Source organism: Pseudoalteromonas sp. T1lg48, from assembly GCF_002964785.1.
GTDB lineage: Bacteria > Pseudomonadota > Gammaproteobacteria > Enterobacterales > Alteromonadaceae > Pseudoalteromonas.
The window spans coordinates 211,961-433,750 of record NZ_PQCC01000022.1; the positions used below are offsets into that span (position 1 = coordinate 211,961).

General features: G+C 51.1%; 199 protein-coding genes, 9 tRNA genes and 8 pseudogenes (1 of these 216 running past the window's edge). 50 read left to right on the forward strand and 166 right to left on the reverse strand.

Annotated elements, in window-relative coordinates; genetic code table 11:
- Positions 1 to 597 carry the end of an EAL and HDOD domain-containing protein gene (locus tag C2M29_RS14625; RefSeq protein ID WP_105190489.1) on the forward strand. The gene continues 624 nt to the left of window position 1, outside the view, so only the last 597 of its 1,221 coding nucleotides appear in the window; its start codon lies beyond the left edge, outside the window; it ends in the stop codon at positions 595 to 597.
- 48 nt (positions 598 to 645) lie between these two features.
- Here C2M29_RS14625 and C2M29_RS14630 read toward each other — a convergent pair whose 3' ends face one another.
- The 10 genes from C2M29_RS14630 to ccmA are packed head-to-tail and all read right to left on the reverse strand — an operon-like array spanning position 646 to position 8,330.
- Positions 646 to 1,383 (reverse strand): MlaA family lipoprotein, encoded by a 738-nt coding sequence (locus C2M29_RS14630; protein ID WP_105190490.1) that lies wholly within the window; start codon positions 1,381 to 1,383, stop codon positions 646 to 648.
- 8 nt (positions 1,384 to 1,391) lie between these two features.
- Positions 1,392 to 2,630 (reverse strand): c-type cytochrome biogenesis protein CcmI, encoded by a 1,239-nt coding sequence (gene ccmI / locus C2M29_RS14635; protein WP_105190491.1) that lies wholly within the window; start codon positions 2,628 to 2,630, stop codon positions 1,392 to 1,394.
- Complete coding sequence (locus C2M29_RS14640) at positions 2,630 to 3,091, reverse strand: cytochrome c-type biogenesis protein (RefSeq protein WP_105190492.1); 462 nt, start codon at positions 3,089 to 3,091, stop codon at positions 2,630 to 2,632. The genes ccmI and C2M29_RS14640 overlap by 1 nt, the downstream gene beginning before the upstream one ends.
- 1 nt (position 3,092) lies before the next feature.
- Entirely contained in the window at positions 3,093 to 3,656 is a 564-nt protein-coding gene (locus C2M29_RS14645; RefSeq protein ID WP_105190493.1) for a redoxin family protein, read from the reverse strand.
- Positions 3,653 to 5,593 carry a heme lyase CcmF/NrfE family subunit gene (locus C2M29_RS14650; RefSeq protein WP_105190494.1) on the reverse strand — a complete coding sequence of 647 codons (1,941 nt, stop codon included), beginning with the start codon at positions 5,591 to 5,593 and terminating at the stop codon, positions 3,653 to 3,655. The genes C2M29_RS14645 and C2M29_RS14650 overlap by 4 nt, the downstream gene beginning before the upstream one ends.
- 3 nt (positions 5,594 to 5,596) lie before the next feature.
- Positions 5,597 to 6,073 carry a cytochrome c maturation protein CcmE gene (ccmE, locus tag C2M29_RS14655; RefSeq protein WP_105190495.1) on the reverse strand — a complete coding sequence of 159 codons (477 nt, stop codon included), beginning with the start codon at positions 6,071 to 6,073 and terminating at the stop codon, positions 5,597 to 5,599.
- Positions 6,070 to 6,285, reverse strand: a complete 216-nt coding sequence (gene ccmD, locus C2M29_RS14660) for a heme exporter protein CcmD (protein ID WP_105190496.1) — start codon at positions 6,283 to 6,285, stop codon at positions 6,070 to 6,072. Before ccmD ends, ccmE begins: the two co-directional genes overlap by 4 nt.
- 1 nt (position 6,286) lies before the next feature.
- On the reverse strand, positions 6,287 to 7,024 hold the full coding sequence (locus C2M29_RS14665) for a heme ABC transporter permease (protein ID WP_105190497.1): 738 nt from the start codon (positions 7,022 to 7,024) through the stop codon (positions 6,287 to 6,289).
- Positions 7,024 to 7,710 carry a heme exporter protein CcmB gene (ccmB, locus tag C2M29_RS14670; RefSeq protein ID WP_105190681.1) on the reverse strand — a complete coding sequence of 229 codons (687 nt, stop codon included), beginning with the start codon at positions 7,708 to 7,710 and terminating at the stop codon, positions 7,024 to 7,026. Before ccmB ends, C2M29_RS14665 begins: the two co-directional genes overlap by 1 nt.
- Positions 7,710 to 8,330 (reverse strand): cytochrome c biogenesis heme-transporting ATPase CcmA, encoded by a 621-nt coding sequence (ccmA, locus tag C2M29_RS14675; protein ID WP_105190498.1) that lies wholly within the window; start codon positions 8,328 to 8,330, stop codon positions 7,710 to 7,712. The genes ccmB and ccmA overlap by 1 nt, the downstream gene beginning before the upstream one ends.
- A 102-nt stretch (positions 8,331 to 8,432) precedes the next feature.
- Here ccmA and fliK point away from each other — a divergent pair, with 102 nt between their 5' ends.
- Both fliK and C2M29_RS14685 read left to right on the forward strand, forming a co-directional pair.
- Positions 8,433 to 10,781, forward strand: a complete 2,349-nt coding sequence (fliK, locus tag C2M29_RS14680; protein ID WP_105190499.1) for a flagellar hook-length control protein FliK — start codon at positions 8,433 to 8,435, stop codon at positions 10,779 to 10,781.
- Between the two features lie 2 nt (positions 10,782 to 10,783).
- Entirely contained in the window at positions 10,784 to 11,089 is a 306-nt protein-coding gene (locus C2M29_RS14685; protein WP_105190500.1) for an EscU/YscU/HrcU family type III secretion system export apparatus switch protein, read from the forward strand.
- On the opposite strand, the gene C2M29_RS14690 is transcribed toward C2M29_RS14685, so the two are convergent.
- The 32 genes from C2M29_RS14690 to C2M29_RS14840 all read right to left on the reverse strand — a co-directional run bounded on the left by C2M29_RS14690 (position 11,086) and on the right by C2M29_RS14840 (position 41,287).
- The gene (locus C2M29_RS14690; protein ID WP_105190501.1) at positions 11,086 to 11,502 is read right to left on the reverse strand and encodes a DUF2802 domain-containing protein; all 417 of its coding nucleotides are present in this window, start codon (positions 11,500 to 11,502) and stop codon (positions 11,086 to 11,088) included. The genes C2M29_RS14685 and C2M29_RS14690 overlap by 4 nt on opposite strands.
- 3 nt (positions 11,503 to 11,505) lie before the next feature.
- On the reverse strand, positions 11,506 to 12,000 hold the full coding sequence (locus C2M29_RS14695; protein WP_105190502.1) for a chemotaxis protein CheW: 495 nt from the start codon (positions 11,998 to 12,000) through the stop codon (positions 11,506 to 11,508).
- A 63-nt stretch (positions 12,001 to 12,063) separates the two neighbouring features.
- Complete coding sequence (locus C2M29_RS14700) at positions 12,064 to 12,978, reverse strand: chemotaxis protein CheW (RefSeq protein WP_233998444.1); 915 nt, start codon at positions 12,976 to 12,978, stop codon at positions 12,064 to 12,066.
- Entirely contained in the window at positions 12,978 to 13,781 is an 804-nt protein-coding gene (locus C2M29_RS14705; protein WP_105190503.1) for a ParA family protein, read from the reverse strand. Before C2M29_RS14705 ends, C2M29_RS14700 begins: the two co-directional genes overlap by 1 nt.
- Entirely contained in the window at positions 13,778 to 14,794 is a 1,017-nt protein-coding gene (locus C2M29_RS14710) for an OmpA family protein (protein ID WP_105190504.1), read from the reverse strand. The genes C2M29_RS14705 and C2M29_RS14710 overlap by 4 nt, the downstream gene beginning before the upstream one ends.
- A gap of 4 nt (positions 14,795 to 14,798) precedes the next feature.
- Complete coding sequence (locus tag C2M29_RS14715; RefSeq protein WP_105190505.1) at positions 14,799 to 15,563, reverse strand: flagellar motor protein; 765 nt, start codon at positions 15,561 to 15,563, stop codon at positions 14,799 to 14,801.
- Positions 15,556 to 16,719, reverse strand: a complete 1,164-nt coding sequence (locus C2M29_RS14720) for a protein-glutamate methylesterase/protein-glutamine glutaminase (protein WP_105190506.1) — start codon at positions 16,717 to 16,719, stop codon at positions 15,556 to 15,558. The genes C2M29_RS14715 and C2M29_RS14720 overlap by 8 nt, the downstream gene beginning before the upstream one ends.
- Positions 16,720 to 16,730: 11 nt before the next feature.
- Positions 16,731 to 17,330 (reverse strand): chemotaxis protein CheA, encoded by a 600-nt coding sequence (locus C2M29_RS16895; RefSeq protein ID WP_442792574.1) that lies wholly within the window; start codon positions 17,328 to 17,330, stop codon positions 16,731 to 16,733.
- Between the two features lie 20 nt (positions 17,331 to 17,350).
- Entirely contained in the window at positions 17,351 to 19,000 is a 1,650-nt protein-coding gene (locus tag C2M29_RS14725; RefSeq protein ID WP_442792568.1) for a chemotaxis protein CheA, read from the reverse strand.
- A gap of 15 nt (positions 19,001 to 19,015) precedes the next feature.
- Positions 19,016 to 19,765 (reverse strand): protein phosphatase CheZ, encoded by a 750-nt coding sequence (locus tag C2M29_RS14730; RefSeq protein WP_105190507.1) that lies wholly within the window; start codon positions 19,763 to 19,765, stop codon positions 19,016 to 19,018.
- Between the two features lie 17 nt (positions 19,766 to 19,782).
- Positions 19,783 to 20,166: a chemotaxis response regulator CheY gene (gene cheY / locus C2M29_RS14735; RefSeq protein WP_105190508.1), complete on the reverse strand. Its 384-nt coding sequence runs from the start codon at positions 20,164 to 20,166 to the stop codon at positions 19,783 to 19,785.
- A gap of 39 nt (positions 20,167 to 20,205) precedes the next feature.
- Positions 20,206 to 20,934, reverse strand: a complete 729-nt coding sequence (locus C2M29_RS14740) for an RNA polymerase sigma factor FliA (protein ID WP_105190509.1) — start codon at positions 20,932 to 20,934, stop codon at positions 20,206 to 20,208.
- A 15-nt stretch (positions 20,935 to 20,949) separates the two neighbouring features.
- On the reverse strand, positions 20,950 to 21,810 hold the full coding sequence (locus tag C2M29_RS14745) for a MinD/ParA family protein (RefSeq protein ID WP_105190510.1): 861 nt from the start codon (positions 21,808 to 21,810) through the stop codon (positions 20,950 to 20,952).
- Positions 21,803 to 23,368 (reverse strand): flagellar biosynthesis protein FlhF, encoded by a 1,566-nt coding sequence (flhF, locus tag C2M29_RS14750; protein WP_105190511.1) that lies wholly within the window; start codon positions 23,366 to 23,368, stop codon positions 21,803 to 21,805. Before flhF ends, C2M29_RS14745 begins: the two co-directional genes overlap by 8 nt.
- Before the next feature lie 35 nt (positions 23,369 to 23,403).
- Entirely contained in the window at positions 23,404 to 25,509 is a 2,106-nt protein-coding gene (gene flhA, locus C2M29_RS14755; protein ID WP_105190512.1) for a flagellar biosynthesis protein FlhA, read from the reverse strand.
- Between the two features lie 80 nt (positions 25,510 to 25,589).
- The gene (flhB, locus tag C2M29_RS14760; RefSeq protein ID WP_105190513.1) at positions 25,590 to 26,720 is read right to left on the reverse strand and encodes a flagellar biosynthesis protein FlhB; all 1,131 of its coding nucleotides are present in this window, start codon (positions 26,718 to 26,720) and stop codon (positions 25,590 to 25,592) included.
- A gap of 8 nt (positions 26,721 to 26,728) precedes the next feature.
- Entirely contained in the window at positions 26,729 to 27,508 is a 780-nt protein-coding gene (gene fliR, locus C2M29_RS14765; protein WP_105190514.1) for a flagellar biosynthetic protein FliR, read from the reverse strand.
- A 2-nt stretch (positions 27,509 to 27,510) separates the two neighbouring features.
- Positions 27,511 to 27,780, reverse strand: coding sequence for a flagellar biosynthesis protein FliQ (gene fliQ, locus C2M29_RS14770; protein ID WP_105190515.1), 270 nt, complete (start codon positions 27,778 to 27,780; stop codon positions 27,511 to 27,513).
- A 2-nt stretch (positions 27,781 to 27,782) separates the two neighbouring features.
- Entirely contained in the window at positions 27,783 to 28,526 is a 744-nt protein-coding gene (gene fliP, locus C2M29_RS14775) for a flagellar type III secretion system pore protein FliP (RefSeq protein WP_105190683.1), read from the reverse strand.
- A gap of 4 nt (positions 28,527 to 28,530) precedes the next feature.
- Entirely contained in the window at positions 28,531 to 28,932 is a 402-nt protein-coding gene (fliO, locus tag C2M29_RS14780) for a flagellar biosynthetic protein FliO (RefSeq protein ID WP_105190516.1), read from the reverse strand.
- Positions 28,929 to 29,330, reverse strand: coding sequence for a flagellar motor switch protein FliN (gene fliN, locus C2M29_RS14785; RefSeq protein ID WP_105190517.1), 402 nt, complete (start codon positions 29,328 to 29,330; stop codon positions 28,929 to 28,931). Before fliN ends, fliO begins: the two co-directional genes overlap by 4 nt.
- A 42-nt stretch (positions 29,331 to 29,372) precedes the next feature.
- On the reverse strand, positions 29,373 to 30,467 hold the full coding sequence (fliM, locus tag C2M29_RS14790) for a flagellar motor switch protein FliM (RefSeq protein WP_105190518.1): 1,095 nt from the start codon (positions 30,465 to 30,467) through the stop codon (positions 29,373 to 29,375).
- Between the two features lie 11 nt (positions 30,468 to 30,478).
- A complete protein-coding gene (fliL, locus tag C2M29_RS14795; RefSeq protein ID WP_105190519.1) occupies positions 30,479 to 31,009 on the reverse strand; it encodes a flagellar basal body-associated protein FliL in 531 nt (176 codons plus the stop codon).
- Positions 31,010 to 31,055: 46 nt separating this feature from the next.
- Positions 31,056 to 32,768 carry a flagellar hook-length control protein FliK gene (locus tag C2M29_RS14800; protein WP_233998445.1) on the reverse strand — a complete coding sequence of 571 codons (1,713 nt, stop codon included), beginning with the start codon at positions 32,766 to 32,768 and terminating at the stop codon, positions 31,056 to 31,058.
- 119 nt (positions 32,769 to 32,887) lie between these two features.
- Entirely contained in the window at positions 32,888 to 33,340 is a 453-nt protein-coding gene (gene fliJ, locus C2M29_RS14805; RefSeq protein ID WP_105190520.1) for a flagellar export protein FliJ, read from the reverse strand.
- Complete coding sequence (gene fliI, locus C2M29_RS14810; RefSeq protein ID WP_105190521.1) at positions 33,333 to 34,670, reverse strand: flagellar protein export ATPase FliI; 1,338 nt, start codon at positions 34,668 to 34,670, stop codon at positions 33,333 to 33,335. The genes fliJ and fliI overlap by 8 nt, the downstream gene beginning before the upstream one ends.
- Before the next feature lie 3 nt (positions 34,671 to 34,673).
- Positions 34,674 to 35,516, reverse strand: a complete 843-nt coding sequence (gene fliH / locus C2M29_RS14815; RefSeq protein WP_105190522.1) for a flagellar assembly protein FliH — start codon at positions 35,514 to 35,516, stop codon at positions 34,674 to 34,676.
- Between the two features lie 3 nt (positions 35,517 to 35,519).
- Positions 35,520 to 36,557 carry a flagellar motor switch protein FliG gene (gene fliG / locus C2M29_RS14820; RefSeq protein ID WP_105190523.1) on the reverse strand — a complete coding sequence of 346 codons (1,038 nt, stop codon included), beginning with the start codon at positions 36,555 to 36,557 and terminating at the stop codon, positions 35,520 to 35,522.
- Positions 36,550 to 38,271 carry a flagellar basal-body MS-ring/collar protein FliF gene (fliF, locus tag C2M29_RS14825; RefSeq protein ID WP_105190524.1) on the reverse strand — a complete coding sequence of 574 codons (1,722 nt, stop codon included), beginning with the start codon at positions 38,269 to 38,271 and terminating at the stop codon, positions 36,550 to 36,552. The genes fliG and fliF overlap by 8 nt, the downstream gene beginning before the upstream one ends.
- Positions 38,272 to 38,290: 19 nt before the next feature.
- Complete coding sequence (gene fliE, locus C2M29_RS14830; protein ID WP_105190685.1) at positions 38,291 to 38,620, reverse strand: flagellar hook-basal body complex protein FliE; 330 nt, start codon at positions 38,618 to 38,620, stop codon at positions 38,291 to 38,293.
- A gap of 179 nt (positions 38,621 to 38,799) precedes the next feature.
- The gene (locus tag C2M29_RS14835; RefSeq protein WP_105190525.1) at positions 38,800 to 40,179 is read right to left on the reverse strand and encodes a sigma-54-dependent transcriptional regulator; all 1,380 of its coding nucleotides are present in this window, start codon (positions 40,177 to 40,179) and stop codon (positions 38,800 to 38,802) included.
- On the reverse strand, positions 40,172 to 41,287 hold the full coding sequence (locus tag C2M29_RS14840; protein WP_105190526.1) for a sensor histidine kinase: 1,116 nt from the start codon (positions 41,285 to 41,287) through the stop codon (positions 40,172 to 40,174). Before C2M29_RS14840 ends, C2M29_RS14835 begins: the two co-directional genes overlap by 8 nt.
- Positions 41,288 to 41,498: 211 nt before the next feature.
- On the opposite strand from C2M29_RS14840, the gene C2M29_RS14845 reads away from it, so the two are divergent.
- Complete coding sequence (locus C2M29_RS14845; RefSeq protein WP_105190527.1) at positions 41,499 to 42,077, forward strand: DNA-3-methyladenine glycosylase I; 579 nt, start codon at positions 41,499 to 41,501, stop codon at positions 42,075 to 42,077.
- Between the two features lie 85 nt (positions 42,078 to 42,162).
- On the opposite strand, the gene C2M29_RS14850 is transcribed toward C2M29_RS14845, so the two are convergent.
- The 5 genes from C2M29_RS14850 to C2M29_RS14870 all read right to left on the reverse strand — a co-directional run bounded on the left by C2M29_RS14850 (position 42,163) and on the right by C2M29_RS14870 (position 46,840).
- Entirely contained in the window at positions 42,163 to 42,717 is a 555-nt protein-coding gene (locus C2M29_RS14850) for a hypothetical protein (RefSeq protein ID WP_105190528.1), read from the reverse strand.
- 356 nt (positions 42,718 to 43,073) lie between these two features.
- Positions 43,074 to 43,607, reverse strand: coding sequence for a hypothetical protein (locus C2M29_RS14855; RefSeq protein WP_105190529.1), 534 nt, complete (start codon positions 43,605 to 43,607; stop codon positions 43,074 to 43,076).
- Between the two features lie 127 nt (positions 43,608 to 43,734).
- Entirely contained in the window at positions 43,735 to 44,373 is a 639-nt protein-coding gene (locus tag C2M29_RS14860) for a glutathione S-transferase family protein (RefSeq protein ID WP_105190530.1), read from the reverse strand.
- A 117-nt stretch (positions 44,374 to 44,490) separates the two neighbouring features.
- Positions 44,491 to 44,820 (reverse strand): hypothetical protein, encoded by a 330-nt coding sequence (locus C2M29_RS14865; protein ID WP_105190531.1) that lies wholly within the window; start codon positions 44,818 to 44,820, stop codon positions 44,491 to 44,493.
- Between the two features lie 589 nt (positions 44,821 to 45,409).
- Positions 45,410 to 46,840 (reverse strand): sigma-54 interaction domain-containing protein, encoded by a 1,431-nt coding sequence (locus C2M29_RS14870; protein WP_105190532.1) that lies wholly within the window; start codon positions 46,838 to 46,840, stop codon positions 45,410 to 45,412.
- 344 nt (positions 46,841 to 47,184) lie between these two features.
- Between C2M29_RS14870 and fliS the strand changes: the two genes are divergently transcribed.
- Positions 47,185 to 47,583, forward strand: a complete 399-nt coding sequence (gene fliS, locus C2M29_RS14875) for a flagellar export chaperone FliS (protein ID WP_105190533.1) — start codon at positions 47,185 to 47,187, stop codon at positions 47,581 to 47,583.
- Complete coding sequence (locus C2M29_RS14880; protein WP_158684743.1) at positions 47,564 to 47,893, forward strand: hypothetical protein; 330 nt, start codon at positions 47,564 to 47,566, stop codon at positions 47,891 to 47,893. The genes fliS and C2M29_RS14880 overlap by 20 nt, the downstream gene beginning before the upstream one ends.
- Before the next feature lie 58 nt (positions 47,894 to 47,951).
- Here the strand turns inward: C2M29_RS14880 and fliD are convergent, their stop codons facing one another.
- The 19 genes and pseudogenes from fliD to C2M29_RS14965 form a co-directional block, all read right to left on the reverse strand.
- Entirely contained in the window at positions 47,952 to 49,367 is a 1,416-nt protein-coding gene (gene fliD, locus C2M29_RS14885) for a flagellar filament capping protein FliD (protein ID WP_105190535.1), read from the reverse strand.
- Positions 49,368 to 49,389: 22 nt separating this feature from the next.
- Entirely contained in the window at positions 49,390 to 49,761 is a 372-nt protein-coding gene (locus C2M29_RS14890; protein WP_105190536.1) for a flagellar protein FlaG, read from the reverse strand.
- A 113-nt stretch (positions 49,762 to 49,874) separates the two neighbouring features.
- Positions 49,875 to 50,105 (reverse strand): annotated as a pseudogene (locus C2M29_RS16900) (flagellin); the annotation flags it as partial.
- 809 nt (positions 50,106 to 50,914) lie between these two features.
- Positions 50,915 to 51,277, reverse strand: a pseudogene (locus C2M29_RS16905) (flagellin N-terminal helical domain-containing protein); the annotation flags it as partial.
- Between the two features lie 217 nt (positions 51,278 to 51,494).
- Positions 51,495 to 52,118, reverse strand: a complete 624-nt coding sequence (locus tag C2M29_RS16910) for a flagellin (RefSeq protein ID WP_442792575.1) — start codon at positions 52,116 to 52,118, stop codon at positions 51,495 to 51,497.
- Positions 52,119 to 52,505: 387 nt separating this feature from the next.
- Positions 52,506 to 52,916, reverse strand: a pseudogene (locus C2M29_RS16915) (flagellin N-terminal helical domain-containing protein); the annotation flags it as partial.
- Positions 52,917 to 53,197: 281 nt separating this feature from the next.
- Positions 53,198 to 54,418 (reverse strand): flagellar hook-associated protein FlgL, encoded by a 1,221-nt coding sequence (flgL, locus tag C2M29_RS14905; RefSeq protein ID WP_105190538.1) that lies wholly within the window; start codon positions 54,416 to 54,418, stop codon positions 53,198 to 53,200.
- Positions 54,419 to 54,423: 5 nt separating this feature from the next.
- Positions 54,424 to 56,421, reverse strand: coding sequence for a flagellar hook-associated protein FlgK (gene flgK / locus C2M29_RS14910; RefSeq protein ID WP_105190539.1), 1,998 nt, complete (start codon positions 56,419 to 56,421; stop codon positions 54,424 to 54,426).
- Positions 56,422 to 56,424: 3 nt separating this feature from the next.
- On the reverse strand, positions 56,425 to 57,414 hold the full coding sequence (flgJ, locus tag C2M29_RS14915; RefSeq protein ID WP_105190540.1) for a flagellar assembly peptidoglycan hydrolase FlgJ: 990 nt from the start codon (positions 57,412 to 57,414) through the stop codon (positions 56,425 to 56,427).
- A 125-nt stretch (positions 57,415 to 57,539) separates the two neighbouring features.
- Positions 57,540 to 58,634 (reverse strand): flagellar basal body P-ring protein FlgI, encoded by a 1,095-nt coding sequence (locus tag C2M29_RS14920; RefSeq protein WP_105190541.1) that lies wholly within the window; start codon positions 58,632 to 58,634, stop codon positions 57,540 to 57,542.
- An 11-nt stretch (positions 58,635 to 58,645) separates the two neighbouring features.
- Positions 58,646 to 59,338, reverse strand: coding sequence for a flagellar basal body L-ring protein FlgH (gene flgH, locus C2M29_RS14925; RefSeq protein ID WP_105190686.1), 693 nt, complete (start codon positions 59,336 to 59,338; stop codon positions 58,646 to 58,648).
- Positions 59,339 to 59,350: 12 nt separating this feature from the next.
- Positions 59,351 to 60,139: a flagellar basal-body rod protein FlgG gene (flgG, locus tag C2M29_RS14930; RefSeq protein ID WP_105190542.1), complete on the reverse strand. Its 789-nt coding sequence runs from the start codon at positions 60,137 to 60,139 to the stop codon at positions 59,351 to 59,353.
- Between the two features lie 21 nt (positions 60,140 to 60,160).
- Entirely contained in the window at positions 60,161 to 60,904 is a 744-nt protein-coding gene (locus C2M29_RS14935) for a flagellar basal body rod protein FlgF (protein ID WP_105190543.1), read from the reverse strand.
- Between the two features lie 119 nt (positions 60,905 to 61,023).
- On the reverse strand, positions 61,024 to 62,385 hold the full coding sequence (gene flgE / locus C2M29_RS14940) for a flagellar hook protein FlgE (RefSeq protein WP_105190544.1): 1,362 nt from the start codon (positions 62,383 to 62,385) through the stop codon (positions 61,024 to 61,026).
- A 38-nt stretch (positions 62,386 to 62,423) separates the two neighbouring features.
- The gene (locus tag C2M29_RS14945; protein WP_105190545.1) at positions 62,424 to 63,101 is read right to left on the reverse strand and encodes a flagellar hook assembly protein FlgD; all 678 of its coding nucleotides are present in this window, start codon (positions 63,099 to 63,101) and stop codon (positions 62,424 to 62,426) included.
- A gap of 14 nt (positions 63,102 to 63,115) precedes the next feature.
- Entirely contained in the window at positions 63,116 to 63,538 is a 423-nt protein-coding gene (flgC, locus tag C2M29_RS14950; protein ID WP_105190546.1) for a flagellar basal body rod protein FlgC, read from the reverse strand.
- 2 nt (positions 63,539 to 63,540) lie between these two features.
- Positions 63,541 to 63,951 carry a flagellar basal body rod protein FlgB gene (gene flgB, locus C2M29_RS14955; RefSeq protein WP_105190547.1) on the reverse strand — a complete coding sequence of 137 codons (411 nt, stop codon included), beginning with the start codon at positions 63,949 to 63,951 and terminating at the stop codon, positions 63,541 to 63,543.
- Positions 63,952 to 64,022: 71 nt separating this feature from the next.
- Positions 64,023 to 64,856 (reverse strand): CheR family methyltransferase, encoded by an 834-nt coding sequence (locus tag C2M29_RS14960; protein ID WP_105190548.1) that lies wholly within the window; start codon positions 64,854 to 64,856, stop codon positions 64,023 to 64,025.
- A gap of 47 nt (positions 64,857 to 64,903) precedes the next feature.
- Entirely contained in the window at positions 64,904 to 65,836 is a 933-nt protein-coding gene (locus C2M29_RS14965) for a chemotaxis protein (RefSeq protein ID WP_105190549.1), read from the reverse strand.
- 175 nt (positions 65,837 to 66,011) lie between these two features.
- Here C2M29_RS14965 and flgA point away from each other — a divergent pair, with 175 nt between their 5' ends.
- From flgA to flgN, 3 genes are all read left to right on the forward strand, one after another.
- Positions 66,012 to 66,728, forward strand: coding sequence for a flagellar basal body P-ring formation chaperone FlgA (flgA, locus tag C2M29_RS14970; RefSeq protein ID WP_105190550.1), 717 nt, complete (start codon positions 66,012 to 66,014; stop codon positions 66,726 to 66,728).
- A gap of 72 nt (positions 66,729 to 66,800) precedes the next feature.
- Complete coding sequence (flgM, locus tag C2M29_RS14975) at positions 66,801 to 67,121, forward strand: flagellar biosynthesis anti-sigma factor FlgM (protein WP_105190551.1); 321 nt, start codon at positions 66,801 to 66,803, stop codon at positions 67,119 to 67,121.
- Positions 67,114 to 67,539, forward strand: coding sequence for a flagellar export chaperone FlgN (flgN, locus tag C2M29_RS14980; protein ID WP_105190552.1), 426 nt, complete (start codon positions 67,114 to 67,116; stop codon positions 67,537 to 67,539). Before flgM ends, flgN begins: the two co-directional genes overlap by 8 nt.
- Positions 67,540 to 67,548: 9 nt before the next feature.
- Here the strand turns inward: flgN and C2M29_RS14985 are convergent, their stop codons facing one another.
- Complete coding sequence (locus tag C2M29_RS14985) at positions 67,549 to 68,007, reverse strand: LPP20 family lipoprotein (RefSeq protein WP_105190553.1); 459 nt, start codon at positions 68,005 to 68,007, stop codon at positions 67,549 to 67,551.
- Positions 68,008 to 68,139: 132 nt separating this feature from the next.
- Between C2M29_RS14985 and C2M29_RS14990 the strand changes: the two genes are divergently transcribed.
- Both C2M29_RS14990 and C2M29_RS14995 read left to right on the forward strand, forming a co-directional pair.
- Entirely contained in the window at positions 68,140 to 69,315 is a 1,176-nt protein-coding gene (locus tag C2M29_RS14990) for a flagellar assembly protein T N-terminal domain-containing protein (protein WP_158684744.1), read from the forward strand.
- A gap of 125 nt (positions 69,316 to 69,440) precedes the next feature.
- Positions 69,441 to 70,181, forward strand: a complete 741-nt coding sequence (locus C2M29_RS14995; RefSeq protein WP_105190555.1) for a glutathione peroxidase — start codon at positions 69,441 to 69,443, stop codon at positions 70,179 to 70,181.
- A gap of 2 nt (positions 70,182 to 70,183) precedes the next feature.
- Here C2M29_RS14995 and C2M29_RS15000 read toward each other — a convergent pair.
- The 8 genes from C2M29_RS15000 to rppH form a co-directional block, all read right to left on the reverse strand.
- Positions 70,184 to 70,258: transfer RNA gene (locus tag C2M29_RS15000), tRNA-Arg, on the reverse strand.
- A gap of 143 nt (positions 70,259 to 70,401) precedes the next feature.
- A complete protein-coding gene (locus tag C2M29_RS15005) occupies positions 70,402 to 71,058 on the reverse strand; it encodes a FlgO family outer membrane protein (protein ID WP_105190556.1) in 657 nt (218 codons plus the stop codon).
- Positions 71,059 to 71,074: 16 nt separating this feature from the next.
- On the reverse strand, positions 71,075 to 71,680 hold the full coding sequence (locus tag C2M29_RS15010; RefSeq protein WP_105190557.1) for a FlgO family outer membrane protein: 606 nt from the start codon (positions 71,678 to 71,680) through the stop codon (positions 71,075 to 71,077).
- A gap of 249 nt (positions 71,681 to 71,929) precedes the next feature.
- Positions 71,930 to 72,781, reverse strand: a complete 852-nt coding sequence (locus C2M29_RS15015; protein WP_105190558.1) for a thymidylate synthase — start codon at positions 72,779 to 72,781, stop codon at positions 71,930 to 71,932.
- 9 nt (positions 72,782 to 72,790) lie between these two features.
- Positions 72,791 to 73,600, reverse strand: a complete 810-nt coding sequence (gene lgt, locus C2M29_RS15020) for a prolipoprotein diacylglyceryl transferase (protein ID WP_105190559.1) — start codon at positions 73,598 to 73,600, stop codon at positions 72,791 to 72,793.
- 14 nt (positions 73,601 to 73,614) lie between these two features.
- The gene (locus C2M29_RS15025; protein WP_105190560.1) at positions 73,615 to 74,421 is read right to left on the reverse strand and encodes a sulfite exporter TauE/SafE family protein; all 807 of its coding nucleotides are present in this window, start codon (positions 74,419 to 74,421) and stop codon (positions 73,615 to 73,617) included.
- A gap of 57 nt (positions 74,422 to 74,478) precedes the next feature.
- Positions 74,479 to 76,767 carry a phosphoenolpyruvate--protein phosphotransferase gene (gene ptsP / locus C2M29_RS15030; RefSeq protein ID WP_105190561.1) on the reverse strand — a complete coding sequence of 763 codons (2,289 nt, stop codon included), beginning with the start codon at positions 76,765 to 76,767 and terminating at the stop codon, positions 74,479 to 74,481.
- 14 nt (positions 76,768 to 76,781) lie between these two features.
- Entirely contained in the window at positions 76,782 to 77,303 is a 522-nt protein-coding gene (gene rppH, locus C2M29_RS15035; protein ID WP_105190562.1) for an RNA pyrophosphohydrolase, read from the reverse strand.
- A gap of 411 nt (positions 77,304 to 77,714) precedes the next feature.
- Here rppH and mutH point away from each other — a divergent pair, with 411 nt between their 5' ends.
- Positions 77,715 to 78,383, forward strand: coding sequence for a DNA mismatch repair endonuclease MutH (gene mutH, locus C2M29_RS15040; RefSeq protein ID WP_105190563.1), 669 nt, complete (start codon positions 77,715 to 77,717; stop codon positions 78,381 to 78,383).
- A 65-nt stretch (positions 78,384 to 78,448) separates the two neighbouring features.
- Here mutH and eno read toward each other — a convergent pair whose 3' ends face one another.
- The 5 genes and pseudogenes from eno to rlmD all read right to left on the reverse strand — a co-directional run bounded on the left by eno (position 78,449) and on the right by rlmD (position 85,855).
- Entirely contained in the window at positions 78,449 to 79,741 is a 1,293-nt protein-coding gene (gene eno, locus C2M29_RS15045) for a phosphopyruvate hydratase (protein ID WP_105190564.1), read from the reverse strand.
- 121 nt (positions 79,742 to 79,862) lie between these two features.
- On the reverse strand, positions 79,863 to 81,497 hold the full coding sequence (locus tag C2M29_RS15050; RefSeq protein ID WP_105190565.1) for a CTP synthase: 1,635 nt from the start codon (positions 81,495 to 81,497) through the stop codon (positions 79,863 to 79,865).
- Between the two features lie 110 nt (positions 81,498 to 81,607).
- The gene (mazG, locus tag C2M29_RS15055; RefSeq protein ID WP_105190566.1) at positions 81,608 to 82,375 is read right to left on the reverse strand and encodes a nucleoside triphosphate pyrophosphohydrolase; all 768 of its coding nucleotides are present in this window, start codon (positions 82,373 to 82,375) and stop codon (positions 81,608 to 81,610) included.
- A pseudogene (gene relA / locus C2M29_RS15060) lies at positions 82,372 to 84,536 on the reverse strand (GTP diphosphokinase). The gene mazG and the pseudogene relA overlap by 4 nt, the downstream one beginning before the upstream one ends.
- Positions 84,537 to 84,544: 8 nt before the next feature.
- Positions 84,545 to 85,855, reverse strand: a complete 1,311-nt coding sequence (gene rlmD, locus C2M29_RS15065) for a 23S rRNA (uracil(1939)-C(5))-methyltransferase RlmD (RefSeq protein ID WP_105190567.1) — start codon at positions 85,853 to 85,855, stop codon at positions 84,545 to 84,547.
- Between the two features lie 80 nt (positions 85,856 to 85,935).
- Here rlmD and barA point away from each other — a divergent pair, with 80 nt between their 5' ends.
- Positions 85,936 to 88,695: a two-component sensor histidine kinase BarA gene (gene barA, locus C2M29_RS15070; RefSeq protein WP_105190568.1), complete on the forward strand. Its 2,760-nt coding sequence runs from the start codon at positions 85,936 to 85,938 to the stop codon at positions 88,693 to 88,695.
- 662 nt (positions 88,696 to 89,357) lie between these two features.
- Here barA and C2M29_RS15075 read toward each other — a convergent pair.
- The 11 genes from C2M29_RS15075 to rpoE all read right to left on the reverse strand — a co-directional run bounded on the left by C2M29_RS15075 (position 89,358) and on the right by rpoE (position 100,078).
- Positions 89,358 to 91,049, reverse strand: coding sequence for an MBL fold metallo-hydrolase (locus C2M29_RS15075; protein WP_105190569.1), 1,692 nt, complete (start codon positions 91,047 to 91,049; stop codon positions 89,358 to 89,360).
- Between the two features lie 602 nt (positions 91,050 to 91,651).
- The gene (gene pdxJ / locus C2M29_RS15080; RefSeq protein WP_105190570.1) at positions 91,652 to 92,383 is read right to left on the reverse strand and encodes a pyridoxine 5'-phosphate synthase; all 732 of its coding nucleotides are present in this window, start codon (positions 92,381 to 92,383) and stop codon (positions 91,652 to 91,654) included.
- 6 nt (positions 92,384 to 92,389) lie between these two features.
- Entirely contained in the window at positions 92,390 to 93,085 is a 696-nt protein-coding gene (gene recO / locus C2M29_RS15085; RefSeq protein WP_105190571.1) for a DNA repair protein RecO, read from the reverse strand.
- A 4-nt stretch (positions 93,086 to 93,089) separates the two neighbouring features.
- Positions 93,090 to 94,001, reverse strand: a complete 912-nt coding sequence (gene era / locus C2M29_RS15090; protein WP_105190572.1) for a GTPase Era — start codon at positions 93,999 to 94,001, stop codon at positions 93,090 to 93,092.
- Positions 93,991 to 94,668, reverse strand: a complete 678-nt coding sequence (rnc, locus tag C2M29_RS15095) for a ribonuclease III (RefSeq protein ID WP_105190573.1) — start codon at positions 94,666 to 94,668, stop codon at positions 93,991 to 93,993. Before rnc ends, era begins: the two co-directional genes overlap by 11 nt.
- Positions 94,669 to 94,670: 2 nt before the next feature.
- On the reverse strand, positions 94,671 to 95,606 hold the full coding sequence (lepB, locus tag C2M29_RS15100; RefSeq protein WP_105190574.1) for a signal peptidase I: 936 nt from the start codon (positions 95,604 to 95,606) through the stop codon (positions 94,671 to 94,673).
- A gap of 21 nt (positions 95,607 to 95,627) precedes the next feature.
- Positions 95,628 to 97,415 (reverse strand): translation elongation factor 4, encoded by a 1,788-nt coding sequence (gene lepA, locus C2M29_RS15105; RefSeq protein ID WP_105190575.1) that lies wholly within the window; start codon positions 97,413 to 97,415, stop codon positions 95,628 to 95,630.
- Between the two features lie 68 nt (positions 97,416 to 97,483).
- Positions 97,484 to 97,933: a SoxR reducing system RseC family protein gene (locus C2M29_RS15110; protein ID WP_105190576.1), complete on the reverse strand. Its 450-nt coding sequence runs from the start codon at positions 97,931 to 97,933 to the stop codon at positions 97,484 to 97,486.
- Between the two features lie 8 nt (positions 97,934 to 97,941).
- The gene (locus tag C2M29_RS15115) at positions 97,942 to 98,883 is read right to left on the reverse strand and encodes a MucB/RseB C-terminal domain-containing protein (protein ID WP_105190577.1); all 942 of its coding nucleotides are present in this window, start codon (positions 98,881 to 98,883) and stop codon (positions 97,942 to 97,944) included.
- A gap of 6 nt (positions 98,884 to 98,889) precedes the next feature.
- Positions 98,890 to 99,495 carry a sigma-E factor negative regulatory protein gene (locus C2M29_RS15120; RefSeq protein ID WP_105190578.1) on the reverse strand — a complete coding sequence of 202 codons (606 nt, stop codon included), beginning with the start codon at positions 99,493 to 99,495 and terminating at the stop codon, positions 98,890 to 98,892.
- A gap of 1 nt (position 99,496) precedes the next feature.
- A complete protein-coding gene (gene rpoE / locus C2M29_RS15125) occupies positions 99,497 to 100,078 on the reverse strand; it encodes an RNA polymerase sigma factor RpoE (RefSeq protein ID WP_105190579.1) in 582 nt (193 codons plus the stop codon).
- Positions 100,079 to 100,287: 209 nt separating this feature from the next.
- Between rpoE and nadB the strand changes: the two genes are divergently transcribed.
- Positions 100,288 to 101,895: an L-aspartate oxidase gene (gene nadB, locus C2M29_RS15130; protein ID WP_105190580.1), complete on the forward strand. Its 1,608-nt coding sequence runs from the start codon at positions 100,288 to 100,290 to the stop codon at positions 101,893 to 101,895.
- On the opposite strand, the gene C2M29_RS15135 is transcribed toward nadB, so the two are convergent.
- Positions 101,879 to 102,307 (reverse strand): protein YgfX, encoded by a 429-nt coding sequence (locus C2M29_RS15135; RefSeq protein ID WP_158684745.1) that lies wholly within the window; start codon positions 102,305 to 102,307, stop codon positions 101,879 to 101,881. The two genes, nadB and C2M29_RS15135, sit on opposite strands and share 17 nt — an antisense overlap.
- The gene (locus tag C2M29_RS15140; protein ID WP_105190582.1) at positions 102,288 to 102,539 is read right to left on the reverse strand and encodes an FAD assembly factor SdhE; all 252 of its coding nucleotides are present in this window, start codon (positions 102,537 to 102,539) and stop codon (positions 102,288 to 102,290) included. Before C2M29_RS15140 ends, C2M29_RS15135 begins: the two co-directional genes overlap by 20 nt.
- Positions 102,540 to 102,683: 144 nt before the next feature.
- Between C2M29_RS15140 and ygfZ the strand changes: the two genes are divergently transcribed.
- Positions 102,684 to 103,589 (forward strand): CAF17-like 4Fe-4S cluster assembly/insertion protein YgfZ, encoded by a 906-nt coding sequence (gene ygfZ, locus C2M29_RS15145; protein WP_105190583.1) that lies wholly within the window; start codon positions 102,684 to 102,686, stop codon positions 103,587 to 103,589.
- A gap of 13 nt (positions 103,590 to 103,602) precedes the next feature.
- The gene (locus tag C2M29_RS15150; protein WP_105190584.1) at positions 103,603 to 104,088 is read left to right on the forward strand and encodes an FKBP-type peptidyl-prolyl cis-trans isomerase; all 486 of its coding nucleotides are present in this window, start codon (positions 103,603 to 103,605) and stop codon (positions 104,086 to 104,088) included.
- A gap of 53 nt (positions 104,089 to 104,141) precedes the next feature.
- Here the strand turns inward: C2M29_RS15150 and C2M29_RS15155 are convergent, their stop codons facing one another.
- From C2M29_RS15155 to C2M29_RS15175, 5 genes are all read right to left on the reverse strand, one after another.
- On the reverse strand, positions 104,142 to 104,576 hold the full coding sequence (locus C2M29_RS15155; protein ID WP_105190585.1) for a hypothetical protein: 435 nt from the start codon (positions 104,574 to 104,576) through the stop codon (positions 104,142 to 104,144).
- A gap of 15 nt (positions 104,577 to 104,591) precedes the next feature.
- Positions 104,592 to 105,419: a DUF481 domain-containing protein gene (locus tag C2M29_RS15160; protein WP_105190586.1), complete on the reverse strand. Its 828-nt coding sequence runs from the start codon at positions 105,417 to 105,419 to the stop codon at positions 104,592 to 104,594.
- Between the two features lie 9 nt (positions 105,420 to 105,428).
- Positions 105,429 to 105,743: an HI1450 family dsDNA-mimic protein gene (locus C2M29_RS15165; protein WP_105190687.1), complete on the reverse strand. Its 315-nt coding sequence runs from the start codon at positions 105,741 to 105,743 to the stop codon at positions 105,429 to 105,431.
- 376 nt (positions 105,744 to 106,119) lie between these two features.
- The gene (locus C2M29_RS15170) at positions 106,120 to 109,248 is read right to left on the reverse strand and encodes an efflux RND transporter permease subunit (protein WP_105190587.1); all 3,129 of its coding nucleotides are present in this window, start codon (positions 109,246 to 109,248) and stop codon (positions 106,120 to 106,122) included.
- Between the two features lie 11 nt (positions 109,249 to 109,259).
- Complete coding sequence (locus C2M29_RS15175) at positions 109,260 to 110,447, reverse strand: efflux RND transporter periplasmic adaptor subunit (RefSeq protein WP_105190588.1); 1,188 nt, start codon at positions 110,445 to 110,447, stop codon at positions 109,260 to 109,262.
- A gap of 260 nt (positions 110,448 to 110,707) precedes the next feature.
- Here C2M29_RS15175 and C2M29_RS15180 point away from each other — a divergent pair, with 260 nt between their 5' ends.
- The 4 genes from C2M29_RS15180 (at position 110,708) to C2M29_RS15195 (ending at position 114,115) form a co-directional block, all read left to right on the forward strand.
- Positions 110,708 to 111,499 (forward strand): crotonase/enoyl-CoA hydratase family protein, encoded by a 792-nt coding sequence (locus tag C2M29_RS15180; protein WP_105190589.1) that lies wholly within the window; start codon positions 110,708 to 110,710, stop codon positions 111,497 to 111,499.
- Positions 111,471 to 111,860: a CidA/LrgA family protein gene (locus tag C2M29_RS15185; RefSeq protein ID WP_105190590.1), complete on the forward strand. Its 390-nt coding sequence runs from the start codon at positions 111,471 to 111,473 to the stop codon at positions 111,858 to 111,860. Before C2M29_RS15180 ends, C2M29_RS15185 begins: the two co-directional genes overlap by 29 nt.
- A complete protein-coding gene (locus tag C2M29_RS15190; protein ID WP_105190591.1) occupies positions 111,857 to 112,543 on the forward strand; it encodes an LrgB family protein in 687 nt (228 codons plus the stop codon). The genes C2M29_RS15185 and C2M29_RS15190 overlap by 4 nt, the downstream gene beginning before the upstream one ends.
- A gap of 219 nt (positions 112,544 to 112,762) precedes the next feature.
- Complete coding sequence (locus C2M29_RS15195; protein ID WP_105190592.1) at positions 112,763 to 114,115, forward strand: M28 family metallopeptidase; 1,353 nt, start codon at positions 112,763 to 112,765, stop codon at positions 114,113 to 114,115.
- A gap of 358 nt (positions 114,116 to 114,473) precedes the next feature.
- On the opposite strand, the gene C2M29_RS15200 is transcribed toward C2M29_RS15195, so the two are convergent.
- From C2M29_RS15200 to mutY, 6 genes and pseudogenes are all read right to left on the reverse strand, one after another.
- Positions 114,474 to 114,549: transfer RNA gene (locus C2M29_RS15200), tRNA-Phe, on the reverse strand.
- Positions 114,550 to 114,709: 160 nt separating this feature from the next.
- Positions 114,710 to 114,785 (reverse strand) — tRNA-Phe (locus tag C2M29_RS15205).
- Positions 114,786 to 114,793: 8 nt separating this feature from the next.
- A tRNA-Thr gene (locus C2M29_RS15210) sits at positions 114,794 to 114,869 on the reverse strand.
- 46 nt (positions 114,870 to 114,915) lie between these two features.
- A tRNA-Phe gene (locus C2M29_RS15215) sits at positions 114,916 to 114,991 on the reverse strand.
- Positions 114,992 to 115,108: 117 nt separating this feature from the next.
- Positions 115,109 to 115,381 carry an oxidative damage protection protein gene (locus tag C2M29_RS15220; protein WP_105190593.1) on the reverse strand — a complete coding sequence of 91 codons (273 nt, stop codon included), beginning with the start codon at positions 115,379 to 115,381 and terminating at the stop codon, positions 115,109 to 115,111.
- 42 nt (positions 115,382 to 115,423) lie between these two features.
- Positions 115,424 to 116,490 (reverse strand): annotated as a pseudogene (mutY, locus tag C2M29_RS15225) (A/G-specific adenine glycosylase).
- Between the two features lie 150 nt (positions 116,491 to 116,640).
- Here mutY and trmB point away from each other — a divergent pair.
- Together trmB and C2M29_RS15235 are read left to right on the forward strand one after the other, a co-directional pair.
- Complete coding sequence (gene trmB / locus C2M29_RS15230) at positions 116,641 to 117,366, forward strand: tRNA (guanosine(46)-N7)-methyltransferase TrmB (protein WP_105190594.1); 726 nt, start codon at positions 116,641 to 116,643, stop codon at positions 117,364 to 117,366.
- 1 nt (position 117,367) lies between these two features.
- Positions 117,368 to 118,414, forward strand: a complete 1,047-nt coding sequence (locus C2M29_RS15235; RefSeq protein ID WP_105190595.1) for a methyltransferase — start codon at positions 117,368 to 117,370, stop codon at positions 118,412 to 118,414.
- Here C2M29_RS15235 and C2M29_RS15240 read toward each other — a convergent pair.
- Positions 118,411 to 118,872: a DUF3293 domain-containing protein gene (locus tag C2M29_RS15240; protein ID WP_105190596.1), complete on the reverse strand. Its 462-nt coding sequence runs from the start codon at positions 118,870 to 118,872 to the stop codon at positions 118,411 to 118,413. The two genes, C2M29_RS15235 and C2M29_RS15240, sit on opposite strands and share 4 nt — an antisense overlap.
- Before the next feature lie 538 nt (positions 118,873 to 119,410).
- Between C2M29_RS15240 and arcA the strand changes: the two genes are divergently transcribed.
- A complete protein-coding gene (gene arcA, locus C2M29_RS15245) occupies positions 119,411 to 120,133 on the forward strand; it encodes a two-component system response regulator ArcA (RefSeq protein WP_105190597.1) in 723 nt (240 codons plus the stop codon).
- Between the two features lie 5 nt (positions 120,134 to 120,138).
- Here arcA and arcB read toward each other — a convergent pair whose 3' ends face one another.
- Together arcB and C2M29_RS15255 are read right to left on the reverse strand one after the other, a co-directional pair.
- Positions 120,139 to 122,475 (reverse strand): aerobic respiration two-component sensor histidine kinase ArcB, encoded by a 2,337-nt coding sequence (gene arcB, locus C2M29_RS15250; RefSeq protein WP_105190598.1) that lies wholly within the window; start codon positions 122,473 to 122,475, stop codon positions 120,139 to 120,141.
- 43 nt (positions 122,476 to 122,518) lie between these two features.
- Positions 122,519 to 124,312 (reverse strand): hypothetical protein, encoded by a 1,794-nt coding sequence (locus C2M29_RS15255; RefSeq protein ID WP_158684746.1) that lies wholly within the window; start codon positions 124,310 to 124,312, stop codon positions 122,519 to 122,521.
- 223 nt (positions 124,313 to 124,535) lie between these two features.
- Between C2M29_RS15255 and folE2 the strand changes: the two genes are divergently transcribed.
- The 4 genes from folE2 to C2M29_RS15275 all read left to right on the forward strand — a co-directional run bounded on the left by folE2 (position 124,536) and on the right by C2M29_RS15275 (position 127,884).
- Positions 124,536 to 125,459 (forward strand): GTP cyclohydrolase FolE2, encoded by a 924-nt coding sequence (gene folE2 / locus C2M29_RS15260; protein WP_105190600.1) that lies wholly within the window; start codon positions 124,536 to 124,538, stop codon positions 125,457 to 125,459.
- Positions 125,460 to 125,566: 107 nt separating this feature from the next.
- A complete protein-coding gene (locus tag C2M29_RS15265) occupies positions 125,567 to 126,172 on the forward strand; it encodes a DUF2726 domain-containing protein (protein ID WP_105190601.1) in 606 nt (201 codons plus the stop codon).
- A gap of 62 nt (positions 126,173 to 126,234) precedes the next feature.
- The gene (mtnN, locus tag C2M29_RS15270) at positions 126,235 to 126,942 is read left to right on the forward strand and encodes a 5'-methylthioadenosine/S-adenosylhomocysteine nucleosidase (RefSeq protein WP_105190602.1); all 708 of its coding nucleotides are present in this window, start codon (positions 126,235 to 126,237) and stop codon (positions 126,940 to 126,942) included.
- Positions 126,943 to 127,884: a cobalamin biosynthesis protein gene (locus tag C2M29_RS15275; RefSeq protein ID WP_105190603.1), complete on the forward strand. Its 942-nt coding sequence runs from the start codon at positions 126,943 to 126,945 to the stop codon at positions 127,882 to 127,884. It begins immediately after the preceding gene.
- 51 nt (positions 127,885 to 127,935) lie between these two features.
- On the opposite strand, the gene tyrS is transcribed toward C2M29_RS15275, so the two are convergent.
- A complete protein-coding gene (gene tyrS / locus C2M29_RS15280) occupies positions 127,936 to 129,138 on the reverse strand; it encodes a tyrosine--tRNA ligase (RefSeq protein ID WP_105190604.1) in 1,203 nt (400 codons plus the stop codon).
- 151 nt (positions 129,139 to 129,289) lie between these two features.
- On the opposite strand from tyrS, the gene C2M29_RS15285 reads away from it, so the two are divergent.
- Positions 129,290 to 130,609 carry a peptidoglycan DD-metalloendopeptidase family protein gene (locus C2M29_RS15285; protein WP_105190605.1) on the forward strand — a complete coding sequence of 440 codons (1,320 nt, stop codon included), beginning with the start codon at positions 129,290 to 129,292 and terminating at the stop codon, positions 130,607 to 130,609.
- A gap of 59 nt (positions 130,610 to 130,668) precedes the next feature.
- Here the strand turns inward: C2M29_RS15285 and C2M29_RS15290 are convergent, their stop codons facing one another.
- The 4 genes from C2M29_RS15290 to C2M29_RS15305 all read right to left on the reverse strand — a co-directional run bounded on the left by C2M29_RS15290 (position 130,669) and on the right by C2M29_RS15305 (position 134,218).
- Complete coding sequence (locus C2M29_RS15290; protein WP_105190606.1) at positions 130,669 to 130,848, reverse strand: hypothetical protein; 180 nt, start codon at positions 130,846 to 130,848, stop codon at positions 130,669 to 130,671.
- Between the two features lie 175 nt (positions 130,849 to 131,023).
- Positions 131,024 to 132,154: a sodium ion-translocating decarboxylase subunit beta gene (locus C2M29_RS15295; protein ID WP_105190607.1), complete on the reverse strand. Its 1,131-nt coding sequence runs from the start codon at positions 132,152 to 132,154 to the stop codon at positions 131,024 to 131,026.
- An 8-nt stretch (positions 132,155 to 132,162) separates the two neighbouring features.
- Positions 132,163 to 133,965 (reverse strand): sodium-extruding oxaloacetate decarboxylase subunit alpha, encoded by a 1,803-nt coding sequence (oadA, locus tag C2M29_RS15300; RefSeq protein ID WP_105190608.1) that lies wholly within the window; start codon positions 133,963 to 133,965, stop codon positions 132,163 to 132,165.
- A 16-nt stretch (positions 133,966 to 133,981) separates the two neighbouring features.
- Positions 133,982 to 134,218, reverse strand: a complete 237-nt coding sequence (locus C2M29_RS15305) for an OadG family transporter subunit (RefSeq protein ID WP_105190609.1) — start codon at positions 134,216 to 134,218, stop codon at positions 133,982 to 133,984.
- Positions 134,219 to 134,652: 434 nt separating this feature from the next.
- Here C2M29_RS15305 and C2M29_RS15310 point away from each other — a divergent pair, with 434 nt between their 5' ends.
- Entirely contained in the window at positions 134,653 to 137,616 is a 2,964-nt protein-coding gene (locus C2M29_RS15310) for a TonB-dependent receptor domain-containing protein (RefSeq protein WP_105190610.1), read from the forward strand.
- A gap of 45 nt (positions 137,617 to 137,661) precedes the next feature.
- On the opposite strand, the gene C2M29_RS15315 is transcribed toward C2M29_RS15310, so the two are convergent.
- Positions 137,662 to 138,609, reverse strand: a complete 948-nt coding sequence (locus C2M29_RS15315) for a hypothetical protein (protein WP_233998446.1) — start codon at positions 138,607 to 138,609, stop codon at positions 137,662 to 137,664.
- 385 nt (positions 138,610 to 138,994) lie between these two features.
- Here C2M29_RS15315 and C2M29_RS15320 point away from each other — a divergent pair, with 385 nt between their 5' ends.
- Positions 138,995 to 139,474 (forward strand): YcxB family protein, encoded by a 480-nt coding sequence (locus tag C2M29_RS15320; protein WP_105190612.1) that lies wholly within the window; start codon positions 138,995 to 138,997, stop codon positions 139,472 to 139,474.
- Positions 139,475 to 139,498: 24 nt separating this feature from the next.
- Here the strand turns inward: C2M29_RS15320 and csrA are convergent, their stop codons facing one another.
- The 6 genes from csrA to C2M29_RS15350 all read right to left on the reverse strand — a co-directional run bounded on the left by csrA (position 139,499) and on the right by C2M29_RS15350 (position 145,576).
- Positions 139,499 to 139,693: a carbon storage regulator CsrA gene (csrA, locus tag C2M29_RS15325; protein WP_105190613.1), complete on the reverse strand. Its 195-nt coding sequence runs from the start codon at positions 139,691 to 139,693 to the stop codon at positions 139,499 to 139,501.
- A gap of 92 nt (positions 139,694 to 139,785) precedes the next feature.
- On the reverse strand, positions 139,786 to 141,003 hold the full coding sequence (locus C2M29_RS15330; RefSeq protein ID WP_105190614.1) for an aspartate kinase: 1,218 nt from the start codon (positions 141,001 to 141,003) through the stop codon (positions 139,786 to 139,788).
- Between the two features lie 21 nt (positions 141,004 to 141,024).
- Positions 141,025 to 143,625, reverse strand: coding sequence for an alanine--tRNA ligase (gene alaS, locus C2M29_RS15335; RefSeq protein ID WP_105190615.1), 2,601 nt, complete (start codon positions 143,623 to 143,625; stop codon positions 141,025 to 141,027).
- 10 nt (positions 143,626 to 143,635) lie between these two features.
- Positions 143,636 to 144,100 (reverse strand): regulatory protein RecX, encoded by a 465-nt coding sequence (locus C2M29_RS15340; protein WP_105190616.1) that lies wholly within the window; start codon positions 144,098 to 144,100, stop codon positions 143,636 to 143,638.
- Complete coding sequence (locus C2M29_RS15345; protein WP_105190617.1) at positions 144,100 to 144,921, reverse strand: BPSS1780 family membrane protein; 822 nt, start codon at positions 144,919 to 144,921, stop codon at positions 144,100 to 144,102. The genes C2M29_RS15340 and C2M29_RS15345 overlap by 1 nt, the downstream gene beginning before the upstream one ends.
- A 34-nt stretch (positions 144,922 to 144,955) precedes the next feature.
- The gene (locus C2M29_RS15350; protein WP_105190618.1) at positions 144,956 to 145,576 is read right to left on the reverse strand and encodes a GTP cyclohydrolase II; all 621 of its coding nucleotides are present in this window, start codon (positions 145,574 to 145,576) and stop codon (positions 144,956 to 144,958) included.
- A 244-nt stretch (positions 145,577 to 145,820) separates the two neighbouring features.
- On the opposite strand from C2M29_RS15350, the gene C2M29_RS15355 reads away from it, so the two are divergent.
- Complete coding sequence (locus C2M29_RS15355) at positions 145,821 to 146,216, forward strand: rhodanese-like domain-containing protein (protein ID WP_105190619.1); 396 nt, start codon at positions 145,821 to 145,823, stop codon at positions 146,214 to 146,216.
- On the opposite strand, the gene C2M29_RS15360 is transcribed toward C2M29_RS15355, so the two are convergent.
- From C2M29_RS15360 to C2M29_RS15375, 4 genes and pseudogenes are all read right to left on the reverse strand, one after another.
- The gene (locus C2M29_RS15360) at positions 146,203 to 146,847 is read right to left on the reverse strand and encodes a 3'-5' exonuclease (protein WP_105190620.1); all 645 of its coding nucleotides are present in this window, start codon (positions 146,845 to 146,847) and stop codon (positions 146,203 to 146,205) included. The two genes, C2M29_RS15355 and C2M29_RS15360, sit on opposite strands and share 14 nt — an antisense overlap.
- A gap of 2 nt (positions 146,848 to 146,849) precedes the next feature.
- Positions 146,850 to 148,699 (reverse strand): annotated as a pseudogene (locus tag C2M29_RS15365) (DUF294 nucleotidyltransferase-like domain-containing protein).
- A 120-nt stretch (positions 148,700 to 148,819) separates the two neighbouring features.
- Positions 148,820 to 150,544, reverse strand: coding sequence for a sodium:solute symporter family protein (locus tag C2M29_RS15370; protein WP_105190621.1), 1,725 nt, complete (start codon positions 150,542 to 150,544; stop codon positions 148,820 to 148,822).
- 11 nt (positions 150,545 to 150,555) lie between these two features.
- Positions 150,556 to 150,819 (reverse strand): DUF4212 domain-containing protein, encoded by a 264-nt coding sequence (locus C2M29_RS15375; protein WP_105190622.1) that lies wholly within the window; start codon positions 150,817 to 150,819, stop codon positions 150,556 to 150,558.
- A gap of 331 nt (positions 150,820 to 151,150) precedes the next feature.
- Between C2M29_RS15375 and C2M29_RS15380 the strand changes: the two genes are divergently transcribed.
- Together C2M29_RS15380 and purU are read left to right on the forward strand one after the other, a co-directional pair.
- The gene (locus tag C2M29_RS15380; RefSeq protein WP_105190623.1) at positions 151,151 to 154,582 is read left to right on the forward strand and encodes a PAS domain-containing hybrid sensor histidine kinase/response regulator; all 3,432 of its coding nucleotides are present in this window, start codon (positions 151,151 to 151,153) and stop codon (positions 154,580 to 154,582) included.
- Between the two features lie 73 nt (positions 154,583 to 154,655).
- Complete coding sequence (gene purU, locus C2M29_RS15385; RefSeq protein WP_105190624.1) at positions 154,656 to 155,489, forward strand: formyltetrahydrofolate deformylase; 834 nt, start codon at positions 154,656 to 154,658, stop codon at positions 155,487 to 155,489.
- Positions 155,490 to 155,567: 78 nt separating this feature from the next.
- On the opposite strand, the gene C2M29_RS15390 is transcribed toward purU, so the two are convergent.
- Positions 155,568 to 156,218 (reverse strand): response regulator transcription factor, encoded by a 651-nt coding sequence (locus tag C2M29_RS15390; RefSeq protein ID WP_105190625.1) that lies wholly within the window; start codon positions 156,216 to 156,218, stop codon positions 155,568 to 155,570.
- 91 nt (positions 156,219 to 156,309) lie between these two features.
- The gene (acs, locus tag C2M29_RS15395; RefSeq protein WP_105190626.1) at positions 156,310 to 158,250 is read right to left on the reverse strand and encodes an acetate--CoA ligase; all 1,941 of its coding nucleotides are present in this window, start codon (positions 158,248 to 158,250) and stop codon (positions 156,310 to 156,312) included.
- A 284-nt stretch (positions 158,251 to 158,534) separates the two neighbouring features.
- On the opposite strand from acs, the gene C2M29_RS15400 reads away from it, so the two are divergent.
- Entirely contained in the window at positions 158,535 to 159,692 is a 1,158-nt protein-coding gene (locus tag C2M29_RS15400; protein WP_105190627.1) for a DcaP family trimeric outer membrane transporter, read from the forward strand.
- Positions 159,693 to 159,820: 128 nt separating this feature from the next.
- Here the strand turns inward: C2M29_RS15400 and recA are convergent, their stop codons facing one another.
- A complete protein-coding gene (gene recA / locus C2M29_RS15405; protein ID WP_105190628.1) occupies positions 159,821 to 160,870 on the reverse strand; it encodes a recombinase RecA in 1,050 nt (349 codons plus the stop codon).
- A 93-nt stretch (positions 160,871 to 160,963) separates the two neighbouring features.
- Entirely contained in the window at positions 160,964 to 161,470 is a 507-nt protein-coding gene (locus tag C2M29_RS15410; protein ID WP_105190629.1) for a CinA family protein, read from the reverse strand.
- A 24-nt stretch (positions 161,471 to 161,494) separates the two neighbouring features.
- On the opposite strand from C2M29_RS15410, the gene mutS reads away from it, so the two are divergent.
- Positions 161,495 to 164,083: a DNA mismatch repair protein MutS gene (gene mutS / locus C2M29_RS15415; RefSeq protein WP_105190630.1), complete on the forward strand. Its 2,589-nt coding sequence runs from the start codon at positions 161,495 to 161,497 to the stop codon at positions 164,081 to 164,083.
- Between the two features lie 40 nt (positions 164,084 to 164,123).
- Here mutS and rpoS read toward each other — a convergent pair.
- The 11 genes and pseudogenes from rpoS to C2M29_RS15470 all read right to left on the reverse strand — a co-directional run bounded on the left by rpoS (position 164,124) and on the right by C2M29_RS15470 (position 171,770).
- A pseudogene (gene rpoS / locus C2M29_RS15420) lies at positions 164,124 to 165,120 on the reverse strand (RNA polymerase sigma factor RpoS).
- Positions 165,121 to 165,183: 63 nt separating this feature from the next.
- A complete protein-coding gene (locus tag C2M29_RS15425) occupies positions 165,184 to 166,005 on the reverse strand; it encodes a peptidoglycan DD-metalloendopeptidase family protein (protein WP_105190631.1) in 822 nt (273 codons plus the stop codon).
- Between the two features lie 18 nt (positions 166,006 to 166,023).
- Positions 166,024 to 166,602 (reverse strand): YqaA family protein, encoded by a 579-nt coding sequence (locus tag C2M29_RS15430; RefSeq protein ID WP_105190632.1) that lies wholly within the window; start codon positions 166,600 to 166,602, stop codon positions 166,024 to 166,026.
- Between the two features lie 9 nt (positions 166,603 to 166,611).
- Entirely contained in the window at positions 166,612 to 167,250 is a 639-nt protein-coding gene (locus C2M29_RS15435) for a protein-L-isoaspartate(D-aspartate) O-methyltransferase (protein ID WP_105190633.1), read from the reverse strand.
- Entirely contained in the window at positions 167,240 to 167,998 is a 759-nt protein-coding gene (surE, locus tag C2M29_RS15440; protein WP_105190634.1) for a 5'/3'-nucleotidase SurE, read from the reverse strand. The genes C2M29_RS15435 and surE overlap by 11 nt, the downstream gene beginning before the upstream one ends.
- Complete coding sequence (gene truD / locus C2M29_RS15445) at positions 167,976 to 169,019, reverse strand: tRNA pseudouridine(13) synthase TruD (protein WP_105190688.1); 1,044 nt, start codon at positions 169,017 to 169,019, stop codon at positions 167,976 to 167,978. The genes surE and truD overlap by 23 nt, the downstream gene beginning before the upstream one ends.
- Before the next feature lie 56 nt (positions 169,020 to 169,075).
- Positions 169,076 to 169,555: a 2-C-methyl-D-erythritol 2,4-cyclodiphosphate synthase gene (gene ispF, locus C2M29_RS15450; protein ID WP_105190635.1), complete on the reverse strand. Its 480-nt coding sequence runs from the start codon at positions 169,553 to 169,555 to the stop codon at positions 169,076 to 169,078.
- A complete protein-coding gene (gene ispD, locus C2M29_RS15455) occupies positions 169,552 to 170,250 on the reverse strand; it encodes a 2-C-methyl-D-erythritol 4-phosphate cytidylyltransferase (protein ID WP_105190636.1) in 699 nt (232 codons plus the stop codon). The genes ispF and ispD overlap by 4 nt, the downstream gene beginning before the upstream one ends.
- Positions 170,251 to 170,264: 14 nt before the next feature.
- A complete protein-coding gene (ftsB, locus tag C2M29_RS15460) occupies positions 170,265 to 170,558 on the reverse strand; it encodes a cell division protein FtsB (RefSeq protein WP_105190637.1) in 294 nt (97 codons plus the stop codon).
- Positions 170,558 to 171,214, reverse strand: coding sequence for a hypothetical protein (locus C2M29_RS15465; protein ID WP_199774891.1), 657 nt, complete (start codon positions 171,212 to 171,214; stop codon positions 170,558 to 170,560). Before C2M29_RS15465 ends, ftsB begins: the two co-directional genes overlap by 1 nt.
- A gap of 79 nt (positions 171,215 to 171,293) precedes the next feature.
- Entirely contained in the window at positions 171,294 to 171,770 is a 477-nt protein-coding gene (locus C2M29_RS15470) for a DUF2947 family protein (protein WP_105190639.1), read from the reverse strand.
- Between the two features lie 141 nt (positions 171,771 to 171,911).
- Here C2M29_RS15470 and C2M29_RS15475 point away from each other — a divergent pair, with 141 nt between their 5' ends.
- Both C2M29_RS15475 and C2M29_RS15480 read left to right on the forward strand, forming a co-directional pair.
- Positions 171,912 to 172,757, forward strand: a complete 846-nt coding sequence (locus tag C2M29_RS15475) for an AAA family ATPase (RefSeq protein ID WP_105190640.1) — start codon at positions 171,912 to 171,914, stop codon at positions 172,755 to 172,757.
- Positions 172,757 to 173,956 carry a vWA domain-containing protein gene (locus C2M29_RS15480; protein WP_105190641.1) on the forward strand — a complete coding sequence of 400 codons (1,200 nt, stop codon included), beginning with the start codon at positions 172,757 to 172,759 and terminating at the stop codon, positions 173,954 to 173,956. Before C2M29_RS15475 ends, C2M29_RS15480 begins: the two co-directional genes overlap by 1 nt.
- A 27-nt stretch (positions 173,957 to 173,983) precedes the next feature.
- Here C2M29_RS15480 and C2M29_RS15485 read toward each other — a convergent pair whose 3' ends face one another.
- Complete coding sequence (locus C2M29_RS15485) at positions 173,984 to 175,177, reverse strand: NRAMP family divalent metal transporter (protein ID WP_105190689.1); 1,194 nt, start codon at positions 175,175 to 175,177, stop codon at positions 173,984 to 173,986.
- Between the two features lie 261 nt (positions 175,178 to 175,438).
- Between C2M29_RS15485 and C2M29_RS15490 the strand changes: the two genes are divergently transcribed.
- From C2M29_RS15490 to C2M29_RS15500, 3 genes are read left to right on the forward strand one after another with little or no spacing between them, the layout of a single operon-like run.
- The gene (locus C2M29_RS15490; RefSeq protein ID WP_105190642.1) at positions 175,439 to 176,665 is read left to right on the forward strand and encodes a hypothetical protein; all 1,227 of its coding nucleotides are present in this window, start codon (positions 175,439 to 175,441) and stop codon (positions 176,663 to 176,665) included.
- Position 176,666: 1 nt separating this feature from the next.
- Entirely contained in the window at positions 176,667 to 177,095 is a 429-nt protein-coding gene (locus C2M29_RS15495) for a hypothetical protein (RefSeq protein ID WP_105190643.1), read from the forward strand.
- Positions 177,085 to 178,638, forward strand: coding sequence for a sensor domain-containing diguanylate cyclase (locus C2M29_RS15500; RefSeq protein ID WP_105190644.1), 1,554 nt, complete (start codon positions 177,085 to 177,087; stop codon positions 178,636 to 178,638). The genes C2M29_RS15495 and C2M29_RS15500 overlap by 11 nt, the downstream gene beginning before the upstream one ends.
- A gap of 9 nt (positions 178,639 to 178,647) precedes the next feature.
- On the opposite strand, the gene C2M29_RS15505 is transcribed toward C2M29_RS15500, so the two are convergent.
- Positions 178,648 to 179,154 carry a DUF3087 domain-containing protein gene (locus C2M29_RS15505; RefSeq protein ID WP_105190645.1) on the reverse strand — a complete coding sequence of 169 codons (507 nt, stop codon included), beginning with the start codon at positions 179,152 to 179,154 and terminating at the stop codon, positions 178,648 to 178,650.
- An 83-nt stretch (positions 179,155 to 179,237) separates the two neighbouring features.
- On the reverse strand, positions 179,238 to 180,617 hold the full coding sequence (locus C2M29_RS15510; protein ID WP_105190646.1) for a Na+/H+ antiporter NhaC family protein: 1,380 nt from the start codon (positions 180,615 to 180,617) through the stop codon (positions 179,238 to 179,240).
- 130 nt (positions 180,618 to 180,747) lie between these two features.
- On the opposite strand from C2M29_RS15510, the gene C2M29_RS16855 reads away from it, so the two are divergent.
- Positions 180,748 to 181,317 (forward strand): diaminopimelate decarboxylase family protein, encoded by a 570-nt coding sequence (locus C2M29_RS16855; RefSeq protein WP_325050607.1) that lies wholly within the window; start codon positions 180,748 to 180,750, stop codon positions 181,315 to 181,317.
- Positions 181,200 to 181,970, forward strand: a complete 771-nt coding sequence (locus tag C2M29_RS16860) for a hypothetical protein (protein ID WP_325050609.1) — start codon at positions 181,200 to 181,202, stop codon at positions 181,968 to 181,970. The genes C2M29_RS16855 and C2M29_RS16860 overlap by 118 nt, the downstream gene beginning before the upstream one ends.
- Positions 181,971 to 182,192: 222 nt before the next feature.
- On the opposite strand, the gene pbp4b is transcribed toward C2M29_RS16860, so the two are convergent.
- On the reverse strand, positions 182,193 to 184,667 hold the full coding sequence (pbp4b, locus tag C2M29_RS15520; protein WP_105190647.1) for a penicillin binding protein PBP4B: 2,475 nt from the start codon (positions 184,665 to 184,667) through the stop codon (positions 182,193 to 182,195).
- 360 nt (positions 184,668 to 185,027) lie between these two features.
- On the opposite strand from pbp4b, the gene C2M29_RS15525 reads away from it, so the two are divergent.
- Positions 185,028 to 185,873: a MurR/RpiR family transcriptional regulator gene (locus tag C2M29_RS15525; RefSeq protein ID WP_105190648.1), complete on the forward strand. Its 846-nt coding sequence runs from the start codon at positions 185,028 to 185,030 to the stop codon at positions 185,871 to 185,873.
- 64 nt (positions 185,874 to 185,937) lie between these two features.
- Here C2M29_RS15525 and C2M29_RS15530 read toward each other — a convergent pair whose 3' ends face one another.
- From C2M29_RS15530 to xerD, 17 genes are all read right to left on the reverse strand, one after another.
- Positions 185,938 to 187,107 (reverse strand): exo-beta-N-acetylmuramidase NamZ family protein, encoded by a 1,170-nt coding sequence (locus tag C2M29_RS15530; RefSeq protein WP_105190649.1) that lies wholly within the window; start codon positions 187,105 to 187,107, stop codon positions 185,938 to 185,940.
- Positions 187,100 to 188,044 (reverse strand): N-acetylmuramic acid 6-phosphate etherase, encoded by a 945-nt coding sequence (gene murQ / locus C2M29_RS15535; RefSeq protein WP_105190650.1) that lies wholly within the window; start codon positions 188,042 to 188,044, stop codon positions 187,100 to 187,102. The genes C2M29_RS15530 and murQ overlap by 8 nt, the downstream gene beginning before the upstream one ends.
- 16 nt (positions 188,045 to 188,060) lie before the next feature.
- A complete protein-coding gene (locus C2M29_RS15540; RefSeq protein ID WP_105190651.1) occupies positions 188,061 to 188,918 on the reverse strand; it encodes a BadF/BadG/BcrA/BcrD ATPase family protein in 858 nt (285 codons plus the stop codon).
- The gene (locus C2M29_RS15545; RefSeq protein WP_105190690.1) at positions 188,911 to 190,581 is read right to left on the reverse strand and encodes a sodium:solute symporter; all 1,671 of its coding nucleotides are present in this window, start codon (positions 190,579 to 190,581) and stop codon (positions 188,911 to 188,913) included. Before C2M29_RS15545 ends, C2M29_RS15540 begins: the two co-directional genes overlap by 8 nt.
- A gap of 2 nt (positions 190,582 to 190,583) precedes the next feature.
- Positions 190,584 to 191,345: a L,D-transpeptidase family protein gene (locus C2M29_RS15550; protein ID WP_105190652.1), complete on the reverse strand. Its 762-nt coding sequence runs from the start codon at positions 191,343 to 191,345 to the stop codon at positions 190,584 to 190,586.
- Positions 191,342 to 192,757 (reverse strand): SH3 domain-containing protein, encoded by a 1,416-nt coding sequence (locus C2M29_RS15555; protein WP_105190653.1) that lies wholly within the window; start codon positions 192,755 to 192,757, stop codon positions 191,342 to 191,344. The genes C2M29_RS15550 and C2M29_RS15555 overlap by 4 nt, the downstream gene beginning before the upstream one ends.
- A gap of 850 nt (positions 192,758 to 193,607) precedes the next feature.
- Entirely contained in the window at positions 193,608 to 194,018 is a 411-nt protein-coding gene (locus C2M29_RS15560; protein WP_105190654.1) for a hypothetical protein, read from the reverse strand.
- Positions 194,019 to 194,680: 662 nt separating this feature from the next.
- Positions 194,681 to 194,757: transfer RNA gene (locus C2M29_RS15565), tRNA-Arg, on the reverse strand.
- A 43-nt stretch (positions 194,758 to 194,800) separates the two neighbouring features.
- Positions 194,801 to 194,877: transfer RNA gene (locus C2M29_RS15570), tRNA-Arg, on the reverse strand.
- Positions 194,878 to 194,924: 47 nt separating this feature from the next.
- A tRNA-Arg gene (locus C2M29_RS15575) sits at positions 194,925 to 195,001 on the reverse strand.
- A 37-nt stretch (positions 195,002 to 195,038) separates the two neighbouring features.
- Positions 195,039 to 195,131, reverse strand: a tRNA-Ser gene (locus tag C2M29_RS15580).
- Positions 195,132 to 195,307: 176 nt separating this feature from the next.
- Positions 195,308 to 195,496: a hypothetical protein gene (locus C2M29_RS15585; protein ID WP_105190655.1), complete on the reverse strand. Its 189-nt coding sequence runs from the start codon at positions 195,494 to 195,496 to the stop codon at positions 195,308 to 195,310.
- A gap of 357 nt (positions 195,497 to 195,853) precedes the next feature.
- Entirely contained in the window at positions 195,854 to 197,389 is a 1,536-nt protein-coding gene (gene lysS, locus C2M29_RS15590; RefSeq protein WP_105190656.1) for a lysine--tRNA ligase, read from the reverse strand.
- A 28-nt stretch (positions 197,390 to 197,417) separates the two neighbouring features.
- Positions 197,418 to 198,516, reverse strand: a protein-coding gene (gene prfB, locus C2M29_RS15595) for a peptide chain release factor 2 (RefSeq protein ID WP_105190657.1) whose coding sequence is annotated in 2 segments (ribosomal slippage) — positions 197,418 to 198,440 and positions 198,442 to 198,516 — 1,098 coding nt in all. Because the reading frame shifts where the segments join, the coding sequence is not laid out codon by codon here.
- Positions 198,517 to 198,663: 147 nt separating this feature from the next.
- Entirely contained in the window at positions 198,664 to 200,397 is a 1,734-nt protein-coding gene (gene recJ, locus C2M29_RS15600) for a single-stranded-DNA-specific exonuclease RecJ (RefSeq protein WP_233998448.1), read from the reverse strand.
- 89 nt (positions 200,398 to 200,486) lie between these two features.
- Positions 200,487 to 201,224, reverse strand: a complete 738-nt coding sequence (gene dsbC, locus C2M29_RS15605) for a bifunctional protein-disulfide isomerase/oxidoreductase DsbC (protein WP_105190658.1) — start codon at positions 201,222 to 201,224, stop codon at positions 200,487 to 200,489.
- 99 nt (positions 201,225 to 201,323) lie between these two features.
- On the reverse strand, positions 201,324 to 202,238 hold the full coding sequence (gene xerD, locus C2M29_RS15610) for a site-specific tyrosine recombinase XerD (protein ID WP_105190659.1): 915 nt from the start codon (positions 202,236 to 202,238) through the stop codon (positions 201,324 to 201,326).
- 91 nt (positions 202,239 to 202,329) lie between these two features.
- On the opposite strand from xerD, the gene fldB reads away from it, so the two are divergent.
- Positions 202,330 to 202,848, forward strand: a complete 519-nt coding sequence (gene fldB, locus C2M29_RS15615; RefSeq protein WP_105190660.1) for a flavodoxin FldB — start codon at positions 202,330 to 202,332, stop codon at positions 202,846 to 202,848.
- 5 nt (positions 202,849 to 202,853) lie between these two features.
- Here fldB and C2M29_RS15620 read toward each other — a convergent pair whose 3' ends face one another.
- Complete coding sequence (locus C2M29_RS15620) at positions 202,854 to 203,579, reverse strand: tRNA1(Val) (adenine(37)-N6)-methyltransferase (RefSeq protein WP_325050608.1); 726 nt, start codon at positions 203,577 to 203,579, stop codon at positions 202,854 to 202,856.
- A gap of 38 nt (positions 203,580 to 203,617) precedes the next feature.
- Here C2M29_RS15620 and srmB point away from each other — a divergent pair, with 38 nt between their 5' ends.
- On the forward strand, positions 203,618 to 204,850 hold the full coding sequence (gene srmB / locus C2M29_RS15625; RefSeq protein ID WP_105190661.1) for an ATP-dependent RNA helicase SrmB: 1,233 nt from the start codon (positions 203,618 to 203,620) through the stop codon (positions 204,848 to 204,850).
- 52 nt (positions 204,851 to 204,902) lie between these two features.
- Here the strand turns inward: srmB and C2M29_RS15630 are convergent, their stop codons facing one another.
- The gene (locus C2M29_RS15630) at positions 204,903 to 207,776 is read right to left on the reverse strand and encodes a M16 family metallopeptidase (RefSeq protein ID WP_105190662.1); all 2,874 of its coding nucleotides are present in this window, start codon (positions 207,774 to 207,776) and stop codon (positions 204,903 to 204,905) included.
- Positions 207,777 to 208,043: 267 nt separating this feature from the next.
- Here C2M29_RS15630 and C2M29_RS15635 point away from each other — a divergent pair, with 267 nt between their 5' ends.
- Together C2M29_RS15635 and C2M29_RS15640 are read left to right on the forward strand one after the other, a co-directional pair.
- Positions 208,044 to 209,000: a methylenetetrahydrofolate reductase gene (locus tag C2M29_RS15635; protein WP_105190663.1), complete on the forward strand. Its 957-nt coding sequence runs from the start codon at positions 208,044 to 208,046 to the stop codon at positions 208,998 to 209,000.
- 86 nt (positions 209,001 to 209,086) lie between these two features.
- Complete coding sequence (locus tag C2M29_RS15640) at positions 209,087 to 210,187, forward strand: S41 family peptidase (RefSeq protein WP_158684747.1); 1,101 nt, start codon at positions 209,087 to 209,089, stop codon at positions 210,185 to 210,187.
- A 73-nt stretch (positions 210,188 to 210,260) separates the two neighbouring features.
- On the opposite strand, the gene C2M29_RS15645 is transcribed toward C2M29_RS15640, so the two are convergent.
- From C2M29_RS15645 to purL, 4 genes and pseudogenes are all read right to left on the reverse strand, one after another.
- Positions 210,261 to 210,581, reverse strand: a complete 321-nt coding sequence (locus tag C2M29_RS15645; RefSeq protein WP_105190665.1) for a YdbL family protein — start codon at positions 210,579 to 210,581, stop codon at positions 210,261 to 210,263.
- A gap of 9 nt (positions 210,582 to 210,590) precedes the next feature.
- Complete coding sequence (locus C2M29_RS15650; RefSeq protein ID WP_442792569.1) at positions 210,591 to 210,776, reverse strand: YnbE family lipoprotein; 186 nt, start codon at positions 210,774 to 210,776, stop codon at positions 210,591 to 210,593.
- Positions 210,777 to 210,780: 4 nt separating this feature from the next.
- The gene (locus C2M29_RS15655) at positions 210,781 to 213,258 is read right to left on the reverse strand and encodes a YdbH domain-containing protein (protein WP_105190667.1); all 2,478 of its coding nucleotides are present in this window, start codon (positions 213,256 to 213,258) and stop codon (positions 210,781 to 210,783) included.
- 115 nt (positions 213,259 to 213,373) lie between these two features.
- Positions 213,374 to 217,257: pseudogene (gene purL / locus C2M29_RS15660) on the reverse strand (phosphoribosylformylglycinamidine synthase).
- 200 nt (positions 217,258 to 217,457) lie between these two features.
- On the opposite strand from purL, the gene mltF reads away from it, so the two are divergent.
- Positions 217,458 to 218,846 carry a membrane-bound lytic murein transglycosylase MltF gene (mltF, locus tag C2M29_RS15665; RefSeq protein WP_233998451.1) on the forward strand — a complete coding sequence of 463 codons (1,389 nt, stop codon included), beginning with the start codon at positions 217,458 to 217,460 and terminating at the stop codon, positions 218,844 to 218,846.
- A 60-nt stretch (positions 218,847 to 218,906) separates the two neighbouring features.
- Entirely contained in the window at positions 218,907 to 219,077 is a 171-nt protein-coding gene (locus C2M29_RS16645) for a hypothetical protein (protein ID WP_199774892.1), read from the forward strand.
- On the opposite strand, the gene tadA is transcribed toward C2M29_RS16645, so the two are convergent.
- Entirely contained in the window at positions 219,074 to 219,580 is a 507-nt protein-coding gene (tadA, locus tag C2M29_RS15670) for a tRNA adenosine(34) deaminase TadA (RefSeq protein ID WP_105190669.1), read from the reverse strand. The genes C2M29_RS16645 and tadA overlap by 4 nt on opposite strands.
- Before the next feature lie 142 nt (positions 219,581 to 219,722).
- Here tadA and C2M29_RS15675 point away from each other — a divergent pair, with 142 nt between their 5' ends.
- Positions 219,723 to 221,027 carry an inosine/guanosine kinase gene (locus C2M29_RS15675; protein WP_105190670.1) on the forward strand — a complete coding sequence of 435 codons (1,305 nt, stop codon included), beginning with the start codon at positions 219,723 to 219,725 and terminating at the stop codon, positions 221,025 to 221,027.
- Positions 221,028 to 221,790: the final 763 nt, after the last annotated feature.

A 221,790-nucleotide genomic window follows, 5' to 3' on the forward strand; every position in this document is an offset into this window, starting at 1 on the left:
CTGCTCTATGAAACCTCCACCACAGAGCTGGACCTAGCCAAGATCACCGCGGTGTTCGAGCGCGACGTTAACCTTTCCTACAAGCTGCTGCGCTATTCCAACTCGGCCATGTTTAAACGCCGCACGGAAATCGCCACCATCAAGCAGGCTTTAGTGGTGCTCGGTGCCAAGGAAATTAAAAAGTTCTTATCCCTGTTGTTTGCCGCCCAGTTATCGTCGGATAAACCCGCCGAGTTAATGCGCTTATCGTTAACCCGTGCCCGTTTTGCCGAGATATTGGCGGAGCAACACTCGGATCAGGTGGACTCGAGCCGCGCCTTCCTAACGGCTATGATGTCGCTGCTTGATGCCATTTTGGACCAAAGCATGGCTGAAGTGGTAGAGCGCTTACCCTTGGCCAACGATATCAAGGCGGCGCTGCGCGACGGCGAGGGCGAACTAGGTGATTACCTGGCTCTGGTTGAGCAATACGAACAAGCCCAGTGGCAACAGGCCAATGGCACCATAGATAAAATGAAGCTTGATGCCAAGCGGGTGCCCGATGCCTACCATGAGGCCATTCAATGGGCCCATGAACAAATGCAGGCGATTATGTAAGCCCGCATTGATAAATAAAAAAAGCCTGCTCAATGCAGGCTTTTTTTATTATAGATTTTCCAGAAAGTTATCATCATATTCTTCGGCTTCCGGCTCTTCTTCAAGCGGCGGGTTGCCATCGTACAGCTCATACAGCTGACGTTGATAATAGACGTCCTTAACAAAGGTATAAGGGTCCAGCGACTCATTCAACAGGCTTTCTTGAGGGATCAACGAAGCACGGGTTTCCACCACTTTCAACACAAATACCAGGATGGTTTCCGGCGTACTCAGGGCGATTTCCGGCAACACGAAGTTATCCACCACGTCACCGGTCAGATTACGGGCGGTGCTTGGACCCATGCCCGGCAACATTAAATAGGCGCCATCACCTAAGCCCCATACTCCCAGGGTCTGGCCAAAGTCTTCATCAACATACTCAAGGCCTAAGCTGGTTGCGACATCGAACAAGCCGCCGATACCCACCGTGGTATTGACCAAAAAGCGCGCCACGGCGATGCCGGTGCGATCCGCCTTGCCTTGCAATGCAGCATTAATGGCATCCGTAGGGGCGCTGATATTGTCGGTAAAATTCGCGATTGAACGACGCACCGGAGCCGGAGTCACCTCTACATAACCGACTGCCACGGGACGTAAAATATAGGCATCGAGGACGTCCATATTGAAGTCATAGATAGGACGGTTAACACTTTGCAACGGGTCGCGCGGGTCTTCTTTCTCCGGCGGCACCTGAGCACAGGCCGTTAGCAGCAGCGCCGATAAGGTAATTAAAGTCTTTTTAAGCATCGTCTATCCTACTGAATCAAGGTATCTATGGTCACGTTGACACTCGGTTGCTGCAGGCGGTTAAAGGGCTGTGATTTACCTTCTAATTCACCCAGCGCAACAGCCACGTCACCATCTTTTGAGATACGGGCAATCACTTGAATTTGTTCGAATTGCTGCAAACTCAATTGCGCCATCATGGCATCTGCCTCGCTTAAAGTCACACTCATGGGCAAGCTAAATTGCTCAAAGCGCTTCACCGCCAATGGCATGGCGGGTCCTTCGGCCGCCTTGGCAAACACAAATAAAACGGCATTATGAGGGATGCGATCGGCTATCTCCTCCGCCAGAGTCACTTGCACCTGTACCTGCTGAGTCGGCTCGCTGTTTTGCTCTTGCGCCAGGCGCGAGTCGATTTCGGCAATACGCTCGCTGACCATGGAATAGCGCGGGTCTTGTTCGGTCATGGTCGCTAAAATCAGCTCAAAGGCACTCTTGGCCTCTGTCCAATCCTTACGCTCGTAAGCGATTAATGCCAGCATAGAAATAGCATCAATATTTTGCGGCTGTACCTGCAGCACCTGCGACAGCAGCTTGGCCGCCTGGTTCATCGCCATCTCATCGCCTTTGATCAACAGCGACTGGGCATAACTGACCTTGGCACTGAGGTTTTCAGGGTCCATCGCCAACACCTTATCGAATGCCTGCATGGCCATTTCGTAATCGTTTAAGGTCATGGCCACACGCCCTAGCATCAGCCAGGCCACCGCATCATCACCGTCCTGAGCCAAACGGGTACGTAAGCCCAGCAGCAGTGCCTGACGCTCGTTGGCATCAAGGGGCTCGCCTTTGCCCATCACCGCACGCTCGCCCAGTTCCGGCAGCTCAACCATGGCCTGTTCCCACGCCTTAAGCTGGGCCTGATTACCGGTAAAATAATAGAACACCGCACTGAGCAGCACCAAAAACGCGGTGCCCGTCAGCGCCAGGATACGGTTGTTGCCGCGGCTTTGCAGTTGTTGCTCCGGCGCTAGGTCATTCAGCAGGCGTCTTTTAAGTTCCAGTAAGGACTCATCAAAGCTCGTTTGCGAAATACGTCCCAGCGCTAAGTCATCGGCCAGCTCCTGCTGACGTTGTTCGAAAATATCGATACGCTCGGCATTGACGCTTGGGTTTACATCGCTTTCAAAGCGACGGAAAAACGGCCAACAGACAAATACCAAGGCGGCAATCGTTAAGGCCGCAAAGGCCCCCCATAATGACAACATTACGCAGACTCCTTGCGCTTATAGCGCGTGATCAACTTTTGCAGTTGTTGCTCGTCGGCCTCAGACCAACGGGCTTTTTGCGCCGCCTTTTTCTGGCGCAGAATAATGAAGGCAAAGCCGCCAACCACGATCAGACCGGGCAGGATCCACAGCAAAATAGTAGCGGGGGTGACCGGTGGCTGATAATGCACAAAGTAACCATAACGATCGATCATGTAATCGATAACCTGGTCCTTGCTCTGCCCTTCTTTCACCAGTTGTTCGACCTTATCGCGCAGGTCTTTGGCAACCACCGCATCGGAGTCGGCGATATTCTGGTTTTGACACTTAGGGCAACGCAGCTCCTTGGTCAGTTCGGCAAACAGGGCCGCTTGCTCTTCGTTGGCAAAATCGTATTTTTCTTCCACCGCGCTGGCAGAAACCGCAAATACCAAGGCCAATAATACAAACACAAAACGCATGTTATTCTCCCAGCAAAGGCGCAAATTTGGCACGCCACACTCGCGCGTTAACATCACCGGTGTGATGCACCAGCACCTTGCCTTCGCCATTGACCAAGAAGGTCTCCGGCGCCCCGGAAACGCCCAGGTCCAAAATAAACTGGCGGTCTAAATCAAGCATATTGAATTGATAAGGGTCGCCGGCACGGGCCAACATATCGCGCACTTCCTGCTGCAACGCCGCTAAGTCAAAGCGGTCGCCGAAGTCCGGATCATAGCCCTGCTCATAGTACAAACCCACTATGGTCACGCCGCGCTCACGCAGCTCGGTTAAATAACCCAGTTCCGCCAGACAGGTTGGACACCAGGTGCCCCAGACGTTGATTAAATAGGTTTGTCCAGCCATATCGGCATTGGTCCAACGCTTTTGCGGCGTCATCAAATCAGGCAAGTCAAACGCCGGCAGCGCCTGATTCACACGGCCGCTTTGCAGCTCGCGCGGATCTGAGAACAAGCCTTTTAACAGAAAGACGCACAGCAGCAAAAACACCGCCAGTGGCGTCAATACCAACCACTTTTTATTCATGCCTGTGCCTCCTTGGGATTACGACGACGGTAACGGCGATCAAATAAGACGATAAAGCCGGCCAGGGCAATTAAAATACCGCCGAGCCACATCACCCGTACAAAAGGTTTATGATAAATACGCAATGACCAGGCACCGCCGGTGAGCTGCTCGCCCAGTGCCAGATAAAGATCTCGGCTCAGGCCGGCATCCACTGCGGCTTCGGTCATAAACTGCATGCCGATATCGTAGCGGCGCTTCTCCGCGTGCAGCACTGTTTCCTGTTCACCGTCTTTAAATACGGTGACCACCCCGGCATGGCCGGTGTAGTTTGGTCCGCGTATCACCTTGACGCCATCAAAGCGGAAATCATAGCCGCCCAAGGCCACCTGCTCGCCGGGCACAACGCGCACATCACGCTCCGTTGAATAGGCCGAGGTCAGGGCCACGGACATAATCACCAAGGCCAAACCGATATGACCCAGCAGCATCGCCCAATAGCTCAAGCCCAAACGCTTAATCGATTGTGCCTGAGCGGTTTTCTGCAGCAGATCTTGAGCGCTCATCACCACAATCCACAGCGCTAACGCGGTGGCCATAAAGGTAATGGCGCTGACCTTGGCGAAGCTGCTAAACAACCAGGCCGCGGTAAGTACCAAGGCAATGATCACGCCCAGACCGTATTTACCCGCCACCTGCTTCAGCTTGTTTTGCTTCCAGCGCAGCAGCGGCGCCGCACCCAGCAATAAGGCAAAGGGCACGATCAAATAGGTAAACATCTGATTGAAGAAGGGTTCGCCGATAGAAATCGAGCCCAGACCCAGCTCCTTGTGGATCATCGGCAATAGCGTACCCAGTAGAACGATCAGCGTTGCTACCACCAGGAGAATATTATTCAGCCACAGCGCTACCTCACGAGAAAACAGGCTATAGCGACCTTCACTCGATACATGGCCTGCGCGCAGGGCATAAAGCGTTAACCCGCCACCCACGACTATGGCCAGGAAGGCAAGGATAAACATGCCGCGATCCGGGTCCGAGGCAAAAGCGTGTACCGAAACAATAATGCCCGAGCGCACGATAAAGGTACCCAATAGACTCAATGAGAAAGCGGCAATGGCCAACAGCACGGTCCAGGATTTAAAGATCCCGCGTTTTTCCGTCACCGCTAGGGAGTGCAGCAGTGCCGTGGCTACCAGCCAAGGCATCAGGGAAGCGTTTTCCACCGGATCCCAGAACCACCAGCCACCCCAGCCAAGTTCCGCATAGGCCCACCAACTACCGATGGTGATACCCAGGGTTAAAAAGCCCCACGCCGCCATGGTCCAGGGGCGCGACCATTTGGCCCAAAGGTTATCCAACTGGCCGGTAAGCAGTGCGGCAATGGCAAAGGCAAAGGAAACAGACAAACCCACATAGCCCATATACAAAAGCGGCGGGTGAATGATCATGCCCGGGTCTTGCAGTAACGGGTTCAGGTCACGTCCTTCCACCGGATAATAAGGCAACAGGCGGTCAAACGGGCTCGACATCAACAGGGTGTAAAGCATAAAGCCCACGGCCAAAAAGCCCAGCACGCCAAGCACGCGGGCGCGCAATGGCCAAGGCAGTGATTTGGACATCAGCGCCACCGCCGCAGTCCAGCCGGCCTGCATCACCAGCCACAGAAGAATGGCTCCTTCGTGGCCGCCCCAGGTCGAGGTGATCTTGTAATACCAAGGTAAGGTACTACTTGAGTGGTGGGCCACATAGGCCACGGTGAAGTCGTCGGTCAGACTGGCGTAAATCAGCGCCGCAAATGAAAGCAGCACAAAGATAAACTGGCCCACCGCCAATGACGGCGCCGCGCGCATCAGGCGTAAATTGCCTGTGTGCGCGCCCCACATGGGAAAAATAAACAACAGCACACAGAGCACCATTGCCAGGGTTAATGAAAAATAACCGAGCTCTGGGATCATAACTTAGTAGCCGTTGTTGTTATAAGTTGGTTTCTGGTGCTTTATACCCTTCACCGCTTCGGCGACTTCTTCGGGCATATATTCTTCATCGTGCTTCGCCAGCACTTCGAATGCCTCGATCACATCGCTTTCAATCAGGGTGCCCTGTGCCACTATGCCCTGCCCCTCACGGAACAGATCAGGCAAAATGCCTTTATAGCGAATGGTTACCATGGGGCCACTATCGATCAGCTTAAACTCAACGAATAGCGAGTTTTCATCACGCTTGACCGAGCCCGGTACCACCATGCCGCCGATACGCAGCTTTTGTCCCACACTAGGCTTTTCAAGCTCAGGACCTTTACCGTTGATCAACTCGCTCGGGGTATAGAAGAGGTTAATGTTTTCTTGCAGTGCGTACAAAGTCAGGCCCACGGCGCTGGATAGGCCGAATAACAAAGCAATAATGGTTAATAGGCGTTTTTTACGTCTTGGGTTCATGACTGCGACTCCTGCTGCTTAGCCTGCTTGGCTTTTTCAATACGTTGCTCTCGGGCTGTTTGTGCCGATACCTGCTGTAATAATTTACGTTTCTCTTGAACCGAGCTTACCACCAGGGCGATAAGAATTAACGCACAGCTGCCGAACGATAACCATACATAAAAGGCGTAGCCGCCCATGGCGAAAAATTCTGAAAGACTGTCAAACTGCATCTTATTTGCCTCCCGCCAGGGCTTTCACCCAGGGGCGATGTTGTTCGCTTTTTAGGATTTCTGTTTTCAGGCGAATTAGCGTCACCGCACCTAGGAAGCCGGCAAAACCAAGGATATTAATCATCAAGGGCCAGAACATGCTAGGGTCAATGGCCGAGGTATCGAATTTGGTGATGGTGGCGCCCTGATGCAGGGTATTCCACCACTCTACCGAGAAATGAATAATCGGCAGATTAACCACGCCAACCAAAGCAAGAATAGACGCCGCCTTACCCCCGGCGCGCTTATCTTCAAAGGCATGATAAAGAGACATCACACCCAGGTATAAAAACAACAGAATCAACTCTGAGGTCAAACGGGCATCCCACACCCACCAGGCACCCCACATGGGTTTACCCCAGGCGGCACCGGTCAACAGCGCAATCACAGTCATGGCCGCGCCTACCGGCGCAATGGCAATCACCGCCAGCTGGGCATTGCGAATTTGCCACACCAGGGCCACCAAGGCAGCAATGGCCATGGACGAATACGCCCCCATGGACCAAATAGCCGACGGCACATGGATAAAGATGATGCGATAGCTGTCTTTTTGTTGGTAGTCAGCAGGCGCAAAGGCCAGCCCCCATACCCAACCCACCAGGATGCCAAGCACGGCAACCACGGCAAAATAGGGTAGCAGGGTGTTACACAACTGATAGGCTCTTTCGGCCTTAGCGTAGGGATGTAACCACTTCCACATTAGTTAATACTCACTTTCAATGCTGATGAAACGGCAATAGGCGCAAGCACGATAGCGACCGCTAAAAATGCGCCTAAAATCGCAAGCTGGCCGCCATAAGCCAGGGACATACTGGCGGTATCGATGGCGGAGGTCGCGAAAATTAATACGGGTATATAGAGCGGCAGGACCAAAAGACTTAATAGTACCCCACCCTTTTGCAGGCCCACGGTAAGCCCGGCACCAATGGCGCCAATCAAGCTCAGCAGCGGCGTGCCGATCAGCAGGGTCAGCATCATGGCGCTCAGAGCCTGCGATTGTAAATTCATCAAAAGCGCAAACAAGGGCGCTAAAATAACCATGGGTAACCCCGTGACCGTCCAGTGCGCCGCCACCTTAGCAGAGACGCTCAACGACAGCGGGAAAGGCGACAACATCAGTTGTTCCAAGGTGCCATCGAGGTAATCGTCGCGAAAGAGCTTGTCTAAACCCAACATGGTCGCCAGTAAGGCTGCCACCCAAATAATACCCGGGGCCATGCGCGCCAGTAGATTGGGTTCCGGACCGATGCCCAGCGGAAACAAGGTGATAACGATTAAAAAGAACAATAACGGATTGATAATGTCACTACGCTGGCGAAACGCCAGACGAACATCTTTTTTATACACACTGGCCCACACGTGCCAATAAGAATGATTCTGTGCTATCAAATGCGATACTCCAGCTGCAACTTGATAAGCTTATCAAAGTGCGTGGTGAGGTCCTGGTGGCTGGTTAGCAAAATTGCCCCGCCAGTGGCCAGATGCTCGGCAAAACGCTGCTGCAGCAGTTGCACACCTTTTTTGTCCACCGCGGTGAAGGGCTCATCCAACAACCACAGGGGGGCGCGATTTAACCATAAACGCGCCAGGGCCACACGGCGCTGCTGCCCGGCAGAAAGCTGACGCACCGGCACATCTTCAAGACCAACCAGACCCAGGTCGGCAAGCACCTCGTAGAGATCTAAGCCGCTTTCGAGACCATGGGTATTAAGCCAAAACTGACAATTTTCTAAAGCATTAAGCTGAGTGTTCACGCCGGTTTTATGACCGATAAACAGCACATTCTCGGCGTACTCGTCATAATTACGACCAATACACTGCTGGTTAAATTTTACTTGCCCCTGCATAGGCTCGGCGAAGCCCGCTAAAATACGTAATAGCGAGGTTTTTCCGGCCCCGTTAGGGCCTTCTAACTGCATGATCTCGCCCGACTTTAGGTTAAAACTCAGGTCTTCGAACAAACATCGCTCTTGCTTTATACAAGTGACTGCGTCAACGTGTAGCACAAACAGGCATTCTCAATGCTTAAAATTGGGCGATAGTCTACCATAATGCTAAGCTAATGCGAAAAATTGCAGGCAAAACTTTGATCTCGTGCAGGGGGAAATATGTCGGGTCCATTTGCCCCTTTAACTAACCAGGCTTCGGCGCTGGAAATAAATGTCTCGAGCTCGGCTAAACCGCAGCCGCCACTACCCCAAGAGCAGCCCTTGGCGGCCCGCAATATTCGCATTGAACACCAGCAAATAAGCATGGAAGTACGTGCTTCGGGGCGACTGCAGGGGCGACCGCAGGGGCAATGGCAAAGTGTTACGTTGACACTCAATCCCCCGGCAACCCAGCTGGCGGGCTTGCGCCTAGAAAGCGCCGAAATCCGCCTGGGTGTCAATGGACAGCTACAGCTACGCCCGAGCGAGATCAACCTTAATGTCGAAAAAGCCCAGTTGCTGTACCACCTGATTTCGGCCTTGGCGGCGCCGAAAAATTCAGGGAATACGGTGCAGACACTACAATTAGCCGCCTATCTGGATAATCAGGGTCGTATCCAACTACCGCAATTGGCGGCCAGCCTGCAAATTAATAACGCTGCCCTGGCCTTGCTCGGCGAGGGCACACAAGCACTGGCGGTGGAGCTTAGTCTGATGCAAGGGCAATCACGGATACAGGCACACCTATTGCTAAATAATCAAACCCGATTGCCCCTCCCCTTAGCCGATAATAAACTGATGCAATGGCTGGTCAACAGCGCGCCGAGACTGGAATTAACCCCGCATACAAGCGCGCCTGGCAGCCCGACGGCCCAGTCGCTGGCGCAGCTGTTACTGACGCTTGCCCATGGCCAGCAAACGGCTTTGACCCAAGTGGTGCTGCGCCAAGGCGAAGTCGCTTTACTGCTGGGACAACCCCAGCCGGTCGTCGCTAAACTGGATAATAGCGGCCAATTGCAACTGCAATTGCAGCCTCCCAGCCTGCGCCTACACACCCAGACCTCGGCGCTCGCTGGTGCTAAGACCCCAATGCCGGACTCGGGTGAGCTAAGGGTAAAAACCATGGCCACCACCGCCGGATCAAATTCCAAAGCAAATACACGCACGGCACAGCTCCTGCCGCAGGTGCTCAGTTGGCAGGGCGCTCTGTATAACAAGCTAATGGGCGCGGCAAAGCAGGCTAACGCCCTCGCACTGCCCCCGACATTGTTGCAAAGCCAGGCCAAAGCCCTGTTAACACCCGTACTGCAGGTTTCGCCAATGCGTCCTCAGGCCGAGCTGAGCCAGATGCAAATACAATCGCAAACATCAATGCCCAGTATACCCAGCCTAGTGCGCCAACATGCGCCTTTGCTGGCACTGATAGTGCAAATGCAAGGACTGGTTAAGGCCAGCATTGACACTCGCCAACCCAGCGCTGACCTATCGCCCGGCTCTCAGCCTCACTCGCAACCTGGTCCAATAGCGAATGGTGGCTACCCGGCAAACATTCAAACGAGCAAAGTGATAGGTGCAAGTGTGGCGCTTGCCCCCCTGCCGTTAACGCAGGCGCTTACCCACAAGCTGCAGCAGTTAGTTACGCCCGGCCAGCAAGTACGCCATCATCTGACGCGACTAGATTCCCATTTAATGCAGGCCCCCAAAGAGATACAACAGCTGGTCAATAAGGCCTTCGCCAGGATGATAGGCGCGGACACCCCAATTACACAAAGCGCGGCGCAAATTCGTGCCCAACTGCAACCCTGGACCCTGCCGCAACCGCAGTGGCAAAGCTCCCTTAGTGCCGAGCTTGATCGGCTTATTACCGCCTTAATTGCGGCCCCTGTGATTGGCGCTCAAGGCGCAACCACGCTGGCTCAGGTTCAGCCGCAGGTTAACAACGGCTTATTGCCCCTGTTACAACTGCTACTGGGTAACGGCGCTAGGGTTTCCGAGCAAGCTGGTCGTGCGGAAAACCTGTTACAGCAGCTGCAAACGCCTGCGGCACAGGCTCTGGTAGATGATCTGGTGCCCTTACAACAGCAAATGACGCCCCAGCTTAGTGCTCATCCCGGCGCCCAGGCTCAGGTCGCTCAGCAAGACAACAATGCCCTGGTACAGCTGCTATTACCAATGCGCTTGCCTGCAGATGTCGGACACAGCGAGCTGACCCTGGGCCGCTATCAGCAAAAGAATAAACAAGGCCAGACGCAAGAGGTGTGGTTTGTGCGCATGCAATTCGATTACGGCAAACTTGGGGAGTTAAGCGTACAGGCCCAACTAAACCAGCAAAAGCTCAACTGCGCCCTTAGGGCCAGCTCCCATGCCCTCAGTGAATTGGCACAACAACATAGTGAAGACTTACGGCGTAACCTGCAACAGCATGGCTTGTCCGTGCCCGCCATCGAGGTACAGCAAGTCAGCGAGCAGCAGGCGCGACAGTGGCAACAATTTTATCGTCGCCACAGCATAGTTAATCTCAAGGTGTAACGATGAATAATAACCAGCAACGCAGTGCCATAGGCCTGCTTTATCAAGAAGGCAGCGCGCCTCATGTCAGCGCCAAAGGTTTTGGCGAGTTGGCGCAGCAGATCATTGAGGCCGCGGAGCAACAGGGGATTTTAATTCATCAGGATAAAGAGCTGGCCAACGCTTTAGCGGCCTTGCAACAAGGGCAGGAGATCCCGCCTGAGCTCTATTATGTGATAGCCGAGCTTATCGCCTTTTCCTACGTATTACGGGGAAAATATCCGCCGGGGTGGCAAAACTTTAGCAATAAGCTCAATATCAAAGCCTAATTTTTTTGATGCAGAGAGAAAAGCAGTTCCGCTTCCGCCAGCGGTAGTTCACATTCGCGCATCACCTCCTCGAGGGGGGCGCCTAATTCGATCATTTTCACCGCCCGCGAATAAAGCTTTGCCTGGGGATCCGCTTCTTTAAAACTGTGTTGTTGCTGCGCCAGTTCCTCGGTGCGGCCTTGCAGATGCTGGACATGACTGGCAATGTTTTCGACCGCGGTGCGTACCTCGGCAATTTCGGCGCGCAGGATTTGGTTTTGTTCTTGCCCCTGCTGTGCTTGTGTCAATTGCGACAGCATACGCTGATGACTGGCATGCAGGCGAGCCAAACGCAGCCACAAGATCACCACAAAAACAGCCAGCAGCAACAGCACGCTGGCGCCTATCAGCATAGAGGTAGTTAGTTCATTCATTGCTTAAAGGTTACTCAGCTCGTCCCACTCGTCATCGTTGAGTAGTTTATTCAAATCAACCAAAATCAATAACTCGCCGTCGCGGTTAGAAACCCCTTGAATAAACTTGGCGCTTTCATCGGTGCCGACATTTGGTGCGCTATCGATGTCGGAGCTGCGTAGATACACTACTTCGGCGACCGAGTCGACCAGGATACCTATCACCTGTTTTTCCGCTTCGATAATCACGATCCGTGATTGGTCGGTCACCTCTGCATCGGCTAACCCGAAACGGGCGCGGGTATCGATCACGGTCACCACATTACCGCGCAGATTAATGATCCCAAGCACATAATTAGGCGCGCCAGGAACAGGAGCAATATCAGTATAACGCAGCACTTCTTGCACCTGCATTACGTTAATACCATAGGTTTCCTCCTGCAGACGGAAGGTCACCCACTGCAACACCTCATCACTACTGTCGACATCATGTGCTGAGACTTGTCTCTGTTCGCTCATACTTGGCTCCATTTAAAATTGGCCGCAATAACCGCGGCCAAACTGGCATGTTTATTTGATACTTTATTGCGCCTGACTATCCAGCCCCTGCTCAAGCAGCAACTGTAAGTTTTCGACGTCGATTAAAGCACACATTTTTTCTTTTATCACACCGGCCAGCCAGGGTCGTTTGCCATGACTTTGCCGCCATTTTACGTCTTCGCTTTTCAGCGTCACGTTGTTGATCAGGGTTTCAGCGCTCAGTCCCCACTGGGATTCTCCGAGCATAATCACGTACTTGTAGTTTAATGCCTGTTGTAATTGTTTGTCATACTTTTCTGGCATCACCCACAGGGCGGTATCGACTACATTAATTTTTTCATCGCGGTTAAGCATCACGCCGCTAAACCACCCGGGCTTACCGAATAACTGATTCAGCTCGGTGCGCTGATGAATGCCACCGAGGGATTTCAGCGGCACCGCCAGGGTTAAACCGGCCACCTCGAACAGCAAGGCCTGAAACTCGCCCTGCATATACTGCTCGCGCGCCGCCAGAGGCGCCCGCAACTGTGTTTGCTCTGTTTCGAGTGACTCGGCCTCGGCCGTGCATTGGGACGCAGCCGCTTCGACGACCTGGCTCTGTGCCGTAACCATGGGCCTTGTCACGGGTTCGGCCGATACCTCAGGCAAGAGAGCCGCTGGGTTGGCTAGCCCTGGCTCTGGGGCTGGCGTCAACTCTTGTGGCCGCGGTTGCACCCGAGGTCGCACCCGCGGTCGCACCCGCGATTGCACGTCAGGGCTAGGCTGTGACCTTAGCTCCACCTGTGCCAATAGCCGCTCTACCGCATTCATGGCCAACTCTTCTTGCGCCATTGGCGACAAAGGATTCTTAACCGACGCCAGGCTGGGTGAAGGCGTTGGCCTTGCTTGAGGCTGCGGCTCTTCTTGCAATAGGGCGTCGAGATATTGGCGCATGACCTTGTCGTTTACACCGCTCATTATTGCCCTTCCCGCTGTTGCAGATAGTCCAGCAGATGACGATAGGCCTGTACGCCTCTTGCCTTGCTGTAATGCGCGCTTGGCACCTGTTGCGCCAAGCTGGCATCGCGGAATTTAGTGTCTATGGGGATCACCCCGGGCCACACATTGTCTTTGTAGGTGGCCTGCAGCTGTTTGTAGGCCGCCAGGGATGCCTTGGTGCGCTTATCAAACATGGTCGCGACCACGGTATACTGGTAGGCCGTGCCGGGAGCTTCGCCACCCCCCCTAGGGGTCGCACTCATTTGCATCAGCTCCATGGTGCGCATCATGCGGTCCAGGCCTTTTAACGCCAAAAACTCGGTTTGCACCGGAATTAATACATGGTCGCTGGCGGCCAGGGCATTAACCATCAAGACCCCAAGCACCGGGGGACAATCTAAAATGGCGTAATCGTAGTCGTCACTGATCTTCGCCAGCACTTTTTTGAGAATAAGCCCCATGCCGCTTTGTGTGCCCATGCTTCTATCCAGGGTGGCAATGGCCATGGTCGCCGGTAAGATATCGATATTCTCCACGGACGACGGGCACAAGGCCTGCAGGATTTCTTCTCGTTGCATCTCCTTGCCACGGGAAAAGACATCATAGGCGCTGACTTCGATGCGCTCCGAATCGATACCGAAATAATAGGTCAAAGAGGCGTGCGGATCGGTGTCAATAAGCAGCACGCGCTTGCCCTGCTCCGCCAACAGCCCGGCCAGAGCCACCGAGGTGGTGGTTTTACCTACGCCGCCTTTTTGGTTTGCTACTGTCCAAACTTTCATTGCCCGTTATCCTCGTTACGCGTGGTAATGCGAATGCCGCCATGGGGAAGGCGAATGATCTTAATGGTCTTGTCCTGCCCCGGTCTATGTACTTCCTGCGGTTGCGGCTTCTCACTGGGCTCAACTGACGGTAAGCCATTTGGTAAGCCATCAGGTAAGCCATTTGGTGTATCTGTCGGCGCAATTTTCGGTGTCGGCAAGGCGTATTTTGAGATGGCGATCACCACCTTGCGATTTTGCGCCCGCCCTTGGGCACTGTTGTTATCGGCAAAGGGGCTGTATTGCCCATAGCCCTCAAGGGCCATGCGCTCGGGAATTATCTGCTCCTGCTGCAACTGCTTGACCACCGCCGCGGCACGGGCCGCCGAAAGCTGCCAGTTGGAACTGAATAACTCGTTATTGATAGCCAGATCGTCTGTATAACCGCGAATACGCAGGTAATTACGCTGTAACGCTAAGACCTTGGCTATACGGGCTATCACCGCCTCAGCTTGATGAGTGACGGTGGCGCTGGCGCTGGCAAAGACCATGGCGGAATTCATTTCTATGGTAAGCCAGTCGTTATCAAGCTGTAATTGCGCATCGCCCTGACGTATCTCTTCAAGCAAGGTGTTGGTGAGTTCATCGACAAGGCGCTCCAGCGGCTCACCAAGTTGCTGCTTGGGCAACTGAGTCACATCACCGTGCTCGGGTAAAAGGTGTTGGCTCGCCTGACGCTCCGCTTGCAGACTTTGACCGTACAAGAGCGCCTCATTGGCTGGCAGCGGTTGGGTCAGTAAGCCCTCGGCGGCAGCACCGGTTCCATCACTGGCGGGCGCATTGGTGGCCTTGGTGAAGATCTGCTCCAGGGATTGCGAAAACACCGCAAACTGCTCGTCTTTATGATTGATGGCTATGGCGTACAGCACCACAAACAGGGCAAACATAATGGTCATATAGTCGGCATACGATACCAACCATCTATGGGTATGTTGCGATGCTTTAGCTTGGGCTCGACGGTGGCGCAGACGCATAAGGCTAATATCCTGAACTTACATGACGCTCGGCGATATAGGCCTCTAGCTTTAACTCGATGTTGGCCGGCGTTTCCCCAGCCTGCATGGCCACGATGCCCTCGGCGATAAGTTCGTGATAGAGCATCTTTTCTTCAATCACCTGCTTAAGCTTGTTGGCAACCGGTAATAACAGCAGGTTGGCAAAACCCACGCCGTAAATGGTGGCCAAAAACGCGGTGGCCACACCGGCGCCAAGTAACTGTGGCTCGGTGATATAGGCCATGGCCTGGATCAAGCCCAGCACGGCGCCAAGAATCCCTATGGTCGGGGCATAGCCACCCATAGCCTCATACACTCTGGCGGCATCAAGCAGGCGCTCGCGCTCCAGGGTCAGCTCAATATCCAGGGTATCGCGCAAGCGCTGTTCCTGGGAGCCATCGATCAGCAGGCTTAAGCCCTTAGCGGCATAGGGGTCTTCGGTTGTCAGGGCATATTCTTCCAACGCCAAATAGCCTTTTTGCCTGGCGGTGCTGGTCCATTCCTTAACCTGCTCGATACCCGCTTCCACATCGTAGCGTGGCGGCGTAAACACCCATTTAAAGATTTCCAATGCCTTTTTAAATATGGGTAGCTGAGACTGCAGCATCACCGCACCCAGCGTGCCGCCGATGACAATGATCAACGCTGGCATATTGATAAGTGCACTGACCACACCGCCCTCCAGGCTGTAACCCAGAGTAATGGCGCCAAGAGCGACGATTAAACCAACTAGAGAAAGCTTATCCACGCCCCACCTCCTTGATGAGATGACTGGCAACGTCGTCAAGGGCCAACTGGTGATCATGCAAACCGGGACTGACTATGGCCTGCGGCATACCATACACCACACAGGATTGCTCGTCCTGAGCCCAAATCCTGGCACCGTATTGCTTTAACATGCGCGCCCCTTCGCGACCATCGGCGCCCATACCGGTCAGAACTATGGCCAACACATCGCCGCCAAACTGTTTGGCACTGCTGGCAAAGGTGACATCGACGCTGGGCTTATAGGTAATTCTGGGGTTGTCATCGGTAAACACCTTGAGCTTTGGCAAGGTGGCGCGGGGGTCAAACATCATTTGCTGGCCACCTGGAGCCAAATAGGCGGTACCGGGTTTTAAAATGTCGCCCTGCTCAGCCTCTTTCACTTCTATTTTACAGAGGTTGTTTAAACGCTGAGCAAAGGCTGGAGTAAAGGCCGACGGCATATGCTGCACCAATAAAATAGGCAGCGCAAAATCGCGGGGTAACTGGGTTAAAATGCTTTGCAGCGCAACCGGGCCACCGGTTGAGGTACCGATCACCACCAAGCGATAACTTTTGCCCGACGCCCGATAGCTAGCAGGGCGAGGACCTGGGCTTACTTCGCTATGTACCTTGGGCTGGCTTGTTAATACCGACGCCGGACGTGCACCACTTAAGGCCGTAGGCACCGGTGCGGGCGCAGGTGCGGACGCAGACGCAGACGCAGACGCAGGCATTGTAGGCCGGTGCCAACGCATTAAACGACGGCGCCCTAATTCTTTCACCTTACGCTGCAGCACGGCCACGGCTTCATCGTTATTACGAGCGATGTCTTCGAATTTCTTCGGTAAAAAGTCGAGCGCACCGGCATCGAGGGCATCCAAAGTCGCACTCGCCCCTTCTCGGGTCAGGGACGAGAACATCAGTATGGGTGTAGGCGTCTTGGCCATGATCTGCTTTACCGCAGAGATGCCATCCATTACCGGCATTTCCACGTCCATGGTGATCACATCCGGGCGCAGAGCCGCGGCCTTAGTCACCGCATCGGCGCCATTGACGGCGGTGTCTATGACTTCGATATCGCCATCGGCAGCTAGAATCTCGCTGACACGACGGCGAAAGAAACTCGAATCATCAACAATCAGAACTTTTACAGCCATGGGCCACTCACCTAGTTGACGCTGGACCGGCCAGCATAGTGTTTTAACATGCTCGGCACGTCGAGGATGAGGGCTATGCCGCCATCTGAGGTAATGGTCGCTCCGGCCATGCCCGGCGTGCCCTGCAATAAGGCATCAAGAGGTTTAATGACCACTTCTTCCTGTCCTATCAGGGAGTCGACCACAAAGCCCACCTGTTGGGTACCAATTTGCACTATCACCACATGGCCATGAGCCTTGCGCTTGGTGCTATCGGCTCCCTTAACCAGCCAGTGCTCCAAATAAAACAGGGGCAAGGCTTTATCGCGAACGATAATGGTCAACTGACCATCAACCACATTGGTCTTGGTTAAATCGAGGTGGAAAATTTCATTGACCGCCGCCAATGGCAGGGCAAAGGTTTGCTCACCCACCACCACCATCAGGGTCGGCAAAATTGCCAGGGTCAGGGGCACCTTGATGTCTAAGCGGGTACCCACACCCAATTGCGATTCGATATTGATGGTGCCGTTAAGCTGGCTTATCTTGGTTTTCACCACATCCATGCCAACACCGCGGCCGGAAATATCGGAGATTTGTTCCTTGGTGGAAAAGCCCGGCGCAAAAATCAGGTTATAGGCCTCGTTATCACTTAGCGAGCGGCCTGATCGGCATCCAAGACGCCCTTGCTGATAGCGATACTTTTCAACTTTTCGGCGTCCATTCCGGCGCCATCATCTTGAATACTTAAAAGAATATGATCCCCTTCCTGAGAGGCTGAAAGCTTCACCAAGCCGGTACGGGATTTACCCGCCTGCTCACGCACATCGGGCATTTCGATACCGTGGTCGACGGAGTTGCGTACCAAATGTACCAAAGGGTCGGCCAAGGCTTCGACCAGGTTTTTATCGAGATCCGTGTCTTCGCCTTCTAATACCAGGGAGATGTCTTTTTGTAGGCTGCGCGCCAGATCACGTACCACTCGCGGGAAACGGCCAAACACCTTTTTAATCGGCTGCATACGGGTGGCCATGACCGCCCCTTGCAAATCGGCGGTAACCACATCCAGGTTAGAAATGGCTTTACCCATGTCCTCGCTATTGCTGCTATTAGCCAGGGTCAACAGGCGGTTACGTACCAGCACCAGCTCACCGACCATGTTCATGATCTGATCCAAGCGCTTGGTATCGACGCGCACCGTAGTCTCGGCAGCGGGCGCCGCGGCTTTCGCAGCCGGCTTGCCATTTGCATTGCCAACAAGCTGCCCTACTGGCTGGCCAACTGGCTGACTAATGGACTGAGCCTGTGGTTGTTGTGCCGCGTTGGTGGTCGCGCTGCTATCGCTGGCCGGTTGGCTTGGCGTTACTGAATCTGAGGACGCGACCTGTCTTGTGGCGGCTGGCGGGCTTGGCATCGCTGTGGGGCCATTTCCCTTACCATGCAGCTCATCGAGTAAGGCATCGAATTCATCTTCACTGATTTCATCGTCGCCGTCGTCACCAGCGGCCAAAGTCTCACCTTGCGCGGTGTCCGCAGCAAAAGCAGAGACGGGTGCAGCCGCGGGTGCTGCCGCCGAAGGCGAACTAAGCACACCAAAACTGCCGGCGCCGTGCAATTCATCGAGCAAGGCGTCAAATTCATCGTCGGTGATATCTTCATCATCGTCTGCGTTAACGGCTTGGGTTTTGGCACTCTCTGACGTCTCGGCACCCGGGCCTTTACCGACCCCGTGCAGCTCATCGAGCAAGGCATCGAATTCGTCTTCACTGATTTCATCGATAGCCGCTGCGGGCTCATCAATAAAGGACATGGAGGGGTCCTGGTCATCCATGGTCATTGGCGCAGGCTTTGCCGTAGGCGTTGCCGCAGCCTCAACAACGGGTGCAGGTGCAGCAAGCGCTTCACCGGGTCCTTCTGGCTCGCTCAGCTGATGTAAAATAGCTAAAAGTTCGGGGTCGGCGGGCTCGGGTTGCGCACGCAGCTGTATCTGCGCAAACATCTCGTTAATGGTGTCCAATGCTTGCAAGATCACATCCATCAACTCGGCGGTGACACGGCGTTGTCCCTGGCGCAAGATATCGAATACGTTTTCGGCACCGTGACAGGCATCAACCAGCTCATTCATGGCCAGGAAACCGGCACCGCCTTTGACGGTGTGGAAACCACGGAAGATGGCGTTAAGTAGATCCTTATCTTCGGGATTATTTTCCAGCTCCACCAATTGCTCAGACAGCTGTTCTAATATTTCACCCGCTTCAACGAGAAAGTCCTGCAAAATATCTTCATCTACTTCAAAGCTCATGCAACCGCACTCCTGTTAGAATCCCAAACTCGACAATAAATCGTCGACCTCGTCCTGGCTCGACACCACGTCATCACGAGATTCTTTATCAATAATGGGCCCTTCAGGGCCAACACCGTTGACCTTAATGGTCACTTGTTCTTTTTCTAATAAATCGCCTTCCTCACCACCGAACACGGTAAGCAGGTGGATCAAGCTGTCTTCTACTTCGCGAACCAGCTCGATAACGCGGCGGATCACCTGACCGGTCAGGTCCTGATAGTCCTGCGCCAACAGCACATTGTTCAATAAACCGTGCAACTCCAAGGTGCTAGCCTGAGAGCGACCCATAAAGCCATCGAGCTGATGACACAGCTGTTTAAACTCGCCCAACTGCAAGTCTCGGCGCATCAGCTTATCCCAGGAGGGCTTGATCTGATGTAAGTCGGTGGACAAGCGCTCGGCAATAGGCAAGCTGGCTTCCACCGCATCCATGGTTTTATTTGCCGCCTGCTCGGTCATTTCCATCACGTAATTTAGACGCTGTTTGGCATCCGGGATGGCTTCATTGGTCAAGTCGGAAAGACGGGTATCAAGCTGAAAATTCTTCAGTGATTCATGCAATTGACGCGTGAGTTTGCCAACTTCGGCAAACAGCTCGGATTGCTCCTTAGAGGCCGCATCCAAGATCAATTGATCGGCTTTTTCCTGTTCGCCCTGTTCCAAAAACGCGACAAGCTGCTTGGCCTGCTCCAGGGTAATATGAGGTGCAGCGGGCGCTGACATAGACCTCTCCTTTTTCGTTAACCTAAGCGCTCAAACACTTTTTCCAGCTTGGTTTTTAAGGTCGCAGCGGTGAAAGGTTTAACTATGTAACCATTCACACCGGCCTGGGCGGCGGCAATAATTTGCTCTTTCTTGGCCTCGGCGGTCACCATTAATACGGGTAGGTGCTTGAGGCGCTCATCGGCACGAATAGCGCGCAACAGGTCAATACCTTGCATTCCCGGCATGTTCCAATCGGTAACCACAAAATCGAAGTCCTGATTTTGCAGCATAGGCAACGCCGTGCTGCCATCGTCTGCCTCTTGTACATTGGTGAAGCCTAAATCACGCAATAGATTTTTTATGATTCTTCTCATAGTGGAAAAGTCGTCAACCACGAGAATTTTCATGTTCTTATCCAAAGTATCCTCCAGTGAGGTATAAACCCGCTTTACTAACTACTAATTTATCCAGTCACTGATCTTGGCTCTAAGCTTGATCATCGCCTGGCTATGTATCTGGCTCACACGCGACTCGCTGACCTCGAGTATGTGCCCTATTTCTTTTAAATTCATTTCGTCGTTGTAATACAACGACAGTACCAAGGCGTCACGCTCGGGCAACGACTCGATCGCCGCCACCAGGGCGGCATTAAATCGTTCGTTATGCATGCTGGCAAAGGGACGACTAACCTGATCTTGCTCGTCAGCACAGTCGCCGCCGATAACGTCTTCATCAACGCCCAGGTCCTCGATGCCAATCACCTTTGCACAATTCACATCGTTTAAAATCGAATGATATTCCGCAAGAGAAATATCTAGCTTTTCAGCCACTTCCATATCTTTTGGCTCGCGCCCCAAGGCCCGTTCCAAGTCATGAATGGCTTGTGCTATGGCACGACTATGGCGGTGCAATGAGCGAGGAGCCCAGTCACCGCGGCGAATTTCATCCAACATGGCACCACGAATACGAATGCCGGCAAAGGTTTCAAAGCTGGCGCCCTTGCTGCCATCAAAGTTTTTCGAGGCTTCGATTAGTCCAATCATTCCCGATTGAATAAGGTCGTCCAATTGCACGCTGGCCGGTAAACGCGCCAAAAGATGACAGGCGATACGCTTAACTAATGCTGCATGGCGTTCCACCAGAGAACTTAACTGCTGTTGCTGTTGATACCCTGCGACTCTGTTCATAGCCGTGCTAAACCGTCAGCCGCCTACGAGCTTTTCAATAAAGAACTCTAGGTGTCCCGAAGGATGATTCGGCAACGGCCATTGCCAGGCCTTATTGGCCAGGTTCTTCAACGACACCGAGGCCGGTGAATTAGGGAATAAATCGACCACGGCTTTTTGACGGCGTGTGGCTTTACGCATATTTTCGTCATAGGGCACGGTGGCAACCAGTTCCAAGGAGACATCGAGGAAACGGTCGGTGACCTTGGAAAGCTTAGCGAACAGATCTTGGCCCTCGCGCAGGCTACGCACCATATTGGCAACGATTTTAAATTTGTAGACGCCATGCTCGCGACTGAGCACCTTGATCAGGGCATAGGCATCGGTAATGGAGGTGGGTTCATCACAAACCACCACCACCACATCCTGTGAGGCGCGCGAGAAGCTTAAAACCATGTCGGAAATACCCGCAGCGGTATCGACAATCAATACGTCATAGTCACTATCGAGTTCGCTAAAGGCACGAATAAGACCCGCATGCTCGGCGGGGCTCAGTTCAACCATGCTCTGGGCACCGGAAGAGGCGGGAGCGATATGAATACCGGCGGGACCTTCAACAAGAATATCGCGCAGCTGGCACTCTCCATTGAGTACGTGAGAAAGGTTCTTTTCTACCCGCAAACCCAGCATAACGTCGCAATTGGCGAGCCCCAGGTCGGCATCCAGTACCAAAACGCGTTTACCTTGTTGGCCCATAGCAATGGCCATATTCAGGGAAACATTGGTTTTACCCACACCGCCTTTGCCGCCGGTTACGGCGATAACTTTGACGCCTTGACTATTATTCTGATTCATTCTGCGAAGGCCGCTTGCCTGATCCAAGATCGTGTTATTCATACATTCCTACTGCTGGTGACGCTACCGTCTGACGCCCTGCTGGAGCCTGTGTTGCTTGCGCTTTTTGGCGTTTTATAAACAATTGCTCAGCCTTTCTCACCATTTTTTCCGAGTTTGCAACTCGGATATCTTCTGGCACGCGCTGACCGTTAGTAAGATACCCTATTGGCAGGCGATTTTGAATCGCTACACTAATAATCTCACCCAAACTTAGACTTTCATCAAGCTTAGTGAAAATACAGCCACTTAGGTCCACCTTTTGGAAGTGTTTTATGGCTTCTTGCAGCACTTCACGCTGGGCCGTGGCACTGAGCACCAGGTAGCTGCGGATCTCTACCGCGGCACTGCGCATCAGGGTATTTAACTGTTCGCTTAGACGCAGATCGCGCTGGCTCATACCGGCGGTGTCAATTAACACCAGGCGCTTATTGCGTAGCTGAAATAAGGTATCGGCCAATTCGCTGGCATCTTTAACTTGTTTTACCGGACAACCGATAATACGACCATAGGTCGCCAATTGCTCAAAGGCGCCAATACGGTAGGTATCTGTGGTGATCAGGGCCACCTGATCGGCGCCATATTTTTGCGCCCCCAGGGCAGCCAGTTTAGCCACCGTGGTGGTTTTACCGACGCCGGTCGGCCCCACCAAGGCATACACACCGCCATGGCGTAAAATTTCATTACCCGTGGTGTGCATATGCTTATGCGTCATTTCCAGCACGCCCTGCCAGGCTTGCTGACGGGAAACGTCATCGGGCACATAACGCACCAACTGCTCGGCCACCTTGGCATCAATGCCCATGCCTTGCAGACGCTCGATAAAACAGGCGCGGGTCGGGTCTCGACGGGCACGGTCTTGTGATAGCAAGCCCGATACCTGATGTTCCAGCAATTGGCGAATTGCATTCATTTCATCACGCATGGCGGTGATTTCATCCTGCTCGGCCTTGGTGCTCTGAGCAAACTCATCTAAGTCATCGCCGTCCAGATCATCACCTAGGTGTTGAGTGGGCATTCTTAGCTCGGGGCGCTGCGGTTGCACCCGCGGTTGCACCAGCGGTTGCATCCGCGATTGCATCCGCGATTCTGTCACTGCATAGTCATCGGCGTGTTGTGGAGCCGGCTGCTGCACAGGCTGTTGTAAATCGATTCCCGATTGCGAAAACATATCCGCCAGCGCGGCATTTTTCGGCTGGGGATTTTGACGCTCTAACAGGGCTTGCAAGGAGTCGGCCATCGGCGTGCGCTCGCGCTCTTGTTGAGCATCCACTCTGGCACCATGGTTATAAGGTTGCAGTACGCGCGGCTGTGTCGTTGCCTGGCGAGGTTGAGCATTGCTCGGTGCGATAGTACTCGGTGCGATAGTACTCGGTGCGATAGTACTCGGTGCGACAGCACTCGGCTGGGCAGAAGGACGCTCATGATCGATGGCGGCGACGATTTCGACCCCATCGGCGAGCTTTTTATTCGACATGATCACCGCGTCGGCACCAAGTTCGTCCTTTACTTCTTTCAATGCGCTGCGCATGTCTTTAGCAAAAAAGCGTTTAATTTTCATAAGTTCACCCTTTAAGCAACGGCCTGGCCATTGGTTTATTGCTGTCCTACGGAGCTAACGATCTTAATTTGACGCTCATCGGGGACTTCCTGGTAAGACATCACCCTAAGGCCGGGAATGGTGTATTTAACAAAACGTGATAACACCGTTCGCAGCATCCCTGAGGTCAATAAGATGGAAGGTTCACCGGCCATTTCCTGGTTCTGGTGAGCTTCACTGAGCGACGCTTGTAGTCGCTCGGCAAGGCCTGGTTCGATACCGGCACCTTCATCTCCTGCGTTCTGAAGTGACTGATGCAACATCTGTTCCAACTCAGGTGCCAATGTTATGACAGGAATTTCCGGGCTCGCGCCCACAGCGTCTTGTACTATTAATCGGCGTAGAGAAATACGCACCGCTGCGGTTAATACATCCGGGTCCTGGCTGCGTGGGCCGTACTCTACCAGGGTCTGTACTATGGTGCGCATATCGCGAATAGCGACCCCTTCGTTAAGCAGGTTTTGTAGCACCTTCACCACTGTGGTCAGCGGCAAGACCTCGGGCACTAACCCCTCAACCAGGCGCGGATGACTCTTACCCAGCATATCGAGCAGGCTCTGCACTTCTTCATGGCCGAGCAGCAAGGCGGCATTATTAGTTAATAGCTGGCTGATATGGGTGGCGACCACGGTGGCGGCATCGACGACCGTATAACCCAGGGATTGGGCTTCGTCTTTTTGTTCCGGCTTAATCCACACAGCATCCAGGCCAAAGGCCGGATCCTTGGTGGCTATGCCATTGACCGGGCCAAAAACCTGACCTGGGTTAATGGCCAGCTCAGAGCCATTACTCAGTTCACCGTCACCGCTGGATACGCCCATCAGGGTAATGCGATAGGCATTGGGGTCGAGCTCCAGGTTATCGCGGATATGCACCGGCGGCACCAAAAAGCCAAATTCTTGCGACAGCTTTTTACGCACCCCTTTAATGCGGCTCAACAGCTCACCACCTTGGGCCTGATCCACAAGGGGGATCAAGCGATAGCCCACTTCCAGGCCCACCACATCCACCTGCTGTACGTCATCCCAGCCCAACTCCTTGGGCTCGTCACGCGCCGCCACTTGGGTGCCCGCCCCCTGCGCCGCCAGCTGTTGCTCTTGCAACTCGGCCTCGCGCGCCTGTTTTTGTGATAAATACGCAATAAAACCTAGCAAGGCACCCAGACCTAAAAAGGCCAAATGGGGCATGCCCGGGACCAGACCCATGGTGACCAAGATACCGCAGGCGATCCACAGCGCCTTGTCGTTGCCCAACTGGCTTTTAACCTGCTCGCCCATGTTGTGCGACTCGTTTTGTCGGGTCACTACGATGGCGGTGCCGATTGACAGTAATAGCGAAGGCAATTGCGCTACCAGGCCATCCCCTATGGTAAGCAGGGTATAGACTTCCATGGCCTGACCAAAGCTGAGGTCATGCTGGATCATGCCGACAAACAAGCCGCCGACTATGTTGATGATCAAAATAACAATACCGGCGATGGCATCGCCTTTTACGAACTTACTGGCACCGTCCATGGAGCCGTAGAAATCCGCCTCGCGGGTCACCTCTTCACGGCGCTCACGGGCTTGCTCGGCGCTGATAAAGCCGGCATTTAAGTCCGCGTCTATGGCCATTTGCTTACCCGGCATGGCGTCCAGGGTAAAGCGCGCCGACACCTCAGAGATGCGCCCGGCCCCCTTGGTGATCACCACGAAGTTGATAATGATAAGAATTAAGAAGACCACCAGGCCGACCGCATAGTTACCACCGATCACCACAGAGCCAAAGGCTTCAATTACCTTACCGGCGGCGTCGCCGCCTTGGTGACCTTCGAGCAGCACCACTCGGGTACTGGCGACATTCAGGGCCAGGCGCATGATGGTGGCGACCAAAAGCACCGCCGGGAACATACCAAAGTCCAAGGGTTTTAAGGTGTAGACGGTCACCAGCAGCACAACCAGGGCCAAAGCGATATTAAAGGAGAAAAGAATATCGAGCAGAAACGGCGGCATGGGTAAGACCACCATGGCCAATGCGGCCAGCACTAATAAAGGCGTACCTACACCCTTGGCATATTCTTTTTTATCGCGATTAAGCTGGGTTAAAACGGCCTTGAAATCCATAAATGCGCACAGCAATAAATTGACACTGGGGGCATTAAAGCAAGGAGCAGGCCAGCTTTAAAAGTTACGCTTTAGCGGGCCTAATACTGATAGTCATCTGGGATGGGGAGGTGTTCACTCAGCTTGGTCGGTCTGCGGCCACGGCCCTTTTGGAAACGCTTCAACTGATAGACATAGGCCAGCACCTGGGCCACCGCGGTAAAGAGCTGCTCCGGCACCTGCTCGCCCACCTCTGTGGTGTGAAACAGCGCCCGGGTCAACACCGGCGACTCCACCAGGGGCACATCATTGCCCTGAGCGACCTTACGTATTTGCATCGCCAGTTCATCGCCGCCCTTGGCCACCATAATTGGCGCTCCGGCCTTGTCGGTATCGTATTTCAGCGCCACCGAATAGTGGGTCGGGTTGGTGACCACCACGTCGGCGTCGGGGACATCCTGCATCATGCGTCGCTGCGACATTTCCCTTTGGGTGCGGCGAATACGCGCCTTGATCTGCGGATCACCCTCGGAGTTTTTATACTCGTCCTTGACCTCTTGCAGGGTCATTTTCAGCTGTTTATGGTGATTGTAACTTTGATACGGCGCATCGATGGCCGACACCACCAGCATGGTGCAGCTCAAGGCCAGGAACATCCAGGCGATGATCTCCAGGGCATGGGCGATATTGCCCGGCGTCGATTCTATGCTGAGATGAAGAATTTCATAAAAGTAAATTTTAATTAAAAACACCGCGCAGGATGCCACCAGGGCAAACTTCAACAATGCCTTGACCAATTCCACCGCTGCCTGGGTCCCAAACATGCGTTTAAAGCCTTTTAGCGGTGACAGTTTATTGGCTTTAGGAGCCATGGCCTGCCAGGAAAAGTTAAACCCACCGAGCAGGGTATTGCCGATAAAGGCCGCCAACACTATCACCAGCACAAACATGGCCATGGGATAGAGCAAGGCATCGGCCACCGCGCCCCAGGCGGCAAACATTTTCGAGGTATCATAGGTTTCATTGCGACTGAGGCTAAGCATACGGCCCATCACCAGATGCAGACCGCGGCCAATATCCGGGCCATAAATCAGCAGCGACACCGCCGACATGATCAGCACAAAGGTGGTGCCCAGCTCTTTTGAGCGCGCGATTTGCCCCTTCTTTTTCGCCTCTTGGAGCTTTTTCGGCGTGGGTTCTTCGGTTCTTTCCTGCCCTGAATCTTCAGCCATTTATCCTCCTAAGGGGCACAACCGACCATGGAACACATCAGCTCCACCATGCGCAGCCATTGGGCCTCGAACTGAGCCATAAAATTCCCCAGGGTTGCCCAGATAATGACCAGGCCGGAGACCAGGGTAAAGGGAAAACCGATGGCAAAAATATTAAGCTGTGGCGCGGCACGGGTCATCACCCCAAATGACAGGTTGATCACCAGCATGGCAGTCAAGGGCGCCAGAGCCAGCACCAGGGCCGTGGTAAACATCCAGCCGCCCCAGGTGACAATATCCCAATAATGATCCACCGCCCACCAGGTACCGTCGATGGGCACGGCGATAAAACTGTGCACTATCATTTGGATCATCATCAAGTGGCCGTTAAAAACGAAAAACAGCAAGGTGCTGAGGATCAGGTAAAACTGACCCACAGCGGGGACGCTGAGGCCATTGGCCGGGTCGACCACGGAGGCAAAACCCAAACCGGTTTGCATCGCCAGAATTTGCCCCGCCAAAATAAAGGTATTGAGCAGCAGCTGAGAGGCAAAGCCCATGGCCACGCCAATGAGTATTTGCTGCAGCACCACCAGGATCATTTCCGCCGAGAAGAGGTTGGTAAATTGCGCCGGCGGCAACACGGGCACGGCGACAAAGGCAATCACCAGGGCCAGGCCCAGCTTAACCCGGGCGGGCACATTACGGGCGCCGATACCGGCCATTACCATCAGCATGGCGGCAATGCGTACTAAGGGAAGTAAGTAGTCACTTAGCCACTGCAGAATGACGGCAAAGGGGTATTCCATCGCTAACCCGCTATTTCTGGAATAGACAGTATCAGGCGATTAAAGAAATCCATAAGCTCTTGGGTGATCCAGTGGCCACCTATGATCAGGGCTCCCAGGGTCACCAACAAACGCGGCAAAAAGCTCAGGGTCTGTTCGTTAATCGAGGTTGCGGCCTGAAACACGGCAACGATTAAGCCGACAATCAAGCTGGGGACGATAATTGCCGACACCAGCTTGATCACCAGGAACAAGGCATCACTGAGGATATCGACAAAAACACCCGGTTCCATGCTTAGGTCCCCAGGCCGAAGCTGCGGGCCAAGGTGCCCATCACCAGCGACCAGCCGTCGACCAGCACAAAGAGCATAATCTTAAAGGGCAGCGACACTATCATGGGCGAGAGCATCATCATACCCATGGCCATCAGCACACTGGCCACCACCAAATCGACAATAAGAAACGGAATAAAGAACATAAAGCCGATAATAAAGGCGGTTTGCAGCTCACTGGTAACAAAGGCCGGGATCACCACAATAAAGGGCGTATCGGCCGGTGAGTCCAGCTGTTCATAACCGGCGATTTGGGCGAAGGTTTCCAGATCCTTAATGCGGGTTTGCGACAGCATAAAGGCCTTCATCGGCTGCTTTGCCGCTTCCAGCGCCTGCATCGAGGTCATCTTTTCATCCAGATATGGGGCTATGGCCTGATCATGCACCTGGTTATAAATGGGCGCCATAATAAAAATGCTTAAAAACAGCGACATGCCCAACAACACCTGGTTTGACGGCGTTTGCTGCAGGCCGATGGCCTGGCGCAGTATCGCCAGCACCACTATGATGCGGGTAAAGGAGGTCATCATGATCACCGCCGCCGGAATAAAACTCAGCGCCGTCATAATGGCCAGAATTTGCAGGGTCACCGAGTAATCTTGGGAGCCATCGGCATTGGTGGTGACGGTCACCGCCGGTAAACCTTGCTCGGCAAAGGCGGTCGGGCTAATGAGCAAGGCGCACAGCAGCAGGAGCCAGTATTTCATCATCTTAGGTCTTATTTTTAGTATTGAGTAAATGGCTAAGTTGCTTTGCCAGTGGCGTCATTTCCCGCTCCGGCAAAGGGTTTTCTAATTCATACAAATAGTTAATGGCCTGTGGCGTCACCCCAAGCAGGTGTTGTTTATTATCAATTTCCACCACCAGCAGCCGCTCCTTGGTGCCCAGCGCCAGGGTACGTACCACCTTAAAATCATCGCTGGTTGCCATATTGGGATTAAAGCGCTTCAGTAAAAACGCCAACACCAGTATGGTCACCACCACCAGCATCAGCGACAGCAGCATGGAGACGATATTGAGGTTTAACCCCGCTCCAGGCGTGGCCGCGGCGGTACTGGCCCACCCCCAGGTCGGCGCAGCACTTAGCAAAAAGGCAATCAGGGCACGCTTCATCGCAACTTCTTAATACGCTCGACCTGACTGATCACATCGGTAAGGCGAATACCAAACTTGTCGTTCACCACCACTACCTCACCATGGGCGATCAGGGTGCCGTTGACCAGCACATCCAAGGGTTCACCGGCGACGCGATCCAGCTCGACCACCGAGCCCTGGTTCAATTGCAGCAGGTTACGAATATTGATTTTCGAACGCCCCACTTCCATGGAAATGGTCACCGGAATATCTAAAATGGTGTCGAGCTTACGCTTGTCATCCGCCGACACGTCCTGATTGGTTGGCGTCAGCTCGTCAAGCTCGGCTGCGTGCGCCTCACCGGCCTCGCTTTCGCTCTGCTCTGCTTCGGCCAGGGCTGCCGCCCATTCGTCCATGGTATCTTGGTCATCACTCATTACATACAACCTCTGTTGCTAGGCACAGTTACTCTGTGCTTTTTACCAATCTAAATCTACCCCTTCACTGAGGTGAAGGTCATCTTCAAGCACCGCCAGTTCGGCGTCCGAATCCAGTTTTTTACCGCCTTTGGTAAATACATGGAGATCGGATTTAACCGACTCGGGGCGTTTAATTTTTTCACTGATCTGCAGCGCCACCATATCCCGCGAGCGTCCCATTTTCGCTCGGTAGGTGGGCAGGTCTTCGACGAACACGGTGACATGCTCGGGCATTTCCACCGGAATAATATCACCGGCCTGCAGGTCCATAATCTGCGCCAGCGACAGGTCAACTTCCAACAAGCGCGTTGACAACTCTACGTCCACATCCATGATTTCATCGCGGAGCGCCTTAGACCAGCGAAGATCTGTGTCTTCGGTATCCGATTGCACACCGGCATCGAGCAGCTCGCGAATGGGTTCCAACATCGAATAAGGCAGGGCAATATGGAAGTCACCACCGCCGCCGTCGAGCTCGATATGGAAGGAGCTGATCACCACCACCTCGGTCGGGCTTACGATATTGGCCATGGCCGGGTTCACCTCGGAGTCGAGGTATTCAAAGGACACATCCATGACCGGCGCCCAGGCTTCTTTGTAATCTTCAAAAATGATTTTCAGCAGCATCTGCACGATACGGCGCTCGGTAGGCGTAAATTCACGGCCTTCAATTTTCGCATGGTAGCGGCCGTCGCCACCAAAGAAGTTATCCACCAAGATAAACACCAAGCGTGCTTCCATGGTGATAAGGCCGGTGCCCTTGAGTGGACGAAAACGCACCATATTCAAACTGGTTGGCACAAACAGGGTGTGAATATACTCGCCAAACTTGATCATCTGCACGCCGTTGATGGACACCTCGGCAGTGCGGCGCATCATGTTGAACAGGCTGATGCGCATATGCCGGGCAAAGCGCTCGTTAACGATCTCAAGGGTGGGCATGCGACCACGAACAATGCGATCCTGGGACGAGAAGTCGTATTGTAAGGCAACATCGGCACCGCCGTCGCCACCCTCGGCTATCTCTTCTTCATCAACCTCGTCGACACCGTGTAAAAGCGCATCAATTTCGTCTTGAGATAATAAGTCGCTCACGCTGCACCTCGTTACTGCATCACAAAGCCGGTAAAGAGTACCCGCTCAACCACACTTGCGCCCGCAACCCCTTCAAGGGCTTGCTGTACATTTACCAGCGCCTCATCACGCAGCGATTCTTTGCCCGCCGCGGTGCTTAATTCATCGGCATTAGTGCCGGCAAAGACGCTCAGCAAGGTCCCCTCGATCAAAGGGATATGCTTTTTCGCCGTTTCTTCATTGTCATCGCCACGCACCAATAATTGCACCTTGATCTGCACGATGCGATCGCGCGCCGCTCCGGGGACATTAAATACGAAAGGTCTTGGCATGGCCACATACAAGGCACTGCCCAGCTGCGCGCTGGGCGAGCCCAGGGCCGACTCAGCGGCCCCCTTTGACGATAATTGGGTCGCAGCAGGCGTCGCTTCATTGGCAGCGGCGAAGAAAAAATAGCTACCACCGGCGGCCGCCAATAAGGCCAGGGCGACAATGATTATTATTAATTTTTTTGGTGAGCCGGCCTGTTCAATTTGTAGCTCGGCTTGCTTGTCATCGGCCATCGGGCGCCTCGAATAAAATCAGTTAGTTGTATAATAGCAATTGTTATTAGGCATAGAAATCAATTCCTTGCTCTGCCTGTGGGTTTTTCACCGCGCTGCTTGGCGACTCAAGTTCGCCGTTACTCTCGGTCTGATTATCAGCCTCTAAGCCCTGTTGAGACTGGTTGGCAAAGGCCTCCTGTTCATGGCCCTGACCTTGATTGTGCTGCTCCACCTGCGCCTCTCCCATGGCCAAGCCCTGCTGCGCTAGCAACTCCCGCAACCTTGGCATGCTCTGCTCTAACGCCTCTTTTGCCTGCTGGTTTTGCACCACAAAGTTAATATGCGCCTGCTCTCCCTCGCTGCGTACGCGAACCTGCATGCTACCTAACTCAGGTGGGTCAAGACGAATTTCCGCCTCTTGGTTACTGAGATTCAGCAGCATATTAACGCGCTGATGCAACTGCAGGGCGGCATCGCTCTTAGTGATATTCAGCGCCTGCAATAAGGCAGGGTCAAGTGGCTGTTTCAGAGCCGTACCTTGGGCAGCAGCCTGGGTCTGCACACTTGTGTGCAATGCAAGCTGTTGCCACTGGGCTAAATCCGCTTCAATGGCTGAGCTCACATCGCTCGCCGCCCCAGCTTGCAGTTGCGCCAGCAATGCCTGCGCCAACTGCGGAATTTTGCCACCTTCAGCGCCATCGACTCGTCCTCGCGGCACTGATTCAAGGCTTGGCTCAAGACTAATTTTGGCACCGACCGCCTTCTCTTCGCCTTGCGTAAGGGAGATTAAATCACCGGGTTTTAGTTCAACATCTTGAGCCGCACTTGCAGTCGCACTAACATGAGTGCTTGAAGCCAAGGCGAGACTTCTGCTATCCAGAGTGGTCGCGGTTTGCCAAGGCTTAATATTAAGCCCCTCGCTCTTGCCCGGCTCACGCGTCAGCTGTGCGCCAATGTCTATACTCTGACCTTGGGTGCCAGGCAAAGATCGCGCTTGCCCCTTATAGGCGTCCCCCTCAAGTTGCTGCGTTAACGCCGCCAATTGCTGAGGATCTAGGTTTTGCTCCTTGGCAAATTGCTGCAAGGTGGCATTAAGCTGCTCGCGCTGCTGCGGCGTCAATTGTGACAAGACCCGTTGTAATTCCGGCGCTAATGCTCTCATTTCCGCGCTCGCTCCAGCCATGGCCGGAGCGGTTTGCGCTGGTGTCTTTAATTCGGTACTTGCATTCAGCTGAGCAAAAAGCTGCTGATAAAAATCGCTCTGTGATGACGAGACTGAAGCCGATATGCTCTGCGATGAGCCTTGCGCTGCGCTTTGCTCGCCATCTTGACTTACTGTCTGCTGCGGCTGTGGCTGGGCATTATTTGGGTCGGCCGAGGACGACTGAGTCGGCTCGCTTGGCACATCCGCACCGGGCAAGGCCTGGGCTTTATCCCCCAAGAATGGCTGCCCCTCGTCACCAAGTGTTTCCTCGGTATCCATAGGGAGCACAGCGTACGCTGCTGCGTCCTTGTCTTCGGCCAAATCGATATTCGTTTTCTCATCGCTTGCCTGTGGCAACGTCCGTGGCAACGCCTCGGGCTGCGCCTTGGCGCCTACTTTATCCTTATCGGCCGCATTCTGCGCCTGCTGGTAGGCACTGGCAAAACTCGCCGCTTGCTCGTTTTCGGAGGCGAAGGCAAGGTCAGCTTTAATGCCGTTTTTATTGCCCACGGCCGCCGGCTCGCCTGGGCTAACTTGGGTGCCGAGCATGGCAACGGAGTCGATATATGTCATGAACAGACCCTCAAAAGGTGGCAAAGCACTGCCGCTTTAGCACCGGGAATAACAAACTTGGCCTCTTGATTGCAATTTATGCACCAGTTTTGGCCATGCCAGGTCCAGGGCGCCACAATTTACGAACCCGAGCTTTGCGCCAGGCGCCGGGAAAAAAATTGATTAGTGCTGAATTCATCCAGCATCTTTTGCTCTGCTTTGGCCATGACTGCTTGCTTTTGCAATTCTTTTTTAGCGATCAACTTGGCTACCGCCTCAGCGCGAATGCGTTGTTGCTGCCACTGTTGCTGGCGTTGCTGCACGACTTTATCGGCGGTTTCCACGGTTTGAGACTGCTGAGCAATGGCCTGCTCTATTTTTGCAATAAAATTTTGATAATGACTAAAGCCGGCACTGGATAAACCGGCCTGAGCCTTGTTCATCAACTGACTCATGTATTCGCCACGAAACTGGGTTAAGCCCTGCAATTTTTGCTGCTGTAATTGGTGATGCTGCTGGGCGGCAAGAAAGCCGGCACGCAAGCGCTCTTCTTTGTCGCTTTCAAGCTTATGCAACAGGGTTAGCTTAGCCACGGTTACCCCCTTGTCCGAATAACACCGCTAAAGAATGCAAACATTCGTCGTAAGGCACCACGTCCTTCATCCCCTGGCGTAAAAACTGATTGATCATCGGCATCATATCTATGGCCTGATCCAGCATGGGGTCGGTGCCCTTTTGATAGGCGCCCAGGGTGATCATGTCTTTGTTTTCCGAGTACATGGCCAACACCTGCTTCATTAACCGGGCCTGTTGCATATGCTGCTGGGACACCACCTGCGGCATCACTCGGCTAATGGATTTTTCCACATCGATGGCGGGGTAATGGCCACTGTCGGCCAATTCTCGCGATAACACGATATGACCATCGAGGATGGCCCGCGCCGCATCGGCAATGGGGTCTTGCATATCATCGCCCTCGGAGAGCACGGTGAAAAATGCGGTAATGGCGCCCTGGCCCTCGCCGCCGTTACCGGCGCGCTCGATCAGTGCCGGTAATTTGGCGAACACCGAAGGCGGATAGCCCTTGGTGGCCGGAGGCTCGCCCACCGCCAAAGCAATTTCCCGCTGCGCCATGGCATACCGGGTTACCGAGTCAAGTAACAGCAGTACATTCAAGCCCTGATCGCGAAAATACTCGGCAATGGTAACCGCGCTCTCGCAGCCCTTTAAACGCATTAACGGCGAGGCATCGGCGGGCGCCGCCACCACCACGGCACGCTTGCGCCCTTGCTCACCAAGGATCTCTTCAATAAATTCTTTCACTTCACGGCCACGCTCGCCGACCAGACCCACGACAATCACATCGGCGGCACTGCCTCGGGTCATCATTCCCAACAGCACGGATTTACCCACGCCACTGCCGGCAAACAGGCCCATACGCTGACCTTGGCCCACGGTGATCACCGAATTAATGGCACGCACACCCACATCCATGGCCTGGCTGATGGGGCGACGGGCTAAAGGGTTTATATTGTTTTGCGCAAAACGCGCATAGTGTTCGGTGCGCAAAGGCCCAAGACCATCCAGGGGACGACCTAAACCATCCACCACGCGGCCAAGTAAATTCATACCCACCGGCAAACCCGGCTTTTTCGCGACAGGGATCACCCGCGCCCCGGGTAGCACCCCGGAGATGCGGTCATTAGGCATCAAATACAAAATGTCGTCGTTAAAACCCACTACTTCAGCATCGACCATGCCCTGATTGGTTTCTACCTGGCACAAACTGCCAATGGCCGCATGCAGACCCTTGGCCTCCAAGGTTAAGCCCACCACCCGGGTAAGGCTGCCGGCCACCGCGACCGGCGCGGGTGCAATGGCGCTGCGCTTGCTTTTAAGGCGCTGAGCTAAGGATTGATTCATGCCTTAATCCCGCCCCTTCACCGGCACCCCAGCGTCTTGTAAAAAACCGCCGATCACCTGCTGCAATCGTTGCGCCAAACTCATATCAATGGACGAACGTTGCTGCTTAATATGACAGCCGCCGCGCTCCATGGTGGGCTCACTTAACAGTTGCCAGTGACGGTTACTCAGTTGCTGCTCATCAAAATGGCTGTGCACCTGAGCCAAGTCATCGGGATGAAGATAAATCTGACACTCGGCGTCATTGCTTGGCAGCGCCTCGGTGGCCGCCTTCAGGGCCGCGAGAATAATATCCGGGTTAGTGCGTATTTCGCTCAGGGTCACCGCCTTGGCCAGCTCGGTGGCTAAGAACAACAGTTCCTGTTCAACCTCCTGATCCAAGCGTTTGGCCGGTTCATCAAGCGCTGCCAGCAGTGACTTTAACTGGGTAATTTGGCCATCGATCAACGGCTTGGCATCGGCAATCCCCTGCTCCAGCCCTTGTTGCTGGCCTTCCTTAAAGCCCGCTTCCTTGCCCTCGCCCACGCCCTTTTCAAAACCATCGATATAGCCCTGCTCATGGCCTTGTTGCAGCCCTTCTTCATAGGCGTCCTGACGGATCTGCTCCAGTTCTTCCATGGTCAGCTTGGGCAGCTCCGGCTCCTCGGCAGTATGTACTTGCTCATCACCACTGCCCGCCTCGCTGGCATGATACAGCTGCTCTAAGGGAGTACCGAAGGCGGTCGAGCGCCCTTGCAGAGACTCGGCACTGGCGGTGACATCGGGAATGGGCCAATGTTGCAACAGCTCTTCGGCGGCTTCACTGGCCTCTAGCGGGCGCCCGGGATGCAATTTAGTGTCCTGCATGGCTTAGAGGAACTCCTCGCCGCCGCCGCCACCGAGCATCACTTCGCCGGAGTCGGCCAGGCGTCGCGCGGTAGAGAGAATTTCTTTTTGTGCCGCTTCCACTTCACTGATACGCACCGGCCCCATGGCTTCAAGGTCATCGCGCAGCATATCGGCAGCACGTTTAGACATATTGCTAAGGATCTTATCCTTAAGGCCATCGTCGGCGCCCTTAATGGCTTTCATCAGTACATCTTGCTGTACTTCACGCAAAATTGACTGAATACCTCTGTCATCAACATCCATTAGATTCTCAAACACAAACATAAGATCCTGAATCTGCTGAGACATTTCTTCGTCATGCTCGCGAATAGAGTCCATAAGCTGACCTTCGATATTGGTATCCAGGTAGTTCATGATATCCGCCGCCGCTTTTAGGCCGCCCATTTTCGCCGCCTGAGCACCGGCCTGACCGGCAAATTGTTTCTCCATGATCTCGTTAAGTTCTTGCAGCGCCGCCGGTTGCACTTCTTCGAGGTTGGCGATACGCATGGTCAGATCAAGACGCACTTTTTCCGGGAACTGAGCAAGAATTTCCGCACTTTGCTCCGGCTCCAAATAAGATAGGACTATGGTTTGGATCTGCGGGTGCTCGTTGCGAATAATGTTGGCCACCTGCTTGGAGTCCATCCACTTGAGTGAATCCAGACCCTTCGCGCCGGACCCCATGACTATCTGGTCGATCAGGCTGGCGGCCTTATCTTCGCCCAATGCCGCAGTCAGGGCCTTTTTGATAAAGTCCTCTGACTGGAATCCTATGGTACTAAACTGTTGAATTTGTTCGATAAACAAATTATGTACGGCACTGATTTTACCCTGACTTAAATCCGCCAGGGTGGCCATGGTCATGCCCACCTTTTGCACCTGCTTGGGCTCCAGGTGTTTCAAAATTTGCGCGGCGTCTTCTTCGGACAAACTCAGCAGTAAAATCGCCGCTTTTTCCACCCCTTCAAGCTTATCGACATTGAAGTTACTGGGGAGTTTTTGTTGTGCTTCAGTCATCTTCGTTTAACCACGCTTTTACTACTTGAGAGGACAATTCCGGCTCGTTGGCCACCAGGGCACGGACCGCCTTTAACAGATCTTCATCACCATGCAGGTCTGGCAGCTGCAAGGTGCCATCCGGTGAGAAACCCACCGACGCTGAGTCAAAATCATTGTTAAGCATTTCCAGGGTAGTGTCGCCAATATCGACACCCGAGGTCAGCGCCTCTTCATCATAGGCTTCCAGGGTGTCATCCGGGTAAATCAGGCGCTTCAACATGGGGCGCACCACGGCGACGATCAACACGATAATAACCAGGGCACCCAAGGCCAAACGTACTAGCTTCATAAACCAGTCTTGCTGCCACAAGGGTAGCTCGGCGGCAGCGCCCAGGTCTTCGCGTACAAAGGGCACGCTCACTACTTCCAGGGCATCGCCCCGTTGCAAATCAAAGCCCACACCACCTTGCAGCAAACGACGAATATTGTTGAGTTCCTGCTCGGTACGCGGCGCGGCGGTCGCTTGTCCTTCGGCATTGGCAGCTTGGGTGTAATCAACCGCTACTGAGACGCTGATACGACGGATCACCCCGCTTTGCTGGCGCTTATGGGAGATGGTGGTGTCCAGCTCATAGTTGCGGGTCGCCTCTTTGTGGCTGCGCGAAGGCGCACTGTTTTGCGTTGTGCTTTGCGCCTCGGTGGCATCTTCGGGGATAGCGGAATTAACCGGCGGCTGATTGCTCAGGGCGCCGGGAATACCCACGGCCAGGCCGCCGATATTATTCTCTTCCAAGGTGGTTTCGCTGCGCACCGCCGGCAAGTCCGGGTTGTAGCGTTTTTGCGTTTCTTCTACGGCACTGAAGTCCATCACCAGGTCAACCTGAGCTGTGTAATTGCCCAGACCCACCACGGGGATCATAATGCTGTCAATTTTTTCCAGGTATTCCTGTTCGCGCTGACGCTCAATTTCATACTCTTTACGTGAGCGCGCCGACAGGGAGTTTTGCGAGCCGGAATTAAGCAAACGGCCGTTTTGGTCGGTCACGGTCACGCGCTCAGGCGATAGGCCCTGCACCGCCGAGGCGACGATGTCGACCACGGAATCGATTTCTTCGCTGTTGAGGGTGCGGCCGCGTTGCAGTGTTAATACCACGGTAGCCGAAGGTTTTTTCTCCACCCGGGCAAAGACGTTTTCTTTGGGCACCGCCAGCAACACCTTGGCGCGGCTAACCTTGTTTAATTCTTCTATGGTGCGCGCCAATTGCTGCTCGCGAGAATGCTTCAGGCGCTCACGTTCAAGGCGCTGAGAAACACCAAAGCCCATGTCTTGCATCAAAATGTCGGTGCCGGAGCTGGGACCCTGAGTTAAGCCCTCACGGGTCATCGACAGCTTGATATCCTGATACGCATCTTCGGGCACCAGGATAACGTTGCCGTTGAGCTCATAGTCCACTTTTTGTGCGTCTAAAAAGTCCAGGGTTTGGATCAGCTCTTCCGTGGGCATTTTACCCAGGGGGCGCATTTCCGGCTGGCGGGCCCAGATAATGATAAAAATGGCAATGGCCAAGCAAATGGCAAGGGCAATGATCAAGGTGGCCTGGCGCAGCATATCCACGCCGCTTAAGGCATTCAGATAGCCCGACTTTTGTTCATGTTGCTCGCCGGAGCCGGTGTGCATATCGGCACCCGAGTCGGCCAGGGCGAGATCCGTTGATTGATTTGCTTGCGCCACGACTTTTCTCCGCTATCCGTTAAACAGGCATGTTCATAATGTCTTTATAAGCTTCCACCAGCTTATTGCGCACCTGCACCGTGGCTTCGAACGCCACCGAGGATTTTTGCGAGGCGATCATGGCTTCGGCAAGAGAGACACGGCGGTCGCCCATTTCCACGGCGGTGACCTTGGCTTTGGCATCCTGTTGCAGGCCATTGACATTGTCTATGGCATTACTTAGCAGCTCACCAAATTGCACCGACGCCGCGCTGCTTGGCTGAGGCATGGTTTTTAACGGGTTACGTGCCTGCGCTTCGAGCGCAAGGGACTGCATTTCCTGAAATAAAGAATTGGCTTGAACTTTCATCAAACTGGCACTGGTTAAATTAAACTTAAGCTCTATCAAGCATTAAGCGTGCCAACTAAATTAAGCTTTAATTACAGTAAGTTATGATTTTTATTTTTTGACACTGATGAGTATTTAAACAACGTTAATTTGACGTAAAAAAAGCCCAAGTAAAACTTGAGCCCAACTAAAAAGGAAGTCTAAGCTGGCAGTTGAATGCCTTGCTCGCGCATTTGCGCTATCTTGTAGCGCAAGGTGCGCGGGCTGATCCCTAGCGCTTCGGCAACATCCTTACGCTTACCGTTAAATCGTACCAGGGTATCGAGGATGATCTTATGCTCCTTGTTTTTAAGCTCGTCCTTAAAGGTCGGCTCTTCATCTTCTGCTTTGTTCCCCATCTCAACAGCGCCGCTTATTGGCTGGGAGGCAAGAGGCACGGGAGCACGAGGTGGACTTAACAGCTCTTCAATATAGATGGCATCGGCCTCGACCTGGGGGCCGGTTCGTAATATCAGTGCCCGCTGCATAACATTGTCCAATTCCCGTACATTGCCCGGCCAGGCATGACTTAACAGCTTGTGTTTGGCCGCCTCGCTCAGGGTCGCTGGCGCTTGTTTACCCGCTTCACAATGGCGCTGCAATAAATGATCGGCCAGGGGAATAATGTCTCCCGGGCGCTCGCACAGGGGCAACCATTGCAGGGGAAAAACATTTAAACGGTAATAAAGGTCTTCACGGAACACCCCGGCCTGCACCGCTTCTTTTAGGTCGCGGTTGGAGGTGGCCAGCACCCGCACATTCAGGGCAATGGTTTTACGGCTCCCAAGGCGCTCTACTTCGCGCTCCTGCAACACCCGTAGCAGCTTGGCTTGCAAGCCGAGATCCATCTCGGTGATTTCATCGAGTAGAATGGTGCCGTTTTGCGCCTGCTCAAATTTACCTGGGCAGGCATTGACCGCACCGGTAAAGGCGCCTTTTTCATAACCAAACAGGGTCGACTCAAGCATGTTTTCGGGAATGGCTGCGCAGTTGATGGCGATAAAAGCTTCATTGGCACGCCCGGACTGGTCGTGAATATAGCGCGCCAGCACTTCCTTACCGCTGCCGCTTGGACCCATGACCATCACGCTGGCATCACTGTCGGCGACTTTTTTCGCCAATTCCAGCAGCGCCAAACTTTTGGCGTCGGCCACCACGGGACCGCTGTCATTGCTCGCTTTAGCCGGCAAGTAACGGCTGACTAAATTGATCAGCACCTCGGGGGCAAAGGGTTTGGCCATATAATCTATGGCGCCCAGACGCATGGCCTCGACCGCATCGTCTATGGTGGCATAGGCGGTCATCATTAGTACTGGCAAATCCGGATAATTCAACTTAATGCTTTTAAGCAACTCAATGCCATTAATGCCCGGCATCTGTACATCGCTGACCACCATGGCCACCGCCTGCTCTTTTAGCATCATGATCGCTTGCTCACCGCTGTCGGCGGCAATGCAGGGAATGCCGGCAAGGGACAAGGTGTCGGTCAGCGCCTCTCTTAGGCCCGGATCGTCCTCCACCACTAGCACATAATTACTCATACTTGCCCTCCTGTAGGCGGGTCTTTAAAAGCGGCAGGCTGAGTACAAACTCGGCTCCGCCCTGTTCGCTGTTATTAACTGTCACTTGGCCCTTGTGAGCGTTGAGCACCGACGACACTACGGCTAAACCAAGGCCGGTACCCTGACGCTTGGTGGTGAAAAAGGGCTCGAAAATCTTCTGTTTCAGCTCGTCGCTAATGCCCGGACCATTGTCGGCGATCACTATATCTACCGTGTCGTCGGCATCCGGGCTGCGCCTTGCGCTCATGCTGATTTGCGCACCACTGGCTATTACCTGCACGCTGTTGTGAATGAGGTTATTGATGGCGCTGGCTAAGGCGGTGCGGTTGCCCATCACCTCGATATCCGGCTCAGGGAGTTGCACATGCAGCTGGGCCCCATGTTCAATCAGCATGGCCTCGGCGCCTTGTTTTACCTCGCTGAGCAACTGGCCCAGGGATGTGGGTTCAATCACCTGTTGCTCGCCGCTTTTAGCGAACAGCAGCATGTCGTTCACCTGACTTTCCAGGTCTTTAAGACGCGACATCAACTTGCCATGAAAATGGGTGCGGGAGTCACCGCTAAGGCGCTCGGAACCCAGATTGGCACCATAGAGCATGGCCGCCGATAAGGGCGTGCGCACCTGGTGGGCCAAGGTGGCCACCATTTTGCCCAGCGCACTGAGGCGCTGCATATGCGCCACCCGCGCCTGCAACTGGCGGGTTTCGGTTAAGTCCGTCATAAAAATAAGCTGCCCCGGCTCCGGGGTCAGGGCGCGAATTTCCAGCTTGATGCGGCGCCCATCTTTAAGCGACACCTCGTGACCGTCATCCTGTTGTGGGCGAAACGAGCGTTGAATCACGCTAAACCACCTTTCCCCTTCAAGGGGCTCACCGAGCATATCCATGGCGATGGTGTTGGCCTTGGCTATCATGCCCTGGGCATCGAGCACCACCACCCCGGCGGGCATGGTATCGACCAGGTGGCTAAGCCAACTGGCTTGCTGCCTAAGCTCGCTGAGCTCGCCGACATAGGCCTCGTGGGCCAAGGTTGGACTAAAATGTCCATGGGAAATAATCTGTGGGGTTATTACGCTTGCCAAAGCCATAGCTAGGTACTCTAAAACTCCGAATAACAGCTAAAAAGCACAAAGCATACCAACTTTTATTTTGTTATTTTTCATAGTGTTATATGAAAACACTCAAACCAAAAAAATGACACTGTATATAAAAACAGTTATCTGCTATGGTCGTTTTAATAGGGTTTGTACCCTTTGCTAATCAGCATTATGCTGCTACCAAGATGATAAGGAGAGCACTATGTGTACAAGATGCGGCTGGGTGGATCTAACTAAAGAAGACTATGTGGCCTACCATGACAATGAATGGGGCGTGCCCATTTATGATGACCAACAATTGTTTGAGTTTTTAACCCTGGAGTCGGCCCAGGCCGGGCTGAGCTGGTACACCATTTTAAAAAAGCGCGACAACTACCGCCGCGCCTTCGCCAATTTTGATGTGCACAAGGTGGCCGCCTTTAACGACCAGGACATCGCCCGCCTGCTAGAGGACGCGGGAATTGTCCGCAATAAGCTCAAAATAAACGCCACCATTAATAACGCTCAGCGCTTTATTGAAGTGCAAAAGGAGTTTGGCAGCTTTAGCGCCTATCAATGGCAATTTGTTGATCACAAACCAAGGGTTAACTCCATTCGTTCGCGCGAGGACTATGTCGCCACCAGCGAGCAGTCCGATGCCTTTGCCAAGGATTTAAAAAAGCGCGGCTTTAAGTTTTTAGGCTCAACGACCGTTTACGCCCATATGCAAGCCTGCGGCATGGTCAACGACCATCACGACGATTGTTTTAGAAAAGCAGAGGTTTTAGCTATGTATGATTAGCTAAGACGAGCTGTTGTGCCTTTTTATTTTACTTATCCGGCAAGAGCAGCCCTCTATCGCGCGCTAGGTATAGGCTGTATTTATATTACGAATGTAAATTCACATCTAATGTTGAGATTATTTCGTAATAGCCAAACAGAACAAGAATAAAAAAAGCGAACAAGATCAGGTCATGTTTGAAGTGATGGCGTAGATAGAACAAGCGCTCTTTATGGTGAAACACATCCATCAGTTCATCACCAAATCGAATCGACAGAAACGTCCCCACCCCGGATAACACAATAACCAACCAATATGGAAACGGTGTGATTAATATCATTTTCATGGTTTGCGTAACAAATGTTGTTTCATAATATTCAGGAAGGTAAAACAACAAAAACACATTAAGCAGAATGGCAATAATCCAAACGACGATTTCTGAGAGCACCATACGAACACCCAGCAATAACCGAATTGGGAAGTCCAATAAGAAACCGGCATCGGCCACGGGCGTGCAAAGCACAAAGAAACTCCAGGTTATTAGGGATGCCACCCCGCCCGTTATAAAGTCATACTGGTAAGTTAAATAGCCAAAGTAGGATAATAAAATTAACAGCAGCAATAGGAACTTTATCCATACCTGATGCCTGGGATGCTTCATCAACCACCTCTAATTAACTATTTAAATGCCTGAAGAAATACGCCTTGAGAATACGACGAACAACATCAACTTCTTAAGCCCGTTTCTCGTTACATCGAGCGAGCTATACCTGCACGGACTTTTTCGCAAGCGCATTTAATCAATAGTAGAAAAAGAGGAAGGTTTCCTCTTTTTCTACTGGCATGAATCTAAAAGAAAAAAACGATATCTGTTAGTTTCGAGTTAAGTGTTGATATGTAAGGCCACAGAATTAGATATTGATGTCATGCTAATCCGGCACAGATAGAAGTTTAAATTTCGGGCGGTTATCTTTGGACACAATAATTGCAGTATGTTTGGTCGACTTAAGTGCTTGGCTACGAGCGGCTAACTGAAACTCGTTTAGACAAAAATTTATACTCAGACATGATCCAGCACGAAACTAAATATTCACTAGGTACTTTATGGGCATAGTTTTTTATTGCTGCTTCTATGTCCTTTAGTATTTCGCAAAAACCAGACTTACTTTTTTGCTGAAAAATGAATACCTTATTATCTGCATCAGATTGTAAGAGCTTATTGAAATCGTAGACAAGTCCGCCTGACTTTGAGTCTGACATTTCTATTTCAGCTACTAGCGGAATACCTATAAGATTTTTGCCAGAAAACTCCCAAAGGGTAAAATCATAAAGCCACTCTCCACCAGAACCACCATCACCGCTAGATCTTGCCTTAAACTGTCTAGCGTCCGTAGATAAACGCTCACATTTATCAGCAAACTTGGACTTAATATCCTTATTCTTTTGGGCGCTATACCATATGTATTTTTGACCTGAAGCATTAGCGTTAGCTTTGTTTCCCTTGGCTATTACTTCTAGCTCATTTAGCCAACTTTCAACCTGACTTAGCATGTTAAGAACTCTTATATTTGCATGACGCATTATCAATAGACACATAAATGCTTAGCTAAAATTTGCGAAGAAGGAGAGCAAGCCAAGCTTAAAGAGCCCGAACTGTAATTGCCTTGTGTGAAGCAGCCTACTCATAGTCTTTAAGGCTTAACCCTTCTTTGTTACAAACTCGCACAACTGAGTCTCTCTGAGCTAGCTTTTTGAGATAAATAGATAAATTTTTAAATGACAATGGAGGCCTTTTAAATTCATCAGCCCAAACGGATAGCATAAATAAGAAAAAGTCACAGGCACTAAGAGAGTCTCCAATCAAATATTCTTTACCCTCAAGCTCGTTATCAAGTAATTCCAACATTTCTGTAATTCTCTCTTCTTGAGCCTGAACTATATCCTCAGTACCCTTTTCGTCTTTAGTGTGTTTTTGAGGATAGAAATAAATCATTAGTTCAGCTTGAACTGTATTCGTTAGATACATCATCCACTGAAAAAATAAAGCGCGATTTGGAGAGCCTGTTTCTGGTATTAAATTTGAAGATGGATGTGTTTCTGATAAATGAATGCAGATAGCTGGGCTTTCGAAAATAGGATACCCATTATCAATTAATGTCGGGATCCTGCCCACAGGATTTAAGGCTAAATAATCCTGAGACTTTTGAGCATTACTTTTCCTATCTACTTTAATTAATTCGAAATCCACTTTTAACTCTTCAAGGATAAAGTGGGGAGCCATACTTGCATTTAGTGGATAATAATATAGTTGGTACAACTGACACTCCTTTAAACAACGCTTAAAACGACCAAAAAACAAACTTAAAAAGCCTGGCAATACTTTGCGGTGAAGGAGTTTAAGTCAAACTTTTTAAGTCCTTCATTGATTTGCTTGTTATATTTCATTTGCTACCACTTTTACATGGTAAGGCTCTAATTCTTTGTTGATTTCTCTAAGCTTACCATCAAGTTCGGCATGCTTTTCACGAACCGCTTGCATACCACTATCGCTAGTTTTCAACACTTCAGCAATTTTTACTTGATGCTCCATTAACTCTAAGTAGTGTTTTCTGAAAGATAAAAGCCCATTCATTCGAGATAATTCATTGGCTTTTTTAGCTTCATTATTGGTACGCCAGGCGTAATAAGCTGATAAGAATGCAATAATAGCGGAGGCTATAGCTGTGCCATTGGGTAGTCCTAATTCAAATATCTGAGCGTCCATATCTCACCTAGAAATTTAACAAGTTAATAGAAGAAAATTGTTGTATTAGACTGCTTACAAGTTTCCCTACTCGATTTTGTATCTATTGGTAACAAATCACCCAACCTTTTGCCAGCAATGACTTTTTTCGCTAGCGCACCATCCATGCTAACAGCCAGAGCAACACTAACTTTGAAACTCGGTGTATCAGCCTAATCCCCTTACATTGCATCCGAAACAGGGGGCGAGAAGAGTAATCGCCTGCTAGGCTGAAAGCGGAAATAAGCGAATGAACAGTTTCACTCGCGCCGCTTGAAGGTGACGAGCTCTGTGAGGAGGGGGACTGCTGGCGAAAGCATGCTAGGGGCATGGACGCCTTGTGCATGCTGGTTACGTTCATTTCTCGTAACCTGGTGAGGAAATAATGCAATGTGGGGGCGCCTTGGGGTTCCAAGGGGTGGTTGGCGTAAACCACCCCTTGGTTGCCGTCGCCAACGCGACAAGATCTTAATGTGAAAACCACTGCCAAGTAAAAACAGCAACTTACATTTAAAACCACATTCATGCCAAAGGCGGAATCCAAAAAGTGCATCAGGCGGCGCGTCGCCTCCTAATCCCTATTAAGCTCATACTTCTTCATTTTCTCCACCAAGGTGGTACGGCGCACGCCAAGGATCTCGGCCGCTCGAGCCACCACATAGTCGTAGCGCTCCAGAGCCTGGGTGATAAGGCTGACCTCAAGCTCGCCCAAATAATCTTTGAGCTTAATACCGTCATCGGGCAACAGGCCCATATCGGCTTTGCCATTACCCTCGCCTGCTGTGTCTTCATCCTCCTCGATAAAGCCTTCGCCAAAGATGTCGTTTAACGCCTGGCGCTCTAACAATTCTTCCGGATACTCAGGCACAAAGGCTTCAACGTCTAAGTGCTGGTATTTGCTTGGCAGGTCCGGCACATCGACCACCTGATCCGGGAACATGATCACCATGCGCTCCACCAGGTTACCCAGTTCGCGAATATTGCCCGGCCAGGAGTGTGCCTGCAGGCTGGCGATGGCGCGATCGGTAAATTTCACCCCTTGGCCACCGTGCTGTTGCAAGCGCTTGGTAAGCTCTTTTAGCAACAGGCCTATATCTTCAGCGCGCTCGCGCAGCGCCGGATTTTCAATGGGGAAAACATTCAAGCGGTAGTAGAGATCTTCACGGAAGTCGCCGCTGCTGATCATCTCCTCGAGATTACGGTGGGTGGCGGCGATAACCCGCACATCCGCCTGAATGGCCTTGGTGCCGCCAACGCGCTCATAGCTGCGCTCTTGCAGCACCCGCAACAGCTTAACCTGCATTTGCAACGGCATATCGCCGATTTCATCGAGGAACAAGGTGCCGCCCTGAGCCAGTTCAAAGCGGCCCTTACGCGCCGAAATTGCGCCGGTAAAGGCCCCTTTTTCGTGGCCAAAAAGCTCACTTTCTAATAACTCGGCGGGAATAGCGCCACAGTTAACCGGCACAAACGGGCCGCTGCTGCGTCCGGAAAGCTGATGGACATTACGCGCCACCACTTCCTTACCGGTACCCGACTCACCGAGGATAAGCACGTTGGCATCGGTTTTCGCCACCTGGGAGATCAAAAAGCGGACATGATTCACCGCCTCGGTATCGCCCACCAGGCCATTAAAGGCTTTGGCATTGACATTGCTATTGCCGCAGGGTTTAAGACGCACATATTGCTGGCAGTCATGCAGCAGCTGAGTGGTGACATCCTGGGAAAAAGGTTCACAGATCAGGCCGATAACATTGGCTATTTTTAACAGCGGTTTTAGGGTCTGTCCCACCAACAAAAACGGCAGTTCTGGATGCGTTTGGATCAACTGCTCATGCTCGCCCTGGTTTAGGGCACCCAACACGATGATCGCTTCCTGGTGCTGGCCAACTTTGTCAGAGAGTTGCTCCAAGGTAATGATTTCATTACCTTCACCCACAAAGGTTAATGCGTAACTTAGGCCTTGGGCACGACTGCCGTTGTCATCAAGAATCAGGATCATCCTAGCGCCATTTAATTCAAAAGCTATGGGTACAGGCCACCGATTGTATTGCAGTTAAGTGAGGATTCAAGTGCAATCGGCACTTTTTTGACATGGATGCCAAATACTCGCCATTCCTTTGCGCGAAAGCAGTAATTAAGGATTAGTTTTTATAAATCATAAGCTAAGAGAGACGAATTTTCTGCGCCTGTTTTCGTAACCTTGTTAGAATGGGACGCACACAGAGCATGAGAAAATTGGCACCGAATTCGGCCTCTTTTTTATTTTAAAGGCTCGTAATCTTACGCTCCTGGCTTGCTTTTTGCTTAATGCTTTAGTCTAGCTTTGAGAATCCGGAGGAAAACATGGCTCATTCTTCAATTAACAAGTATCGCCAGGTCAAGGTCAGCAGTGTGCGTGAAATGCGCCCATACGATCAGGTCAACCTGGTGTTTACCAACATTATCGGCAAACTGGCCGCGGCCAATGGCGCCATCGCCCGCAACGATCTGGTGACCAAGGGTGAAAACCTGTCCCACTGCATCACCCTGTTAGGTGCCCTGCAAGACGCCCTGGATATGACCCAAGGCGAGATCTCAGATAATCTACACGCCCTGTATGACTTTTGTCAGCGCCGCTTGGTGGAAGCCAATATTAATAATGACGTTGAGATCATCAATGAAGTGTCGGGCCTGATCAAAACCATTAAAGAAGGCTGGGACACCATTCCAACCGAGGCTCGCGATGGCGCTGCCCACGCATAGCATGATGGCGAACCTTCCCACCTTTAGCGACGACACCCTCAACGCCCTGGTGCAAAACCTGGCGCAGGCAATTGCCGCGCCGCTCGAGGATGAGCAACGGCTGTTGCAGGCACAGCAGCAACTCGACGCCCATATTAAAGACTTGTATGAAGGCCCGGGACCCAAGCCCGGGTTTGAGGAAACCACGACCCTTAAACAGCTGATTGACGAGCTAACACAGGCCGCGGTGCAAAAACGCCAACAGGCCATGGACGAAATACGGCGGCAAAAAAGCAATAACAAGGCCATTGCCAAATATCGCTCGCTCTAACCGAGAGCAAGGGAAACACCCATAAAAAAAGGAGTGCTTACACTCCTTTTTTTATTCCTTAATCGGACTTTTTCACCACCCCGGGCAAGCTGTTCAATTGCTGCTGCAAGTAATTGCCGGTGCTGTTCATATTAGCCACCAGCAAGTCCATGGCATTGTACTGCCGGAATAAACGACTTTCTAACGAGGTCATCTTGTCCTGGAAGCGCTCGTACTCGTCGTCAAGCTTATCCAGTTGCGCTTCACGGCCATCGATACGCTGCTGCATAATGTCATCAAAATTACCCAGCACCTTGGTCAGGTCATTGGCAAAGCCGGACTCTCCATCGACACCAATAAAGAAATTCTGCACCCGCTGTGGGTCGGCCTCAAGCTGATCGTTAAGGGTGTCGCTGTCCAGCGTCAGCTTGCCGCTGCGTTCGGTGCGCACACCCAATTCGCCCAGCAAGATGGTTTCGCCATTGCCGGTGTCGTAGCCATTGCTAAACATGGAACGAATTTGATTCAGGGAACTGCGCAGTAAGGAATCGCCCACCAAGGGGCCACTGCCATTTTCGCCATCGGCCTTACCTAACTGATTGGCCAAATCGACCAGGGCGTTAAATTTCTCGATGAAGGTATTGAGGCCAACGCTCACATTACTGTTGTTCTCGCGCACCTTAAGCTGACTGATATCGTCATCGACGCCATGGGCTTTCTTTACCTCGATGTCGATACCGTCGATCACCCCATTAAACTCATTGGTACTGCTTGTGGCGACAATGGTACCGTCGATGGTGATCGACGCATCCTGCGCGGCAACCGTTTGCGTCAGGTTCTGTGCAAAGGTCGGTGAGCTTGCATCCGCATCATAGGCAAAACGCGATAAGCCATTGGCATCGAGGCCATTGCCATCGCCGCTGTCATCGACGGTCACGGTAATGGCGTTTTCCACACCGCTTTCCTTGCTCGACAGCACCAGGTGCTGACCACTGGCATCGGTGATGATGGTCGCGGTCACGGCGCCGTTGTCCTCGGCGTCGTTGATCTTGTCACGCAGTGCCTCAAGGTTGTCACCGGCGGCAACATCAACGGCAAAGGTATTGCCGCCCGAGGCAAAGGTCAGTGTCCCCTCGCCCACATCTTCATCGGCGGCCAAGGCGCCGGACATCAGCTTTTGTGACTGCGCCAGGGCGTTCACCTTAACCGAATAGCTGCCAAGGGCGGCGTCTTTATCCGAACTGACAGAAACAAAGTCGTCACCGCCGGAAATACGGCGCTGTTGATATTTATCGATATCGGCCAAGGACTCCATGGCCGTTGCCAGCTCCTCCATCGCCCCCTTGAGCGCGCCAATGGCGGAGATATCCGTGGTGAAGTTGGCCTGTTGTCTGGCCATGCGCTGCTCAAAGGGCACCTTTTCCGCATTAACTATGGCAGAAACTATGTCGTTAATCTGAACACCGGATCCTATACCGGTAAATGAAATCGCCATACTGGCCCCCTTTCGCTTGGCACTACACTTGTGAATCGATAAATATGCCTGGGGCTTGCGCCAGGCGACCTACCACATCCAATACTTCTTGTGACGGATACTGCTTCACCAGCTCACCGCTGTTCTTATCAATAACCTGGATCACGTCACGCCCCGACTCTTCATGAACATAAAATTCGAGGCTCTTATTCATTTCGCTGACAAATGTCTGCAATTGCTGCGCCACTTTTTCTAACTGCTGTGAGGTCAAAGCTTCGGTGGCCAATAAAGTTTCCGGCTCTTCACTCTGAGATTGTGGCTGCGTATTAACAATGGGCTCAGGTGAGGCATTAAGCTGTTTGATGGCCTGGGCGAGTGCAAAGTCCAGCTTGTTATCCATGTTGACCCTGTCCATACATCCTCCTAGCAGTTATTGTTCTTGGTAATGCTATGAAAGCTTAGTTAAAACGCAAAAAGGAAGGGCCAACCGACACCTTCCTTTGTGCTTAGCTGTTGCCGTTTGCGCCCTTAGCCAAGTAGGCTCAATGCAGCTTGTGGCAACTGGTTAGACTGAGCCAAGATAGACGTACCTGCTTGTTGCAAGATTTGGTTCTTGGTCAGAATCGCCGTTTCCGAAGCAAAGTCGGTGTCCTGAATACGGCTGCGTGATGCAGATACGTTTTCAGACACGTTCGATAGGTTCGAGATAGTGTGACCGAAACGGTTTTGCACCGCACCCAGGTCAGCACGCTGAGCATCGATTTGCCCAGGGCCGCATCGATGGTGTTCAGCGCAGATTGTGCACCTGTGCTGTCGGTACCTGAGATATCGATGTCTTCAACAGTTGTTAAAGTACTGCCCGATGCACCGAGGAACTCAAGCTCGTTTGCGGTGCCATCGTTAGAAATACCGATAGTATTCGGTGAAGACAGCTCAACGCGTGATGTTTTAGAGGTATCGGCCGTTGCAGCGGCAACACCGTCAAACGTTAGACCGCCAGCAGGCGTACCCACAGTTTCTGCAATGGCTTCGATACCGTCAACGTCGGTCGCTGAAAGCGTGATGCTCTGAGCGTCTGCATCGAATACGGCGTTATAACCGTCGGCGGTCATGTCTTCTGCTAGACGCGCCATGTCGCCACCGTAAGAACCCAGGTCGTATGAGTCTTCACCTATGTTGATAGTGGCATTGTCGGCACTGGTGATACCGGCGATAACTACGTCTAATTTAGCAGTCGCGGTTACACCCGCGGCAGCGTCGTTGATTGAGTCGGCAATACCGGTAGCACCGTCGTTAGCACCTATGGTTACAGTTTTACCATTTACGTTGATATCACCGGCAGTCACCGCACTGTTGGTAGCCAGGTCACCGGCAGCAGCGGTAATACCTAGTACGGTACCCGCGCCTTTGATTTCATTGGCACCGATGGCATCGGCCGACATGTTGCCTAATGATACGTTGATGGTTTCATTGGCGTTGGCACCTACCTGGAATTGCTTGGTACCGAAAGAGCCGTCAAGTAGGCTGGTGCCACCGAATTTAGTGGTTTCGGCGATACGCGTTAATTCTTGTTGTAGTGAGCTTACTTCTTTTTGTAGCGCTGCACGGTCGTCGGCACTGTTTGAACCGTTAGCAGATTGAAGCGCTAGGTCACGCATACGCTGTAGGATGTTAGCAGACTCCTGCATCGCACCTTCTGCGGTTTGTGCCATTGAGATACCGTCGTTGGCATTACGCTGAGCAACACCCAGACCATTGATTTGCGAGGTTAGACGGTTAGCGATTTGTAGACCCGCAGCATCGTCTTTGGCGCTGTTGATACGCAGACCAGAAGACAAACGTTGCATTGACGTTTGTAGATCTGAGCTAGACTTGCCTAGGTTACGCTGGGCGTTTAACGAGGTGGTATTGGTATTTACTGATAAAGCCATGTTCAAACTCCTGATTACTGTCGTAATTCTTTAAGTCGTATTCACCAAGAGCCATCAACATTATTCTTGTTCCAGCTCCGTTCTGATTAGGTTAACGGCCGGCCAAAAAATAACTTTAACAATTTTTTTGAAAAATAATTAAACCCATATTTTTCATATAGATAAACGTAAAAAACCGCGGATAACCGCGGTTTTAATACCAAAGGACGGGAAAAAATTAGCCGCCCAAGAGACTGATTGCCGCCTGCGGCAACTGGTTCGCCTGCGACAGAATCGAGGTACCGGCCTGTTGCAGGATCTGGTTTTTAGTCAGGTTCGCCGTCTCTACGGCAAAATCGGTATCCTGAATACGACTGCGTGAGGCGGACACGTTTTCCGATACATTGGCCAGGTTAGAGATGGTGTGACCAAAACGGTTTTGCACCGCACCCAGGCTAGCACGCTGCGAGTCGATTTGCGCCAGAGCCGCGTCAATGGTCTTGATCGCATCTTGGGCGCCTGCAGAGGTCGAGCCGCTGATATCTATGCTCTCTACCGAGGTCAGTGCCGAAGTACCGCCTGCGGCAATCACGCCAGAGCCAAACAATTCATTGGCCGTGTTACCTGAAATACCGATTTTATCCGCCGAGCCCAGCTCCAAAGTTGAAGCCACGGCCGCAGAGCCGTTAGATGGAGCCGTCACACCGCCTAAATTAAATGCCACACCAGCTTTGGTATCGGTCGAGCTAATACCGTTTACACCGGTCGCCTTAAGGGTAATTTCGCCATTACCGCCGTTACCGTCGGCATCGAAAATAGCATCATAGCCATCGGCCAGCATATCTTCCGCCAGACGCTCCATATCGCCGCCATAGGTGGCCAGATCATAGGTATCCGGACCAATAGTCAACACCGCAGTCGCACCGGAAATACCACTGATGGTGGTTTCCAATACGGCTTCCGCATTTACGCCAATGCCCGCCTGGTTAATGGTTTCGGCGATATCCGCCGCACCTTCACCACTGGCCACGGCAATGTCGGTGCCGTTAATATTCAAGGTGTCGGCCGTCACCGTCGCCAATAGGCTGGCAAGATCGCCCGCCGCAGTCTCGGTGCCTAAGACGGTACCGGCGCCGGTAATTTCATGGATGCCGATGGCATCGGCCGAGGTATTACCCAGGCTCACATTAATGGTTTCATTGGCGTTGGCGCCTACCTGAAACTGTTTAGTGCCAAACGAGCCGTCTAATAGACTGGTGGTACCGAACTTGGTGGTTTCGGCGATACGGGTTAATTCTTGTTGTAGTGCCGCAACTTCTTTTTGCAGGGCCTTGCGGTCATCAGCGCTGTTGGAACCGTTCGCCGACTGCAAAGACAGGTCTCGCATACGCTGCAAAATATTGGCCGATTCCTGCATCGCCCCTTCGGCGGTTTGGGCCATGGAAATACCATCGTTAGCGTTACGCTGGGCCACGGTCAAGCCGTTGATCTGCGATGTCAGACGGTTGGCGATTTGCAGACCGGCGGCATCGTCTTTGGCGCTGTTAATACGTAGGCCCGATGACAGGCGCTGCATTGAGGTTTCCAGCGCTTGACCAGATTTTGATAGGTTTCGCTGGCCGTTGAGCGACGCAACGTTCGTATTTACACTTAAAGCCATTTTACCATCTCCTAAGAGGTTTACCGTGGTTCTTACAAGTAAGGCGAACCACTTGGGATATTATTTCCTTAAACTTTATACACACACCGTGCCAAAATTTCTTTTTTATTAAAAATCAAATAGATATTATTAAAAATAAAAATCAAACAACCGATAACCAGCGCTTATTGTCAGCTTCTTGCCGCTCATTTTGCCGGGTGGCAAAAACCGGGTTGCCGAAAATAAAAAAGGGCCCTCTTGGCCCTCTTTATTTCTAGTTGGCGGCAAAGGCCGATAGGGTCTTAACCGATATAATCAAACAGTGACAGCTTAGCCAGACGGCCAAAGGTGGCCTGAGAGGCTTGCAAGGCGGTCTCATGTTGCGTCAATTCACTGATGGCTGCGGCCATATCCACTTCCACCAGGTTAGAGCGCGCCGCCTGGTTATTGATCTCGCGGGCGCTATTGCTGTCTTGTACTCGCTCCAGGGCATTCATACGAGCGCCCAGGGTCGCCTGGGTGTAAACCACTTTTTCCGACGCATTGCGCAAACCGACATTGGCATCGGCGAGATTATGGTGATATTGCTCATTGGTCAGCGAGCCATCTTCGAGGGTGTTGATCAGATCACCCAGGGTGTTTAAGACATTTTTCTTTTGTGGTGCCTCCAGGGTCACGCTGGCCGTGGTTTCGCCCTCATTGAGGCTGATGTTGAGACCGTTGAAGTCTATGATCTCACCGCTGTAATCGCCGCTTTGCAACACGGTGCCCGTGCTGTCGACTATTTCGTATTGCTCGATGGTGGTACCCGGCGCCGGCGGCAGCACATTGATGGTAAAGCTGTTGTTGGCCGCAGTAACGTCATCATAGTTGGCCTGATGGAAAGCATCGAAGGCCCCCTGATCGGCAATCACGGCAATACCTGTGCCTAAATCGGTATCGGCGATATTCAATCGTGCCGCGACCTTCTCAAAGGAGGTAAAGCCATTGTCGCTGGAATTGATTTTAACGTTATTGGCTATGGTAATTTGATGCTGGCCCTGATCGCCCTGATACACATATTCGCCACCGACACTGTCAAACTTGTACGCCTGACTGGCGTCCTGGTAGCCGGAAAACAGGAATTTGCCGTCTTCCGTTTGTGTATTCATCAGCTCGTATAAGGTTTTTTGCAGCTCTTTCAGCTCGCTGGCCAGGGCTTTTTTATCCTGCTCGTTTAGGGCACCGTTACCGGCACGCACCGCCAACTCCTCTGCGTATTGAATGGTGGTGTTGATGTTTTGCAGCACGCTTTCCTGGGTGTTTAAGCGACTGCTGAGCATATTGATGTTTTTCTGGTGCTGCTCATTAATTTGTATTTTATCGCCCAACAACATGGCCTGAGCATAATCACTGGGCGCCTGAGACGCACTGCTGTATTTCTCGCCGGTGGCCACCTGGTTTTGCGCCTGCAATACATCCGATTGCTTACGCAGTAACTGATTCAGGCTGTTTTGATAAAACATATTATTTGATAGACGCATAGCAGTTACCTCGCAGAGCTAAGCAGGGTGTCAAAAACGGTTTGGGCGGTTTGCAAAATGCGCGCCGAGGCCGAGTAACTTTGTTGGAAGCGCAATAAATTGGCGGCTTCTTCATCGAGGTTGACCCCGGACAGCGACTCGTACCAGGCATTAGATTGGGCTTCTAGAGCACTAAAGGCACCAAAGCTGGTTTGCGCCTGGGCGGTGACCATGCCGATGTCGCTCACCGTACCGGCATAGGCCTGGTTAAAGGTTTTGCCATTGCTGCCATCGTTTTGCGCATTCACGCTTTGTCGCACCAGATTCTGGTTTTGCAAATCCGCCAGGGCTTGGCCATTACGGTTATCATCAAAACCCTGGTCATTAAATTCGACGCTAAAGCTGTCTCCTACCTCAGGCGTGCCCTTAATATCAAAATCAAAGCCATAGGCATCAAAAGGCGCCCCGGCCTGAGCGAGAATACTGTCTTTAGGGTCGCTCAAGGTAAAGGTCACCGAATTGGCACTGTCGGACAGGGTATATTGATCCGGCTCTGCCACCTTGGTCAGGGTCAGCTCGCCATTGGCGAGACTCGGTGGCGGTCCGGATAGGAAGCCGGTACCAATACTGGTTACCGAGCCGGCGCTAATGCTGGCCTCGGAGTTATTATTAATATTCGTTTCGGTGCGTATGGGCGAGGCCAGAGCCAGGTCTTCTCCCTGGTCGGTGGCCAGGGTCAGCTGGCTGGCCGCGGCACTATTGAGCTTGATATCGACCTTATCGCCAATCGCGCCCAGGGTACTGACATTAATTTGCAGGCCGAAGGAATCATTGCCACCAAAGTCCACATCGCCATTGGCGGCTATGGTGGCCGCCGATGCGGTGCCTATGGCATTGCCGGAAGCGTCTATGGGTTGCACCAGAACATCGTTGGCACCGGGACCGGTAAACTCAAGGCGAAAATCACTGGCGGGAATATTGGTGCCCTGCCCCGGCGCCAAAGTGGCACTGAGTTCGGCGTTGCTGTTGCCATGGGCCAGACCGGCAACGCTTGGCAGGGTGAAGAGATCGCCCCCAAGCTCACCATTGCCCGCCATACCCAGGGCGTTTTGCTGGTTAAAGGCATCGGCAAAGGACAAGGCCATTTGCCCAAGCTGGGTTTGCGCCGGAATAAGGATCTCATCACGATAGGCCAGCACCCCGCCAATTTCACCCTTCAAGGTATTAGGGTCAATATCGATGGCGATGGCTTTGCCATCTTGCACGTCGAGCTTCAGCTCCATCTTGCTGGGATCCGGGTCTCCCTGCAAAGAGAACATATTAAAGGTGCCGTTTTCCATCACCAGGGACTCACCCGTGCTCATAAACACCAGCTTCTCGCCATGAGGGCCATCGGTGGTTTCGATATTCACCAAGGCCGAAAGCTCCTTGATCGCCAGATCCCGTTCATTATAAAGATTGCTGGCGCTGGCCTGAGTATCGCTGCCATGCACGGCGGTGATCTTGCTGTTAAGCTCACTGATTTTTTCAATCAAGCCATTGGCCTCTTCACTTAAGCCGTAAAGCTGCTCATTGACCGCCTGCTGTTGCTCGCTCAGCGCCCCCGACAGGGTATGGAGCTGATCGACAAAGCCCTGGGCATTACTGAAGAACAAGGACCGGGTGGTGCTATTCGCCGGCTGGTTCAACGCCTCTTGCAGGTTATTAAAAACATTATTAATTTGCGTCGATAAGCTGGTCGATTCCTCGGAGAACATGGTATCCACACGTCCCGCGTCGGCGGTAAAGCGCTCGAAAAAGGCGCGGTTTGAGGTATCGCGATTAAGCTGCTGCTGGGCAAATTCATTAAGCAGGCGATAGGTTTCACCGCGGCCAATTTGGTTGTCTATGGTGCCGCCGTGCTCGGTGCGCTCACGCACATAACCGGCGGTATTCACATTCGCTATATTCTTACTGGCGGTATTGAGCAGCTCGGTGCTGGCACGGATGCCAGAGCTGGCAATATTAAGTAAGTTAAAAGACATACCTTAGTCTCCAATGCCTGGTAGCGAGCCTACCAGGGCCTTTAATTCGGGTTGAGCAAGAACGCGCTTCACTTTAGTGGCATAGTTGGGATCGGTGGCATAACCGGCCGCACTGATGGCATCGATAAAGGCGGCGGGCTTATCGGCCACCGCCAGCGCCTGTTGATATCTGGGATTGCTTTGTAAAAACGAAACAAAGTCGTCAAAACTTTGTTGCAAGGAGCCATACATGCGAAACGGCTCATTGCGCTTCACCGCGACGCCTTGCTCGTACTCCACCGTGGTTTTAGAGATGCTGGCCCCTTGCCAGTCACGGTGGGCCTTGATGTTAAAGAGGTTATTGGAACTCTCGCCGTTAGCTGATTGAATGATGTGCTTACCCCAACCGGTTTCCAAAGCCGCCTGGGCCACCATTACCCCGGGATGTACGCCAATTTTTGCCGCCGCCTGGCGGGCAAATTGCCACACGCCCTCGATAAAGTCCTGTGCCCCCTGGAAGTTTGGCGTCTCTGTCGTAGCTTCGGCTGTGGTCTTGGTCTTTACCTCGGCCTCAACCTTGGGATTGGCGGGTTCTGCCTGCACCTGAGTGTCTGCGCCTTTAACCGAGCGAGCACTTGCCATCTGCGGCATACGCAGTATCTCGGCGGGAACATATTTGCCCTGCTCTGGCGACAGCTGCTGCACTATGATGTCCGCCAAGCCTAAGGAACCGTTTTTCGACAGCTCGCTGGATAACTGCTGGTCGTGCATGTCCTGAAAATATTTGACGCTGCTGGCATTAAAGGGACTGTTTTCATCCTCAAAGGCGGCATTGGCCTGACGCATGCTTTTTAACAGCATTTGCGTAAAGATTGACTCAAACTGTTGCGCCGCCTGCTTCAGTGCCGCGCGCTCACCCTCACTGCCTTTAGGCTGCTTGAGGGCATCCTGACGCAGCCTGTCCAGACTGGTTAGGTCAAATACACTTTGCTGTTGTAGTTGATTGGCATCCATTGTGCTGACGAGATTAAAACCATGTGAGCAATTAATGCTGCTGACTATGCAATTTGTATACCAACAGCCATTAAAAAGCCCGCAATAACGGCGGGCTTTTTAATCAGTAGATCAATTACCTGGAATTAAATCACCACCAACTGACCATTAATGGCGCCGGCTTCTTTAAGCGCCTCTAAAATCGCCATTAGATCGCCAGGAGCCGCGCCCACCTCATTTATGGCTCGCACCAGGTCATCCAGGCTCACGCCGGGGTCGAATACAAAGGCGCGCGAGTCGTCTTGCTGAACATCGATAATGCTTTGATTGGTAACCACGGTCTGACCGCCAGCCAGGGCATTGGGCTGCGACACCTGGGCATTCTCGGCGATGGTCACGGTAAGACCACCATGGGTAATGGCCGCCGGCTGCAACTTGACGTTTTTGCCTATCACTATGGTGCCGGTGCGCGAATTGACTATGATTTTCGCGGCATTGTCGGCGGGCTCAAACTCGAGGTTTTCCAAGGTGGATAAATAGGCAACCCGTTGCGCCATGTCCCGCGGCGCTAACACCCGCACCGAGGCGGCATCCATGGCCGTGGCGGTATCATCACCGAGCAAATTATTAATGGTATCGGACAGGCGTTTTGCGGTGGTGAAATCCGGGCGATTGAGGTTAAAGGTAATAAAGTCGCCTTGTGCAAAGGGGCTGGGTATGGCCCGCTCCACCGTGGCGCCATTGGCAATGCGTCCCACCGTTGGGGTATTGATCACTACCTGGCTGCCATCTAGGCCCTCGGCGCCGAGACCACCGACGACCAGGCTGCCCTGCGCCAGGGCATACACATTCCCGTCGATACCCTTTAAGAAGGTTTGCAACAGGGTACCGCCACGCAGGCTTTTAGCGCTGCCGATGGAAGACACGGTTACATCCATGGTTTGCCCCGGCTTCATAAAGGCCGGCATATCCGCATGCACGGCAACGGCGGCAACGTTTTTAATCTTGGGCTGCAAATTGGCCGGCAAAGTAATGCCGAAACTATTGAGCATGGCCTTAAAACTTTGCTGGGTATAGCGGTTCTTCTCACCGGTGCCGGGAAGACCCACCACCAGACCATAACCCACCAATTGGTTGCTTCGTACGCCCTCGACCATGGCCACATCCTTGATGCGCTCGGCCTGAGCCGGCAGGCTTGCCAAAGTTACGAGTGTGGCGATGATGACGCTAAACCATTGCATATTGATACTCCTTAAAACGGAAAGAACGAGCCCATAAAGAAGCGCGACAGCCAACCGGCACTTTGCGCTTCCTGCATGTCGCCCTTACCCGAATACTGAATGCGGGCATTGGCAATGCGGCTGCTTTCCACCGTATTTTGGGCGCTGACATCGGTCGGGCGCACTATGCCCTCTAGGCGAATAAACTCCTGACCGGTGTTTAAGGTGAGCCATTTTTCACCGCGGATCACCAGATTGCCGTTGGGCAACACCCGCATCACGTTAACCGAGATATTGCCGGCTAAGCTGTTCGATTGATTCGACTTGGCATCGCCGGTAAAGGCTGCGTTGGATTTTACTCCCAGCTCTATGCTGTCGCCGCCGATATTCACCGGGTTGCCACCAAGACCAATAACCGGGTCCAGACCCACTTCGGTTTCCTTATCGGTTTCGGTTTTCGCCGTTTTTGACGCCTGGGTCGACTCGCGCAGCACCACGGTAATGATGTCACCGGTACGCAATGCCTTTTGATCCGCATACAGATCATTGGCCAACACAGGGTTAAACAAGCCCCCATTATTGTTGATGTTTTGCGGCGCCTGCTGCGGATACATGGGGGCGTAATAGGGATCATCCGCTACCACGGTGGCATTTTGCGTCGTTTCGCAACCGCTTAATGCCAGGGTAGCCGACACACCGGCCGCCAACCATAAAGACCTAGTCATCATAATGCTGCCTTAGAGTTGCTGGTTAATGTAGCTCAACATCTGGTCCACGGACGAAATCACCTTGGAGTTCATCTCATACACGCGCTGGGTTTCAATCAGGTTCACCAGCTCCTCGGTGACATTCACGTTAGAGGTTTCCAGTGCCCCTTGAACTATGATGCCAAGGCCATCGACACCCGGGTTACCCTGCACCGGCGCGCCACTGACGGCGGTTTCGGTATAGAGGTTTTGACCCATGGGTTCCAAACCGGATGGGTTGATAAAGTCACTGATCACCAGCTGGCCGATCACCACGTTATCCGCCTGACCGGCAATGCGCACCGAGACCTCACCGTCTTGCGAGATGGTCAGTGATTGAGCATCGTCGGGCACATTCATTTCCGGTTGCACCGGGAAGCCGGCACCACTGGTGACGATACGGCCGTCTTCATCCGTGGTGAATTGGCCGTTACGGCTGTAGGCAATATTGCCATCGGGCAGTAATACCTCGAAAAAACCCTGGCCCTGGATCATCCAGTCCATGGAGTTTTCGGTGCTCAGCATATTACCCTGAGAAAAGTTCTTTTGGTTTGCTACCACCTTGGCACCGGCGCCAAGCATCAGGCCCGAAGGCATTTCCGTGTCCTGGGACGAACGCCCGCCCGGTTGATTAATATTCTGATAGAGCAGGTCTTCAAAAATGGCGCGGCTCTTTTTGTATCCCACCGTACTCGCGTTGGCGAGGTTGTTGGAAATCACCGAAATATCGGTTTGTTGGGCATCAAGCCCGGTTTTACTGATCCACAATGCTGGGTTCATATTATTAACTCCTCGCTAAGGCTAAACGATGCGCAGCAATGATTCGGCGCGCTGATCATTTTCTTCGGCGGTTTTCATTAGCTTGACTTGTAATTCGAATTGGCGTTGATGGCTGATCATGTCCACCATTTCATGGACCGGATTGACGTTGGATGTTTCCAACGCTCCGGGGATAATGGAAACCTCGGCGGAAACGTCAATGTTTTGACCTTCGCGGGCACGAAACAGGCCATCATTGCCTTTTTCGACCTGGCGACCGCTGGCCTGCACTATTTTCAGCCTGTCCACTTCCTCTAGAAAGTTGGCCGGCGCGCCCTGGGGGCGAACCTGTATGGTGCCATCCTTACTAAAGCTGACTTTTTCTATGGGTAGAGGCAGAATAATCGGGCCGCCCTCGCCCACCACCTGGCGACCTTCACGGTCCACCAGCAGGCCTTCTTGAGTAACGCTCAGCGAGCCGGCCTTGGTGTAGGCCTCATTACCGGCATCATCGAGTACAGTCAACCAGCCCTGCTCGCTCATGGCGATATCCAGATCGCGTCCGGTAGCGGAAATGCCGCCGGCACTGGTGTTGGTTCCTGCACGCTCCTGCAAGGCGAAGACCCGGGTCGGCAAACCTTCACCAAAGGCCTGCATTGACCGCGCTTGAGCAATATCGGCTTTAAACCCCGTGGTATTGGCATTGGCCAGGTTATTACTCTTAACCGCCATACCCAACAGGCTTTGTTTGGCGCCGGAAGTTGCTATATACAGCATTTTATCCATTGGCTTGCTCCCACAATTCTTAACTAGAGTAGGAAAAGCAAGATTAATACCAACAATGACGACAAAATAAGGACACAAAAAAGGCCACGTAAACGTGGCCTTAATAATCTCAACTATCCTTAACGGATCTGCAGGATATTCTGCTGCAATGTTGAGTTCACTTCCAGCGCCCGCGAGTTGGCCTGGAAGTTACGCTGTGCGGTGATCAGGTCCACCAACTCATTGGTCAGGTTAGTGTTTGACTGCTCGAGCGCCGAGGAGTTAATGGTGCCCAGTGTGCCCGTGCCCGGCTCACCGGCGATCGGCTCACCGGATTCAATACTTTCTTTCCAGCCGGTGTTGCCCACCTGCTGCAAACCCTGTGAGTTCGGGAAGCGCACCATGGCGACCTGACCCAGGAAAGTGGAGTCGCCATTACTGTACGACGCCACAACCTTGCCGTCGGTGCCAATATCGATGCCCGCAAGACGACCTACGGTTGAGCCATCTTGTTCCAGGGCTTTAACCTCAAAACGGCTGGCATACTGAGTCGGCACTTTGTTGGCGGTATTACCTTCATCGCGCCAGTTCAGCTCCACGCCCGAATCCGGGAAGGTGGCGCCATTATCTAACAGGGTCGACAAACCGGTGCCCGGTCCCGCCGGCAGTGTAACCTCATCAAAGGTGCTTGGAGTCACATTCGGGTTGCCATTGGTGGTCGCCGGCAGACCGCTGGAATCAAAGCCAAATTCAACCAAAGGCGTAAATGGCGAGGCTGGCTGCTCGGCCCCCGTGCCCGGGTCAATGACCTTGCCATCCATAGTGGCGTAGACTTCCCACTCGTTAGGCGCCGTGGCCGGATCTTTTTTCACGAAAAAATACTGCAGAATATGCGGCTCACCCAGTGAGTCATACACAGTTGTCGAAGTCGATGAGTTATAGGTGGCGCGATCGGTCGGCTCAAATACCAGGCCTGGGGCATCGGCGGTGGCATCCAGGTTAAAGGATGAATACACGTTTTGCGTGGCGCGCGGTGAACCGGATGCATCGGGGATCTGGATCGGGTTAGCGGTGCTTAGGCTAACCGATGAGGTATCGCCTGAACTGGGGTCAACCGGGAAGCTTTGCAAGAAGTTACCCTTGGCATCGACCATAAAGTTATCGTCGTTGAGCTTAAAGGCACCGGCACGGGTATAGGTCATGTCTTGCGACGCCAGGCTGTCGGTCATGGCAAAGTAGCCGTCACCGGTGATCGCCAAATCCAGGGCGTTATTGGTAAATTTAAGTGAGCCCTGGTGGAACTGCTGCGCCACCATGGTGGTTTGCACACCGTCACCGCTTTTGGTTTTACCGGCACTGAATACCGAAGCCGCATACACATCGGCAAATTCGGCACGAGACTCTTTAAAGCCCGTGGTATTGACGTTGGCAATGTTGTTCGCGGTAACGTCCAAGTCTTTCTGGGCTGCAGCAAGCCCGGTTAATGCGATATTGAAACTCATGTTCCACCTCTTCGATTAGTGCCAAACGGCGCAAGCTATTACACAGAAATTTCCGCTACCTCGGATAGTCGCACCGCGCCCTCTTTGGTATTGACGATAATTCCATTTGCGCCATTGATATTGACGCTCTCGATATTCTTAAAGGTTGCCAGGGGCAAGGCGTTAAATTCGCCATTGATGCTGCCCTCGGCGACAATTTGATACTCGCCCGGCGGGAACGGCTGACCATCGGCATCAAGGCCGTCCCACTCAAAGCGGATAGCACCGGCGCTTTGGGCACCGAGATCAACGGTATCTATGATTTGTCCGCTGCTATCTTTAATGGTCAGGGTCAGGTTATCCACCGTCTCCGGTGCCAATACCGTGCCCTTACTCACTTCACCGCTGTTAAGCTCTATGGTGTCCGACTCCAACAGTGCCTTCTTCCCTACCAAAGTGGACGCCTGCAAGGCGGAGTTAGAGGTCATGGATGCCGCCAAGGACGAAAAGTTTTCGTTAAGCTTGGAGATCCCTTCGGCCATGGTGAAGCTGGTCATCTGCGCAATCATCTGGTCGTTGTCCGCCGGTTTACTCGGGTCCTGATAAGACAATTGCTGAGTCAGCAAGCTGAAAAAATCTTCTTGCGTTAACTCATCATTTTTTTCCTCTGTCTTGGGCTGGTTGTCGTTCCAATATAACGAGCCTAATCCCGAGGTTGATTGCACATTATTGCTCATGCTCTATCCTCAATTTACCCGCGACCAAGCTGCAATGTTTTGGTGAGCATTTGCTTGGCTGAATCGGCGATTTGCACATTGGTCTGATAGGAGCGCGAGGCAGAAATCATATTGGCCATCTCTTCCACCACATTGACATTGGGTTTGTAGATATAGCCTTTATCATCCGCCATGGGGTGATTGGGGTTGTACTCGACTTGCAATGGCTTATCGCTTTGCACCACGCCCAAGACCTTCACGCCTACAGACTCACCATGCTCTTTGCCCAGGGCTTGCTGCAATTGCGCGGCAAACACGGGCTGGCGAGCACGGTAGGTTTGTTCCACAGAGGAGCTCACCGAGTTGGCATTTGCAAGGTTACTGGCGGTGGTGTTTAGGCGCACGTTCTGTGCACTCATCGCCGAGCCGGCAACATCAAAAACGTTAAATAAACTCATGGTTATGCTCCTTGACCGCCTAGCGCTTTCTTAAGACCTAAAATCTTGCCGGTCATAAAACTTAGGCTGGCCTGATACTCTATGGCATTCTGGGTATACAAATTCCGTTCCACCTGTACATCAACAGAGTTCCCATCACCTGTATCTGTTTGATTTGGAACGCGAAATTTAGTTACCCCCGAGTTCATTTTTGTGCCTGCATGCAGGTGATCCGGGTGGGTGGTGGTGAGCCGGTTGCCGCTTAGCTGCCCACTTTTTGCCGCTTTTAGGGCGGTGGCAAAATCGATATCTTTGGCCTTGTATCCCGGGGTGTCTGCATTGGCAATATTCGACGCCAGGAGCTCGGCGCGTTGCGAACGTATAAGCATCGCCTGGGGGTGTATCCCAAACGCTTTATCAAAGCTGATAGCCATAGCCTCTCCAAATTTTTGACTGTGGAAAGGGCTACAGCAATTCTTATACCATAGATTTTAACCGTATGTTTTTATGTGTTTTTTTGGTAGATGATACCGGGATTGCAACGCAGCATGGTGAAGTCGTTACTGAGCCCTGTCATGGACTCACTGGCGCCGAGCAGAAGGTAACCGCCAGGATTCAAGGCCTGGGCAAACTGAGCTATGATCTTTGCCTTCACCTCGGGAGCGAAGTAAATCAGCACATTACGGCAAAAGATAATGTCGAACTTGCCCAGTAAGGCATAGGAGTCGAGCAGATTGAGGTGGCGAAAACTGACCATACGCTTGATGTTGTCGTTGACCCGAGCCATGCCGTTCTCGCAGTCGGTAAAAAACTTACGGCGGCGCTCGGCACTGAGCCCACGGGCCAAGGCCAGGGCGTCATACTCGCCCTTTTTACACATCTCCAGCATGCTGTTGGAGATATCGGTGCCGACGATTTGCACATTGCCGCTCAGCGCCCCGGGGCGACTTTGTTGGTATTCGGCCAGGGTCATGGCAATAGAGTACGGCTCCTGACCGGAGGAGCTGGCCGCCGACCATATCTTTAACGGTCGCGCCAGGCCTTTAAACTCGGGTAACAGCCGGTTCTTCAGTAATTCGAACGGATATTGATCGCGAAACCACAAGGTTTCGTTGGTGGTCATGGCGTCCACCACGGCGGCACGAAGTTGCCGCTCATGCACACTTAAGGTTTTTTGCACCAGCTGCGACAGGGTGTCGACGCCAAAGCGCGTCATCAATGGAGCCAGCCGGCTTTTAACCAGATACTGTTTGCTGTCGCCGAGCACAATGCCACATTGTTGCTCTAAAAATGCACGAAACTGATTATATTCGTTAAGCGGTAAGTGCTTATTTTCCAATCTATGACTCACTTAGTGGTGATTAACCAGGATGGGCAACACCGACCTTAGTCGTTGTGCACCCATTTTTTTACCGCACTCGCCAATTCGTCAGGGTTAAATTTAGCGATAAAGTCATCGGCGCCAACCTTCTCAATCATGGCGCGATTGAACACACCACTGAGGGAGGTATGCAATATCACATGCATGGGCGCGAGTTTGGGGTCCGCTTTTACTTCGGCGGTCAGGGTATAGCCATCCATTTCCGGCATTTCCACATCGGAGATCAACAGCGCCACTCGTTCGGTAATGGTATTTTGGCAATCAAGCTCGGCGATTTCCTTTAAACGCACAAGCGCTTCTTTACCATTTTTAGCCAGCTCGGTTTGTACCCCGAGCGGCTCGAGCGCGCGCTTTACCTGGTTGCGCGCCACCGCAGAATCATCGGCGATAAAAACGATACGCTCGCCAATATCCCGCTGCATTTCACCGTCGTCGGCAATGCCCTGACTGACCTCTGTGTTGACGGGACTTATCTCGGCGAGGATCTTCTCTACATCGAGGATCTCAACGAGTTCCTTGTCTATCTCGGTGACGGCGGTCAAATAGGAATAACGGCCGGCTCCGGACGGCGGCGGCATGATGTTTTCCCAGTTCATGTTGACGATGCGCTCGACACCACCGACCAAAAAGCCCTGCACCGTGCGGTTGTACTCGGCGATAATGACAAAACAATCCTGGGTATCGGTGATCGCCGGGCCGCCCACGGCCATCGACAGGTCAATGACGGAAATGGTTTGCCCGCGAATATGGGCAACGCCACGAATATAGGGGTTACTCTTGGGCATTTTAGTCAGTGCTGGACACTGTAGTACTTCGCGTACCTTAAACACATTGATGCCGAAGCGCTGGCGTCCCTTGAGTTTAAATAACAAGAGTTCGAGGCGATTTTGACCCACCAGCTGGGTGCGTTGATTGACAGAATCTAAAATGCCAGCCATCGGGGCCCTCCTAGCATTGACTAAAAACTACAGATTTGCGCGAGTATGCGCCAGATAGGAACGCTTTTTGCTTCGAGCTAACCAAGTCAGCATAATTACGTTTGCGCGTCTGCTATTTGACGCTTCGTAGTTATACCCTGTTTTGTGCAATAAGCATAGTCGAAAGGCCCTCAGTATGTTCAAAAAAATAATATTTATTCATGGCTTCTGGCTGCTGAATGCTCTATTTCTAATTCCTTTTTCCGAGGCGCAAACAAACCAAAACAAGGACTACAGCCGCGAGCGTCTACAAGCCTTGGCTGAGCAACATATTATCGCCTTAGCCCAGATAAAACCGCAGCAGGAGCTCCAGGTACAGGCCATCGAACTGGATGCGCGCATCGCTTCGCGCTCCTGCGCCCAACCCCCGGAGCTGTCCACCGCCAGCGAGCCCCCCTTTAACCGTCAGGTGACGGTGCAACTTAAATGCCCAGAGCCGGCTCTGTGGACTCAATACGTGCATGTGCGTATCGATAAGCTCTCACCCATAGTGGTGGCCAACAGCCATATTGCCCGGGGCCAGATTATTGCCGCTACGGATGTCAGCACCGAGTTAAGACCACAACATTTTGTCCGTGCCCGCTACGTTGAAAGCCCGGATGTGGTTATTGGCAGTCGCAGCAAACGTACTATCCGCCAAGGCCTACCCATTAACCTCAATCAGTTGTGCATGGTATGTAAGGGAGATAGCGTGACCATAGTCGCCAAGGTCAACGGTTTGACCATAAAAACTTCGGGCGAGGCCTTAGAGGACGGAGGCCTGGGGGAGAATATCCGCGTTCGTAACCGCAAATCCGGGCGCTTGATCAGTGCCCAGGTCACCGCGGTTGAAACCGTTGCAGTGAATATATAAATTATATGCTAAAGTAATGGCGTAAATGGCCGATAAAATATCCAAAGGTCAGTTTAGCTCAGGTACGAAGACATGGTTAATCAAGTAAATAAGAGCCAGCAAGGCGCGGTCTATAATAACCCGCAACATAAAATCGAGCAGCAAAAATCGGCGCAATCTCAGGCCACTGGCGCTGCCACTAAGGCCGATGTCAAAGCCGCGAGCGATTCTGTGAGTCTCACTCCACAGGCACGACAAATGCGCTCATTACAAGAAAAGGCAGAACGTTCTTCGGGATTCGATGAACAAAAAGTTGCCGAACTGAAAAAAGCCATTGCCGCCGGCAAATACCAGATCGACAGCGAAAAGTTGGCGAAAAATATCGCTGCATTCGAGTTTGATGTGTATGGCTGATTCGGCGCTCACCCTGGCTCTGAAACAACAGCAAAACAGCCTCAACGAGCTGCTCGCCTTACTTAAGGACGAGCTTACCGCCATCGCTGGGCGCAGCGGCACCGAATTAAAAACCATTACCCCAGCCAAAGCTCAGGCTCTGACCCAGATTCAAAAACAAGATCAACATATTGCCCAGCTCCTGGCCCACCAAAGCGAGCGCGATGAGCAAGACCAGCAATTGATCGACAGCGCCCGGGAACTACTTACCCAGTGCCAACAGCAAAACCAGATCAATGCCCATGCCGCCCACCAGGCACAACTGAGCGTTAAACAGCTCAAGGATATACTGATCGGCGCGCCGAGCTCCATTACCTATGCCGCCGACGGCGCCATTGACCGCAGCGACAATAAACTGGTGCGTAACCTTAAAGCCTAACCAGCCGTCTTAGTAATAGCTGACCTTTTTTATCTTACGTGGCTTGGTCTCACTTATGTAAAGATCGTAAACACGCTTCATATCCAGTTCCAGCTCGGTGGCATAACTGTCACCAACCACATAGCTGCTCATTACCTTGGCACCACGGATCACCCCTTGCACTTTGGCCTCTAGCTGATCGTTACTGGCAACGGCTTGCGCCAGCTCGGTATGGGCACTGAGTTGCTGACCATATACCTGCTCTGCCAGTTCACGATAGGCCTCTATCTTAGATGCCTTCATTGCCATCAGGGATTTTTGCTCGGCTGTTTCGCCTGGTTGCGGCGCTATGGGCGCATACCCCACCGCCTTTAAAACAGGGTAGCTATCCGGTTGTTCAATGGCGTACTCAACGTGCTTATCATACATCGAGCTACAGCCTGCAGCGCCGATCACCAACCCTAGAATTATGCCCACTTGACGCAGCATCTCGCTCTCCACTTCCACTATTTAATGTGATTGCCATAGTATGCATAAAAAATGCCAAAAAAGAGTGGGCGAGATTAACCTGGTATGTTCTTTGCTGGTCTTGATGTAAGTGAGATCCTACGACTGATTTTTATGCGATACCCAGCTTTACTTTGCGCCCTGTTATTTTCTGCCTACAGCCACTATGTGGCGGCACAATGGCTACAAACCACAGGGGTCGCGCCCCTGGCCGGACAAAGCAGCGCCGATGCGCGCCAGCAGGCTATCAATGATGCCCTTACCCAGGCGTTGCAGTACTCCGGGTTATCGCTGTCGAGTGTGCAAACCCTGAGTCAGGGAGTCTTGACGCAAGATAGCATCAGGATACAGAGTCAAGGCCAGGTACAGCAAATTCATGTGCTTGAAGAGCAACAACAAGATGGCTTGCTGAGTGTGACCTTACAGCTTGATATACGGGCAGGTGCCGATGCTCAGCAGTGCCAGCAAAGCGGTTTACGGAATCATTTTGCCCTAACCCGCGCCGGATTTGCCAACCCGCAGCAAGCCCGCGATGGTCAAATATTTGACATTCCTCAAGCCTTTAGCAAGCAGCTCTTTGCGCTGATGAGCCAGGCCGAATTGAATGTGCGCCCGACTCCCTATTTTAAAGAAGCCCTTGATGTGGCGCCCTTCTTTTCACAGCAGTACGATTATGATGAGCAGCTTATCGATTATGTGGGTAATGCCAGCAATAGCCAGTTTGTGCTGCTCTCGCATATCACCGATGTGTCCTTAGGACAGCAGCTCAACAGCGACTATGCCTTTTGGGCCGACGACAGCTTTGCGCGCTTTTTTAACGTGGAATTTATACTGTTTGATGCCCTGAGCTTTGAAAAGATCTGGCAACAGGCTTATCACACTCAGGCGCCCTGGGATTTTGATAAAACCGCTTTGGTCGATGTGCATAGCGGCATCTTTTGGCAAAGTCAGTATGGCCGCAGCGTCAGTGCTCTTAGCCAGCAGGTAATGTATGACCTTAATCAGGCGCTGCAATGCCTGCCAAGCAAAGGCCAAATTAAGCATATCGAAGATCAACAGGTCATTATCAACCTTGGCAAAGACAATGGCTTGACCCTGGGACAAGAGCTCACCCTGGCTCATAACAACCAGGCAGTCACTTATGCGGGTAAGCGTTTGCCACGCCAGGTAACTACCTTGTACCGGGTCGAAATTACCCAGCTCTATCAGCACAGTGCCGTGGCCAGCAATGTTTCAAAAAGGCCACTGCAGAATATCCAGCTCAATGATCTGGTGCTGGTGAATCCTTAATGAAACATTCGGGCAAGCTGACCTAAACATCAAAAAAAGCGATTGCATTAATCAAATTAAACCATTTTAATGATTTAATTCATCTTGGCATACTGGGCTCATTGTTTAGATAAGGATTAAAACCAATGAGCCAATTTAAAAACAGCACAGGTCTACGCGTACCGGATGTCACCTTTGCCATTCGTGACAATGAACAGTGGCAAAAACGCACCAGTGCAGATATTTTTGCTGGTAAAACAGTGATCGTCTTTGCCCTGCCCGGTGCCTTTACACCCACCTGTTCATCCACTCACTTGCCCCGCTATAACGAACTTGCGTCGGTATTTAAACAAAACGGCGTTGATGACATAGTCTGTGTCTCGGTGAATGATACCTTTGTTATGAACGCCTGGGCGCAGCATCAGGAAGCGGGCAACATTACCCTGTTACCCGATGGCAATGGCGAATTTACCGACGGCATGGGCCTGTTGGTGGATAAAAACGAGCTGGGTTTCGGCAAGCGCAGCTGGCGTTATTCCATGCTGGTTAAGGACGGCGTGATTGAGAAAATGTTTATCGAGCCGGATGTGCCCGGTGACCCGTTTGAGGTGTCTGATGCCGATACCATGCTGGAGTACATCAATCCTCAGCAGGTGAAGCCTCAGCCGGTCAGCCTGTTTAGCAAACCCGGTTGCCCGTTTTGCACGAAAGCAAAAAACCTGCTGACCGAGAAAGGCCTGACGTTTGAAGAGATCATCCTGGGCAATAACGTCTCGCTCACCAGCTTAAAGGCCATCACAGGTCGTGAAACCGTGCCTCAGGTATTTATTGGTGGCGAACATATAGGCGGCAGTGACGATTTGGCCGCTTACTTCGCGGCCCAATAAGATGGCGGCCCCTGCAGGAATCGAACCTGCAACTACCCCTTAGGAGGGGGCTGTTATATCCATTTAACTAAGGGGCCAACCCAGGGTCTGCTGACCCTGGGCTTGATTATAAAGCTAGGTATTTGATAATCAAGCCCATTCATTGGGATTAAGCGGTTATTCCTCATCCCGGATGCTCACTAAAGAGGCGCTACCTGCACCCCTTATTGCACCCGTTAGGCTAGTTTTTTAATAATATCCCTGTCTCTTCTTCGACTTGTCGCGATTGCAGCGCCATTACTGTGCTGCCTGGCAGTAAGATTTGCCCACTGGCCACCAAGGTTCGACTTTGCACTGCGACGATGCGGGCGTTTACCAAAACCCCGTCACTGCTGTCGGTCAAGGTACCGGTCAGCAGGTACTGAGCCGCCGTGGCACTTTCCAGCTCCAGATAGTCGCGGCTTAAGGCAAAGTCACCCTCTGGCGTTACGCGAATATGCCTGGTCAGCTTAAAATCGATAACCGGCACCCGCAGTTGATGAAGCTCGTGCATTAAGGACTCGGCCACATGGTTGCCCAGTAAGCTGCCCTGATTTAAATCACTATCGACATAGGTAAAGGTGGTCACCGCCAGCGCCGTCGTTATCGGCGTCTGCTCCAGGTTGGCCGCCAGCTCCTGGGCCAGCTCCTGAATATAAGCGTTAATGGTTTTGCTTTGCGCGTTAAGCTGCGGCTGTGGGTAGTAGGTACGCTCACCTTGGAAAAAGGCATTGTCCACATGCAATCTCTGACTTGCCTCTGTACTCTTAAGAGCGGTTTCATCGGCGTTTGCTATGCCATGCTGTTGGGCACATCCGGCCAAAGCTGCGAAGGCTAACGTCAGTGCTAGCTTGTTCATTCCTTTCTCCTAGGGTCTAGTATTCGTTTCTATAGAGTTGGCCGTGACGCAACACAGTTTTTTGCTCGGACCACATCACGTTGGCGGGGATATAGTCTGTCGCCGCTGCCACCACCTGCTGAGTATCGAGTTTGATCAGCCGTGCATTCACCACATAGCTGTCTTCTTGGCGCAAGAGGGTGCCGGTTAGGTAGTAATCCAGGTTATGGCGCTGTGATAAACGCATAACATCACGGCTAAGCATCTTGTCCTGCTCCATCTGCATATAAATACCGTCGCTTTGCTTAAAGTCGACCACCTCAAAACCGGCCTGTGTCATTAAGGTGACCAAACCGTCTTGCAATTGCAGCCCAAGATCATGCAATTGAGGATGCCTCGGGTCATGCGCTAATTGCTTTATGGGTAAAAAGGTGCCCACGGCAATGCGCCCGGTTAAGACCAGCTCACCCTGTTGCTTTTCATTACCATGAATACGCGCCAGTAGTTGCTCGGCCAAGCGTTGCGTATGGCCATGTATCGCCTGTGCCGACAGTTGCCGCTCATGTATTTGCTCTGCACTGTACTGAGACTGTGCGCAGGCTGTTAGCGCTAACGTTGCAGATAGAATTAGGTATCGCATCATTCACCCATAGAATTACTCTCTATAAGCTGTTAAGCAAAATCAACGCCAAGATGTCTATTCAGCCGCTGAAAACGGCGGATGCTATGTGGGATGGGAGTTGATGTGAAAGCAGCCGCCCGTGCCACGGGGTCAATCTGACTTACATCCAGGGTCACTGTTTAAGGCGCCAATTTAGTGGCAAGGGGCTTCAGCCTTGCGGCGGAGGCTTGCCGCCCTCAGAGGGGGCGGCAAGAGGATGCGTTAGGTGAGTTACACGGCAAAGGGGTAACGGATAGCATCGTGATGTTGATAGCCAGAGATCTCAAAATCGTCGGTGCTCACCCAGGTTTCCAAATCTTCCAGGGATTTGATCTTCGGGTTAATGTGCAACTGTGGCGAAGGGAAAGGCTCACGCTTTAACTGCACGTCACGCATCAACTCAAGCTGATTTTCATAAATATGGGCATTAACGATTTTATGATACGCCATACCCGGCTTATGACCTGTGATCTGCGCCACCAAGGCTAACAGGGTAAAGACCTGGATTTGGTTAAAGTTTAAACCCAGCGGCACATCACAAGAGCGCTGGTAACTGGTCAAATGCAATGTATCGCCGAGCAAGGAGAAGGTATGGGTGTGCATACAAGGGCGCAAACAACCCAGCTCAAACTCGCCAGGATTATAAAAGGTGATGATTTCACCGCGGTCATCGACACCACGACTGAGGTTATCAACCACCTTTTTTAACTGATCCAAATGCGTGCCATCGGGCTTTTGCCAACTGCGCCCCTGCACGCCGTAAACGCGGCCCATATCATCCTCACCACGACGATTGGGGTTATTCAACCAGGCCTGGTTTTCATTGGCATTGGCATTCCAGGTGTTACAGCCGATATCGCGAAACTGGGCGGCGCTGTCATAACCACGTAAATACCCAAGCAGCTCGGCAATGGCCGCCTTAAAAAAGCTCTTACGGGTAGTGATCAACGGAAACTCATTAGCGGCAACATTGTATTGCAGATCCGCGTTAATCACGGTCAAGCAACGGATCCCGGTGCGCTCATTTTCCACCCAGGTGCCGGTGTCGACGATGCGACGACATAAGTCTAAATACTGTTTCATGCTTGCCTCTTATTTTTTCGCTGCCGGTGCGCCAGCGTTATCTGCTTTGCTGTGCGCCCAGAAGATAAACGCACCACCGAGGATAATCATAGGCAGGGATAAAATCTGCCCCATGGACATAATGCCGCCCAATAAACCTAAATGAGCATCCGGCTCGCGGAAGTATTCAATGGCAAAGCGGAACGTACCATAACCGAGTAAGAAGACTCCGGATACGCTGCCCGCCGGACGCGGCTTTTTAATAAACCACTGCAATATTAAGAACAGCACCAGGCCTTCAAAAAATGCTTCGTATAATTGTGACGGGTGACGAGGCTCTGGTCCGCCGGTCGGGAACACCATGGCCCAAGGCACATCCGAAGTACGCCCCCACAGCTCGCCATTAATAAAGTTGCCAATGCGCCCGGCCAACAGACCAAGGGGAACCAGAGGCGCAACAAAGTCACCCACGGCGAAAAACGATTTACCCCGTGATTTGGCAAACCAAAATATGGCGGCGATCACCCCAAGTGTACCGCCGTGGAAGGACATGCCGCCCTGATCTATACGGAATAAATAAAGTGGGTTTTCAAGGAAATAGGAAAATTGATAAAAGAATACATAACCCAAACGGCCCCCGAGGATCACCCCGAGCATACCGTAAAACAGCAGGTCGCTGACTTCTTCTTTGGTCCACCCCGATCCGGGTTTGGCGGCCTGGCGGTTTGCCAACCACATGGCTAATACGAAGCCAACTAAGTACATTAAGCCATACCAGCGTACGGCCAGCGGCCCTACTTCGAAAATCACCGGGTCAATTTGTGGAAATTCTAAAGCCATAATTTTATTTTTGCCTAGCTAAACACCATACGTAAGGCGATGATCACCAGCAGTAAGGCGAAGATTTTTTTAATATGTGAAACGGGTAAATAGTGCGTAGCGCGCGCACCATAGGGCGCCGTAAACCAAGAGGTCGCGACAATGCCGGCCAGCGCCGGAACATAAACAAAACCGACAAAGCCGTCGCTGATGTTCTGCACCTGCCACCCGGAGGCAATGTACCCCAAGCAGCCAAACAGCGCAATGGCAATACCGCTCACCGCGGCGCAGCCAATGGCTTTTTTCATATCCACGGAAAAGTAGTTCAGCAAGGGGACGATAAGGGCGCCGCCGCCGATACCGATAAGTCCGGACAAAGCGCCCAATAGAGACGTTGAACCGGCCACCACAGGGTTCGATGGCATGGGGCGAGTGCTGGTCGCCCTATGGCTGGAATAGATCATACGCATGGCGATAAAGATTACCGCAACGGCAAAAATGGTTTTCAGTCCCTGCTGGGGAATATAGCTGGCCATAAAGCCGCTGATCAAGGCGCCGGTAGACACACCAAACAGCACCGCAGGCGCCACTTCCCAGGGCACATTGCGGTTGCGATGATGAGCCAGGGCCGAGGACGTGGACGTAAATAAAATCGAGGCCAGTGAGGTGGCAATGGCTATTACTAATACATGTTCGACATCGGTGACATTAAAATGCACCAGCAGCGCACTGAGCGCGGGTACGATAAGCAGGCCACCACCTATGCCTAACAGACCGGCGAGAAAACCCACCACGCTTCCTAGCACCGTGCACAAGATAAAAAGCCAAATAAGATCTGCCATGTATTTTACTTATTCTGTTTTCTTATATCGCTAATATATCAGGTTATAAAGAGGATTTCATTGCTTGCCATCATCGTCTTTTTGTCGATACAGCAATTGCCCCAGGCCCTGTTCAAGCATGAAATCCCGCACTAAACGATGCACCTGTTTGGCATTGGCGGCGCTTAAACATTGTGCCAATAATTGCTTACAAGCCTTAAGGCCGACGCGGCGGATCACCCACTTCACCTTGTGCAGTGCGCTAAAGTTCATACTCAAACTGTCAAAGCCCATGGCTATCAATAAGATGGCTCCCTCTGGCTCACCGGCTAATTCACCGCACAGGCTAAAGGGAAAATTGGCCGCCTGGCATTGCTCGGCAATACTGTTGAGGGCGCGCAGCACCGCCGGATGGTAACAGTCGAACAAATTGGCAACCCGAGAGTTGGCTCTGTCCACCGCCAGCAGATACTGAGTGAGGTCATTGGAGCCGACCGAGCAAAAGTCCACCTTGGCGGCAAACTCATGCAGCAAATAGATACTCGATGGCACCTCGATCATGACCCCGACCAGAGGCTTGTCGATGTAACTGAATTCGTGGGGAAAGTCCTGCTGTAATTCGTAATAGGCACGCTCAAGCAGGGATAAGGATTCATCGACCTCCCCGACCTCACTGATCATGGGCAGCAATATACGGAGATTTCCAAGGCCGGAATTCGCCTTGATCATGGCCTTCAACTGATCAATAAACAGCTCAGGATGATCCAGGCTAACGCGAATGCCGCGCCATCCCAGGAAGGGGTTCTCTTCTTGAATATCAAAGTAATCGAGCGCCTTATCACCACCAATATCCAAGGTACGCATGGTTACCGGGGCGGGATGGTAGCTGCTCAGTACCTGACGGTACCATTGCTCCTGCTCATGCTGCGATGGAAAAGTGCCTTTTTGCATAAACCAGGATTCGGTGCGATACAGGCCCACGCCGTCGCAATAGCGGGCGCTGTCGAGCTCGGTTTGCAAATCAAGGCCGGCATTGAGCATCAGGTCAATGGCCTTGCCGTCCGGGGTGGTCGAAGGCAGATGGTACTCCGACTCAAACTGATCGTGTAACTTGGCGTCACGATGCTGGATCTGCGCGTATTCCTTTTTCAGCGCTTCGCTGGGGCTGAGATACACCCGCCCGGCATAGGCATCGATGATCAGCTCTTTGTTATCGAACTGCAACAGCGGAATATCGTTAATACCCCAAACGGTGGGGATATTCAGCGCCCGAGTCAAAATAGAAGCATGAGAGTTGGCGGCACCGTGCACACTCACCACCCCTTTCAGACGCTCTTTGGGCACCTGCGCCAGCATGGCCGGGGTCAGGGTGTGCGCCACTAAAATGGTATTCTGCGGATACGGCTTAGTCGCCTTTTCGGTATTAAGCAGGTGAAACAGCACCCGCAGACCTATATCTTTCACATCGACGGCACGCTCCTTGATATAAGGATCCTGCATGTCATTGAACTGCTGCACCAGGCGTTCAATCACCCGCTTTAAGGCACTTTTAGCACACCAGCCCTCGGCAATTTCCCGCTCCACATCGCGGCCAAGGCTGCGAGCATCGAGTAATTGCAAATACACTTCAAAAACCGCCACCGCCTCGCTTGGCAAGTGCCCTTGCATCGACACCGCTAAGGTACTGAACTCCTTGCGGGTAGCGGCTACCGCCTGTAAAAACAACTGCTTTTGTTTGAGCTTGTCTTGCTCCTTGCGCATCTCCACTGAAGAGAAGTCAACCTTGGGCAGCACCACATAGGCATCCCCCTGGGCGATACCACCGGAGCTGGAGATCCCCTTTAACATGGTGGAGCGATGGCTAAGATCGTCCTGCTGCAACAGGGTTTGTATTTGTGCATCGGCCAGTTGCGGTGCCAATTGCGCCGATAGGGTGATCAAAAACGATTCCTCGTCCTCGCTAAACACCCGGGCTGCAGCTTGCTGAACCACAATAACCCCAAGCACCCGCTTTTGATGCACCACGGGCACGGATAAAAAGGCGTTGTATTGATCTTCTTTGACAAGATCTGAGGTTATAAAGTGCGGATGGGATTTAGCATAGGCAAGGTTGATAGGCTCTTCACGCTGAGCCACCAAGCCCACCAGGCCCTCGGTAAAGCCGAGGCGAAATTGCCCCACGGCGGCGGGGTTGAGGCCATCTGTGGCCATCAACACAAAGTTATCCTGGCTGTAATCGGCAAAGTAGATCGAACAGCACTCGGTCTTCATCGCCTTTTTGACCTGGCTGACAAACACCATAAGCGCGCTTTCCAAGTTCGGCTGTTGAGCAACTTGCTCGACAATAGCGCGCATGATGGCAAGCATAATGAAAACTCTCCTTAACGGCGGTTACGCCACTGCCCCTGTGGCGATGACTCCTTGCGATTAAATGGCATCGCAATAGGGGCGAACTCTTTCATTACCCGGCGGTATACATCGCGCTTAAAGGCCACGACCTGGCGCACCGGATACCAGTAACTCACCCAACGCCAATCATCAAACTCCGGATGATGGGTTTTAAGTAAGTTTACGTCTTCATCTTTGCATTTTAGTTTAAGCAGGAACCATTTTTGCTTTTGGCCAATACAAACCGGGGTCGAATCACGGCGAATTAACCGTTTCGGTAACTTATAACGCAGCCAATGACGCGAGCTGGCGATAACCTCGACATCTTCTGGAAGCAGTCCCACTTCTTCATGCAGTTCGCGGTACATGGTTTGCTCTGGCGTTTCACCATCGTCCACTCCGCCCTGCGGAAATTGCCAAGAATGCTGGCCGTAACGGCGGGCCCAAAATACCTGGCCTTGGTTATTACAGATTACGATTCCGACATTGGCACGAAAACCTTCGGCATCAATCACCTTAGTGCCTCTTTTGTAAGTCGATTTTTATCGATTGTTCCACAATCGCCAATTGACAGCAAATAATATTCGCAACTAACACCAAGTTACTCACATGTTGTGCATAACTTTTAATAACTACGGATAAAAATAAAACAAATCCACAATAAGTAGGTTTAAAACCGCACTTCTCCACAGATTCTGTGGATAAATATGTTCATACATCTGTATTTTGTGGATTAAAACGTCACAACCTAGATCAAAATCGCTTAGCAAAAACAAAATAAGCAATGAAAATCAATAAGTTACAAAACAAAAAACCTTACCGAGGTGAGCAAAAAAACGCCTATTTATTTCTGCTCAAAATAACAACACTAGGATTTCACCGCGCCTTTGTTACAATCACGGCTCCCGAGCCCTTATCGAGCAGCTATGATTTCGCCACCTTGTAACCTTGCACAATTACGCCAACGCGTCGATGCCATTGCCGGCATGACCCTGGGCGCCCTCGCCCAGCAATATGGGTTTAAAACCCCCGAACATTTACAGCGGGAAAAGGGCTGGGTTGGGCAATTGTTGGAATATGTGCTTGGTGCCAGCGCGGGCTCTTTGCCAGAGCCGGACTTCCCGGCCCTTGGCGTGGAATTAAAAACCCTGCCCATCTCCTATCAGGGCACGCCACTGGAAACCACCTTCGTCAGTGTGGCTCCCCTTACCCAGGTAACCGGGCTGAGCTTTGAGCAAAGCACGGTATATAAAAAACTGCGCCATGTGTTATGGCTGCCGATTCTCGCCGAGCGCGATATTCCTGTGGTTGAGCGGGTCATCGGCAGTGGCTTCCTTTGGCAACCCAATGAGCAACAGTTTGCTCAGCTCAAGCGGGACTGGGAAGAGCTCACCGAGATGATTGCGCTGGGGCAAATCGAGCAGGTCAATGGCCATTTTGGCGAGGTATTACAACTGCGTCCCAAGGCTGCCAATAGCAAGGCGCTTACCGCGGCCATAGGTAAAAATGGCGAACGTATTCAAACCTTGCCTCGAGGCTTTTATTTAAAGACCCAGTTTACTCGGCAGATCCTGGCCAGCCAGTTTCAGCCGTAACGCTCAAAACATACAGGCAATAAAAAACCGCGGTAATACCGCGGTTTTTTTATATCAGCCTGAGCTTATTGGCCTTTGATTTCAGAACGGCCTTTATAAACCGCTTTGTCACCAAGTTGCTGCTCAATACGTAGTAGCTGGTTGTACTTAGCTACACGGTCTGAACGACATAGTGAACCAGTTTTGATCTGGCCCGCCGCTGTACCTACTGCAAGGTCGGCGATAGTCGCGTCTTCGGTTTCGCCACTACGGTGTGAAATAACCGCAGTAAAGCCGGCGTCTTTAGCCATCTTGATTGCATCAAGGGTCTCAGACAGTGAACCGATCTGGTTGAACTTGATAAGGATAGAGTTACCAATGTTCTCGTCGATACCACGCTTTAGGATCTTAGTGTTGGTTACGAATAGATCGTCGCCCACTAGCTGTACCTTGTCGCCAATCTTATCGGTTAGAATTTTCCAACCCGCCCAGTCGCTTTCGTCCAGGCCGTCTTCGATTGAAACGATAGGGTAACGCGCCGCTAGGTCTGCAAGGAAGTCGGCAAAACCAGCCGAGTCGAATACCTTGCCTTCGCCTTTCAGGTCGTATTTACCATCGTGATAGAACTCAGAAGAAGCACAGTCTAGCGCCAGGGTTACGTCTTTGTTTAGCTCGTAACCGGCAGCAGCAACCGCTTCGGCAATCACTTCCAGGGCTTCTTCGTTTGACTTAAGGTCAGGTGCGAAACCACCTTCGTCACCTACCGCAGTGTTTAGGCCGCGCGCGCTTAGTACTTTTTTCAGGCTGTGGAAGATTTCCGCACCCATGCGTAGCGCTTCGCTGAAACTAGGAGCGCCTACCGGCTGAACCATAAACTCTTGGATATCAACGTTGTTATCCGCGTGCTCACCACCATTGATGATGTTCATCATAGGCACAGGCATTGAATACTGGCCAGGTGTACCATTGATGTCGGCGATGTGTTCGAATAGCTCAACACCCTTGTCCTGAGCTGCCGCTTTAGCGTTTGCTAGCGATACCGCCAGGATGGCGTTTGCGCCTAGCTTTTCTTTGTTTTCGGTGCCATCAAGCTCAAGCATGATGTTATCGATTGCACGCTGATCAAGCGCATTTTGACCTTTAAGGGCGGTGGCGATTTCGTTATTTACATAACCTACGGCCTTCAATACACCCTTGCCCAGGTAACGACTCTTGTCGCCATCGCGTAGCTCAAGCGCTTCGCGTGTACCGGTTGAAGCACCAGAAGGTGCACAAGCACGACCCCAAGCACCGCTGGCTAGGTATACTTCGGCTTCAACAGTTGGGTTACCGCGTGAGTCCATAACTTCACGGCCAATCACTTTAACAATTTCTGACATCTCGATTGATTCCTCTTGTCCCAGGTTTAGTACTCCCTCCCCCGGGGCCGATTCTTGGCGCCTCTGGGCAAGGGGTATAAAAACGAAAAAGCCGTGCATGGGCACGGCTTAGTACGATCGATTACGAAGATTGCTTCTGGAAGCTGTGTGCAGCCGCCACGAAACCTTCAAATAGTGGGTGACCATCACGTGGCGTTGAGGTGAATTCCGGGTGGAATTGCGCCGCAATAAACCAAGGGTGATCTTTGTTTTCAATGATTTCCACCAGCTTCTTATCTTCGGAAAGACCGGTGAACTCAAGACCCGCTTGCTCAAGCTGCTCAACGTAATTGTTGTTCACTTCATAGCGGTGACGGTGACGCTCAACGATTTGATCATTGCCGTACACTTCACGTACCTTTGAACCTTCTTTCAGATGACACAACTGAGCGCCAAGACGCATGGTGCCGCCTAAATCAGACGCTTCGTCACGAACTTCAACGTTACCGTCTTTATCAAGCCATTCGGTGATAAGGCCCACTACAGGGTGCGGCGAGTTAGCATCGAACTCGGTTGAGTTCGCGCCTTCAAGACCGGCTACGTTACGCGCATATTCAATTAGCGCTACCTGCATACCTAAACAGATACCCAGGTAAGGCACCTTGTTTTCACGGGCATACTTGGCCGCCATGATCTTGCCTTCTACACCACGACCGCCGAAGCCGCCCGGTACCAAGATGGCATCAAGACCTTTAAGCAGGTCAACGCCCTTGCTTTCGATGTCTTGCGAGTCAACGTACTGAATGTTCACTGTCAGGCGGTTTTTCAAACCAGCATGCTTAAGGGCTTCGTTAACCGACTTATAGGCATCCGGTAGTTCGATGTATTTACCCACCATACCGATAGTCACTTCACCAGTAGGGTTCGACTCTTGGTAAAGTACTTGTTCCCACTCGGATAGATCCGCTTCCGGGCAATCCAGGTAGAAACGACGACAAATGATGTTGTCCAGATCCTGCGACTTAAGCAGCGCAGGGATCTTATAAATGCTGTCTACGTCTTGTAGCGAGATAACCGCTTTTTCTTCAACGTTAGTGAACAGGGCAATCTTGGCACGCTCATTACCCGGTAGTTTACAGGCTGAACGACATACCAGGATGTCTGGCTGAATACCGATAGAACGCAGCTCTTTTACAGAGTGCTGAGTCGGCTTGGTTTTTACTTCGCCCGCAGGGCCTAAGAAAGGCACCAGCGTTAGGTGCATAAACAAGGCGCGCTCACGGCCGATTTCCGTGCCTAACTGGCGAATGGCTTCTAAGAAAGGTTGTGACTCGATGTCACCTACTGTACCGCCGATCTCAACGATGGCAATATCATGACCTTCTGCACCTTCAACTACACGACGCTTAATGTCGTTAGTGATGTGCGGGATAACCTGAATGGTTGCACCCAGGTACTCACCGCGACGCTCGCGACGAAGTACGTCTTCGTATACGCGACCTTGGGTGAAGTTGTTGCGGCTGGTCATCTTGGTGCGAATGAAGCGCTCATAGTGACCAAGGTCAAGGTCCGTCTCTGCACCGTCTTCGGTAACGAACACTTCACCGTGTTGAATTGGGCTCATGGTGCCCGGATCAACGTTGATATAAGGATCCAGCTTTAAGATTGTGACTTTTAAGCCACGTGCTTCTAAGATCGCTGCCAATGATGCAGCAGCAATACCTTTACCCAACGAGGAAACCACCCCGCCTGTAACGAAGATAAATTTTGTACTCATGCGAACCCTAAGATATCAGGAAATGGATTAAATTATAGAATCAAGACGGGGCGATAGTATAGCAAAGCCCCCTCGGCCAATCCAGCTAAAATTAACCTCGGGGAGCGTCCTTATTCGCGCTCTTTTACTGTCTGCCAGGCCGCTTCCATCTGCGCTAAATCGGCGTTTTGCAGGTCTAGCCCTTGTGCTGCCAGCTGCTCCTCGACACCGTTAAAGCGACGGCTAAACTTGCGGTTGGCCCGGCGTAACAGTTGCTCCGGGTCATGCCCTAGGTGGCGGGCAACGTTTACCGTAGCAAACAGCAGGTCGCCAATTTCCTCGGCGCAGTGCTCACTATTTGGGTCATTGTCTATGGCTTCGCGCACCTCAAGCACTTCTTCGGCGACCTTGTCCAGAGCACCATCGACGCTCGGCCAGTCAAAGCCCACCGCGGCAACGCGCTTTTGAATCTTATTGGCGGCACTGAGCGCCGGCAGGTTAGCGGGAATATCATCGAGCAGATGATGCTGCCCTTGGGCCAGGCGGGCCCGATGCTTGCGCGTTTCCCAGTTGTCCTGGGCTTGGCCATCGGCAAAAATATGGGGGTGGCGCTGCTTGAGTTTGCCATTGAGCTCGGCAACCACGGCATTAAAGTCAAACAGTTGTTGCTCGCTGGCCAGCTGGCTGTAGAAGATAACCTGAAACAGCAGATCCCCAAGCTCCGCCTTAAGCTCATCAAAGGCACCGCGCTCTATGGTGTCGGCCACCTCATAGGCTTCTTCCAGGGTGTGCGGCACTATGGTTTCAAAGGTTTGTGCCAGATCCCACTCACAACCGGAATCGGGGCAGCGCAGCTTGGCCATGATGGCCTGCAGCTCGGCAATGGCGTTATGACTCATCCCCCCGCACCCACGCGACTGGCGTCATACACCCCCTCGATTTGCATCAGCTTGGTCAGTAAGCGGTTGGTACTGCTTAAATCCGACACCGCAATCTTCATATTGAAAATCGCCAGCTGTTTCTCGTCCACCGTGTTCACGTTCATGCTCAGCACATTGACCTTTTCATTGGCCAGCACCGAGCTGATATCGCGAATCAGCCCCTGGCGGTCAGTGGCTTCCACCTTAATAGACAGGGCAAAGTCGCTGCTGGTATTTTCCGACCAGCTCACCTCGACGATGCGCTCCGGATGGCGCGCCTGCAAGGTGGCAAACTGCTCACAGTCACTGCGGTGTACGGCAATGCCGCGGCCCTGGGTGATATAACCACAGATGGCATCGCCGGGCACCGGCTCACAACAGCCGGCCATATGACTCATCAGCGAACCAACGCCTTCCACCACTATGCCGTTTTTATCCGCCTTGGTGCTGCGACTATGCTGCTTAAACTTAATTTCGGCTCGGGCTCGCCCTTGTTCTGCACAAAATTCAACAGTTGGTTTAAACGCACATCGGCGGCGCCTATGGCCACCAGCAGGTCATCCAGATTAGTGAAGTTAAAGCGCTTAATGGCCGGGTCGAGATCCTTGTAGGTGAGATCCAGCTTCTGCAATTCGTTATCGAGAATGTCTTTACCGGCCTGCAGGTTTTTATCTCTATCGAGCTGTTTGAACCAGTGATGGATCTTCGCCCGTGCCCGTGATGAGCGAATATAGCCAAGCGATGGGTTTAACCAGTCGCGGCTCGGGTTCGGCTCTTTCTGGGTAAGAATTTCAACCTGATCGCCGGTTTGCAATTGATAGGTAAAGGGCACAATTTTGCCAAATACCTTGGCACCTATGCAGCGATGGCCAACGTTGGAATGAATATAGTAAGCAAAGTCCAGCGGCGTGGCGCCATAGGGCAAGTCGAAAATATCGCCACGCGGGGTAAAGACATAGACCCTGTCTTCCACCACCTGGTTTTTCAGTTCATCGGCCAGGTCTGTGCCGTCGACCACTTCTTCTTGCCATTGCAGAATTTTTTGCAGCCAACTGATTTTTTGCTCATAACCGCTGTCGCGACCGCCCAGCGCTCCTTCTTTATACATCCAGTGCGCGGCCACACCGAGCTCTGCATCCTCGTGCATCTGCGCGGTGCGAATTTGAATCTCCACGGTTTTGCCCTCGGGGCCAAAAACCACGGTGTGGATGGACTGATAGCCGTTAGGTTTTGGCGTGGCGACGTAATCGTCGAATTCTTTAGGCAGATGACGCCAGCTGGTATGCACTACGCCGAGGGCGCCATAACAATCCTGAATCTTATCTACCACGATACGCATGGCGCGAATATCGAAGAGTTGGTCGAACTCATAGTTCTTTTTGCTCATCTTTTTGTAGATGCTGTAGATATGCTTGGGGCGGCCATAAACCTCGCCCTTAATGCCCGCTTCATCAAGCTTGGTTTGCACCTGCTTGACCATATCACGCATATATTCTTCGCGGTCGAGCCGCTTTTCTTCTAAAAGTTTGGCGATACGCTTATAGGTTTGCGGATGCAAATAACGAAACGCGAGATCTTCAAGCTCCCATTTCAACTGGCCTATCCCCAAACGGTTGGCCAGCGGTGCAAAAATGTTACTGGTTTCCTTGGCGGCAATGACCCGCTCTTCTTCATCGGCATTTTTCACTTCGCGCAGATAACATACCTGCTGCGCCAGCTTGATCACCACGGCGCGCACGTCTTCGACCATGGCCAGTAACATGCGACGGATCTTATCCACCTGTACCTGCCCGTTGGACGCATGAGCCAAGGTGCTGATGGTGGCCATTTGCTCCACGCCCGTCAGCAACAGGCCGACATCCTTGTTGAAGTCCTCACTGACGTCACTAATGACGATTTTATCGGCAAGAAAATACGGCGTCAGGTAGGCGGTGGCCAAAGAGATCGCATCAAGATTCAGTTGCGCCAGAATTTCCACCATTTCCAGCGCCAAGCGGTCATTTTCGGCGCAGCGGAGCTCGCCGCAATAATCGGCGGCGGCTTTCACCAACTGATACTTTTCGTCACTTAACGCCAGCTGCTTTAAGGCGCTGTCGAAGTTCTCGATATGGGTGCGATGCGACTGTCTAGTTGCCACCATGGCGGACTCTACCCCCGTGTAAATAATGCCATTGTTTCGATATGACCGGTGTGCGGAAACATGTTCATAATCCCCAATTTGCTCAGCGTAAAACCGGCCGCCAGTATCGTTTTACTGTCTCTGGCCAGAGTAACGGGATCGCAAGACACGTACAAGACGCGTTTGAACTGTTTGAGCGGTAATTGCGCAAGTATGGCCTCGGCGCCCATGCGCGACGGATCAAGCAGCAACACATCAAGGTTTTTGTCAAACCAGCTCGCCCGCGCCAAGGGTTCGGTTAAATCGAAACAATGGAACTGGCAATTATCCAGGGCATTGGCCTGGGCATTAACTTGAGCATAGTCCACTGCCGAGGCCACGCCCTCAACACCGACCACTCTTTTTGCCTGCTTTGCTGCCAATAAGGAGAAGTTACCGACGCCGCAGAACAAATCCAACACCTGCTCATCGGCGCTTAACGCCAGCCACTGCATGGCCTGCGTCAACATCTGCTCGTTCACCTCGGCATTGACCTGAATAAAGTTATCCAAGCCGAACTGCAGGGACAGCGCGCCCTGGTCAATATGATAACTGGCCGCCGGTAAGCTTTGCTCGGCACTGTGCTGCCACACCAGGGTCCAGTCATGCTCGCGGGCCTGCTCTTCGACTCGTTGCTGTACCTTATCGGCAATGGCCTTGGTGTGACGTATAACTATGTAATGCTTTTCATCTGTGGCCACCAGTTGCAAATGGGACAAGGAGCGCAGCGCCGGATGCTGATTGATCTGGGTGCGAAAGAAGGCAAAAACCTCGGCAAAGCCCTGTTCCAACACCGGGCAGTGTTCAATATTAACTATCTGCTTAGAGCCTTGCTGGCGAAAGCCCACCTGCAGGCCACGACTCTTATCATGGAAAATGCTGATACGGGCGCTGCGACGATAATGCCAGGGCTGGCTTTCTATCGGCGCCTGCCAGGGTAAGTCTTTTTGGCCGGTAAATTTGGCGAACAGCGCGCCCACCGCCTGCTGCTTGGCGTCCAGTTGTGCCTGCAGTTCAAGATGCTGCAAGTTACAGCCGCCGCATTGCTGATAATGCTGGCACAGGGGCTTAACCCGTCCGGCACTGGCGTCGAGCACCTTGATGCATTGTGCCTCGGCATAACTTTTCTTATCCGCATTGATACGTGCAAGCACGCGCTCACCTGTTAAGGCACCGTTAACAAAAACGACCTTGCCGTTACTTTTTGCCACGCCGCGCCCATGGTGATCCATGCTTTGGATATTTAGTTCTTGCGTTTGATTTTTAACTTGTTTTTTACTTGGCTTAAAAAAGTTCGCCATGCCCCGCCCTAATTTACATTGCTAAAGATCGGTGTAAGCTATAACCTAAACTTAACACAGTCTCATTTATTTGTTTGCTTATGAACCGACTAGGCCTTCGGGATTCAGTCCTGATCCTGACCTTGGTGCCTACTGTGGTGATTGGTCTATTGCTCGGCGGTTATTTTACTATAAATCGCTACCTAGAGTTGGATGAATTTCTAATCGAGCAAGGCAGCACCATTATCGAGCCATTAAGTATTGCCATAGAGCAACCCTTAGTTAAAAACGACAAAGCCGCCTTAGAACGTATTGCTCGACACATTCACAATATGCACTCGCCGCTGATCAAGTCGGTGGCCATTTTTGATGCCAGCGATTCTTTGGTGGTGACCAGCAATCTGCATCGAAATTTTGAGCGTCTGACCAATATTCCTCCCGAGGTGCATCAAAGCCTGAACAAGGCCATTCGCGACGATCAGTATTTAATTTTCTATCGCGGCGTACTCGATCCCAATGCCCCAAGCCATCTGCCATTTCAAACCGCCGGCACTGTGATGGTGCAATTTAACCGCCAGGCCGCGGTGATTGAGCAACAAAAAGCAATTTTGATCAGCGCCGCGGTGATCCTGTTGGCCATCGGCTTTGCCGTGGCGATCTCCATACGCCTCAGCCGCATGATCACCCAGCCTCTGTCGCGCCTGGTGCGTGCCACCGGTGAGGTCGCCCGTGGCGAAGAACCACAAAATATCACCCAGACCATGCAGGGGGAGCTGGAGCAATTGCGTTTAGGCTTGGTAAGTATCACCGAATACATGGCCGATGAAAAAGACGAAATGCAGCGCCATATCGACCAGGCCACCGCTGATTACCAGGAAACCCTGGAACAGTATGAAACCCAAAATATTCAGCTGAATATCGCCAAGCGCGAGGCCCTGGCCGCCAACAAGGTGAAGTCGGACTTCCTGGCGAAGATGAGTCACGAGCTGCGCACCCCGCTTAACGGCGTCATCGGCTTTGCCCGCCAGCTTTATAAAACGCCGCTGAATAAGAGCCAAAAAGATTACCTCGATACCATAGAGGCCTCGGCCAACAGCCTGCTCAGCATCATCAGCGATATTCTCGATTTCTCCAAGCTCGAAGCCGGCGCCATGGAGCTGGAAAGCATTCAGTTCCAGTTACGCGATGCGGTAAACGAGGTGCTGACCCTGCTCGCCCCCGGCGCCCATGAGAAAAACCTGGAGCTGTCGATTCATGTTAACCCCAATGTACCGGAGCAACTGCTTGGCGATCCGACCCGTTTTCGCCAAATACTTACCAACTTAGTGAGTAACGCCATTAAGTTTACCGAGCAGGGTGAGATTAATATAGATATCAGCAGTCGCCTGCTGGCCGATGAGCGCACCTCCTTGTTGATCTCGGTAAAAGACACCGGCGTGGGCATTGCCATGGATAAACAAGACACCTTGTTTACTCCCTTTGGTCAGGCCGACTCCAGCATCACCCGTAAATTTGGCGGCACCGGTCTGGGGCTGATTATCACCAAGCATTTGGTGGAAGCCATGGGTGGACGCATCACTCTAAACAGCGCGCCGGGCAAAGGCACCTGCTTTACCTTTAATGCGGTGTTTAAACTGCCGGACCATCACTTCCAAAGCGAGCTGCCCTGTGCCTCGCTGGCCAATAAGCGGGTGCTGTATTTCGAGCAAAACGAGCACAGCTATATGGCCACCACCAGCATTTTGCATGCCTGGGGCGTGCATGTAAGCGGTTGTCGCAGCCTGGAAGAACTTGAGCAGGTGTTAAGCGGCTCCTTCACATTCGATATCTGCGTGCTCGGCGATGCCGGCGGCGTCGAGTCCATGGCGCTGATGAAACAGCTTATTACCCTGGTGCGCCCGCACAGCGACTATATCTATTTGCTGCTTAATACGGTGTCGCACAATATGCGCGAGGCCCTGGTTGGCAGCGGAGCCGACGGTTGCCTCAGCAAACCCATTAATCATCGCAAGTTCTGTGAAATGTTGGCGGCGCCCTATCGTCTCGACCACCCCACCATTCACACCCAGGACCGCAAGGCCAGCCGCCTGCCGTTAAAGGCCCTGGTGGTGGACGACAACGACGCCAACCTGAAACTGATCTGCGCCCTGCTTGAAGAGCAGGTCGAAGAGCTGGACACCGCCCATAACGGTGCCCAGGCGGTGGAAGTCTGTAAAAGCCATAAATACGATATGATCTTTATGGACATTCAGATGCCAATTATGGACGGTATTACCGCCTGTAAGCTGATTTGCGAGTCCTCCCTCAATGAGGATACGCCGATCATCGCCGTGACCGCCCATGCCCTAAGCGGCGAAAAGGAGCAGCTTAAGGACGTCGGCTTTGCCAGCTACCTCACCAAGCCTTTGGACGAAGACATGCTCTGCGAGGTGCTGATGGAGCACGGCGCCGACCATAAGCGTCTGCGTGAGCGCCACGGCAACAAGAGCGCCCTAAGCACACCGCCCTTTACCAGCAATGGCCTGAACTGGGAGCTCGCCCTGCAGCGCGCCGGCGGCAAGGAAGACCTGGCTCACGAAATGCTGAACATGCTGTTGCTGAGCATTCCCGAGACCGCCAGCCTGATAGAAGACGCCATCGCCGCCAAGGATCATCAGCGCCTGCTGTCTATTATTCACAAGTTCCACGGCGCCTGTTGTTATACCGGAGTGCCGAAGCTGAAGAAGCTCGCCGAGCTGATTGAAACGGCCATGAAGGAGCAGGCCAGCATCAATGATATCGAGCCCGAGTTGCTGGAGTTGCTCGATGAGCTTAGGAATTTGATGACGGATGCGGGGTTGGAGAAAAACAACTCGTTGTGACCGCTGGTGTGATTACCATCACACCCAAGGGGGCCAGCCCCCTTGGCACCCAGGTTTTGGATGAGTTTCCTGCTCGCAAATAACAAGGCCGGTGCTTTGCTTCTAGATTAGGAGGCAATTAAGTAACACCGCGCTACGTATTGAGATCTTGTCGGTTCGCCGACTTCGACTTAGAGGAAATGCTTGTCCATTTCCTCTAAGAACTCCTAGGACACCCCAGCATTTGCTTGATTCTTCGCCTGTCGGTGTTGCTAACGCACCCGGCGAAACTCGGCTATCCCTGCCTCGATTCGCCTAACTTGACCATCCCAGGTCAAGTTGTACTACCAACCCCACCATGCTCAGCGCAAATGCACGGGGCCTGACTGATACACCTGTGTTCGAATTACGGCTATCGCAATCTGTTAGATGGCTAGGAGCGATTTACAGACAATTGCATTAAGCACCTTTTCCTTAAAGCAGACGTTCATCAAGGCTAAACAGAGTCGTAACTTCAGGCCGATAGCTGTCATTAACCTTGATGTGGCTAATAACAGCTATTTGATCTTATGATTGACACCAGTACATTTTCAATGCCTGTAAAATGTAAGCTGTGCTAGTTGATTTAGGAGAATAAAACTACAACGTAATGCACCCACTCTTATATGTTTGTTTGAAATTTCTTAATCTATCAACGATGACTTAGAAATCAACGAAATCAAACTGTCAATTTTTTTGTGTAATATAGCAATTTCTTTTTTCATATCATATTCTTCAACTGAAAACTCTTTACCTGAATTGAGGTTGAACCAATCATGACTACCATCGAGTGTTACTACTTTAGCGATTTTTCTGTTGCAAGGATTCTCTTCGGCCGCTCTTTCTTTAATTGCTTCTTCAAGGTCATTTTTTGAGTCTGTAGTTCCATGGTTAATGAAAACTGTTGTTTGCTTTACAGTGTTATCCCCTTCTTTTAGTGAAAATAAAAAATCAATCAAACCGTCTTCATCTGCATGAGCTGAATAGTATGGAGATAAATCAATAACTTCACCGTTTATGCTCGAATCATTACCATCCAATATCATTCTGCCTCGACTACCAAAGCTTTGAAAACCCGTAATCACAACTGTGTTTTTAGGGTCATTACCAAATTCATCAAGGTAGCTTACAATCGGGCCTGCTTCGCACATACCTGCGCTCGCAATAATAATGCTACCTCGCTGACCTATTCCTTCAGTTTGTCCGTATGTGCTTGGTTTCTTAGTTTTCTTTTTACCTTGCTTGTTTGCATGCCTGACTCGATCAATCAAATTAATGTAGCCGAGGACCACGTCATTATCTTTGAATGTAAAATTATTTGTCTCAAAGATTTCCTTTAGGGCTTCAACATCTTGAGCACTCATTGCATTACTTTTATAGGGATATTTCTCCTTAGAATTAACTTTGAAAAGCTCTTCTAGGTAGGTACGGTTTGCTTTAACTGCCATTGGCGAATCAACGTAGATAGCGAACTTATTACTTACGTAACCTTCACGATCTTCTAGGTATTGAGGTATAACGCTTTTATCAATTAGAGACAACATCACTCGGTAGATGTCATAAATGATTTCTTGCGTTCTATGTATAGAAAAAGCGGGGATGAACAATTTGCCATCTTTGTTAATTACTTTATCTAATATCAGGTTTTCGAGGGCGTCTAACCTGCTGGCATCTGATTTGAACTTCTCCTCTCTCTTCCTGCCACCATAAGTAGATTCTATAACGATATAATCGGTGTCATTAAAAGGTAGTTGATTGGCTTTGAGTAAAGGAAGGTACTCACGCCCATCAAAATTACACCCCACATCACCGCTAAATAAGATCGTTTTACCTTTTCTATCAGGGTCCTCTTCGAAAGCCCAGTTGATGCAAATACTGCTCGCTCCAAGAATATGACTACCTCTAAGAAACGAAACCCGTAAGTCTGTCGTGAGTCCAAATAGCCTGCCCCAACCAGAGTTAGGTCTAATGTCTACATACTCAAAATCTACCAGCTTAACATCTGTTATATCGTAAAAGTTAGCAATTTTTGCACAGTCAATCATCGCTATTCGCGCGAGCTCTCCTGTAGCTTTGGTGCAGTAAACTTTTCCATTAAATCCGTCTTTGTATAGCTTAGGAATTAAACCGCAATGATCTAGGTGAGCATGAGTAAGCAATACAAAACGAATGTCTCTTGGATTAAAGGGAAAGTCCTGCTTGTTGATCCAGTCAGCTTCGGCTTGCCCAATATGTAGCCCACAGTCAACTAAAAATAGCGTGTCTTGTCGAAGGTGTTTCAATAAAGTACAAGAGCCACTAACTCCTTTTGTTGCGCCAATAAATTTAATTTCCATAAAGTTCCTTTTTATCTTTAAAAAAATGGGGTCAGGTTAAAATAAACGTAAAATCAGAGTCGATTTGAATATTTACAGATCGGATAATCTACAAGCTGAGATTAACACAATAAGCGAACGACATTGCTAAATGTTGATTTAAATCGAGCCATTAGAAATGACTGCTTTCAGATCTATCGCCTGCTTTTTCAAGGTCATAGAGGAACAAGGCATTACGCTGAGCGTCGGCAAATGCACTTATCAGCCCATCAGCAAACTCTGAAGTAACAGGTATCGCCTCCCCGTGCATTTGCGCCGAGCATGGCTAAGGGGGGTAGCACAACTTGACCTAGGATGGTCAAGTTAGGCGAATCGAAACAGGACGTTGAGTTTCGCCGGGTGCGTTAGCCACTTGGGCACGCGCAGGCAACAAGCAAATGCTGGGGCGCCTTGGGGTTCCAAGGGGCGGTTGGCGCAAACCGCCCTTTGGTTGTCGTCGCCAACGCGACAAAATCTATCAGCCCACAACAAGGTTGTCAGGCCGCTAGGTAACTGCTCCTGCGTTACCCTAGTACCGCCATCCATGTCAGCAAAACCTGACCTACAGGCAACCCCCTTCCCTCTTAGGCCCGCGCCTCTAACATCAGACGTTTCATATCACGTACGGCCTTTTCCATGCCATCGATGGCGGCACGGGCGATGATCGCATGGCCAATGTTAAGTTCGTAAATCTCTGGCATGGCTGCGATAGGCTTTACATTGTGATAGTGCAAGCCATGACCGGCGTTAACTACCAGGCCTTGAGCGTGGGCATATTGTACGCCAGCACGGATGCTCTCAAGCTCTGCCGCTTGCTCGGCGTCGTTTTCGGCATCGGCATAGGCGCCGGTGTGAATTTCAATATAAGGGGCGCCGGCTTTGACGCTGGCGTCGATTTGCGCTTCATCGGCATCGATAAAGAGACTCACCTTAATACCGGCATCGCTTAAACGTTTTACCGCATCGGCCACCTTGTCGTACTGCCCGACGACATCCAGGCCGCCTTCTGTGGTCAACTCTTCACGCTTTTCCGGCACCAGACACACAAAGGCCGGCTTTACCTCCAGGGCAATGGCCAGCATTTCTTCGGTCACCGCCATTTCCAGATTCATACGTGTTTGTATGGTATCTTTCATCACATAGACGTCACGGTCTTGAATATGACGTCTGTCTTCACGCAGGTGAATGGTGATACCGTCGGCGCCGGCATGCTCGGCAACCGCGGCGGCATGGGCCGGATCCGGATAAGTGGTGCCTCGGGCCTGACGTAAAGTGGCGATATGATCAACGTTAACGCCTAGTAGAATCTCTTTCATGCTGCCTTACCTTGATTTAAATAGTTCTCTGCTTTTTAGTGGTTTGTTGCCAAGCAAGGGTTTGAGTATATAACGACAAAAATGCTTCGCCGCCCTTTGTACTTGCGGCTCGGAAAAATCATAACGGGCAAACGCGAGAATATGCGTGCCGCTAAATCCATAACCCTGCACCGGTTGCGCCTGGCGCACCCAACCCTGCTCGGGATAGTAATCGTATTGTCCTTTGGCATCAATGGCATCGCCCTGATAGTCGCTGTCAAAGTTGACGCCATAGCCCAGGCTCTCCAACAGCTGCAACTCATAACAGCGTAAACTGGCACCCGGATCTTTAGCTCCTGCGAGCTCCTGCAAGTGCTGCGAATAGAGGGAGAATATCTGCTCCAGCGGCTCATTGATGGGGACGATGCGCGCCGCCAATTCATTCATATAAAAGCCACAATAGAGCTTATCGCCGCGCAGTGGCGGCAGCGCCGTATCGAGTTCAAAGTGTTGCAGGTATTTGAGCTCGCCATTGCCTTGATAGCGAATAAGGAGCGCTTGAAAGGGTTGTAACTGGGCTTTATGCTTAATGGCCTGCTTGCCGCTAAGGCGCGCTATCATGCGCATCAGGCCGCGATTTTCGACCACAAAATCGACCAGCCATTGCGAGTCGCTAATGGCCCGTCGATGCATTAAAAAGGCGCGCTCAAAGCCCGCGTTCATGGGCTTAGTCTTCGCCGTAACCCAGGCTACGCAGGGCACGTTCGTCGTCGGCCCAACCGGATTTAACCTTGACCCAAAGTTCAAGAAAAACCTTGTTGTCGAGCATCTCTTCGAGATCGCGACGGGCTTCACGGCCGATGGTTTTCAACTTTTCACCCTTGTTACCAATGACCATGCGCTTTTGCGTTTCGCGCTCAACCAGGATCAGGGCGTTAATCTGCCATACGCCATTGTCTTGCCATTTAAACTGCTCGATTTCTACGGTCACGGAATAAGGCAACTCGTCGCCCATAAAGCGCATTAGCTTTTCACGGACGATTTCCGCGGCCATAAAGCGCATAGAGCGATCGGTGACATAGTCTTCCGGGAAATAGAAGTCGCCTTCAGGCATGCGCTTGCGCACTTCTTTTTTGACTAAGTCCAGGTTGCGATTGTTCTTGGCGGAAACCGGAATAATGCCGGCAAAGTCGCCTTTTTCACTGAGCCAAAGCATATGCTTGGGGATCAGGTCCTTATCTTTCACCTGATCGGTTTTATTCATCACTAAGAGCACTGGGGTTTTACCGGCGCAGACCTTGTTCAACACCATTTCGTCATCGTTGGTCCAGTGGGTGCCTTCAACCACGAAAATGATCAGCTCGACATCACCGATAGAACTGGAAGCGGCGCGGTTCATTAAACGGTTAATGGCACGCTTTTCTTCCACATGCAGGCCCGGAGTGTCTACATACACGGTTTGGTAATTGTCTTCGGTATGAATACCCATAATGCGGTGACGCGTGGTTTGCGGCTTGCGCGAGGTGATGCTGACCTTTTGCTCGAGAATCTTATTAAGCAGGGTCGATTTACCTACGTTAGGGCGGCCCACAATGGCCACCATGCCACAATGTGGCGGTGTGTGCGTATCAGCTGTCATTCTTTAATATCTTTAAGGCTTTTTCTGCGGCTTTTTGCTCGGCCTTACGGCGCGAACTGCCCACAGAGATAATACTTTCCATTCCTTCAACGATACATTCTACCGTGAAGGTCTGGTTATGCGCCTGACCCTTGGTATCGATGACCGTATAACCCGGCAGGGGTAATTTACGGGCTTGCAAAAACTCCTGTAACAGGGTTTTTGGATCTTTTTGATTCATGCCCGGAGAGATAGAGTCTAGGCGCGAGGCGTACCATTGCAGTACCAACTCACTGCAGGTGTCGATATCCGAGTCGAGGAACACGGCGCCAATAATGGCTTCTACCGCATCGGCCAGGGTCGACTCACGGCGATAGCCGCCACTTTTAAGCTCACCCGGCCCCAGGCGCAGGTATTCGCCGAGGTTAAACTCAAGGCCAAATTCGGCCAGGGTCTGGCCGCGCACTAAGGTGGAGCGCATGCGGCTAAGGTCACCTTCGCGAGCCTTGGGAAACTTGTGATATAAGGCGTTGGCGATGACAAAGCTTAAAATCGAGTCACCAAGAAACTCCAGGCGCTCGTTATGCTGGCCCTTATGGCTACGATGGGTCAGGGCTTGCTCAAGCAAGCCCTGGTCAGTAAAGCTATATCCAATTTTATTATACAGTTCTGTTACGTTTTTCTTCATTGTTACTGAATATTACCTAGGCGTTCAAAACGAACACCGGTTGGAACCCAACTTGGTAAGACGTCGGCGGGTGTGTTTTCAAATTCAAAACTCATCCAAATAAATACCGCTTTACCTACCAGGTTAGGCTCTGGAACGAATCCCCAAGCACGACCATCTTCACTATTGTCGCGGTTGTCGCCCATCATAAAATAATGACCTTCTGGGACAGTCCATTCGTCAATCTTAGTGCCTTGTTGTTGATAGTACTTACTCTTAAACTCGGGCAGTCTTGGGTTTATTAAAATATCGTGCTTCAGGCCGTCGAGGTCTTCTTCAAGACGCACAAGTTGTTGGCCCGATTGCATAAACTCGTCTCTGTTAATTATTTCTAGTGCAATTTTATTGTATTCGCCACAAAGCAAGTCGCCCTGCTCGGTTTGCCCTTGTTCACAATGTGGTTTGATATACAACTGCTTATTGCGATAAACAATGGTATCGCCGGGAAGACCGATAACACGTTTAATAAAATCCAGCTCCGGCTTTGGCGGGAACTTAAATACGGCAATATCGCCACGCTCCGGTTTGCCCGTAGCCACCAGCTCCGAGCGCCATACCGGGTCCTTAATACCGTATGAGTATTTTTGTACCAGGATAAAATCACCCACCAACAAGGTAGGCATCATGGAGCCCGATGGGATCTGAAAGGGTTCGAACAGGAACGAACGAAACACGGTAATGATGGCTATCATAGGGAAAATCGACTTAGCATGCTCGGTGATTACCGGCACCGGGGCGATTTCCTCTTTCACTTCTTCGTCCAGTGGCTTACCCGTCGCCCCTTCGGCAAGAGCAATGCGCTCTTTACGTTTAGGCGCATAAACCAGATGGTCAACTAACCAGATCAGGCCCGAACCCAGGGTTAGCAGCACTAAAAATACGGAAAAATATCCAGCCATCAGCGGTGTCCTTTATTGTTATTATTTGCCGACTTTCAAAATCGCCAGGAAGGCATCTTGCGGTACTTCAACGTTACCCAGTTGCTTCATACGCTTCTTACCTTCTTTCTGCTTTTGCAGGAGCTTTTTCTTACGGCTTACGTCACCACCATAACACTTGGCGATTACGTTTTTACGAAGCTGTTTAACCGTTGAACGGGCGATAACATGGTTACCGATAGCCGCCTGAATAGCGATATCGAACATCTGTCGTGGAATAAGTTCACGCAGGGCTTCTGCCAATTCACGACCACGGCCTTGGGCGTTGTCGCGGTGACAAATAATGGCCAGGGCATCGACACGGTCGCCATTAATAAGAATATCCACACGTACCATATCGGCGGTACGGAATTCCTTAAAGTTGTAATCCAACGAGGCAAAACCACGGCTGGTTGACTTCAGCTTATCGAAGAAGTCCATCACCACTTCACCCATGGGCAGTTCGTAAGTCACCGCTACCTGCTTGCCGTGGTAGGTCATCTTGGTTTGCACGCCACGCTTTTCAATACACAGGGTAATTACGTTACCCAGGAACTCTTGCGGCACCAGAATATTGGCTTCAACGATAGGCTCACGAATTTCAATGATATCATTGACCGGTGGCAACTCTGACGGGTTATCGATTTGAATCGTGCCATCTTTGGTTACTACCTCATACACTACGGTCGGCGCCGTGGTGATCAGGTCGATATCGTATTCACGCTCCAAACGCTCCTGGATGATCTCCATGTGCAGCATTCCCAGGAAGCCACAACGGAAACCAAAGCCCAGGGCCGTTGAGTTTTCCGGCTCGAAGAATAGCGATGCATCGTTAAGGCTCAGCTTATCTAGGGCATCACGGAATGATTCATACTCGTCCGATGAAATCGGGAACATACCGGCATAAACCTGCGGCTTAACGCGCTGGAAGCCCGGTAGACGCTCTTCGGCTGAGTTGCGTGCTAAAGTAATGGTGTCACCTACAGGGGCACCATGGATCTCTTTAATACCGGCGATAATAAAGCCAACCTCACCGGTTTTTAGGGCACCCGTGTTGGTTTGTTTCGGGGTAAAGATACCCACCTTGTCGGCAATATGTACTTGCTCGTTCGACATGATCTTAATCTTGTCGCCGGACTTAAGCTCACCTTGCATAATGCGCACAAGCGATACAACGCCTTGATACGGGTCGAACCAAGAGTCAATAATCAACGCCTTGAGCGGGCCATCGCTATCACCTTGCGGTGGCGGAATATCACGAACGATACGCTCTAATACCTCGTCGATGCCCACACCGGTTTTGGCGCTACACTGCACTGCATCGGTGGCATCGATACCAACAATGTCTTCAATTTCTTCGGCCACGCGCAGTGGATCGGCCTGAGGCAGGTCAATCTTGTTTAAGATTGGCACCACTTCCAGATCCATTTCGATGGCGGTATAACAGTTAGCCAGGGTTTGTGCTTCTACACCCTGACCGGCATCAACAACCAGCAGCGCCCCTTCACAGGCCGCCAACGAACGAGATACTTCATAGGAGAAGTCCACGTGTCCCGGGGTGTCGATAAAGTTTAACTGGTAGGTTTCACCATCTTTGGCGGTATAGTTAAGAGTTACGCTCTGCGCCTTGATGGTAATACCGCGTTCACGCTCAAGCTCCATTGAGTCCAATACTTGCTGCTGCATTTCGCGGTCGGTCAACCCGCCACACACTTGGATCAAACGATCGGACAGGGTCGATTTACCATGGTCAATATGGGCGATAATCGAAAAGTTACGGATATGCTTCATAAATTGGATTCTGACTTCTTAAAACTGAGCTCGGGTAAACAAAGGCCCAATTTTACCTGTAATTGACGCTAATCACCATCTCTTTGCGAAACTGGTAAGCTCAAAGGGTAAATTTTTAACACTTTCACATCATGAACAACGCGCTTAAGCCTATGTTTTGCAAGCACAAAACCAAACGCTCCAGCGGTAAAGGCGGCGCCTATTTGCAGGCCTTCACCCACACCTAAAAATGTCTGTACCAGCACCGCAGTCACCAAGGCGAATAGCAGCGGCCAGATGTAAACCACAAATGAACTCATCACTATGTGCGAGTCATCGAGGGCCAGTTTCACCTTTTGACCCACGCTCACGGGCTCAGAAAATTGATAAGGAAAACGCTTTTTATCTGTGCCGAACAGCTTGGCGAACACTTGCGAGCCGCACTTGCCATTGCAACCGGCACAAGCCGGCTTGGGCTCGGCTTGTAAAAACGCGGTGTCGCCCTTGACGGCGACCACGGTAAGAACTTGTTCAATCATGGGCTTAGCTATAGGGGTCGCTGTACCGACTCGGCAATATTTTTTGCCGTAGAGACGGGAATATTACCGATCACCGAGACATCGAATGCGCCGGCGTTATGGATATAAATGGTGGTGGCTCCTGAGGTCAAAGAGCCACTCGGGCGCTGACCAGCCAGGGGCCGCTGGACAAACACCGAGACCTCAACCAGACCATCGGAATACAAATAATAATCCGCCAGCTCGTTGTTTAGATTGAGTTTATGGCGATCGGATTTAAGCAACTCGAAGCCCTGAGGTAACCAACCTATTTGCCAGCTGCCCTGATCGCTTGGTTCTTCATTACGCGGCAAAGGCGCTGGGAATTCACGGCGGCTGATCTCGAGTAGCTCTGGAGCGGGAGTTTCCGAGACATTGATATGACTTAATTGCAATTGCTCTAAAAATTCGCCCTGATTATTTACGTAGGCGGATTTAAGCAGTAATGAGGTTTCAGTATCCAGCCAAACCCAATAGCTGTACTTGTCCTGATCTTTGGCTTCGATGCGCAACAGCTGTGCCGGACGACCGGCAATGCGGCCCTTGTTGCCAAGCACAAAATTGTAGTTTTGCGCCAATTGTTCAACGTTGCCGAACAGCACTTCCGGGATAGGACCGCTGATCGCCGAGGTTTTTACCGAGTAGGGTTGAGCCTGGGGTTCGTAATAGGTAACACGATCGTCAACGCGCACCATTTCCAGGCCGGCGCCGTTGAGGAGCGTCAGTAATTCCAGCTCCTGACCCTCATGAATACCGTGACTCCAACGATAAGGCTCCATGGCGCGGTCTTTCACCACCACAAATGAGGCGACGAAGTTGCGCTGCTTGACCGCACTGGCCATATTGTCCAGCCACTGCTTGGCGGTCATCTCCGACATAGCCTGCGCCGGGAACAGCCACAGACTCAATAGCACAACATAAAGGTACTTCATTAACGATTATTGTTCCTGTTGTTTTTGCTCATCTTTGTTGGTTTCATTGCTCGCTAGATGCGCAGCTTCACGGGTTTGGCGCTGATGCTCCAACACCAGGGCGCCAATGCGCTGCTGTTGTAATTCGCGTAAGCCACGCTCGGCGTTTTCCAGTGCCGGCTCTGAAGAATAGCTCACCGGTGAGGCCGCACCAATAAATGGATTTGACTGCAATGGCGGTAGTTCATCGGTGCTATTACCCGTTGCCCCGTATTGCTGTACGCCAAGTACCGCAACCACGGCCACACTTGCGGCAATGGCCGTTTGCGTAATGCCACGCCACCAGGTACCGCGGATCACGTTATCCTGCTGTGGCATCTCATCGCCAGATATGGACTGCTGATCAAACTGCGCATGAACCGGTTCTTGTTCAAGTTGTTGGGCTACCTGCGCGGCTATATCTAACTGGATGCTAGGTGCTGTTTCGGAGCGCATCACATTGCCAATAAGGCTGTAACGAGCCAATGTATCGGTATCTACATCAGCAACGTCAAGCGTATCGACACTGGCTTCATTATCCACCAAGGCAGAAATAAAGGCTTTGTCCTGCTCACTACACTTTGCTTTAGTCATATTACGACTCACCTATTAACGGAGTTAACTTATTGTCTATCGCTTCACGGGCACGGAATATACGTGAACGCACCGTGCCAACTGGGCAGTCCATCACCGCGGCGATTTCCTCATAGCTCATCCCTTCTAGTTCTCGTAAAGTGATGGCTGTTTTTAAATCTTCAGGTAGCTTATCAATGGTGGCAAAAATGACGTTTCTTACCTCGTCACTTAACAGCAAGTTTTCAGGGCTGGCATTACTACGCAGTGAATTCGCGCCTTCGTAAAACTCAGCATCCTCAGCATCGACATCATTTGCCGGCGGCCTACGCCCTTGCGCAACCAGGTAATTCTTTGCACAGTTAACGGCAATACGATACAGCCATGTATAAAACGCGCTATCGCCTCTAAAATTAGGCAGCGCCCTATACGCCTTAATAAAGGCCTCTTGAGCTACATCTGCAATGTCACCTTGATTGGCAACATAACGCGATATCAATCCTGCTACTTTGTTCTGATATTTGGCGACCAACAGGTTATAAGCATTTTTATCTCCCTGTTGAACCTTTCTTACCAGCGCTAAATCCAAATCCTGCTCGCTCATTCGAGCCGGTACTCCTCTGCGTTATTTTGCTTTTCGTATTGTATCCAAGCTACCAAATACACTCAGTCTGACTGGGTCGAAAAGAAAAAGTTCGCAAATACTGCATTTTTTTTCTGTTCTTAGTTAACTTCAGTCGTGCCCAGGCGGCAAATATGATACATATAGAGGCAACATAATAGGTAATATAAACCTCGGCTCAACACTATAACATGAACCCGAATAAACAACATCACAGCGACGTTGCTATCATCGGCAGCGGTGCCGCTGGTCTGTCTTTGGCACTGTCCCTCGCCAACCATTGCCAAGTAACCGTAATCAGTAAGGGGGCCTTAAACGAGGGCTCAACCCTGTACGCCCAAGGCGGTATTGCTGCGGTATTCGATAAGAAAAACGACAGCATCGAATCCCATGTTGAAGACACCTTGGCCGCCGGCGACGGCCTGTGCTCCCGTGAGGCAGTGCACTACACCGCCTCCAATGCCAAAACCTGCATGCGCTGGCTGATTGACCAGGGCGTGCCCTTCGATATGGAAACCGATGACAAGGGTCATGAACGCTACCACCTTACCCGTGAAGGCGGCCATAGCCATCGCCGCATTTTACATGCCGCCGATGCCACCGGCCGTGCGGTGCAAACGACTCTGATCGAGCGGGTGTTAGCCCATCCCAATATTACCTTGCTAGAAAACTACAACGCCATCGATCTGATCACCGATGCCAAACTCGGCAAAAAAGGCAAGCATTGTCATGGCCTTTACGTCTTTAACCGCGCCAAGGAGCGGGTCGAAATTATCAGCGCCCGCTTTGTGGCCCTGGCCACCGGCGGCGCCAGTAAGGTTTACCTTTATACCTCCAACCCAGATGTGGCCAGCGGCGATGGCATCGCCATGGCATGGCGGGCCGGTTGTCGCGTTGCCAATATGGAGTTTAACCAATTCCATCCCACCAGCCTGTATCATCCCAAGTTGCAAAACTTTTTGATCACTGAGGCAATGCGTGGTGAGGGCGCCTATTTACTGCGCCCCGATGGCACCCGCTTTATGCCGGAGTTTGATGAGCGCGCCGAACTGGCACCGCGTGATGTGGTGGCGCGAGCCATCGACTTTGAAATGAAACGCCTGGGTGCCAATTGCGTGTACCTGGATATTTCTCATAGAGATAAAGAATTTATTATCGAGCACTTCCCTACTATCTATGCCAAGTGCTTAAGCGTGGGTATCGATATTACCAAGGAGCCCATCCCCGTGGTGCCGGCGGCCCATTATACCTGTGGTGGGGTGATGACCGACTTTAACGGCAAAACCGATTTAGATAACCTTTACGCCATCGGCGAGGTAGCCTACACGGGTTTACACGGTGCCAACCGCATGGCCAGCAACTCCCTGTTGGAATGCATCGTATTTGCCCACGCCGCGGCCAGGGACATAGTGGCCAAGCTGGATTTACCGCATCAGGCAACTAGTCTGCCGGAATGGGACGATAGTCGGGTAACCGACTCGGATGAAGAAGTTGTGATCACCCACAACTGGCATGAATTACGACTCTTTATGTGGGATTACGTCGGCATAGTGCGTTCCACCAAACGCCTGGAACGAGCCCTGCGCCGAGTGGAATTGCTACAGCAGGAAATTCATGAGTATTATGCCAACTTCCGCATCAGCAATGATCTGCTGGAGCTGCGCAACCTGGTGCAGGTGGCCGAGTTAATTATCCGCAGTGCTCTGGCACGCAAGGAAAGTCGTGGCCTACACTACACCCTGGATTATCCGGATCACCTACCGGAGGCCCGTATAACCGAGCTCACTCCTGCTGACTAAGCGCCACTTGTACTGCCCGAGCACACTCACGAAAGTGTTCGGGCGTCATCGCCTTGGCGGCAATAAAAAAGTGATGGCGCTTGGCGCCAATATCATCTTTTAGCTGCAAATGAATGAGACCGGGGTAAACCCGGGATTGCCTCAACAAGCGACCGCTTATACTGGCGTGCGGCTGATGTACTTCTGCACGCTGACCCTGGATAACCAAGCTGCCCTGGTGTGGCCAACAGCGACTAAAACGACGCCAAAAATGGCAGTAACCCAGCACCAGCGTCACAGCACTACACAGCGCCCATAGCCACTGCGGTTGCGCCAACAACAAAAGTACATAGGCAAAAACAAACACCGCCATAACCGGGCGGTGCTGTGGGATATTGCTAAAGAAGGCGCCGCTATACACGAACGCGGTCAAGGATGATCTTAACCATGCGCGCTAGCTCTGGGTCCTTACATTGCTCATGGCCCATAAACCAAGCGAACAAATCTGGATCATCCGCCTCCAGCAAACGTTGAAACACCGCTTTGTCGTCATCATTTAAGGCATCATAGCCCTGCTCGACAAATGGCATAAACAATACATCCAGCTCCAACATGCCGCGACGACATGCCCAACGTAAACGCGCCTTACTATCTAAATTCGCCATTGTTTTCCTCTCAATAGTCTGCTGCCCAGCAGTGTAGCAAAATCTCCTCCGGCACACAGCAATTTTACGCCAAGGCGCTGTCATCAAAGAAGTGCTTACGTTACACTAAGCACAGTAATTGCTCGTGCACATAAGGAGTCATGCATGTCCACTTTGTCGGTTTATAGCACCGATTACACCGCCATTTATGTTCATGGTGACGATGCGAAATCTTACCTGCAAGGCCAGTTGACGCAAGACGTTAACGACATAGATGCCAACACCTGGCGTTGGGCCGGTCACTGCAATGCCAAAGGCAAGCTGTGGGCCTGCTTTCGTATTAGCCAGTATCAACAAGGCTATGTGCTTATTTGCTCAAATACCGAGGCAAAATTTGCCCTTGCCGAATTAAAGAAATACGCGGTCTTTAGTAAGGTTGATATCGAACAACTCGATACCCAGGTCTTTGGGATGCTGGCGCCTAAAGCCGAGCTTGTTAGCCACTTAAATATCGACATCAGCGGCAATGCCCAGCAATGGCAAGAAAATTTAGTGTTGCTACTGGATGATCAGCGCGCCCTGTTTATCGGTGATAGCAGCGTCCTGCCCGAGCCGCAAAACAGCGATGAGTTTGCCTGCGCGCAAATAAAAGCCGGGGAGCCGAGCCTGAATACCGCCGCCATCGACGCCTATGTGCCGCAGATGGTGAACCTCCAGGCACTCGGTGGTATTAGTTTTAATAAAGGCTGCTACACCGGCCAGGAAACCGTGGCGCGCATGAAATACCTTGGTAAAAACAAGCGTGCCATGTTTGTGCTTCGGGCTGAGCATGAGGGTGTGTTAGCACCCCAGCTCGATGAAGATCAAAACCCATTCGACTTAGAGCGCCAGGTTGGTGATAACTGGCGCCGAGCCGGCACACTTATCGCCCAAGCCAGCGCCAATGGCGAACTTTTTGGCCTCGCCGTGTTGCCAAATGATACTGAGCAAGATGTTCAGCTTCGCGCAAAACACGCTCCACAGGTGCTCTTCACCATTGCACCTTTGCCTTACTCACTGACAGAAGATTAATCTGGAATACATTATGAATATAGCTGACAATAAAGTCGTGACGATGCACTACAGTGTGGTCGACAAAGCGGACAACACCATAGACAACACCTTCGATGGCGAGCCTCTGGTATTTATCGTGGGTACTGGCTTTTTGATCCCTGGCCTTGAACAAGCGCTTCAGGGTAAACAGGCCGGCGACACCTTTAGCGTCGAAGTTGAACCAAAAGACGGCTACGGTGAACGCCATGAGCAACTCATGCAAGCGGTACCAAAGGACATGTTCGAAGGCATGGATATTGAGGTTGGCATGCAGTTTCGTGCCACCACGGATGACGGCGAGCAAACGGTGATCATCGTCGATATCCAAGGCGAAGACGTGATCGTTGACGGTAACCACCCGCTAGCCGGCGTTGCCTTGAAGTTCGACGTTGAAGTGGTTGATGTTCGTGATGCTACCGCCGAAGAGCTGGCACATGGTCATGTGCATGGTGCTGGCGGCTGCGGCCACGATCACTAACAAAGCGTTTTAGCTACAAAAAAGGACGCAGATGCGTCCTTTTTACCTTACGTTCATGAATGCCTTAGCAAGTGCTTATTGATGGCCTCGGCCAATTGCTCGGCATCATTACTGCCGACGCGAAAAAAGGTGCCATCTTGGAGCTCAATGGCCACCGCGGCAAAGCCGTTGGCACTGTAGACCCAACCATCATGGGTGATGCGAATACCAATACCGTGACGAAACGAGTTACTGACTACGGCCACGGACTTGATTTCACTAAAGGCTAAACGCTTTTTCGCAATTCCCGGGCCAAAAAACCATTCCACCCCTTGCTCGTCCACTCGCACCGTCAGGCCATGAAATAAGAAGGCACAAAGCGCCAGGATGGCCGCAAACAACAACATGGGGCCATCGCTGCCCATCAGGTAAAACGCCATACCGACAAAGGTGCCGATCCACAGGATAATGGCCAAAATAGCCCAGGCATACTGTTTATGCTGATACATAGAAATTAAACTCTTTTAGTTAAAACTGTAGACAAAGGTGGCACTCAACTCGGAGTCATAGGTGCGTTTTTGCGTCTCCGGTTTGGAGTTATAGCGATATAAGTAGGCAAACTTGAGCGATAACTGGCCCATGATCTGGCTAATTAAGGAGGTTTCCGACTTTAACCGTGAGTTTAACCCGGATAGGGATTGTTCGGCACTAATAAACTGGTTAAAACGAGTGCGTTTGGATACCTTACGCTCCCACTGCAGGGCAAGACGCAAGAGGTAGCCGGTTACATCGCCATCGTTCTGCTCGACTTCGCCCTCGCCTTCAACCTCTTCAACATCCGCCTTAGACACATAGAGTCCCGGGCCAATATCAAAATCCACGGTATTTTTCACACCCCGATACAGGCGGTTGCCGTATCCGGTTGCCACCGTGGCCTTATAGTCCAGACCGGAGAATTCATCGTCTTCATAGTCGCCGTACAAGAACAAGGAGGCGTTTTCGTTGCCCACTTTATAGTTGGATTGTCCGGAAACAAAAAAGCGCTGCGCGGAAATGGTTTCTTCGCCGGTTTCACCGTCAACATCGCGACGGTATAGGGAGTCGAATTTAAACTGGTTTCGCCAATGGGTGAAGTCCTGATAGACATTGGCGCGCAGTTTAAAGCTGGTCGAGTCGGTGTTGCCTTGGGTGACGATAAAGCCAAACTCGGCATCACCATAGAACATTTCACCTTGGTGTATTTCATGGATCTCGGCATCCGTTAACTGTCCGTATTCGTGAAAGTCTTCAAACGGATCCACCGCCCAACAACTCAAACTGCAACAACCAAGAAGGACTACCAAAAACCTCATACTGACTAACTACTCTTTCCAAATAATGTGACAAAAAGGGGCATCCTGATCTCGGCTGATCAGTACCCGGGCAAAAACGATGTCTTCATTTTCCAGCTCCAGACCTATGGTCACTTCACTGTAGAATTCGGGCTCGATTTCCATCGCCACTATGCTCTGCCAGTCTTCACTCGGTTCACTTTCTTCAATAAAACCAAGCTCTTCTCTGTGAGCATTAAAGTCATCAATATCCTGTTCGCTCAAATGCTCGGGGGCGAGCTCTAAAAACACTTCATAGGCGTGATGAGTGATCTCTTCGGCGCTATATAATCTGGGTCCGGACATGCTGGCTTCTTTGTTACTCTTGTTTGAACCGATAATAACAAAAGTTATGGGCAATGTGCATAGGGTCTGTTTATCTTTGCTGTTTACTTTATGTTCAATCTAAACGCATTCTGATCACGACGCTCGTTATGATGCATAGTCATTCTATGTTCATAGCGAGTAACACAGAGCAGGATGCGTTTAGATGAACCCGTAGGGCAGCGCTTGTAGCGCATTTCTACTGTGTTGTTACATGTTTATGTAGAATAACTACACCACACATGTGCCGCCTTGTATAAATTCACTACAAACTGCTGCAGAAACAAACAACAAAGGTCAACAGACCCAACCATACGACCAATAAAAAGCCGGGAAATTCCCGGCTTTTTCATATTTTTTATTCTTGGGGGTTGGGGTCGATTCCGAGCTTGCGTTTAACCCCCTCACGCATATGCTGCACATAGGTGTAGAACAGGGGTACCAACAAGGTGCCGAACACGGTGGCGGCTATCATACCCGACATCACAGTGACACCTAGGGATACCCGACTGGCTGCACCGGCGCCGGTGGCCAGCACCAGAGGTAACACCCCTAATACAAATGATAAAGCGGTCATCAAGACGGCACGAAAACGCTGTTCGGCGGCGATTTTCGCGGCTTCTAAAATCCCCTTACCGGCGGCTCTTTGCTCCATGGCAAACTCGACGATAAGAATAGCGGTTTTCGTCGACATCCCGATCAACAATACAAAGCCAACCTGGGCATAAATATTATTGGTCATGCCGAGCATAAAGAGCGTACTCATGGAACCGAAAATCGCCAGCGGCACGGCGGCAATAACCGAAAAGGGGATGGTCCAGCTTTCATACTGGGCAACCAGGAACAGGAACACAAACAACACGGCTAAACCAAACAGCACGCCGGCCACATCCCCTGCCATGATCTCCTGCCGGGTTTGCCCCGCCCAATCGAAGAGATACCCGTCCGGCAACTCAGCTGACAGCTCTTGCATCACCTTAATGGCATCCCCGGTTGAGTAACCCGGTGCGGCATTACCGGTCACACTGACACTGCGATACAGGTTAAAGTGATTCATGCTGGTTGGGCCAAGAATAGGTCGCAAGGTGGCAACCGTGGTCAAGGGCACCATGTCTCCCTGGCTGTTACGTACATAATAATACTGCAAGTCTTCGGGCTTGGCGCGATACTCGGCCTCGGCCTGAATATTCACCTGATAGGTACGGCCAAACTGGTTAAAGTCATTGATATACAAGGAGCCTAACTGAGCCTGTAGGGTCAGGAAAATATTGCCTAGGGTGATCCCCTGAGCCTTTGCCTTGTTGCGGTCTACTTCCAGGAAGTATTGTGGCGCGTTGGCACGGAAGGTACTGAATACGCTTTGCAACTCGGGTCGTGAATTGGCCTCGTAAATCAAGCCATTCATCACCCCGGCCAGTTCGGCAGGGTCACGACCTTCGGAGTCGAGCAAGCGATATTCAAAGCCGGAACTGGCGCCCAGACCCGGGATCGGCGGTACGTTAAAGACCATGGCCTGCGCATCAGGTAATGCCCAGAGCTGCCCCTGTAAACGGCTAATGATTTGATTTAATCCTAATTCCGGCGTGGTGCGCTCTTCCCAGTCTTTGAGCACGACAATGCCCAAGGCGTTATTGGAGCCAGCGCCACCCAGTAGAGAGAATCCCGAGACACCAACAAAATCCTCGGTCGCCGGGTCCTGGCCTATGATATCACCTATTTTTTGCACCACCTTATCGGTCCGGCCTAGGGAGGCCGCATCGGGAAGCTGAATATCGACAAACACGAAACCCTGGTCTTCCGGTGGCACAAAACCCGTGGGCACATTTTTAGCCAACCAGCCGGTTGCCACAAACAGCACCACGACGATAATACCGATACGACCGGCACGCTTAAGCAAAAAGCCGACTATTCCGGTATAGCCCTTGGTCGAGCTGGTGATCACATTTTCAAACGGACGTAACCATTTTATCGGCTTCATCTTCTCGGCACTAAGTAGCAAGGTACAGAGCGCCGGGCTCAGGGTGAGTGCGTTCACCGAGGAAATCAGTACCGCAAACGAGATGGTCACCGAAAACTGTTTGTACAGCTCACCGGTGATCCCCGGCATAAAGCCAACGGGCACAAATACCGCAAGTAAAACCAAGGTGGTAGCAACAATCGGCCCGCCAACTTGAGACATGGCCTTATAAACGGCATCTTTAATAGGTAACTTCTCTTCACGCAAAATGCGCTCGACGTTTTCAATAACGATTATGGCGTCATCGACCACGATACCTATGGCCAGAACCAGACCAAATAAGGTGATCAGGTTAATGGAAAAGCCCATGGCCAACATGGCGGCAAAGGTGCCGATCAAGGACACGGGAATCGCCACGGTTGGAACCAGGGTTGCTCGCCAGTTCTGCAAGAATAAGAAAACCACTAAGATTACCAAGCCCACCGCTTGAAACAGGGTGACCTTTACTTCTTCAATGGAGCGGTTGATGAACTTGGTGGTGTCATAGGGAATCTTATACTCAAGCCCCTCGGGAAACTGCTTTGACAGGTCCTTCATCAGCGCTTTGACCTTTTCTGCCACTTCCGTCGCATTGGCCTCGTTAAGCTGATAGATAACGATAAAGCCGGTGTCTTGTTGGTTGAGCTTGGCGGTTCCGGCGTAACTTTGCGCACCCCGCTCAATGCGGGCGATATCATTTAAACGAACAAAATCACCATCCAGATTGGAGCGGATAATGGTTTCACCAAATTCCTTGGGGGTTATAAAGCGTCCCTGTGCTTGAATGGCATATTCGAACTGTTGGTTGGGCAACGCCGGAGAGGCACCCAGTTTACCTGCGGCAACCAAGGTGTTCTGTTCCTCTAGGGCGGTTTTAACTTCCACCACGGTCACCCCAAGGGAAGCCATTTTATCTGGCTTTAACCAGATACGCATGGAGTAGGTTAGATCCCCCATCACCTCTGCCGAGGCAACGCCTGGAATACGGCTCAAGGGCTCGGTTATATAGTTAGTGGCATAGTTACTTAAAAAGCTTGAGTCCATATCCGGGTTTTCTGAGTACAAACTCACGCCCATCAACATATTGCTCGACATCTTTTTCACCGACACGCCCTGACGACGTACTTCTTGCGGCAAGAAGGGCTCGGCCAGGGAGACCCTGTTTTGCACATTCACCTGGGCCATATCGGTATCGACACCGACGTTAAAATACACGGTAATAATGGCCGAGCCATTGTTACTGGAAGTGGACTCGATATACATCATGCCTTCGACGCCATTGATCTTTTCTTCAATGGGTCGAATCACGGTTTCTTCAATGGTTTGGGCGCTAGCCCCGGGATAAATGGCGGTAACCTGAACCTGAGGAGGAGTAATTTGCGGGTACATGTTGACCGGCAACTGAGTCATCGCAATTAGCCCGGCGAGGGTGATCACAATAGAGATCACCAAGGCCAATTTCGGTCTATAAATAAACGTCTTACTGATCATTGGAGACTCTCTTATTGTTTGTCGCTAAGGGTGCCGGTTTTTTTGTCGATCTGCTTTGGCACCGGCTGCACGGTAATACCGGAACGCACTTTTTGTAAGCCTTCAACAATGACTCGCTCTCCTTGCTCGAGCCCAGACTCAACGACCCACATGGCATCGATGCGACGCCCTAATTTCACCAGGCGCTGCGCCACTGTATTGTCGTCTTTCACCACCAACACAAAGTTACCCTGCTGATTCACCTGCACCGCCGCTTGCGGCACCAAGGCTTGCTTCTGCTTTTCTTTACTTTCGACAATCAGGGTAACAAACAGGCCCGGCATCACTATGCCGTCCGGGTTAGCAAACTTGGCGCGCAGCTCCACCGTCCCCGTGCTGCGATCGATTTTGGTATCGGCAAAGTCGAGCTCGCCGTTTTGTGCAAAATCAGTGTTGTTTGGCAGACGCAGAGCCAAGTCTAATTGCACCTTACTGGGATCGGCGTTTTTCTGCTGTTGCTGCTGTTGATAGGTAATATAGTCCGCTTCCTCTACCTGGAAGTTGACGTAGATAGGGTCGATGTCTGTTAACTCGGCCAACGAACCTGAGTTAGGGCCCACGATATTACCGACATCGTAATTCACTTTACCGATGCGGCCGCTAAAGGGGGCGTGGATTTCGGTATAACCCAGGTTCAATTGAGCCTTTTCCAACCCGGCCTCACTGGCTTTAACCGCTGCCAAAGCCTGGTTATAGTTGGTTTCTAGCTTGTCTAAATCGGCGGCAGAAATAAATCCATCCGCGGCAATTTCACGCCCGCGCTTAAGATCGCGCTCTGCCCTTTCGGCAATGGCTTTATTGCTGCGCAAGGTGGCTTCCAGTTCGCTGACGCTGGCACGGTATTCCGAAGGATCAATCTTTAACAGCAACTGCCCTTTTTCAACTTGAGCCCCCTCAATAAAGGTGCGCTCAATTAGCTCCCCGGAAACCCGCGCCTGAATATTGGCTTCCTGATAAGCCTCGGTGCGAGCCACAAATTCACGATATTGACCTATTTCTTCTACTTGAACATCATAAACCGATACTGCAGGAGCAGGAGCATTTTGATTAGCGACTGGTTTTTCCGAGCAAGCTTGCACCAATGTTAACGCGGCACCAGTAAGTGCCACGGCTAAGATCTTCTTTGTAAATGAACTTTTCTTCGAAGGTACGCCAAGCATACTCCCTCTCCTCGATAGCTAATAATGATAAGCGCGCATGTAATCGCCGCAGAGATTACTTCAAGTCGACATCAATAGCGCCTCTCAGTTCTTTGAAAATATAGACTAATTTGTGACTTACTGTATTTATACTTAGATTATATAAATGGCATGTAAACGAACCTGTTTTTCAATAAATTACATGCTAACAATGAAGCTGCATAACAAAATGACATGGCCAGCCCTTTGCGTTACATTGCTAGTGGTCAGAGGAGATAAGAATGATAACGCTCAGCTTTAAAGAACAAGTGGCCCATGTCACCCTATCGCGACCACAAAAGCGCAACGCCCTGAATTATGAGATGTTTAAACAGCTTGATAAGGCCATAAAAAGCATTAAGAAGCGCAAGGATATACGTGCCGTTATCCTCAATGCCCAAGGTCAGGATTTTTGCAGCGGACTCGACGTAAAAGGTGTTATGGCCAAACCCCGTCAGGTGCTGTCTTTGTTATTTAAATGGTTACCGGGCAACCAAAACCTGGCACAGCGAGTGACCTTAGGTTGGCAGTCACTAAATGTCCCTGTAATAGCCTTAATACAAGGGCGATGCTGGGGTGGTGGGATGCAAATTGCCCTCGGCGCCGATTTTCGCATTGCTACTAAAGACGCCAGCTTTGCTATTATGGAGGCGCGCTGGGGGTTATGTCCGGATATGGGCGCCAGTTTAATTGTTCCCGGTTTACTCAAAGCAGACGACTATCAACGCCTGGCTCTGACGGCACAACCAATCGAGGCGAGTGAAGCACATCGGCTTGGGCTTATCTCTGCTTTAGAGGAAAACCCTATGGCTGCGGCACAGCAACTGATTGCCGATATCAGCGAGCGCTCTCCCGATGCCATGGCCGCCATAAAGCGCCTGACCACCAGCGCCTATCGCCAAGGACATCGTCGTCAATTAGCGAAAGAAACCTGGTCACAGATACGCCTACTTATGTGTAAAAATACCCGCATCGCCATTAAAAACGCCAGCAGTGATAAACATTATGACTATCAAGATCGCCGCTCTTGGTAAACACGCCAAGTTTACCCTGCAACTACTAATAAGCTGGACCATTTTAAGTGCTTTCCTTATTGCTGCACATCTAATGAGCAGCCACTTTGCATTCTCTTTTCCAGCACCGCTCAGTGCCATGTTAGCGCTGTTTTTAGCCTTACAACTAGGGCTGATAAAATTAACTTGGTTGCTGCCAGGCACTCAGCCGCTGCTTAGTTTTATGCCGCTTTTCTTCGTTCCCGCCGCCGCAAAGGTGGTAGAACATAGTCCGCTTATCGCCGAACACTGGCTGGTGCTTCTGCTTTGTTTATTTTTGGTACCGGCCCTGGGCCTGGTAAGCATAGGCTACCTAATGCAGCGGCTAAGGGGAGCATCATGATGTGGCTAGCGCTACCTGCAACCCTATTGGCTTTTTTCTGTTTTCGTCACCTGCATGCTAAAGTTAATTCACCGCTATTAAACCCTGTCTTATGGACCATAATCGCATCCGTTTTATGCTTGGTTTTATTTGACCTTGATCTGCCCAGCTACAGCCGTGCGACCTCTCCCTTTAATTACCTCTTGGAACTGGCCGTGGTAGCCCTGGCGGTGCCCTTGTACAAACAAATACACCAGCTTAAAAAGCAACTACTGCTGATCCTCATTGCCGTGGCCCTAGGCGTTATTATGGCCACCAGCAGCGCCTATGTTATTGCCACCTTGCTTGGTGCGCCAGCGCAGCTAAAGGCTTCTTTGGCCAGTCTTTCGGTCACCACCCCCATTACCCTGTTGGTAACCGAGCAACTCGGAGGGATCGCCAGTATTGCCGCTTCCATGGTGATCCTCATAGGCGTCGTGGGCGCTATTATCGGCTTTAGCCTGTTGCGTTTGTTTGGCATTAACGATCGCTGCGCCCAAGGCCTAGCATTGGGCGGCGCCTGTCATGCCATAGGCACAGCCACGGCCATTGCCGATAACGAGTTAAGCGCCGCCTATGCCTCGGCGGCCATGGCGTTAAGCGCCCTACTCACACCGCTGCTGGTACCCCTTTACTATCCTTGGCTGGTACACTGGTTAGGATAAGCAAGAGCACGCTTAGATTTAATTCTTACCTTGCTTTGTCACTAGCAAGGTAAGTGCTTACTTAACACAAGTGGCAAATATGCTTTACTGTGCCCGTTGGTGATATCGACCCCAGAGCTTCTTTCATTTCTGCTTTTTTATTACACTGAACCTCGAGCAAGGAGTGCCATTGCGTGCTGTGTGCTTGTTATCTTTTACGTAAACTTATGGGAATCAAAAATGAAAACTAAGCTCCCGCTACTTAGCTTAATTGCGGCTGCAACCCTTAGCGCTTGTAGCTCTACCGATAATGCTTTGTACTTTGAACGCACACAGCTAGAACAGGATATTAGCTATCTCGCCAGTGACGACCTCAAAGGCCGCAAAAGCTTCTCTGCGGAAATCGACGTTGCCGCGGATTACATAGCTCAACGCTTTACCAGTATCGGCTTGCAACCTATGCCCGGCGCCAAAGATTTTAAGCAGCAATTTGACCTGCATTCGGTGACGCCAAAGTCTGTAGCAATCACACTGAATAACCAGTCAATTACGCAGGAGCGCGTTGCCGTTGTTTCTCAGTCTGCGGGCTTTTCCTGGCAACAAACCGATGAGCTGACGATCACCCATATCTCAGCTGACACCGATCTTCGTGAACAACTGCGGGAATTAAATCAACAAGGTGGTAACCATCTGGTGCTTGTTGATAAAGCCCACGAAGAAGTCTTCGCTCGGTATCAGAACTATTTCAACAATGGCCTGACTAAGCTCGAACTCAAAGATCAAGGCGCCATGGTCTTGGTACTAGGTCATGAAGGTGAAGTCAGCGAATTAGACGTTAAAGTTGTCAATGAGGTAAAGACTCAGCAACTCACCAATGTTATCGGTATTTTGCCCGGCAAGAAAAAAGACGCCGACGTGGTGCTCTTTAGCGCTCATTATGATCACCTCGGCGAAAGCAAAGGTGATAAGCATGACCACAAGAATGAGGAAGAATCTGAGCAAGACACCATTTATAACGGTGCCAATGATAATGCCTCGGGCACAGGTGCCATGTTGAATCTGGCTCAGCATTATGCCCACCTTGGCGATAACGAACGCACCCTTATGTTTGCCGCTTTCACCGCCGAAGAAATGGGCTTGATCGGCTCTAAACACTTTGCCACCACGCAAAACCCAGATACGATCGCCGCTATGATCAATATCGAAATGATCGGTAAACCCTCTCCATTTGGTAGCGGTAAGCTATGGATGACGGGGGCAGATAAATCTGATTTACAGGCGGTGCTTAACCAAAGCCTGCCGCAAGAGAATCATATTCAGGCCAACCCCTATCCTAAGCTGAATTTATTTTACCGCTCCGATAATGCCTCTTTAGCAGGTATGGGTGTCCCGGCACATAGCTTTAGCTCTACTGACATGGCCAATAACGACCATTACCACACCCCTAAAGACGAGCTGGCAAACCTGGACTTTGAGTCTATCTACAAGTCGGTAACCCTATTGGCAATGGCAAGCAAGCCACTGGTGAGCGCGAAAGCAACCCCTTCACGGGTAGCACCACTAAAAGATAATGCCGAAGGTAAAATTTACTGATCTTAAGTAGTGAATTAGTTATAAGGCGGCCTAAGGGCCGCCTTTTTTATATCCGTAAGATTATTTAAGACAATAAAGAGCGTGAGATGACGCCTGGGCCACTAAACGATAGGCAATAAAAAACCCCGACCATTACTGATCAGGGTTTGTTTATTAGTGGTGCCCAGAGGCGGATAAAATTGTCGGGAACAATTTTAGACAGCGACGGCTGGCCGCTTAGCCTTGGATAAGCGGTGAACTACAGGGAGGTAGTTCACCATCGAACCACCTAAAATAGAAAGCGTGAGATTACGCCTGGGCCACTAAACGATAGGCAATAAAAAACCCCGACCATTGCTGATCAGGGTTTGTTTATTAGTGGTGCCCAGAGGCGGAATCGAACCACCGACACGGGGATTTTCAATCCCCTGCTCTACCGACTGAGCTATCTGGGCAAGAATTAGTTTCTTGTGCTCTAAATTCATCCATGAAGCGAGGTCCTGTCGTCATCCTGACTCCACCTCAACGAACTGCGAAGCTAGGCTTCGGTTTCGTTTCGCCCGACTGAGCTATCTGGGCAATAAAAATGGTACTGTTTAGCACCATATTTAATAATGGTGCCCAGAGGCGGAATCGAACCACCGACACGGGGATTTTCAATCCCCTGCTCTACCGACTGAGCTATCTGGGCAATATAAATGGTGCCTGCTGCCGGAGTCGAACTGGCGACCTACTGATTACAAGTCAGTTGCTCTACCAACTGAGCTAAGCAGGCACACAAAAGTGTGCGTATTCCCGATTGAATCAAGAACACCAAATAATGGTGCCCAGAGGCGGAATCGAACCACCGACACGGGGATTTTCAATCCCCTGCTCTACCGACTGAGCTATCTGGGCGTGCGGCGTATTAAACGGTTTTTAGGGTATCAAGTCAACCATTTTTTAAAATAAACAATTCGTTTGCACACAATTCATGCAAACTGGGATTTATTGCCGAAAATCCCAGCAAATCGCTTATTTTTCAGGTGGTCTGTAACCTTCAATTTCGACTTCTTTACCTTCGAAAAGGAAACCCACCATCTGCTCCTCGAGGAAAGTACGATGCTCAGGATCCATCATATTAAGATGCTTCTCATTGATCAGCATGGTCTGCTTTTGCTGCCACTGTGACCAGGCTTCTTTCGAAATATTATTAAAGATCTTCTCGCCCACTTCACCTGGGTATAACTGATAATCTAGCCCCGGGGCTTCTTTTTGCAATTTTTGGCAAAATACTGTGCGTGCCATATTTATCCTCACCTACGCAGCTGTTTATATTAGTGTCCTAGTTTACCCTAATGCAGAAGCGCTCGCATCTGCCAAGTGACGCTTTAATTGTTTCAACAACTTCTTAGTCGGGGCTGCAAGACCAACCTGAGGCTCGTTATTTAGGTCGTACTCTAGCAATCCACCTTCTGCCAAGCCAGCCGGTGCCTTATCCAACAGCACCACCATGGGATTAATATTGAGCTGGAAATGGGAGAAGATATGAGTAAAGGCTCAAGGTCATGCACCTTACCCTGCCATTGTTGTTGCGCCACATGTTGTTGCGCCTGCTCCTTTTCGGCAAATTCCAAAAAGCAGTGCAGTCCACCCCAAATACCACTGCTGGGCCTTTTCTCCATATAGGTGTGCCCATCAATAACGGGAATTATCATGGTGCAGCTTTTTTTCGGCACCTGCTTTTTCGGCTTGGAATGTGGAAACTCGCCAACCTTATTGTGCTTGAACGCTAAACAGCGACTTTTAAGCGGACAGGGGTCGCAATCAAACTTGCTGCGTGAACATAGACTTGACCCCAAGTCCATCATGGCCTGATTAAACTGGGTCACGCCGTCTTTAGGGGTAAGCTGTTCACTTAGCTGCCACAGCTGATTTTCAACCTTTTTAACCCCATACCAGCCTTCAACCATAAAGCAGCGGGCCAGCACACGTTTAACGTTGCCGTCCAGAATGGGGTGATGCTCGCCTCGCGACAAACTTAAAATGGCTCCGGCGGTGGAGCGACCAATGCCCGGCAGCGCCATCACCTGCTCCAAGGTCTGTGGAAACTCCCCCTGGTGCTCGGCACAAATAAGCTGTGCCGTTTTATGGAGATTTCGCGCCCGCGCATAATAGCCCAGGCCGGTCCAGTAATGCAGCACCTCATCCTCATCGGCTTCGGCCAAGTCTTCTATGGTGGCAAAGCGCGCCATAAAACGATTAAAGTAGGGGATCACGGTAGCTACTTGAGTTTGTTGTAGCATGATCTCCGAAACCCAAACCTTGTAAGGCGTTTTAGCTAATTGCCAAGGCAAGGTTTTACGCCCATATAAGTCGTACCAATCGACGATTTGCTCGGCGAACCAGGTTCGCATCTGCTGAGATAATTCCACTACATTACTCTTTGCTTTTTTAAATTGCGCCCAGTCTATAATTGTGCCGATAAATATCAATAGGCGTTGACTTGTACTTAAGCACACAAGTGGGGATAATACGCACCCATTTTCAATAGGACAGCCACTATCATGAGTGAATCAACACAACAGGCTCTTGCGCAAGCCGAGCGCGAAGGCAAATATATTCGCAAGGTGCGCAGCTTTGTAAAACGTGAAGGCCGCTTAACCAAAGGCCAGGCAGCGTCATTAGAAAAGTGTTGGCCAAGCATGGGCCTAGAACATAAAGACGGTCTACTTGATTTCACCAAGGTATTTGGCAACGACAACGATGTTGTACTGGAAATCGGTTTCGGCATGGGTAAGTCTCTGGTCGAAATGGCTAAAAATGACCCGAACAGCAACTTTATCGGCATAGAAGTACACCGCCCGGGTGTAGGTGCTTGCTTAATGGATGCCGATGCCCAAGGTGTGACGAACCTACGCGTTTTCGAACACGATGCCGTTGAAGTACTGGCGGACTGTATTGCCGACGGCTCACTGGCCAAGGTGCAGCTGTTCTTCCCCGATCCATGGCATAAAAAGCGCCACCATAAGCGTCGCATAGTGCAGCCGGAGTTTGTCGAAAGTCTACGCAGTAAATTGAAAATCGGCGGCGTATTCCATATGGCCACCGATTGGGAAAACTATGCCGAGCATATGCTGGAAGTAATGCAGGCAAACGAAAACTACGCTAATCAGTCGCCAACCAATGACTATGTACCGCGTCCCGACTCGCGCCCGTTAACCAAGTTCGAACAACGCGGCCACCGTCTTGGCCACGGCGTATGGGATCTTATGTTCGAGCGTGTGAAATAAGATGCAGTTGAGTAATCCATCGCAGCTGTTGCTGCGCAGTGATGAGCTATTGAGTGCCGACTCAATTTTAGTGGTTAACTTTAACTGCGATGGTTTCGCTCACCAATTGCGGGCACTTAACCCACAAGGGAATATTTGCCTGTTCAGTTATAATTTTGCCGACGGCCAGTTTGCAAAAAATCAGCTGAGCGGCGCCAATGTCACTACCCTGGTTGCTCATCAGTTACCGGAGCAAAAGTTCGATCTGGTGATTTACTACTACCCTAAGGCCAAGGCCGAAGCCCTGATGACCTTGGATAATATTCGCGCCAGCATCAACGCCGATGCACGACTCTTGGTAGTGGGAGAGAAAAAGGGCGGCGTTAAATCTATCGAGAAACAGCTAAAGGGCCTGGCTCAGGGCCATAAGGTGGACTCAGCCAAGCATTGCCAGCTATATCAATATACGGATATCGACCTGCTAACCGAGTTTGATATTAGCCGCTACCAAAAGAACTTTACGCTGACGCACGATATCGCCGGACAAAGCATAGAGTGCGAGATTGTCAGCCTACCCGGGGTGTTTAACCATGGTCAATTAGATGATGGTACCGCCCTGCTTTTGGATAGCCTGCCCGCTTACCCTAAAGCGAAAAGTCTGCTGGACTTTGGCTGTGGTGCAGGCATTATTGCCAGCTTCTGTGCCAAACGAAACCCCAAGATTAAAGTCACCGGGTTAGACGTTAATGCCCTGGCCGGGTATGCCACGGCGCAAACCTTTGCCGCCAACGACATCGATGGCACAGTGTTACTCAGTGATGGATTGAGCGAAGTAGATAAACGTTTTGACCTGATCATCAGTAATCCACCGTTTCACACAGGCTTGAAAACCGACTATAAAATCACCGAACGTTTCTTTGCCGCAGCCAAGGACCATTTAAACCGAGGTGGCGAGTTAACCCTGGTAGCCAATAGCTTCTTGGCCTACCCTGAGCAACTGCAGATGCAGTTTAAGCATCATGACACCTTGACCAAAACCAAACGTTTTGCCGTATATCAAAACCGCTAAAGCGCTTGCGCCCTATTTTGCCGAGGCAAACATGGGCGTTTATGCACTCGCTTTGCAAGAGTGCAACCGAGCTTAAACTCCCGGCCATCCGCCAACAATAAGTACAGCATTCCACGACGCACCACATACACACCGTTTTGTTGAAAGCGTCGTAAATAACGCCACGCCAATCTCGGATCACAGCTTACAAACACGCTGGTCTCACGGTAAAGCATGCGCTTATCACCACCAAAGCCATTGGTGTAACGAAAGTGCCTAATCGCATCAATCAGCAAGCCGTGTAGATAGCGATTTTTGCGTATTCCTACTTTCCGCCCATAGGGGTTAAAGGCGGTAATGACGCATCCGCTTGCCGCTTTAGGCAGCGGCTGCGCAAACACAAAGCTAGCTTCTTTATAATCATCTAGATAGACATCAAGCAACGCCGGGGCGATACGCTTTATCTCTGGCGTTAACATTCGTCTCTTGCTACCTCGCTTAGTTTAGTGCTTACAATTTAACCATAGTATTGATAATGCTCACACGACGGCAGCATCGACGTTTTTTTGTTTAACTAAATGCAACAAAAGCCGAATAATTCGTAAAAAAACGTTATCAAGCGTAAAAAACACAGTAAAAGTATAAAAATAAAGGAACTTTTTTACAGAACAGTCATCCCATGCTTTGAAGGTAAAAAAGAGAATGATATACTATCTCCTTGGCTCAAAATTCGCCCTTGAATTTATTATTTTTTAAAGGTCGATTTTGAGCGTCTTACCCTAAAGCAAGCAAAGACTTGATGAACAAAGGGTGAGCAAATTCGATTGTATGTCAACAAAGAACGCCGGCTGCAAAATTAGTGTAAATAGTCAAGCAAGGCAGTTGAGTACGTCTAAATTTTATCCAAATTGATTTTACTTGTTAACATTTAGATATACTCCTATAATCGCAAGTATTCGGAGAGTTCCTATTTTCCGGCTTTATGTAAATAATTTATTCCGAAAAGGTTAATAAACAATGCAAACGCCAGTCATTCTGATCGTTGAGGATGAAGATGTTACCCGTCTAAACCTCGTTAGCTTATTCGAAGCTGAAGGCTACAAAGTGATTGAAGCCATTGATGGTGATGATATGCATGACAAACTCACCACCAATGATGATATTAACCTGGTTGTTATGGACATCAACTTACCAGGTAAAAACGGCCTGATCCTCGCGCGCGAGTTACGCCAGAAGCGTAATGTTGGCCTTATTTTCTTGACCGGTCGTGACAACGATGTCGACCGTATTCTTGGCCTAGAAATTGGCGCTGATGACTACATTACCAAGCCATTTAATCCTCGCGAGTTAACCATTCGCGCCCGCAACCTTATTTCTCGCACAGCAGCGAGCAAGGACGATCCGGCGCTAGATTCAGATGGCGTTGTAAACTTTAACGGTTGGGAGCTGGACGAAAACAGCCGCTGCCTAACTTCACCAGCGGGCGAATCTAAGCGCCTACCTAAAGGTGAATATCGTGCACTGCGTCTAATGCTTGACTCACCGGGCCGCATTTTTAGCCGTGAGCAGTTAATTAAACACATGACCGGGCGTGAATTACGTGCCAACGACCGTACAGTGGATGTAACCATTCGCCGTATTCGTAAGCACTTCGAAAGCGACAACAGCACACCGGAGCTTATCAGCACCATCCATGGTGAAGGCTATCGCTTCATCGGCAAGATTGATAATAACTCTTAATCATCCTAATCATCTGCCAAATTAGATAAGAATGACTGAAGGGCCTCGAGCCCTTCTTTTATTTGCTCGTCTAACTCATCCAGCCAGCTTTGACGCTGATCTGGTGCCACTTCAAGACACTGATTTTCCATTTTCTTAGCCTGTAGCTGCACCGCTTTTAAACCCACCGAACCGGCGGCTCCTTTAAGCTTATGGGCCACGGACTTGTACTCCTCAACGTCATCTACGACACTGGCAACCAGCTCTTGTTGATAGCCCGGAGCAAGCTTGGCGAATAGTGCCACGCTGCGTGAAAACGCCGTGACACCCATGGAGTCGAGGAATTCACCAATAATTTCCTGGTCAAGCAGGCGCTCATCAAGATCAAGGGTGGGCGCTACAGTTTGTTGATGCACCAGGCGCTCCGCCGCCACCTGCTGCATACATCCCTGGCCTATGCCAAACAGCTTGGAGAGCATATTATCAAGCTTGGCCGTATTAATAGGCTTGGCAAGCGCCCCTTGAATATTAATGCCTTCCAGCTCTTCTTCGGCGCTGCGTACATTCGCGGTGAGCACCACTATGGGAAGGTGGTCAAACTCACTTTGTTCGCGGATTTCTCTGGCCACCACATCACCGTTGATGTCCGGTAACTGCATATCCAATAACACCAGATCAAGGTCATCCTCGGTTTCCACAAAGGCCAGCGCATCTTCACCGGTTTCCGCCCAGATCACTTCATGGCCGCGCTGCTCCAGTAAATTGGTGGCGATTTCCGCATTCAAAGGCACGTCTTCAACCAGCAAAATATTGAGACTCTTGCACTCATAGCTCTCGATTACCGGAGCACTGGTCAGTTGCAGCGGAATAGAGACGGTAAAAATACTGCCCTCGCCTTTGCGCGAGGTGACCTGAATATCCCCACCCATCGCCGTAACCAGCGCCTTGGTCACCGCCAAGCCAATGCCTGAGCCAATGGCATTGGCACCACTGGCATCCGGCGCTTTATAATACATGTCAAAAATATGGCTAAGCTGATCGTCCGGGATACCGATACCGGAATCGCGCACCGTCAGAACTAAGCTGTGGTCCTCACCGAGCTGCTGATGCTCACAAAGCAGGGACACCCCACCCTCAGTGGTAAACTTAACGGCGTTATTAATCAGATTCCACAGCACCTGACGCAGGCGCGTTGGATCGACTTGCGCATATACATTGAGCTCCCCTAAGCGCTCGATGTTGAATGACAACTCTTTTTGCGCGGCGATCAGGGTTCCGAAGTTGACCACGTCATTGATAAAGTCGGCAACGCTGACCGGCTCGGTCACTATATCCAGCTGCTCACGGTCGATTTTATCCAGGTCGATAATATCGTTGAATATATTACCCAGGGTTTCGGCGCTGGAAAACACCGTATTACACCAGCTACGTTGTTGCTTGCTAAGCTCGGTATCGAGCAGCATACGCGTTAAACCGACGATGCCATTAAGCGGCGTACGCAGCTCATGAGACAAGGTGGCGATAAATTTACCCTTGTCTTTATAGGCGGTCTCCAGCGCTTGTTCCGCTTCTTTACGACTGGTGATATCCCGTCCGAACGCCAACAAGCCGATATACTCGCCTTTATCATTAATAAACGGCAGCTTGCGCATCTCAAACCAATACTGTTCACCATCTACCGGATATTGCACATCGACTGTGACCGCTTCATGTGTAGACTCGACCTGGCGATCGGTTTTTAACACCGCCGGTAATAGTTGTGCTGGATAGATGTCTTCGGCTTTCTTGCCAATAAGCTGGTCCGAACTGCGGTTCATCACCTTTTCAAACATCTTGTTGCAGCCGGCGAACACCCCTTGGCGGTCACGGTAATAAAAAAGGTCAGGAGAGGAGTCGACAATGGAGCGCAGCAACATGCCCTGCTCCGCCAATTCAACCTGGGTTTTCTTACGCTCGGCAATTTCCCGGCGCAATTCATCGATAGCGCGATACTTGGCATTAAGGGCCATCTTCCGCTCATCGATCTCTGTGTTAAGAAGGCGGATATTGTCTTTTAATGATTGGTTGAGCAGCTTCTCTTGCTTGGTCGCCGTCTCTAGGTATTTTTGTGAGTCTTGTAGTTGCGCCACGGATTGCAGCACCACCATGATCACCAAAGGCGCTGCCACGGCGGTAAAAAACACCACCGCCAGGACGTCCAAGAGCATGATTTCGCCGGTGGCCACATAATAATACATGGCGCTGAAAATCAGCGCCGCAACTATGAACACGCCATATACGATGGCGCCGGCATACCAAGTCCCGAAGCGTATTAGGAGATTTGTTAAAACACGAACCCAAGGGCTCAGGGATGAGTCAATCATAAAAAAAGGGGTTTTGCTACAAAACCCCTATATTGTAATCAACTTAGAGTGCCTTTGGCAGTATCTGCGTCGAGATTCTTGCGAATGAGCATACGCCCATGCGTTTACCGCCTTTTACTAACACCCCTTTGCGCATATTGCTGGCGCCGCTGGCGCTGAGTGTCAGCTCATAGCTCTGGCTATCTATATCACTGGTACCGCCGGCGGTTGCCGCCCCGGTATTACACTGCATTTGCCCAAGCTTGTGGTAGTTAGCGCGGCTAAATGGTGTCGATGAATTCACTAACGGACCGGCACTGGTGGTGTTAACTGCCTGCTTCCAAGGGGCTAGCTCAACATTAACCACGCCGCCGCGCATGCTGATCTTATCCTCATGAGTTAGGAAGTAGCTGTCGAAAGGACCATATTGCATCGCCCCCGACATGGAGTCCTGGCTTTGACGCAAATCGCCCAACCATAGGCCGCCTTCACCAAATACCTGAATCTCAATATCGTCCTTATCGCCGTCGCTAATACGATCGACACGTGCGTAACTGTTACTATCAAGACCAAATATCATTGAGCTTGCGCTCTGAACGCCGGCCTTAATTAAGCGCGGCTGTTTACCATGGCGCGCCACCTGCGTATCTAAGGTACCCCAAGGGAAAAGATCCAACACACCAGACTGAAGGTAACTGAGTTCTCTGCTATTGGTTACCGAAATACAGTCTACTCCCAAGCGACAGGCCTCAAAGCCATTGCCATAAACTATTGGGTCTTCTGTTAAAACCTGCACACCTTCACCGGACAAAATAGTGGCGTTACGACCACCACCCACCAGGGCATTAACCGCTTCGCCTTGAGCCGCCACCAACAATTGGCCCTTAGCCGTCATCTCTTTGATCTTGCTTAAAAGCTCGCTGGGCTGATTGGCATTTTGATAAAACGCTTGATATAGCAGCAAGGGGCTGGAATCGGCAATAAACAGTGCATCGGAACGGCGCAGTAAATCATATAGCTGCTCCGGGTCGCGACACAGCTTTTGCTGCTTTTGATATAACTGTGGATACAGGGCATCACGGCGGAAGCTCGCCAGACGCGAAACCTGATACTCGGCAAGATCAGCGCACAGCGCCGAGTCGTTGGCATTGATCACGGTTTGCATTGCGCCGTCGATGGCCAGCCAGTGCGCTTCAAAACCCAGCTGTTCAAACAGGCTTTGATAATAATCGACGTCCCGATAAGGGTCACGACTTCCACCGGTTACAAAGGCAATACGCGGCTTACGTTTTGCATCGGCAATGCCTTGTGCGGCACTGAAAAGCTCGGCAAAAGCGTCTTTCGTTACCCAGTCACGGGTGCCATCAATATCGACCTGCGGCTTTAAGCGGCGCTTATTACTTGCCTGCTTTTGCTCAAGCAGGTCAAAAAAGTTTTGCTGCTCAAAACCAAACAAGTTGAACCAATATTCCCGTGCGGTTTCCTCGCTGTTGCTCAACTTAAAGTCGCTGCGACGCAGGTAACGCTCGAATTCTTGCTGACTAAAGGCTTCATTGGCAAAATGTTGTTGTGCCTTTGTTAAGATTTCTACAGCCTGTTTGCGGATTTCCGGCTGTTCTGTCCAGGCCATATCAACAATGCGCTCTAGGCCTTCATCTGTGATCATGAAAACCGGCTGTTGTTTGTAGCTGTTCTTACTCAAGCGTTCGCGAGATTCGCTGTTGCAGTAACGCAATCGTTCACTGGAGCACACTTGTAGATCATCGGCCATTAGCAATAACTGGGGTGCAGCTTGAGCGCTAACGCTACAGCTACCTAGCATTGCCAGTGAGGCAACTCTTAATAGAAATGATTTCATGGGACTGGTCATTATTATTATTTTGCAAGTTACGGGTTAAAAGCAGGTTTAAAGCAACACAGAATATTAACAATGTTTGCAGTGTATGGGAATAGTTACACATTTTTATTATTAACAAGGCGCTGCTTTTGCATGCAGTATTAGTTATAGCACGTGTACACTCCACTTTTGCTAATTTTCAGGTAGAATACCGGGCTTTTCAGTATTACCTATGAGGAAGGCCATGCAAAACGCCATGCCAGATATTGCTAACACGAGCTCTGCTCCCGTTCAAGAAACATTAGAATGGGTGGGGATGAGTGATATTGAGCTGCCGCTGCTGGTCGAATCCGATGGCCTTACGCCCGTAGTCGTTAACGCTAAAGCCCAGGCTTTTGTTAACCTAGTCGACAAAAATGCCAAGGGCATTCATATGTCCAGACTGTTTTTAGCGCTTGATGAACTCTCTGGCGCTCCTGCGGTAACACCTTTAAATATTAAGGCCACACTGGATAAGTTTATCAGTTCGCACTGCGATATTAGCTCACAAGCACGCATTAGCCTGGCCTTTGATTTACCGCTTCGCCGCCCGGCGTTGTTAAGCGATAACAGTGGCTGGAAGTTTTACCCCATTGCTATAGATGCGCGTATCGACCAAGGTAAACTTGACTTTGAAGTTGGCCTTAAGGTGACCTACTCGTCAACCTGCCCTTGTTCGGCGGCTCTGGCACGACAGCTTATCCAAGCTAATTTTGCTCGCGACTTCGATGCCAAAGAGCTGAACTTTGCCGATGTCCACGCCTGGCTTGGAAGCAGCGAAGGGATCAGTGCCACCCCTCACTCACAGCGCTCGGTAGCCGAAGTGAAGGTGCGCTTGGGTGCGCAAGTGTCGACATTCAACTTTTTGGCGCTCATCGATGCCATCGAAAACACGCTGAAGACCCCGGTTCAAACCGCGGTTAAGCGTGAAGACGAGCAGGAGTTTGCCCGCCTTAATGGTGAAAACCTGATGTTCTGCGAGGATGCGGCGCGTAAAATCAAATCAACCCTTAATCAGCGTGACGACCTGCACGACTTTTGGTTGCGTATTAATCACTATGAGTCGCTACATGCTCATGATGCCGTAGCCATTGCCACCAAAGGAGTCGCCGGCGGCTATCAGCCTTAACCTGAGGCAAACGCAGAACCTGCGCCAAAGCAAGAATCAAGGTTAAAACTTCAGGCACGTTTATTGCTTTACAACGGAAGTGTCAAATATTCGTTCTGGAGTAACTCATGGAATTCGCGCTGTTATCAATTCTCGTCTTAGTGGTTATCGCCTCGGTGATGGCCTCTAAGTTCACCGATAATAACGAAAACCCCTACCCATTCGTACGTAAAAAGGAAATGTACACTCAGGTCGAAAGCGCTTTTCTTTCTTTATTAGAGCGCGCCGTAGGCGATAACTATCGTATCGTCAGCCGAGTAAAATTGACCGATATCATCGACTGTAAGTCTGGGCTTAGCAATAAGTCAAAACGCATCGCCCTCACCAAGCTTAAAAACAAGCAACTGGATTATGTGCTGCTTGATAAATCTAAGCTCACCATAGTCGCCGCCGTGGATCTGGTAAATAACGCCAATAAGGGTGGCCACAAGGCCCAGCGCGACTGGTTTGTCAGCGGCGCCCTGGAAACCGCGGGCATCCCACATATTCGCATGAAGGTTAAAAGCGGTTATCGTACCGAGGATGTGCGTAACGCTATCTTATTTAAGCTGGGTAAGAATGAAACCGGCAATACACGCAAATCGGCCAACCCGCCAGTGCTATCGCCTTCACAAGCCAAGGTACAAATGCAGAGCCCTGCCATCAATTCCGCAACCCAGTTAGCGGAGATTTAATGCCATATCGACCCAGCCTTTGGTATACTAAAGGCTGTTTTTGCCAATAAGTTAGAGATGCTATGAAAGTAGGTATTATCGGCGCAATGGAGCCGGAAATTGCAATTTTACGTGAGCAGATGAGTAATGTTGATGTACTCGAGCAAGGTGGTTTTACCTTTTATCACGGGCAATTAAACGGCCAAGAAGTGACCTTGGTGCAATCGGGTATCGGTAAGGTTGCCTCTGCCGTTGCCACCACTATTTTAGTCGAACATTTCCATCCGGATTGTGTTATCAACACGGGCTCTGCCGGTGGCTTTGATCAGCGCCTGGCGGTAGGCGATGTCGCCATTGCCAATGAGTTGCGCCATCATGACGTCGATGTCACTGCTTTTGGTTATGAATTTGGTCAAGTGCCACAAATGCCAGCCGCTTTCACGTCTCACCCAGAATTAGTAAAAGTTGCTGAGCAGTCAATTGCCGAACTGGCTCAGTGTCAATCATTGGTTGGCCTGGTCTGTACCGGTGATTCCTTTATGTGCGATCCGGCGCGTATCGAGAAAACCCGAGCCCAGTTCCCGAACATGTTGGCGGTAGAAATGGAAGGCGCGGCCATTGCCCAGACCTGTCACCTACTCAAGACGCCTTTCGTCGTGATCCGCTCGCTGTCTGATATTGCCGGTAAAGAGTCGCCAGATTCATTTGAAGCCTACCTCGAGGTAGCGTCGAAGAACTCATCGGCCATGGTGATGGCAATGTTAACTAAACTTAGTGACGTTAGCCTATAAATGCAGCTGGAGGCATTGAGCAATCACCTTGAGTTATTGCTGTTATTGGCAGCCATCGCCTTAGCGCGATGGCTGCCGCTGCCCTCCTGGTATCACCCCTTTACTCTGCTGCGACTGGCTTTTAGTAATCTCGTTGCCCGTACCTATGCAGCAAATCACAGCAGCGCTTACCTGGGCCTAGCGGCTGTATTAAGTATTGCTCTGTGTGTATTGTTGCCACTGTTGGCACTGACACTGTTTTCCCAACTGGTGTTCTATCCGGAACTGTTCTCGGCGTTGGTGCTGTATCTATGCCTTGGTGATGCGCCGCTGCGCCTAACCAGTAAACGCATAGCCCAGGCATTGCTGCAACAACGCAAGTCCCTGGCCCGGGCACTCTTAAGTAAACTGAGTAATCGTGATGCCGAGCGGCTAACAGAGCAGGGAATTGCCAAAGCCAACATTGAAATTCTGGTGCTGCGCATGCTGCACGACTACTTCACCCCCTTGCTGCTATATTGCCTAGCCGGCTATCAGGCCACCTTTGCATACGCCCTATTATGGCAACTACATCAGGCCATGCGTGAGCATGCCTCAGCGGACAGCCATTATCTATTCGCCAGTAAGTGGTTACTTTCACTTTGCCAACTACCAGCGCTTGCGCTATATTTATTGCCCATGTTGTTAAGCAAGTATGGAACGGTCGCCTGGCGTTTTATACGAAAATATGGACAGCATTTTTACCATCGCCCCAGCGGCTGGATACTGAGTGTCTTTAGTGCAACATTGCAGATACAACTAGGCGGACCGGCCTACTATCATGGAGAGCGCTTCGAGCGTATGCGCGTTGGTCTCTACCGCCAGCCCGAAGCAGGCGATATCCAGGCAGCCCTGAGGACTCTTGAGGTTATTAATGGGCTTTGGCTGCTGGTTATCATCACCGTGTCTTTATTTTTTACATAAAAAAGCCACCTCAAAGGTGGCTCAGTGATTATTTAGCACGGCGGCTCTTAATTAGGCCAATGTAACCTTGGCAAAGCGTCGTTTACCAACCTGGTATACGGCGGTACTGCCTTTAGCTATCATCAACTTGCTGTCGCTGACCTTAGTTTCACCGTCAATTTTCACTGCACCCTGTTTGATCATACGGATCGCCTCAGACGTACTGGCAACCAGTTTGGCATCCTTTAACAGCGCCGTAATCATCATCTCGGCATCGGCACAAGGCAATGTTTGCTCTTCGATGTCATCGGGCAAGGCATTTTTAGAAAAGCGCTTGGTGAAATCGTCATGAGCCTGCTGCGCCGCCTGCTCATCGTGGAAGCGGGTGATAATTTCCTTCGCCAGCGCAATTTTGATATCACGTGGGTTAGTGCCATTGGCGACATCCGCCTTTAATGCCTCGACTTGCTCTAGGCTCAGGGCACTTAATAATTCGTAATAACGCCACATTAGATCATCGGAGATAGACATCATCTTGCCGAACATATCCTCGGGAGAGTCGGTGATACCGATATAGTTACCCAAAGATTTCGACATTTTTTGTACGCCATCGGTACCTTCCAGCAATGGCATCATTAGCACTGTTTGCGGTTTCTGACCTTCATCTTTTTGCAGCTCGCGACCCATTAGCAGGTTAAAGCGCTGATCGGTACCACCGAGCTCGACATCGGCTTTTAGCGCTACCGAGTCCCATCCCTGTACTAAAGGATATAAAAACTCGTGAATAGCAATTGACTGACCATTAGCATAGCGTTTTTTAAAGTCATCTCGCTCAAGCATACGTGCTACGGTCTGTTTGGCCGCGAGTCTGATCATTCCAGCCGTGCCTAACTGTTCCATCCACTCGGAGTTAAAGGCAATGGTGGTTTTCTCAGGATCAAGGATTTTAAAGACTTGCTCTTTATAAGTTTCGGCGTTAGCTAACACATCTTCACGGGTTAAAGGCTTACGAGTTACATTTTTACCCGTTGGGTCACCTATCATGCCGGTAAAGTCACCGATCAAAAAGATGACTTCATGGCCTAAATCCTGGAAGGTTTTAAGCTTATTGATAAGCACGGTGTGGCCTAAGTGAAGGTCCGGTGCCGTTGGATCAAAACCAGCTTTAATTCTTAGTTTTTTCCCCGACTTAAGTCGTTCTGCCAACTCGTCTTCGAGTAAAATTTCCTCAGCGCCGCGTTTAATTTCTGCCAACGCCGTCTGCAAGTCTGTCATTTATTTCTCCGATAAAATATGTGCTAACCGCGCGATTCTAGCGCACTTTGGCGCCGGTTTAAATGCACAAAACACTGGTATTTTGGCATTATTAGATATATGCTCAGCCTTTGGCTAAGTTTGTTTTCCTAAACGGCGAAAAAGGTAGGTTATGGTTAGCGTGGTACACAAGCTCCCCAAAAAACACAAATTGCTCATTGTGGGCTTCTTGGTGACTATTGTTACCCTGATGCTTATACCCACGGAGCGCGCTACAGCCTCAAAAGATAACGATGCCAAACCGCTCGAGGTAGGCAAACGCTACGAGTTGCAAATCAAACTCGAAGATGAAGAAAAAATAGCCGACTTAAACTCAGCCGAAGAAGCACTTTCCTTACCTAGCTACGAACACAGCGACTTTGAAGTTAAAAACGGCGACAGTCTGGCTGTCATTTTTAAGCGCGCCGGCTTCTCAGCACAAACTCTGCACAAACTTGTTAATACCAACGAAGAAACCAAGAAACTAACCAAGATTCATCCTGGTGAAGTACTTAGCTTTGCAAAAAATGAGCAAGGCGAACTCCAACAGTTAAAGTATGTGCTTAGTAAAACCGACACCCTGTTTGTCACTTTGAATGACGAAGGTAGTTACGATACCGCCATCGACTCTAAAGAAATTGAAACCTTAACCAAGTCGGCCTCCGGCTCGATTAACGGCAGTTTCTGGACCGCGGGTATCAGCGCCGGTCTTAGCGAAAAGCAAATTATGAATTTTGCCACCATTTTTGGTTGGGATGTGGACTTCGCCAACGACCTGCGTAAAGGCGATCAATTCAGCTTAATTTATGAAACTCACCACGTAGATGGTGAGTATATCGGCACGGGTAAGATTCTAGCCGCCGAATTTATTAACCAAGGTGAGCGTTATGCCGCGGTATTGCATAGCGACGGTAACTTCTACACCCCGCAGGGCCGCAGCATGAAAAAAGCCTTCTTACGTGCGCCGGTTAACTTTAAATATATCAGCTCGAGCTTTAACCCTCGTCGCCTGCACCCGGTCACGAAAACGGTTAAGCCACACCGTGGTATCGATTATGCTGCGAAAACCGGTACTCCCGTGGTTGCGGCGGGTAATGGTCGCGTGATCAAGGCCGGTTATAACCGCTTTAATGGTAACTATGTCTTTATCCAGCACGGCAATACCTATGTGACCAAGTACCTGCACCTGCATAAGCGCAAGGTTAAACAGGGTGCAAAGGTTAAACAGGGTCAGTTAATCGGTACCGTAGGTGCCACGGGCCGGGTTACCGGTGCGCACTTGCACTATGAGTTCCTGGTTAACGGTGTTCATCGCAACCCTAGAACGGTTAAGCTACCTAAATCAGAACCGCTACCGGCAAGTGAACTAGCCAAGTTTAAGCCGATTGCCGATACCTTATTGGCGCAATTGGAGCGTGAACGTGAAATTCAGCTGGCCATGAACAGCAACTAATGAGCTCGGTACAAATATAAAAAAAAGCACCCTAGGGTGCTTTTTTTTATGCCTGTGAACTAGCGGTTAAAGGCCAAATACAGCAGTTGCAGTATCAGGCTAATGGCCACCAGGGGGATGATATACTTTCGAAACCGCGCCATTTTATCGAGCCCCATTTGCTGCTGGTAGCGCTCCAATAATGGCACTGCAATGGCCAGCGCCACAAACAAAACAATGATAATTACTATCGCATTCATGCTGAGCTTCTCCTTCAAATATACTTACCTTATAACAGCTCATCATCTAAATGCCCACCCCTTGGGTGCCCTTGCTGGTGCCCTTACAGGCAGCAACAGACAGGCATAAAAAAGCGCACCTTAGTGAGTTCACAACCAAGGTGCGCAATGGCTAGGAAGAGCCAATTAACCGATGTTAGCCAACTAACGCAAGCAATATACCCGCGGCCACCGCACTGCCCAGAACTCCTGCAACATTAGGGCCCATGGCGTGCATAAGTAAGAAGTTATGCGGGTTATTTTCAAGCCCCACCTTGTTTACCACCCGTGCCGCCATCGGCACCGCAGACACACCTGCGGCACCGACCAGAGGGTTGATTGGCGTTTTCGAAAAGCGATTTAACGCCTTGGCCATAAATACCCCAGAAGCGGTGCCGATTGAAAATGCCAGCGCTCCCAGTGCCAAAATACCCAAGGTTTCCACGGTTAAAAACTTATCCGCAGCCAGTTTTGAGCCCACGGCCAGACCTAAAAAGATGGTGGTTATATTGATCAGCTCATTTTGTGCCGTGCCGCTGAGACGGTCCACCACCCCACTTTCGCGCATTAGGTTGCCCAGACAAAACATGCCAACCAGGGGTGCCGCCGCCGGCAAGAACATGGCGGTCAGCGCCAATACCATCAGTGGAAAGATGATTTTCTCTTTCTTCGATACCACACGCAGCTGCGGCATTTCTATTTTGCGCTCCTGCTCCGATGTCAGTGCGCGCATGATCGGTGGCTGGATAATGGGCACCAAGGCCATATAGGAATAAGCGGCGACGGCTATGGCGCCGAGCAAGTCTGGCGCTAACTTAGAAGCTAGGAAGATCGCCGTAGGACCATCGGCACCACCGATAATGGCAATGGCCGAGGCATCCTTCATGGTGAACTCAAAACCGGGCACATAATTTAGGGCGATGGCACCAAACAAGGTGGCAAAGATACCAAACTGCGCCGCCGCACCCAGTAACAACATACGCGGATTAGCAATAAGGGCGCTAAAATCGGTCAACGCCCCAACCCCCATAAAAATCAGTAGAGGGAATACCCCGGTATCTATTCCGACATGGTAAACGTAATAGAGAATACCGTTGGGGTCGGCCATGCCGGCCACCGGGATATTGGTGAGCAGAGCGCCAAAACCTATGGGCACTAAAAGCAAGGGCTCGAAATTGCGGGCTATGGCCAAATACAGCAACAAACAACCCACCGCTATCATGATCAACTGAGCAACCGAGAAGTTGGCTATGCCCGTGGCTTGCCAAAGATTAACTACACCTTCCATAGTTCCTCCTAGGCCAGCGCGATAAGCGCATCACCGGCGCTCACCGAGTCACCTTCACGCACCAGCACCTCGGCCACATCACCTCCGTGTAAGGCGCGCACCTCGGTCTCCATCTTCATCGCTTCCATGATGATCACCACGTCCCCTTCGTTCACCTGCTGCCCGGGCTTAACCAATACCTTGAAGATATTACCGGTGAGCGGTGCATTAAGGGTCTCGCCACTGCTTAAGACCGTACTTTGTGGCGGGTTTTCGCCCACACCATCGACGGCACAAACGCTTTCCAATTCGCCGCCAGGGGCCACAACCACATCATAAGCCTTGCCATCGACGCTGATACTGTAACGCTCGGGACCGCATTGAGATGCTGCAGGCGCTTTAACTGAAGGTGAAGCAGCAGGTTGAGCTGCGGCTTGACTTGCCTCCATAGTAGGTACAGGCTCAAAGGCATCCGGGTTATTGCGGTTGGCCAAAAACTTCAAACCAATTTGCGGGAACAAGGCATAGGTGAGCACATCGTCAATCACCTCATCCGCCAGCTTTAGCTGTTGTTTTTTCGCCTGCTCGTCCAACTCAGCGGTCAGTTTATCCAGCTCAGCATCGATTAAATCGGCGGGACGGCAGCTAATAGCTTCACCACCGTCGAGTACCTGTTGTTGCAACAGGCTATCAACTGGCGCTGGCGTTGAACCATATTCGCCCTTTAGCACCCCAGCGGTTTCCTTGGTAATAGACTTATAACGCTCGCCTGTAAGCACATTAAGCACGGCTTGCGTTCCCACTATCTGCGAAGTAGGCGTGACCAAGGGTAAGTAACCTAGATCCTTGCGTACCTGAGGGATCTCCTTGAGTACCTCATCGAGGCGATCCGCCGCCCCCTGCTCTTTTAGCTGGTTTTCCATATTGGTCAGCATGCCTCCCGGCACCTGAGCCAAAAGAATACGACCATCCACGCCCTTGAGGCTGCCCTCAAACTGGGCATATTTCTTACGGACATCGCGAAAATAGGCGGCAATTTCTTCTAACAAACCCAAATCTAAACCCGTATCTCTTGGCGAGTCTTCCACTATGGCAACCATGGTTTCGGTGGCACTGTGGCCATAGGTTTGGCTCATGCTGGAAATAGCGGTGTCGAGCATATCAATACCGGCATCGATGGCCTTTTGATAGGTGGCGGTACTCAGGCCTGTGGTGGCATGGCACTGCATGGCGATAGGCAGGGAAACGGTTTGCTTTAATCCAGTGATAAGCTCATGGGCATCGTAAGGCTTTAATAGCCCGGCCATATCCTTAATACAGATGGAATGACAACCCATGTCTTCTAACTGCTTCGCCTGAGTTAACCACATATCCAAGGTATGTACCGGCGATACCGTATAGGAAATTGTGCCCTGAGCATGAGCGCCGACATTAACCGCTGCCTTAATTGCCGTCTCGAGATTACGCACGTCGTTCATAGCATCGAATATACGAAACACATCGACACCATTAGCGTAAGCACGCTCCACAAACTTAGTTACCACATCATCTGCATAGTGACGATAGCCCAATAAATTTTGTCCACGCAGCAGCATCTGCTGCTTGGTGTTGGGCATCGCCTTTTTAAGCTCACGAATTCGATGCCAGGGGTCTTCCCCGAGATAACGAATACAGGCATCGAAGGTGGCGCCCCCCCAAGATTCTACGGACCAATAACCAACCTGATCGAGTTTAGCGGCTATGGGGAGCATATCGTCTAAACGCATACGTGTTGCCAATAAAGACTGATGCGCATCTCGTAATACCAGCTCTGTTAAATGTAGTTTTGACATTCTGTGCCCCTATTTTTTATTGTTTTCTATACTGATGGACCGCTGCAGCAATGGCTGCAATATGGGCTTTAGGTATACCCGCTGTAGCTGGCCGGCCAGCCGTTGGGGCTTGTGCCCTGGTTGACTCATCTTCTTGCAGAAAATGCGACATCAGTTTTAAGGCGCCAATCAGCAGCAGCAAAAATATAAAGACCACCAGCATCCCGGTTGCCATTAACCCCGCCGCTTCAAGCATCAGTGCTGCAATGTTCATCCTCACTCCCAGTGCATTTTGTTAATTTTGGTAAACTTTTAATCAACACCATATCAAATAAATATGAATTGTCCACACCATGTAAATTGGTATTACCAATATTTAAAATTGATATTGTTCTATTAATAACGTTTAAAACTAGCAAGTTAGAGGTAAAAACTAGGTTGAAGTCGAATATATGCGATTGAAATATCGAATATAACCAGGAGTAATAGTGGTAAAGGGAAACAGCCAAATTAGCCTGTAAAGCGCAAAAGTCTCAATGATAATTGGTAAGACCAAAATATTTTGAAACAAGTATTTTTATGCTATATCGCTTAAGCCCTTGGCACTATTGACTTTGAGGGTCTACGCTTAGAATCGCTAATAGGAACAACCGCAGTTTGATTGTCCCTGATGTATTAGAAAAACTCTAATAACTAGGGAGAAAGACAATGTTAAAATCCAGACTTACGCTGGCGCTCCAACTCGCGCTCGGCGTTAGCATTTCCTCTATGGCCTTCATTAGCCCGCAGGCTCAAGCGGCGGGAGAAGAAGAGGCCGATAAAGATATCGAAGTGATTGCCGTAACCGGTAGTCGTATTCGTCAACCCGGCGCAGTCTCGGCCAGCCCCATTACTTCCATCGGCGAGCAAGAACTGGCGTTTCAACAAGAGCCAGAAGTAGAGCAAATTCTCCGTACCTTGCCAGCGACCATACCTGGTGATGGTAGTAACGTGAACAATGGTTCCGGTGGTGCCGCGACGGTTAACTTACGTGGCCTTGGCTCTCAACGCTCACTCATCCTGGTCAATGGCCGCCGTATGATCCCCTACAACTATAATGGCTCGGTGGATACTTCCGTGATCCCTGCAGCCTTGGTAGAGCGTATCGACGTAATTACCGGTGGTGCTTCGGCGGTATATGGTTCGGACGCCATTGCCGGTGCGGTTAACTTTATCCTTAAAGATAACTTTGAGGGTATCGCTCTAAATACATCGCACCAGGAAACCGATGAAAATGACGGCGACAAGGACAATATTTCTTTAACCATAGGTTCTAACCTGGCCGACGACCGCGGTAACGTGGTGTTGTCATTAGACTGGACCAAGCGGGATCAGGTATTGCTCGGAGAGCGCCCCTTAGGTTTGCTTGGCATAGACACCGCCAGTGGTGCGAACCTGGCTGAGTTCCGTAATGGCGAGCCACCCATTCCGGCTCCACCTGGGTGTGAGGCCCCCGACTCGGTAGGCAGTGGGGGTTCTACAACCGCCATCCCAACGCGCTTTGCTATCGTCGGTGGTGGTGCAAGCGCTTCGGGCCAATTTAGAAACGACGGTTCGCTATCAGCAGATACCTGTAGTGTATTTAACTTCAACCCTTATAACTTTTATCAAACACCTTCAGAGCGCTACTCGGGCACTGCTCTTGCGCGCTATAGCCTGACCGAAGAACATGAAATTTATTCTTCACTGACCTACAGCTCTATCTCGGTAGACACTCAGGTTGCGCCATCGGGTACCTTCGGCTCAGCCTTCCAGCTACCGCTGTTCAACCCGTTAATTGGCGACCAAGCCCGTCAATTTATGATAGACGCAGGTAATAACGCACTAGCAAATGATTTGCTCGGTGCCAATAACTGGAATGACGTCAACGGCAACGGCGTGGTGGATGAAGAAGATTACCTCACCGTGCAGCTTCGCCGCCGTACCTTAGAGCTGGGTCCTCGTACCGAACGCTACGATACCTCATTATTCCAGTTTGTAACTGGTGTGAACGGTTACGTCTTTGACGATTGGCAATATGACGTGAGCTTTCAATACGGTGAGTCGAACCGTACTACGGTACGTGCCGGTTATACCAACCTGACTAACATCCAAAACGCCTTGGATACTGCGGACGGTGTAACCTGTTTGAACGGCGACCCCACTTGTGTGCCTATCGATCTGTTTGGTGGCTTCGGCACCATTACCGATGAAATGGCCGGTTATGCCACCGCTATTGCTCTGCAGCAACAGAAATACAGTCAACGTATCGCTACCGCCACCTTAAACGGTCCGGTCGAATTTATTGAAATTCCCAGCGCCGGTGCACCGCTGTCCATGAGCTTCGGTTACGAATACCGTAAAGAAAAAGGCCTGTTTGAGCCCGATGAGTGTTTGAAACTTGCCCCTGCCAGCTGTCAAGGTGGTGCAGGTGGTAACCAGTTGCCCATCGAAGGTGGCTTTAGTGTTGACGAACTCTTCCTCGAAGGTTATCTCCCCGTCATTGATGGCATGGCGTTTGCTGAAACCTTGGATATTGAGTTTGGTTTCCGCTGGGCCGATTACGATACCGTGGGCTCAAACGAAACCTGGAAGCTTGGTTTTAACTGGCGTCCGGTCAGCTCTGTGCTGGTTCGCGTGATGCAACAGGAAGCGACCCGTGCACCTAACGTGGGTGAAATCGCCTCGCCTGTTGTGACCGGCCTGGACAACGCAGGTAGCGATCCCTGTTCGGTTGCTAATGCTGGTAATATAGATGCCACCTTACAGGCATTGTGTGAGTCTACAGGCATGTCAGCCGCCCAGGTAGGTAACGTTCAAGACGTTATCTCTGGTCAGGTACAGGTTATCTCCGGTAGCGATCCGCTTAACCCGCCCGATGCGGAAGAAGCAAGCACCTTCACCGCGGGTCTGGTATGGACGCCTGAATTCGACACCCTGCAAAACTTCACCATCAGCTTGGATTACTATGACATCGATATCGATGACATTATCGGTGAGTTTTCGGCTCAGGAAATTCTTGATGCCTGTTACCAGCTAGGCGATGCTGAGCAATGTGCCAAGATCCAACGTGTTGGCGGTGACTTGACGGTTGCTGGTGCGGGTATTGAGCAATTTACCACCAACCTTAAAAACCTTCGCGCCGAGGGTGTAGAGCTTGGCTTTAACTTTGCTTGGCCGATGGATAACTGGGGGGAATTACAGTTCTCCGGCACCATCAATAAATACCTGACTCAGGAATCTCAGAGCTCTGATACGGCACGTATTATCGACTGTAAGGGTTACTACAGCACCAGCTGTGACCCGCTCGCCGAGCTTCGCGCGGTACAGCGTACTACCTGGGCCATGGATGACTTTACGGTATCGCTACAATGGCGTTATACGGATGGTATAGACGTCGAGCCGGTAGTAATTGATGATTACTTTGAGGAATTCCGCAGTATCGGCTCTTACAGCTACTTCGATCTGTATGCCAACTACCATATCACCGACAATATTACCGCCAGTCTCGGTATAGACAACCTATTCGAGAAAGATCCACCGGTAGTAGGTAACGAGGCAGGTGATACCAGCTCTAACTCGGGTAACACCTTCCCAAGTAACTATGATGTACTGGGCCGTAAGTTTAAGTTGGGCGTTCGCTTCCAATTCTAAGCAGCCCGCATAAGCAACTTAAAGCCGCGCTCTTGCGCGGCTTTGTTATTTAGTACACTGTGGGATTACGCCAGGCTTAGCCAAAGGCTGAGTCACAGTACTTACCAAAAAAGGCTCCTTCTGCGAGTCCTGTACCCGAACCTTAGCAATATCCAATACCCTAAAGTCCCCCGGCGCATTGAGATGCCATAACCCCGATTCGCGCTGCGAAAAGCAAAATTCGGCGGTGTCGCCATGCACCAATAAAATAGGAAACGCCACTTGCTCGGCCAGCGCATCCAGGTGCTGACGGTAAGGTGCTAACGCATCACAGTTTTGCTGTAACTCTTGTGTGCAAGGCTCACCGTAATTATTGGCTTTATAAATATCGGCCTGAATAAAGATCACCGCTGCGCTCACCCGTGCTTTCAATTGCGAAGCCAGCCAGTGCATATTGTATTTATCACGGCTCTGGGCGGCTGACAGCGCCTCTTGTGGTTCGCTTTTTAGCACTTGCGCTCGGCCATTGTTAGTGCCGACCACATGCAGCGTCAGATACTTAACATCATCAATGCGCCAAGCCTGATTTTCTAGCTGATCTTTTTGTCTGTGATAATTGGGCAAATCCAGCTCGGATTGAGCAAAATGGGTGCGAATATAGGCAAGACGCTCTAATTCATCAAAACGCGGCTCAAGGGCTGCTCGGTCACAATCGGTCCAGTCGTTGTCGCCCGGGGTATAAACCAGGGGGGAAGTGGTCAATTCACTTAACAAGCTATAATTTTTTTGCAGCAAGGTATCCGTGCAAGGCTGCGAACCGGATTTTAAATCCCCAACATGAGCCACAAATAGATGTGGGGTTTGCTGCACGGCTTGGTATAATCGCCCTTTAGGCGCACTAAGCAAGGTCTCGTCGATGGGGGTATAAGGCATATCGCCAAATACCAAAAATTGCTGAGGTGTGGCGCTTACCAAGCTAGCCCACAATGCCGCCATAAAAAATAAAATACGCATAATCATCCCTTACTTTGCAGTGGCTAGGGCCTGTTGATCTTTGTTGTTTGTTTCTGCAGCAGTTTGTAGTGCATTTATACAAGGCAGAGTATGTGTGGTGTAGTTATTCTACACGAGCATGCGATAACATAGTAGAAATACACTACAAGCGCTGCCCTGTGGGTTCATCTAAACGCCTCCAGCTCTTTGTTGCTCGCTATGAACATAGGCGAGCAAGACCGAAGCAATGCTTCGCAGCTTAGCGAGGTGAGCGCATGGATGCGCGATGTAACCAAGCTTCATGGATGAATTTAACCACATGAATCAGTGATTATATTCATCAGAAGGCGTTTAGATTGAACATAAAGTAAACCACAAAGATAAATAGACCCTTGAGCGAGTAATCATGAACTACACCACCACTTACATCTTAAACAAAGACTACTTCAGCGAAAGCTATGAACAGTCTTTGCCGTTGAGTAATCGCAAACAACCCAAATATGGTTTGATCCTGTTGTTAATCGCACTCGCCCTATTTAGCATACTGAAGCTACAAAACAACTACTTAGGATATTTTTTATTTGCCTTAGCACTACTTGAAATGGTGGCTTATAGGTATCAAAAAGCCTGGTGGATAGCGCGTCAACGCCTCTCTCGCGCCGCCGGTCACGAGGTTGAACTGACTATTGATGAGCAAGGAATTAGCACCTCAGCGAATGGGAAGACACGAGTATTGCTGTGGAAAAATATCCGCGAGGCTGTAGCTACCGAAAAGGGAGTGGTACTGGTATCCGGTAAGGGGCATAGTCATTATCTCAGTAACACCGTACTCAATGACGAAGTAAGAGATTTTATACTGACCCAGAAAAAACAAAAGCCACTTTAAAAAGTGGCTTCGCAACAAGCGGTATTATTCGTTACCCGGGTTCGAGGAGCCCGACTTTTCTGCTTGTATTCGCATGTAAATTTCTTCACGGTGCACAGATACGTCTTTAGGTGCATTAACACCGATGCGTACCTGGTTACCCTTAACGCCTAATACGGTAACCGTGACTTCGTCACCTATCATCAGGGTTTCGCCTACTCGACGAGTAAGAATTAGCATTCTCTTGCTCCCATTATTCCAAATTAGTCAAAAATTCCGTCAGCGGCATTTTAATGAATAATTACTATAAAAGTAAGTAAAACTTTGCTTAATTATTCATCTGCCATGCCAAATGTTGCATGCAGAGCTCTTACTGCCAGCTCTAAATATTGCCGTTCGATCAGCACCGAAAGCTTTATTTCTCCTGAGCTAGCAATAAATACATCGATATTTTCATCAGCAAATACACGAAAGAACTGACTGCTTAACGATGCATTTGTTTTTATACCCACACCGACCAAAGAAAGCATGGCTAAATCGTCCCGACTGGTGATATTTACGCCGGCTAATTGGTCGGTATTTGATAACGCAGTAAGCGCTTCTCGCAACTCTAAGCTGGGTATACTTATAGCATAGTCTACTTTGCCAACTTTTTGATTAACTTGATTAATAACATCAACTTCAATGCCTTTATGGGCCAACAACTCAAGTATATTCGCCAAGGTTGCAGGGTTAGCGTCACAATTATTTAGGAAAATAAGTGCCTGTTCCCTTTTAAAGGCTATACCCGACACATTTTGCTGTGGCATCGGCTCGTCCTCATCGCTTAAAACTAAAGTGCCCTGATCTGGCTCAAAACTGGATAGCACTCGCAGGGGTACCCGGTACTGGGCCGCCGCCTCAACAGCACGGATATGCAATACCTTGGCTCCCAAACTGGCCATTTCCAGCATCGCCGGCACACCTATACTCGTCAGGCGTCGCGCTTTGGGCTCAACACGCGGATCGGTGCTGTAGACACCGTTTACGTCGGTGTAAATTTGGCACTCTTCAGCGTTGAGCGCCCCGGCAATGGCCACCGCCGAGGTATCACTGCCGCCACGCCCCAAAGTGGTAATATTGCCTTCGCCGTCACGGCCTTGAAAGCCTGCGGCGATAACAATACGACCATGTTGCAGCTCCTGGCGCAAGCGGCGGGTGTCAATGTCCAGGATACGAGCCTTGGTAAAGAGGTTGTCGGTATTCATGCCCAGCTGATCGCCGAGCAGACTCACCGCCGGGTAACCACGGCGGATCAACGCCATCGACAGTAGCGATGCCGTTACCTGTTCGCCGGTGCTAACCAATACATCGAGTTCTCGAGTGCTGGGTCTGTCATCCACTTGTGCGGCCAAGGCCAACAAGCGGTTGGTTTCTCCAGACATGGCCGAGACCACGGCTACCACCTGATGGCCGAGTTGACGTTGGCGTATAATAATATCGGCGACCGCCTCAATTCGCTCAATGGAGCCAACCGAGGTGCCGCCGAATTTTTGGACTAATAGGGCCACAGTATCTAATGCAGCCTAATATTAACCGCGTTCGCTCACCCAAGCCTCAACACTGGCTAGGGCGGCGTCAAGGTTATCTGGTTGTGTACCGCCGGCCTGAGCCATATCGGGACGACCACCACCTTTACCACCAACCTGAGCAGCCATATGATTGACTAGCTCACCGGCCTTAAACTGACCGGTCAGATCCTTGGTCACACCGGCAATCAGGCTGACCTTGTCGCCATTGGCAACACCAAGGGCAATAATGCCTGAACCCATTTTGTTTTTCAGATCATCGACCATGCCACGCAGGGCTTTGCTTTCGGTGCCGGCAACATTGGCAATCAATACCTTCACGCCATTGATGTCTTTAGCAGCGTCCAGCAGCGACGCACCTGCGGCACTGGCAAGCTTATCGTTAAGCTGAGTCACTTGCTTTTCCAAGCCCTTAGAACGCTCTAGCAAGCCTTGCACCTTGTCCAGTACATTGGCGCTGTCCGCTTTCAATAACGCCGCGATTTGCGCCAGTTTCTCTTCCTGAGCCGCAACATGATTTAGCGCATCGGAGCCGGTCACCGCTTCAATACGACGTACGCCCGCGGCAATACCCGCCTCGGAAACGATCTTGAATAAGCCGATATCACCGGTACGCTCAACGTGAGTACCGCCACAGAGCTCAATTGAGTAATCGCCTATGCTGACAACCCGTACTTCGTCGTCATACTTTTCACCAAACAGCGCCATCGCGCCTTTTTCTTTGGCAGCATCAATGGCCATCAACTCGGTTTGTAACGCGAAGTTACGACGAATTTCGTCATTTACCTGCTTTTCAATGCGCTGCAATTGCTCTGGCGTCACACCTTCAAAGTGCGAGAAGTCAAAGCGCAGACGATCCGGTTGCACCAATGAACCTTTCTGGTTTACGTGTTCACCCAGCTCTTGACGCAGGGCTTCGTGGATCAGGTGAGTTGCGGTATGATTTTTCTTAATGCGGTCACGACGCTCGGCATCGATGCGGGCATCCACCTTGTCGTTCACACCGATTTGTCCTACGACCTTACCGTGGTGAGCAAAGGCATTACCCAGTTTCTGCGTATCGGTCACGATAAACTCGCCGTTAGCCGTGGCAAGCACACCTGTGTCGCCTACCTGGCCACCTGACTCGGCGTAAAACGGGGTGCGGTTTAGGATCACAATCCCTTCCTGGCCATCGTTCAGTACACTGACCTTCTCGCCACCGGCAAACAATTCCACCACGGTGGCGCTATGCTGCTGGGCATCATAGCCTTTAAATTCGGTCGACTTATCCGAGCGCAATTGGGTGTTGTAGTCGGCGCCAAACTTACCCGCTTGCTGCGCTTTTTTACGTTGCACATCCATGCACTCTTGGAAGCCCTTTTCGTCTATGGTCAAAAAGCGCTCACGAGCCACATCCGCGGTTAAATCGGCCGGGAAACCATAGGTATCGTACAGCTTAAACACCACATCACCTGGGATCACATCCCCTTCCAGGGAGCTTAGGTGCTCCTCAAGAATCGCGAGACCACGCTCAAGCGTCTTACCGAATTGTTCTTCTTCGATGCGCAGGACTTTCTCAATAATGGCTTGCTTCTTGGCAAGCTCAGGGTAAGCATCACCCATCTGCGCAACCAGCTCGGCAACAAGCTTATGGAAGAAGGTACCCTTGGCGCCAAGCTTATTACCATGGCGTACGGCACGGCGAATAATACGACGCAATACATAACCACGGCCTTCATTTGAAGGCATAACACCATCGAGTACCAAGAAGGCACATGAACGAATATGGTCGGCGATTACGCGCAGTGATTTGTCTTCCATATCCTGGGCATTAGTGACCTCAGCGGCAGCCTTAATCAACGCTTGGAACAGGTCGATTTCATAGTTCGAGTGTACGCCCTGCAAGATAGCGGCGATACGCTCCAGACCCATACCTGTATCGATAGATGGGTTTGGCAATGGCTCCATGGTACCGTCGGCATGACGGTTAAATTGCATAAATACCAGGTTCCAGATCTCGATATAGCGATCGCCATCTTCTTCCGGTGTGCCCGGAGGACCACCCCAGACTTCTTCGCCGTGATCATAGAAAATTTCCGAGCACGGACCACAAGGACCGGTATCGCCCATGGACCAAAAGTTATCTTTTGCACCAATGCGAGAAACGCGTTCTTTAGGCACACCAATTTGATTAATCCAAATATCGGCGGCTTCGTCGTCTTCGGTGAACACGGTGACCCAAAGCTTTTCTTTTGGCAGCTGTAACTCTTCGGTCAAAAACTTCCAGGCAAAGGCAATGGCCTGCTCTTTGAAGTAATCACCGAAGCTGAAGTTCCCCAGCATTTCGAAAAAGGTATGGTGACGGGCGGTGTAACCCACGTTTTCAAGGTCATTGTGCTTACCACCGGCACGGACACAACGCTGAGCACTGGCGGCGCGGGTATATGGACGCTTTTCGGCGCCTAAGAACACGTCTTTAAACGGTACCATACCGGCGTTGTTAAATAGCAAGGTGGGGTCATTACCCGGCACCAAAGAAGCCGAAGGCACCACCTGATGTTGGTGCTTGGCGAAATAATCTAAGAACTTCTGTCTTAGTTGTGCGGTCGTCAAATGCTGCATTGCGTTTTTCTCACTCGTCTGTCGCTTCACTTGCAAGTGCAAATTCTATTTGTTGGTAGTCAAAGCCTCGCGCCGTTAAATAACGAATACGCTTGGCTTTTTCCTTATAATCTGTGTTTTTTCCCAGCGCCTTAAATTTACGCTGGTAGGCCTCTAGAGCCAGTTCGAACCAATCGATGTCCATTTCTGCCAAGGCCACAGCCACCTGCTCTTTGGCCAAGCCTTTTTGCTGGGCATCGGCACTGATACGCCGTGGTCCGTGACGTTTGTCTACTGCCCGGCGAATAAAGCTGGCGCAATAGCGTTTATCGTCCAAAAAACCCTGTTGCTCACACCAATCTAACAGCTCAGTGGCAAAGTCCTCTGGTACCTGGCGTTGCTGCAATTTGCGCTGCAAATCCCTGCGGCTGTATTCCTGCCGCCCCAGTAACCAGAGCACATAGTTCTTTTGTTTTTGCTGTTCGCGCTCATCCATTAAGCGTCAAACCGACCGTCTGAAGAAACCGATTCCTGCTCTTTAGCAGGCTCACTTTGGCTCTTATCGACGGTGCCATTACCGCCCTCATGGTGCTGTAATTTAGGCATAAATATCGCTTGAAAGGCGATGAATAAGCTAATGTAGCAAATCGGCATAACAACAAGAAGGGGAATAAAGGACAAAATCGCACAAACCAGCATCAAGCCTGCACCAATCAGACCATACACCGTCATCGCTGCCATATTATGATAAAACGCCATTAAACTGGCCTTCATCACCGCCCACATCGATGTGTGACCGCCAAAATAAACCAGGGGCACAGCGAAGGCAAAGGCACATAAATAAACACTAAATAGCACCAAAAACAGCGCCACCGCAGGGAAAGAGAAGCTTTGCGCTAATTGCTGCAGAGCCAGCTGCGGGTCAAGATCGGGTTGAGCTATAACGGCCGCCGCATCGGCAAACAACAGGCTACTCACCATGCCTAATAGCAAGGCCGCGCCCATTTGATATAGACCAACGCGGAACAAAGGCATGCGTCGACCCTGCTGTGAAAACACATTAAGGATATCGGCAAACGCCACCTTGTGTCCCTGCTGACGGCGCAATGCGGCTTGATAAAAGCCAGCCAGTAAAAAAGGTGTTGCAAGCACCGCCGGGATTTTTAGCAACGGCAGAATAAAACCCAGCATGCCCACGGCGGCGATAAACAAGTACATAAACATAAAAATAAACGGCTGGTGCTGGAAGGTATCCAAACCGGCTTTAAACCAGCGCGCTCCCGAGCCGGCCTTGTACACGCGTATTTCTATCGACATGATGACTAATCTTCCTTTTACCCAGTTATTCCGCTTATGATTTCTTAATCTTTTTAATATCCAGCATGTGCGCACCATGGGCTATTTTGGTTTCCAGGTACGCCTGATTGCCGGTTTGCCCCACCTTGATATGAGCATGGGTACCAACCACGGCCTTCACGTCGATGCCGTTGTCACGCAGTGCATCAAGCTTCTTCGGGTTATTGGTCATCAGCTTAACCTGAGTGATACCCAGTGCCTTAAGCATTAAAACAGCATCGGAGAAATCTCGCAGATCATCGGCAAAACCCAGGTGATTATTAGCTTCGTAAGTGTTCATGCCTTGCGACTGCAACACATAGGCATCAAGTTTATTGTATAAACCAATGCCACGCCCTTCCTGACGTAGGTAGAGCAGCACCCCACCCTGTTCGTGCATTAGCTCGATGCTCTCATTGAGTTGCTCGCCGCAATCACAGCGGCTGGAGTGGAAAACGTCGCCGGTTAGGCACTCGGAGTGCATGCGGATCAGGGGAGTTTGCTGTTCATCCGCTTGGTTAAAAATTAAGGCAACATGCTCCTGACCATCTTTTAATCCGCTAAAAGACACTATTTCCGCAGGAATATCACTTTTTTTGCCCACATTTAAATGGACCCTAGCTCTGACTTCGGCCACGACGACTCACTCTGTACAATAAACAATTGTGATAATATAACAAAGCCAATCTCAAAGATCAGCCTGTACTACTTAGTAAATGGGGTCAATGATAACATGAAACAAGTGGCCCTAGCGACGCCCAAACACACAATTCAGACCGACAATAAGTTATGCTATGGTTAATGACATACATAATCGAAGGACGTTAAGCTGGCTAACATAGCAGTTGGTAGGGATACGTTTAGTAACAACAGGAAGATACATGATGAAAACCACCAGCGCGGCAGTCGTTGCCGCAATCGCACTGTTTTGCGCCCCCATGAGTATGGCTCAGGCCGAGACCACAGATATTGCCGCTCAACAGCTCTTGGTCGACCGTTTTAACGCCGAGCCAATGCAATTATTGGATGTGCGAACCAGTGAAGAATACCAGCAAGGCCATATCAAAGGGGCCATCAACATCAGTCATACTGTCTTGGCAGATCATCTTGGAGAACTCGATAAAGAACGCCCCATAGTGGTTTACTGCCGCAGTGGCCGCCGCGCCGCCATGGCTATCGACATTTTACAAGAACAGGGCTTTAAACAGGTTTACCACCTTGAAGGTGACTGGCTCGGCTGGCAAAAACAGCAATTGCCAGAAATCACCCAGCCGTGATCAAGGCACTTAAAGGTACGGGCTCTCGTTTGCTGACCTGATTGGCCTGCGCCAAAAACAGCTCGGCGGTGGCCAAGGCATCGCTGAGCGCATCATGAGACGTATGCGCCATCAATCCATAACGCTGACGACAGGCATCCAAAGACAGGGCATCAAAAGCAATATCTGCGCCCTGACGCGCTAATCGACGCTGCTCGATTTTCAGGGTATCCAAGGTAATACGCGGTAACTGTACCTGGTGCTCTTTACACACACGCTGTAAAAAGCGGGTGTCGAGCAGGCTATTGTGAAACACTAAAATGCTTTCGGCACACACGGCACTAAAGCGCTCCAGTATTTGTGCCATGGGCAAGCCCTCCGCTTGCAAGCGTTCGGCGGTAATCCCGTGGTAAATGGGCGATTGCGCCAGCTCCAACACCCCCTGATGTAGCAAGTGACCGCTTTGACTAAGCTTTATGCGCTGCTGCTCAATTACCACCCAGGCCAGCGATACCACCTCATGTTCTTTAGGATTTAAGCCGGTTAATTCCAAATCCACCACCACAAAACGATGGTTAATCCAGGGCTGCGACAGACCGTAAGGGTCAAAGCCTAATTTCGACTTTACTTGCTGCCACCATGAGTAGGTCATAACTACAGGCTCCCGCGCGCAAACTTAAAGCTCGCCGCCTGCTGTGCCTGGCGGATAAGGTAAAACGCCTCTTTCAATTGATGGCGCTCTAAGGAAGTCAAACCGTCCGGGTTTATACAGTTACTGGGCAAGGGTTCGTTATCGAGCTGAGCGCGCAAGCGCAACTGGGTGAGATAACGCCAACAGTCCTTAAGATCAAAAATATCCTTTTTTGACAGCCACTGAGTTTTGGTCAGTGCATCGAGGCGCTCCAAGGTGCTGGCATGGCGAATATTGGCCTGCAAGGCATAAAGGCGGACAATATCATTGATGATCACGATACCGCGACGCTTTAAATCTATGTACTTGTGGCGATCGGCATCGGCCTCGGTCTTTAACTGATTGAAAAGCCCGATGGGCACCGAGTTAAGGTTTAACTCGCTGGCCAGGGCACGATAAAAGAGCTGGTCGGGTTTAAGTGCCGACAGGGCTTCACTAAAGGTGGCAAATAAATCGCTTGAACCGCTAATAAAGCGAATATCGAAGAAGATCTTACAATTAAGCATGGCCTCTGGCGTCGGACTGGCCAACCAGCGCTCAAACTTATGCAGCCAGCCATTAAGACTCAGACGACAGTCTTCATTGCTGGCCATAATATTACCCGGGCAGCGCCTGATGCCGCACACATCCAGCTGTTGGCAGACAAACTCGCCCATGGCCTTAAAGTATTCAAGTTGCGATTCGTCGAGATCGTTGGGCAACAACAGGCCATTATCCTGATCCGAGTGCAGGGTTTGCTCTTCACGGGCCTGAGAGCCAAAGCAAATCCAGCTAAAGCGCGTCGGAGCATCGCCATGACGCTGCTGAAACAGCTGAATTAAACGCGTGGTAAGCGCATCACTGATGCCGCTCAGCAGTTTGCCAATCAGGCTGATGTCATCGATATGATAGGCGAAGCCTTCAAGCAGCTCGGGCACCTCCTGGGCGTAACGTTTTAAATCGGCAACCCCACTGGCCTTGTAGATACGGCCAATCAACTGCACCGGATCGCTTTTTTGCTGGCGCAGCAAGTCGGTGGAGGTAACCATGCCAAGGGGCTGGTGTTGCTCGTTTAATACCGGTAAATGGTGAATGTTATGTTTGAGCATCAGGTGCATGGCCGAAAACACCCGGTTATTTTCAAAAATGAACTTGGGCTCGACACTCATAATTTCGGCGATGCTGCGTTGTGGATCCACGCCTTCGGCCAACACCCTGGAGCGCAAATCTCGGTCGGTCACCACACCAATCAATCGCGCTTCCTTGCCTTCGCCCAGGGTCACCATAATGGATGACACCCGATGCGCGCTCATGGTTTGTGCACACTCGCGAATACTGGCATCGGGCGTTAGGGTAATGGCTTGGCGGGTCATCAGCCGGGCAATTTTTCGCTCCGACCAGCTGTCGCCATGGTGTTGATACTTGGAAGACAAGAGTCGATTTGAGTGAGCACGGACAAAGTATTGCTCAAAGGCCTTATATTCATGGCGCAGATAATCGAAGTCCGCTTGCGAGAGCATATAGCTAAGGCTTCGCGCTTGACCTCGATGCGGTTTTTTATGGTTTCGCCGCTGAGCAAGGATGGGTAACCGAAATAATCGCCGCTGGTTAAACGAGCGATAGGCTCACCATCGGCGGCCACCAGCTCAATAACACCACTGCGTAATAAGAATAACTTGGGATGAGCCGAGTCCAGCCATTGATGCTGATTTTCCCGGGTGACATAAATTACCTCAAGATGGTGGGTAAAATAATCACAGGCGGAGCCCGGCAAGGCATTAAACGGTGCTTGCTGGGTCACAAAGTCAAAAATATCCTGATGCTGGGCACTCATAATCCACGTCCTAAAAACACATGTGGTAACAAGAGTAAATCTAGGACCTATTTGACGACAAAAAAAGCCCGACCTTGGTCTAAGGTCGGGCTTATGATCTGCGAGTTTGGTTAATGCACCTTAGTGCGCATGGGCCGTTGCAGAACCTTTAGGATTACGAATACCCTCAACCATTTCTTTGATCTCATCCGGGGTTTCTGCGGTCATGCGTTGTACCACGGCAGCCACAAAGAAGTTAACCATCATACCAACCAGGCCGATACCCTCGGGTGAAATACCGAATAGCCAGTGCTCGGCGCTGTTTAGCTCTGGACTCACAAACTTGAAGAAGATGATGTATGCGGCGGTAAAACCGATACCCGTTACCATGCCGGCAATGGCGCCTTCTTTGTTCATGCGTTTTGAGAAAATACCCATGATAATTGCAGGGAAGAAACTCGCCGCCGCAAGACCGAAGGCAAAGGCCACCACCGAGGCTACAAAGCCTGGGGGGTTAATACCAAAGTAGGCGGAGATACCTATGGCTACCATGGCCGCCAGACGCGCCGCCAACAGCTCTTGCTTATCGTTGATATCCGGTTTCAAGGTACGTTTCAATAAATCGTGAGAAACCGAGGTCGAAATAACCAGTAGCAGACCTGCAGTCGTCGATAGCGCCGCGGCAATACCACCGGCGGCCACCAAGGCAATCACCCAGGCCGGTAGGTCGGCAATTTCAGGGTTGGCAAGTACCATGATATCGCGGTCTACACTCACTTCATTGGCGCTGGCTGGATCATCAACCTTACCCGCAGAATAGTGCATGCGACCATCGCCGTTTTTGTCGTTGAAGGTGATAAGGCCGGTTCTTTCCCAGTTTTTAATCCACTGTGGCGCTTCTTCATACAAGGTGCCGCTGCCGTCTTTACCATTGATGGTATCGATCATGTTCACGCGAGCGAATGAGGCAACCGCGGGAGCCGTGGTATATACGATGGCAATAAAGACCAGAGTCCAAGCCGCCGAGATACGGGTATCGCGAACGCGAGGCACGGTGAAGAAGCGTACGATGACGTGAGGAAGACCCGCGGTACCCACCATGAGTGCACCGGTGATCGCAAATACGTCAACCATACTCTTGGAACCTTCGGTGTATTGGGCAAACCCGAGCTCGGTACTGAGACCATCAAGCTTGTCGAGCAAATAGAGTCCGGAACCATCGGACAAGGTACCACCGAAGCCGGTTTGTGGTAACAGGTGACCCGTCATCATCAGGGAAATAAAGATAGCCGGTACCAGGTAGGCGAACACCAACACGCAGTACTGTGCCACCTGAGTATAGGTAATGCCCTTCATGCCGCCGAGCACGGCGTAGAAGAATACGATCACCATGCCGATGTACACACCTGTCTCAATGTCTACTTCCAGGAAGCGCGAGAACACCACGCCCACACCACGCATCTGACCGGCGATGTAAGTAAAGCAGATAAAGATGGCACAGAAGATGGCAACCACACGAGCCGCCTGTGAGTAGTAACGGTCGCCGATAAAGTCCGGCACCGTAAATTTACCGAATTTACGCAGGTAAGGTGCCAGGCACAGTGCCAGCAGTACATAACCACCGGTCCAACCCATAAGATATACACCGCCGTCATAACCGGCAAAGGAGATGATCCCCGCCATGGAAATAAACGACGCCGCACTCATCCAGTCTGCGGCCGTAGCCATACCATTGGCTAAGGGTGGTACGCCACCACCGGCAACATAGAATTCATTGGTTGAGCCGGCACGCGCCCAAATGGCGATACCTATATAGAGCGCAAAGCTCAGGCCAACAATTAAAAAGGTAAGTCCTTGAACATCCATCATTTTGCTCCTTATTCGTCTACGCCGTATTTCTTATCTAACGCATTCATTTTGTATGCGTAGACAAAAATAAGAGCTACAAAGGTGTAAATTGCGCCTTGTTGTGAAAACCAAAAGCCCAGTTTAAACCCAAAGAATCGTACTTCGTTGAGTACGTCGACTAACAAAATGCCAAAGCCAAAAGAAACGACAAACCACACCACCAGTAATTTAAATACCAGGCTGAGGTTTTCACTCCAATAGGCCTTCGCATGTTCTGCATCTTTAAAAGCCATTTTGTATCCCCTTTACATCACACCCAAAGGCATGAACGGTTGTTATCGTCACTTTTGAATCTAGCAATGCTTTGCCTAGAGGAAATTCAGACCTTAGTCGTAACAAAAAGTTAACCTTTAGAGGTAATGATGGGGATACTTGAAAATAACCAATAAAAACATAAGGATAAAAACAATTTCAGAGGCTGTAGAAGTGACAGGTTCGGCGTTTATTGGGATTAATACATTAGTCTAATAACCCTTAGTCGCATGGCTTAGCCCGACAAAATCACTGCTATTCGCCATGGGCTTTTGCTATGGTAGGGGTACTAATAAAAATTACCCCAGCACCATGACCTTAGCTTTAATTCTCGTTTCCTTGGCCTATATATCAGTGTTGTTTTGGTTAGCCAACTGGGGCGACAAGACCACGCCCTGGGCCAAATACATCAGCCACCACCCCTTTGTGTATGCCTTGGCGCTGGGGATCTATTGTACGTCCTGGACCTATTACGGTTCTGTGGGCACCGCCGCCAGTGATGGCTGGAATTATCTGCCTATTTTGCTCGGACCCATCTTGTTGTTTGTGTTTTTCCAAGGCTTCTTACGCAAACTGGTGCTGGTCAGCAAAAAACAGAATATCACCACCATTGCCGACTTTATTTCGGCACGCTACGGCAAGCGGCAACTGACGGCGATTCTAGTCACTTTTATCGCCCTGATGGCCACTATTCCCTATATTGCCCTTCAGCTTAAAGCCCTTTCCAGCAGCTTCTTATTATTGCCAGGCGGCTCAGAGGTGTCCGGCCCGGTGCTTGCCCTCGGGGGCGCCTTGATCATGGCGGTGTTTGCTATCTTCTTCGGTACCCGTAAGGTGGATGTGACCGAATACCGTTCGGGGCTGATGCTGGCGGTGGCCTTTGAATCCTTGGTCAAGCTTATTGCCCTGGTTTTTGTCGCCGGCCTGGCCCTGTACACCCTTTACTCCCTGCCGGATTCGGTGTCTTTGGAGACGGTATGGCGGCACTGGCAAGAATCACAGGTGCTAAATTTTGGTTTTATAGGCCAGACCCTGATGGCGGCGGCGGCCATTATCTGCCTGCCGCGACAATTTCATGTCACTGTGGTCGACAACCAGGACATCCGCCACCTGCGAACCGCGCGTTGGGCGTTTCCGCTTTATTTACTGCTTATTGCACTGATGATCATTCCCATTGCCAGTGCCGCCATCATGCCGGAAATCGGCCATGGCCATAGCGCCGACAGCTTTGTCTTGGCCCTGCCACTCAGCAGCGGTCACAGTATTTTAACCACCTTTGTCTTTATCGGTGGCCTCTCGGCGGCCACCGCCATGATAGTGGTAGCGACCCTGACCCTAAGCACCATGATCTCCAACGACGTAGTGCTTCCGCTGTTACTTAAGCGTAAGTTTCGCCGCAGCCATATCAATAGCAGTTACCGCTCGCGCATTTTATTGGTCCGCCGTTTTACCATAGGGGCCATCCTGCTGCTCTCTTACCTTTATCAACAGCTCTTTGGTCACGGCGAAACCCTGGCTTCCATGGGTCTGGTGGCATTTTCTCTGGTCACCCAACTGCTGCCGGCCATAGTCGGTGGTCTTTATTGGCGCAAGGGCCATGCCTATGGCGTCTATGCGGGCCTGACCGCCGGCGTAGTGTGCTGGACCCTGTTTCTGCTTATTCCGATCATGAACACCGCCGCGGCACTTGACAGTGGCGCCCAGCAAAACCTGATCACTCAGGGCACCCTAATCGCTTTGTTTGCTAATATTTGCTGCTATATCAGCTTTTCATTGGGGGCTCAGGAGCGCCTTATCGACCGCATTCAGGCCGCCGCCTTTGTAAACCCCATGGAGCAGATGAATTTTGCCAAGCGCCTGAATAAGAATGTTGATGCCACCGTGTATGACTTTAAGGTGCTGCTGCAAACCTTTCTTGGCGCCCAGCGCAGCACCCAGGTGCTGGCCCATTACAGCCTGACCGAAGACATAGACGATAATAACGCCCAGCCTTCCAATGAATTTATCGCCTATTGCGAGCGCGCCCTGACCGGGGTGCTCGGCGCTTCTTCCGCCCAGGCCCTGATCCAAACCGTGGCCAGTGGCAAACAGCTGGCCTTTGAAGAAGTGGTCAACTTTTTCGATGAGACCACACAGGCTCTGCGTTTTAACCAAAACCTCTTGTTTACCTCGTTGGAAAATTTGAGTCATGGTATTTCCGTGGTCGATAAGGACCTTAATCTGGTGGCCTGGAACAAGCGCTACGCGCAAATGTTCGACTACCCGGAGGGTTTCTTACAACAGGGCCAACCCATCGAAGAAGTGATCCGCTATAACGCCATGCGCGGTGAATGTGGCCCCGGCGAAATCGAACACCATGTGGAAAAGCGGGTACGCCACCTGCGCAACGGCAGCCCCCATCACTTTATTCGCCATCGCCGTAACGCCCAGGTGTTTGAAATGATCGGTAATCCGTTGCCTGATGGCGGCTTTGTAACCAGTTTTTCAGATATCACCGCGCACATGGAAACGCAAAACGCCCTGGAAGAGATCAACATGGACCTGGAGAACCGCATTGAAGCGCGTACCCAGGAAGTCAGAGCCATGAACCAGGATCTTAAGGCACAAATTGCCAGCCGAGAGCAAACCGAGCAGGCGCTGAAGGCTGCTAAACTGGAGGCGGAGCGTGCCAACGACAGTAAAACCCGCTTCCTGGCACTGGCCAGTCACGATATTCTCCAGCCCTTGAACGCCGCACGCCTCTACCTGGCGTCCATGGATGAACAGGAGCTCAGCGCCCATAACGCCAACAGCCTGGCTAAATTAGGCGATAGCCTGGACAGTACGGTGCACCTGATGTCGGCCTTGCTGGACATTGCCAAGCTCGACCAAGGGGCCATGTCGCCAACGCCGCGTCACTTTCATATCGATGATATTCTTGCCCCCTTGGTCAATGAATACGCCATCTTATGCGCCGATAAGGGCCTCAAACTCTCGCTGCGCTCCAGCAATGAGGTGGTGCACAGCGACACCACCTACCTAAGGCGGATCATTCAAAACCTGGTGTCCAATGCGGTGAAGTATACCCCCAGCGGTAAGGTCTTGGTTGCCTGTCGCCGCCGTAAGCATCACCTCAGCATAGAAGTATGGGATACGGGGTTAGGCATTACCGAGCACGAGCAACAAAAAATATTCGATGATTTCTACCGGGTCGAATCCGGCGATAACAAGGGCGTGGGCCTGGGACTTGGGGTGGTAAAACGCATGGCCGAACTGCTGTCTCACCGCCTTAGCATGCGCTCGCAATTCGGTAAGGGCAGTTGTTTTAAGGTGGAAGTCCCATACGGCTCGCGGGCACGTATTCAGAGCTCAAGCCTGCCTGCGGCCAAGACCGCAAGCCAGTCCCACTATGATGTGCTGGTAGTCGATGATGAAGCCGCCAATATCGAAGCGATGCGCCACCTGCTCACCAAATGGGGTGCCCGTTGTCATGGCTGTCAGGGGGCCGAGCAGGCGCTGGCAGTAGCCAAGAGTGACGCCAACATCGACATTATCTTTATGGATTATCAGCTTGGTGAGGACGACGACGGCCTCGCCCTGATAGCTGATATCCGCGCCCTCAGAGGCAAGGAGATACCGGCCATTTTGATCACCGCGGTGCGCGACGACCAGCTAAAACTGGCGGCGAAAAAGGCCGGGGTGCATTATTTATCTAAGCCGGTTAAACCCGCCAAGTTAAAGGCCTTACTTAACCATTCCTTATAACGCGTGCATGATTGCCATATGCCGATAACCCTGAGCATAATGGCAAGGCGTGTAACACGAATAGGAATGAGGAATGAAAAAAGTTTTACTGGCACAGTGCCCGGACCAAGAGGGGCTTATCGCCAAGATCACCGGCCTGTGCTTTGAGCATGGCCTGAATATCACCCGCAACAATGAGTTTGTCGACAAGGCCCATGGCCGCTTTTTTATGCGCACCGAACTCGATGGCGATTTTAGTGATATCGACTTAGTAACACAGCTACAAGACATCTTACCGAGCAACTCTATGCTGTCGCTCCATGGCAGTGAGCCCACCAAGGTCGTATTGCTGGCCACCAAGGAAGCCCATTGCCTCGGCGGGGTCTTATTAAAATGCTTTGAGCAGGCTTTAAATATCGAGGTACTAGCGGTGATCGCCAATTACCCTGACCTGCAACCCCTGGCACAGGGCTTTAATGTGCCCTTTCACTGCATTAGCCATGAAGGCCTAAGCCGCAGCGAGCATGATCGCCTGGTGGCCGATAAAATTGCCGAGTACAATCCTGACCTGATTGGCCTGGCCAAGTATATGCGCATTTTAAGTCCGGAGTTTGTTGCCCGCTTCAGCGGACGTATCATTAATATCCACCACTCTTTCCTGCCCGCCTTTATTGGTGCCAAGCCCTATCACCAGGCCTTCGAGCGCGGTGTCAAAATCATTGGTGCCACCGCGCACTTCGTCAATGATGAGCTCGACGAGGGGCCGATTATTCTGCAGCAGGTAACGAATGTCACTCATGCGGACGGTGCACAAAGCATGGCGAAGAAAGGTCGTGATGTCGAGAAGCTGGTGTTTTGTAAGGCCTTGGAGCTGGCCGCCGAGCATAAGCTCTTTGTTAATGACAACCGCACCGTGGTGTTTGATTAGACTGGCGTTCGATGGCGCTGGCTTTTGTGGGCAAGGCTGTGTTTCAGCCTTGCCTGTCAGCCCTATTTTTTCTGATTATTATTGGCTTTCCATGGCCTCAAGCTGCAACTTGGAGGCAATTAATACCGCCTGGGTGCGATTATAAACTCCGAGCTTACGGAAGATGGCGGTAATGTGTGCCTTCACCGTGGCCTCGGAAATATTCAACTCATAGGCGATTTGCTTATTGAGCAAGCCTTCGTGTAAATAACTAAGTACCCGATATTGCTGTGGCGTTAATGACGCAACCTGTGCCGCAAGCTGCTTATCCTCACCACTGATGGCTTCCACCTTGTCTTTAATATCCGCCGGTAACCAGACCTCGCCCTCTAGAATTTCATTGATGGCGTCGGCGATTTCCTGTGCCGATGACGACTTGGGAATGAAGCCCATGGCGCCATAGCCCATAACCTTAGACACCACCTGCAAGTCTTCGCTGCCGGACACCACGGCGATAGGTAAATCCGGATAATCTTCGCGAATGCGGATCAAGCCATACAAGTCGCCATTGCCCGGCATATGCAAGTCCAGCAGCAGAATATCCAGGTCTTCATGCTTATCGAGCACCGCCAAGGTGGTGTCAAAGGTATCCGACTCCAGCACTTCCAAGGGCTCAAATTGCTTGGTCAGCGCGCCCTTCAGGGCTTCTCTAAATAATGGGTGGTCGTCCGCTATTAAAAACTGACTCATGCTGCGCTCCTAAAAAAATCGGCCATTACCTAAGGTAACAGCCGATAGTCTACGTTTAGAATCATTCTTTAATCAAGCTCTTAACGATTAATTAACGATTCAAGCGGTTTTCAATAAGCTCATCAACCACACTCGGATCGGCCAAAGTTGAGGTATCTCCAAGCTGTTGGTACTCGTTGGCGGCGATCTTGCGTAAAATACGGCGCATAATCTTACCGGAACGGGTTTTCGGCAGACCCGGCGACCACTGGATCATATCCGGCGAGGCAATGGGGCTCAGCTCTTTACGCACCCAGTTACGTACCTCTTTGGTGAGCTCGTCGCTCACGACCACACCGTCGTTTGGCGTGATGTATACATAGATGCCCTGACCCTTGATATCGTGCGGGTAACCCACCACCGCCGCTTCGGCCACGGCCTCATGGGCAACCAGTGCACTTTCGATTTCCGCGGTGCCTAAACGGTGACCAGAAACATTCAGTACATCGTCCACACGACCGGTGATCCAGTAATAATCATCTTCGTCGCGGCGACAACCGTCACCGGTAAAGTAAACGCCCGGATAGGCAGAGAAATAGGTTTGTTCAAAACGTTCATGGTCGCCGTATACGGTACGTGCCTGCGATGGCCAGCTATCAAGGATAACCAGGTTACCATCCACGGCCCCTTCCAGGGTGTTGCCTTCAGCATCAAACAAGGCCGGTGCAATACCGAAGAAAGGTCTGGTTGCCGAGCCCGGCTTCATATCTGTGGCGCCCGGTAATGGCGTGATCATGATGCCGCCGGTTTCCGTTTGCCACCAGGTATCCACGATTGGACATTGGCTGTTACCAATATGCTCATAATACCAGGCCCAGGCTTCTGGGTTAATTGGCTCGCCCACCGAGCCCAGCACACGAAGGCTGGTGCGCGTTGAGCTGGCCGTTGGCTCGTCGCCCTTGGCCATCAAGGCGCGAATGGCGGTTGGCGCCGTATATAAAATAGTGACCTGATGCTTATCGACGATTTCCCCCATGCGTCCGGCGCTTGGGTAGGTCGGCACGCCTTCAAAAATAACCTGAGTGCAACCATTAACCATGGGGCCATAGGCAATATAGCTGTGACCCGTGATCCAACCCACATCGGCACTACACCAGTAGACATCGTCTTCATGCAGGTCGAATACATATTCGTGGGTCATAGAACTGTAAACCAGGTAACCACCCGTGGTGTGTACCACCCCTTTGGGCTGGCCCGTTGACCCCGAAGTATAAAGGATAAAGAGCGGGTCTTCGGCGTTCATTACCTCAGGTTCGCACTCGCTTGGTAGATCGGCAACCAACTCATGCCACCACACGTCAACATCGTTCCACTGCACCTCACCACCGGTAAGCTGATGCACTATCACATGCTCGACCGTAGTCACGCCAGCTTGGCTAACCGCTTCATCAACATTAGCTTTAAGGGGGACGCAATTGCCGCCGCGGCGACCTTCGTCGGAGGTGATCACTACTTTAGCGCCACTGTCTTTAATACGATCGGCAATGGCCGAAGGCGAGAAGCCACCAAACACCACGGAGTGCACCGCGCCGATACGGGCACAGGCTTGCATGGCATAGACCGCCTGAGGCGTCATCGGCATGTATATGGCAACACGGTCGCCTTTTTGTACGCCCAACTTACGCAGACCATTGGCCAGCTTGCAGACTTCATCATGAACCTGCTGGTAGCTGATATGCTCGCTTTGACTCGGGTCATCGCCTTCCCAAATCAACGCCGTTTTATCGGCCTTATCTTTTAGGTGGCGATCAATACAGTTATAGGAGGCGTTAAGTTGACCGTCTTCAAACCATTTAATGCTGATATGGCCTTTATCGAATGAGGTATTTTTAACCTTAGTATAAGGGGTGATCCATTCTAGACGCTGGCCGTGCTCGGCCCAAAATGCTTCTGGGTCGTCGATAGATTGTTGATACATAGCTTGGTATTTTTCGTTATCGACTAATGCGTTGTTTTTGATGTTTTCAAAAACCGGATAAATGCTCTGTGACATAACCGTCTCCATATGTTTTGTTGCCATTAGGCCTGCCCACAGCATTACTCAGGGCCACGTCTTGCAGTATTAGACCTTAGTATAGAATCGCCACGACCGTTGCAATTTTCACCTGGATTAGCGATAAACACCTTGCGGATATTCATGCAATAAAGTCGCGGCAATCCTTCGGCAATCCTTCACCTGCTTTACTCGCTATACCTTAGTCGTACGACCAATAGATAATTGCCTAAAAAGCCAGCAACGACCATGTTTGCTGAGCTAGCTTGCAACAGGACAAGATTATGACAACACAAAAATTAATGATGAAGACGCTGACTGCTATGGCGGTATGCACGGCCATGGGCACTGCTCAGGCCGCGACCATAGGCGACACCGAGGTCAGTTACGGCGGTTATGTAAAGGTTGACGCTATGTGGAGCGATTTCTCCGCAGGAACCATTTCGGGCGACAGCATTGGTCGCGACTTTTATGTACCCAGTACCACACCGGTTGGCGATGATGACGACAGCGATGCGGTTTTTGATATGCACGCCCGGCAATCGCGTTTTAACTTCGGCACCAGTACCAAGTTAGACAACGGCAAGACCATCAATACCAAGATTGAGCTTGATTTCATTGCTTCTATTGGTGGTAACGAGCGCGTTACCAACTCCTATTCTCCGCGTATACGCCAAGCCTATATTACCTATGATGGTTGGCTCTTTGGCCAGGCATGGTCAAACTTCCAAAACGTCTCCGCCTTGCCGGAGACTTTGGACTTTGTTGGTCCAGCAGAAGGCACGGTGTTTGCCCGCCAGGCGCAGGCACGCTACAGCGTAGGTAATTGGGCCTTCTCTATCGAAAACCCGGAAAGCACCATTACGGTCAACGGCGCTCGGGTCGAAACCGACGATGCCAGCATGCCGGATTTCACCGCTCGTTATAATCACACAGCCGATTGGGGGCAAATCGTGGTTACCGGCCTGGCTCGCCAACTGACTTACAAGCAAGGTGGTGCCGACGAAGACGAAACCTCTTTTGGTGTCAGTGTTTCCGGACGCTATAACCTGGGTGAGGACAACATTAAGTTTATGCTTACTCATGGCAAGGGCTTAGGACGCTACATTGGCCTAAATGTCGCGCACGGGGCCGTTTACGATGGCAACGAACTTGATGCCATTGATTCTACCTCCGGCTTTATCGGCTATCAGCACCACTGGAACGAGCAATGGCGCTCCACCTTCCTGTATTCATTCTTTAGCGCCGATAACAATACCGATCTGCTTGCCTTTAGCGGTGATCCCACAGAAAGCAGCGTCAGCTACAGCGCCAACCTGCTGTACTCACCGGTGAAAAAGCTCACCTTCGGGGTCGAGTTTAAACATGCAGAGCGGGAAACCGAAAGTGGTGCCGACGGCGATCTGGATCGTCTGCAGTTCTCTGCCAAGTACGCATTTTAACCGCGTTCAGCATAAAAAAGCCGCCTTCCTTTATTCGGAAGGCGGCTTTTTTATTTTTATAACGTCATAGAACTGGCATAAAAAAACCAGCCCTGGGGCTGGTTTTACTTACTCTTATTCTTTACGCCTTACTCGGCATCCACTTCTTCGGCAAGCGAGTTTACTTCACCCTCTTCCGGCTTAATGGTGGCTTTTAGCAACAGCATTTCACGTAGCTTGCCTTCAATCTCATTGGCGATCTCGACATTTTCTTTTAAGAACTTAATCGAGTTCGACTTACCCTGGCCTACTTTCGAGCCATTGTAGCTATACCAGGCACCTGATTTTTCAATCAGCTTGTGCTTCACGCCAAGGTCGATAAGCTCACCTTCTTTAGAGATACCCTCACCATACATGATGATAAATTCGGCTTGCTTAAACGGAGGTGCTACCTTGTTCTTCACTACCTTAACGCGGGTTTCGTTACCTACTACTTCATCGCCGTCTTTAACCGAACCGATGCGACGAATATCAAGGCGAACCGATGAATAGAACTTCAGGGCGTTACCACCTGTGGTGGTTTCCGGGTTACCGAACATTACACCAATCTTCATACGAATTTGGTTGATGAAGATACACAAGGTGTTTGAACGCTTGATATTACCGGTTAGCTTACGCAATGCCTGTGACATTAAACGGGCCTGCAAACCAACGTGGCTGTCACCCATTTCACCTTCGATTTCCGCTTTTGGTGTTAGTGCGGCCACCGAGTCGACGATAACCACGTCAACGGCGCCCGAACGTACCAGCATGTCACAAATTTCCAGCGCCTGCTCACCTGTGTCCGGCTGAGAAACAAGTAGCTCATCAACATTTACGCCTAGTTTCTCGGCATAAACTGGGTCAAGGGCGTGCTCGGCATCAACGAAGGCACAGGTTTTACCCTGGCGCTGGGCTTGAGCGACAACCTGCAAGGTCAGTGTGGTTTTACCCGATGATTCCGGACCATAAATTTCCACTACACGGCCGGTTGGCAGACCACCAATGCCCAAGGCAATATCAATCCCCAGTGAACCGGTAGAAATGGCTTCAACATCCAAAGCCTGGCTGTCGCCCAGTTTCATGATTGAGCCTTTACCAAATTGGCGCTCAATTTGTGAAAGCGCAGCGCTTAAGGCTTTTTGCTTGTTATCGTTCATTGTTTTCTCCAAAATCATTGACCGCCAAGCTCATCATGTTTGGTATTAACGCTTGACTTAATGAAGCTTAGTATACTGTATGAAATTACAGTATCAAGCAGATTCTAAAATTTTTACCACCATGTCCAGAGCATGACTGATGGCCTGCTCACGCACATAGGCGCGATCCCCATTAAATTGGCGCTCTTCGGTATAGACCTGCTGATTAAAATACACCGCAAACCACACCAAACCCACCGGCTTATCATCGCTGCCACCATCCGGACCAGCGATGCCCGAGGTGACCACGGCCACATCCGCTTGCGCCGCATGCGCCGCGCCGCGCGCCATTTCGATTACCGTTTGCTCGCTTACGGCACCGAATTGGGTTAGGGTTTGCGCTGATACACCGAGACGCTCCTGCTTGGCTTCATTGCTATAAGTCACCGCGGCTTCAGCAAAATAGCGTGAGCTCCCCGGAGTATCTGTAATGGCATAGGCAATGCCACCGCCGGTGCAAGACTCAGCGGTAGTGATCATCATCTGCTTATCCGTTAAAATAACGCCCAGTTGCGCGGCAAGGGTTTGTGTATTGGCAGTAAACCTTTGTTGTAAGTTCATAACCATCCTTATTCGAGTGAGTGCATGTCGGCTAATCTCTATAGTGAAGATAATATAAAACAACAAACCCCCATGATGCAGCAATACTTGCGCATTAAGGCACAACATCCGGATATTTTACTCTTCTATCGCATGGGGGACTTCTATGAGCTGTTTTTCGACGATGCCATCCGCGCAGCAGAATTATTAGATATTTCGCAAACTTACCGTGGCAAGGCCGGCGGTGCCCCGATCCCTATGGCGGGAGTACCCTATCACGCGGTGGAAAACTATTTAGCGCGCCTGGTTCAGCTTGGCGAATCGGTGGCCATTTGTGAACAGGTTGGCGATCCGGCTACCAGCAAGGGCCCGGTAGAGCGCAAGGTGGTGCGTATCGTCACTCCGGGGACGGTCACAGACGAAGCCCTGCTCAACGAACGTCAAGACAATCTGCTGGTTAGCGTCTGCCAGGGCACCAGCGACTATTTTGGTGTGGCCTATCTGGATATCAATTCCGGACGTTTTAATATCGTCGAGTGTGCCGACGCCGACGCCTTTAAATCAACCCTGCAACGACTCAACCCGGCCGAATTACTCTATTCGGAAAGCTTTGCCGATATGGGGCTTATCGAACACATTAAAGGTATGCGCCGTCGCCCAGAGTGGGAATTCGATTTAGACACGGCCATTACTTCATTATGTCAGCAATTTGGCACTCAAGATCTGATTGGTTTTGGTGTCGCCGATGCCAAACTGGGTTTAGTGGCGGCCGGATGCTTGCTGCAGTATGTAAAAGACACCCAGCGCACCGCATTACCGCACATTAACGCCATCAGTCTGGAGCAGGACAGCCAGGCCGTGGTACTCGATAGCGCCACCCGTAAAAACCTTGAGCTCACCCAAAACCTAGGCGGCGGCATTGAAAACACTCTGGCGGCCATTTTGGATAAAACCGCCACGCCCATGGGCTCACGCCTATTGAAACGCCGTATTCATAACCCGGTACGCTGCCGTGACGAGCTTAATCTGCGCCTTGATGCCATCGACACCCTGATAGATCAGGGCTGGCACCTTGAACTGCATCCCCTGCTGCGTAATGTCGGCGATATCGAGCGCATCGTGGCCCGCCTGGCCTTAGGTAATGCCCGACCCAGAGATCTGTCTCGTTTACGCTCAGCGCTACAACAATTGCCCGAGTTACAAGGCCTGCTCGGCACCGCGTCGCAACGACGCTTGGCGCAGATTGCCAATGCCTGTGAGCCCAATGACGAACTGCTCAACCTGCTTGAGCGCGCCATTATCGATAACCCGCCGGTGCTTATTCGCGACGGCGGCGTGATTGCCGAGGGCTATAACCAGGAGCTCGATCACTGGCGTAACCTGTCTCAGGGGGCCACCGATGTACTCGAAGCCATGGAAGAGCGTGAGCGCGAAGTCACGGGGATCAGTACCCTGAAAATCGGCTACAACAAGGTGCATGGCTTTTATATCGATATTAGCCGCGCCAACTCACACCTGGTGCCGGATCATTACATTCGTCGCCAAACCCTGAAAAACAATGAACGTTATATTATTCCCGAGCTGAAAGAGCATGAAGACAAGGTGTTGGGCAGCCAGTCACAGGCCCTGGCACTGGAAAAGCAGCTCTATGAAGAGTTATTCACGCTAATAGCCCCGCATCTGGAACGATTGCAGCGTTTGGCGGCAGCCCTGAGCGAACTTGATGTATTGAATAACTTTGCCGAGCGAGCGCTGACCTTAAACTATTGCAAACCCGAACTCGATGAAAGCGATGCCATCAATATACGTGAAGGCCGCCACCCCGTGGTCGAGCAGGTGATGCGTGACCCCTTTATCGCCAACCCCATAGAGCTCAATAGCCAGCGTCGCATGCTGATGATCACCGGCCCGAATATGGGTGGTAAATCAACCTATATGCGTCAAACCGCCTTGATCGTATTAATGGCACATATCGGCTGTTATGTGCCGGCGGCGAGCGCCAATATCGGCATAGTCGATCGTATATTTACCCGTATCGGCGCCAGTGATGACCTGGCCTCAGGGCGCTCGACCTTTATGGTGGAGATGACGGAAACCGCGACGATTTTAAATAATGCCAGCCAGCATTCGCTGGTATTAATGGATGAGATTGGCCGGGGTACAAGTACCTATGATGGTTTATCTCTGGCCTATGCGACGGCGGATTATCTGGCTCATAAGATCAATGCCAAGACCTTGTTTGCGACCCATTATTTTGAGTTAACCGAGCTGGCGGAGCAAGAGTCGGGACTGGTTAATGTGCACCTTGATGCCATTGAGCATAACGACACCATTGCCTTTATGCACAAGGTGTTAGAAGGCCCGGCAAGTAAAAGCTTCGGCTTGCAGGTCGCGGCCCTGGCCGGCGTGCCTAAGGCGGTGATCAGTAATGCCAAACGCAAGCTAAAACAGCTGGAGCAGCAGCCGACCATCAATGGCAATGGTGCTACCGTACATAACAATCAGCTTGAACTGTTAGCCCCGGATCCCGAGCCCAGCGCTTTGGAAGTAGCACTCGGTGAGCTTAACCCCGATGAACTGACTCCTCGCCAGGCTTTAGATGCGCTGTATCACTTGAAGTCACTTTATCAATAACGCAAAAACGCCGCTTTTCAGCGGCGTTTTTTAATCTTGATTACACTTGCTCAAACAAGCTTTCGGTGTTGAGGCCTTCATGTTGCAACATGTCTTTAAGTCGACGCAGCGCTTCCACCTGTATTTGTCGGACTCGCTCTCGAGTCAGGCCAATTTCGCGACCTACATCTTCCAGGGTTGAAGGTTCATAACCCAATAGACCGAAACGGCGTGCCAATACTTCCCTTTGTTTCGGGTTAAGCTCATCGAGCCAATGGACGATATGGCTATTAATATCGTTATTCTGTACTTCCCCTTCCGGACCACGGCCCTTTTCATCGGCGATGATATCGAGCAATGCCTTGTCATTGTCACCACCGATTGGAGTGTCGACAGAAGAAATTTTTTCGTTCAGACGCAACATCTTAGAAACGTCTTCCACCGGTTTATCCAAGCGTTCGGCAATTTCTTCGGCGGTCGGCTCGTGATCCAATTGCTGCGTTAGCTCACGGGCAGTACGTAAATAGACATTGAGTTCTTTAACTACGTGAATAGGTAAGCGGATGGTGCGGGTTTGGTTCATAATAGCCCGCTCTATGGTTTGGCGTATCCACCAGGTGGCATAGGTTGAAAAGCGAAAACCCCGTTCCGGATCAAACTTTTCCACCGCTCGGATTAGGCCCAGGTTGCCCTCTTCGATCAAATCAAGTAGTGCGAGACCGCGATTGTTATATCGGCGAGCGATTTTTATATCGGCGAGCGATTTTTACTACCAGCCTGAGGTTACTCTCTATCATGCGTTTGCGGGATGCTTCACAGCCACGAAGGGCCTTGCGTGCGAAGTAGACTTCTTCTTCAGCGCTTAGCAGCGGTGAAAAGCCAATTTCGCCTAAATATAATTGTGTAGCGTCGAGGTTTTTGACATTGTCGTCTTTAGCGAACAACTCATCGTCACTATCGTCCTCTACCTGCTCAAGGAGTTCTTCCTTTGGCTCGTCGAGAACGTCCGAATCATTACTGTTGTCATTCGTGCTTTCAAGTTTTGCGGTTTGACCCATCAGAGTACCCTCCCGTGTAATTCAGACTTTTCCCTACACTAAATTACTTTATTGCCCGTCGCGCTAAGGTAAAAAATTAGCTGGGTTTACCGCCTTGCCTCTATACCGTATTTCAAACCGAAGTGCAGTGATAGAAGACTCGGAGTTACCCATTTCCGCTATTGTTTGCCCTGCTTTGACATCCTGTTTTTCTTTCACTAGTAAACGCGAGTTATGCGCATAGGCACTAAGATAATCATCGTTGTGTTTCACTATGATTAAATTACCGTATCCCCTGAGCGCGTCCCCAGCGTAAACAACCACACCGTCCGCCGCTGCTGAGATAGCCGTTCCTTTTTTATTCGCTATTTGCAGTCCCTTGTAGCCATTCTCACGGTTGGAGAAACCTTGCGTTACTTTCCCCCGGGTGGGCCATTTCCACTTTATTTTGTTAGCAGAACCAGACGATTTGCTAACATTTTTTTTACTAGTCTTATTCTGAACATACTCCCGTTGAATCGGCTTAGCAACCTCTTTCTTGATATTTTCTTTGGTTTTTTGTCCTGTTTTTCTAGGCTTTTTACTCGAATTAAGGTATCTTTCTCGCTTTTTCTTTTTTAGCCACTGAGATTCTAGGTAAATTAGCTGGTTGGGATAAATGGTATAAGGAGGTTTAATGCCGTTTATTTTCGCTACATCACGAACATCTTTCTTTGCACTAAATGCAATGGCGTAGAGGGTATCGCCTTTTTGCACCCGGTAATGCTCACCGGTTATATGAATTTTACGTGTCACCTTGGCCTGACCAGTCTCCAGGGAAGAAACCGGGGCCGGGGCGGTGCGAGAAGAACAGGCGCTGATAACAAAAGTAACCAGCAGCAATAGACTGGTGTTTTTGAAACTCATGCAGCGCCCTTCCATTAGCTAGCGAAGTACTAAATATAAAACGATCGCCAGGCCTACGACAAGCCAGCCCAACACTTCCACATATTGACGCAGCTTTTCCTCCATGCGTGCGCCACCCCACTTCATCAGCGCCGCCACCAAAAAGAAACGGGCTCCGCGGCCTATGGCCGATGCCAGTAAAAATGGCAAAAACGCCATCTGCAACAGACCTGCACCTATGGTAAAGACCTTATAGGGAATAGGAGAAAAACCGGCGAGAAACACCACCCAGATACCGTAGTCCTTAAACCAGGCCAAGGCATGAGCAAACTTATCCTGCCAGCCCATAGAAGCAATCAAGGGCTCGACGACTGGCTCAAAGAGCCAATAACCCAGGGCATAACCCAAAATACCGCCGATCACCGAAGCCAAGGTAGTCAGCAGGGCAAATCGCCAGGCCGTTGTCGGCTTGGCTAAACACATGGGGGCCAGCATCACATCCGGGGGCACGGGAAAGAATACCGATTCGGCAAAACTCATTCCAGCAAGATAACGCTCGGCATGACGATGTCTTGCCCAACGCAACGCGGCGTCGTACAAAGCAGTAAAGAGGCGCAAAGAATATCCTTAAATTATATCGCCAGGCACCAGTGGCACGAAGCGCACATCGGCTATGACTTGTTGTTTAAACTCATTTTGGCAGCGAGTATACAGCATCAATTTTTGCTCTGCATCGCCAATGGGAATTATCATTACCCCGCCCTCATCGAGCTGTTCCAGCAACTGCTGGGGCACGGTTTTGGCGGCGGCGGTGACGATAATGCCCTGAAACGGCGCTTGTGACGCCCAGCCTTGCCAACCATCACCATGCTTCATAGCCACGTTATACAAGTCGAGCTGCTGCAAGCGTCGCTTCGCTTGCCATTGCAAGGCCTTAATACGCTCAACCGAATAGACCTTGTTGAACAGTTGCGCCAAGATGGCACTTTGATAGCCCGAGCCGGTGCCAATTTCCAGCACCTTATCGCGCACCCCGTGCTGACGTAATACCTGGGTCATCAGCGCCACGATATAGGGCTGAGAAATCGTTTGCCCCTGACCTATGGGCAAGGCGGTGTTTTGGTAGGCTTTATGTTGCAATACATCATCGATAAACAGGTGGCGGGGCGTTTTCGCCATGACCTCAAGCACCTGCTCGTCGCTAATGCCTTCATGTGCCAGCAGTTTGGCCAGGGAGCCGGCGCTGCGCTTATAGTTAGTGATCATTGTCCCGCTCCGCTAACCAATGCTGTAAAGGTGCGATGCTTTCCCTGGCGGTCATATCCACGCTTAATGGTGTAACCGAGGCATAACCTTGGCGAATAGCCGCAAAATCAGTGCCTTCACCGGCATCTAATTCCGGCCCTAAAGAGCCATACCAAAACACCTTCCGACCCCACGGATCACGCTGAGCGGTCATGGTTTCTGCCTTGTGTCTGGCGCCTAAACGGGTCACCTTCACACCCTTTAGCTCGCTATAGGGCACATCGGGAACATTGATATTGATAATCTGGTCTTTAGGCAGGGGATGGCTTTTCAGTTTGTTAATAATGTCGACCGTCACCTTGGCGGCGGTTTCAAAATGCGTACAGTCATGGCCAACCAAAGACACGGCAATGGCGGGCAGGCCCATATGGCGCCCTTCGGTAGCGGCAGCCACCGTGCCCGAATACAGGGTATCGTCTCCTAAATTGGCGCCATGGTTAATACCGGCCACTACCAGATCAGGCTGTTCGGTAAATAGCGCGTTCAGGGCCACATGGACACAATCCGTGGGGGTACCGTTAACACTGATAAAGCCGTTATCCAAATGCTGCGCCCGCAATGGATTCATTAGCGTGAGCGAATTGCTGGCGCCGCTGCAATTGCGATCCGGGGCGACCACATCGACGTCGGCTATCTCTTTTAAGGCCCGATAGAGGGCAGCTATGCCCTTGGCATGTACGCCATCATCATTGCTCAGCAATATCTTCATCATGACTCCTTGCAATACTGTTTTCGCACTGGTGGTAATCCACCAATTCTCGTAACAACGCCGTGGCGAAACACCCTTTTTTAAGCGAAAAGCTCAATTCAATCGAATCGCTCGTGGGCATTTTTACCTGTAAGTTTTCCGGATATAAGCGCAGCATACGACGCTCGGTTTTTAAGCCGACCTCGGCCAAGCCCTGACACCAGCTTTGATAGGGTAACAACCACTGCAGCTCTTCCTCAACCAGTCCCTTCTCCCCCCTGCCGACCAAGGGCGCCGACAACTCGATGTCACCCTCCACCAGGCGAGTAATATTTTCCGGGGTAATGGCATCGGTAAAAAATGCGTTGCTGCCACTGAGCATAAAGACTTCATGTTGCAGGGTTTTGGCAAGGCCATGCTCGGCCACGCGCAGGCTGACAATCTGGTTAAAAATATAAGAGCGGGCGGCAGAAATCACCATAGACCTTAGTTTACGATCGCGAATTTGCTCACCGGCAAACATGCGTTCCGCCATCACCAAGTTATGGCCATCGTGACCAAAACGCTGCTCGCCAAAATAATTAGGCACTCCTTGGCGCACGGCATTGATGCGGCTGAGCACCGCCAACGGCTCACTCACCTCGCGCAGCACTATGGTAAAACGGTTGCCCTTATGACAACCGGTACGCAGCTTGCGACCATGGCGCACTTGCTGGGCGACAAAAATTTGCTCGTCGTTGAGGGCGCTAAAGTCCAGATCCTGTTTAATGGGCACAGGTACACTAAACCATTGCGAGCACACTCCTTGACGGTCTTTTTGCCCGGCATAACTGACATCCCGTGGCGCTACCTTGGCAAATTTGGCGATTTTCTTGGCCACATTGACGGTATTGATACCGCGCTTGATCACATGCAAACACATATGCTCACCACTGCCATCAAGCTCAAAGCCCAGCTCTTCATCAACCATAAAGTCTTCCGGCAGGCGCTTAAATACCGCAGTGGCGGTAGGCTTACCGTACAGATACTGCAGCGGCGCTATCGGATCATTTTTTCCCGGCGCTAAAGGCGCTTTTTGCGCAGAGGCTGAAGACTCTTTCATGGTTGCTGAACCAACAGAGCTACCGCGTGGGCGGCAATGCCCTCTTTACGCCCGGTGTAACCGAGTTTTTCCGTGGTCGTGGCCTTCACATTAACCTGGTCCAAGCTGATTGCAAGATCCGCCGCCAAACAGCCACGCATGGCATCAATATGCGGACGCATCTTAGGTGCTTGTGCCACTATGGTGAGGTCAACATTGGCCACCACAAAGGCGCGCTCATGTACCTCGGCCATAACGCGGCGCAATAAAATTCGGCTGTCGATACCAGCGAACTCATCGCTGGTATCGGGAAAATGTTTGCCAATATCGCCCAACGCCATGGCTCCAAGCAGGGCATCGCACAGAGCATGAATAGCAACATCGCCATCTGAGTGTGCGATAAACCCTTGTTCATAATCGACTTTTACCCCACCTATGGTGAGCGGCCCATGACCACCAAAGCGATGCACGTCAAAACCATGGCCTATTCGAATCATAAAATCTCCGTCATTTGTTGTGCTAACAGGAAATTAGCGAGCTGCAAATCTTCTGGGGTAGTGAGCTTAAAGTTGTCGCTGCGACCGGCGATTAAACGCACCGGATGCCCGGCCCACTCCATCGCCGACGCTTCATCGGTAATAGTTGCGCCACAGGCTAACGCGTCTCGCAATGCCTGGCGTAATTCGGCATAAGGGAAAAATTGTGGCGTCAGCGCCTGATAAAGGTGCTCGCGCTCGATAGTTTGCTGCACATGGCTATCGCCGCGTTTTATAGTGTCCCTTACCTTGGCGGCCAAGATGCCACCCTCGCCATGACTTTGGCATTGTTCAATCAAGCGCTCGATGTCGGCGGGGCTAACCAGGGGTCTGGCGGCGTCATGCACCAATACCCACTGCGGTGGAGTTGCTGCAAGAGCATCAAGGGCGGCAAGCACGGAATCGGCGCGCTCTTTACCGCCGATAACGGTATTCACAAAATTGGGGTCTATGGGCAGGTCGGCGAAATAATCATCGTCGGCGCCTATGGCCACGGTAATGCTGCTCACAGCCGTCACCTGGGCGAGCTTATTGAGACTGTGCTCTAGCACGGTTTTGCCCTGTAATTCCAAATACTGCTTGGGGCGTTGAGATTGCATCCGCGCACCAACTCCGGCGGCGGGCACTATGGCAATAATGCCGTGATTTTCACTCATATAACTACTTTGCGTTATTGTTTTGATTCTGATTGTTTACTCGGTAGCACGCGATAAAACACTTCTCCTGGCTTGATCATACCAAGCTCGTGGCGGGCGCGCTCTTCCACCCCTTCTAAATCCAGCTTTAAGTCTTGTATATCGGCCTCGAGTAACTTGTTACGCTTATTTAATTGCTGGTTGGTTTGCTCATGATTGGCCACCGCCTTGGTTAAACGGCTAAAGTCTTCGATGCCGTTGTGACCAAACCACAGCAGGTATTGCAGATACAGCAACAATGCCATCAAACCCAATTGGAATAATCGCATTAGCTTTCCTTCATCGGCAGTGGTTGCTTAAAGTTTTTCCAGTTAATTCGTGTTGTTAATAGCATTTCTCTCAGGCTCAAAGTCCGTGGTGAGGTCACCTTATGTTGCTGCCAACGATGACCGCAACAAGCCGGTGTAAAGTGTTTTTTATTGGGTACCAGTAACTGTACATCCTGGGCCGAGCTTAATCGCGTGTCGCGATAGTGGCCATCGAGATCAAACCAGCCTGCTTGATTGCAATGCAAACGGTTACTACTGACCTGATCTAGGGTATCGAGCATCACAAATTGCAACCGCCCCTGCGTAACCAGTAATGGTACTAAAATACCGACTTCGGCATAAGCGCTAAAAAACGCTAAATTAGCGGATTTATCGCTTTGTGGCGGTTTACTCGCCTGTTTGGCTATCCAACTGCCATTTTGCCCATCCAAGGTTAACGGGCAATGACCATGAACTATATGAAAGGCGGCGCGTTCCACGTAATACGGCAGGCTATCAAGCAAACGTGCTAAACGCTTGCCATCGCCTTGATGTGTTAATTGCTGACTTATGCGGTGCAACTCGCGGGCATAAAAAGCATTGCACAATTCGGCATACAGCACTCGCTGTTGATCGAGTGCAAATAAATCTGCTTGCTGCGATGGTTGTTGCCGCACATTGCCTCCCACTGGTTGTGCTTAAGTTTATACCATAGTTGCGCAAAATTTGAGAAGCGCCATGGGGAGGCTGTATAAATTACCCGGGCTGTTGACCCAGGCGGGCAAAACCCGACTCTAAAAACTGCACCACTTGCGAGCGCTTTTTGCCAATTAAAAAGCTGCCATCGGCCAAAAACATAAAGTTTTGCCAGTGCTGCTTAAACACATCGAAGCGGGTTTCTATAATCTCATCACGACTGATACAGAAATACACCGTGGTGTTATCCTGCCAATCCAGGTGGAAAAGAATCGCCTCTGGGATGGGGTCACCGGCTTCAAACGCTCGCTCCCAAAATACGTCGTCATGGGGCCAGTGCTGCGCCTGTTTGACCCAATCGGCGTCGGTGAAAAAATCCGGGTGATCTTTTTCACGACTGATATAGGTGGTCCACAACACCGCCGCGCGGGTGGCGGTCATGGGCTTGATCTGGGCCAATTGTGGCGCCGGAATTAAAAGTTCTTGGTGTCGAAACACCCACGCCTTGGCGTAGTCATCCAAAGGAAGATAGTTCATTCGTGCTTATGCCTACTGCACTCGTTTAATGGGGCCATTATACGCATCTCATGCGGCGCTGTCACAAGCCGACTTGGTAGTAAATGCCAACTATGGCAGACTAGGCCTATTCGATGTCTGACCAGTGTTAGGAATTTCCACGTGCATTTTGATTCAACCGACCATTATATTGCCAGTAGCGCCCTGAAACAGGCGGTCAATGCCGCCATCGCCTTAGAAAAACCGCTGTTGATCAAGGGAGAGCCGGGCACGGGGAAAACCCTGTTGGCCGAAGAGCTGGCGAAAAGTATCGGCAGCGAGCTGATCCAATGGCATATCAAGTCCACCACCAAGGCCCAACAGGGTCTGTATGAGTACGATGCGGTGTCGCGCCTACGCGACTCGCAACTGGGCGACGAACGGGTTCATGATATCGGCAATTACATAGTTAAAGGCAAGCTGTGGCAGGCCTTTAGCGCAAACAAGCACGAGCCGCGTCCGGTGCTGCTGATAGACGAAATAGACAAGGCCGATATCGAATTTCCCAACGACCTGTTGTTGGAACTCGATAAAATGGAGTTCTTCGTTTATGAGACCGGTGAGCGAGTCCGTGCCGAGCAGCGTCCGATTGTGATCATCACCTCAAACAACGAAAAAGAGCTGCCCGACGCCTTTTTACGTCGCTGTTTCTTCCATTACATCGATTTCCCCAGCGCCGAGGAAATGCACAAAATCGTCGCCGTACACTACCCGGATATCAAACAAAAGCTCTTGCGTGAAGCCTTAGAGGTCTTCTTTGGTTTACGTCAGGTCGACGGACTGAAGAAAAAGCCCTCCACCAGCGAGCTGTTGGACTGGCTTAAGCTCTTGATGGCCGAAGACATAGCGCCCGAGGTTTTACATGGCAGCGCCACTAAAGGCGGACTTATGCCGCTCTTTGGTGCTCTATTGAAAAACGAGCAGGACGTTTCCTTGATTGAAAAACTGGCCTTTATGAGTCGCCGCTAATGCTCATCGAGTTTTTCTTCACCTTAAGAAAATACCGCCTGCCGGTCAGCCTGCGAGAGTTGCTCGACCTGCTCGGTGCCTTGCAGGCCGGGGTGGTGTTTGCCGACAGCGAAGCCTTTTATCATCTCGCCCGTACCATAATGGTGAAGGATGAAACCCATTTTGACCGCTTCGATAAGGCCTTCGCCGATTACTTTTGTGGCATTGAGGATATCGACCTGCTTGACGCTTTGAAGGCGCAATACCAGCTTCCCGAGGACTGGCTGCGCAAGGAATTTGAAAAACACCTAAGCGCCGAAGAAAAGCGTCAGCTTGAGGCCATGGGCGGTCTCGAAAAGCTGATGGAAGAGCTGAGAAAGCGCTTCGAAGAGCAACAAAAGCGCCATGCCGGTGGCAATAAATGGATAGGCACAGGCGGCACCTCGCCCTTTGGCGCCTATGGCTTTAACCCGGAGGGAGTGCGCATCGGTCAACCCGGCTCGCGCCAACGCCGCGCCGTTAAGGTGTGGGATAAACGCCAGTACCGTAACCTCGACAGCGAGGCCGATATCAGCTCGCGGACCATGAAACTGGCACTGAAAAAACTGCGCCGCTTTGCCCGCACCGGAGCCAGCGACACCTTGGACTTGGGCGCCACCATTACGGCTACCGCCAAGCAAGGGGGCATGCTGGATGTGAAAATGGCGCCGGAGCGCCACAATGCCGTCAATGTGATCATGTTGTTCGATATCGGTGGCTCCATGGACGACCATATTCAACTGTGCGAGCAGCTATTTAGCGCCGCCCATGGCGAGTTTAAACACCTGGAATTTTTCTATTTCCATAATTGTGTTTACGAGCATGTTTGGCAGGATAATGCCCGCCGCTATGACAAGAAGATAGACACCCACAGCCTGATGCAGCGTTTTGGTCGCGATTACAAGGTTATCTTTGTCGGCGATGCCACCATGGGGCCTTATGAAATCGCCTACCCCGGTGGCAGTGTGGAGCATTGGAATGAGGAGCCCGGCGCCGCCTGGCTGCAGCGCATCACCCAGCATTTCGATAAGGTGGTATGGCTGAATCCGCAGCCGCAAACCCATTGGCGCTACTATCATTCCATCGAAATGATCGACCAGTTGCTGACCAAGGGCGAACAAAGCCGTATGTTTCCCCTGACCCTGGATGGTATCAGCGCGGCGATAAAGGCACTGAGTTAGGGTCTGTCGCTATTACAGACCCTTGGCTTATCCAACGCGCTGCCAAATCTGCAAGCCGATAAACCCCAGGCTAAAGCCGACTAGGTATATCAATCCCAACCAGGTTAACAATCTTAACCACAGCGCTTGTTTTATCTTGGTTTGACGCACCAGGCGCATATTCAACCAGGCGAATACCGGCGTGGTTAAAAACGCCAGGGTCATGGCAAAGGTCAGCATCTCTTTCAAATTGCTTTTGAAAAACAGGATCACCGCCATTCCCGCCACCGCCTGCATGATCAGCCAGGTATTTAAATGCTTTGGCAGCGACCAGTTCGGCATTAACTTGGTGCCTGTGTACAAGGTCCTCGCATAGCCATCGAGTACAGTTAAGGTGGTTCCCAACATACATAAAAAGGCAACGGTCGCGATAAGCCATCGCGACCATTCCCCCATGGTATTGGTATACATATCTATCAACTGCTGGGCAAAGGCCACCCCCGCCAGGGCTATTTGCGTATTGCCGCCATACTGAATGAGCACTCCCAAGGAGCAAAACACCAGCGCCAACATGGCGGTGACAATAAAGCCAAAGTTAAAATCGAACAGCCCTGCCTTTAGAGGCACCTCGGTTTGCTGTCGCTTCGCCTGCAACCACAGCGAGCTGGCCACGGAAATTTCAATCGGCGCCGGCATCCAGCCCATCAAGACCACGATAAAACTTAAGGCCGTCAGCGACAGCAGATCCGGCGGGGTAAAATCAGCGGCCGCATTCATAGGCACACCACCGCTTTTCAGCAGGGCTATCACTAGCGCAGCAATAGTACTGATGGCGAGCACCGCCATAATCCACTTCGCTGCGCTGTCGAGAGCCTGATAATGCCCGAGCACCAAGAGCGTAAGGCAAAACACGAGAATAATGATGCACAGCACCGTCATGCTAAGGGCGCCGCCGACCACATAATGTAACAGCGCCGCCGTCAGCAGCAGCACCCCAGCGGTATTAACGATGGCGGCAATAATATTGAGGGCAAAAAAGCAGTAAAAATACCAGGGTCCCTGGCTTTTATAGCCGGACACCAGGTTGTTACCTGTGACCAATGTGTATTCAACACCGAAACGGAAAAACGGATACTTCAACAGGTTTACGGCCAGGATAAGCCCTATCATTTGCCAGCCGAATAAGGCACCGGCCTGGGTTGAAGCCACCAAATGCGAGCCGCCTATTGCCGCCGTCGCCATTAAAATACCGGGCCCTAAAGCCTTTAGATACTGCCAATACTGCACCAGATTACTCTTTATAATTATTATGTCGCGCCCAAGATTAGGGGAGATAGCGGGGGTTTTCAACCGCCTTATTGCGCGTCATCAACAATGCGTAATTAGCAATAAAGCCACAATCCGCCTGTTTTTATTGCTACTTTTTGTTTACCTTTTTATAATCTCGAAGAGTAAAGCAAGGAGCCCTACCCGTGGCTCCTTTTTTGTTTTTACGGGAGTACAATGTCTTTATCTCGTTGTTTTCTAGCCGCTGCGATCCTGCTGTGTAGCTCAGTTACCGGTTATGCAGCACCGACCCAGCTAAGTGGCTTTGCGACCCTGGGCGTCAGTTATACCGACTCCGATGAGCTGGCATTTCGCAATGATGTCTCGGACGATAACGGCAAAAGCAAAGAAGTGGATTTTGGTTCGCTGTCACGCCTTGGCGTGCAATTACATAAGAGCTTTAATGAACAATGGGCCCTAACCGGGCAATGGGCGCTCAAACGCCAAATAGACTACGACCTGGATCAGCTGACCCAACTCGCCTTTATTAACTACTCTCCTTCCGCCAACTGGAATATCAAGCTCGGACGCAGTGCGCTGGACTTATTTATGATGAGTCCATATCGCAATACCGGTTATGCCTACACCGAAACCCATGCCCCGGTGGAATTTTATGGCCTGATCCCGCATCAGAGTCTCGATGGTATTGAACTGGCCACCGCCCATGCCACCGACGAGGGAACCTTTTCCAGCCGCTGGTACTACGGGCAATCAAGTGATTATTTATCAAATCATCAGTACCAATGGCAGTTAGACCTGGAAGACATCACCGGCATCACCCTGGCTTTAGAGCAGCATAATTGGCTGTTGCGCTTTAATCACAGCCAGGCTCGCATCGGAGGTAAAGAGATAGATCATTATCCGCTGATCCGCAAAACGGCTCGGGGGATAGCCTCAAACGATTGGCCCCAGTTGGCTGGTTTACTGGGTAATATGAACCCGGTGGGCAGCCGCCTGCGTTACACCACCTTGGGCGCCCGTTATGACAACGGCGACTATTACCTGCAGTCCGAATTTGCTTATATCGATGCCAACAGTGATATCCTGACCTATGTCACCAACGGTTACCTTAATATCGGCAAACACTGGCAAGAGTACAGTTTGCAGCTGGGCTACTCCTTTACCAATGGCAAGGAAAATCACATTCCCAAAGCACGGGTTCCCTCCCTATTAAGCGAAGCCCTCTACCGCGAAATAGAACGAAGCTATAACTATTACATTAACGATCAATCGACCCTGTCGCTTAGCGGGCGCTATGATTTTAGAGCCAATATGGCGGCCAAGCTCCAAGTCGAATACGTAGACCTTAAGCGAGCCGATAATCAATTTATGCTGCGCCAACAAGATATGACTGCTCAGGATTCTTTTATGGTGTTGAGCGCCAGCGTCGATTGGGTATTCTAATATGAAGGTATTTGCCGCCCTTCTACTCACCCTACTTGGCACCAGCTTATCGGCACGGAGCGCAGAAACGATTGCCGTGATTGTTAATATCCATAATCCCACGGAAACGCTGACAACCAAGCAGTTGATAGACCTGTATATGGGTAAGCTCATAGCCTTTCCTAATGGCGAGCGCGCCTCGCCCTTGGATATGCCCCATGACTCAGTGCTGCGCCGTGAGTTTTATCAGTTGCTTACTAATAAACCCATTGGCAGTATTAACGCTTACTGGTCGCGGGTTAAATTCAGTGGCCATGCCCAGTCGCCGCAAAGCATGGCTAGCAGCAACGCGGTCTTGCAGCGGGTGAGAGAAATTGACAACGCCATTGGCTATGTCAAGCTAAAGGATGTAACCAACGATGTGAAGGTGGTATATACACTTGCTCAATAAGCACAGCTTGATTTTACGCCTGGCAATGGTGTTGGTCCTCACCTCGGTGATTGTCGGTGTTATCGCCGTCAAACATTATTATCAAAGCATTTATCAGCAAGAGGTTGATAAAGCCCAGCGCGCCATCGAGCAGCTCCATAAAACCGTCGCCAGCACGGCGTCCATCGCCGCCTATCTGAAGGATAAAGATCTGGCCTTGGAAGTGATCAACGGCTTACGCAAAAACGACATCATTCTCGCGGGCGTGATCAGCAGTGAAGAAGAAGTCTTGGCCAGCGATGGCGAGCATAACCCCCATACCGCTTTACCCTATCCCCTGTATCACCCATTTTTAGACAACGACATTGTCGGCTATATTGCCCTGACACCGGCGCAAGTGGGGATTCAGGAGCATGCCAGAGACATAGCCCAAAGCAGCGTCACCCTGTTACTTATACAAACCAGCACCCTGCTACTGACCTTTATTATTCTCGCTTATTTTATTATTGCCAAACCCATGGCCAAACTCAGCGCCGAGCTTAAACAAATCACCGCGGGCTCCAACAACCGCCTCACCGTGCCCTTTGCCCAGCATGACAGTGAAATCGGTGAGATGACAAAAAGCATTAACAACATGCTGGCAGTGGCCGAGTCACACTTTAGCCAGGAGCGCGCCCTGCGCAGTGAGGTGCAGGAGCTAGGCAATCGCCTGCAATTGCTGTTTGAACACGCCTCCTCAGCGATGATCCTAGCCACTCACCACGGACAGATCATGCTTTACAATGCCTCCACGGAGAAGCTGCTGGCCCGCCTTAACCTGGGTATCAGCGACAACCTTTTTGATTTGGTGGCACGAGCGTTCAAAGAAGGTGACACTGTGGTCCAGAGCCTTCGCGATAGTCTGGACAAGAACGATGTGGCCCGTGGGGAGTATCAATTGCTCAACGACAGCACCGGTCAGTCTATTTGGGTGCACATTCTCGTTACTCGTAGTTATGGACAGCAACAGCAATCTTATTTACAGATCTTTATCCATGATATCAGTAGCCATAAACAGCAGCTTGCCCATTTAAATCATGCTGCCAGCACCGACAAACTGACAGGCTTGCTTAATCGCATTGGCGCCGAGCGCGAGCTGAATAAACGCTTTGCCGAGCAGCAAGATGTCACCCTGATGCTCATTGACCTGGACGGCTTCAAGCCCATCAATGATATCTATGGTCATGATGCTGGCGACGAGATCTTACGTTACGTCGGGCAACAACTCAGACAAAACCTGCGAAAGGACGATCTCTGTATTCGTTGGGGCGGCGATGAGTTTGTAGTGGTGGTCGATGCACTTGAACAAGAGCAGGCCATGCAACTGGCCACTAAACTGCATCACGCCCTTTGCCAGCCCACTACAATAAACAGCTCTGAGCAGGTAGCCATAGGTGCCAGCATAGGGGTGGCAATATCACCAAGGCATGGCGGCGATTTCAAATCCCTGATTGTTGCCGCCGATAAGGCCATGTATGGGGTCAAACGTGAAGATAAAAACGCGGTGGCCTTCGCCGCAGATTAAACGTATCGACTACAGCTGCTTAAGGTACTCGCTCTGATAACGACTGGCGTCGGCCTCAACATTATAACGCTTGGCCAGGGTATCGAGTTGCGCCTGAGAGATCGCCAATTCATCCATGGTGATGTTGTTATCATCAAGTTGCCACAACTGCCTTGAACCGCTGTAATTAAATTGCAGCGCGTGCATGGCCTGCACATCGCCCTGCTCCGCCGCCGCTTTGATCTTGGCCAGCTTTCGGGTGATCTGATTGAGCGCCTGCTTTAGGCGCCATACATACACCACTTCCGTCATAAAGGGGTGATGCTCGAAACGCTTTAGGGTAAAACCGATGGCGACGCAGCTGACTATGACCCCCAGTAGATTCCAATGAAAGTGACTGCCGCTGTCACTGGGTAGCGCAATGATCAGCAATCTGGCTATGCCCAAACTACCCACCACCAGGGCCGCGATACAGGCAATAATCACTATATTGAGATGCTTACGGTAGCGCGTTTTGTCTATCTGTTCCAAGGTCATGCGAGGCGCTCTTTTAAGAATAAAAAACGGGGGCATTATACCCCCGCCTGTTAGCAATAAATAGCGCTATTTAGGACTCCAGCCTAGAGCACCGCCAGGCTTACTAAAAAGTAAGCGACCAGAGTGAGCGCACCGCCCACCAGGGCGTAAGGCATCTGGGTTTTCACATGGGTAAGGAGATCACACCCCGAGGCGATGGCCGACACCGCACTGGTATCGGAGATCGGCGAGCAGTGATCGCCAAATACCCCGCCACCTAAAATGGCACCCAGCACCAGCGAAGGGGGCAGGCCCAGGGCCTGAATCAAAGGCACGCCAATGGGAATGAGAATAGCAAAGGTGCCCCATGAGGTGCCCGTGGTAAAGGAGATCACCGCACCGGTTAAAAACAGCATGGGCACCACCAAGGTGATGGGTAAGTAATCACCTACCAGGGAGGCCACAAACACACCGGTACCCAGCTCTTTGAGGCTCGCTCCCAGAGTCATGGATAACAACACAATGGCCACCAGCGGCAACAACTCCCCCATGCCCTTAAAACCCATCTCTACCAGTTTATGGTGGCTAAATAGCTTACTGGCACTCAGCAGGAAATAGGCCACAACACAAGACAAGATGGTGGCATAAAGCACCGACTTAGAGCCGCTGCCGGCGGCAATATCGCCATTGCCAGTCCAGAACATAAAGCCCACCATGGACACCACCAAGGTCAATAAAGGCACCAGCATAAAGCGGGCCTTGGTGCCCTTGTCGGCCTCGGTGGGCACATTCACTTCCAAACGTTCCAGCTTTTGCTCCGCCGCCTTCATAGGACCATGCACCTTATCAAAGGCGATGGTGTAGGCAACAATCAACAGGGCAATAATGGCATAAAAGTTATAGGCGACGCTGCCCCACAAAATACTGACCGCCGATTGCTCCAGTTCATAGTTGCTCAATAGCCCGAGCACGTAGGCGCCCCAACCGTTGAGGAGAATAAGGATACACACCGGGGCACTGGTACTGTCGATAATATAGGCCAGGCGGGCACGACTCATTTTAAACTTGTCGAACAGACCGCGCGAAAGAATACCCGCAGTAAGTACACTGAGGTTGGATTCGATAAATACGGCAATGCCGGAGAACATGGTTAAAAAGCCCACTTGGCGTTTTGATTTGGCCACGCCCTTGCCGATTAACATGTTCACGGTTGCGGCCACGCCACCGGACTCGCGAATATAAGCGAGCAGCGCACCTATAAGCACACTAAAGAGAATGACGCGGCTGTTACCCGGCGACGATGCCGTCGCTACCACACGCTCTATTGTATTGATAAAGGTATAGAATAAGGTATTACCCTCGCCACTTATCGCCAGTAAAAACTCGGATGTTGCCACGGCCAACAACAGAGCCATGATCACTTCTTTACGCCAAAAGACGATTGCAATTGCTACCAGCGGCGGCAAAATGGAATACCAAGACATGGAGTTATCCTTGTTATTATAAAGCTTGAATAGTCTTGCAAATGAGCATAGATTATTCAATTAGTTTTCATTCAACTGTAATTTTTTAGTTATGCAGCCACTTCCCTACTTTCCTTATGTGGATCAGCACATGCAGGTTGAAGATGTTACCATCGGCGAGCTTGCCAAACACATCCCCACCCCTTTTTACTGTTATTCGGCGCAGGCTATTGCCAGTAATTATCAGCGTTACAGCGACGCGTTTGCAGGGCTGGATAGCTTAATTTGTTATGCCGTAAAAGCCAACTCCAATCAGGCAATTTTAGCCACCTTGGCACAATTGGGTGCCGGTGCCGATACCGTATCAGAGGGCGAAATCCGCCGCGCGCTGGCCGCCGGCATCAAGGCGGAAAAAATCGTCTTCGCCGGCGTGGGTAAAAGCGAGCAGGAAATCCGCTATGCCCTGGCCCAAGGCATTTTGCAGTTTAATGTCGAGTCGGAGCCGGAATTAGAACGCATCAGCGCGCTGGCGGTGGAAATGAATACCACGGCCGCATATCCATTCGCGTTAACCCGGATGTTGAAGCCAAAACCCATGCAAAGATCACTACGGGTCTGGCGGAGAATAAGTTCGGCATTAATATCGATTTGGCACCCCAGCTTTATCACAAGGCTGCGACACTGCCGGGTATCGAAGTCACCGGCGTGGATGTGCATATAGGCTCACAGCTGATTAACCTGGAGCCATTTGCCGCCGCCTTTGCCAAGGTCGCGGAATTGGTAAGCACCTTAGAACAACAAGGGATAAGCATAAAGATCATCGATATCGGTGGCGGCCTGGGCATTAATTATGGCGAGCACAGTGATGAACCGGATATCAGCACCTACGCCGAACATGCCAAAAAACACCTCGGCCATCTTGGCTGCAAGATCATCGTCGAGCCAGGACGCTCCATGGTCGGCAATGCCGGCGTCCTGGTATCGCGGGTGGAATACGTTAAAACCGGGCAAGAGCGCACCTTCTTGATCCTCGATGCCGCCATGAATGACTTGATCCGTCCGAGCATGTATGACGCCTACCATCACATTGCTACCGTGGAGCAAAAACCCACGCAAGCGGTTTATGACATAGTCGGTCCGGTGTGCGAAACCGGCGACACCTTCGCCAAAAACCGTCGCCTCGGTCACTGTGAGCAAGGCGATCTGGTTGCCATTATGGGCGCAGGTGCTTATGGCGCGGTGATGGCTTCACACTATAACTCTCGCCTTAATGCCCCCGAGGTCCTGGTGAGCGGCAGCGAATACAGTATTATTCGCAAGCGCATCGACTTTGATGCCCTACTAGCCATGGACACCCTGCCGCCCTGGCTTTAATCGGTTGGCCAAGAGCAATAAAGCGCCCTTCCGGGCGCTTTTTTATTCCCGGCTCACCGCCGTCCCCCGCAACGCACAAGCACCACGGCCACCTCATCAGCGTCTTTTCTTATGCAACTCAGGGGCATAACCAAGCCTATCCGGTTATGTGGGCCATAAAAAAACGGCATCAAAAGATGCCGTTTGGGTTGATACCCTGGCAGGGGTATCCTGTGTTAGTCGTTACTTATCATGAGCCAAAATGGCTTCATAAACCCGGGTTATCACCGAACCGTATTGCCCCGTTTCAAACTCTTTGCCTTTAAATTTATAGTTGCTGTCCGAGCCTGTTACTTCGCTGTGACGCGCATTGGTAAAAAGCACAATAGCTAAATCATATTCCGGGTCTATTACAGTCACCGTGCCCGTCCAGCCGGTATGCCCGTATGCCCTAGGGCTTGCGTAGGGACCAAAGTGCCATTTGCGAGCACCATTGCCGGCGCGACGCCAGCCCAGGCCATAGCTTTCATCCGTTGCCGTGGGCTTAATAAACTGATCGACCACCTCGGGCCTTATTAACTGCACTTCACCATAACTCCCCCGGTTTAGCAACAATTGCGTGAGTTTTGCCACACTTTGCACATCGGCAAACAAGCCCGCATGTCCGGCCACCCCGGCCAGAGAGTAAAACGCCTTTTCATCATGTACTTCCCCTTGCAGCACATAATCCCGCACACCCTCGAAATTCACCCGGCCACCGCGGGTATTGCCTTCAATCTCGGTGGCTGCTATCTGCGAAGGCTTAAAACCCTTTTGCAGCGGATTAAACACCAGGGTATTGAGCCCCAGCGGCGCATACAAACGGCTTTCCACATAGGCATCGAGAGGCATGTTAGTAATGCGCTCTATCAAGATAGCCAAGAGCATATAATTGATATCGCTGTAAAGGTGGCGCTGAGCTCGCATCATCTCAAAGGGCACGCCACGGATTAACAGCTGTTTAGTATGCTCGCTATTCAGGGAATAAAATGGCCTGCCGAGATGATTATCGGCGCGATGAAAGTCGACCACGGCAGGGTAACCGGCACTGTGGGTGAGCAGGTCTTTTACCAGCCGCACCTCGCGTCCCTGCCCGATATATTCCGCCAGGTAATGGCTAATGGGCTTGTTAACATCGAGGCGTCCCTGCGACACCAGATGCATCAGTGCCAGATTGGTGGCAAACATCTTGGTGTTGGAGGCAATATCAAACAGGGTATCAACGGCCATGGGCTGTGCGGCTGAAGATTCTTTGCCGTGGTGCGCACGGGCATAACCATAGGCGCTGAGCTTAACCAGCTCGCCCTTGTAAACCACGCCCAGCACGGCACCCGGAAAACCTAGCTCCACTTCTTGAGCAATTAAGGCATCCACCGCGGCAAAGTTGATAGCCCCGGGATTGGATTTAAGCTTGGGTGCGGGAATGCGAATACTCAGCTTGGCATTCTCGGGAAAGACCGACTTTATATGCAAGGTATTGACCCCGTCTCGGGTGCGCCGTGCCAGCGAATACCGGTAACTGTGGCCAGCCTTTAAGGGGCGGGCGATATTAATGGTTTCGCCATTAATGAGAATTTCGGCGCGCTCGGCATTAATATTATCTATGATGATCTCGCCACGACGGCGATACCCCTTGAACTGGTATTTGTTGTTTACATCGATCCGAGAGCTGAGCTCCTGCTGCGGGTATTCGATATAAAGCTGCTCATGGCCAAGGGGTGCATACCTCTTTGGTTCGCGTGCCAACCGCTGGTAGAGCGCAAAGTTTTTATCGGCCTGATTGGGCTTATAACGTTTAAGCAGGGCGAATAAAACGGCCGCCGTTTTCCCGTCCGCCTGGGCATTCATTTGCCAAGGTAAAAAGTGCGCCTGAAATGCCGCAAGCACATCCTGGGTTTGTTTATCCAGCCGAGCCGTTGGCGCAATGTCATAACCATAATCCGCCAGCGCGCGCTGCATCACCGCCACCGAAGGCGGCGCGGCGCTAAAGTGGTGCCAATAATATTCCACATCCTGCTGTTGATACCAGGCGCCAATGCCCGCCTTATAGAGCTGGTACCAGGGAAAACGCGGACCCGGATCGAGCTTACGCCCCGGCGCGATATCCGCATGCCCCACCACCTGGGTCGGGCCTATATCGGGATTACGCGCAAGAATATCCTGGCTTAAGGCGATTAATAACTCGATTTGCTTGGGATCGTAGTCGGGGAACACGCAGAACGGCTCAACACTGTATGTTGCTAAGTGCGTCGCTTGTTGTCCAGCTATGGGCTCGCCCTTTTCGTTAAGCTCCGGAGCGCTGCAGCTGGGCACGTTTACCACCTCAATACCGATGGAATGGTCGTTTAAGTCGGTGCGCCCCTGCCAGTAGCTATCTCCTGCATGCCAGGCCCTGTCTTGCTCTTTAACTAACTGCAGTACTTCCAGTTCACGCTCACCATAGCTGAAATCCTGGCTTTCGGGCACCAGGTAATGGGCGCTTAAACCGCCTTTTTCCACCAGCACCCGCTCGGACTTTTCATAGTCTATGGCGGTGTAATGCATCACCAAGAATTTGATACGCTTGGAATAATTGTGTGACTGTTTAAAGTTGTAGCCAGAACTGCAGCTGCTCAGTAAATATATCAGCGGCACCGACAGCAAGCTCTTGTAGGCTAAATGCAAAAATTCTTTATTCATACCAACCTGTAGTGAAAAAACTATGTTTAAGCACAGTGTCTTGAGCTGATATACGCAACAACAGCCCCCAAACTTAAAGCAATATTTTATTTCCTTAAATTTACAACAAGCAGAACATATATTCTAAAAATTAATTTCCCCTATGCTAAAAGGCTAATGAAAATAGCTTAGATTATAAGTTCAAACGCTTAGCTAAAGACCTTTTCATCCTGCCGCCAATGCCGTAATGATAAAAATTTTTTATTCCTTTTATTTGGAATATTGAGTTAAACTTTGCCATTACGTCGTTGTTAACATGTGTACCAAGCGATAAAAGGTATCCATAAGACAGAGAAACCTAACAATATTAAGTAACTTCTTATGTCGACATTTGTAAAAATTAGAGCACTGCGTAAGTCCTTTTCCAGTAGCGAAGCAAAACTGGCCGATTTTACGCTGAACAGTGCGAATGCCATTCGCGATCTCTCCTCCATCGAGTTGGCCAAGGTGGTGGGGGTCAGCCAATCGAGCGTGGTTAAGTTTGCCCAAAAACTGGGTTATAAGGGCTTCCCCGCCTTTAAGCTGGCGGTTATTGACGCCCTCAACTCGGAATCTCCCGCTCCTAAGCTGCACGGTAAGATCACCCTTAATGATAGCCTAGAACAAATTGCCGAGAAGCTGTTAAGCAGCAAGATGGCGGTTCTTACCGAGACTAAAAACCTCAACGAAGCCGAAGCCGTCGAGCAGGCCGTGGTTTTACTTAAAAATGCCCGTCGCGTCGCCATTTGCGGTTTGGGTGGCTCGGCCCTGGTAGCCAAAGACTTAGCCTATAAGCTGCAAAAGTTAGGCATAGCCGCCATCGCCGAAGCGGATGGTCATGCCCAGCTGGCCTATGTGTCCACCCTGGGCAAGGACGATCTGGTGATTGCCATCAGTGAATCGGGAAAAACCAGAGAGGTAGCGGAAGCGGCGCGTCAGGCACAGCAGAATCATTGCCCTGTGATTGCGGTGACCAAATTTGGCTCCAGTCCGGTGGCGGATTGTGCTTCGGTTAACCTCTACTCGGTGGCCGAGGAAGAATCTATTCGCCTAAGCTCAATTCTGGCGCGCACGGCGCAAGACTTTGTGATCGATATTCTCTTTATTGCCCTTACTCAGGCGACGCGCCCGCGACGTAAGTTGCTGGAACACTCCAATGATGTAGTGAAGGCGTTCCGCGAAAATTAATCGCAAACGTGTTTAAATTAAAAAGGGCCCGGTTGGGCCCTTTTTATTATCTCTGCATTGCGTACTAAGGATACAGCAAGTATTTTTGCCGCGCCGCTTTAAAGGCATCCAGGCCAGCTTGCCAGCTCTTTCTAATCTCGGCCTCGCTTTGACCAGACTCAATTGCCAAGCGCAAAGCATCGGTTCCGGCGAGCTTATCCATAAACCCGGCACTGGTAAAAAACGCCTCGTCCTGCTCGACAAAACGCTCATAAGCGCTGATCAGCCAGCCTAAATCCAGCCCCCTGACCTGGCTTTGACGCAGGTCCAAGCCCTTGGCAATTAGGCCTTCCAGTTTAGGGGAGCTGGCCGCGCCAACAATGGAGCGTGGAGAGAAGGTAAACTCGCCCAGAGCCACCTTGTCATGACCTAACACCTGAAACGGAAAGTCCGTGCCACGACCAATACTGACCGGTGTTGCCTCAAAGAAGCACAATGACGGATACAGACCTATGGCTTGATCGTTGGGCAGGTTAGGGCTGGGTTTAATGGGCAGAGAATAGCGCATATCCCGAGAGTAATTCGCCACGGGGACCACCGTCAGCTCGGGATTCATTCCTTCATCGAGCCAGTTTTCGCCGACTATCATCTGTGCCAATTCGCCTACCGTCATGCCATGCAGCACGGGGATAGGGTGCATGCCAACAAAGGAGCGAAATTGCGGCTCCAGTATCGGCCCGTCGACATAGGCGATATTGGGGTTGGGTCTATCAAGCACGATAAATTCTGCCTTGGCCGCGGCGCTGGCCTGCATCATATAGTGCATGGAGCTAATGTAAGTATAAAAGCGCACACCCACATCTTGAATATCGAAGAGCACCACATCGACCTGGCTCATCGCCTCTTCGCTGGGCTGTTTGTTTTTACCATAGATGGAGACGATGGGCAGGCCGGTTTTTGCATCAACTCCCGAGCTGATATGAGCGCCGGCATCCTGATTGCCGCGAAAACCGTGCTCCGGAGCGAAAATAGTGGTGACCTTAACCTGTTTTGCCAGCAAGGCATCCACCAGGTGAGTGCCGCCCACGGTAGAGGTTTGGTTGACTACCAGGCCAACGCGCTTACCTTTGAGCAAGGGCAGGTATTGTTCAAAGCGGCTGGCGCCGACTTGAAGCTCGCTCTGTTGAGCCTGCACGCCGAACGCGGTCAAACAAAGCAAAAAGAAGACAGTTAATAAACCCAGACGCTTAAGCATCGCCGTCGGCCTCTTGCACCGCCGAGCGTAAAAAGCCCTTGTTGTTATCCAGTAAGGCCTTGCCCTCACTCGCGGTTTTACCGGTCAGTAACATTAAAATCGCCAGTTTGGCACTTTGCTCACTCTGCGCCAGCGCCTCGACGGCCTCCTGCTCAGAGCACTCGGTGGCCTGCATCACGATACGCACAGCACGGGCCTTGAGTTTATCGTTACTGGCATTCACATCCACCATCAGGTTGCGATAGACCTTGCCTGAGCGGATCATGCTGGCGGTGCTGAGCATATTCAGCACCAGTTTCTGTGCCGTGCCGGATTTTAAACGGGTCGAGCCGGTCAGCGCTTCGGGGCCAACCACGGCTGCCAATGGAATATCTGCGGCATTAAGCACCGCGGAGTTTGGCGAGCAACTAATGCCGACGGTAACACAGCCTTGCTGGCGAGCGTATTTGAGCGCCGATACCACATAGGGTGTGCGGCCACTGGCGGCAATCCCCACTACCACATCATCGGCACTAAGGTTATGTGACTTTAGGTCTTCAATGGCCATAGCGGCATTGTCTTCGGCCCCTTCCACCGCCTTTTGAATGGCACGCTCACCGCCGGCGATAATGCCGACGACTTGACCGGGTGCAACACTAAAGGTGGGCGGACATTCGGCGGCATCCAGCACCCCTAAACGGCCACTGGTTCCGGCGCCGATATAGATTAAACGCCCGCCCTTACTGAAGGCCGCCACTATGGCATCGACCGCCTTGGCGATATCGGCAATAATCTCCCTGAGTGCAGGGGCAACCTTTTGATCTTCGTCATTAAGTTTACGCAGAATGGCCTCGGTAGGTAATAAGTCAATATCCAAGGTTTGAGGATTTTGCCCCTCAGAGACTATGGTATTTAACTCCCTCAATAACTTTGAGTTATGGTCACTTTGTAAACTCATGTACTTATTCCAATTATTAATTTTTTAATGCCAGCAAATAGGCGCCATCCAGAGCCGTGCCTCGGGCGCGCTGCATTAGGGTCTGACACCAGGGTGCCAATAATGGGGCCGTATTGTCGGCTAATCCACCCAACAATACCACCGGCAAATCATAATCTCCGCGGGTATCGCGGATCAGTTGCTCCACCGCTTCGGCATGGTGTTGCAGTATTGCCTCGGCAAGAGCACATTGCCCTTGATGGGGCCACACCTGCTCACTCAGGCCAGCAAAGTCCTGCACCCTGGCGGCGCTTAGCCAGCCACTGAGCGCCGCGCGGTTGCGTCCGACTCTTTGGGCTACCCCCTCAAGCAAGGGACTGAGTTCCTGCTGCCTATCGATTACCTGCATCAGGGCCTGCACCAGCATGGCACCTAAGCGTGCACCACCGCCTTCATCTCCCAGGGTAAAACCCCAGCCTCCGACCAGGTGTGTGCTGCCACCGGCCAGCAAGCGAGTGCCCACGCTGCCGGTACCAAGGGCAACACAAGCAACCGGAGCGCCTAAATTGGCGCCATAGGCGGAGGTTATAGCGTCGCTGAATACCTCGACCCGAGCCAAACCAAGTGCCTGTAAACGGCTGACTAGTTGCTGTTGATTATACGGATTCCCGGCACCGGCAACACCGGCGACGCAATTGATCCGATGCGCTAATATGCCCGCACCGTTAAGTATGGTTTCCACCTGCGCGCACAGGGCATCACAGCCCTGTTGCAGATCATGACCCAGTGACGAGCCCTGCCCCCTTTGCTCCTGCACCACACGACCACTTGCGTCGTACAGGCGCAGTGCCGTTTTTGTGCCACCACCGTCGATGGCCAACACCCAGTTAGCCATGACGCACCTCGTGATTGATGGGGTTATTGGTTGATTGATTAGTCGCCGCGCTCAATGCCTGACCTGCCGCTTCAGGCTTGCGACCCAGGGCACAGACCAGGGTGGCTAACGCGGTGCCGACACACAGCTGCCAGGTAAAACCTAGGTTAAACTGCCACGGGCTCGGCAACAGCATTGCTTGCACATAGGGTTGCATTAACAGGGTGGCCACAAAGCCGACAATAAGGGCTGCGAGCACCGACGCTTCGCTGCCGCGGCCCAGGAATAAACTGGTGAAGTACACCCCCAGCAGGCCAGAGTAGGAGAACACCATGACGCTCAGGGCAAACTTCAACAGCGGCATCTGCGAATATTGCTGCCAGAAGTAACATAGAATGGCCATGGAGCCCAGTGCCAACGACACACCCAACATGGCAAAGCGCCCCACCAGCACATAATGATGGTCTTCTTTTCGTGCGTCACCCTGCTGGCGCTGACGCTTTTCATGCCAGGGCCGGTAGATATCCTGCACCACCACGGAGGCCATGGAGCTAAGCCCTGAGTTCAAGGTGGAAATAGCGGCGGCAATAATGCCTATGGTCACCAGGCCCTTTACTCCTGCGGGAGTTTCGTTGAGAACATAGTGCATAAAGACGGTGATTTTTTCGCCCTGGAATTGCCCGACATTGGCCCCGGCAACGGCCCCTCCGGCAACCCATTCGGTGGCTCCCAGCATGATGTCGGGGCGCTGATAAAACACAAATAAAAGCAGGCCAATGACAATAAACAAGAACATCACGGGGATCACCATGGCGATGGAAAGCATAATGGCACGACTGCCGGAGCGCGCGTCTTTACAGGTCAGCACCCGCTGCGTCATGTCCTGATCCAGACCGAAGGCGGCAATGTTTAACAGCACAAAGCCGGTCAGTACCGACGCCATGTTAAACACCCCGGCGGCGGAAAAATCCAGGTCAAATTTAAACAGGGCCAACTTGGAGCCCTGCTCCGGCCCTGGATTTTGCAGCGCCTCGATAATGGTTGAAAAATCGGCGGGAATAGCCAGCCATAAACTGACAATCACACACACAGCGGCACTGGTGTACACCAAGCACTGGATCACATCGGAATAGATGACGGTACGAATGCCACCAAAAATACTGTAGGCAAGGCCAATAACCACCAACACCAGGGTGGCCATAATCACGCTGCTGGGGGCGATATTGCCATAGAGGATCATGGCCACGGCAATGGCGGCCATATACAGGCGCGCGCCGCTGGCAAACACCCGCCCGAACAAATACATCAGGCCGGCACGGCGTTTGGCCTTGGGGCCCACCTGCTGCTCCAGCAACTCGTAAACGGTATAGACACGATATTGATAAAAGCGCGGAATAAGCACCTGCGCCACCACCAGGGCCGCAATAAAGGCGCCTATGTTGGTGGCTAAATAGGACAAATCTCCCTGATAGCCTTGATCCGGGCCACCGATAAAGGTGGCCGCCGATTGCGAGGTGGCCAGCACAGACACAGCCACCATCCAGGTCGGCATGGCATTGCCACCGAGAAAATACTCCGCCGAGGTGTTAGCCTTTTTGCGGTTAAACCACCAGGCTGTGAGTGCGATGAGCAGGGCATAGGCGCCGAATACCAGCCAGTCAAGCGCTTCATAATGTGCGTTTATCATTAGCCCGCCTTGTTCTTATCTAAGGGCGGCAGATGCCAGGGCGCTTGCTTTAGCGCATATTCCATGCGCGGCAAAATCACCATCAGGGGTTGTTTGTCTTTATCCAGCCAACGCAACAGGGCATCCATATCCGCCTCTGCCATGGCGGTGCACCCCGCCGTGGGCTTATCCGCGGCGCGCCACAAGTGCAGAAAAATACAGCTGCCGGCACCGCTTATATTCTCCGGGTTATGGGCAACCAGTATGCCCTTTTTATATAAGTCGTCCTGGCTGTGAATATCGCGGCGCATGGCCTCGGATGAGCCTTCTACCGCCGTTTCACCCACCACCTTGGTGTTGACCAACTGATTGTAATAGGGTGAGCCGTTAACATCGATGCAGTAATCCCCCGCATCCATAGGGTGATAATCCAGGCCGGTGACGAGCGTCTGCAAATAACCAAAGGCATTCCCTAAGCGAAATACCCCGGCGGGCGCCTTGCCATCTCCCTCAACCTTCTGCAGGCCTTGCTGGTGCTCGTGTAAACCAATCCCCCAAGCTAATCCAGTGCGGCCAATCACCACGGCGCTGGGTTCACTCATTGCTTGCCATTGATTGTCTTCATCGCGCTCGAATAAGGTCATTTCACCTTGAATATCTGTCCAGGAGTCGGTTACCACCACAACCAGTTGCCGGTTTTCTTTTTCTATCGGCCTAGCTTGCACGCTAGCGCACAGTAGGCTTGCCCCTAGCAGCAACATAAAGTTTTTAAACGGCTTCATTGTGCACCGCCCGGGGCGATACGTTTAATAGCATAGGTTTTATCTAAGTAGGAGGTATCGGCGTTTAAATACAGCGGCAACAAGGGCGTCACGGACACGCCGTTAAGCTCACCATCGTAAAAAGCGCCATCCTCCTTTAAGTAACCAAGCCCTTTTACATCATGGATCACATAGGGCTGGCCTTGATAATCACCGATATACATCATCACATGGCCAGGAATATAAATAAGGTCGCCCACCTGCATCTGTGCCAGCACCTGCTGCTTTTGCTCCAGCGTGGCATCGGCCTCGAAGCGCCAGTTATAACCATAGTCTCCCTTGCCCTGCCATGAAGAATTACGCGGCATCATCACGCCAAAGGTTTTATAAATCTCGCCGACAAAGCCGGTGCAATCCCGGGCATTGTAATCGTGCCCCCAGCCATAACGCTCGCCTAAAAACTTAAACCCCTGAGCGATAAGGTTATGCCGGGTAAGCGGCAAATAGCCAACGCTAACATCGCTGGAGCGCGGTAACAGCGCCTTCTCAAAGGCCAGGGAGCCGTCCCCATTGCGCACCGGCAGCTTGACGATATAGCTGGCAAAACTGTTCTGGCCGTGAGTCAGGTGCTCAATGTTCTCTTGTGGCATCAGCGTCAAACGCACGCCCATATCCAATTGCACCTCTGAAACCCGTGGTTTATTGGGCACGAAGCTAGTGTCCACCTTATCGCCGCTGACAATGATGAAGTCCTTGGCCTGCATATAATCGACAATGGTATCTTTATCCCCCAAGGCGATGGCCGACTTTTTCACCCAGGCGGTGTAGTTGTAGGCGGCCACCAGATACCAGAGCCCATCCGCGCTTTCATGCAGCACCGCCACCGCCTCACCGGGGAAGGCGCCACTTTCCTGGAAACGATCCAAATCCGCATCCATTTCCGCGTTTAACACCCGGTCATCGGTGGGAAAGGTGCGTAGCGACGTGCGCTCAACCACCATGCCAAAGCGCACTTTATTCTTGTCCTGCACATGGGCTTTATTGGTGTTGGTGTGATAGCGCGCAAAGTCCTCGTCTGTGAGTTGGCGGCCATCTGTATAGAAACGCGGACTGGAAGGAGTCGAACTGGCTTTTTGCAGATGTTGGATCAGCTGGTCACGGGTGAGCTCATCCGCATAGATCAGAGGGTCTGTGACATAGGGATTATTGGCAATCAGTTTGCGGTTAAAGGCCTGGATTTGCCGCTCACTCATCAGCGGCGCATTATCCGCCTGCTGTTTTAACCAAAAAGCCGGAGAGAGCATGGCCGGCTGAACCAAAGGCACATCGCTGACAAAGGGCGCCGTTTGCTGAGCGTATGCCAGACCGTGACTGCACAGCAGCAAGGCCGCCGAAATGGCTGCACTGAGAATAGATTGGGCTTTGTTGTTCATTATTGTCTCTCCCCTTCGCCTTCGACGCTAAGTCTTTGGCGTTAAGTCGCAGGTCTTTGTCACCAGGTTTTAATACATGAGATTACTGTATAGTCGCAGGGGAAACAAATATTTCAAGGTGAATATTTGTTGGGAATATTTTATTAAAATCAACAACAGGCGAATGCCTTGAGGCATTTTTAGGTCAGTGCCTTACGGCAACACTGGTTATAAAAGAGAGATCTTGTCGGGCCGCCGACTACGACTTAGAGGAAATAGGAAGAATAGTGCTAATAATTCATCCATGAAGCAGGGTTCCTGTCGGCGTCCCCGTTCCTCACAGAGCTCGTCACCTTCAAGCGGCGAGAGTGAAACTATTCACTCTCTTGTTTCCGCTTTCAGCCATGCCTCCACCTCCTCGCGCTGCGAAGCGGTGCTTCGGTCACTCGTCGCCCCTAAGAACCCCAAGGCGCCCCAACATTGCATTATTTCCTCAACGCGCTTTGAGAAATGAACGTAACCAACATGCACAGGGCGGCCCCTCTCCTCGCAGAGCTCGTCGCCTTCAAGCGGCGGGAGTGAAATTGTTCACTCCCTAGTTTCCGCTTTTAGCCATGCCATGGGCATGTTTTCGCCCGCCATCCCAGCGGGCGATTACTCTTCTCGCACCCCGTTTCGGATGCAATGTAAGGGGATAAGGCTGATACACCAGCGCTCTGCAGAAAAGTTATCGCAATCTGTTATGTCATTTAGTACAAAAAGCGGACTTTAACGCCCGCATAAGGGGCTGATTATTGTTGGCTAAAATGTGAAACGAAGTGGAACCGAGCCAACAATTAGCAGTCCCATTACTTGATGCTCTTGTTAGGCATTACTTTAAACCGAACAAATTTATTTCTATTGATGAAGCTGAGTCAACATCTGAAAAATCTCGACACACAATTACTTTTGTAAAGTTTTTTTCTGCTTCGACACTATGGTTATCAACATCAGAACTACATTGTTGTTGGAATATACCTTTTTCGTTACGAATGACAGCATCAACTCTATACCTTTCAAATTCGGGGCTACCAGTAACTTTATACTCACCAGCGATAATAAAGTTAGAACCTTCAACTCGACTAACTTTACTTATGACTTTGAAACTTTCGATTTTTGTAGGAGTATAATCCTGCATTTTCTCATATTCATTGGGATTTAAATATTGAGCAATTAGGATGATGATAGTTATTGATAAGCCAAATCCCAATCCCCATAAGAATCCATTTTTCAAATTTTCCACACGCTCTCCTTGTATGCCTAACAGTATATTAGTGCGAATTCCCGGTTAAGGAAGTTATCCACGACCTCACCTTTTCCCACTAATAAAATTTTTATTTAATAATAGCAAAAAGTTATCAGGTGTTATTCCCACAAGCAATCAAGAAAGAAGCCAAAGAAACATGCCTTCACTTATTCGAGCCTCGCTTGGCTCGCTATACACGTTTAGTACCAGCAGCCTATCGTACACATCCAAACTCACAGGTATCACACTTCCCGTTTAGATTCGCGCTTTCGATCTCAGTTTTTGTTGCTGAGTGTGCTTGTGACAACGAGATAGGGACATCGAGTTAGGTTTACCGAGGCAGGCTGAAAGCGGAAACAAGAGAGTGAATAGTTTCACTCTCGCCGCTTGAAGGTGACGAGCTCTGTGAGGAACGGGGACGCCGACAGGAACCCAGCTTCATGGACGAATTATATGCACGATGGTTATGAACTCCCCCTTCGGTCACTCGTCGCCCAACGCGACAAGATCTCAAATTGAAAACCAATGCTCTTGTGCACCAAGAAGCATGCTTTCAACAATCTTTAAAAAAGGTAATTTTGAGATAAAAGAAGAGTTATTGAAGTGCAGAAACAAAAAAACCAACTTTCGTTGGTTTCTTCTCACTTCTTAAAAAGAAGTGGCGGACGCAGGAGGATTCGAACCTCCGACCGCCTGGTTCGTAGCCAGGTACTCTATCCAGCTGAGCTATGCGTCCGTTATGTTCTTGAACCTTAGGTTCGAATTTGTCACTTGAATTATGGCGGACGCAGGAGGATTCGAACCTCCGACCGCCTGGTTCGTAGCCAGGTACTCTATCCAGCTGAGCTATGCGTCCGTTTCATAAAAAAGTGACTTTAGATAATAGACCATCTTGAAGAAAGATGGCGGACGCAGGAGGATTCGAACCTCCGACCGCCTGGTTCGTAGCCAGGTACTCTATCCAGCTGAGCTATGCGTCCATATCTAAATACAAAAACAATACCATTTAAAAATAAATGGCGGAGAAGGAGGGATTCGAACCCTCGATAGGGCTACAAACCCTATACACCCTTAGCAGGGGCGCGCCTTCAGCCACTCGGCCACCTCTCCGTCTTTGTGGGGCGTATAATAAAGGCTTGAGCAAATATGTCAAACACTTTTCTATGAAAATCAGCCTATCTGCTCAGAGATTGCGCAGCTGGCTATTTATGGCATAAAAAATGGCCTCAATGGGCCATTATCTCGCTACTTTTATTCTTTTGCCCGCCCCTAACAGGCTTAGGAGATTATGCGCCGCTGCCGCCTACCAGCAAAGGAAGAGCATGTGTTTTTCCCTTGCCATCCAGGGCGCTATCCAGCTCACTCAAGATTTGGTCACGGTAACCCTGGCGCTCAAATTCGATAATACAGGCGCGATAATAGGCGGCCCGCTTGTCATCCTTGGGTATTTCCGGCAAAAACTCTTCGTAATCCATTACATTCATCCCCATTATTGTTTTTCTGCACTTTCTTGCCAATCCCCCAGGCAAATCCTAAGCACTGCGGTAATGGCTGAAAATTGTAGTGCATTACATCTTGGTGCGCAGCTAGGATAAAAGCACTAATTTTTACAAATAAAAATAAAATATCTTATAAATCAAAAAGATAAGTATTTATACATGAGTGTCAGAGCGGAATTTTAGGCCTTAACGAGGTGCTTTTTGCGATATCTCGCACAAGCTAATACCAATTCTGTTAACTAAGTGCTCAGATATAGCACTGAATAAATGTGAATTGGTATAAATACAAAAAACGCGGCCAAGGCCGCGTTTTTAAGGGTTAGACGTTCTTACTTAGTCTTGCTGTGGACGCATATGCGGGAACAAGATCACGTCTTTAATCGTCGGTGAGTCGGTGAACAACATCACCAGACGGTCAATACCGATACCCTCACCCGCCGTCGGTGGTAAACCGAATTCCAAGGCACGGATATAATCGTCATCGAAGTGCATGGCTTCGTCGTCACCGGCATCTTTTTCTTCTACCTGACGGGCAAAACGCGCCGCCTGGTCTTCGGCGTCGTTCAACTCCGAGAAACCGTTTGCCAGCTCACGACCGCCGACGAAGAACTCGAAACGATCGGTTACGAATGGGTTTTCGTCGTTACGACGTGCAAGTGGTGATACTTCCCACGGGTACTCGGTGATAAAGGTCGGTTGAATCAGTTTGTGCTCAGCCGTCTCTTCGAAGATTTCACACATGTACTTGCCCGCACCCCATACGCAGTTTTCAGGGATCTTCACGTGTACTTGCTTAGCGTACGCAATCAGCTGTTCCATGTGATTCTCAGGGTCGGCAAATACCGCCGCATCGAACTCTGGGTTGTACTTCATGATGGCATCGGCCATGCTCAAGCGGGTGAACGGCTGACCGAAATCGTATTCTACGCTATCAACTACTTCGCCATCGGCATTCTTCGTGGTGTTTACAATCGTTGTTGTGCCCAACACATCTTGTGCCACCGTACGTAGCATGTCTTCTGTGATGTTCATCAGGTCATTGTAATCCGCGTACGCTTGGTAGAATTCAATCATGGTGAATTCTGGGTTGTGGCGCGTTGACAGACCTTCGTTACGGAAGTTGCGGTTGATCTCGAATACACGGTCAAAACCGCCCACCACTAAACGCTTCAAGTAAAGCTCAGGAGCGATACGCAGATACATATCGATGTCCAGGGCATTATGGTGGGTTACGAATGGACGTGCCGATGCACCGCCAGGAATAACCTGCAGCATAGGCGTTTCCACTTCCATAAAGTCGCGCTCAGCAAGGAAACGACGAATACCTTCGATCACCTTAGAGCGAATACGAAAGGTCTCGCGGGTATCCATGTTGGTGATCAGATCCACATAACGCTGACGGTACTTGGTTTCTTGGTCCGACAGGCCGTGGAACTTTTCTGGCAACGGACGCAGTGACTTGGTCAGCAGCTCATACTCGTGCATGTCGACGTAAAGGTCACCCTTACCCGATTTATGCAGCGGACCAGATACGCCAATGATGTCGCCGATATCAAGCTGACCATACTTTTCTTTCAGGTCTTTTTGTACGTCTTTTGAAGCATATGCCTGGATGCGGCCTTTCATATCTTGTAGTACAAGGAAAGGACCACGCTTGGCAAGAATACGACCGGCAACGGCAACCTGATGGTCTAGCTCTACCAGCTCTTCTTTCGATTTATCACCAAATTCTGCTTGAAGATCAGCTGTGTAGTGTTTTCGGCGGAACGTATTCGGGTGGCCGTTTGCACTACAATTTTCGCGAATAGCGTCGAGCTTGGCGCGACGCTCTGCAATTAATTTGTTTTCGTCTTGGTTTTGATCTGTCATTTTCTAGCTCTATTAATTTGGCGTTAAATTACAGCCCTGATTTCAGGCTTGCTTCAATAAACTTGTCGAGATCACCGTCTAATACGGCTTGGGTATTGCGGTTCTCAACTCCGGTGCGCAGGTCTTTAATACGCGAATCATCAAGGACATAGGAGCGAATTTGTGAACCCCAGCCAATGTCTGATTTGGCATCTTCCTGCGCTTGCTTCTCGGCATTTTGCTTTTGCAACTCAAGCTCAAACAACTTGGCTTTAAGCTGTTTCATCGCCTGGTCTTTGTTTTTGTGCTGCGAGCGGTCATTCTGACACTGCACCACGGTATTGGTCGGCAAGTGCGTAATACGCACCGCAGATTCGGTACGGTTAACGTGCTGACCACCGGCACCCGATGCACGGTATACATCGATACGCAAATCGGCCGGGTTAATATCGATCTCAATGTTGTCATCGATCTCTGGGTAAACGAATGCCGAGGCAAACGAGGTATGGCGGCGACCACCGGAGTCGAACGGACTCTTACGCACCAAACGGTGTACGCCGGTCTCTGTGCGCAGCCAACCATAGGCATATTCACCACTGATCTTCACCGTGGCGCCCTTGATACCGGCCACATCGCCGTCGGTCGCTTCTACTATCTCGGCCTTAAAGCCTTTCGCTTCGGCCCAGCGTAAGTACATACGCAGTAACATGTTACACCAGTCTTGTGCCTCGGTGCCGCCGGAACCGGCCTGCAGGTCCAGATAGGCATCATTGGCATCCTGGGCGCCGCTAAACATACGGCGGAACTCCAACTGCTCCAGGTGAGCGTTAAGATCTGCAAGCTCGGCTTGCGCTTCGGCAAAGGTTTCTTCGTCTTCGGCTTCAACCGCTAACTCCACCAGACCTTCAACGTCCTCGGTACCGCCATCGAGCTTCTCGATGGTTTCCACTATGGCTTCCAGGCTCGACTTTTCTTTACCTAGGGCCTGAGCGCGCTCCGGCTCATTCCACACCGCAGGATCTTCAAGTTCGGCATTGACCTCTTCTAAACGCTCTTTCTTGTGAGCATAGTCAAAGATACCCCCGAAGAAGCTCAGTACGTTCGCGAATTTCCTTGATTTGGTTAATCACAGGATTCACTTCAAACATGCATGTTACTCCGCAAAAAATAGACTCACGCCCGCATAAAATTGGCGCGTCAATAAAAGCGCTCGATTTTAACAAATAATTGTCGAATTTATTAGCGCTTTTATACGAATTAGTACAATTTTATTGGCCCTGGTTAGGGCCGTGTGATCAGCCGCGTTTTTGCATTTCCCGCACGATTAATTGCAGCGAGAACTGGCCACGAAACTCATTGATATCGAGCTGATAGGCCAGGTGCACATGACGTACCTGAGCATCGGGCCAGGCACGCACATCAATATTAAAGGCGATGGCGTCAATAACCCTGCCACTTTGATGGCGCAGCACCAGCTTCAGGTGCTTGTCGCCCACCACCCTTTGTTGCAACAGCTCAAAGGTGTGCTCAAACACAGGCTCGGGAAAGTGCTGGCCAAAGGGACCTGCCTGGCGCAGTAGTTCGGCAAAGTCGAGGGTGAAACAATCCGCCGGCAGCTCGCCATCGGTGAGCAATACGCACTCCTTGGCTTCTTCGGTGAGCTGCTTGGCCACTTCCTCGACAAACGCCCGTTGAAATTCACCAAAGCGGGCCTCTTCTATGCTCAATCCGGCGGCCATGGCATGACCACCAAACTTGATGATCAGCCCCGGATGCTGGGCATCGAGGTGCGCCAGCACATCGCGCATATGCACTCCTTCGATGGAACGACATGAGCCCTTGAGATGACCATTGTCCCCGGCGGCAAAGATAGCGGTGGGTCTGTGGTGCTGCTCTTTTAAACGCCCGGCAAGAATCCCTATCACGCCTTGGTGCCAGTCTTGCTGGTACAAACACAGGGCGTCAGGAACCTCGTTAGAGCCCAAAGAGAGCCTGCTCAGTGCCGCCTGCGCTTCTTGCTGCATGCCCTGCTCTATTTCTTTACGCTCGGCGTTAAGGGCATCGAGCTCACCGGCAATACGCCGAGCCTGATTGAGCTCCGGCGCCAATAAGCAGGCGATGCCTAAACTCATATCGTCCAAACGCCCGGCAGCATTCAGACGGGGCGCTAAGGCAAAACCAAAATCGCTGGCACTAAGGCGAGCGCGGTTACGTCTGGCCACCTCAATCAGGGCATCGATACCCGGACGGGTGCGGCCACTGCGAATGCGCGCCAGACCCTGATGCACCAGGGTGCGATTGTTGGCATCCAGCGCCACGACATCGGCCACCGTGCCCAGCGCCACCAAATCCAGCAAGTTCCCCAGGTTAGGCTCTGCCTGACCCTGCTTTGCAAACCAATTCGCCTCACGCAGCGCATGGCGAAAGGCAATCAACAGATAAAATGCAACGCCGACACCGGCGATGGACTTGGATGGAAACTGACAATCATGACGATTAGGGTTCACTATGGCGTCGGCGTTGGGCAGACGCTCACCCTGGAGGTGGTGGTCGGTGACCAGCACCTTAATGCCCGCTTCTTTAACTCGCGCAATACCGTTAATGCAGGAAATGCCGCTGTCGACGGTGATCACTAGATCCGGTGCCAGGGCAATTATATGCTCGGCCAGCTCGACACTGAGTCCATAACCAAAATTAAAACGGTCGGGCACCAGGTAATCAAGCCGGGTAAAGCCAAACATCTGCAGACCCTGCATCAGGGTTGCGGTACTGGTGGCACCGTCGGCGTCGAAGTCACCAACAATAAGTACCTTTTCTTGTTTTTTCAGGCTCTCTAACAGCAGTGCGGCGGCTTTGTCGATATCGCGAAAGAGACGAAAATCATGCAAGGTGCTGACACTGTTATCGATTTGAGCCGGGTCGCTGACCCCCCGGGCCGCATAGAGTTGACGAATAACTGGGTGTAATTGAGCGCTTAGGTGGGAATCATCCACGCGCTGACGAGCGGTAATGGTAGTTTGCGCCTGCAAGGCTCGACTCCATGTTTCTAAAGGCAAAAAAACAGGCCTGCGGCTAAGGGCACAAAGCACCTTAGCTTACAGGCCTAGCTGTAATCCGATTAAGATTTAGATTTTATCTGGTCAATGGCGACGCTAATAGCCGCTGCCGGTTGATAACCAGGGATCATGCTGCCGTCAGACAAAATAATCGCCGGTGTACCGCTGATACCAAAGCTTTGTCCTAGCTGATAATGCTCCGCCACCGGGGCATTACACTGCGCCACCTCTTCTGGCTTGGAGCCGGCTTTAGCATCGGTCAGTGCTTGTTGCTGATCCTTGGCACACCATACGTTCATTAGATCCGTATAACCCTGAGAGCCCATGCCGCCACGAGGGAAGGCCAAATACTGAACTGTGATACCCGCATCTAGGTAATCGTCTAGCTCCCGGTGTAGCTTACGACAGTAACCACAGGTGATATCGGTAAACACGGTGATCTTGCCTTTTTCTTTGTCGGCCTTATAGACGATCATCGAGTCCTTGTATTGCTCCACTCCTTCAAGACGCACGTCGCTTAACGCGGCCTCTGTCAGGTTTTCTTTATTTTTTAAGTCAATCAGAGTGCCTTGAACCAGGTAGCGACCGTCTTCACTGGCATAGAATACGCCGCGATTGGTGATCACCTCAACCACACCGGCCAGAGGCGTAGTATTTACTTTCTTGGCATTCAGACCCAATTGGGCAAACTGGGCTTTCACTGCACTGTTACCTTCAGCCACCGGTTGCGCCGCCGAAACATTGACGCTAGTAGCCGCACTAACACCGGCCAAGGCCAGTGCGATAAATAAATTTTTCATAATATATGTCTCTAAAAACTTCTAGTCATACTACCTAGACCGTGAATCAGCGATAAAATTCACGCCCTAAGCTTTACGACCTAGTCCTAAGCTTGATAGCTAAGCTCGGGGGTGATGAGTTTGATGCACTAATTTTAGTCTTTCGTTGGCCACATGCGTATATATCTGTGTGGTCGACAAATCGCTGTGACCCAGCATCATCTGCACTACACGCAAGTCGGCACCATGATTAAGCAAGTGAGTTGCAAAGGCATGACGCAGGGTATGCGGCGACAGATCTGATTTAATGTTCGCCAACATAGCATAGTGTTTGATGCGATGCCAAAAGGTTTGCCGCGTCATGCCGATCCCTCGTTTCGATACAAACACAAAATCCGTGGCGTGTTTTATCAATGCCGGGCGCGCAAATTTCATATAGCGCGCCAGCCAGTCAAGGGCCTCTTCGCCCATGGGCACCAAGCGCTCTTTACCACCCTTGCCCTTAACAAAGACCACCGCCTGGTTCTGATTGACATGCTCCAGGCGCAGGCCGATAAGTTCACTGACGCGCAGTCCGGTGGCATAAAGCAGCTCTAACATGGCTCTGTCGCGCAGCCCCATGGCATCCTCGCAATCGGGCGCCGCCAATAGGGCTTCAACATTGGCCTCGCTCAGGGTTTTCGGCAGTGCCTGCATGGCCTTGGGCCGGCTAATGGTCTCCAGAGGTGAGCGGGTCAGGCGTTTGTCTGTGATTTGATGCTGGTAAAAACGCTTTAAGGCACTGATACTGCGCGCCGTGCTGCGCGGGCTTAACCCCAGGTCAACCCGATAGGCCAGGTATTGCTCCACCTCCTGGGTATCCACATCCAGCAGCGCCCGGGGGGCAATAAAGTCACTGAACTTTTTCAAGTCGGTGCGATAGGCGGACAAGGTATTGTCGCTGGCCCCGCTTTCAAGAAACAGCGCATCCAAAAACTGCTCAATATGCTCTAGGTTATCCGGGTGTGGCGGCTGCTTACTCACGTCAATGGCCATAAAGATTTATATTAATTGCATCATATCAGATAGATACTCGGGGCACGATACGTTAGACTTCGCCCTATCAATGGCAAGCGATGTGATAACGATGAAGATTGGTTTATTTTACGGCTCGACCACCTGCTACACGGAAATAGCGGCAGAAAAAATCCGCGATATTATCGGTGCCGACGTTGTTGATCTCTTCAATATTAAAGATGAAGCGCTGAAAACGGCCGAAAACTATGATTTTGTCATGTTTGGCATTTCCACCTGGGACTTCGGTGAAATTCAAGAAGACTGGGAATCGCACTGGGACGACATTAAAGACGTCAACCTGACGGGTAAGGTCATTGCCCTGTTCGGCATGGGTGACCAACAAGGCTATGGCCAGTGGTTCCAAGATGCCCTTGGCATGCTTCATGATGAAATCGCGCCGCAAGGGGTGCAATTTATCGGTTACTGGCCTAACAGCGATGAGTATGAGTTCGAAGCGTCTAAAGCGCTTACCGAAGATGGGTCACACTTCGTAGGCCTGGCCCTTGACGAAGACAGCCAGTATGAAAAAAGCGATGATCGCATTACCAACTGGGTGGAGCAGATCATGACCGAATACGCCGAGCTATAAGTACATTAGAAACGTAAATAAAATTCACGGCAAAGGCGTCGATAGCCCTCACTGTAGTCGTCGCCTGCGTGGATCACTAGCAGCTCTCGCTTAGACTCACCCGCGTGCCAGCTAAATTGCATCAGCCAACGACTGACCGCTTTACGTTCGGTGCTTTTTACCTCGCATAATCGCCGTAAATGCCCACCCGCCTGCTCAACCAATTGCACCAAGTGTTGCCCCTGCTCGCAAGGAAGGATCACCGCCAATTCACTGTTGGCATGGCCCACCCTTTGCCATAAATCGATCAGCGCCGAAAACGGCAAACTGTCGGTATGACGCGCAAGGTTGCGTTTGTTGTCTTGCGCCTTTAAGGCATTATCGAAATACGGCGGGTTACTGATCAGTAGATCAAACTTACGCTCACTGTCAAAATGCTGCGCATCTGCCAATGTGACTTCAATATCCGTCCAGGGGCTTGCCGCCACATTGCTCTTCGCTTGAGCAACGGCATCCGGCTCTATATCTATGGCTTGCACCCTGGCGGAAGGTGCGCGTTGTTTACACATCAGCGCCAGCAATGCGGTGCCTGTGCCCACATCCAATACATGTTGAGCCGAACCCAGCTTGGACCAGGCCCCGAGCATAATGCCATCGGTGGAAACCTTCATGGCGGTGCTGCATTGAGCGATAGAAAATTGTTTAAACTGAAAACCTGCCACTTTAGACCTTTGTGTTTGCGCATGTGCCACGTATAATTGCCCTAATTGTCCTTCATTTTGACTCCTTTATGCAATTTGCCGATTTTGATCTTGATACCGCGCTACTCAACGCCATTGACAGCCTAGGTTTTACTAAGCCCACCAGCATTCAGGAACTGGCTATTCCAGATGCCCTGGAAGGACGCGATGTCCTTGCCTGCGCCCCAACCGGCACCGGCAAAACAGCGGCATTTTTGATCCCAGCCATTCAATACCTGTTGGATCACCCGCGCCGTAACCCGGGATTCGCCCGCGTCTTGATCATGACGCCGACCCGTGAGCTGGCCTACCAGGTGCATGAACAATGCGAGAAGCTGGCGGCGCAAACCCACCTAAAAATCGGGGTGGTGACCGGCGGTATCAACTACGGCACGCATAAAGAAATTTTTGAAAAGAATAACGATATCCTGATCGCGACCCCCGGGCGCTTGATGGAATACCTGGACACAGAAAACTTCCATGCCGAAGACGTCGAATTGCTTATTTTGGACGAAGCAGACCGCATGCTGGACATGGGTTTCCGTAAAGAAATGCTGCGCATTTGTGAGGAAGCGAAAAACCGCCGTCAATGTATGCTCTTCTCTGCCACTCTCGAGGGCGACAGCGTAGCCAAGTTCTCCGAGCGCATCTTAAACGAGCCCGCCCAGCTTGAGGCTTCGCCTTCACGTCGTGAACGCGGCAAGATTTTGCAATGGGTGCATCTGGCCGATGATTACGACCATAAGCTTAAGCTTCTGGTGCACTTGCTGCAGCAAGAAGATGTTGAAAAGGCCATTGTCTTCGTTAAAACCCGTGAGCGTTTAGAGACACTGGTTGGCGAGCTTTTCACTCATGACATTAAAACCACCTGGTTGCGCGGTGAAATGCCGCAGGATAAACGTATGGCGGCGATGGCCAGCTTCCACAGTGGCCGCACTAAGATCTTGATTGCCACCGATGTCGCCGCTCGTGGTATCGACGTTAACGACATCAGCCATGTGTTCAACTTCGATATGCCGCGCAGCGCCGATGTGTATGTACACCGCATTGGCCGTACCGCCCGCGCCGGTAAAAAAGGCACCGCCATTTCCCTGGTTGAAGCCCATGAAGTAGCCATGGTAGGTAAAATTGAGCGCTACACCGATCAGGTATTAAAGCGCCGTAAGATTAAAGGCCTGGAGCCACAGCACAAAGAAGCCAAGCTGCCGCCGAAGAAGAAAAAAGATCCGGAAAAAATGAAAGCCAAACGCAAAAAAGCCAAGGCCAAGGCAAAAAAGAAATAACCCATAAAAAAAAGCCGCTCGATTGAGCGGCTTTTTGCTGTCTCGGTTCTACTTACTTAAACACGTCTTCCAAAGCCACAACCTTGATATTGCTGCTCGGGATGGCCAGCTTGTAGCTTTCGATTTGCTTATCTTCGGCCACCAGCTCGGCAGGTTTTTCGGTGTTGTACTTAAGCGGTGATACCTGCTCGTTCGCTAAACGCGCCTTCATGTCTTCGCCATCGCCACTGACAAACACATAATGAATATTATCGGTTTGCAGGTTTTCACGAATAACGCGGTTCACATCTGCCACCGTAAGCGTTTCAAGCTGCGAACGCACGGTGTCGGCAAAGTTATCGATACCGTAGAATTGGCTATCCAAGGCATAACCGAGCTGACGATTTTGGCTCGCCACCAGCTGCGGCACAAAGTTAACCAGGAAGTTACGGGTAGCGATGAAGTCTTCCTCACTCATGCCCTGATTGATTAGCTTATCCAGCTCGAACAGTGCCGTGCGCGTTGCAAAGTGGGCATCGTTGTTCGAGCGCAGCGGACGCAACCAGACCTGGAAGATTTGCTCGGAACGACCCAGGTTGGCATCCGGCTTGGTTTGGAACATGCCTCGTGGGAAGTATTCGATATAGGCATAATCACCGTAGTTCATGCCGCGTACTTGGCGAATACGCTCAAATAATTTGGCATTGGAGTTACGGTGCTCACCAAGGAAGGAACGTACCAACCACAGCGCCGTCCAGTCTTTGCTCGAACGCGTGGTTTCGATTGGGAAGCCGAATGACACCGCCGTGGATTTGGCGTTCTTTTCGATGATGGTAGCGTGATGGCCCTCAAGTGCTGGCGCATCCGGAATATCCAAACGCGCTTGCTCGCCCGCTGGCAATGATTGCAGGTCGGTCATCATTTGCGCCTTCACCTTTTCAGGCACAGCACCGATCAGACCCAGGTGCAAATTACGCTGGGTAAAGTTTGCACCATAGAAGGCTTTGACATCATCCAGGGTCAAGGCTTCTAAGTCAGACAAGTCACCGTAGTTGTAGGCCCCATAAGGGTGACCGTGATACAGCTCGGCGTAGAGTACCTCTTTACCCAGCTCTTCATCGTTAGAGGCTTTTAGACCCGACTTGATGCCGTCGATCAACTCTTTCTTTAAGCGGGCAAAATCGTCTTCGCGGAAGCCTGGATCAAGTAGTTGGTCGCTGACAAGCTCATACCATTGCTCGGCGTTGTCCTTATGAATGCGACCACGTAGCGAGATCATTTCCTTATCGATTTGATAAGAAAAACTGCCGGCAATCGGGTAAAGGGCTTTTTGAATTTCCTTGTAGCTCATCGACTGGCTGCCGCCTTTGGCCAGCATCGCAGCTGTGAGTGCTGCCACACCTTTTTTACCTTCAGGATCCGCCGCTGCACCGGTGTAGAACAACCAGTTTACGTCAACCAGAGGGGAGCTGTTGGTTTTATCCAGTACGCTAAAGAATTGCTCGCTTGGCTTGTTATTGATCTCGGTTACCAAGGCATCGAGCTGCACTTCGGTATCAAAGCCGGCGACCTTGTCCTTGGCCGACATGGTAACCGTGGTGCGGCTGCTATCGGTAAAGTACTTATTGGCGATGGCGCGAATGTCTTCGGCACTGACGCTGTCGGCACTTTGGTAAAGGGCATTGATCACCTCTGGGTCACGCTCAAAGTGCATATAGTTGGCCAGCGTCGAGGCGATGGCCTGTGATGAATCCAGGCTATTGATAAAACTGTATTTAGCGTTTGATTTCAACGCCGCCAGTTTGCCTTCATCCACCAACTCGGTGCGCGCTTTGGCATAGGTTTGGTTAATGGCATCACGCACTACGGCAAGGTTTTCTTCGTCATCAACCTTAACGAACACATGCAACAGGCCCGGATCTTTTGTTTCCGGGTTGTAGGTAAACATTTGCGAAGCTATTTGCTTTTCAACCACCAACTGCTGGTATAGCTCCGAGTTTTCAGAGAAATAAAGTTGTGACAACAGGTCCAACGCGGCGCGGTCCTTGGTATTTGGGTTCCACTCGGTGCCCTTATACGAAACCAGCAGCCAGTGCCCCGGTAAGCCTTCGTACTGCTCATGCACATAACGTGGCGCAGCTTGTTTCGGCTCTACCGGAATATCCGCCTGATAGTCACCACGCTGCCAGTTACCCCAGTGCTTTTTCACCATTTCAATGGTTTCTTTGGGGTCTACGTCGCCGACGATCACCAAGGAAACGTACTCGGGCTTATAGAAGCGCTTAAAGAAGGTTTGCCCGTACTCGCTTTGGTCCGGCATGGCTTCGATGTCTTCGAAGAAGCCCATGGTGGTGTGCTCATAGGTGTGCTTGTCGAACGCTTCTTTGCGCACCGCGGCCAGTAGCTTACGAATAGGGCTGGCATTGTTTTTTAGGTATTCGCCCTTCACCGTCAGCGCCTCGGTGCGGAACTGCTCTTCGGTGTAGCTGAGGTTTTGAAATACATCGGCTTTCACCTCCAGCACCTTGTCTAAATGCTGCTTGGAAAAATTAAGGTGATAGTTGGTGTAGTCATTGGTGGTGTAGGCACGGTTATCTACGCCTGAGTTTTTCATGATATCGGCATACACATCTTCCGGGAATTTTTCCGAGCCTTTGAACATCATGTGCTCGAAAAAGTGGGCAAAGCCGGTTTTACCTTCCTCTACTTCGTTGCGCGAGCCTACCGAAACCGGGATCTGTAGCGAGACCACATCTGGGTAATCGGTTTTAACCACCATGACCCGCAGACCATTGTCTAGCTCTTCTAATACATAGTCCTGGGCAAATACTTTATTGTTTTGCTGTGCCGTTTCAACTGCAGCACTTGTTTGCGTTGTCTGTGTGCTTTGACATCCGCCTAGCGTCAGCGCCAGCGCGATACCCGAAGCAATGACCGATAGTTTCATCTTCCTACCTTGTGTTATCTGATTGTTATCTGATTTTTGATCCAATCCATTATGCAATAAATTCACTCACTGCGCGTAATCGACACCCGATTTTGCTGTAAACAAATGTGTCAAAGGGGCGTTACAAGGGGTTTTACGACCCTGCTTGCAGAGGTTCAACTTGAATTGAACTCAACACCCTTGAGTAAGTTTCACTAGAAAGGGCTGTATAGACGTCTAAATGGCTGTTATAGTTATTCCCATCAGCCGCATATGGGAATGAGGATCATGGCGCTAACACTGCAAGAGAAAATAGAAGACCCCCGTCAAGGGGTGTACCTTATCGGCACCACGCCACCAAAGACGGGCACCGACGATACTAAACTGCAAGCCATTGCCGAAAAGCTACTGGGCCGCTTACACGAAATCGAGTATGACGGCGTGGTGGTTTACGATATTCAGGACGAAAGCAGTCGCACCAATGTGCCCCGCCCCTTCCCCTTTAAGGAAACCATCGATCCGCGCCACTACAGTGGCTTGCTGCGTCGTTTGTCGCAGCTGGACGTGATCACCTATAAAAGTGTGGCGCAGCGCAGCGCTGGCGAATTTAACCAGTGGTTAGATACGACCAGCGAGCAATATAACCTCAATAACCTGGTATTGGTCGGTAGCCCATCGTCAACGGGTGACGTAAAACTAAGCCTAAATGATGCGTATACACACCTGGGTGAGCACGACCACGATTTCTTTTTGGGTGGCGTCACCATAGCCGAGCGCCATGCCAGCAAGGGTAATGAGCACGAGCGTTTGCTGACGAAAACGGACCAAGGTTGTAAGTTTTTCATCTCGCAAGCGGTCTACAACGCCCAGGCGACCATAGACTTGATCACCAGCTATGCCCGCAGCTGTCGCCAGCAAGGTCTGACGCCGCAGCGTATTATCCTCACCTTTACACCCTGCGGTGGTGAAACCACCCTGGACTTTATGCAGTGGCTGGGCATTTCCGTACCCGAGGCAACCAAGTGGCGCATGCTCGATGCTGACAACACCTTAAGTGAGTCGGTGCGTATTTGCCGTGAGAACCTGGATTTAATTCTGCGTAGCTGTGCTCATTTAGAGGTGCCGTTGGGGTTAAACATCGAGTCTTTAACCAATCGTAAAGAAGAGATCGATGCGTCGATTAACCTTTATCGCCTGCTTAAAGCGACCATGGAGTTAAGTCTGGCCGAGCGCCTTATCGCTTAAACGTCTATCGATTTACCCATCATTCTTTTGCTTAACTTTTGCGCCACCACATATGGTGGCGCTGGGTCAAAGATACTCATCCTGATTTGTCTTTGCGCATTGAGGATATCAAGACTTTTGAAAGTAAGTTAAATGAACTCAAAAGTGAGCTTGATTCTCCCCTAAGCGTTAATGAATTTCTCACACACATTAGTGTTTTGAACGGTCAATTCAATGATGGTCATATGAATATAATGATCCCTAGCCAGCGTCGCCTAGTGGAGCAACTCGCTAATGACAATCAGGGTTTATTTCCATTTGAGGTCAAGATAAGGGAAGGTGAAATTTCTATCGCCAGTAAACTCGGTGGAGAAAAAAGTCCATATGAGAACGCGCGCATTGTCGCCATCAACAACCAACCCATAGAGTCGATTTACACTAGATTGATGTCACGAATGTATGGTGACACTGTTCGCCATAGGGAAGCGCTGCTAAGCACCAAGTTTGCTTTGTACTACTGGTTGTTTATTGGCAAAAAGGAGGAGTTTATTATTGAGTTTAGTGATAAGTCCCTCCCTCGCACTTTGATTGTTGACGCTTCAAAAAGCAAGCCTATGAGCATGAGCAAGCCTACCTTTGATGATACATTTAAGTTTGAGATTCTAAGTGCAGGTGAAGCCAAAATGACCATCAATGAGTTCTGGTGGCATGACAAACAGGCATTCTACGACTTTACTCGCGACGCATTCAAAACCATACAAGAGCACAACATACAGCATCTGATCATTGACGTGAGTCTTAATCGCGGTGGTGATGATGATATGTGGAAGAAGGGCCTACTCACCTATATCGCCGATAAGCCCTACAGGCACACCAGCTTCTACCAAAAAAAAGTGATTGCAGCACATCAGGATGAGGGAGAAAAAATCGGTGACGTAGTCAGCAGACAATATGAAAAATACGAGCGCAGTGATGTCTCTAACCCTTTGCATTTTAGTGGTAAAGTAAGCGTTATTATTGGAGTACAAACCTACTCTTCCGCTATTTTGTTTGCCAATACGGTTCAAGACCATGAGTTTGGTCGCCTTGTAGGAGCACCCACGGGCGGGTACAGCTGGCAAACGGGTGGAATTCAGTTTTTCACTTTACCCAACTCAAACCTACGTGCAGTAAGTCCCCGGTTTTACTTAGTGCGCCCAAGTGGGTGAGGGCTAAATCAGGTTGTTAAACCAAATACAAATGAACAAGCACAGTGAATACCCTGCTTGTTCATTTTTATGATTATTTCTTACGCCATTTACCATCGACCTTGACCATGTGTCCGGGAACGGTCTTTTCAATGGCCTTGGCGCCGGCCAGGGCTTCAACCTGACTGAGGCTGATGCCGTTTTTCTTGGCCAAGGACAGGTATTTAGCCTTGCGTTTGGCATTGATCTCGGTGATCAGTTGTTGCGCCTCGGCGGAGTCTTGCACCAACTCCAGGTAACCAGTACTTGTTTCGCCGACAATGCCCTGATCCTTCGCCTGATCTAGGGTCAGAGCCCAGGCACTAAAGGCCAACATGGTCGCACTGAGTAACATAGTCCATTTCACTAGTTTCATATTCGCCTCCTAAAATAGCTCGCTGTCGTCGCCGAAAAGTTCATCGAGTTCTTTGTCTACTTTAACGCGGATCTCATGATCCACTTTAACGTTAAGGTTGATGGTGATCGGCTCTTTACTTTCTACCTCGACCCTGTGGGTACATCCCATTAGGGTTAACGCGCCGACTAAGGCCACCAGCATTCGCGTACTCATTGCTTTACTCCTTCGCTTGATACTCTTGCTCTACTCTTTTGGTGATTTCGTCACTTAAGCGCAGCGCTCTGAATAAGGTATAGATATTTTCCTGGTGATTATAGTTAAAATTAACTGCTTGTTGATGCTCGGGATTTTCTCCCTTCAGTTGCATCGCCATAGTTAACCAACCATCATGGGTTAAATCAACATCGGCATGAATACTGTTAATGTCTAAATTCTCCAACATGGCCAACATGGGCCCTAACTGTTGCTGCTGCTCTTTGACCACATTAAAGGCGGCGTTGTTATCTATGGTTAACTTGCCCGCGGCCTGAGAGTATATACGGCCATTTTCGATGCTGACCCCCTGCTCATTAAAGCGCACCGGCAGCTCGGCGGCCAATAGCCCTTTGACACTGATCCCCTGTTGCGGCTCGAGAGCCAGGACATTTTCGGCGCGGATCCCTTCAAGCTTCAATAATGTCGGCACTCGCTCCTTCTCCAGGCCAGTTACATAAAGCTGGTCCAGGGCAAAGGTGCCATCAAATATCTTGCCCTGTACTTTGCTAATATAAAGATCTTCATCCATTCCAAGCGTACCATGCACCTCTTTTAGTACCGGACCGGCGCGCACTTCACTTAGGTTAAACTTAGTTCTATCGAGCTGAAGTACACCTGAATTCAAACTGCCTTTGGGGGTCATGGTCAGAGACTGGGCCAGGTAATTCTGATACAAGACATCGGCGCTGTTGACATCTAATTGCCAGTCAAAGCGCTCTAGCAGCGCATCACCTTCAAGATGCAATGACGCGGTGCCGCCGCCGAACACCAGTTCGGGTTCAAGCTGCTGCACCAGGGGCATAAAGGTATGCAGCTCGGTATCATTGATAACCACACTCAGCGCATGAGCGTTGTCGCTCCAGTTATGCTTGAGCAGTGCCTCCGCACCTTGCCAAGAAGCAATATGAGTGCCCTCAATAACTCGGCTTAAGCTCAGGCTGCTGTCGAGCTTAAGGCCACTTAAGCGCACGCCCTCCAGCTCTATATCCCCGAGCTGGCTTTGCACCTCTGCCTGCGCCTGTCGCTCACCGGCAGCAAACGGGTTGGCGCTAATATGATACTGCTGCGCCAGAGTGCGCACCTTTAGTTGTGGGCTATTGAGCGCCGCGACTTTTGTGGTCAGCTCGGCTTCCACCTTTCCATCGCGAGCCAGGGTGCCATCTAAGCTCAAAGCCAGATTCTTTAACCGATAGTCTTGATAGCTCAAGGCTGGGGTTTTCACATCGCCACGCAGCCAGCCGGCCCCCTGATAATCGTAACCGAACTGGCCTTTGACCTGCAGCGGCTGATACTCAAGTTCATGCTGCGGTGGCAACGCTACTTGACCCAGGAAGTGCCCTTGCAACTGCTTCTCGGTCAGGGTGCCCTGGCTTTGAACCGTGCCGATACCGTCTAAATGCGCCGTTAACTGATACTCGCTGCTTAGCGTCAGGGTTTGCCAGTTGCCTTGGGTGTTGTCCGCTTCAACCAGGACTGACTGCTGCCCCGCACGATTGGCCATGCTTAGCTCTGGCAGCACAAATTCACCGCTCATATTCACCTTTAGCGGCTGACCACTGCTAAGTTGCCAGCGAGTTTGGGCCAGCTCTCCCAAATAGGCGCTGTATTTATCCAAAGACATACAATGACTAAGCGCCCCCAGCTCGGTGTGCAGCTGCTGTGCTGCAATACGGTATTGCTGCATATCCTCGGATTGAAGATGCACCTGCCCCTGGCTTGCAAGTTGCCATAGACATTGCGGCTCGGTACGCAGCTCGCCATCGAGGTGCAAGGCCAGTATTGCATCAAGACTATTGCCCTTAAACCACCCTTTAAGGGCCAGCTGGGCTACATCTGCATGCCAGTCCAGGGCATGATTTTGCTGCGTTTTAATATACTCGCCCAACACCTTGGTAAAATCGCGTGCAAAGGCCACATCCACTTCGATGGCGTCGCTTTTTAGCAGCCATTGCCCCTGAATGTCACCGGTGATTTGAAAATGATTGATTTGGTTTTCTTCAATAGCGAAGGTCATGGGGCGACTGAAGTCGGCAAAACTGACCTTGGCATCGGCTATGCTCAGTAAAGGCCTTTTTAATGGCAGCAACAAGGCCAAAGGCGCGGGCTGCCATTGGCTGGCTTGTTTATCTTTATTATCACTGGCGGTGATGGGGCCTGCCTGTACATGAGCTCTCGCTACATGGAGGGACGAAGGCGTTAGGGTGACGCCTTCTAAGGTTAAAGAGTGACCCTGATACTCTAGGCATAATCGCTCGGCATCGATGGCCAACAGCTGAGACCCCCATTGCCAACGTGCGCAGGTCAAACTTGCGCCCTGGTGCTGCAAATATTGCTTGGCCAGCATATGGGTGAGCTCGCTGCGAAATCCATACGCGACCGTCAGCGCTATAACCAGCACTAAGATCACCCCAAGCAATATTAAAAAAACCTTACGCAGCATAGCCTTCCTTTAGCTTAACCCTTGACTTAATACTAACACGGGCAAACTGAATACGCCGCAAACAAAAAAGGCTGCAAATGCAGCCTTTTGTTATCTTTGGTAATTAACCAAGGAGTTAGCCAATGTGCTTACGCGCATTGCGGAACATACGCATCCACGGGCTATCTTCTTTCCACTCATCTGGGTGCCAAGAGTTGGCCACGGCGCGGAATACACGCTCTGGGTGTGGCATCATCACGGTTGCACGACCATCGGTAGAAGTAATACCCGAAATTGCCTCTGGTGAACCATTCGGGTTCGCTGGGTATTGCATAGTTGGGTTACCGTAGTTGTCCACGTATTTAACCGCAACCGTACCCGAGTTAACCGCCGTTTGGATTGCCGCATCGTTAGCAAACTCGGCACGACCTTCACCGTGTGAAACGGCAATAGGCATACGTGAACCGGCCATGCCATTGAAGAAGACAGACGGGCTGTCCTGCACTTCAACCAGGGCAACACGCGCTTCGAAACGCTCACTTTGGTTGGTTACAAAACGTGGCCAGTGCTCGGTGCCTGGGATCAGTTCGCGTAGTGTCGACATCATCTGACAACCATTACAAACACCTAGGCTGAAGGTATCTTGACGCTCAAAGAAGGTTTGGAACTGTCGCGAGCCATGTCATTGAATAGAATCGACTTAGCCCAACCTTCACCGGCACCCAGTACGTCACCGTATGAGAAGCCACCACAGGCAACAAGACCTTTGAACTCTTCAAGAGTCAAACGACCTTCAAGGATGTCGCTCATGTGTACATCGATTGCTGCAAAGCCGGCACGGTTAAACGCCGCCGCCATTTCAACGTGAGAGTTAACGCCTTGCTCACGCAGGATAGCCATTTTCGGCTTAGCACCGGTGGCAATATAAGGCGCAGCAACATCTTCATTGATGTCGAAGCTTAGCTTCACATTCAGACCTGGGTCGTTCGCATCCGCTTTTGCGTCATGCTCTTGCTGTGCACAGGCTGGGTTGTCACGTAGTGACTGCATCTGATACGTGGTTTCGGCCCAGGCTAAACGAAGCTCTGTACGGCTGTTATCAACAAGTGCAGCACCGCCACGCTTGATAACTAACTGATCGGCATCGTTCAAGGTACCAATCTCGTGGCTTAGGGCCGCAAGACCGTTATCCGCAAGTACCGCTTTAACCGCGTCCAAGTCGCTATTACGAACCTGGATTACCGCACCTAGCTCTTCGTTGAAGAGTACTTCTAGGTCTGAACCCGCTAACGCGTCTAGCTCAAGGGTCACACCCGTGTGGCCAGCAAACGCCATCTCCGCCACGGTTACGAATAGACCACCGTCTGAACGGTCATGGTAAGCAAGTAGTTTTTCTTCGCTTACAAGCGCCTGCATGGCTTCGAAGAAGCCTTTAAGTAGCTCTGGGCTATCAACGTCAGGCGTCTTGTCACCCAATTGCTTGTATACCTGTGCCAGGCTAGATGCACCCATACGGTTTTGGCCGGCGCCCAGGTCGATAAGTAGCAAGGTTGACTCGCCTTTGTCGGTACGAAGCTGAGGCGTTACCGTTTTACGAATGTCTTCAACACGACCAAACGCAGTGATAACCAGTGATAGTGGCGCAGTTACCGCCTTGTCTTCACCATTATCTTGCCATGTAGTCTTCATCGACATTGAGTCTTTACCAACAGGGATAGTCAGACCTAATGCAGGACACAGCTCTTCGCCCACCGCTTTAACGGCTTCGTAAAGACCCGCATCTTCACCCGGGTGACCCGCTGCTGCCATCCAGTTTGCAGATAGCTTAATGTTGTGCAATGAACCAATATCTGCACAGGCGATGTTCGTCAGTGACTCGGCTACCGCTAAACGAGCAGATGCACCAAAGTTAAGCAATGCTGCAGGGGTACGTTCACCCATTGACATGGCTTCACCATGGTAGGTGTCGAATGCTGCTGCTGTTACCGCACAGTTTGCTACCGGCACCTGCCATGGACCCACCATCTGGTCGCGCGCAACCAAACCGGTTACCGAGCGGTCACCGATGGTGATAAGGAAGGTTTTCTCTGCAATCGCAGGTAGACGAAGTAAACGTTGAACCGCGTCTTTTACTGTAATCTGAGCAGTCTCTAGCGCTTCACCTTGTGCTTGTTTTGACGTTACGTCACGGTGCATCTTAGGTGCTTTACCAAGTAGTACTTCGAGAGGAAGGTCTACCGGGTTGTTGCCAAAGTGTGAGTCGGCTACGCGTAGATGACGTTCTTCTGTCGCCGTACCAATTACTGCGTATTGCGCACGCTCACGCTTACAGATTTGCTCGAAACGCTCGAAGTTCTCTTCCGCTACCGCTAGCACGTAACGCTCTTGTGATTCGTTACACCAGATTTCGTGTGGTGCCATGCCCGGCTCATCGTTTGGTACGTTACGCAGTTCGAAAATACCGCCACGACCACCGTCGTCTACCAGCTCAGGGAAGGCATTTGATAGACCACCCGCGCCCACATCGTGGATAAAGGCGATTGGGTTGTCATCACCTAGCTGCCAACACTTGTCGATCACTTCCTGACAACGACGTTCCATTTCTGGGTTTTCACGTTGTACCGAAGCAAAGTCCAGGTCTTCGTTAGACTGACCAGAAGCCATAGATGAAGCTGCACCGCCCCCTAGGCCGATGTTCATCGCCGGACCACCCAGTACAATTAGCTTAGCGCCAACAGGGATTTCACCTTTTTGCACGTGCTCGGTACGAATATTACCTAAACCACCGGCGATCATGATTGGTTTGTGGTAACCACGTACCTCTTCGCCATTATGGCTGTTTACTAATTCTTCGTAGGTACGGAAGTAACCCAATAGGTTTGGACGACCAAATTCGTTGTTGAATGCGGCACCACCTAGTGGGCCTTCGATCATAATATCTAGCGCTTCAACGATGCGACCTGGTTTACCGTACTTGGTTTCCCACGGCTGTTCAAAGCCAGGGATACGCAGGTTAGATACGCTGAAACCAACCAGACCTGCTTTTGGTTTAGAGCCACGACCCGTTGCACCTTCGTCACGGATTTCACCACCAGAACCGGTAGATGCACCCGAGAACGGAGAAATAGCCGTTGGGTGGTTGTGGGTTTCAACCTTCATCAGGATTTCGATGTTTTCTTGATGGTAGGTGTACTCACCAACAAAATCAGGGAAGAAACGACCCGCTACCGAACCTTTCATAACGGCGGCATTATCTTTATAGGCAGATAATACGTTTACGCTGTTTTGCTCGTAGGTATTTTTAATCATTTTGAACAGCGACTTAGGCTGCTCTACGCCGTCGATGGTCCAATCGGCATTAAAGATTTTATGACGGCAGTGTTCAGAGTTAGCCTGGGCGAACATGAATAGTTCGATGTCGTTCGGGTTACGGCCCAGCTTTTGGAAGTTTTCAACCAGGTAGTCGATTTCGTCGTCCGCTAAGGCAAAGCCCTGCTCAACGTTTGCTTTAGCTAGCGCTTCGCGGCCACCACCAAGAATATCAACTGATGACATAGGACGCGGCTGCTCGTTGGTGAACAACTTGCTGGCGTCCGTTAATTCGGCATGTGTCGCTTCGGTCATGCGGTCATGCAAGAGGGCTGCAACTTCTTGTTGCTGCTCTGCCGTTAACTCGCCTTCAACATAGTAAGCAATGCCACGTTCGATGCGATGCACCTGAGTTAAACCGCAGTTGTGAGCGATATCGGTAGCCTTAGATGCCCAAGGAGAAATAGTGCCTGGACGCGGCGTTACCAAGATCAGCGTACCTTGCGGCTCGTGCTCTGGAATATGCGGCCCGTAGGTCAGTAGCTTTTCAAGCTTGGTATGCTCGTCCGCATTTAGCTCTGCTGTTAAGTCAGCAAAGTGCATAAACTCAGCATACACGTCGGTTACGGGAAGGTTAGCTTGCTTACACTGAGTAAGCACTTTTTGAACGCGAAAATCGGAAAGTGCTGGCGCACCGCGAAGGATCAACATAGGTATTATCATCCGGGGTTAAGGATTGAACGACAGTTGCCGCGCATTATACTTAATTTCCCTTAAAATGCGAGTTAAAGGCAGCACGACAAGGACGATTGTCCGCATTTATTAACTCCAGCCATACCACATTAAAGTAGTGGTGACGCAAGGCCTTGGTTTTGTTATAAGAGTAGCTGACAAGGCGATAGGGGCTGGCTGTGAGATTATTTTTGTTATCAATTGCTTTAGTGGCACTTTTTGGCTGTAGTGAGCCACAACAACCAACGCAACTGGAACAGATATATCACACCAAAACATTAAGGGTGGGTACCCTGGCCGGCGCCAGTAACTATTATCAAGGCACCCAAGGCGAACAAGGTTTTGAATACGAGCTGGCCCAGGAGTTTGCCGACTATATGGGGGTTGAACTCGATATAGTGCCCTTTTTTAGCCTTAACGATATGTTTGCGCGCCTCGATAACGGCTCCTTAGATTTAATCGCCTCAGGGATCGGCTACTCGCCGAGCCGGGCCGAGCTTTACCGCTTTGGCCCCAGCTATCGCACCATCAGTCAAAAGCTGGTGTATAAACAAGGGCGCCCTCGCCCCCGAGGTTTCGAAGATCTCGAGGGCACATTGACCGTCCTGGAGCGCAGCAGCCACTCGCAAAGCCTGCTCAGAGCAAAAAAGCAGTTTCCGCAACTGACCTGGAATGAAACCGATGAGCTGGATGAATCTGAGTTACTGCAGGCCATTATCGACGGTGACATCGATTACACCATCGCCGACTCTCACACCCTGGCGCTGTTTCGTCGTTATCACCCCAATCTCAGCATAGGTTTTTCGGTAACTCGTAATGACCCCATCGCCTGGTTGATGCGTAAAGACGATGATGACTCTCTTTATGCCCTGATGATCGAGTTCTTTGGTGAGGTAAAAGAAAATAACCGCCTCTATGCCCTGGAGGAAAAGTACTTTGGCCATGTGCGCCAGTTCAACTATGTAAATACCTTGGCCTTTATCGAGGCCGTGGCCGATACCCTGCCCAAGTACGCGCACTGGTTTAAACAATACGCCCATGAGCTCGACTGGCGTTTGCTGGCAGCGCTTAGTTACCAGGAGTCTATGTGGGATCCCCGAGCCAAATCGCCCACCGGAGTACGCGGCATCATGATGCTCACCCTGCCCACCGCCAAGCAGGTAGGGGTCAAGAACCGCCTTAAGCCGGAGCAAAATATCGATGGTGGAGCCAAATACCTGCGCTATTTACTGGAGCGCGTACCCGACCGTATTCCCCAGCCTGACCGCACCTGGTTTGCACTGGCTTCTTATAATGTCGGCTGGGGTCATGTGAACGATGCCCGAGCCTTAACAGAGCGCGGTGGCGACGATCCGGACAAATGGGCCGATGTTAAAAAATACCTACCGCTGCTGGTGAAGAAACGTTATTATCGAACAACAAAGTATGGTTATGCGCGTGGAGATGTTGCCGTAACCTACGTAGATAATATTAGGCGCTACTACGACACCTTGGTGTGGTTAGATGAAAACCAAGCCCTGGATGTCGCCGATGCTAGCGCCACGGAAGAATCAGCAGGAATGCCATAAAACTGTCACCTAATCGTGATGTGATGGTAGCTCTCCCCTCTCACTTTCAGGAGAAGTACTATGTTGAAACGTCGTAGAACGCATAGCTTTAAACAACGCGTGCTATTTTCTAGCGCCAAACGTCGCCGAGTGTTAAGAAAGAACACTCACAGTAAAATCCTCTGGCGCTGCCGCCTGTTTGCCGCCCAGCAAATGGAAGAGCTAGAGCAACAGCGTATGGCGGAGTCTTAATTCTCCTCCGTGCGCTGCTGTCGCGCTTTTTTCAATTCTTTATGTTCTTGCCGACGACGTTTAAAAAACGCCGATAGTTGCTGCGAACATTCCTCCGCTAATATCCCAGACGTTACCTCAAGCTGATGGTTTAAACGCGGCTCCTGCACTAGATTCATGATCGAACCTGCCGAGCCTGTTTTAAGATCCGTAGCACCAAAAACTAAACGCTCGATACGGCTATGCACTAACAACCCGGCACACATAGAGCAGGGCTCTAGGGTCACATACAGGGTGCAGTCGATAAGACGATAATTGTTAAGTACTTCACCGGCGGCACGAATCGCCATCATTTCTGCATGGGCGGATGGGTCATTCAGGGTGATCGATTGATTCCAGCCCTCGGCAATCAGCTGGTTATCTTTAACCACCACCGCACCTACTGGAATTTCTCCTATTTGTTCAGCACGTTGCGCACAATCCAAGGCTTTTTGCATCCAGTACTGATCATCAAGTTCACTCATATTCGCTCAAATAGCTACAATAAAGGGGCAATTATATCGCTATTTCGGGCAATTTTATAAGCCATGGCATAGCCTGCGAGGGCAAATTTAAGCTATAATTCGCCGCTTTTTTTGTTCTATGAATACCGCAAACGGGTAAGTCATGAAGTTTCCTGGTCGTCGAAGACACAAACATTATTTTCCGGTGGAAGAGAAAGATCCACTTACCAATCAAATTAATGCCGAGTCGCGACTCAAGCGTAGCTACATCGTCGGCATTGATCAGATCGTGGTCGATATTGAAGCCAAGGTCGATTTAGCTTTTCTTGATGAGTTTGGTCTACATCGAGGCATGTCTCAGGTGATCGACAGTGAAACCACTAATGCCTTGTATGATCGTCTTAAACTAAACGAGATGATCGATTACGAGTTTGCCGGTGGCACCATTGGCAATACCATGCACAATTATTCCGTGCTGGCCGATGATCGCTCGGTATTACTTGGGGTAATGAGTGAAAACATTAAAATAGGCAGCTATGCCTATCGCTTTCTATGTAACACATCAAGCCGTGTCGATCTGGATTATCTGCAGCCCGTGGATGGCCCTATCGGCCGCTGCTTTACCCTTATTGATGAAAGTGGTGAGCGTACCTTTGCCATCAGTGCGGGCTTAATGAACCATCTTCGACCCGAGTCCATAGATAAAGAGCTTATCCAAGACTCTTCGGCCCTAGTGATCAGCGCCTACCTTATGCGTACTCAAGGAGCTGAAACCATGACCGACGCTACCATGCAGGCGGTAAAATACGCCAATGATGCAGGCGTCCCCGTGGTACTGACTCTGGGTACCCGCTTTTTGATCGAACAAGACCCTAAATGGTGGGCGGAGTTTGTTGAAAAACACGTTGATATCCTCGCCATGAATGAGGAGGAAGGCGAAGCCATTACCGGCTTTGAAGATCCGCTGTTGGCCGCCGATAAGGCGCTAGACTGGGTTGATCTGGTGATCTGCACCGCCGGAGAAAAAGGCATGTTTATGGCCGGTTATGTCGACGAACCCTGTAAGCGAGAGACCGAGTATCCGTTATTACCAGGTGCCATTGCCGACTTTAACCGCTATGAGTTTTCCCGTGCCATGCGCAAGCAGGACTGTGAAGCTCCGATTAAAGCTTACAGCCATACTGCTCCGTTTATGGGCGGACCGGATAGCATTAAAAACACCAATGGCGCCGGAGACTGCGCCTTGGCTGCCGTGCTACACGATATTAGCGCCAACGAATACCATAAGTTGAATGTCCCTAACTCGTCCAAGCATGAGCAAGCAGCTATTACCTATTCCTCACTGGCACAGATCAGCAAGTATGCGAACCGTGCAAGCTACGAAGTATTGGTACAGCACTCACCACGCTTAACCCGTGGCCTGCCAGAACGCGAAGACTGCTTAGAACAGGCTTACTGGGAACAGTAAGGCCAAGCCCTCAGATTGTTTAAAAGCCGCTATTAGCGGCTTTTTTATTGCCTGTAATAACCAACATTACAAGGCGCTATAGGTGAACAACGTACTTAACCACAACAATAAGAAACCACTGTATTGCTGCAACAGCTACCTTTTTGATAATAAGCGACCACGATGATGTCTCATGGCAGCACCAAGGGTGAACTCATTAAGAAAGGGTTCTTTTATAGTGCTTTTAGTAAGCGAGCGCTGTAATGCGCGATATAACCTAATGTATTGTTAGAGCAACTTAGGCTTATCTGCTTCTAAAGTCGGCACAGGACTGACGCAATTGAGGGTGCGTGGTGTGTTTTAAACCCAAAACGCAAAAAACCCGCTGCATAGGTGCAACGGGTTTCTTTAATTAGGCGAAGTAAGACCGAAGCACAGCTTCGCAGCTTACTGAGGTGAGGTCATGGCTGAAAGTGGAATTAAGTGAGTGAACAGTTTCACTCATGCCACTTGAAGGTGACGAGCTCTGCGAGGAGGGGGACGACCGAGGTAACCAAGCTACAGGGACGTATAGTTGAAACCACTCTTAAGCGTACCACCTGTTATATAACAATAAGACTCGGCTATTGGAGTGTTATAGCTTGGTATAAACTGCTTTGAATAGATTGGTCAAAAGCCAAAAAGCAAAAAAACCGCTGCATTGCTGCAACGGGTTTCTTTAATTAGGCGAAGTAAGACCGAAGCACAGCTTCGCAGCTTACTGAGGTGAGGTCATGGACGACCG

What these genes read in the sequence shown, in the direction of transcription:
- xerD (WP_105190659.1), bottom strand. Translation starts at nt 202,238, where the DNA reads ATGGCCATTGACGTGAGTAAGCAGCCGCCACACCCGGATAACCTAGAG.
- fliG (WP_105190523.1), bottom strand. Translation starts at nt 36,557, where the DNA reads ATGACTGAAGCACAACAAAAACTCCCCAGTAACTTCAATGTCGATAAG.
- C2M29_RS15340 (WP_105190616.1), bottom strand. Translation starts at nt 144,100, where the DNA reads ATGGATGAGCGCGAACAGCAAAAACAAAAGAACTATGTGCTCTGGTTA.
- C2M29_RS15630 (WP_105190662.1), bottom strand. Translation starts at nt 207,776, where the DNA reads ATGAAACTATCGGTCATTGCTTCGGGTATCGCGCTGGCGCTGACGCTA.
- C2M29_RS15525 (WP_105190648.1), top strand. Translation starts at nt 185,028, where the DNA reads ATGTCGACATTTGTAAAAATTAGAGCACTGCGTAAGTCCTTTTCCAGT.
- C2M29_RS15425 (WP_105190631.1), bottom strand. Translation starts at nt 166,005, where the DNA reads ATGAGTTTCAAAAACACCAGTCTATTGCTGCTGGTTACTTTTGTTATC.
- rnc (WP_105190573.1), bottom strand. Translation starts at nt 94,668, where the DNA reads ATGAAGAAAAACGTAACAGAACTGTATAATAAAATTGGATATAGCTTT.
- C2M29_RS15400 (WP_105190627.1), top strand. Translation starts at nt 158,535, where the DNA reads ATGACAACACAAAAATTAATGATGAAGACGCTGACTGCTATGGCGGTA.
- ccmD (WP_105190496.1), bottom strand. Translation starts at nt 6,285, where the DNA reads ATGCAGTTTGACAGTCTTTCAGAATTTTTCGCCATGGGCGGCTACGCC.
- flhB (WP_105190513.1), bottom strand. Translation starts at nt 26,720, where the DNA reads ATGGCTGAAGATTCAGGGCAGGAAAGAACCGAAGAACCCACGCCGAAA.
- fliS (WP_105190533.1), top strand. Translation starts at nt 47,185, where the DNA reads ATGGCTCATTCTTCAATTAACAAGTATCGCCAGGTCAAGGTCAGCAGT.
- C2M29_RS15290 (WP_105190606.1), bottom strand. Translation starts at nt 130,848, where the DNA reads ATGAATGCGATAGTAATTATCATTGTTTTGTTTGTGGCGCTGGCCATT.
- C2M29_RS14745 (WP_105190510.1), bottom strand. Translation starts at nt 21,810, where the DNA reads ATGAATAACACGATCTTGGATCAGGCAAGCGGCCTTCGCAGAATGAAT.
- fliH (WP_105190522.1), bottom strand. Translation starts at nt 35,516, where the DNA reads ATGCAGGACACTAAATTGCATCCCGGGCGCCCGCTAGAGGCCAGTGAA.
- C2M29_RS15645 (WP_105190665.1), bottom strand. Translation starts at nt 210,581, where the DNA reads ATGAAACTAGTGAAATGGACTATGTTACTCAGTGCGACCATGTTGGCC.
- C2M29_RS15275 (WP_105190603.1), top strand. Translation starts at nt 126,943, where the DNA reads ATGCAGCTGGAGGCATTGAGCAATCACCTTGAGTTATTGCTGTTATTG.
- fliD (WP_105190535.1), bottom strand. Translation starts at nt 49,367, where the DNA reads ATGGCGATTTCATTTACCGGTATAGGATCCGGTGTTCAGATTAACGAC.
- acs (WP_105190626.1), bottom strand. Translation starts at nt 158,250, where the DNA reads ATGTCACAGAGCATTTATCCGGTTTTTGAAAACATCAAAAACAACGCA.
- fliP (WP_105190683.1), bottom strand. Translation starts at nt 28,526, where the DNA reads ATGAAATACTGGCTCCTGCTGCTGTGCGCCTTGCTCATTAGCCCGACC.
- C2M29_RS15295 (WP_105190607.1), bottom strand. Translation starts at nt 132,154, where the DNA reads ATGGAAGGTGTAGTTAATCTTTGGCAAGCCACGGGCATAGCCAACTTC.
- C2M29_RS14695 (WP_105190502.1), bottom strand. Translation starts at nt 12,000, where the DNA reads ATGAGCGAACAGAGACAAGTCTCAGCACATGATGTCGACAGTAGTGAT.
- C2M29_RS14645 (WP_105190493.1), bottom strand. Translation starts at nt 3,656, where the DNA reads ATGAATAAAAAGTGGTTGGTATTGACGCCACTGGCGGTGTTTTTGCTG.
- oadA (WP_105190608.1), bottom strand. Translation starts at nt 133,965, where the DNA reads ATGTCAAAACTACATTTAACAGAGCTGGTATTACGAGATGCGCATCAG.
- C2M29_RS15315 (WP_233998446.1), bottom strand. Translation starts at nt 138,609, where the DNA reads ATGCGTATTTTATTTTTTATGGCGGCATTGTGGGCTAGCTTGGTAAGC.
- C2M29_RS14800 (WP_233998445.1), bottom strand. Translation starts at nt 32,768, where the DNA reads ATGACATATATCGACTCCGTTGCCATGCTCGGCACCCAAGTTAGCCCA.
- C2M29_RS14710 (WP_105190504.1), bottom strand. Translation starts at nt 14,794, where the DNA reads ATGCGTCTGCGCCACCGTCGAGCCCAAGCTAAAGCATCGCAACATACC.
- rpoE (WP_105190579.1), bottom strand. Translation starts at nt 100,078, where the DNA reads ATGAGCGAGCAGGATTTGGATTTAGCGCTGGTAAGAAAGGTTCAACAG.
- rlmD (WP_105190567.1), bottom strand. Translation starts at nt 85,855, where the DNA reads ATGGCGAACTTTTTTAAGCCAAGTAAAAAACAAGTTAAAAATCAAACG.
- C2M29_RS14855 (WP_105190529.1), bottom strand. Translation starts at nt 43,607, where the DNA reads ATGCTAAGTCAGGTTGAAAGTTGGCTAAATGAGCTAGAAGTAATAGCC.
- C2M29_RS15075 (WP_105190569.1), bottom strand. Translation starts at nt 91,049, where the DNA reads ATGGAAATTAAATTTATTGGCGCAACAAAAGGAGTTAGTGGCTCTTGT.
- C2M29_RS15530 (WP_105190649.1), bottom strand. Translation starts at nt 187,107, where the DNA reads ATGCTTAAGCGTCTGGGTTTATTAACTGTCTTCTTTTTGCTTTGTTTG.
- C2M29_RS14935 (WP_105190543.1), bottom strand. Translation starts at nt 60,904, where the DNA reads ATGGATAAAATGCTGTATATAGCAACTTCCGGCGCCAAACAAAGCCTG.
- C2M29_RS15170 (WP_105190587.1), bottom strand. Translation starts at nt 109,248, where the DNA reads ATGATCAGTAAGACGTTTATTTATAGACCGAAATTGGCCTTGGTGATC.
- C2M29_RS14870 (WP_105190532.1), bottom strand. Translation starts at nt 46,840, where the DNA reads ATGATCCTGATTCTTGATGACAACGGCAGTCGTGCCCAAGGCCTAAGT.
- era (WP_105190572.1), bottom strand. Translation starts at nt 94,001, where the DNA reads ATGACAGCTGATACGCACACACCGCCACATTGTGGCATGGTGGCCATT.
- purU (WP_105190624.1), top strand. Translation starts at nt 154,656, where the DNA reads ATGAAAAAAGTTTTACTGGCACAGTGCCCGGACCAAGAGGGGCTTATC.
- flgM (WP_105190551.1), top strand. Translation starts at nt 66,801, where the DNA reads ATGGTTAATCAAGTAAATAAGAGCCAGCAAGGCGCGGTCTATAATAAC.
- C2M29_RS15150 (WP_105190584.1), top strand. Translation starts at nt 103,603, where the DNA reads ATGAATATAGCTGACAATAAAGTCGTGACGATGCACTACAGTGTGGTC.
- C2M29_RS15220 (WP_105190593.1), bottom strand. Translation starts at nt 115,381, where the DNA reads ATGGCACGCACAGTATTTTGCCAAAAATTGCAAAAAGAAGCCCCGGGG.
- C2M29_RS15180 (WP_105190589.1), top strand. Translation starts at nt 110,708, where the DNA reads ATGATAACGCTCAGCTTTAAAGAACAAGTGGCCCATGTCACCCTATCG.
- C2M29_RS15675 (WP_105190670.1), top strand. Translation starts at nt 219,723, where the DNA reads ATGAAGTTTCCTGGTCGTCGAAGACACAAACATTATTTTCCGGTGGAA.
- lysS (WP_105190656.1), bottom strand. Translation starts at nt 197,389, where the DNA reads ATGACAGATCAAAACCAAGACGAAAACAAATTAATTGCAGAGCGTCGC.
- ygfZ (WP_105190583.1), top strand. Translation starts at nt 102,684, where the DNA reads ATGTCCACTTTGTCGGTTTATAGCACCGATTACACCGCCATTTATGTT.
- C2M29_RS14740 (WP_105190509.1), bottom strand. Translation starts at nt 20,934, where the DNA reads ATGAACAGAGTCGCAGGGTATCAACAGCAACAGCAGTTAAGTTCTCTG.
- mutH (WP_105190563.1), top strand. Translation starts at nt 77,715, where the DNA reads ATGATTTCGCCACCTTGTAACCTTGCACAATTACGCCAACGCGTCGAT.
- C2M29_RS15435 (WP_105190633.1), bottom strand. Translation starts at nt 167,250, where the DNA reads ATGATCACTAACTATAAGCGCAGCGCCGGCTCCCTGGCCAAACTGCTG.
- csrA (WP_105190613.1), bottom strand. Translation starts at nt 139,693, where the DNA reads ATGCTAATTCTTACTCGTCGAGTAGGCGAAACCCTGATGATAGGTGAC.
- C2M29_RS16645 (WP_199774892.1), top strand. Translation starts at nt 218,907, where the DNA reads ATGTTGAAACGTCGTAGAACGCATAGCTTTAAACAACGCGTGCTATTT.
- fliO (WP_105190516.1), bottom strand. Translation starts at nt 28,932, where the DNA reads ATGAAGCGTGCCCTGATTGCCTTTTTGCTAAGTGCTGCGCCGACCTGG.
- srmB (WP_105190661.1), top strand. Translation starts at nt 203,618, where the DNA reads ATGCAATTTGCCGATTTTGATCTTGATACCGCGCTACTCAACGCCATT.
- C2M29_RS14725 (WP_442792568.1), bottom strand. Translation starts at nt 19,000, where the DNA reads ATGAGCTTTGAAGTAGATGAAGATATTTTGCAGGACTTTCTCGTTGAA.
- flgJ (WP_105190540.1), bottom strand. Translation starts at nt 57,414, where the DNA reads ATGGATGCCAATCAACTACAACAGCAAAGTGTATTTGACCTAACCAGT.
- C2M29_RS15375 (WP_105190622.1), bottom strand. Translation starts at nt 150,819, where the DNA reads ATGGCTTTTAAAGATGCAGAACATGCGAAGGCCTATTGGAGTGAAAAC.
- C2M29_RS15255 (WP_158684746.1), bottom strand. Translation starts at nt 124,312, where the DNA reads ATGAAATCATTTCTATTAAGAGTTGCCTCACTGGCAATGCTAGGTAGC.
- C2M29_RS16855 (WP_325050607.1), top strand. Translation starts at nt 180,748, where the DNA reads ATGCAGGTTGAAGATGTTACCATCGGCGAGCTTGCCAAACACATCCCC.
- dsbC (WP_105190658.1), bottom strand. Translation starts at nt 201,224, where the DNA reads ATGAAAAATTTATTTATCGCACTGGCCTTGGCCGGTGTTAGTGCGGCT.
- flgA (WP_105190550.1), top strand. Translation starts at nt 66,012, where the DNA reads ATGTTCAAAAAAATAATATTTATTCATGGCTTCTGGCTGCTGAATGCT.
- murQ (WP_105190650.1), bottom strand. Translation starts at nt 188,044, where the DNA reads ATGAGTTTACAAAGTGACCATAACTCAAAGTTATTGAGGGAGTTAAAT.
- C2M29_RS15355 (WP_105190619.1), top strand. Translation starts at nt 145,821, where the DNA reads ATGATGAAAACCACCAGCGCGGCAGTCGTTGCCGCAATCGCACTGTTT.
- lepA (WP_105190575.1), bottom strand. Translation starts at nt 97,415, where the DNA reads ATGAAGCATATCCGTAACTTTTCGATTATCGCCCATATTGACCATGGT.
- flgH (WP_105190686.1), bottom strand. Translation starts at nt 59,338, where the DNA reads ATGACTAGGTCTTTATGGTTGGCGGCCGGTGTGTCGGCTACCCTGGCA.
- flhA (WP_105190512.1), bottom strand. Translation starts at nt 25,509, where the DNA reads ATGGATTTCAAGGCCGTTTTAACCCAGCTTAATCGCGATAAAAAAGAA.
- fldB (WP_105190660.1), top strand. Translation starts at nt 202,330, where the DNA reads ATGAAGATTGGTTTATTTTACGGCTCGACCACCTGCTACACGGAAATA.
- mazG (WP_105190566.1), bottom strand. Translation starts at nt 82,375, where the DNA reads ATGAGTCATAACGCCATTGCCGAGCTGCAGGCCATCATGGCCAAGCTG.
- C2M29_RS15050 (WP_105190565.1), bottom strand. Translation starts at nt 81,497, where the DNA reads ATGAGTACAAAATTTATCTTCGTTACAGGCGGGGTGGTTTCCTCGTTG.
- fliR (WP_105190514.1), bottom strand. Translation starts at nt 27,508, where the DNA reads ATGGAATACCCCTTTGCCGTCATTCTGCAGTGGCTAAGTGACTACTTA.
- flgN (WP_105190552.1), top strand. Translation starts at nt 67,114, where the DNA reads ATGGCTGATTCGGCGCTCACCCTGGCTCTGAAACAACAGCAAAACAGC.
- C2M29_RS15115 (WP_105190577.1), bottom strand. Translation starts at nt 98,883, where the DNA reads ATGAAGTACCTTTATGTTGTGCTATTGAGTCTGTGGCTGTTCCCGGCG.
- C2M29_RS15585 (WP_105190655.1), bottom strand. Translation starts at nt 195,496, where the DNA reads ATGGATTACGAAGAGTTTTTGCCGGAAATACCCAAGGATGACAAGCGG.
- C2M29_RS14890 (WP_105190536.1), bottom strand. Translation starts at nt 49,761, where the DNA reads ATGGACAGGGTCAACATGGATAACAAGCTGGACTTTGCACTCGCCCAG.
- C2M29_RS15025 (WP_105190560.1), bottom strand. Translation starts at nt 74,421, where the DNA reads ATGGCAGATCTTATTTGGCTTTTTATCTTGTGCACGGTGCTAGGAAGC.
- C2M29_RS15485 (WP_105190689.1), bottom strand. Translation starts at nt 175,177, where the DNA reads ATGGCGACGGCGGCAATAGGCGGCTCGCATTTGGTGGCTTCAACCCAG.
- C2M29_RS15190 (WP_105190591.1), top strand. Translation starts at nt 111,857, where the DNA reads ATGATGTGGCTAGCGCTACCTGCAACCCTATTGGCTTTTTTCTGTTTT.
- C2M29_RS14845 (WP_105190527.1), top strand. Translation starts at nt 41,499, where the DNA reads ATGTGTACAAGATGCGGCTGGGTGGATCTAACTAAAGAAGACTATGTG.
- C2M29_RS15265 (WP_105190601.1), top strand. Translation starts at nt 125,567, where the DNA reads ATGGAATTCGCGCTGTTATCAATTCTCGTCTTAGTGGTTATCGCCTCG.
- C2M29_RS14720 (WP_105190506.1), bottom strand. Translation starts at nt 16,719, where the DNA reads ATGGCTGTAAAAGTTCTGATTGTTGATGATTCGAGTTTCTTTCGCCGT.
- C2M29_RS15305 (WP_105190609.1), bottom strand. Translation starts at nt 134,218, where the DNA reads ATGAACATTGCAGCACTGATGCTTGAAGCGGCGGGGTTAATGGCAACC.
- C2M29_RS14965 (WP_105190549.1), bottom strand. Translation starts at nt 65,836, where the DNA reads ATGGCTGGCATTTTAGATTCTGTCAATCAACGCACCCAGCTGGTGGGT.
- ispF (WP_105190635.1), bottom strand. Translation starts at nt 169,555, where the DNA reads ATGATTCGAATAGGCCATGGTTTTGACGTGCATCGCTTTGGTGGTCAT.
- C2M29_RS15540 (WP_105190651.1), bottom strand. Translation starts at nt 188,918, where the DNA reads ATGGCTAACTGGGTGTTGGCCATCGACGGTGGTGGCACAAAAACGGCA.
- C2M29_RS14665 (WP_105190497.1), bottom strand. Translation starts at nt 7,024, where the DNA reads ATGTGGAAGTGGTTACATCCCTACGCTAAGGCCGAAAGAGCCTATCAG.
- tyrS (WP_105190604.1), bottom strand. Translation starts at nt 129,138, where the DNA reads ATGACAGACTTGCAGACGGCGTTGGCAGAAATTAAACGCGGCGCTGAG.
- fliN (WP_105190517.1), bottom strand. Translation starts at nt 29,330, where the DNA reads ATGAGTGATGACCAAGATACCATGGACGAATGGGCGGCAGCCCTGGCC.
- C2M29_RS15505 (WP_105190645.1), bottom strand. Translation starts at nt 179,154, where the DNA reads ATGACCTTGGAACAGATAGACAAAACGCGCTACCGTAAGCATCTCAAT.
- C2M29_RS15490 (WP_105190642.1), top strand. Translation starts at nt 175,439, where the DNA reads ATGTCTTTATCTCGTTGTTTTCTAGCCGCTGCGATCCTGCTGTGTAGC.
- C2M29_RS15240 (WP_105190596.1), bottom strand. Translation starts at nt 118,872, where the DNA reads ATGTTAACGCCAGAGATAAAGCGTATCGCCCCGGCGTTGCTTGATGTC.
- pbp4b (WP_105190647.1), bottom strand. Translation starts at nt 184,667, where the DNA reads ATGAATAAAGAATTTTTGCATTTAGCCTACAAGAGCTTGCTGTCGGTG.
- fliK (WP_105190499.1), top strand. Translation starts at nt 8,433, where the DNA reads ATGTCGGGTCCATTTGCCCCTTTAACTAACCAGGCTTCGGCGCTGGAA.
- C2M29_RS14880 (WP_158684743.1), top strand. Translation starts at nt 47,564, where the DNA reads ATGGCGCTGCCCACGCATAGCATGATGGCGAACCTTCCCACCTTTAGC.
- C2M29_RS15370 (WP_105190621.1), bottom strand. Translation starts at nt 150,544, where the DNA reads ATGGATGTTCAAGGACTTACCTTTTTAATTGTTGGCCTGAGCTTTGCG.
- C2M29_RS15120 (WP_105190578.1), bottom strand. Translation starts at nt 99,495, where the DNA reads ATGACTAAAGCAAAGTGTAGTGAGCAGGACAAAGCCTTTATTTCTGCC.
- C2M29_RS14685 (WP_105190500.1), top strand. Translation starts at nt 10,784, where the DNA reads ATGAATAATAACCAGCAACGCAGTGCCATAGGCCTGCTTTATCAAGAA.
- C2M29_RS15160 (WP_105190586.1), bottom strand. Translation starts at nt 105,419, where the DNA reads ATGAGGTTTTTGGTAGTCCTTCTTGGTTGTTGCAGTTTGAGTTGTTGG.
- lepB (WP_105190574.1), bottom strand. Translation starts at nt 95,606, where the DNA reads ATGGCTGGATATTTTTCCGTATTTTTAGTGCTGCTAACCCTGGGTTCG.
- mtnN (WP_105190602.1), top strand. Translation starts at nt 126,235, where the DNA reads ATGAAAGTAGGTATTATCGGCGCAATGGAGCCGGAAATTGCAATTTTA.
- C2M29_RS14700 (WP_233998444.1), bottom strand. Translation starts at nt 12,978, where the DNA reads ATGAGCGGTGTAAACGACAAGGTCATGCGCCAATATCTCGACGCCCTA.
- C2M29_RS15010 (WP_105190557.1), bottom strand. Translation starts at nt 71,680, where the DNA reads ATGATGCGATACCTAATTCTATCTGCAACGTTAGCGCTAACAGCCTGC.
- arcB (WP_105190598.1), bottom strand. Translation starts at nt 122,475, where the DNA reads ATGATTGACTCATCCCTGAGCCCTTGGGTTCGTGTTTTAACAAATCTC.
- recO (WP_105190571.1), bottom strand. Translation starts at nt 93,085, where the DNA reads ATGAACGCGGGCTTTGAGCGCGCCTTTTTAATGCATCGACGGGCCATT.
- mutS (WP_105190630.1), top strand. Translation starts at nt 161,495, where the DNA reads ATGTCGGCTAATCTCTATAGTGAAGATAATATAAAACAACAAACCCCC.
- fliQ (WP_105190515.1), bottom strand. Translation starts at nt 27,780, where the DNA reads ATGGAACCGGGTGTTTTTGTCGATATCCTCAGTGATGCCTTGTTCCTG.
- C2M29_RS15480 (WP_105190641.1), top strand. Translation starts at nt 172,757, where the DNA reads ATGCTCATCGAGTTTTTCTTCACCTTAAGAAAATACCGCCTGCCGGTC.
- ccmI (WP_105190491.1), bottom strand. Translation starts at nt 2,630, where the DNA reads ATGTTGTCATTATGGGGGGCCTTTGCGGCCTTAACGATTGCCGCCTTG.
- C2M29_RS15175 (WP_105190588.1), bottom strand. Translation starts at nt 110,447, where the DNA reads ATGCTTGGCGTACCTTCGAAGAAAAGTTCATTTACAAAGAAGATCTTA.
- C2M29_RS15165 (WP_105190687.1), bottom strand. Translation starts at nt 105,743, where the DNA reads ATGTCCGGACCCAGATTATATAGCGCCGAAGAGATCACTCATCACGCC.
- C2M29_RS14945 (WP_105190545.1), bottom strand. Translation starts at nt 63,101, where the DNA reads ATGAGCAATAATGTGCAATCAACCTCGGGATTAGGCTCGTTATATTGG.
- C2M29_RS14840 (WP_105190526.1), bottom strand. Translation starts at nt 41,287, where the DNA reads ATGGCTTTGGCAAGCGTAATAACCCCACAGATTATTTCCCATGGACAT.
- ftsB (WP_105190637.1), bottom strand. Translation starts at nt 170,558, where the DNA reads ATGCGATTATTCCAATTGGGTTTGATGGCATTGTTGCTGTATCTGCAA.
- C2M29_RS14865 (WP_105190531.1), bottom strand. Translation starts at nt 44,820, where the DNA reads ATGGACGCTCAGATATTTGAATTAGGACTACCCAATGGCACAGCTATA.
- C2M29_RS14690 (WP_105190501.1), bottom strand. Translation starts at nt 11,502, where the DNA reads ATGAATGAACTAACTACCTCTATGCTGATAGGCGCCAGCGTGCTGTTG.
- flgE (WP_105190544.1), bottom strand. Translation starts at nt 62,385, where the DNA reads ATGAGTTTCAATATCGCATTAACCGGGCTTGCTGCAGCCCAGAAAGAC.
- flgL (WP_105190538.1), bottom strand. Translation starts at nt 54,418, where the DNA reads ATGCGTCTATCAAATAATATGTTTTATCAAAACAGCCTGAATCAGTTA.
- C2M29_RS14730 (WP_105190507.1), bottom strand. Translation starts at nt 19,765, where the DNA reads ATGTCAGCGCCCGCTGCACCTCATATTACCCTGGAGCAGGCCAAGCAG.
- lgt (WP_105190559.1), bottom strand. Translation starts at nt 73,600, where the DNA reads ATGGCTTTAGAATTTCCACAAATTGACCCGGTGATTTTCGAAGTAGGG.
- C2M29_RS15360 (WP_105190620.1), bottom strand. Translation starts at nt 146,847, where the DNA reads ATGACCTACTCATGGTGGCAGCAAGTAAAGTCGAAATTAGGCTTTGAC.
- C2M29_RS15310 (WP_105190610.1), top strand. Translation starts at nt 134,653, where the DNA reads ATGTTAAAATCCAGACTTACGCTGGCGCTCCAACTCGCGCTCGGCGTT.
- flgK (WP_105190539.1), bottom strand. Translation starts at nt 56,421, where the DNA reads ATGTCTTTTAACTTACTTAATATTGCCAGCTCTGGCATCCGTGCCAGC.
- C2M29_RS15390 (WP_105190625.1), bottom strand. Translation starts at nt 156,218, where the DNA reads ATGAGTCAGTTTTTAATAGCGGACGACCACCCATTATTTAGAGAAGCC.
- pdxJ (WP_105190570.1), bottom strand. Translation starts at nt 92,383, where the DNA reads ATGAAAGAGATTCTACTAGGCGTTAACGTTGATCATATCGCCACTTTA.
- C2M29_RS15495 (WP_105190643.1), top strand. Translation starts at nt 176,667, where the DNA reads ATGAAGGTATTTGCCGCCCTTCTACTCACCCTACTTGGCACCAGCTTA.
- C2M29_RS14995 (WP_105190555.1), top strand. Translation starts at nt 69,441, where the DNA reads ATGAGCCAATTTAAAAACAGCACAGGTCTACGCGTACCGGATGTCACC.
- C2M29_RS14850 (WP_105190528.1), bottom strand. Translation starts at nt 42,717, where the DNA reads ATGAAGCATCCCAGGCATCAGGTATGGATAAAGTTCCTATTGCTGCTG.
- C2M29_RS15015 (WP_105190558.1), bottom strand. Translation starts at nt 72,781, where the DNA reads ATGAAACAGTATTTAGACTTATGTCGTCGCATCGTCGACACCGGCACC.
- C2M29_RS14920 (WP_105190541.1), bottom strand. Translation starts at nt 58,634, where the DNA reads ATGCAATGGTTTAGCGTCATCATCGCCACACTCGTAACTTTGGCAAGC.
- C2M29_RS15635 (WP_105190663.1), top strand. Translation starts at nt 208,044, where the DNA reads ATGGCGCTAACACTGCAAGAGAAAATAGAAGACCCCCGTCAAGGGGTG.
- C2M29_RS15140 (WP_105190582.1), bottom strand. Translation starts at nt 102,539, where the DNA reads ATGGCGAATTTAGATAGTAAGGCGCGTTTACGTTGGGCATGTCGTCGC.
- C2M29_RS15005 (WP_105190556.1), bottom strand. Translation starts at nt 71,058, where the DNA reads ATGAACAAGCTAGCACTGACGTTAGCCTTCGCAGCTTTGGCCGGATGT.
- C2M29_RS15285 (WP_105190605.1), top strand. Translation starts at nt 129,290, where the DNA reads ATGGTTAGCGTGGTACACAAGCTCCCCAAAAAACACAAATTGCTCATT.
- C2M29_RS15195 (WP_105190592.1), top strand. Translation starts at nt 112,763, where the DNA reads ATGAAAACTAAGCTCCCGCTACTTAGCTTAATTGCGGCTGCAACCCTT.
- alaS (WP_105190615.1), bottom strand. Translation starts at nt 143,625, where the DNA reads ATGCAGCATTTGACGACCGCACAACTAAGACAGAAGTTCTTAGATTAT.
- C2M29_RS15110 (WP_105190576.1), bottom strand. Translation starts at nt 97,933, where the DNA reads ATGATTGAACAAGTTCTTACCGTGGTCGCCGTCAAGGGCGACACCGCG.
- barA (WP_105190568.1), top strand. Translation starts at nt 85,936, where the DNA reads ATGAACCGACTAGGCCTTCGGGATTCAGTCCTGATCCTGACCTTGGTG.
- C2M29_RS15655 (WP_105190667.1), bottom strand. Translation starts at nt 213,258, where the DNA reads ATGCTGCGTAAGGTTTTTTTAATATTGCTTGGGGTGATCTTAGTGCTG.
- eno (WP_105190564.1), bottom strand. Translation starts at nt 79,741, where the DNA reads ATGTCAGAAATTGTTAAAGTGATTGGCCGTGAAGTTATGGACTCACGC.
- C2M29_RS14650 (WP_105190494.1), bottom strand. Translation starts at nt 5,593, where the DNA reads ATGATCCCAGAGCTCGGTTATTTTTCATTAACCCTGGCAATGGTGCTC.
- C2M29_RS14990 (WP_158684744.1), top strand. Translation starts at nt 68,140, where the DNA reads ATGCGATACCCAGCTTTACTTTGCGCCCTGTTATTTTCTGCCTACAGC.
- fliE (WP_105190685.1), bottom strand. Translation starts at nt 38,620, where the DNA reads ATGAAAGTTCAAGCCAATTCTTTATTTCAGGAAATGCAGTCCCTTGCG.
- fliL (WP_105190519.1), bottom strand. Translation starts at nt 31,009, where the DNA reads ATGGCCGATGACAAGCAAGCCGAGCTACAAATTGAACAGGCCGGCTCA.
- C2M29_RS15185 (WP_105190590.1), top strand. Translation starts at nt 111,471, where the DNA reads ATGACTATCAAGATCGCCGCTCTTGGTAAACACGCCAAGTTTACCCTG.
- tadA (WP_105190669.1), bottom strand. Translation starts at nt 219,580, where the DNA reads ATGAGTGAACTTGATGATCAGTACTGGATGCAAAAAGCCTTGGATTGT.
- C2M29_RS14705 (WP_105190503.1), bottom strand. Translation starts at nt 13,781, where the DNA reads ATGAAAGTTTGGACAGTAGCAAACCAAAAAGGCGGCGTAGGTAAAACC.
- C2M29_RS15555 (WP_105190653.1), bottom strand. Translation starts at nt 192,757, where the DNA reads ATGAACAACAAAGCCCAATCTATTCTCAGTGCAGCCATTTCGGCGGCC.
- flhF (WP_105190511.1), bottom strand. Translation starts at nt 23,368, where the DNA reads ATGAAAATTAAACGCTTTTTTGCTAAAGACATGCGCAGCGCATTGAAA.
- C2M29_RS15470 (WP_105190639.1), bottom strand. Translation starts at nt 171,770, where the DNA reads ATGAACTATCTTCCTTTGGATGACTACGCCAAGGCGTGGGTGTTTCGA.
- fliI (WP_105190521.1), bottom strand. Translation starts at nt 34,670, where the DNA reads ATGAATCAATCCTTAGCTCAGCGCCTTAAAAGCAAGCGCAGCGCCATT.
- ispD (WP_105190636.1), bottom strand. Translation starts at nt 170,250, where the DNA reads ATGAGTGAAAATCACGGCATTATTGCCATAGTGCCCGCCGCCGGAGTT.
- ptsP (WP_105190561.1), bottom strand. Translation starts at nt 76,767, where the DNA reads ATGCTTGCCATCATGCGCGCTATTGTCGAGCAAGTTGCTCAACAGCCG.
- C2M29_RS14640 (WP_105190492.1), bottom strand. Translation starts at nt 3,091, where the DNA reads ATGCGTTTTGTGTTTGTATTATTGGCCTTGGTATTTGCGGTTTCTGCC.
- C2M29_RS14835 (WP_105190525.1), bottom strand. Translation starts at nt 40,179, where the DNA reads ATGAGTAATTATGTGCTAGTGGTGGAGGACGATCCGGGCCTAAGAGAG.
- flgG (WP_105190542.1), bottom strand. Translation starts at nt 60,139, where the DNA reads ATGAACCCAGCATTGTGGATCAGTAAAACCGGGCTTGATGCCCAACAA.
- C2M29_RS15650 (WP_442792569.1), bottom strand. Translation starts at nt 210,776, where the DNA reads ATGAGTACGCGAATGCTGGTGGCCTTAGTCGGCGCGTTAACCCTAATG.
- trmB (WP_105190594.1), top strand. Translation starts at nt 116,641, where the DNA reads ATGAGTGAATCAACACAACAGGCTCTTGCGCAAGCCGAGCGCGAAGGC.
- nadB (WP_105190580.1), top strand. Translation starts at nt 100,288, where the DNA reads ATGAACCCGAATAAACAACATCACAGCGACGTTGCTATCATCGGCAGC.
- C2M29_RS15155 (WP_105190585.1), bottom strand. Translation starts at nt 104,576, where the DNA reads ATGTATCAGCATAAACAGTATGCCTGGGCTATTTTGGCCATTATCCTG.
- C2M29_RS15510 (WP_105190646.1), bottom strand. Translation starts at nt 180,617, where the DNA reads ATGTCTTGGTATTCCATTTTGCCGCCGCTGGTAGCAATTGCAATCGTC.
- C2M29_RS16910 (WP_442792575.1), bottom strand. Translation starts at nt 52,118, where the DNA reads ATGGAGCGTCTGGCGGAAGATATGCTGGCCGATGGCTATGATGCTATT.
- C2M29_RS15345 (WP_105190617.1), bottom strand. Translation starts at nt 144,921, where the DNA reads ATGTCGATAGAAATACGCGTGTACAAGGCCGGCTCGGGAGCGCGCTGG.
- C2M29_RS15380 (WP_105190623.1), top strand. Translation starts at nt 151,151, where the DNA reads ATGACCTTAGCTTTAATTCTCGTTTCCTTGGCCTATATATCAGTGTTG.
- flgB (WP_105190547.1), bottom strand. Translation starts at nt 63,951, where the DNA reads ATGGCTATCAGCTTTGATAAAGCGTTTGGGATACACCCCCAGGCGATG.
- C2M29_RS14985 (WP_105190553.1), bottom strand. Translation starts at nt 68,007, where the DNA reads ATGCTGCGTCAAGTGGGCATAATTCTAGGGTTGGTGATCGGCGCTGCA.
- C2M29_RS15320 (WP_105190612.1), top strand. Translation starts at nt 138,995, where the DNA reads ATGAACTACACCACCACTTACATCTTAAACAAAGACTACTTCAGCGAA.
- folE2 (WP_105190600.1), top strand. Translation starts at nt 124,536, where the DNA reads ATGCAAAACGCCATGCCAGATATTGCTAACACGAGCTCTGCTCCCGTT.
- recA (WP_105190628.1), bottom strand. Translation starts at nt 160,870, where the DNA reads ATGAACGATAACAAGCAAAAAGCCTTAAGCGCTGCGCTTTCACAAATT.
- C2M29_RS15410 (WP_105190629.1), bottom strand. Translation starts at nt 161,470, where the DNA reads ATGAACTTACAACAAAGGTTTACTGCCAATACACAAACCCTTGCCGCG.
- arcA (WP_105190597.1), top strand. Translation starts at nt 119,411, where the DNA reads ATGCAAACGCCAGTCATTCTGATCGTTGAGGATGAAGATGTTACCCGT.
- ccmE (WP_105190495.1), bottom strand. Translation starts at nt 6,073, where the DNA reads ATGAACCCAAGACGTAAAAAACGCCTATTAACCATTATTGCTTTGTTA.
- C2M29_RS15235 (WP_105190595.1), top strand. Translation starts at nt 117,368, where the DNA reads ATGCAGTTGAGTAATCCATCGCAGCTGTTGCTGCGCAGTGATGAGCTA.
- C2M29_RS14630 (WP_105190490.1), bottom strand. Translation starts at nt 1,383, where the DNA reads ATGCTTAAAAAGACTTTAATTACCTTATCGGCGCTGCTGCTAACGGCC.
- surE (WP_105190634.1), bottom strand. Translation starts at nt 167,998, where the DNA reads ATGAAGATATTGCTGAGCAATGATGATGGCGTACATGCCAAGGGCATA.
- flgC (WP_105190546.1), bottom strand. Translation starts at nt 63,538, where the DNA reads ATGAGTTTATTTAACGTTTTTGATGTTGCCGGCTCGGCGATGAGTGCA.
- C2M29_RS15550 (WP_105190652.1), bottom strand. Translation starts at nt 191,345, where the DNA reads ATGAAGCCGTTTAAAAACTTTATGTTGCTGCTAGGGGCAAGCCTACTG.